This is a genomic window from Alloalcanivorax profundimaris (genome assembly GCF_015265435.1).
GTDB lineage: Bacteria > Pseudomonadota > Gammaproteobacteria > Pseudomonadales > Alcanivoracaceae > Alloalcanivorax > Alloalcanivorax profundimaris.
Genome location: NZ_JABJWH010000010.1, coordinates 56,369 through 279,788 on the forward strand (window position 1 = coordinate 56,369; position 223,420 = coordinate 279,788).

211 protein-coding genes and 5 tRNA genes (2 of these 216 cut by a window edge) are annotated in these 223,420 nt (G+C 67.5%); 83 read left to right on the forward strand and 133 right to left on the reverse strand.

Going from position 1 to position 223,420, the window contains the following annotated elements; translation table 11 throughout:
- A protein-coding gene (locus HMJ39_RS06480; protein WP_161385134.1) for a glycerol-3-phosphate dehydrogenase/oxidase crosses the window boundary here: on the reverse strand, window positions 1-398 show its 5' end (the start). Its footprint begins 1,120 nt before the window's first position; 398 of the gene's 1,518 nt are visible here — the first part of the coding sequence; its start codon is at window positions 396-398; the stop codon falls past the left edge of the window.
- Between the two features lie 4 nt (window positions 399-402).
- A complete protein-coding gene (locus HMJ39_RS06485) occupies window positions 403-1,998 on the reverse strand; it encodes an FAD-binding oxidoreductase (protein WP_161385133.1) in 1,596 nt (531 codons plus the stop codon).
- A gap of 250 nt (window positions 1,999-2,248) precedes the next feature.
- On the opposite strand from HMJ39_RS06485, the gene HMJ39_RS06490 reads away from it, so the two are divergent.
- Window positions 2,249-2,914 carry an OmpA family protein gene (locus HMJ39_RS06490; RefSeq protein WP_161385132.1) on the forward strand — a complete coding sequence of 222 codons (666 nt, stop codon included), beginning with the start codon at window positions 2,249-2,251 and terminating at the stop codon, window positions 2,912-2,914.
- Window positions 2,915-2,957: 43 nt separating this feature from the next.
- Here the strand turns inward: HMJ39_RS06490 and HMJ39_RS06495 are convergent, their stop codons facing one another.
- From HMJ39_RS06495 to HMJ39_RS06505, 3 genes are all read right to left on the reverse strand, one after another.
- Window positions 2,958-4,190, reverse strand: a complete 1,233-nt coding sequence (locus HMJ39_RS06495) for an MFS transporter (RefSeq protein WP_323370855.1) — start codon at window positions 4,188-4,190, stop codon at window positions 2,958-2,960.
- Between the two features lie 74 nt (window positions 4,191-4,264).
- Window positions 4,265-4,717, reverse strand: a complete 453-nt coding sequence (locus HMJ39_RS06500) for a PaaI family thioesterase (protein ID WP_161385130.1) — start codon at window positions 4,715-4,717, stop codon at window positions 4,265-4,267.
- On the reverse strand, window positions 4,717-5,187 hold the full coding sequence (locus HMJ39_RS06505) for a PaaI family thioesterase (RefSeq protein WP_256245616.1): 471 nt from the start codon (window positions 5,185-5,187) through the stop codon (window positions 4,717-4,719). Before HMJ39_RS06505 ends, HMJ39_RS06500 begins: the two co-directional genes overlap by 1 nt.
- Before the next feature lie 77 nt (window positions 5,188-5,264).
- On the opposite strand from HMJ39_RS06505, the gene HMJ39_RS06510 reads away from it, so the two are divergent.
- Window positions 5,265-6,389: an alpha/beta fold hydrolase gene (locus HMJ39_RS06510; protein WP_161385129.1), complete on the forward strand. Its 1,125-nt coding sequence runs from the start codon at window positions 5,265-5,267 to the stop codon at window positions 6,387-6,389.
- Here the strand turns inward: HMJ39_RS06510 and HMJ39_RS06515 are convergent, their stop codons facing one another.
- Window positions 6,390-7,088 carry a hypothetical protein gene (locus HMJ39_RS06515; protein ID WP_194296691.1) on the reverse strand — a complete coding sequence of 233 codons (699 nt, stop codon included), beginning with the start codon at window positions 7,086-7,088 and terminating at the stop codon, window positions 6,390-6,392.
- Window positions 7,089-7,184: 96 nt separating this feature from the next.
- Window positions 7,185-7,970 (reverse strand): ParA family protein, encoded by a 786-nt coding sequence (locus HMJ39_RS06520; protein ID WP_194296692.1) that lies wholly within the window; start codon window positions 7,968-7,970, stop codon window positions 7,185-7,187.
- A gap of 312 nt (window positions 7,971-8,282) precedes the next feature.
- On the opposite strand from HMJ39_RS06520, the gene HMJ39_RS06525 reads away from it, so the two are divergent.
- Window positions 8,283-9,629, forward strand: a complete 1,347-nt coding sequence (locus tag HMJ39_RS06525) for a cytochrome P450 (RefSeq protein ID WP_194296693.1) — start codon at window positions 8,283-8,285, stop codon at window positions 9,627-9,629.
- A gap of 9 nt (window positions 9,630-9,638) precedes the next feature.
- On the opposite strand, the gene gorA is transcribed toward HMJ39_RS06525, so the two are convergent.
- Window positions 9,639-11,006: a glutathione-disulfide reductase gene (gene gorA / locus HMJ39_RS06530; RefSeq protein WP_194296694.1), complete on the reverse strand. Its 1,368-nt coding sequence runs from the start codon at window positions 11,004-11,006 to the stop codon at window positions 9,639-9,641.
- A 41-nt stretch (window positions 11,007-11,047) separates the two neighbouring features.
- Window positions 11,048-12,613, reverse strand: coding sequence for an FMN-binding glutamate synthase family protein (locus tag HMJ39_RS06535; RefSeq protein ID WP_194296695.1), 1,566 nt, complete (start codon window positions 12,611-12,613; stop codon window positions 11,048-11,050).
- A 195-nt stretch (window positions 12,614-12,808) separates the two neighbouring features.
- On the opposite strand from HMJ39_RS06535, the gene HMJ39_RS06540 reads away from it, so the two are divergent.
- Window positions 12,809-13,438 (forward strand): transglycosylase SLT domain-containing protein, encoded by a 630-nt coding sequence (locus tag HMJ39_RS06540; protein WP_194296696.1) that lies wholly within the window; start codon window positions 12,809-12,811, stop codon window positions 13,436-13,438.
- Window positions 13,439-13,446: 8 nt separating this feature from the next.
- Here HMJ39_RS06540 and HMJ39_RS06545 read toward each other — a convergent pair whose 3' ends face one another.
- Window positions 13,447-13,764, reverse strand: a complete 318-nt coding sequence (locus HMJ39_RS06545) for a Rieske (2Fe-2S) protein (RefSeq protein WP_161385122.1) — start codon at window positions 13,762-13,764, stop codon at window positions 13,447-13,449.
- Window positions 13,765-13,866: 102 nt separating this feature from the next.
- Window positions 13,867-16,239, reverse strand: coding sequence for a phosphoenolpyruvate synthase (gene ppsA, locus HMJ39_RS06550; protein WP_161385121.1), 2,373 nt, complete (start codon window positions 16,237-16,239; stop codon window positions 13,867-13,869).
- A 208-nt stretch (window positions 16,240-16,447) separates the two neighbouring features.
- Here ppsA and ppsR point away from each other — a divergent pair, with 208 nt between their 5' ends.
- Complete coding sequence (gene ppsR / locus HMJ39_RS06555; RefSeq protein ID WP_161385120.1) at window positions 16,448-17,266, forward strand: posphoenolpyruvate synthetase regulatory kinase/phosphorylase PpsR; 819 nt, start codon at window positions 16,448-16,450, stop codon at window positions 17,264-17,266.
- 7 nt (window positions 17,267-17,273) lie between these two features.
- Here the strand turns inward: ppsR and prpD are convergent, their stop codons facing one another.
- The 6 genes from prpD to HMJ39_RS06585 all read right to left on the reverse strand — a co-directional run bounded on the left by prpD (window position 17,274) and on the right by HMJ39_RS06585 (window position 25,372).
- The gene (gene prpD / locus HMJ39_RS06560; protein ID WP_161385119.1) at window positions 17,274-18,758 is read right to left on the reverse strand and encodes a 2-methylcitrate dehydratase; all 1,485 of its coding nucleotides are present in this window, start codon (window positions 18,756-18,758) and stop codon (window positions 17,274-17,276) included.
- Window positions 18,759-18,856: 98 nt separating this feature from the next.
- Window positions 18,857-20,038 carry a 2-methylaconitate cis-trans isomerase PrpF gene (gene prpF / locus HMJ39_RS06565; RefSeq protein ID WP_161385118.1) on the reverse strand — a complete coding sequence of 394 codons (1,182 nt, stop codon included), beginning with the start codon at window positions 20,036-20,038 and terminating at the stop codon, window positions 18,857-18,859.
- Window positions 20,039-20,052: 14 nt separating this feature from the next.
- Window positions 20,053-22,647 carry a Fe/S-dependent 2-methylisocitrate dehydratase AcnD gene (acnD, locus tag HMJ39_RS06570; protein ID WP_161385117.1) on the reverse strand — a complete coding sequence of 865 codons (2,595 nt, stop codon included), beginning with the start codon at window positions 22,645-22,647 and terminating at the stop codon, window positions 20,053-20,055.
- A 1-nt stretch (window position 22,648) separates the two neighbouring features.
- The gene (gene prpC / locus HMJ39_RS06575; protein WP_194296697.1) at window positions 22,649-23,776 is read right to left on the reverse strand and encodes a bifunctional 2-methylcitrate synthase/citrate synthase; all 1,128 of its coding nucleotides are present in this window, start codon (window positions 23,774-23,776) and stop codon (window positions 22,649-22,651) included.
- Between the two features lie 28 nt (window positions 23,777-23,804).
- Complete coding sequence (gene prpB / locus HMJ39_RS06580) at window positions 23,805-24,698, reverse strand: methylisocitrate lyase (RefSeq protein WP_194296698.1); 894 nt, start codon at window positions 24,696-24,698, stop codon at window positions 23,805-23,807.
- Window positions 24,695-25,372 (reverse strand): GntR family transcriptional regulator, encoded by a 678-nt coding sequence (locus HMJ39_RS06585; protein WP_161385114.1) that lies wholly within the window; start codon window positions 25,370-25,372, stop codon window positions 24,695-24,697. The genes prpB and HMJ39_RS06585 overlap by 4 nt, the downstream gene beginning before the upstream one ends.
- Window positions 25,373-25,538: 166 nt before the next feature.
- Here HMJ39_RS06585 and HMJ39_RS06590 point away from each other — a divergent pair, with 166 nt between their 5' ends.
- On the forward strand, window positions 25,539-26,684 hold the full coding sequence (locus HMJ39_RS06590) for an anthranilate synthase component I family protein (protein WP_194296699.1): 1,146 nt from the start codon (window positions 25,539-25,541) through the stop codon (window positions 26,682-26,684).
- 64 nt (window positions 26,685-26,748) lie between these two features.
- Here the strand turns inward: HMJ39_RS06590 and thrH are convergent, their stop codons facing one another.
- The 3 genes from thrH to HMJ39_RS06605 all read right to left on the reverse strand — a co-directional run bounded on the left by thrH (window position 26,749) and on the right by HMJ39_RS06605 (window position 29,462).
- A complete protein-coding gene (gene thrH, locus HMJ39_RS06595; protein ID WP_194296700.1) occupies window positions 26,749-27,372 on the reverse strand; it encodes a bifunctional phosphoserine phosphatase/homoserine phosphotransferase ThrH in 624 nt (207 codons plus the stop codon).
- A 107-nt stretch (window positions 27,373-27,479) separates the two neighbouring features.
- Window positions 27,480-28,454, reverse strand: coding sequence for an HTH-type transcriptional regulator CysB (gene cysB, locus HMJ39_RS06600; RefSeq protein ID WP_194296701.1), 975 nt, complete (start codon window positions 28,452-28,454; stop codon window positions 27,480-27,482).
- 102 nt (window positions 28,455-28,556) lie between these two features.
- Window positions 28,557-29,462 carry a 5'-nucleotidase gene (locus HMJ39_RS06605; RefSeq protein WP_161385110.1) on the reverse strand — a complete coding sequence of 302 codons (906 nt, stop codon included), beginning with the start codon at window positions 29,460-29,462 and terminating at the stop codon, window positions 28,557-28,559.
- Window positions 29,463-29,678: 216 nt separating this feature from the next.
- Here HMJ39_RS06605 and HMJ39_RS06610 point away from each other — a divergent pair, with 216 nt between their 5' ends.
- Complete coding sequence (locus HMJ39_RS06610) at window positions 29,679-30,350, forward strand: hypothetical protein (protein ID WP_161385109.1); 672 nt, start codon at window positions 29,679-29,681, stop codon at window positions 30,348-30,350.
- 56 nt (window positions 30,351-30,406) lie between these two features.
- Here HMJ39_RS06610 and HMJ39_RS06615 read toward each other — a convergent pair whose 3' ends face one another.
- Complete coding sequence (locus HMJ39_RS06615; RefSeq protein ID WP_161385108.1) at window positions 30,407-31,075, reverse strand: hypothetical protein; 669 nt, start codon at window positions 31,073-31,075, stop codon at window positions 30,407-30,409.
- A 129-nt stretch (window positions 31,076-31,204) separates the two neighbouring features.
- Window positions 31,205-31,666, reverse strand: a complete 462-nt coding sequence (locus HMJ39_RS06620; protein WP_228462195.1) for a DUF2489 domain-containing protein — start codon at window positions 31,664-31,666, stop codon at window positions 31,205-31,207.
- Window positions 31,667-31,791: 125 nt separating this feature from the next.
- Here HMJ39_RS06620 and HMJ39_RS06625 point away from each other — a divergent pair, with 125 nt between their 5' ends.
- The 5 genes from HMJ39_RS06625 to mtnC are packed head-to-tail and all read left to right on the forward strand — an operon-like array spanning window position 31,792 to window position 35,174.
- Window positions 31,792-32,241 carry a PGPGW domain-containing protein gene (locus HMJ39_RS06625; protein ID WP_161385107.1) on the forward strand — a complete coding sequence of 150 codons (450 nt, stop codon included), beginning with the start codon at window positions 31,792-31,794 and terminating at the stop codon, window positions 32,239-32,241.
- Window positions 32,242-33,279, forward strand: a complete 1,038-nt coding sequence (gene mtnA, locus HMJ39_RS06630; RefSeq protein WP_194296702.1) for an S-methyl-5-thioribose-1-phosphate isomerase — start codon at window positions 32,242-32,244, stop codon at window positions 33,277-33,279.
- Window positions 33,276-33,905, forward strand: a complete 630-nt coding sequence (locus HMJ39_RS06635; protein ID WP_194296703.1) for a methylthioribulose 1-phosphate dehydratase — start codon at window positions 33,276-33,278, stop codon at window positions 33,903-33,905. The genes mtnA and HMJ39_RS06635 overlap by 4 nt, the downstream gene beginning before the upstream one ends.
- Before the next feature lie 29 nt (window positions 33,906-33,934).
- A complete protein-coding gene (locus tag HMJ39_RS06640; protein WP_194296704.1) occupies window positions 33,935-34,480 on the forward strand; it encodes a 1,2-dihydroxy-3-keto-5-methylthiopentene dioxygenase in 546 nt (181 codons plus the stop codon).
- 7 nt (window positions 34,481-34,487) lie between these two features.
- Entirely contained in the window at window positions 34,488-35,174 is a 687-nt protein-coding gene (mtnC, locus tag HMJ39_RS06645) for an acireductone synthase (RefSeq protein ID WP_194296705.1), read from the forward strand.
- Between the two features lie 7 nt (window positions 35,175-35,181).
- Here the strand turns inward: mtnC and HMJ39_RS06650 are convergent, their stop codons facing one another.
- Window positions 35,182-36,294 carry a methyltransferase gene (locus HMJ39_RS06650; RefSeq protein WP_194296706.1) on the reverse strand — a complete coding sequence of 371 codons (1,113 nt, stop codon included), beginning with the start codon at window positions 36,292-36,294 and terminating at the stop codon, window positions 35,182-35,184.
- Window positions 36,295-36,433: 139 nt separating this feature from the next.
- Between HMJ39_RS06650 and HMJ39_RS06655 the strand changes: the two genes are divergently transcribed.
- Window positions 36,434-36,510: transfer RNA gene (locus HMJ39_RS06655), tRNA-Pro, on the forward strand.
- Window positions 36,511-36,790: 280 nt separating this feature from the next.
- Here the strand turns inward: HMJ39_RS06655 and HMJ39_RS06660 are convergent.
- The gene (locus HMJ39_RS06660) at window positions 36,791-37,570 is read right to left on the reverse strand and encodes a DUF481 domain-containing protein (protein ID WP_194296707.1); all 780 of its coding nucleotides are present in this window, start codon (window positions 37,568-37,570) and stop codon (window positions 36,791-36,793) included.
- Window positions 37,571-37,776: 206 nt separating this feature from the next.
- Between HMJ39_RS06660 and metH the strand changes: the two genes are divergently transcribed.
- Window positions 37,777-41,478 carry a methionine synthase gene (gene metH, locus HMJ39_RS06665; protein ID WP_194296708.1) on the forward strand — a complete coding sequence of 1,234 codons (3,702 nt, stop codon included), beginning with the start codon at window positions 37,777-37,779 and terminating at the stop codon, window positions 41,476-41,478.
- Between the two features lie 167 nt (window positions 41,479-41,645).
- On the opposite strand, the gene HMJ39_RS06670 is transcribed toward metH, so the two are convergent.
- The 22 genes from HMJ39_RS06670 to uvrY form a co-directional block, all read right to left on the reverse strand.
- Window positions 41,646-43,640: a PEP-utilizing enzyme gene (locus HMJ39_RS06670; protein ID WP_194296709.1), complete on the reverse strand. Its 1,995-nt coding sequence runs from the start codon at window positions 43,638-43,640 to the stop codon at window positions 41,646-41,648.
- Between the two features lie 30 nt (window positions 43,641-43,670).
- On the reverse strand, window positions 43,671-44,390 hold the full coding sequence (locus tag HMJ39_RS06675) for a lipoprotein intramolecular transacylase Lit (RefSeq protein WP_194296710.1): 720 nt from the start codon (window positions 44,388-44,390) through the stop codon (window positions 43,671-43,673).
- Window positions 44,391-44,915, reverse strand: a complete 525-nt coding sequence (gene gspM, locus HMJ39_RS06680) for a type II secretion system protein GspM (RefSeq protein WP_161385097.1) — start codon at window positions 44,913-44,915, stop codon at window positions 44,391-44,393.
- A complete protein-coding gene (gspL, locus tag HMJ39_RS06685; RefSeq protein ID WP_194296711.1) occupies window positions 44,912-46,075 on the reverse strand; it encodes a type II secretion system protein GspL in 1,164 nt (387 codons plus the stop codon). The genes gspM and gspL overlap by 4 nt, the downstream gene beginning before the upstream one ends.
- Window positions 46,076-46,087: 12 nt before the next feature.
- The gene (gspK, locus tag HMJ39_RS06690; protein ID WP_267130486.1) at window positions 46,088-47,140 is read right to left on the reverse strand and encodes a type II secretion system minor pseudopilin GspK; all 1,053 of its coding nucleotides are present in this window, start codon (window positions 47,138-47,140) and stop codon (window positions 46,088-46,090) included.
- A 29-nt stretch (window positions 47,141-47,169) separates the two neighbouring features.
- On the reverse strand, window positions 47,170-47,808 hold the full coding sequence (gspJ, locus tag HMJ39_RS06695; RefSeq protein ID WP_228462196.1) for a type II secretion system minor pseudopilin GspJ: 639 nt from the start codon (window positions 47,806-47,808) through the stop codon (window positions 47,170-47,172).
- Entirely contained in the window at window positions 47,805-48,275 is a 471-nt protein-coding gene (gspI, locus tag HMJ39_RS06700; RefSeq protein WP_194296713.1) for a type II secretion system minor pseudopilin GspI, read from the reverse strand. The genes gspJ and gspI overlap by 4 nt, the downstream gene beginning before the upstream one ends.
- On the reverse strand, window positions 48,272-49,024 hold the full coding sequence (locus HMJ39_RS06705; protein ID WP_194296714.1) for a prepilin-type N-terminal cleavage/methylation domain-containing protein: 753 nt from the start codon (window positions 49,022-49,024) through the stop codon (window positions 48,272-48,274). Before HMJ39_RS06705 ends, gspI begins: the two co-directional genes overlap by 4 nt.
- An 8-nt stretch (window positions 49,025-49,032) precedes the next feature.
- Window positions 49,033-49,464, reverse strand: a complete 432-nt coding sequence (gene gspG / locus HMJ39_RS06710; RefSeq protein ID WP_161385092.1) for a type II secretion system major pseudopilin GspG — start codon at window positions 49,462-49,464, stop codon at window positions 49,033-49,035.
- A 62-nt stretch (window positions 49,465-49,526) separates the two neighbouring features.
- Window positions 49,527-50,750 (reverse strand): type II secretion system inner membrane protein GspF, encoded by a 1,224-nt coding sequence (gene gspF / locus HMJ39_RS06715; protein WP_161385091.1) that lies wholly within the window; start codon window positions 50,748-50,750, stop codon window positions 49,527-49,529.
- A complete protein-coding gene (gene gspE / locus HMJ39_RS06720) occupies window positions 50,750-52,261 on the reverse strand; it encodes a type II secretion system ATPase GspE (RefSeq protein ID WP_161385090.1) in 1,512 nt (503 codons plus the stop codon). The genes gspF and gspE overlap by 1 nt, the downstream gene beginning before the upstream one ends.
- A gap of 5 nt (window positions 52,262-52,266) precedes the next feature.
- A complete protein-coding gene (locus HMJ39_RS06725; RefSeq protein WP_161385165.1) occupies window positions 52,267-53,400 on the reverse strand; it encodes a response regulator in 1,134 nt (377 codons plus the stop codon).
- Window positions 53,369-53,977, reverse strand: a complete 609-nt coding sequence (locus HMJ39_RS06730; RefSeq protein ID WP_228462197.1) for a chemotaxis protein CheB — start codon at window positions 53,975-53,977, stop codon at window positions 53,369-53,371. The genes HMJ39_RS06725 and HMJ39_RS06730 overlap by 32 nt, the downstream gene beginning before the upstream one ends.
- 28 nt (window positions 53,978-54,005) lie before the next feature.
- A complete protein-coding gene (locus tag HMJ39_RS06735; protein WP_161386178.1) occupies window positions 54,006-54,476 on the reverse strand; it encodes a response regulator in 471 nt (156 codons plus the stop codon).
- 14 nt (window positions 54,477-54,490) lie between these two features.
- The gene (locus tag HMJ39_RS06740; protein WP_161386177.1) at window positions 54,491-55,354 is read right to left on the reverse strand and encodes a CheR family methyltransferase; all 864 of its coding nucleotides are present in this window, start codon (window positions 55,352-55,354) and stop codon (window positions 54,491-54,493) included.
- A 14-nt stretch (window positions 55,355-55,368) separates the two neighbouring features.
- The gene (locus HMJ39_RS06745; RefSeq protein ID WP_194296716.1) at window positions 55,369-59,040 is read right to left on the reverse strand and encodes a response regulator; all 3,672 of its coding nucleotides are present in this window, start codon (window positions 59,038-59,040) and stop codon (window positions 55,369-55,371) included.
- 241 nt (window positions 59,041-59,281) lie between these two features.
- Window positions 59,282-59,368: transfer RNA gene (locus HMJ39_RS06750), tRNA-Leu, on the reverse strand.
- Window positions 59,369-59,414: 46 nt separating this feature from the next.
- A tRNA-Cys gene (locus HMJ39_RS06755) sits at window positions 59,415-59,488 on the reverse strand.
- Window positions 59,489-59,539: 51 nt separating this feature from the next.
- Window positions 59,540-59,615: transfer RNA gene (locus HMJ39_RS06760), tRNA-Gly, on the reverse strand.
- Between the two features lie 126 nt (window positions 59,616-59,741).
- Window positions 59,742-60,347, reverse strand: a complete 606-nt coding sequence (gene pgsA, locus HMJ39_RS06765) for a CDP-diacylglycerol--glycerol-3-phosphate 3-phosphatidyltransferase (RefSeq protein WP_161386175.1) — start codon at window positions 60,345-60,347, stop codon at window positions 59,742-59,744.
- 82 nt (window positions 60,348-60,429) lie between these two features.
- On the reverse strand, window positions 60,430-62,253 hold the full coding sequence (gene uvrC / locus HMJ39_RS06770; protein WP_161386174.1) for an excinuclease ABC subunit UvrC: 1,824 nt from the start codon (window positions 62,251-62,253) through the stop codon (window positions 60,430-60,432).
- A 78-nt stretch (window positions 62,254-62,331) separates the two neighbouring features.
- Complete coding sequence (gene uvrY / locus HMJ39_RS06775; protein WP_161386173.1) at window positions 62,332-62,985, reverse strand: UvrY/SirA/GacA family response regulator transcription factor; 654 nt, start codon at window positions 62,983-62,985, stop codon at window positions 62,332-62,334.
- A 475-nt stretch (window positions 62,986-63,460) separates the two neighbouring features.
- Between uvrY and HMJ39_RS06780 the strand changes: the two genes are divergently transcribed.
- Genes HMJ39_RS06780 through HMJ39_RS06790 form a run of 3 tightly spaced genes read left to right on the forward strand, consistent with a single transcriptional unit; the run spans window position 63,461 to window position 66,425 of the window.
- Window positions 63,461-65,140 carry a carbon starvation CstA family protein gene (locus tag HMJ39_RS06780; RefSeq protein WP_194296717.1) on the forward strand — a complete coding sequence of 560 codons (1,680 nt, stop codon included), beginning with the start codon at window positions 63,461-63,463 and terminating at the stop codon, window positions 65,138-65,140.
- A complete protein-coding gene (locus HMJ39_RS06785; RefSeq protein ID WP_194296718.1) occupies window positions 65,137-65,421 on the forward strand; it encodes a cory-CC-star protein in 285 nt (94 codons plus the stop codon). Before HMJ39_RS06780 ends, HMJ39_RS06785 begins: the two co-directional genes overlap by 4 nt.
- Window positions 65,421-66,425, forward strand: coding sequence for an ArsA family ATPase (locus tag HMJ39_RS06790; RefSeq protein ID WP_194296719.1), 1,005 nt, complete (start codon window positions 65,421-65,423; stop codon window positions 66,423-66,425). Before HMJ39_RS06785 ends, HMJ39_RS06790 begins: the two co-directional genes overlap by 1 nt.
- 83 nt (window positions 66,426-66,508) lie before the next feature.
- On the opposite strand, the gene HMJ39_RS06795 is transcribed toward HMJ39_RS06790, so the two are convergent.
- The 3 genes from HMJ39_RS06795 to HMJ39_RS06805 all read right to left on the reverse strand — a co-directional run bounded on the left by HMJ39_RS06795 (window position 66,509) and on the right by HMJ39_RS06805 (window position 68,538).
- Complete coding sequence (locus HMJ39_RS06795) at window positions 66,509-67,540, reverse strand: M29 family metallopeptidase (RefSeq protein ID WP_194296720.1); 1,032 nt, start codon at window positions 67,538-67,540, stop codon at window positions 66,509-66,511.
- A 152-nt stretch (window positions 67,541-67,692) separates the two neighbouring features.
- Complete coding sequence (locus tag HMJ39_RS06800) at window positions 67,693-68,391, reverse strand: TetR/AcrR family transcriptional regulator (RefSeq protein WP_161386169.1); 699 nt, start codon at window positions 68,389-68,391, stop codon at window positions 67,693-67,695.
- A 57-nt stretch (window positions 68,392-68,448) separates the two neighbouring features.
- Window positions 68,449-68,538 (reverse strand) — tRNA-Ser (locus HMJ39_RS06805).
- Between the two features lie 150 nt (window positions 68,539-68,688).
- Here HMJ39_RS06805 and HMJ39_RS06810 point away from each other — a divergent pair.
- Genes HMJ39_RS06810 through HMJ39_RS06830 form a run of 5 tightly spaced genes read left to right on the forward strand, consistent with a single transcriptional unit; the run spans window position 68,689 to window position 71,293 of the window.
- Window positions 68,689-69,375 carry a Bax inhibitor-1/YccA family protein gene (locus HMJ39_RS06810; RefSeq protein WP_228462198.1) on the forward strand — a complete coding sequence of 229 codons (687 nt, stop codon included), beginning with the start codon at window positions 68,689-68,691 and terminating at the stop codon, window positions 69,373-69,375.
- On the forward strand, window positions 69,368-69,724 hold the full coding sequence (locus HMJ39_RS06815) for a DsrE/DsrF/TusD sulfur relay family protein (protein ID WP_194296721.1): 357 nt from the start codon (window positions 69,368-69,370) through the stop codon (window positions 69,722-69,724). The genes HMJ39_RS06810 and HMJ39_RS06815 overlap by 8 nt, the downstream gene beginning before the upstream one ends.
- The gene (locus HMJ39_RS06820; RefSeq protein WP_194296722.1) at window positions 69,717-70,034 is read left to right on the forward strand and encodes a hypothetical protein; all 318 of its coding nucleotides are present in this window, start codon (window positions 69,717-69,719) and stop codon (window positions 70,032-70,034) included. The genes HMJ39_RS06815 and HMJ39_RS06820 overlap by 8 nt, the downstream gene beginning before the upstream one ends.
- 10 nt (window positions 70,035-70,044) lie before the next feature.
- Window positions 70,045-70,302, forward strand: coding sequence for a hypothetical protein (locus HMJ39_RS06825; RefSeq protein WP_194296723.1), 258 nt, complete (start codon window positions 70,045-70,047; stop codon window positions 70,300-70,302).
- Between the two features lie 4 nt (window positions 70,303-70,306).
- Window positions 70,307-71,293 (forward strand): glycosyl transferase family protein, encoded by a 987-nt coding sequence (locus HMJ39_RS06830; protein ID WP_194296724.1) that lies wholly within the window; start codon window positions 70,307-70,309, stop codon window positions 71,291-71,293.
- 43 nt (window positions 71,294-71,336) lie between these two features.
- Here the strand turns inward: HMJ39_RS06830 and cysG are convergent, their stop codons facing one another.
- From cysG to HMJ39_RS06855, 5 genes are all read right to left on the reverse strand, one after another.
- Window positions 71,337-72,722 carry a siroheme synthase CysG gene (gene cysG / locus HMJ39_RS06835; RefSeq protein WP_161385749.1) on the reverse strand — a complete coding sequence of 462 codons (1,386 nt, stop codon included), beginning with the start codon at window positions 72,720-72,722 and terminating at the stop codon, window positions 71,337-71,339.
- Window positions 72,723-72,762: 40 nt separating this feature from the next.
- A complete protein-coding gene (serS, locus tag HMJ39_RS06840) occupies window positions 72,763-74,055 on the reverse strand; it encodes a serine--tRNA ligase (protein ID WP_194296725.1) in 1,293 nt (430 codons plus the stop codon).
- 200 nt (window positions 74,056-74,255) lie between these two features.
- On the reverse strand, window positions 74,256-75,587 hold the full coding sequence (locus tag HMJ39_RS06845) for a replication-associated recombination protein A (protein ID WP_194296726.1): 1,332 nt from the start codon (window positions 75,585-75,587) through the stop codon (window positions 74,256-74,258).
- Window positions 75,584-76,195, reverse strand: a complete 612-nt coding sequence (lolA, locus tag HMJ39_RS06850) for an outer membrane lipoprotein chaperone LolA (protein WP_194296727.1) — start codon at window positions 76,193-76,195, stop codon at window positions 75,584-75,586. The genes HMJ39_RS06845 and lolA overlap by 4 nt, the downstream gene beginning before the upstream one ends.
- A 29-nt stretch (window positions 76,196-76,224) precedes the next feature.
- On the reverse strand, window positions 76,225-78,549 hold the full coding sequence (locus HMJ39_RS06855; protein WP_323370858.1) for a DNA translocase FtsK: 2,325 nt from the start codon (window positions 78,547-78,549) through the stop codon (window positions 76,225-76,227).
- Window positions 78,550-78,789: 240 nt separating this feature from the next.
- Between HMJ39_RS06855 and trxB the strand changes: the two genes are divergently transcribed.
- Window positions 78,790-79,737, forward strand: coding sequence for a thioredoxin-disulfide reductase (gene trxB / locus HMJ39_RS06860; RefSeq protein WP_161385753.1), 948 nt, complete (start codon window positions 78,790-78,792; stop codon window positions 79,735-79,737).
- Window positions 79,734-80,480 (forward strand): leucyl/phenylalanyl-tRNA--protein transferase, encoded by a 747-nt coding sequence (gene aat, locus HMJ39_RS06865; RefSeq protein WP_194296728.1) that lies wholly within the window; start codon window positions 79,734-79,736, stop codon window positions 80,478-80,480. Before trxB ends, aat begins: the two co-directional genes overlap by 4 nt.
- Here aat and HMJ39_RS06870 read toward each other — a convergent pair.
- The gene (locus HMJ39_RS06870; RefSeq protein ID WP_194296729.1) at window positions 80,438-82,414 is read right to left on the reverse strand and encodes an acetoacetate--CoA ligase; all 1,977 of its coding nucleotides are present in this window, start codon (window positions 82,412-82,414) and stop codon (window positions 80,438-80,440) included. The genes aat and HMJ39_RS06870 overlap by 43 nt on opposite strands.
- A 153-nt stretch (window positions 82,415-82,567) precedes the next feature.
- On the opposite strand from HMJ39_RS06870, the gene HMJ39_RS06875 reads away from it, so the two are divergent.
- Window positions 82,568-83,302 carry an arginyltransferase gene (locus HMJ39_RS06875; RefSeq protein ID WP_194296730.1) on the forward strand — a complete coding sequence of 245 codons (735 nt, stop codon included), beginning with the start codon at window positions 82,568-82,570 and terminating at the stop codon, window positions 83,300-83,302.
- Between the two features lie 75 nt (window positions 83,303-83,377).
- Window positions 83,378-83,596, forward strand: a complete 219-nt coding sequence (gene infA / locus HMJ39_RS06880; RefSeq protein ID WP_014994331.1) for a translation initiation factor IF-1 — start codon at window positions 83,378-83,380, stop codon at window positions 83,594-83,596.
- A gap of 142 nt (window positions 83,597-83,738) precedes the next feature.
- On the opposite strand, the gene clpA is transcribed toward infA, so the two are convergent.
- Both clpA and clpS read right to left on the reverse strand, forming a co-directional pair.
- A complete protein-coding gene (gene clpA, locus HMJ39_RS06885) occupies window positions 83,739-86,003 on the reverse strand; it encodes an ATP-dependent Clp protease ATP-binding subunit ClpA (RefSeq protein WP_194296731.1) in 2,265 nt (754 codons plus the stop codon).
- Window positions 86,004-86,045: 42 nt separating this feature from the next.
- Entirely contained in the window at window positions 86,046-86,420 is a 375-nt protein-coding gene (gene clpS / locus HMJ39_RS06890; protein ID WP_194296840.1) for an ATP-dependent Clp protease adapter ClpS, read from the reverse strand.
- Window positions 86,421-86,648: 228 nt separating this feature from the next.
- Between clpS and HMJ39_RS06895 the strand changes: the two genes are divergently transcribed.
- Window positions 86,649-86,939 (forward strand): cold shock domain-containing protein, encoded by a 291-nt coding sequence (locus tag HMJ39_RS06895; protein WP_161385758.1) that lies wholly within the window; start codon window positions 86,649-86,651, stop codon window positions 86,937-86,939.
- Window positions 86,940-86,960: 21 nt separating this feature from the next.
- On the opposite strand, the gene icd is transcribed toward HMJ39_RS06895, so the two are convergent.
- On the reverse strand, window positions 86,961-88,223 hold the full coding sequence (gene icd / locus HMJ39_RS06900; RefSeq protein ID WP_161385759.1) for an NADP-dependent isocitrate dehydrogenase: 1,263 nt from the start codon (window positions 88,221-88,223) through the stop codon (window positions 86,961-86,963).
- Window positions 88,224-88,333: 110 nt separating this feature from the next.
- Between icd and HMJ39_RS06905 the strand changes: the two genes are divergently transcribed.
- Window positions 88,334-88,957, forward strand: coding sequence for a pseudouridine synthase (locus HMJ39_RS06905; RefSeq protein WP_194296732.1), 624 nt, complete (start codon window positions 88,334-88,336; stop codon window positions 88,955-88,957).
- Here the strand turns inward: HMJ39_RS06905 and HMJ39_RS06910 are convergent.
- The 3 genes from HMJ39_RS06910 to moaC are packed head-to-tail and all read right to left on the reverse strand — an operon-like array spanning window position 88,863 to window position 90,050.
- On the reverse strand, window positions 88,863-89,348 hold the full coding sequence (locus HMJ39_RS06910) for a molybdenum cofactor biosynthesis protein MoaE (RefSeq protein ID WP_194296733.1): 486 nt from the start codon (window positions 89,346-89,348) through the stop codon (window positions 88,863-88,865). The two genes, HMJ39_RS06905 and HMJ39_RS06910, sit on opposite strands and share 95 nt — an antisense overlap.
- A 1-nt stretch (window position 89,349) precedes the next feature.
- Complete coding sequence (moaD, locus tag HMJ39_RS06915) at window positions 89,350-89,616, reverse strand: molybdopterin converting factor subunit 1 (protein ID WP_194296734.1); 267 nt, start codon at window positions 89,614-89,616, stop codon at window positions 89,350-89,352.
- The gene (gene moaC, locus HMJ39_RS06920) at window positions 89,613-90,050 is read right to left on the reverse strand and encodes a cyclic pyranopterin monophosphate synthase MoaC (protein ID WP_238930049.1); all 438 of its coding nucleotides are present in this window, start codon (window positions 90,048-90,050) and stop codon (window positions 89,613-89,615) included. Before moaC ends, moaD begins: the two co-directional genes overlap by 4 nt.
- A gap of 162 nt (window positions 90,051-90,212) precedes the next feature.
- Between moaC and HMJ39_RS06925 the strand changes: the two genes are divergently transcribed.
- From HMJ39_RS06925 to HMJ39_RS06965, 9 genes are all read left to right on the forward strand, one after another.
- Window positions 90,213-90,680 (forward strand): NUDIX hydrolase, encoded by a 468-nt coding sequence (locus HMJ39_RS06925; protein WP_194296841.1) that lies wholly within the window; start codon window positions 90,213-90,215, stop codon window positions 90,678-90,680.
- A gap of 19 nt (window positions 90,681-90,699) precedes the next feature.
- Window positions 90,700-91,803: a tRNA 2-thiouridine(34) synthase MnmA gene (gene mnmA, locus HMJ39_RS06930; protein ID WP_194296735.1), complete on the forward strand. Its 1,104-nt coding sequence runs from the start codon at window positions 90,700-90,702 to the stop codon at window positions 91,801-91,803.
- The gene (hflD, locus tag HMJ39_RS06935) at window positions 91,800-92,426 is read left to right on the forward strand and encodes a high frequency lysogenization protein HflD (protein ID WP_194296736.1); all 627 of its coding nucleotides are present in this window, start codon (window positions 91,800-91,802) and stop codon (window positions 92,424-92,426) included. The genes mnmA and hflD overlap by 4 nt, the downstream gene beginning before the upstream one ends.
- 104 nt (window positions 92,427-92,530) lie before the next feature.
- The gene (purB, locus tag HMJ39_RS06940) at window positions 92,531-93,901 is read left to right on the forward strand and encodes an adenylosuccinate lyase (protein WP_194296737.1); all 1,371 of its coding nucleotides are present in this window, start codon (window positions 92,531-92,533) and stop codon (window positions 93,899-93,901) included.
- Window positions 93,902-93,938: 37 nt separating this feature from the next.
- Window positions 93,939-95,072, forward strand: a complete 1,134-nt coding sequence (locus HMJ39_RS06945; RefSeq protein ID WP_194296738.1) for a cupin domain-containing protein — start codon at window positions 93,939-93,941, stop codon at window positions 95,070-95,072.
- Between the two features lie 10 nt (window positions 95,073-95,082).
- On the forward strand, window positions 95,083-95,508 hold the full coding sequence (locus tag HMJ39_RS06950) for a GNAT family N-acetyltransferase (protein ID WP_161385769.1): 426 nt from the start codon (window positions 95,083-95,085) through the stop codon (window positions 95,506-95,508).
- Window positions 95,508-96,005, forward strand: a complete 498-nt coding sequence (locus HMJ39_RS06955; protein ID WP_194296739.1) for a DUF7931 domain-containing protein — start codon at window positions 95,508-95,510, stop codon at window positions 96,003-96,005. The genes HMJ39_RS06950 and HMJ39_RS06955 overlap by 1 nt, the downstream gene beginning before the upstream one ends.
- Before the next feature lie 67 nt (window positions 96,006-96,072).
- Complete coding sequence (locus HMJ39_RS06960; protein WP_161385771.1) at window positions 96,073-97,434, forward strand: TrpB-like pyridoxal phosphate-dependent enzyme; 1,362 nt, start codon at window positions 96,073-96,075, stop codon at window positions 97,432-97,434.
- Between the two features lie 20 nt (window positions 97,435-97,454).
- Window positions 97,455-97,619 (forward strand): hypothetical protein, encoded by a 165-nt coding sequence (locus tag HMJ39_RS06965; RefSeq protein WP_161385772.1) that lies wholly within the window; start codon window positions 97,455-97,457, stop codon window positions 97,617-97,619.
- Here HMJ39_RS06965 and trmB read toward each other — a convergent pair.
- Entirely contained in the window at window positions 97,613-98,278 is a 666-nt protein-coding gene (gene trmB, locus HMJ39_RS06970; protein WP_194296740.1) for a tRNA (guanine(46)-N(7))-methyltransferase TrmB, read from the reverse strand. The two genes, HMJ39_RS06965 and trmB, sit on opposite strands and share 7 nt — an antisense overlap.
- A gap of 124 nt (window positions 98,279-98,402) precedes the next feature.
- Here trmB and HMJ39_RS06975 point away from each other — a divergent pair, with 124 nt between their 5' ends.
- The 13 genes from HMJ39_RS06975 to HMJ39_RS07035 all read left to right on the forward strand — a co-directional run bounded on the left by HMJ39_RS06975 (window position 98,403) and on the right by HMJ39_RS07035 (window position 112,141).
- On the forward strand, window positions 98,403-100,505 hold the full coding sequence (locus HMJ39_RS06975) for a hypothetical protein (protein WP_194296741.1): 2,103 nt from the start codon (window positions 98,403-98,405) through the stop codon (window positions 100,503-100,505).
- Window positions 100,502-102,193: a toxin-antitoxin system YwqK family antitoxin gene (locus HMJ39_RS06980; protein WP_194296742.1), complete on the forward strand. Its 1,692-nt coding sequence runs from the start codon at window positions 100,502-100,504 to the stop codon at window positions 102,191-102,193. Before HMJ39_RS06975 ends, HMJ39_RS06980 begins: the two co-directional genes overlap by 4 nt.
- A 137-nt stretch (window positions 102,194-102,330) precedes the next feature.
- Complete coding sequence (locus tag HMJ39_RS06985) at window positions 102,331-103,038, forward strand: hypothetical protein (protein ID WP_194296743.1); 708 nt, start codon at window positions 102,331-102,333, stop codon at window positions 103,036-103,038.
- A 251-nt stretch (window positions 103,039-103,289) separates the two neighbouring features.
- Window positions 103,290-104,450, forward strand: coding sequence for an ABC transporter substrate-binding protein (locus HMJ39_RS06990; protein ID WP_194296744.1), 1,161 nt, complete (start codon window positions 103,290-103,292; stop codon window positions 104,448-104,450).
- 3 nt (window positions 104,451-104,453) lie between these two features.
- On the forward strand, window positions 104,454-105,326 hold the full coding sequence (locus HMJ39_RS06995; RefSeq protein WP_194296745.1) for a branched-chain amino acid ABC transporter permease: 873 nt from the start codon (window positions 104,454-104,456) through the stop codon (window positions 105,324-105,326).
- A 2-nt stretch (window positions 105,327-105,328) separates the two neighbouring features.
- Complete coding sequence (locus tag HMJ39_RS07000; protein ID WP_194296746.1) at window positions 105,329-106,315, forward strand: branched-chain amino acid ABC transporter permease; 987 nt, start codon at window positions 105,329-105,331, stop codon at window positions 106,313-106,315.
- A complete protein-coding gene (locus HMJ39_RS07005; RefSeq protein WP_161385780.1) occupies window positions 106,312-107,097 on the forward strand; it encodes an ABC transporter ATP-binding protein in 786 nt (261 codons plus the stop codon). The genes HMJ39_RS07000 and HMJ39_RS07005 overlap by 4 nt, the downstream gene beginning before the upstream one ends.
- Window positions 107,094-107,825: an ABC transporter ATP-binding protein gene (locus HMJ39_RS07010; protein ID WP_194296747.1), complete on the forward strand. Its 732-nt coding sequence runs from the start codon at window positions 107,094-107,096 to the stop codon at window positions 107,823-107,825. The genes HMJ39_RS07005 and HMJ39_RS07010 overlap by 4 nt, the downstream gene beginning before the upstream one ends.
- 69 nt (window positions 107,826-107,894) lie before the next feature.
- On the forward strand, window positions 107,895-109,124 hold the full coding sequence (locus HMJ39_RS07015) for an FAD-dependent monooxygenase (protein ID WP_161385782.1): 1,230 nt from the start codon (window positions 107,895-107,897) through the stop codon (window positions 109,122-109,124).
- 18 nt (window positions 109,125-109,142) lie between these two features.
- A complete protein-coding gene (locus HMJ39_RS07020; protein WP_161385783.1) occupies window positions 109,143-109,895 on the forward strand; it encodes a maleate cis-trans isomerase family protein in 753 nt (250 codons plus the stop codon).
- Window positions 109,896-109,906: 11 nt separating this feature from the next.
- Window positions 109,907-110,713 carry an alpha/beta fold hydrolase gene (locus tag HMJ39_RS07025; protein ID WP_194296748.1) on the forward strand — a complete coding sequence of 269 codons (807 nt, stop codon included), beginning with the start codon at window positions 109,907-109,909 and terminating at the stop codon, window positions 110,711-110,713.
- Between the two features lie 9 nt (window positions 110,714-110,722).
- The gene (locus HMJ39_RS07030; protein ID WP_194296749.1) at window positions 110,723-111,343 is read left to right on the forward strand and encodes an isochorismatase family protein; all 621 of its coding nucleotides are present in this window, start codon (window positions 110,723-110,725) and stop codon (window positions 111,341-111,343) included.
- Window positions 111,344-111,427: 84 nt separating this feature from the next.
- A complete protein-coding gene (locus tag HMJ39_RS07035) occupies window positions 111,428-112,141 on the forward strand; it encodes a TetR/AcrR family transcriptional regulator (protein WP_194296750.1) in 714 nt (237 codons plus the stop codon).
- Window positions 112,142-112,212: 71 nt separating this feature from the next.
- Here the strand turns inward: HMJ39_RS07035 and HMJ39_RS07040 are convergent, their stop codons facing one another.
- The 4 genes from HMJ39_RS07040 to HMJ39_RS07055 all read right to left on the reverse strand — a co-directional run bounded on the left by HMJ39_RS07040 (window position 112,213) and on the right by HMJ39_RS07055 (window position 116,531).
- Window positions 112,213-112,452 carry a DUF2789 domain-containing protein gene (locus tag HMJ39_RS07040; protein WP_194296751.1) on the reverse strand — a complete coding sequence of 80 codons (240 nt, stop codon included), beginning with the start codon at window positions 112,450-112,452 and terminating at the stop codon, window positions 112,213-112,215.
- 125 nt (window positions 112,453-112,577) lie between these two features.
- Window positions 112,578-114,737 (reverse strand): malate synthase G, encoded by a 2,160-nt coding sequence (locus tag HMJ39_RS07045; RefSeq protein ID WP_194296752.1) that lies wholly within the window; start codon window positions 114,735-114,737, stop codon window positions 112,578-112,580.
- Window positions 114,738-114,873: 136 nt separating this feature from the next.
- Window positions 114,874-115,731, reverse strand: coding sequence for a tRNA 2-thiocytidine(32) synthetase TtcA (ttcA, locus tag HMJ39_RS07050; RefSeq protein WP_161385789.1), 858 nt, complete (start codon window positions 115,729-115,731; stop codon window positions 114,874-114,876).
- Entirely contained in the window at window positions 115,731-116,531 is an 801-nt protein-coding gene (locus tag HMJ39_RS07055) for an SDR family oxidoreductase (RefSeq protein ID WP_161385790.1), read from the reverse strand. The genes ttcA and HMJ39_RS07055 overlap by 1 nt, the downstream gene beginning before the upstream one ends.
- A 145-nt stretch (window positions 116,532-116,676) precedes the next feature.
- Here HMJ39_RS07055 and HMJ39_RS07060 point away from each other — a divergent pair, with 145 nt between their 5' ends.
- Window positions 116,677-117,213 carry a YecA/YgfB family protein gene (locus HMJ39_RS07060; RefSeq protein ID WP_161385791.1) on the forward strand — a complete coding sequence of 179 codons (537 nt, stop codon included), beginning with the start codon at window positions 116,677-116,679 and terminating at the stop codon, window positions 117,211-117,213.
- A 110-nt stretch (window positions 117,214-117,323) separates the two neighbouring features.
- Here HMJ39_RS07060 and HMJ39_RS07065 read toward each other — a convergent pair whose 3' ends face one another.
- The 9 genes from HMJ39_RS07065 to HMJ39_RS07105 all read right to left on the reverse strand — a co-directional run bounded on the left by HMJ39_RS07065 (window position 117,324) and on the right by HMJ39_RS07105 (window position 125,720).
- Window positions 117,324-117,911, reverse strand: a complete 588-nt coding sequence (locus HMJ39_RS07065) for a hypothetical protein (RefSeq protein ID WP_161385792.1) — start codon at window positions 117,909-117,911, stop codon at window positions 117,324-117,326.
- A gap of 11 nt (window positions 117,912-117,922) precedes the next feature.
- Window positions 117,923-119,491 carry a GMC oxidoreductase gene (locus tag HMJ39_RS07070; RefSeq protein WP_161385793.1) on the reverse strand — a complete coding sequence of 523 codons (1,569 nt, stop codon included), beginning with the start codon at window positions 119,489-119,491 and terminating at the stop codon, window positions 117,923-117,925.
- A gap of 92 nt (window positions 119,492-119,583) precedes the next feature.
- The gene (locus tag HMJ39_RS07075; RefSeq protein ID WP_161385794.1) at window positions 119,584-120,321 is read right to left on the reverse strand and encodes an MHYT domain-containing protein; all 738 of its coding nucleotides are present in this window, start codon (window positions 120,319-120,321) and stop codon (window positions 119,584-119,586) included.
- A gap of 97 nt (window positions 120,322-120,418) precedes the next feature.
- Window positions 120,419-121,465 carry a molybdenum ABC transporter ATP-binding protein gene (modC, locus tag HMJ39_RS07080; RefSeq protein WP_161385795.1) on the reverse strand — a complete coding sequence of 349 codons (1,047 nt, stop codon included), beginning with the start codon at window positions 121,463-121,465 and terminating at the stop codon, window positions 120,419-120,421.
- Window positions 121,462-122,142, reverse strand: coding sequence for a molybdate ABC transporter permease subunit (gene modB / locus HMJ39_RS07085; protein WP_194296753.1), 681 nt, complete (start codon window positions 122,140-122,142; stop codon window positions 121,462-121,464). The genes modC and modB overlap by 4 nt, the downstream gene beginning before the upstream one ends.
- Complete coding sequence (modA, locus tag HMJ39_RS07090) at window positions 122,139-122,861, reverse strand: molybdate ABC transporter substrate-binding protein (protein WP_194296754.1); 723 nt, start codon at window positions 122,859-122,861, stop codon at window positions 122,139-122,141. Before modA ends, modB begins: the two co-directional genes overlap by 4 nt.
- 3 nt (window positions 122,862-122,864) lie before the next feature.
- On the reverse strand, window positions 122,865-123,806 hold the full coding sequence (gene trhO, locus HMJ39_RS07095) for an oxygen-dependent tRNA uridine(34) hydroxylase TrhO (RefSeq protein WP_194296755.1): 942 nt from the start codon (window positions 123,804-123,806) through the stop codon (window positions 122,865-122,867).
- A complete protein-coding gene (locus HMJ39_RS07100; protein WP_194296756.1) occupies window positions 123,803-124,135 on the reverse strand; it encodes a BolA family protein in 333 nt (110 codons plus the stop codon). The genes trhO and HMJ39_RS07100 overlap by 4 nt, the downstream gene beginning before the upstream one ends.
- 46 nt (window positions 124,136-124,181) lie before the next feature.
- Window positions 124,182-125,720, reverse strand: coding sequence for a carboxylesterase/lipase family protein (locus tag HMJ39_RS07105; protein WP_194296757.1), 1,539 nt, complete (start codon window positions 125,718-125,720; stop codon window positions 124,182-124,184).
- A gap of 128 nt (window positions 125,721-125,848) precedes the next feature.
- On the opposite strand from HMJ39_RS07105, the gene HMJ39_RS07110 reads away from it, so the two are divergent.
- Window positions 125,849-126,169, forward strand: a complete 321-nt coding sequence (locus HMJ39_RS07110) for a poly(hydroxyalkanoate) granule-associated protein (protein ID WP_194296758.1) — start codon at window positions 125,849-125,851, stop codon at window positions 126,167-126,169.
- 125 nt (window positions 126,170-126,294) lie between these two features.
- Entirely contained in the window at window positions 126,295-127,332 is a 1,038-nt protein-coding gene (locus HMJ39_RS07115) for an AraC family transcriptional regulator (RefSeq protein ID WP_194296759.1), read from the forward strand.
- Here the strand turns inward: HMJ39_RS07115 and HMJ39_RS07120 are convergent.
- Window positions 127,292-128,404, reverse strand: a complete 1,113-nt coding sequence (locus HMJ39_RS07120; RefSeq protein WP_161385802.1) for a geranylgeranyl reductase family protein — start codon at window positions 128,402-128,404, stop codon at window positions 127,292-127,294. The genes HMJ39_RS07115 and HMJ39_RS07120 overlap by 41 nt on opposite strands.
- Before the next feature lie 191 nt (window positions 128,405-128,595).
- Between HMJ39_RS07120 and HMJ39_RS07125 the strand changes: the two genes are divergently transcribed.
- Complete coding sequence (locus HMJ39_RS07125) at window positions 128,596-129,576, forward strand: malate dehydrogenase (protein ID WP_161385803.1); 981 nt, start codon at window positions 128,596-128,598, stop codon at window positions 129,574-129,576.
- A gap of 146 nt (window positions 129,577-129,722) precedes the next feature.
- Here the strand turns inward: HMJ39_RS07125 and HMJ39_RS07130 are convergent, their stop codons facing one another.
- From HMJ39_RS07130 to HMJ39_RS07165, 8 genes are all read right to left on the reverse strand, one after another.
- The gene (locus tag HMJ39_RS07130; protein WP_194296760.1) at window positions 129,723-130,289 is read right to left on the reverse strand and encodes a DUF805 domain-containing protein; all 567 of its coding nucleotides are present in this window, start codon (window positions 130,287-130,289) and stop codon (window positions 129,723-129,725) included.
- 40 nt (window positions 130,290-130,329) lie between these two features.
- A complete protein-coding gene (locus tag HMJ39_RS07135) occupies window positions 130,330-130,707 on the reverse strand; it encodes a CBS domain-containing protein (protein ID WP_256244978.1) in 378 nt (125 codons plus the stop codon).
- A 68-nt stretch (window positions 130,708-130,775) separates the two neighbouring features.
- Complete coding sequence (gene mdoH / locus HMJ39_RS07140; RefSeq protein ID WP_194296762.1) at window positions 130,776-132,866, reverse strand: glucans biosynthesis glucosyltransferase MdoH; 2,091 nt, start codon at window positions 132,864-132,866, stop codon at window positions 130,776-130,778.
- Window positions 132,867-132,874: 8 nt separating this feature from the next.
- Window positions 132,875-133,129: a hypothetical protein gene (locus tag HMJ39_RS07145; protein ID WP_161386164.1), complete on the reverse strand. Its 255-nt coding sequence runs from the start codon at window positions 133,127-133,129 to the stop codon at window positions 132,875-132,877.
- Entirely contained in the window at window positions 133,129-134,670 is a 1,542-nt protein-coding gene (locus HMJ39_RS07150) for a glucan biosynthesis protein G (protein ID WP_194296763.1), read from the reverse strand. Before HMJ39_RS07150 ends, HMJ39_RS07145 begins: the two co-directional genes overlap by 1 nt.
- A 196-nt stretch (window positions 134,671-134,866) precedes the next feature.
- Window positions 134,867-135,349 carry a ribonuclease E activity regulator RraA gene (gene rraA, locus HMJ39_RS07155; protein ID WP_194296764.1) on the reverse strand — a complete coding sequence of 161 codons (483 nt, stop codon included), beginning with the start codon at window positions 135,347-135,349 and terminating at the stop codon, window positions 134,867-134,869.
- Window positions 135,350-135,392: 43 nt separating this feature from the next.
- Window positions 135,393-136,088, reverse strand: coding sequence for an NAD(P)H-binding protein (locus HMJ39_RS07160; protein WP_161386161.1), 696 nt, complete (start codon window positions 136,086-136,088; stop codon window positions 135,393-135,395).
- Between the two features lie 15 nt (window positions 136,089-136,103).
- Window positions 136,104-138,254 (reverse strand): response regulator, encoded by a 2,151-nt coding sequence (locus HMJ39_RS07165; protein ID WP_161386168.1) that lies wholly within the window; start codon window positions 138,252-138,254, stop codon window positions 136,104-136,106.
- Between the two features lie 321 nt (window positions 138,255-138,575).
- Here HMJ39_RS07165 and HMJ39_RS07170 point away from each other — a divergent pair, with 321 nt between their 5' ends.
- The 7 genes from HMJ39_RS07170 to HMJ39_RS07200 all read left to right on the forward strand — a co-directional run bounded on the left by HMJ39_RS07170 (window position 138,576) and on the right by HMJ39_RS07200 (window position 148,127).
- Window positions 138,576-138,971, forward strand: a complete 396-nt coding sequence (locus tag HMJ39_RS07170) for a MerR family transcriptional regulator (protein ID WP_194296765.1) — start codon at window positions 138,576-138,578, stop codon at window positions 138,969-138,971.
- The gene (locus HMJ39_RS07175; RefSeq protein WP_194296766.1) at window positions 138,964-140,127 is read left to right on the forward strand and encodes an isovaleryl-CoA dehydrogenase; all 1,164 of its coding nucleotides are present in this window, start codon (window positions 138,964-138,966) and stop codon (window positions 140,125-140,127) included. The genes HMJ39_RS07170 and HMJ39_RS07175 overlap by 8 nt, the downstream gene beginning before the upstream one ends.
- Window positions 140,128-140,332: 205 nt before the next feature.
- A complete protein-coding gene (locus tag HMJ39_RS07180) occupies window positions 140,333-141,943 on the forward strand; it encodes a carboxyl transferase domain-containing protein (RefSeq protein WP_194296767.1) in 1,611 nt (536 codons plus the stop codon).
- Window positions 141,944-141,965: 22 nt separating this feature from the next.
- Window positions 141,966-142,745, forward strand: a complete 780-nt coding sequence (locus HMJ39_RS07185) for an enoyl-CoA hydratase-related protein (RefSeq protein ID WP_194296768.1) — start codon at window positions 141,966-141,968, stop codon at window positions 142,743-142,745.
- Window positions 142,746-142,773: 28 nt separating this feature from the next.
- A complete protein-coding gene (locus HMJ39_RS07190) occupies window positions 142,774-144,726 on the forward strand; it encodes an acetyl/propionyl/methylcrotonyl-CoA carboxylase subunit alpha (protein WP_194296769.1) in 1,953 nt (650 codons plus the stop codon).
- Window positions 144,723-146,675 (forward strand): acetoacetate--CoA ligase, encoded by a 1,953-nt coding sequence (locus tag HMJ39_RS07195; RefSeq protein WP_194296770.1) that lies wholly within the window; start codon window positions 144,723-144,725, stop codon window positions 146,673-146,675. Before HMJ39_RS07190 ends, HMJ39_RS07195 begins: the two co-directional genes overlap by 4 nt.
- Window positions 146,676-146,864: 189 nt before the next feature.
- Complete coding sequence (locus tag HMJ39_RS07200; protein WP_194296771.1) at window positions 146,865-148,127, forward strand: hypothetical protein; 1,263 nt, start codon at window positions 146,865-146,867, stop codon at window positions 148,125-148,127.
- Here the strand turns inward: HMJ39_RS07200 and HMJ39_RS07205 are convergent.
- Window positions 148,124-148,624, reverse strand: a complete 501-nt coding sequence (locus HMJ39_RS07205; RefSeq protein WP_161385341.1) for a MarR family winged helix-turn-helix transcriptional regulator — start codon at window positions 148,622-148,624, stop codon at window positions 148,124-148,126. The genes HMJ39_RS07200 and HMJ39_RS07205 overlap by 4 nt on opposite strands.
- A gap of 220 nt (window positions 148,625-148,844) precedes the next feature.
- Here HMJ39_RS07205 and HMJ39_RS07210 point away from each other — a divergent pair, with 220 nt between their 5' ends.
- The 6 genes from HMJ39_RS07210 to HMJ39_RS07235 are packed head-to-tail and all read left to right on the forward strand — an operon-like array spanning window position 148,845 to window position 153,686.
- Window positions 148,845-149,993, forward strand: coding sequence for an amine dehydrogenase large subunit (locus HMJ39_RS07210; protein ID WP_194296772.1), 1,149 nt, complete (start codon window positions 148,845-148,847; stop codon window positions 149,991-149,993).
- Between the two features lie 12 nt (window positions 149,994-150,005).
- Window positions 150,006-150,545, forward strand: a complete 540-nt coding sequence (locus tag HMJ39_RS07215; RefSeq protein ID WP_161385343.1) for a MauE/DoxX family redox-associated membrane protein — start codon at window positions 150,006-150,008, stop codon at window positions 150,543-150,545.
- Window positions 150,546-150,569: 24 nt separating this feature from the next.
- Window positions 150,570-151,205: a methylamine dehydrogenase accessory protein MauD gene (gene mauD / locus HMJ39_RS07220; protein WP_161385344.1), complete on the forward strand. Its 636-nt coding sequence runs from the start codon at window positions 150,570-150,572 to the stop codon at window positions 151,203-151,205.
- Between the two features lie 3 nt (window positions 151,206-151,208).
- Window positions 151,209-151,736: a methylamine dehydrogenase light chain gene (locus HMJ39_RS07225; protein WP_161385345.1), complete on the forward strand. Its 528-nt coding sequence runs from the start codon at window positions 151,209-151,211 to the stop codon at window positions 151,734-151,736.
- Between the two features lie 5 nt (window positions 151,737-151,741).
- On the forward strand, window positions 151,742-152,302 hold the full coding sequence (locus HMJ39_RS07230) for a cytochrome C (protein ID WP_194296773.1): 561 nt from the start codon (window positions 151,742-151,744) through the stop codon (window positions 152,300-152,302).
- 55 nt (window positions 152,303-152,357) lie between these two features.
- A complete protein-coding gene (locus tag HMJ39_RS07235; protein ID WP_202553094.1) occupies window positions 152,358-153,686 on the forward strand; it encodes an alginate export family protein in 1,329 nt (442 codons plus the stop codon).
- A gap of 59 nt (window positions 153,687-153,745) precedes the next feature.
- Here HMJ39_RS07235 and HMJ39_RS07240 read toward each other — a convergent pair whose 3' ends face one another.
- The 3 genes from HMJ39_RS07240 to HMJ39_RS07250 are packed head-to-tail and all read right to left on the reverse strand — an operon-like array spanning window position 153,746 to window position 156,625.
- Entirely contained in the window at window positions 153,746-154,738 is a 993-nt protein-coding gene (locus tag HMJ39_RS07240) for a lysylphosphatidylglycerol synthase transmembrane domain-containing protein (protein ID WP_194296774.1), read from the reverse strand.
- Window positions 154,735-155,511 (reverse strand): DUF2334 domain-containing protein, encoded by a 777-nt coding sequence (locus HMJ39_RS07245; RefSeq protein ID WP_194296775.1) that lies wholly within the window; start codon window positions 155,509-155,511, stop codon window positions 154,735-154,737. The genes HMJ39_RS07240 and HMJ39_RS07245 overlap by 4 nt, the downstream gene beginning before the upstream one ends.
- The gene (locus tag HMJ39_RS07250; RefSeq protein ID WP_161385349.1) at window positions 155,495-156,625 is read right to left on the reverse strand and encodes a glycosyltransferase family 4 protein; all 1,131 of its coding nucleotides are present in this window, start codon (window positions 156,623-156,625) and stop codon (window positions 155,495-155,497) included. The genes HMJ39_RS07245 and HMJ39_RS07250 overlap by 17 nt, the downstream gene beginning before the upstream one ends.
- A 179-nt stretch (window positions 156,626-156,804) precedes the next feature.
- On the opposite strand from HMJ39_RS07250, the gene HMJ39_RS07255 reads away from it, so the two are divergent.
- A complete protein-coding gene (locus HMJ39_RS07255) occupies window positions 156,805-157,728 on the forward strand; it encodes a DnaJ C-terminal domain-containing protein (RefSeq protein ID WP_161385350.1) in 924 nt (307 codons plus the stop codon).
- Window positions 157,725-158,015: a chaperone modulator CbpM gene (locus HMJ39_RS07260; RefSeq protein ID WP_260549329.1), complete on the forward strand. Its 291-nt coding sequence runs from the start codon at window positions 157,725-157,727 to the stop codon at window positions 158,013-158,015. Before HMJ39_RS07255 ends, HMJ39_RS07260 begins: the two co-directional genes overlap by 4 nt.
- Here HMJ39_RS07260 and HMJ39_RS07265 read toward each other — a convergent pair.
- Window positions 158,012-158,767 (reverse strand): M90 family metallopeptidase, encoded by a 756-nt coding sequence (locus tag HMJ39_RS07265; protein ID WP_194296776.1) that lies wholly within the window; start codon window positions 158,765-158,767, stop codon window positions 158,012-158,014. The two genes, HMJ39_RS07260 and HMJ39_RS07265, sit on opposite strands and share 4 nt — an antisense overlap.
- A gap of 120 nt (window positions 158,768-158,887) precedes the next feature.
- The gene (locus tag HMJ39_RS07270) at window positions 158,888-160,060 is read right to left on the reverse strand and encodes a type III PLP-dependent enzyme (protein WP_194296777.1); all 1,173 of its coding nucleotides are present in this window, start codon (window positions 160,058-160,060) and stop codon (window positions 158,888-158,890) included.
- Window positions 160,061-160,228: 168 nt separating this feature from the next.
- Between HMJ39_RS07270 and HMJ39_RS07275 the strand changes: the two genes are divergently transcribed.
- Window positions 160,229-160,690: a CopD family protein gene (locus tag HMJ39_RS07275; RefSeq protein WP_228462200.1), complete on the forward strand. Its 462-nt coding sequence runs from the start codon at window positions 160,229-160,231 to the stop codon at window positions 160,688-160,690.
- An 83-nt stretch (window positions 160,691-160,773) separates the two neighbouring features.
- Window positions 160,774-161,376 (forward strand): DUF805 domain-containing protein, encoded by a 603-nt coding sequence (locus tag HMJ39_RS07280; protein WP_194296778.1) that lies wholly within the window; start codon window positions 160,774-160,776, stop codon window positions 161,374-161,376.
- A gap of 39 nt (window positions 161,377-161,415) precedes the next feature.
- On the opposite strand, the gene HMJ39_RS07285 is transcribed toward HMJ39_RS07280, so the two are convergent.
- Window positions 161,416-161,679 (reverse strand): acyl-CoA-binding protein, encoded by a 264-nt coding sequence (locus HMJ39_RS07285; RefSeq protein WP_161385353.1) that lies wholly within the window; start codon window positions 161,677-161,679, stop codon window positions 161,416-161,418.
- A 176-nt stretch (window positions 161,680-161,855) separates the two neighbouring features.
- Here HMJ39_RS07285 and HMJ39_RS07290 point away from each other — a divergent pair, with 176 nt between their 5' ends.
- Entirely contained in the window at window positions 161,856-163,085 is a 1,230-nt protein-coding gene (locus HMJ39_RS07290; protein WP_161385354.1) for a GAF domain-containing protein, read from the forward strand.
- Between the two features lie 7 nt (window positions 163,086-163,092).
- On the opposite strand, the gene HMJ39_RS07295 is transcribed toward HMJ39_RS07290, so the two are convergent.
- The 25 genes from HMJ39_RS07295 to leuC form a co-directional block, all read right to left on the reverse strand.
- Window positions 163,093-163,737 (reverse strand): 1-acyl-sn-glycerol-3-phosphate acyltransferase, encoded by a 645-nt coding sequence (locus tag HMJ39_RS07295; RefSeq protein WP_194296779.1) that lies wholly within the window; start codon window positions 163,735-163,737, stop codon window positions 163,093-163,095.
- A 1-nt stretch (window position 163,738) separates the two neighbouring features.
- Complete coding sequence (locus HMJ39_RS07300) at window positions 163,739-164,536, reverse strand: thioesterase family protein (protein WP_194296780.1); 798 nt, start codon at window positions 164,534-164,536, stop codon at window positions 163,739-163,741.
- 88 nt (window positions 164,537-164,624) lie between these two features.
- On the reverse strand, window positions 164,625-167,063 hold the full coding sequence (hrpB, locus tag HMJ39_RS07305) for an ATP-dependent helicase HrpB (protein ID WP_194296781.1): 2,439 nt from the start codon (window positions 167,061-167,063) through the stop codon (window positions 164,625-164,627).
- Between the two features lie 72 nt (window positions 167,064-167,135).
- Complete coding sequence (locus HMJ39_RS07310; RefSeq protein WP_228462201.1) at window positions 167,136-169,265, reverse strand: putative bifunctional diguanylate cyclase/phosphodiesterase; 2,130 nt, start codon at window positions 169,263-169,265, stop codon at window positions 167,136-167,138.
- Window positions 169,266-169,506: 241 nt separating this feature from the next.
- Window positions 169,507-170,283, reverse strand: coding sequence for a TenA family transcriptional regulator (locus HMJ39_RS07315; RefSeq protein WP_194296783.1), 777 nt, complete (start codon window positions 170,281-170,283; stop codon window positions 169,507-169,509).
- Between the two features lie 91 nt (window positions 170,284-170,374).
- A complete protein-coding gene (locus HMJ39_RS07320; protein ID WP_194296784.1) occupies window positions 170,375-172,396 on the reverse strand; it encodes a transglutaminase family protein in 2,022 nt (673 codons plus the stop codon).
- Window positions 172,396-173,340 carry a DUF58 domain-containing protein gene (locus HMJ39_RS07325; protein ID WP_194296785.1) on the reverse strand — a complete coding sequence of 315 codons (945 nt, stop codon included), beginning with the start codon at window positions 173,338-173,340 and terminating at the stop codon, window positions 172,396-172,398. Before HMJ39_RS07325 ends, HMJ39_RS07320 begins: the two co-directional genes overlap by 1 nt.
- A 30-nt stretch (window positions 173,341-173,370) precedes the next feature.
- Complete coding sequence (locus tag HMJ39_RS07330; RefSeq protein WP_161385374.1) at window positions 173,371-174,282, reverse strand: AAA family ATPase; 912 nt, start codon at window positions 174,280-174,282, stop codon at window positions 173,371-173,373.
- A gap of 146 nt (window positions 174,283-174,428) precedes the next feature.
- Window positions 174,429-175,640: an O-succinylhomoserine sulfhydrylase gene (locus HMJ39_RS07335; RefSeq protein ID WP_194296786.1), complete on the reverse strand. Its 1,212-nt coding sequence runs from the start codon at window positions 175,638-175,640 to the stop codon at window positions 174,429-174,431.
- 11 nt (window positions 175,641-175,651) lie between these two features.
- Window positions 175,652-177,181 (reverse strand): amidophosphoribosyltransferase, encoded by a 1,530-nt coding sequence (gene purF / locus HMJ39_RS07340; protein ID WP_194296787.1) that lies wholly within the window; start codon window positions 177,179-177,181, stop codon window positions 175,652-175,654.
- A gap of 15 nt (window positions 177,182-177,196) precedes the next feature.
- Complete coding sequence (locus tag HMJ39_RS07345) at window positions 177,197-177,691, reverse strand: CvpA family protein (protein WP_161385377.1); 495 nt, start codon at window positions 177,689-177,691, stop codon at window positions 177,197-177,199.
- Window positions 177,692-177,779: 88 nt separating this feature from the next.
- Complete coding sequence (locus HMJ39_RS07350; RefSeq protein WP_194296788.1) at window positions 177,780-178,415, reverse strand: SPOR domain-containing protein; 636 nt, start codon at window positions 178,413-178,415, stop codon at window positions 177,780-177,782.
- Window positions 178,416-179,651 carry a bifunctional folylpolyglutamate synthase/dihydrofolate synthase gene (locus HMJ39_RS07355; RefSeq protein ID WP_194296789.1) on the reverse strand — a complete coding sequence of 412 codons (1,236 nt, stop codon included), beginning with the start codon at window positions 179,649-179,651 and terminating at the stop codon, window positions 178,416-178,418.
- Complete coding sequence (accD, locus tag HMJ39_RS07360) at window positions 179,648-180,529, reverse strand: acetyl-CoA carboxylase, carboxyltransferase subunit beta (protein ID WP_161385379.1); 882 nt, start codon at window positions 180,527-180,529, stop codon at window positions 179,648-179,650. Before accD ends, HMJ39_RS07355 begins: the two co-directional genes overlap by 4 nt.
- A 22-nt stretch (window positions 180,530-180,551) precedes the next feature.
- Window positions 180,552-181,358 (reverse strand): tryptophan synthase subunit alpha, encoded by an 807-nt coding sequence (gene trpA, locus HMJ39_RS07365; protein ID WP_161385380.1) that lies wholly within the window; start codon window positions 181,356-181,358, stop codon window positions 180,552-180,554.
- A 21-nt stretch (window positions 181,359-181,379) separates the two neighbouring features.
- Window positions 181,380-182,591: a tryptophan synthase subunit beta gene (trpB, locus tag HMJ39_RS07370; RefSeq protein ID WP_194296790.1), complete on the reverse strand. Its 1,212-nt coding sequence runs from the start codon at window positions 182,589-182,591 to the stop codon at window positions 181,380-181,382.
- A 3-nt stretch (window positions 182,592-182,594) separates the two neighbouring features.
- Window positions 182,595-183,269, reverse strand: a complete 675-nt coding sequence (locus tag HMJ39_RS07375; protein WP_194296791.1) for a phosphoribosylanthranilate isomerase — start codon at window positions 183,267-183,269, stop codon at window positions 182,595-182,597.
- Window positions 183,270-183,306: 37 nt separating this feature from the next.
- Window positions 183,307-184,116, reverse strand: a complete 810-nt coding sequence (gene truA, locus HMJ39_RS07380; protein ID WP_161385383.1) for a tRNA pseudouridine(38-40) synthase TruA — start codon at window positions 184,114-184,116, stop codon at window positions 183,307-183,309.
- Between the two features lie 79 nt (window positions 184,117-184,195).
- Window positions 184,196-187,252, reverse strand: coding sequence for a FimV/HubP family polar landmark protein (locus HMJ39_RS07385; protein WP_456061961.1), 3,057 nt, complete (start codon window positions 187,250-187,252; stop codon window positions 184,196-184,198).
- Window positions 187,253-187,409: 157 nt separating this feature from the next.
- Entirely contained in the window at window positions 187,410-188,426 is a 1,017-nt protein-coding gene (locus HMJ39_RS07390; protein WP_194296793.1) for an aspartate-semialdehyde dehydrogenase, read from the reverse strand.
- Window positions 188,426-189,538: an aspartate-semialdehyde dehydrogenase gene (gene asd / locus HMJ39_RS07395; protein ID WP_194296794.1), complete on the reverse strand. Its 1,113-nt coding sequence runs from the start codon at window positions 189,536-189,538 to the stop codon at window positions 188,426-188,428. The genes HMJ39_RS07390 and asd overlap by 1 nt, the downstream gene beginning before the upstream one ends.
- Window positions 189,539-189,610: 72 nt before the next feature.
- Entirely contained in the window at window positions 189,611-190,687 is a 1,077-nt protein-coding gene (leuB, locus tag HMJ39_RS07400) for a 3-isopropylmalate dehydrogenase (protein WP_194296795.1), read from the reverse strand.
- 31 nt (window positions 190,688-190,718) lie between these two features.
- Complete coding sequence (locus HMJ39_RS07405) at window positions 190,719-191,147, reverse strand: hypothetical protein (protein WP_194296796.1); 429 nt, start codon at window positions 191,145-191,147, stop codon at window positions 190,719-190,721.
- A 15-nt stretch (window positions 191,148-191,162) separates the two neighbouring features.
- Entirely contained in the window at window positions 191,163-191,816 is a 654-nt protein-coding gene (gene leuD, locus HMJ39_RS07410) for a 3-isopropylmalate dehydratase small subunit (RefSeq protein ID WP_194296797.1), read from the reverse strand.
- A 12-nt stretch (window positions 191,817-191,828) separates the two neighbouring features.
- Window positions 191,829-193,244 (reverse strand): 3-isopropylmalate dehydratase large subunit, encoded by a 1,416-nt coding sequence (gene leuC, locus HMJ39_RS07415; protein ID WP_194296798.1) that lies wholly within the window; start codon window positions 193,242-193,244, stop codon window positions 191,829-191,831.
- 138 nt (window positions 193,245-193,382) lie between these two features.
- Between leuC and HMJ39_RS07420 the strand changes: the two genes are divergently transcribed.
- Together HMJ39_RS07420 and HMJ39_RS07425 are read left to right on the forward strand one after the other, a co-directional pair.
- Window positions 193,383-194,267 carry a LysR family transcriptional regulator gene (locus HMJ39_RS07420; RefSeq protein WP_161385391.1) on the forward strand — a complete coding sequence of 295 codons (885 nt, stop codon included), beginning with the start codon at window positions 193,383-193,385 and terminating at the stop codon, window positions 194,265-194,267.
- A gap of 122 nt (window positions 194,268-194,389) precedes the next feature.
- A complete protein-coding gene (locus HMJ39_RS07425) occupies window positions 194,390-195,685 on the forward strand; it encodes an ATP-binding cassette domain-containing protein (RefSeq protein ID WP_194296799.1) in 1,296 nt (431 codons plus the stop codon).
- A 134-nt stretch (window positions 195,686-195,819) separates the two neighbouring features.
- Here the strand turns inward: HMJ39_RS07425 and HMJ39_RS07430 are convergent, their stop codons facing one another.
- From HMJ39_RS07430 to prmB, 3 genes are read right to left on the reverse strand one after another with little or no spacing between them, the layout of a single operon-like run.
- A complete protein-coding gene (locus tag HMJ39_RS07430) occupies window positions 195,820-196,959 on the reverse strand; it encodes an MFS transporter (protein WP_194296800.1) in 1,140 nt (379 codons plus the stop codon).
- A gap of 9 nt (window positions 196,960-196,968) precedes the next feature.
- Window positions 196,969-198,066 carry a chorismate synthase gene (gene aroC, locus HMJ39_RS07435; protein ID WP_194296801.1) on the reverse strand — a complete coding sequence of 366 codons (1,098 nt, stop codon included), beginning with the start codon at window positions 198,064-198,066 and terminating at the stop codon, window positions 196,969-196,971.
- Between the two features lie 21 nt (window positions 198,067-198,087).
- A complete protein-coding gene (prmB, locus tag HMJ39_RS07440; protein ID WP_161385395.1) occupies window positions 198,088-199,014 on the reverse strand; it encodes a 50S ribosomal protein L3 N(5)-glutamine methyltransferase in 927 nt (308 codons plus the stop codon).
- A gap of 142 nt (window positions 199,015-199,156) precedes the next feature.
- On the opposite strand from prmB, the gene HMJ39_RS07445 reads away from it, so the two are divergent.
- The 5 genes from HMJ39_RS07445 (at window position 199,157) to HMJ39_RS07465 (ending at window position 203,903) form a co-directional block, all read left to right on the forward strand.
- Window positions 199,157-199,657, forward strand: a complete 501-nt coding sequence (locus tag HMJ39_RS07445) for an EVE domain-containing protein (RefSeq protein WP_194296802.1) — start codon at window positions 199,157-199,159, stop codon at window positions 199,655-199,657.
- A gap of 163 nt (window positions 199,658-199,820) precedes the next feature.
- Window positions 199,821-201,119 carry an ammonium transporter gene (locus HMJ39_RS07450; protein ID WP_194296803.1) on the forward strand — a complete coding sequence of 433 codons (1,299 nt, stop codon included), beginning with the start codon at window positions 199,821-199,823 and terminating at the stop codon, window positions 201,117-201,119.
- Window positions 201,116-201,733, forward strand: a complete 618-nt coding sequence (locus HMJ39_RS07455; protein WP_194296804.1) for a hypothetical protein — start codon at window positions 201,116-201,118, stop codon at window positions 201,731-201,733. Before HMJ39_RS07450 ends, HMJ39_RS07455 begins: the two co-directional genes overlap by 4 nt.
- A gap of 73 nt (window positions 201,734-201,806) precedes the next feature.
- On the forward strand, window positions 201,807-203,096 hold the full coding sequence (locus HMJ39_RS07460; RefSeq protein ID WP_194296805.1) for a dicarboxylate/amino acid:cation symporter: 1,290 nt from the start codon (window positions 201,807-201,809) through the stop codon (window positions 203,094-203,096).
- Complete coding sequence (locus tag HMJ39_RS07465; protein ID WP_161385400.1) at window positions 203,097-203,903, forward strand: SDR family NAD(P)-dependent oxidoreductase; 807 nt, start codon at window positions 203,097-203,099, stop codon at window positions 203,901-203,903.
- Here the strand turns inward: HMJ39_RS07465 and HMJ39_RS07470 are convergent.
- A complete protein-coding gene (locus HMJ39_RS07470) occupies window positions 203,900-204,409 on the reverse strand; it encodes a DUF2505 domain-containing protein (RefSeq protein WP_194296806.1) in 510 nt (169 codons plus the stop codon). The genes HMJ39_RS07465 and HMJ39_RS07470 overlap by 4 nt on opposite strands.
- A gap of 149 nt (window positions 204,410-204,558) precedes the next feature.
- Between HMJ39_RS07470 and HMJ39_RS07475 the strand changes: the two genes are divergently transcribed.
- The gene (locus HMJ39_RS07475; RefSeq protein ID WP_194296807.1) at window positions 204,559-205,743 is read left to right on the forward strand and encodes a saccharopine dehydrogenase family protein; all 1,185 of its coding nucleotides are present in this window, start codon (window positions 204,559-204,561) and stop codon (window positions 205,741-205,743) included.
- 1 nt (window position 205,744) lies between these two features.
- Here HMJ39_RS07475 and HMJ39_RS07480 read toward each other — a convergent pair whose 3' ends face one another.
- The 3 genes from HMJ39_RS07480 to HMJ39_RS07490 form a co-directional block, all read right to left on the reverse strand.
- Window positions 205,745-206,206: a MaoC family dehydratase gene (locus tag HMJ39_RS07480; RefSeq protein WP_161385403.1), complete on the reverse strand. Its 462-nt coding sequence runs from the start codon at window positions 206,204-206,206 to the stop codon at window positions 205,745-205,747.
- 116 nt (window positions 206,207-206,322) lie between these two features.
- Complete coding sequence (locus tag HMJ39_RS07485) at window positions 206,323-207,174, reverse strand: alpha/beta fold hydrolase (RefSeq protein WP_194296808.1); 852 nt, start codon at window positions 207,172-207,174, stop codon at window positions 206,323-206,325.
- Window positions 207,167-208,003 carry an alpha/beta fold hydrolase gene (locus HMJ39_RS07490; RefSeq protein ID WP_194296809.1) on the reverse strand — a complete coding sequence of 279 codons (837 nt, stop codon included), beginning with the start codon at window positions 208,001-208,003 and terminating at the stop codon, window positions 207,167-207,169. Before HMJ39_RS07490 ends, HMJ39_RS07485 begins: the two co-directional genes overlap by 8 nt.
- A gap of 145 nt (window positions 208,004-208,148) precedes the next feature.
- On the opposite strand from HMJ39_RS07490, the gene xthA reads away from it, so the two are divergent.
- Both xthA and HMJ39_RS07500 read left to right on the forward strand, forming a co-directional pair.
- Window positions 208,149-208,973 carry an exodeoxyribonuclease III gene (xthA, locus tag HMJ39_RS07495; RefSeq protein WP_194296810.1) on the forward strand — a complete coding sequence of 275 codons (825 nt, stop codon included), beginning with the start codon at window positions 208,149-208,151 and terminating at the stop codon, window positions 208,971-208,973.
- Complete coding sequence (locus HMJ39_RS07500; RefSeq protein ID WP_194296811.1) at window positions 208,970-209,980, forward strand: ion transporter; 1,011 nt, start codon at window positions 208,970-208,972, stop codon at window positions 209,978-209,980. Before xthA ends, HMJ39_RS07500 begins: the two co-directional genes overlap by 4 nt.
- A gap of 6 nt (window positions 209,981-209,986) precedes the next feature.
- Here the strand turns inward: HMJ39_RS07500 and sixA are convergent, their stop codons facing one another.
- From sixA to HMJ39_RS07525, 5 genes are all read right to left on the reverse strand, one after another.
- The gene (gene sixA / locus HMJ39_RS07505) at window positions 209,987-210,448 is read right to left on the reverse strand and encodes a phosphohistidine phosphatase SixA (RefSeq protein WP_194296812.1); all 462 of its coding nucleotides are present in this window, start codon (window positions 210,446-210,448) and stop codon (window positions 209,987-209,989) included.
- Window positions 210,445-211,476, reverse strand: a complete 1,032-nt coding sequence (locus HMJ39_RS07510; RefSeq protein WP_161385409.1) for an NAD(P)H-dependent glycerol-3-phosphate dehydrogenase — start codon at window positions 211,474-211,476, stop codon at window positions 210,445-210,447. The genes sixA and HMJ39_RS07510 overlap by 4 nt, the downstream gene beginning before the upstream one ends.
- A 121-nt stretch (window positions 211,477-211,597) precedes the next feature.
- Complete coding sequence (htpG, locus tag HMJ39_RS07515; protein WP_194296813.1) at window positions 211,598-213,481, reverse strand: molecular chaperone HtpG; 1,884 nt, start codon at window positions 213,479-213,481, stop codon at window positions 211,598-211,600.
- A gap of 94 nt (window positions 213,482-213,575) precedes the next feature.
- The gene (locus HMJ39_RS07520) at window positions 213,576-214,475 is read right to left on the reverse strand and encodes a TIGR01777 family oxidoreductase (RefSeq protein ID WP_161385411.1); all 900 of its coding nucleotides are present in this window, start codon (window positions 214,473-214,475) and stop codon (window positions 213,576-213,578) included.
- Complete coding sequence (locus HMJ39_RS07525; protein WP_194296814.1) at window positions 214,472-216,022, reverse strand: hypothetical protein; 1,551 nt, start codon at window positions 216,020-216,022, stop codon at window positions 214,472-214,474. The genes HMJ39_RS07520 and HMJ39_RS07525 overlap by 4 nt, the downstream gene beginning before the upstream one ends.
- 407 nt (window positions 216,023-216,429) lie before the next feature.
- Here HMJ39_RS07525 and HMJ39_RS07530 point away from each other — a divergent pair, with 407 nt between their 5' ends.
- A complete protein-coding gene (locus tag HMJ39_RS07530; RefSeq protein ID WP_228462202.1) occupies window positions 216,430-216,618 on the forward strand; it encodes a PA3496 family putative envelope integrity protein in 189 nt (62 codons plus the stop codon).
- Between the two features lie 102 nt (window positions 216,619-216,720).
- Here the strand turns inward: HMJ39_RS07530 and sucD are convergent, their stop codons facing one another.
- The 5 genes from sucD to HMJ39_RS07555 form a co-directional block, all read right to left on the reverse strand.
- Window positions 216,721-217,596: a succinate--CoA ligase subunit alpha gene (sucD, locus tag HMJ39_RS07535; RefSeq protein WP_161386152.1), complete on the reverse strand. Its 876-nt coding sequence runs from the start codon at window positions 217,594-217,596 to the stop codon at window positions 216,721-216,723.
- Window positions 217,593-218,762 (reverse strand): ADP-forming succinate--CoA ligase subunit beta, encoded by a 1,170-nt coding sequence (gene sucC / locus HMJ39_RS07540; protein WP_194296815.1) that lies wholly within the window; start codon window positions 218,760-218,762, stop codon window positions 217,593-217,595. Before sucC ends, sucD begins: the two co-directional genes overlap by 4 nt.
- Before the next feature lie 100 nt (window positions 218,763-218,862).
- Complete coding sequence (gene lpdA / locus HMJ39_RS07545; protein ID WP_194296816.1) at window positions 218,863-220,302, reverse strand: dihydrolipoyl dehydrogenase; 1,440 nt, start codon at window positions 220,300-220,302, stop codon at window positions 218,863-218,865.
- Between the two features lie 15 nt (window positions 220,303-220,317).
- Window positions 220,318-221,589 (reverse strand): 2-oxoglutarate dehydrogenase complex dihydrolipoyllysine-residue succinyltransferase, encoded by a 1,272-nt coding sequence (gene odhB / locus HMJ39_RS07550; protein ID WP_194296817.1) that lies wholly within the window; start codon window positions 221,587-221,589, stop codon window positions 220,318-220,320.
- A 35-nt stretch (window positions 221,590-221,624) separates the two neighbouring features.
- A protein-coding gene (locus HMJ39_RS07555) for a 2-oxoglutarate dehydrogenase E1 component (RefSeq protein WP_194296818.1) crosses the window boundary here: on the reverse strand, window positions 221,625-223,420 show its 3' portion. The gene runs 1,039 nt beyond the window's last position; the window shows 1,796 of its 2,835 coding nt (coding positions 1,040-2,835); the start codon falls outside the window, past its right edge; it ends in the stop codon at window positions 221,625-221,627.

Consider the following 223,420-nt stretch of genomic DNA (forward strand, 5'->3'; position numbering starts at 1 on the left):
AGAAAGCGGTGGTCGCGGATGCCGGCCAGGAAGTCATACAGGGACAGCACCGCGGTCATCGGCCAGCGGCCCGGGAAGCGGCCCTTGCGCAGCGGAAACAGATAGGTGGCGCGCTCCACCAGGCCGGGCAGATCGCGCAGCAAGCGCTCCCGCTCGCGCAGCGCGTCCCGGGTCAGGCGCACGTCGCCCTGGGCGATGTAACGCAGGCCGCCGTGCACCATCTTCGAGGAGCGGCTGGACGTGCCCCAGGCGAAATCACGCTGCTCCAGCAGCAGCGCCTTGCGGCCCTGGCGGGCGGCCTCCAGCAGCACGCCGGCGCCGGTGATGCCGCCGCCGACCACGATCAGATCCCACTGTTGTCCGGCCAGGTCGGCCAGGCTCGGGCGCGATGCCAGCATGTTGTCAGTCCTCCAGGAGGCAGCCCGGATTGAGCCGCCCTTGCGGGTCGAAATGGGTGACCAGGTCGCGCAGGGCCACCAGGCCCCGCTCGCCCTTCTCGTGCACCAGCCAGGGCGCGTGGTCGCGGCCCACGCCGTGCTGGTGACTGATGGTACCGCCGTTGGCCACGATGGCGTCGCTGGCGGCCCGTTTCATCGCCCACCACCGTTGCCGGGTGCCTTCGTAATCCGAGGAGCAGCGGAACACATAGGTGGTGTAGATACTGGAACCCTGCGCATACAAATGCGACAGGTGCGTGAAAACATGGGCGGTTTCGCCGTCGCCGGCGTGGTCGCGGATGGCCTGCTCGATGGCGGCCACCGTTTGCGGTACCCGTCCCCAGTCCACGCAGGTCTCCAGGGTATCCACGGCGTAGCCCCGTTCCCAGAGCCCGTGGCGCAGATAGGGGGAGCGAAAGCGCGCCTCCTCCCATTTACGGCCCAGGGCCCGCCCGGTGGTGACACCGCCGGCGGCGCGGATCGCCCGGCGCGCCTCGCCCAGGGCATGCCGGCAATGAGCCTTGTCGCCGGTGATGCCGAAGGTGAGCATGCATTTGCGCCCCCGGGGCTGGCCGCGCAGGGCCAGGTAGCGCTCCAGGGCCGCCACCAGGCGCTCGTGGCCGGCCAGGGTGAGCTGGGTGCGGGTTTCCTCGGCGTTGGACACGCGCACCATGGACAGCGGCACCCGCGCCTGTACCAGGCGGCGAGCCAGCAGCACGGCGCTGTCCCAGTCCGGCAGGAAGGCGACGTGGAACTGCTCCTCCTCCGGCAGCGGGCTGACCCGTACCTTCACCTCGGTGATCACCCCCAGGCGCCCTTCCGAGCCCATCACCATCTCGCGCAGATCGGGGCCGGCGGAGGACGCCGGAATGGTGGGCAACGTCAGGGTGCCGGTGGGGGTTTCCACCCGGCCGCCGGCGAACAGTTGCTCGATGCGCCCGTAACGCAGGGACTGCTGGCCGCTGGAGCGGCTCGCCACCCAGCCGCCCAGGGTGGACAACTCCCAGGACTGCGGATAGTGCCCCAGCCGGTAGCCCCGCTCGGCGAGCTGGCGCTCCACCGACGGGCCCGGGGTGCCGGCGCCGAAGGTGGCCACCTGGCTGGCCTGGTCCAGGTCGGTGAGCCGGTCCAGCCGCGCCAGGCTGAGGGTGAGCACCGGCCGGTCGCCGGCGCGGGGATTGATGTGCCCGGCCACCGAGGTGCCGCCCCCGTAGGGGATCAGCAGCACGTCCTGGTCGCGGCACCAGTCCAGCAGTTCGCGGACCTGCTCGCCGCTTTCCGGGAAGGCGACGCCGTCCGGAAACACGCCGAAGTCCCCGGAACGCATCGCCAGCCAGTCCGCCAGGCTCTGGCCCCGGGCATGGCGCACGCGGGTCTCGGGGGCCGTGTCCACCAGCGGGTGGTGCGCCAGCCGGCTGGCCGGCACCGACGCCAGCACCTGGTCCAGGTCCGCGTCGGCGAGGCGCTGGCCGGCGCCCAACCGGGCTTCCAGAAAGGCCGCCCCGGCCGGTTTCAAGGGATAGTCGTTGGCGCTGTCGCCCCAGCCGTTCCAGCGTCGCATGCGTTGGGTTCTCCTGCGGTGGCCGCGATAAAACCCCGATGATAGTGCCGGGGCCCCGGCCTTTCACTGGCCCTGGCGGACAAAAATGGACTTTTAAGGACAAGCCGGCCCGTTCCCCGCCCCGTAGGCGCGGCGCCGGTCTCATTCCCGGGCTACGCGACTTTACCGATTTTTACCGGCTGGCTATGGTTTCGCCTCCCCGGTGGGCTAAGGTGAAGCCACCGGAAAACAAAGGATTTAAGGAGCGACAATGAAACGTCTTGCCGGAAGCCTCATGCTGGCGGGGGCCGTGACCCTGGCCGGTTGCAGCACGATCAATCCGTACACGGGTGAGAAACAGACTTCCAAGGCCACCTCCGGCGCCGCCATCGGCGCGGTGAGCGGCGCCCTGCTGGGCATCGCCACCTCCGACAACGCCAAAGAGCGTAAGGAACGGGCGCTGGCCGGGGCCGGCATCGGCGCCATCGCCGGCGGCGGCGTGGGCTACTACATGGACACCCAGGAAGCGAAGCTGCGTCAGAAGCTGGAAGGCACCGGTGTGTCCGTGACCCGCCAGGGTGACCGCATCATCCTCAATATGCCGGGCAACGTGACCTTCGCCACCGACAGCACCAATGTGCAGAGCAACTTCCGGCCGGTGCTGGATTCCGTCTCCGAGGTGCTCAAGGAGTACAAATCCACCATGATCCAGGTGGCCGGCCACACCGACAGCACCGGTGGCGAGCGCTACAACATGCTCCTGTCCCAGCAACGCGCCCAGGCGGTGGCCCAGGTTCTGCAGGGCTACGGCGTGCAGGCCGTGCGCATCGACACCGTGGGCTTCGGTGAAACCCAGCCGGTGGCCGATAACGGCACCGCCAGCGGTCGCCAGCAGAACCGCCGCGTGGAACTGACCCTGATCCCCTACGAGAAGTAAGCAACGTTCGGAGCCGCCCCGCCCGGGGCGGCTTCAGTGCCTTTCAGCCCCCTTCCACTTCCTGTTTCTTGGCGCGCAGCCGCCAGACCAGAACCCCCAGCGGCACCATCAGCGCCACCACCAGCATGTACGGAAAGCGGTGATCCACCGAGTAGAGCCCGGTGCCCACCAGCGGCCCGAGCACGAAGCCCAGGGACGGACAGGCGCTGGCCAGCCCCGCCACCCTGCCCTGCTCCTCGCTGGACACGCGCAGACTGGCAAGCGCCATGATCGCCGGCATGCCGAAGCCGATCCCCAGCCCCACCAGCATCACCGCCGCGGTCATCCCGACCCGGTTGTCGAACCCCCACAACAGGCCGGCGCCCACGCCGATGGCGGGCACCGCCACCGCCAGCAGGACCAGCGCCGGGGCGCGCAGCCACTGCACCACCAATAGCTGACCGAGCAGGGAGGTCACCGCCGCCGCCATCATGGTGGTGCCCAGGGCGCCGGCGGCCTCCGCCGGGCTCATGTTCAGAGCGTCCTGGAACAGAAAGCCCAGGGTCTGCTGGATCAGCGCCAGGCACATGAACAGCACCACGCCGGTCACCAGCAGGTCCCGGAAGCGGCGGTCGCCGTAGGCGCGCAGGCCGGTGGCCAGCACCGCGCGCACGCGCTGGTCGGCGGGCTGGCCCCGGTACGGCGAGGGCGGCAGGAAAAACATCACCGCCAGGGCCATCAGCCCCACCAGCGCCCCCACCAGATACAGCGGCAGCACCAGGGACACCGCGGCCAGCATGCCACCCACGCCGGGGCCCAGCACGGTGCCCAGATTGTTGGCGGCGCCAATGCGGGCCATGCCCCGGGTACGGGCCTCCGGGGTGGTGATGTCGGCGGTGTAGGCCGCCGCCGAGGGCGGCGTGGCGGCCATGATCAGCGCCTGGGCCATGCGCGCCACCACCAGCAGGGTGAGCAGCGCGCTGCCGGCCAGCAAGCCGGTGAGGCCGAGGTGGAAGATCACGCCGAAGATCAGCGTGCCCACGGCGTAGCCGCTCAGGCCGATGATCAGCACCGGGCGGCGCCCACGCAGTTCGCTCAGATAGCCCCAGATCGGGCTGGCCAGGGCGAACGCCAGGGACGAGCAGCTGATGATCAGGCCCACCTGGATTTCCGCCAGGCCGGCGGCGCGGCCCAGGGAGGGCAGCAGAATAAACACCAGGGTCTGGCCGAGGGCGGTGACGCCCACCGCGCCCAGCAGCAGGGCCTGGGTGAGCGTGGGGGTCAACGGGCGCGGCACGGCGGTCTCCTGAGGGGCCTTCCCGGCCCTGAAATCAATGACTTAATGATTAAAGTTAAACTGCTTTCCCGAACTCAGTTGTTCTCTTCGGAGAGCAGAAAGTGGGCCCGCGCGATGGTGATCGGCTCTTCCCGGCGCTTCTGCCAGGCGCTGATGTGCACATTGGCGATGCGCCGGCCCAGCCGGGTGATGCGGCATTCCGCGTAGGTGTCCCGGAACAGGCCGGCGCGCAGGTAGTCGATGGTGAAATCGATGGTCTTGGGCACCTTGGGCTCGCCCATCTCCAGCAGGATGAAGATGATCGCCGCCTGCTCCATGAAGCCGGCCACGGCGCCGCCATGCAGAGCGGGCAGCGTGGGGTTGCCGATGTTCTCCGGGTTCTTGGGCAGGATGAAGGTGAGTTCCTCCCCCTGGACCCGCAGTTCGATGCCCAGGAAGCGGGCGTAGGGCACCCGGTCGACGAGATCCTGGTAATCCGCCTGGCCCTGGCGGCAGGCTTCGATCAGCGCTTTGAGACTCTCCGTCATCAGGACACCACCCGGCCGTTCTTGTCGATTTTCATGCGCGTATAGGTGGCCAGCCCGGTGGCCACCGGTTCGCCGTCCTCCTTGCCCTCCTCCCAGGTGGTCAGCCGCACGAAGGTGACGTGGTCGGTGAGCCGGTAGCAGGAAGCGTGGCAGACCACCGCCTTGCCCGGGGTGGGCGCGTGCAGGTGATCGACGCGGAAGTCGATGGTCGGCGTGATCTCGAAGTTGGGGTACAGGCGGCAGCTGTTGGCCATGCCGCCGGCCTGATCCATCATCGCGAAGATGGCGCCGCCGTGCAGCACCCCGGTGTCCGGGTTACCGACCAGGTCCTCGCGCCAGGGCAAACGCACGCGCACGCCCTCTTCCTCGGCGCTGAGCACCTCCATGCCCAGGTTGCGCGAATGCTTCACCGTTTCCAGGGAACGGTTGCACACGTCCATTCGGGTGTAGGGAATCTTGGAATCCGTCACGGCGGCCAATGCTCGGTTACTGCGGGCCCGGCAAGATTACCCCCTCGTTTCCACAGGTTCAATTGGCGAGAGGTTGCATGGCGCCACGCCCTTCCCTGAAACACTCCGCCCGCGCGCTCCGCCACGCCGTCGAGCGGCGCCGGCATCCGCGGCGGTTCATCCAGACCGACAAGACCCCCTGGGAGGAGATCCATCGCGACGGCATCATGGCCGTGCGTCACTACAGCCTGCCGCCCATGGCCGCCATCACCGTGGGCGAGGAAACCGTGCCGGTGCGCCGCGACAAACACCGGCTGCCGCTGATCCTGGTGCCGGCGCTGGGCATTCATTGCTGGACCTTCGACCTGATGCCCAACCGCTCCATGGTCCGCTACCTGATGGCGCGCGGCCACGACGTCTACCTGATCGACTGGGGCCAGCCGTCCCAGGCGGACCGGGAGCTGGGCCTGGACACCTACGTGAACCGCTGGCTGCCCGAGGCGGTGGCGGCGGTGCTCGCCGACAGTGGCGCCGAGCGGGTCAACCTGCTCGGCTACTGCATGGGCGGCCTGCTCAACCTGCTCTATCTGGGCGGCCACCCGGACGCCCCGGTGAACAGCCTGGCGACCATCGCCAGCCCGGTGAACTTTCACAAGAGCGGGCCGTTCGGCAAGGTGTTCAGCCTGGCGGCGATCCCCGCCATGCAGATCCACGACTGGTTCCAGTTCCGCCTGGAGCCCCTGGACAGCAAGCTGTTCCACATTCCCGCCAACCTGCTCTCCTGGGGCTTCAAGCTTACCAATCCGCCGGGGCTGGTGCAGTCCTACATGGATCTGGTGCGCAACATTGGCGACCGCGACTACGTCACCGAATACATGACCATGGGCCAGTGGTTCAACGACATGGTGGACTATCCGGGCGCCGTGGTGCGCGAGGTGATCGAGAAGATGATCCTGGCCAACAGCCTGGCCAGTGGCCGGCTCACCATCGGCGAGCGGCGCGTGGACTTCGGCCGCGTCACCCAGGATCTGCTCGCTTTCGGCGGTGCCAGCGACCGCATCGTCAGCGTGCGCGCCGCCAAGGAGGTGCTCAAGGTGGTGGGCAGCCGGGACAAACGTTTCGAGGTGGCCCCCGGCGGCCATGCCGGGGTGTTCGCCGGCGGCAAGGCGCCGGCGCACTGCTGGCGGGTGATCGCCGACTGGCTGGCGGACCGGGCGGACTGATCAGTCCGCCGGCGCCATCGCCTGGTCCAGGTTCTCGGTCATGCGGCCGGTGTAGCGGTACACCAGGAAGGGCACCGCGTCGTTGCCGAACTTGGTCAGGGAGCCACGCACGAATTCCCACTTCAAGCGGGACTGCTCCAGGGCTTCCTTGAGCGGGCCGTGGTCGCCGTGGGCGGCTTGAGCCCGTTTCAGCCGCTGCCCGAATTCGCCCAGCTCGGCACGGAAGGCGTCCTGATCGGCGTCCCCGCCGCCGACGATGGCGGTGTAGGTGGCGGTGAGCCGCTGCAGGCCGGTGATCAGCCGCTGAACATCGTCGTAGTCGCCGCTCTCGCCGCCCTCGAACGTTTCGATGCGCTCGGACACCGCCGCCGGTACCCGGTCGAAGCGGGCCGGGTCGCCCTCGCCAGCGGCATCCAGCTCTTGCCAACGGGCCTGGAGATCGGCCACCAGGGCCTGCTCTTGCTCGGATTCGGCGTTGCCCGCCAGGGTTTCCAGGCCGGCGGCCGCCGCCGACGCGGTTTCGTCCAGGGAGGCGCCGTAGCGCTGATCGCCGTCCATCAGATCGATCATGTGGTGGTCGGCGCTGATCCGCCACAGCTGGCGTTCGAAGGTTTCGAGCTGGGCGCGCGCCAGTGCCGCCTGGCCCAGGGCCGGCAGCAGCAGGATGGCGAGCAGGGCTCCCCGCAGCAGGGTGCGCATAGAATCTCCTAACCGCTAGTGGTCATGGTCCGCCGGCGGCGGACGAGCCCGCGCAAGATAGTACAACGCAACCGCATTTACCAATTCAACGGGCGGTCAGTGCCCGGTGGTCAGTTCCTGGTAGAGGGCCTCGTATTCCTCGGTGAGCTTGTGGCGGGGGTTCCAGTTCACCAGCGGCGTCGCCCGCTCGTGGGATTCGCGCATGGCGACACTGGCGGACAGGCGGCTGGCCAGCATCGGCAGCCCCTCCTCCTCCAGGGACGCCACCAGCTCCTGGGGCAGCCGGGCGCGGGGCTGGAACTGGTTGACCACGATGCCTTCCAGGGTCAGGTCCTCGTTGTGGTCCTCGCGCACCTCCTGGATGTTTTCCAGCAGGGTGTAGAGCGCCTTGCGGGAAAAGGCGTCGCAGTCGAAGGGAATCAGCACCCGCTCGGCGGCGATCAACGCCGACAGGGTGTAGAAGTTGAACGCCGGCGGGGTGTCCACGTAGATGTCGTCGAACTCCCGGGCCAGGCTCTTGAGCAGGCCGCGCAGCTTGTAGATCTTGTGCTTGGATTCCAGCAGGTGCTCGATCTCGCCCAACTCGCCGTCGGAGGGCAGCACGTGCAGGTTCTGGAAGCGGGTGGCGTGCACATAGTCCCGGGGCGCCTTTTCCTTGAGCTTGAACGACAGGGTCTGGCCGAAGAAGGTGCCGATGTTGGGAGTGGGGCCGCTTTCGTGCTGGTAGGCGGCCATGCCGAGCAGGTACTGGCTGGCGTTGCACTGCGGGTCCAGATCCACCACCAGGGTCTTGCGCCCCCGGGCCGCGCCGATCGCCGCCAGGTTCACGGTGATGCTGGATTTGCCCACGCCGCCTTTCTGATTGAACACCACTCTGCGCATCTCTACTCCTCCGCGCGCCGTCGTCGAAAACCGTTGGCCAGATCATACACACCGGCCCCCGGCGCTCCCAGGCCCGCGCGCCGCCGCTCGCCGTCCCGTGGATAGTCCACAGAAACTGTGGATAACACCGTGAACAACCGGTTGAAGAGCGGCGGCGGCGCCATGATCACGGCGCGCGGCACGGATTGATCGTTCCGTGGCCAGGGGCCGGGTAAATGCGCGGCGGAAAGTCATCTACCCCCTCTTGCCGGCCGGCGTGCTACCGGTTCAGTATCCGATAAACACCATGTTTACCGCCTTAAGGAGAAGCCCATGTCCGCCACGCCTCTTGCCCAGGTGCCCGACGGCAGCGCGCTGAAACCGATTCCGGGTGACCGCGGCTGGCCGCTGATCGGCAACACCCTGAGCAGCATGCGCGATCCCATCGGCATGCTGCGCCACCGCTACGACACCTACGGGCCGGTGTCCTGGACCTCCCTGTTCGGGCTGCGCATGGTTCAACTGCTGGGGCCGGACGCCAACCAGTTCGTGCTGCTCAACCGGGACAGCCTGTTTTCCAATCACGGCGGTTGGGATTTCTTCATCGGCCCGTTCTTCCATCGCGGCATCATGCTGCTGGATTTCGAGGAGCACCGCTGGCACCGACGCATCATGCAGCAGGCGTTCACCCGGCCGGCCCTGGAGGGCTACCTGGCGCGCATGAGTCCGCGCATCGGCGAGGGCCTGGCGCGCTGGCCGGACGGTCCCATCCAGGTGCTGCCCCGTCTCAAGCAGCTGACCCTGGATCTGGCCACCGACGTGTTCATGGGCAGCGAACTGGGGCCCCGGGCACAACGCATCAACCGCGCCTTCGTGGACACGGTGCGCGCCGGCACCGCCCTGCTCCGCTTCCCGGTGCCGGGGCTGCGCTGGTCCCGGGGCCTCAAGGGCCGGCGGGTGCTGGAAGAGCTGTTCCGCGAGGAGATCCCGGCCAAGCGGGCCCGCCAGGACAACGACCTGTTCAGCGCCCTGTGCCACGCCACCACCGAGGACGGCGAGCGCTTCTCCGACGACGACGTGGTCAACCACATGATCTTCCTGATGATGGCCGCCCACGACACCACCACCATCACGCTCACCAACCTGTTTTATCAGTTGGCGCGGAACCCGGACTGGCAGGAACGGCTGCGCGCGGAAAGCCGGGCACTGGGCAAGGACGGGCTGGACTACGGCGACCTGGAGGCGCTGCCGGGCATTTCCCTGGCCATGAAGGAGGCCCTGCGCCTGTGCGCGCCGGTGCCGTCGCTGCCCCGTCGCACGATGCGCGACGCGGAGTACCAGGGCTATTACATTCCCGAGGGCACCTTCATCACGGTGGCGCCCTACTTCACCCATTACATGGAGGAGTACTGGCCGGACCCGGAGCGTTTCGATCCGGAGCGTTTCGCGGAGGACCGCCGCGAGGACAAGGTGCATCCCTACGCCTGGGTGCCGTTCGGCGGCGGCGCGCACAAGTGCATCGGGCTGCATTTCGCGGAGATGCAGGTCAAGGCGATTCTGCACCGGGTGCTGTTGCGCTGGCGCTGGTCGGTGCCCGCCGGCTACGAAATGCCGGTGGACACCACCAGTTTGCCGGTGCCCAAGGACGGGCTGCCGGTGACCCTGGAGCGCTCACTGTAGGAACCGCCATCAAAGAGTGACGGTTTCGCCCTGCCGCAGGGTCACGAACTCCTCCGCCGAGGTGGGATGGATGCCGATGGTGCGGTCGAAATCCGCCTTGGTGGCGCCCATGCGGATCGCCACCGCGAACCCCTGGGTGATCTCGGCGGCTTCTTCGCCGGCCATGTGCAGCCCCACCACCCGGTCGCTGGCGTCGTCCACGATCAGCTTGATCAGGGTTTTCTCCTGAATGTCTCCCAGGGTGTAGCGCATCGGGCGGAAGCTACCCCGGTACACGCGCACGGTGCCGAACCGCTCCAGGGCTTCTTCCTCGGTGAAGCCCACGGTGCCGATGTTGGGGTGGCAGAACACCGCCGTGGGCACGTCCCGGTAATCCAGCGGCCCCTGGGGTTTGTCCTCGGCGAACCAATGGGCGGCCAGCCAGGTGCCCTCGGCCAGGGCCACCGGGGTGAGCTGCAGCCGGTCGATCACGTCGCCCAGGGCGTAGACGCCGTCCAGGGACGTCTGCAGCCCCTCGTCCACGCGCACCGCGCCGTTGTCGGCGATGTCCAGCTCCACGCCCTCGGCGAGCAGATCGTCCAGGCGCGGCACCCGGCCGGTGGCGTAGAACACCTGGTCGACCACCAGCTCGCCGCCGTCGACCAGGTGCAGGGCCTGGCGGCCATCCCGTTCCTCGATGGCCGCCACGTCGGTGTTGAAGTGCAGCTTCACGCCGTTGGCGCCCATCCGCTCGGCGACGAAGGTGCGCACGTCGTGGTCGAAACCACGCAGGAACAACTCCCGGCGGTACAGCTGGTGCACGGTGACGCCCAGTCCGTTGAGGATGGAGGCGAACTCACTGGCGATGTAGCCGCCGCCCACCACCGCCACGGTGTCCGGCAAACGCTCCAGATAGAACAGGTCATCGGAGATGCGCACCCGGTCGTTGCCGGGGAAGTCCGGCACGAAGGGCTTGCCGCCGGTGGCGATGAGGATGCGTTCCGCGTTGAGCTGGATGTCGCCGTCCACGCTCACCCGGCCGGCGCCCTCGATGCGGCCGTGGCCCTCGAAGACGGTGACGCCGGCGTTGTCCAGCAGGCGCCGGTAGATGCCGTTGAGGCGTTCGATTTCCCGGGTCTTGTTGTCGCGCAGGGTGGCCCAGTCGAAGGACCAGCCGTCCACGGTATAGCCATAGTCGGCGGCGAGGCGGAATTCATCCGGGAAACCGGCGCCGTAGGCGAACAGTTTCTTGGGCACGCAGCCCACGTTCACGCAGGTGCCACCAAAAAAGCGTTCCTCGATGATCGCCACCCGGGCGCCGTGGCCGGCGGCCATGCGGGCGGCGCGCACGCCCCCGGAACCGGCGCCGATCACCACCAGGTCGAAGTCGTTAGCCAACGGTCTCTCCTCGTTGTTGGTCGTTGAAGTCATTCACGGGCTCAGGCGCCCACCCGGAAACGGGCGAAGGGCGCGTGCAGGCTGGGCCGCCCCTGGCGCAGATACACGCCCGCCTCGATGGGCGGCCACAATTCCTCCAGCGGCATGGAATCGCCATTGGCGTTGACCATGCGCGCATGGTGGCGGCGCAGCTGACGCGGCTCGCCGACCCCGCAGGCGTGGGCGATGGTTTCCACTTCCTTGACCAGGTTGGCGTGGAAGTGCGCCACCCGCCGGCCCTTTTCGGCGGGCACCAGACCGCGCTGCAGGCGCGGGTTGTGGGTGGTGACCCCGGTGGGGCAGGTATTGCGGTTGCACTGCATGGCCTGAATGCAGCCCAGGGCGAACATATAGCCCCGGGCGGAGACGCAGAAATCCGCGCCGATGGCGATGGCCCAGGCCACCATGGTGGGATTGATCAGCTTCCCCGAGGCGATCACGCGGATGCGCTCGCGCAGGCCGAAGCCGTCGCGCAGGTCCACCACCAGGGGCAGCGACTCGGCCAGGTTGAGGCCCACGTCGTCCATCAACGACATGGGGGCGGCGCCGGTGCCGCCCTCGCCGCTGTCCACGGTGATGAAATCCGGCGCGCTTTCCAGGCCGCGCTGGTGGATTTCCATGAACAGATCCTCCAGCCACTGCCAGGAACCGATCACGGTCTTGATGCCCACCGGCTTGCCGGTGACCTCGCGCACCCGCTGGATCATGTCGAGCAGGTCGCCGGCGCCTCGAATGCCGGGCTGGCCGTTCGGGCTCACCGAGGCCTCGCCCACCGGAATGCCACGAATGCGGGCGATGTCCGGGGTCACCTTATTGGCGGGCAGGATGCCGCCCTTGCCGGGTTTGGCGCCCTGGCTGAGCTTGATCTCGAACATCTTCACTTCCGGATGGGCGGCCACCTCCTCCAGCTTGGCGTCGCTGAGGTTGCCCTCGGCGTCGCGCACGCCGTAGTAAGCGGTGCCGATCTGGAATACCAGGTCGCAGTGGCCTTCCAGGTGCATCTCGGTAAGGCCGCCCTCGCCGGTGTTCATCCAGCACCCGGCGTAGCCGGCGCCCCGGGACAACGCCCGCACCGCCGGCTTGGACAGCGCCCCGAAGCTCATCCCGGAAACATTGTGGAAGCTGCGCGCCACATAGGGCTGGCGGGCGTGGGGGCCGATCATCAGCGGCAGGGTCTCGGCGGCGTCCTTCTCCAGGGTCGGGTACGGGGTGTTGAGAAAGATCACCCGGCCCGGCGCGTTCTGCTTGGTGGTGCCGAACGCCACCGTGTTGCTGAGGTCCTTGGCGGCCCGGTACACCCAGCTGCGCTGGGCGCGGTTGAATGGCAGCTCCTCGCGGTCCATGGCGAAGAAATACTGGCGGAAGAACTCGCCGATGTGCTCGAAGAAGTAGCGGAAACGGCCGATCAACGGGTAGTTGCGGCGAATCGCGTGGGCTTTCTGCAGGTAGCGGTCCTGGACCCACAGCACGGCCGCGGCCACCGACAGCACGAACAGTATCAGTAACAAACCCAGAGCCAGCCAGGTGGTGAGCACATCGACCCAGGTGTGCAACCGATCCGACAGCATAGTTCCTCCTCCATCAGCGTCCGGGCATGCTACCACGATCATCGCCCGGCGACGGCAGCGTCGAGTGAACGGCGGGCGCCCGCTCCGCCAAAAAGATGAGAACCGGTCCCGGGCTTCCCTACGACGAAGCTAGTACCCGGGCTAGGACTGTGGTATCAAGGACCCTCGGAATCGGGATCCGGACTGGACAACAACATGAAGATCACGGGGGTGATCGGCGCGGGGCTGACCCTGGCGCTGATTCTGGGCGCGCCCACGGCGGCCGCCGACAACATCTACAAATACCGGGGGACGAACGGGGAAATCCTGTTCACCGACCAGCCGCAGGAAAAGGTGGGCGGCGGCTACACCCTGCTGTCCGTGCGCAAGGGCTGGAGCTACCAGCCCCGGGCCCTCACCGACTACCAGCGCAACCGCTATGACACCCTGATCCAATCCGCCGCCGGCAGCTTCGAGGTGGAACCGGCCCTGGTCAAGGCGGTGATCCACGCCGAATCCCTGTTCGACCGCTACGCCGTTTCCCGGGTCGGCGCCCAGGGGCTGATGCAGCTGATGCCGCGCACCGCCGACTATCTGGAAGTGGCCAATCCCTTCGACGCCGCCGACAACATTCGCGGCGGCACCCGCTTCATCGCCTATCTGCAGAACAAGTTCGACACCCTCGACCAGGTGCTCGCCGCCTACAACGCCGGCGAAGGCAACGTGCGCCGCTACGGCGGCATTCCGCCGTTCGCGGAAACCCGGGCCTATGTGCGAAAGGTCAAGGAGCTGCGGCTGCGCTATCAGCTCGAGATGGCCGACACCGAGACCGTGGCCAGCCGCTGAACCCGCCTTCAGTGGCCCCCGGCCGGGTCCAGGTTGACCCCCAGCCAGGGGCCGTCGAATTCCAGCATGTACCGTTTCAGGCAGTAGTCCGGCTGGGCCCGGCAGCGCCCGCTGTGCAGGGAAAATTCCAGGCCGTGTCCCGGACAGCGCAGCACACCATCGCGCAGGCTGGCCCGTTCCAGGGGAAAGTCGCCGTGGGGGCAGCGCCGCTGCACCAGCCAGGTCTCCCCGCTTTCATGCAACAGCAACAACTCGTGGCGGCCAATGCGCACCGGCAGGCGCAGGCCGTCGTGCAGGTCCAGGGTGCGGATCAAACGGTGGAACATGGCGGCTTCGAAATGGCGGCGATCCCCCGACCATAGCCGCAATAACGCCCACAAAAAAGCCCGGCGGTGCCGGGCTTCTTCGCGGGTCGGTCGGGACGCCGGTCAGTGGCCGTGTTTCTCGGCCAGGTAGAACCAGGTGTCGAGTACCGAATCCGGGTTCAGGGACACCGAGGAGATGCCCTGCTCCATCAGCCACTTGGCCAGATCCGGATGGTCGGACGGGCCCTGGCCGCAGATGCCGATGTACTTGCCCTGGGCGTTGCAGGCGTCGATGGCCATCTTCAGCAGCGCCTTCACCGCCGGGTCCCGCTCGTCGAACAGGTGGCTGATGATGCCGGAGTCCCGGTCCAGGCCCAGGGTCAGCTGGGTCAGGTCGTTGGAACCGATGGAGAAGCCGTCGAAGAACTTCAGGAACTCGTCGGCGATCAGCGCGTTGGTGGGCAGCTCGCACATCATGATCACGCGCAGGCCGTTCTCGCCCCGCTTCAGGCCGTTCTTGGCCAGCAGATCAATCACCTGCTCCGCTTCGCCCGGCGTGCGCACGAACGGCACCATGATTTCCACGTTGGTGAAGCCCATTTCGTCGCGCACCTTCTTCAGGGCGCGGCATTCGAGCTCGAAACAATCGCGGAAATTCTCGCTGATGTAGCGGCTGGCGCCCCGGAAACCCAGCATCGGGTTTTCTTCGTGAGGCTCGTACAGGCTGCCGCCGATCAGGTTGGCGTACTCGTTGGACTTGAAGTCGGACAGGCGCACGATGGCCTTTTCCGGGTGGAAGGCGGCGGCCAGGGTGGAAATCCCCTCGACCAGCTTCTCCACGTAGAAGTCCACCGGATCGTCGTAGCCGGCGATGCGCTTGTCGGCGGCCTGCTTGACGTCCTTGGGCAGGCCGTCGTAGTTGAGCAGCGCCTTGGGGTGCACGCCGATCATGCGGTTGATGATGAATTCCAGGCGCGCCAGGCCCACGCCCTGGTTGGGCAGGGTGGCGAAATCGAAGGCGCGGTCCGGGTTGCCCACGTTCATCATGATCTTGAACGGCAGCTTGGGCATGGATTCGATGGAGTTGCGCTGAACGTCGAACTCCAGGCGGCCCTCGTAGATGTTGCCGGTGTCGCCCTCGGCGCAGGACACGGTCACTTCCTGACCGTCCTTAAGCTGCTCGGTGGCGTCGCCGCAGCCAACGATGGCCGGCACGCCCAGCTCACGGGCGATGATCGCCGCGTGGCAGGTACGCCCGCCCCGGTTGGTGACGATGGCGGAGGCGCGCTTCATCACCGGTTCCCAGTCCGGGTCGGTCATGTCGGTGACCAGCACGTCGCCGGCCTGCACGCGGTCCATTTCCTTGATGCTGGAGACCACGCGGACCGGACCGGCGCCGATGCGCTGGCCGATGGCACGGCCTTCCACCAGCACCTTGCCGGTCTGCTTGAGCAGGTAGCGCTCCATCACCGAGGCGTCGGAACGGCTCTTCACCGTCTCCGGGCGCGCTTGCACGATGAACAGCTTGTTGGTGTCGCCGTCCAGGGCCCATTCGATGTCCATGGGCATGCCGTAGTGCTTCTCGATCTCGATGGCCTGGCGGGACAGGCTTTCCACCTGTTCATCGCTGAGGCAGAAGCGCAGCCGGTCGGCCTGGGCCACGTCCACGGTCTGCACCGACTTGCCGGCGCTGGCCTCGCTGCCGTACACCATCTTCTGAAGCTTGCTGCCCAGGTTGCGGCGCAGGATGGACGGCTTCTTGTTGAGCAGGGTTTTCTTGTGAACGTAGAACTCGTCCGGGTTCACGGCGCCCTGCACCACCATTTCGCCGAGGCCGTAGGACGCGGTGATGAACACCACGTCGCGGAAGCCGGACTCGGTGTCCAGGGTGAACATCACGCCGGCGGCGCCGGTCTCGGAACGCACCATCTGCTGCACGCCGGCGGACAGGGCCACCAGCTTGTGATCAAAGCCCTGGTGCACCCGGTAGCTGATGGCGCGGTCGTTGAACAGGGAGGCGAACACCTCCTTCACCGCCACCATCACATGGTCAAGGCCACGGATATTGAGGAAGGTTTCCTGCTGGCCGGCGAAGGACGCATCGGGCAGGTCCTCGGCGGTGGCGGAGGAACGCACCGCCACCGGGAACTCGGCGTCGTCGCCGCCCATCTTCTCGTACGCGTCCCGGATCGCGGCTTCCAGCCCGGGCTGGAAGGGGGCGTCCACCACCCACTTGCGAATCTTTTCACCGGTTTCCGCCAGGGCCACCACGTCATCCACGTCCAGCGCGCCGAGGGCGTCGTTGATCTTGGTGGTCAGATCATTGTGTTCCAGGAAATCGCGAAACGCTTCCGCGGTGGTGGCAAAACCGCCCGGGACGGACACGCCGGCCGCCGCCAGGTTGCTGATCATCTCGCCAAGGGAGGCGTTTTTGCCGCCGACGCGCTCCACGTCGTCCTTGCCCAGATCCTGAAACCAGACTACGTATTCCGCCAAGGTCGTCTCCTTAAGTGTTGCTGGCCGAGGAACCCGGGACCGGTGTGGTACACCGTGTTTCGGCGGTTCCCGGCTTTACCGGAATGAATCGAGGCGCCATTCTACCCAAAACCACGGCGCTTTGCCCGCCCGTATTGGCGAAACTGTTACGACTTTTGTGGAAGCCCCGCGCGACCCCGCGCGAGCTGTTACCGGGAGCTCCAAGTTCATGAAAAGAACGGCTTTTTTTATTTCCGACGGCACCGGCATTACCGCCGAAACCCTGGGTCACACCCTGCTCAGCCAGTTCGGTAGCATAGATTTTAACCAGGTCACCATTCCCTATGTGCAGTCCGACGAGCTCGCCCGGGAGGCGGTCAACCGCATCGACCGGGCCGCCAGCGAGGACGGCGCCACCCCGGTGGTGTTCTCCACCCTGGTCAACGACACCCACCGCCAGATCCTGCACACCTGCAAGGGCCGGGTGCTGGATCTGTTCACCGCCTACCAGAAACCCCTGGAGGAGGAACTGGGCGTGCCGGCCAACCACAAGGTGGGCCAGAGCCACGCCATCCGCGACCAGCAGGCCTACCGCATCCGCATCAACGCGGTGCATTTCGCGCTGGACAATGACGACGGCGCGCGCACCCGCCACTACGATCAGGCGGACCTGATTCTGGTGGGCGTGTCGCGCTCCGGCAAGACGCCCACCTGCTTGTATCTGGCGTTGCAGTTCGGCCTGTTCACCGCCAACTACCCGCTCACCGAGGACGACTTCGACGACCTGCGCCTGCCCGACGCCCTGGCCCCGCACCGCCACAAGCTGTTCGGGCTGACCATCAACGCCGACCGGCTCAGCGCCATCCGCAGCGAACGCAAGGCCGGCAGCCGCTACGCGTCGCCGCGCCAGTGCGATATGGAAGTGCGCGCCCTGCAGGCGCTGTACAACAAGTTCAACATTCCCCACCTGGACGCCACCGAGCTGTCCATCGAGGAAATCAGCACCCGCATCCTGGCCATGACCGGCCTGCAGCGGCGCCTCCAGTAGGAGCGGCTCAGATCACGAAGCGGTCCATGAACTCGTTGACCGGCATGGCGTTGAGCCGGTCGGGGTTCCGGCACAGTTCCATGATGTCCGCCACCCGGCCGGCCGGGAAGCGGGTCGCCAGATTGCGGCGGAACTTGTCCTCCAGCACCGGGATGCCCTCCTCCCGGCGGCGGCGGTGGCCGATGGGGTATTCCACCGCCACCTGCTCGGTGCTGGAGCCGTCCTTGAAGAACACCTGCACCGCGTTGGCGATGGAGCGCTTCTCCGGATCGTAGTAGTCCTTCGAGTAACCCGGGTCCTCGACGATCTCCATCTTGTCGCGCAGTTCATCGATGATCGGATGGGCCTCGTGGAAGGCGTCCTCGTAGTGGTCCGCGTTGAGCTCGCCCAGGATCAGCGGCACCGCGGTCATGTATTGCAGGCAATGGTCCCGGTCCGCCGGATTCGCCAGCGGGCCGCGCTTGGAAATGATGCGGATCGCCGAGTCGTGGGTGGTGATGACGATGCGGTCGATCTCGTCGAGACGGTCCTTGACCTTCGGATGCAGGGTGACCGCCGCCTCGCAGGCGGTCTGGCTGTGGAATTCCGCCGGGAAGCTCAGCTTGAAGAGAATGTTCTCCATCACATAGGAACCGTATTCGCGCTGGAACTTGAAGCGCCGGTCCTGCTCCGGTTTGAGCTTCTGGTCCTTGTTGGTCTTGCTGAACAGCACGTCGTAGAAGCCCCATTGAGGCGCGCTCAGGGCACCGGGGATGCCCATCTCGCCGCGCAGGGCAATGTCCGCCAGGCGCACCGCCCGGCTGGTGGCGTCGCCGGCGGCCCAGGATTTGCGCGAGCCGGCGTTGGGCGCGTGCCGGTAGGTGCGCAGGGACTGGCCGTCCACCCAGGCGTGGGACACGGCGGACAGAAGCTGCTCGCGGTCAGCGCCCATCATGCGCGCCACCACCGCCGTGGAAGCCACCTTGACCAGCACCACGTGATCCAGGCCGACCCGGTTGAAGGAATTCTCCAGGGCCAGCACGCCCTGGATCTCATGGGCCATGATCATCGCTTCCAGCACCGTCTTCATGGTCAGCGGCGCCTTGCCCCGGGACAGATTCTTTTGCGACAGGTGATCGGCCACCGCCAGGATGCCGCCGAGATTGTCGGAGGGATGCCCCCACTCCGCCGCCAGCCAGGTGTCGTTGTAGTCCAGCCAGCGCACGATGCAGCCGATGTCCCAGGCCGCCTTCACCGGGTCGAGCCGGTGCGGCGTGCCGGGCACCCGGGCGCCATGGGGTACCACGGTGCCTTCCACCAGCGGCCCCAGGTGCTTGGCGCATTCCGGGAAGCGCAACGCCAGCAGGCCGCAGCCCAGGGTGTCCATCAGGCACAGGCGGGCGGTGTCCCAGGCCTCCTTCGACTGGATGTCGTAGCCGAGCACATAGTCGACGATGGCCTGGATTTCCGGGTCGTAGTCGGGGCGCAGATTCTGATCCACGTTGCCGGTCATGGTGCCTCCTTGTCATGTGTTCGGTTGGCGGAGCTATCGCGACTGAAGTCGCTCCTACAGTCCACGTAGGAGCGACTTCAGTCGCGATCCGGCGGCGCTTACGAAAGCACGTCGCCGGGAACGCGCACCCAGCCTTCCATGAGCACCCGGGCACTGCGGCTCATGGTGGCCTTGGTGACTTGCCAGCGGTCGCCCTCCCGGCGTGCCTCGCCACCCACCTTGAGCGTACCGGAGGGATGCCCGAAACGCACCGAGTCGCGCTCGCCGCCGCCGGCGGCCAGGTTCACCAGGGTGCCCGGGATGGCGGCGGCGGTGCCGATGGCCACCGCCGCGGTGCCCATCATGGCGTGATGCAGCTTGCCCATGGAGAGCGCCCGCACCAGCAGGTCGATGTCGCCGGCGGCCACGGTCTTGCCGCTGGACGCCAGGTATTCCCGGGGCGGCGCCACGAAGGCCACCTTCGGCGTGTGCTGGCGCTGCTCGGCCTCCTCCAGGGACTGGATCAGCCCCATGCGCAGGGCGCCGTGGGCGCGAATCGTCTCGAAGCGGGCCAGGGCCCGGGCATCCTCGTTGATGTCGCCCTGCAGCTCGGTACCGGTGTAACCGATGTCCTCGGCGTTGACGAATACCGTGGGAATGCCGGCGTTGATCATGGTCGCCTTCAAGGTACCGATACCGGGCACCTCCAGGTCGTCCACCGGGTTGCCGGTGGGAAACAAAGCGCCCTCCCCGTCCGCCGGGTCGAGGAACTCGATTTTCACCTCGGCGGCGGGAAAGGTGACCCCGTCCAGCTCGAAGTCACCGGTTTCCTGCACCTCGCCGTCGGTGATCGGGATGCGGGCGATGATGGTCTTCTCGATATTGGCCTGCCAGATGCGGATCTCCGCCTCGCCGTTGGCCGGCACCCGGGCCGGGTCCACCAGGCCATTACTGATGGCGAAAGCGCCCACGGCGGCGGTGAGGTTGCCGCAATTGCCGCTCCAGTCGATGAACGGCTTGTCGATGGACACCTGGCCGAACAGATAATCCACGTCGTGGTCGGGGCTGTCGCTGCGCGACAGGATCACCGTCTTGCTGGTGCTGGAGGTGGCGCCGCCCATGCCGTCGGTGTGCTTGCCGTAGGGATCCGGACTGCCGATCACGCGCAGCAACAGGGCGTCCCGGGCCGGGCCCGGCACCCGGGCGGCTTCCGGCAGATCATCGAGCCGGAAGAAAACGCCCTTGCTGGTGCCGCCGCGCATGTAGGTGGCGGGAATTTTGATCTGTGGTGCGTTACTCATGGTTGTGACTCCATTCACGCCGCGCTATCGGCAATGAACTCCTTGGCGAATTTCTGCAGGATGCCGCCGGCGGAGTACACCGAGACTTCCTCGGCGGTGTCCAGACGGCAGATCACCGGCACTTCCTCGCTGTCGCCGTTGGCGCGGTGGATCACCAGGGTGAGCTCGGCCCGAGGCGCCGGCGTGCCCTTGACGTCGAAGGTCTCGGTGCCGTCGATGTTCAGGGTCTTGCGGGTGGTGCCCTCCTGGAACTGCAGTGGCATCACGCCCATGCCGATCAGGTTGGTGCGGTGGATGCGCTCGAAGCCTTCGGCGACGATCGCTTCCACCCCGGCCAGCGCCACGCCCTTGGCGGCCCAGTCCCGGGAGGAACCCTGGCCGTAGTCGGCGCCGGCGATGATGATCAGCGGCTGCTTGCGTTCCATGTAGGTTTCGATGGCTTCCCACATGCGGGTGGGCTTGCCTTCCGGTTCCACCCGGGCGTAGGAGCCCTGCTTCACCTCGCCGTTCTCGTCACGCACCATTTCGTTGAGCAGCTTGGGGTTGGCGAAGGTGGCGCGCTGGGCGGTCAGGTGGTCGCCCCGGTGGGTGGCGTAGGAGTTGAAGTCCTCCTCCGGCAGGCCCATTTTCGCCAGGTATTCGCCGGCGGCGCTGTCCGGCAGGATGGCGTTGGACGGTGACAGGTGGTCGGTGGTGATGTTGTCACCGAGCACCGCCAGCGGCCGCATGCCCTTGAGGCCACGCTCGCCGGCCATGGTGCCTTCCCAGTACGGCGGACGGCGAATATAGGTGCTCATCGGCCGCCAGTCGTACAGCGGGCTGGCCGCCCGGGCACCGTCGCCCTTCTTCTCGAACATGGGAATGTAGGTGGCGCGGAACTGCTCGGGTTTCACGCTGGCCTTGACGATGGCGTCGATCTCGCCGTCCTCGGGCCAGATGTCCTTGAGCATGATCGGGTTGCCGTCGGCGTCATGGCCCAGGGCATCCTTCTCGATGTCGAAGCGGATGGTGCCGGCGATGGCGTAGGCCACCACCAGCGGCGGCGAGGCCAGGAACGCCTGCTTGGCGTAGGGGTGGATGCGGCCGTCGAAGTTGCGGTTGCCGGACAGCACGGCGGTGGCGTACAGATCCCGGTCCACCACTTCCTGCTGGATTTTCGGGTCCAGGGCGCCGCTCATGCCGTTGCAGGTGGTGCAGGCGAAGGCGACCACGTCGAAGCCCAGGCTCTGCAGCTCCGGCAGCAGGTTGGCCTCCTCCAGGTACATTTTCACCGTCTTGGAGCCCGGCGCCAGGGAGGACTTCACCCAGGGTTTGCGCACCAGCCCCAGTTTGTTGGCGTTCCGCGCGATCAGGCCGGCGGCGATCATGTTGCGCGGATTACTGGTGTTGGTGCAGGAGGTGATGGCGGCGATGATCACCGCGCCGTCGGGCATTTCGCCTTCCTTTTCCTGCCACTCACCGGCCACGCCACGGGACGCCAGCTCCGAGGTGGGCAGGCGCGCGTGCGGGTTGGACGGCCCGGCCAGGGTGCGCTCCACCTTGGACATGTCGAAGCGCAGCACCCGCTCGTACTCCGCGTTCTTCAGGGAATCGGCCCAGAAGCCGGCTTCCTTGGCGTAGGTTTCGGTGAGCTTCACCTGGTCGTCGTCGCGGCCGGTGAGCTTGAGGTAATCGAGGGTCTGGCCGTCGATGTAGAACATGGCCGCGGTGGCGCCGTATTCCGGGGTCATGTTGGAAATGGTGGCGCGGTCGCCCACGGTCAGGGAGTCGGCGCCCTCGCCGAAGAATTCCAGGTAGGCGCCCACCACCCGTTCCTTGCGCAGGAATTCGGTGAGCGACAGCACCAGGTCGGTGCCGGTGATGCCCGGCTTGAGCTTGCCGGTGAGTTCCACGCCGACGATGTCCGGCAGGCGCATCATGGACGGATTGCCCAGCATCACGTTCTCGGCTTCCAGGCCGCCCACGCCCACGGAGATCACGCCCAGGGCGTCCACCATGGGGGTGTGGCTGTCGGTGCCGACGCAGGTATCCGGAAACGCCACGCCCTCGCGCACCTGAACCACCGGCGACATCTTCTCCAGGTTGATCTGGTGCATGATGCCGTTGCCCGGGGGAATCACGTCCACGTTATCGAAGGCGGTCTTGGTCCAGTTGATGAAGTGGAAGCGGTCCTCGTTGCGGCGCTCTTCCACCGCCCGGTTCTTCTCGAAGGCGTCCTTCTCGAAGCCCGGGTGTTCCACCGCCAGGGAGTGGTCCACGATCAGCTGGGTGGGCACCACCGGGTTGACCTTGGCCGGGTCGCCGCCTTTCTCGGCGATGGCGTCGCGCAGGCCGGCCAGATCCACCAGGGCGGTCTGGCCGAGAATGTCGTGGCACACCACCCGCGCCGGGTACCAGGGGAAATCCAGATCGCGCTTGCGCTCGATCAGTTGCTTGAGCGAGTCGGTGAGCGCCGCCGGCTCGCAACGGCGCACCAGTTGCTCGGCCAGCACCCGGGAGGTGTACGGCAGCTTGTCGTAGGCGCCGGGCTGGATCGCGTCCACCGCGGCGCGGGTGTCGAAATAATCCAGCTCGGTGCCGGGAAGGCGTTTGCGGTATTCGGTGTTCATCTCAACCCCGCTCGGCGATCGGCGTCACCGGACGCAGCTCCGGGCCGGTGTATTCGGCGCTCGGGCGGATGATGCGGTTGTCGGCGCGCTGCTCGAACACATGGGCGGCCCAACCGGTCAGCCGGCTCATCACGAAGATCGGCGTGAACAGCTTGGTGGGGATGCCCATGAAGTGGTACGCGGAGGCGTGGAAGAAGTCCGCGTTGCAGAACAGCTTCTTCTCGCGCCACATTACTTCCTCGCAGCGCACGGAAATGTTGTAGAGGTTCTCGCCATTGACGTCGCGGGACAGTTTCTCCGACCAGTGCTTGATGATCGCGTTGCGCGGATCGGACTCCCGGTAAATGGCGTGGCCGAACCCCATGATCTTTTCCTTGCGCTCCAGCATGCCCAGCATGCCCTTCTCGGCGTCCTCGGGATCCTGGAAGTTCTCGATCATTTCCATGGCCGCCTCGTTGGCGCCGCCGTGCAGCGGACCACGCAGGGAACCGATGGCGCCGGTGATGCAGCTGTGGATGTCGCTCAGCGTGGAGGCGCACACCCGGGCGGTGAAGGTGGAGGCGTTGAACTCGTGCTCCGCGTACAGGATCAGGGAGACGTGCATCACCGCTTCGTGCAGATCGTTGGGCTTCTCGCCGCGCAGCAGATGCAGGAAATGGGCGCCGATGGAATCGTCGTCGGTTTCGGTTTCCACGCGCACGCCGTCATGGCTGTAGCGGTACCAGTAGCAGATGATGCTCGGGAACGCCGCCAGCATGCGGTCGGTGGCGTCCTGCTGCTGGTCGAAGCTGGTCTCGGTTTCCAGATTGCCGAGCACGGAGCAGCCGGTGCGCATCACGTCCATGGGATGGGCGTCCTTGGGAATCCGCTCCAGCACCTCCTTGAGCGCCTGGGGCAGACCGCGCAGACCCTTGAGCTTCTTCTTGTAGGCGTCCAGTTCCGCCTGGGTGGGCAGCGCGCCTTTCAGAATCAGGTGGGCGACCTCCTCGAACTGGCAGTTCTCCGCCAGGTCCTTGACGTCGTAGCCACGGTAAGTAAGGCCGGAGCCACTTTTGCCCACGGTGGAAAGGGCCGTTTTGCCGGCGACCTGGCCACGCAGGCCGGCGCCGTTGGGTTGCTTCTCTGCCATCGTCATCGTCCTCGTATTGACGGGTCGGTTATTCTCCGCGCTGCTTGGCGAAGAGCTCGTCGAGTTTTTGTTCGTAGTCGTGGTAACCCAGGAAGTCGTACAGTTCCATGCGGGTCTGCATGGTGTCGACCACGTTTTTCTGGGTCCCTTCCTCGCGAATGGCCTGGTACACGCGCAGCGCCGCCTGGTTCATGGCGCGGAACGCCGACAGCGGGTACAGGATCATGCCGGCGCCGGCGTCGCGCAGTTCCTCGCGTGTGAACAGCGGCGTGGCGCCGAATTCGGTGATGTTGGCCAGCAGCGGCGTGTCACCCAGCCCCTCGGAGAACGCCTTGTAGTCCTCCAGGGTGTGCACCGCCTCGGCGAAGATGCCGTCGGCGCCGGCTTCCACGCAGGCACGGGCCCGTTCCACGGCGGGCTCCAGGCCCTCCTTCTGGAACGCGTCGGTGCGCGCGATGATGAAGAAGTCATCGTCGGTGCGAGCGTCGGCGGCGGCCTTGATGCGGTCCACCATTTCCTGCTGGGAGACGATTTCCTTGTTGGGGCGGTGGCCGCAACGCTTCTGCGCCACCTGGTCCTCCAGGTGCACGGCGCCGGCGCCGGCGCGGATCATTTCCTTGATGGTGCGGCCGATGTTGAAGGCGCCGCCCCAGCCGGTGTCGATGTCCACCAGCAACGGCACTTCGGACGCGGCGCTGATGCGGCGCACGTCCTCGAGCACGTCGTTCATGGTGGTCATGCCCAGGTCCGGCAGACCGTAGGAGGCGTTGGCGACGCCACCGCCGGACAGGTAAATGGCGCGGTAACCCACCTGCTCCGCCATGATCGCGGTGTAGGCGTTGATGGTGCCCATGATCTGAAGCGGCTGTTCTTCCGCCAGGGCTTGCCGGAAACGGGCGCCGGCGCTGCTGGGACGGCTCATTGGGGACTCCTTTGGGCTTGCTGTTCGATGTTTTCCCGTGCCCGGCTAATATGCCGGCGCATCAGGAGTTCGGCCATCTCCGCGTCCCGGGACTCGATGGCCTCGATGATGCGGCGGTGTTCGTGCAGGGCTTTCTGCGGCCGGTTGGCGGTGGTGCTGAACTGGTAGCGGTACATGCGCACCAGGTGATACAGCTCGCCGATCAACATGCGGATCAGCGTCCGGTTGTGACTGCCCTGGATGATGCGGTAGTGGAAATCGAGGTCGCCCTCGCGCTGGAAGTAGGCGGTATCCTCGCGGATATCCTGCTGTTGCTCGTGCTGCGCCAGCACCTGGTGCAGGCCGGCCACTTCCTGATCGGTCATGCGTTCGGCGGCGAGCCGCGCCGCCTGCCCTTCCAGGGCCTCGCGCACATAGTAGATCTCGATCAGGTCCTCGAAGCTCAGCGACGCCACCCGGGTGCCCACGTGCACCTCGCGTTCCAGCAGCTTGCGCGACTCCAGCCGGCGGATCGCCTCGCGCAGCGGGCCGCGGCTGACGCCGTAACGGCCGGCGAGCTCGGTTTCGCTGACCTTGCTGCCGGGCGGGATCTCGCCGCGCACGATATCATCCTGCAGCCGGGTGAAGACCCGGTCCGCCAGGGTGCGGGTGCTGCCTTCGGCGAGCTGGTTCATGGATGGGCGACTCCGCTGATTGTCGACAATGGGTCGATTTCGCCGGCACTTTACTCTCCGGGGCCGGCCCTTTCAATGGTTATTGTCGACAATTGGTCCCCCTCGCCGCGCTTTGCCCCGGCCCCGGGCCGCCGCTACACTAGCGTCCCTCGCCGCCGGAACCACCATGATCGACCTTATCAACACTTCGCCTCGTCCCACTTCGCGCTCCGATACGCCTCATATCGTGCTGGCCGGAGATGACGGCCCGGTGTCCCTGGGCGACCCGGCGTGGACGCTGCGCGCGCGGGGCGCGGACGCCCTGCGCATCCTGCCCGACCGCGTGCAGGAAGCCCTGGCCGGGGACTGCGTGTTCGCCTGCGGTCTGATCCCCTACGACGCCGGCCTGTCCCTGCACGGCATCCCCGGCGTCGATGGCGAAGCCGTGGTGCATCTTTTCCGCGAACCACCCCGGCCCTACCGGCCGGCCAGCGACCGCCACTTTGAACTGACCGGCCCGTTCCAGGCGGAACAAACCCCGGCGTTTTACCGGCGGGCACTGGCACGGATTCTCGACTACCTGGCCGCCGGCGATGTCTATCAGGTGAACTACGCTCAGCGTTTCCAGGCCCGCTGGGCCGGCGACGTCCTGGCCGGCTTCGACCGCCTGCTGGCCGCCCACCCGGCGCCCCACGCCGGTTTTTTCCGCAATGGCGACGAGGCGATCTTCGGCGTCTCCCCGGAGCGCTTCCTGAGCATCGACAACGGCGTGGTACGCACCGAGCCCATCAAGGGCTCCCGGCCCCGGGGCGCGAATGAGGAAGAGGATAAAGCCCTGGGCGAGGCGCTGCGCCGCCACCCCAAGGACCGGGCGGAAAATCTGATGATCGTGGACCTGCTGCGCAACGACCTGGGCGAATTCTGCCAGGCCGGCTCGATCCGCGTGGACCCGCTGTTCGAGCTGCGCCGCTTCAGCAACGTCCAGCACCTGGTGTCCACCATTACCGGCACCCTGCTCCCCGGCGGCGCGCCCCTGGCCGCCCTGCTCAGCGCCTTCCCCGGCGGCAGCATCACCGGCGCCCCCAAGAAACGGGCCATGGAAATCATCCAGGAACTGGAGCCGGCACCCCGGGGCGCCTACTGCGGCAGCCTGTTCTGGCAGGACCAGCAAGGCCGCTTCGACAGCAACATCCTGATCCGCACCCTGCAGACCGACGGCGACCGTCTGTACTGCCACGGCGGCGGCGGCATCGTTTACGACTCCGACCCGGACGAAGAATACGAGGAAAGCTGGTTCAAGGTGAGGAAACTTATGGAATCAATTAACAGTTAATAGTGAACAGTTAACAGCGCGCGGGCAGAGCCGGTTTTCGCTGTTAACTGTTAACTGTTCACTGTTAATTGGTGGTCGGAATATCCCGCTCGCTCGCCTTGATGATCTCCTTCTTGAGATCGTCGTAGCTGTGCACCGCCGGGAATTGGGGGAATTCCGCGATCACGTTGTCGGGAGCGTGGAACAGGATGCCCTGCTCCGCTTCGCTGAGCATGGTGGTGTCGTTGTAGGAGTCACCGGCGGCGATGATGCGGTAGTTGAGGCTGTGCAGCGCCTTCACCGAGGCCCGTTTGGGGTCCTTCTGACGCAGGATGTAGTCGGTGATGCGGCCGTTGTCGTCCACGGCCAGCTTGTGGCACAGCAGGGTCGGCGAGCCGAGCTTGCGCATCAGCGGGCGGGCGAACTCGTAGAAGGTGTCGGAGAGGATGATCAACTGGAAGTGCTCGCGGGCCCATTCCACGAATTCCACGGCGCCGTCCAGCGGGTCCAGGGTGTCGATCACTTTCTGGATGTCCGGCAGGCCATAGCCGTGCTGGTCGAGGATGCCGAGCCGCATTTTCATCAGCTCGTCGTAGTCCGGGATATCCCGGGTGGTGGCGCGCAGTTCGTCGATGCCGGTGCGTTCGGCGAAGTTGATCCAGATTTCCGGAATCAGCACCCCTTCCAGGTCCAGACAAAGCAATTCCACGGTGATCCCCTTAATCGGTAAGTGCTCGGTAAAAGGCGCGCACAATGTAGCGGCGCCCCGGCGGCTTTGCAACGCCGCCCGCGCGGCGCGCCCGGGGCCCGGCGGCGTCAGCGCGAGGGCAGCTCCAGGTCGGCGAACAGCGCCTCCCGTTCCTCCCGGGTGGCGGCCGCCACGGCGGCGTCCACTCGCTCACGGGTGAGGTGCGGCGCGAACTGCTGCAGGAATTCGTACATGAAGCCGCGCAGGAAGGTGCCCTTGCGGAAGCCGATGCGGGTGGTGCTGGGCTCGAACAGATGGCCGGCATCCAGGTTCACCAGGCCCTTGTCCTGAACCGGGTCCACCGCCATGTGGGCGACGATGCCCACGCCCATGCCCAGGCGCACGTAGGTCTTGATCACGTCGGCGTCGGCGGCGGTGAACACCACCCGGGGCTCCAGGCCCAATCGGGCGAAGGCGTCGTCGAGCTTGCTGCGGCCGGTGAAGCCGAACACATAGGTGACCAGCGGATACTCCGCCAGGGCTTCCAGGGTGAGCGGCTTGACCTTGGTGAGCGGGTGCCCTTCCGGCACCACCACGGTACGGTTCCAGCGGTAGCAGGGCATCATGATCAGATCGGTGAAATGCTCCAGGGCCTCGGTGGCGATGGCGAAATCGACGCTGCCGTTGGCGGCCATCTCGGCGATCTGCATGGGGGTGCCCTGGTTCATGTGCAGCGACACATCGGGGAATCGCTTGGTGAACTGCTGGATCACCGGCGGCAGCGCATAGCGGGCCTGGGTGTGGGTGGTGGCGATGCTCAGGTCGCCCTTGGTCTCGTCGCGGAATTCCTGGGCCACCCGCTTGATCGCCTCGGTCTGCTGGAGGATCTCGCCGGCGATGCGCAGGATCGATTCCCCGGCCGGGGTGATGTGGGTGAGATGCTTGCCGCTGCGCGCGAACACCTCCACGCCGAGCTCATCCTCGAGCATGCGGATCTGCTTGCTGATGCCGGGCTGAGAGGTGTAGAGAGCCTGGGCGGTGGCGGACACATTGAGATCGTGGCGGGCCACTTCCCATATGTAGCGGAGTTGCTGCAGCTTCATTCCACGCTCCTCGACCGCCTTCGATACCGCAAGTCAGTTATAAAAATACGGAAAATTATGCGTTCCAAGCATAGTAGCCCGTGAAGACGCTGGCAACGGGGGCTAGGAGCGGGGGTTGGAGATGCCGTGGGGCACATGGCCGGCGGCCACGTGCTCACGGGCGGATTCGCAGTGGCCCTGCTGGTCGTCGAAGAACACGTCGGCGCCGAACGCCTTGAGGAAGGGCCCCTTGGGCAGCCCGCCCAGGAACAGGCTTTCGTCCAGGCGGATGCCCCATTCCCGCAGGGTGCGCACCACCCGCTCGTGGGCCGGCGCCGAGCGGGCGGTGACCAGGGCGGTGCGGATCGGGCAGCGGTCGGCGGGAAATTCCCGCTGAATCTGATGCAGCGCTTCCAGGAACGCCTTGAAGGGGCCGTCGCTGAGCGGTTGCCGGGCGGCCTGCTTCTCGCTTTCGGTGAAGGCTTCCAGGCCGGCGCTCTGGAACACCTGCTCGGATTCGTCGGAGAACAGCACCGCGTCACCGTCGAAGGCGATGCGCAGCACCTCGTCCTTGGGATCCAGGGTGGCCCCGGACAAAATGGTGGCGGCGGCGTAGCCGGCGTCGAGCACCTGGCGCACGTCCCTCGGGTCCGTGGACAGGAACAGATGGGCGCCGAACGCGGACACGTAGCGGTGCGGACTCTGGCCGCCGGCGAAGGCGGCCCGGGTGATCGGCAGCCGGTAGTGCTCGATGGAATTGAACACGCGCAGACCGGTGTCGGAGCTGTTGCGCGACAGCAGAATCACTTCCACCCGGCCGCGCCCCTCCTCCATCTCATTGATGGCCAGCAGCTTCTTGACCAGCGGAAAGGCATCGCCGGGGCGCAGGATGTCGTCCTCGTGGGAAACCTGATAATCCTGGAACGCATCCAGACCCTGGTTCTCGAACACCTGATGGCTGTCGCTCAGGTCGAACAGGGCCCGGGAGCTGATCGCCACCACCAATTTGCCATCGAAAGAAACCGGCATAACGCTTCCGTTGTTGATTCAGGCGCACAGTATCGCCGCTCACCGGCGCGGCGACAACGGCCGCGGCGGTTACACGAATTCATCATAAAGCCCGCGTTTCCGGGCGCTGGGGCTGTTGTCCAGCCGAATAATGTGACATACAGTTTCAAGCGGATCGGTAATCAGGCCCTCAGCGATCCGCCCACCGCCAACCGAACAGGGGAAAGGGAGTCATCCATGGCCGCGAACAAGGTAAAGACCCGGCTCGACGATCTGCAAAGCCAGATTCGTAAACTCGCCGAGCGCTTCGACAAGGAAAGGGAAAAACAGATCGCCCAGTTGGAAAGCCAACTGGACAAGGCCCGCCAGCGTGTCAGCGATGAAATGAATCGCCGCCGCGAACGGCTCAACCGCCTCGAGAAGCTGCAGGCCGACTACCGGGATAAAGCCTCCTCCACGGTTCAGCGCCAGGTGGACCGCGCCCGCAAGGCGGTGGATGACGCGCGCCAGCGCGTGGATGATTCCCAAGCCCGCAAACGCATTCTGGAAACCGAGGTGCGCGTTCTCAAGGCCACCGCCAAGCAGGCAAGCGGCCTGGCCAAGGTGATCAGCCAGTACGAAAAGGATCTGGAGAAGCGTGCCCGGGACATCGAGAAACGGGTAACGCCCAAGAAAGCCGCCAAGAAGGCCGCCACCAAGAGCCCCGCCAAGAAAAGCGCCGCGAAGAAGAAAGCCACCACCAGGAAAGCGGCGGTGAAGAAGAGCGCGGCGAAGAAAACCACCGCCAAGAAAACCGCCAGCAAGAAGGCCGCCACGCGCAAGAAAGCCCCGGCCAAGAAGGCGGCCGCACCACAGCCCGCCCCCACCGGCGCTGGCACGCCGTCCGGCGACGGCTCCGCCTCCAGCTGACCGGGTCGGCCGGGTCGCCACGCGACCCGGTCCGCCTCACCCCGCCGAAGCCCGGTTCAGGGCGCCAGCAGCAAGGATTCGAAATACGCCACCACCGGCTTGCGGTGGGCCCGGTCCATGGCCGGAATGCCCTTCTCCACCGAGGAGGCGGACGCCTTCTTGATGGTGGTGCGCGCGCCGGACACCAGGCCCCGGTTAATGCGGCCCAGTTCCAGATTGCCCACGGTCTTGTCCAGATAGTTCTCGATGGCGCCGGCGCTGATGCCGTCCATCACTTCCACCAGATGCTTCATCTCGCCCTGGCCGTCGGCGAACTCCTGGAACACCAGGCTGGCCCGTTCCGCCAGGGACGGTGTCAGCGGGTAGCCGATGTACACCTGGCCGTCCTTCTCCAGGCGCAGCGCCGCGAAATGCTCCGCCAGGGCGCGCTGTTCCTCCACGCTGGCCTTGCGCATCAAGCGGCCGGCCAGGCCGTGGGCGGCCTTGTTGATGACCTTCATGGCGCCCAGGATCACGTTCACCGCCGTGCCCTTGGCGTTGACCGCGTCGATGGGGCCGGTGAAATAGGTGTGCAGCACCTCGTCCAGGAAGGGATCCATGATCGCTTCCAGTTTGGCCACGTGATCGCGGTCCGGTTCACCGCGCGCGGATTCGATGAAGGTGTCGATGCGGTCGCGCAATTGCTCGGAGGCCGGGAAGGCCACGTAAAGAGTGGAATCGCTCATAACGCTGGATTGGACTCACTGCGAAAGGAGGCGGGATGATACTTCAACGTCTCAATGCCCTCGCCGCTCTCGCGACCAGGGGGCGCGTCTGTAGAGTCATTGGTGCGGCATCACGGCCGGATCGCGGCTTCAGCCGCGATCGGGGGAAAACCGCGCCTGCCATTGATTGATCACGTCCTGCAATCGCCGGGTGGCGGCCAACACCGCCTCGTTCTGTTCGTCTTCCAGGCGCAACCGGTCCAGGTCCTGGCGATTGCGCTCGCGGGCACTGAGCTGGCGGCGGGTTTCGCCCCGGTCGAAACCGCCCACGTCCTCGGCGAGCCGGTGAATGGCGGCCACGTCCACCTTCGGCTGCACGTCCTGGGGCAGGCAGTCCAACAACACGCTCATGCGGATGGTGGCCTCACTGCTGTCCACCTGCCCCTGCAGCAATGCCCGGGACAGCACATCCAGGCTGGCCACCACTTCGCGGTGGCGCGCCGCCTGGCGCCGGCGTTCCTGGCGGCGCGCCATCCAGCGCCAGATCAGACCGCCCAGGGCGGCGCCGATGGCCAGACCGGCCAGGGCGGCGAGAATCAGTTTCCAGATCATCGGCAAACGGCTCCGTGATGCTCGACTTAAGGGCGCCGGGGCGATTGAATTGCCCCGGCGGTGCCGCCATTGTACGTCACGGAACGTCCGCAACCCATCAAGCGGCCGGAGCATGGAGACGCCTTTTGCAATTCAACCTGCCCGCCTGGCTGGAGCCCCTGGTCCGGCACCTGGAACCCTGGCTGCCGGCGCTCACCGCCATCGGCGTGGTGATGGCCCTGGCCTCGGCGCTGGCCATCCCCTGGCTGGTGGTGCGCATGCCCGTGGATTACTTCAACACCCCGTCCCGGCCGCTGCATTACCGGGGCCCGCTGGCCTGGCTGATGTGGTTGCTGCGCAACGCCTTCGCCCTGGTGCTGCTGGCGGCCGGCATCCTTATGCTGGTGCTGCCCGGCCAGGGCATCCTGACCATCCTGATCGCCCTCATGGTCAGCACCTTCCCGGGGAAATACCGCCTGGAACGCGCTATTATGCGCCGCCCCGGGGTACTGCGCTCCACCAACTGGATCCGTCGCCGTTACGGCCGGCCGCCACTCAACCGGCCGCGCCCGGACAGCGACGGCGAGAGGACCTGAATGCCCATTGAAAGCCCGGCCATTCACTGGCTCGACGATCATCTGCTGCTGCTCGATCAACGCCGCCTGCCCGCGGCCACCGAGTGGCTGGACGTGCGCGACGCCGCCGGCGCCGCCGAGGCGATCCGCCGGATGGCGGTGCGCGGCGCCCCGGCCATCGGCATCACCGCCGCCTACGGGCTGGCCCTGGAAGCCCTGCGCCTGGGCCCCCGCGCCCACGCCGCCGGCCTGGAGCCGGCCCTGGCCGCCCTCGCCGCCAGCCGGCCCACGGCGGTGAACCTGTTCTGGGCCCTGGACCGCCTGCGCGAGCGCTTCGAGGGCGAGCCCGGCGCGGCCCTGGCCCGCCGGCTGGTCCGCGAGGCGGAGCGCATTCATCAGGAAGACCAGGCCGCCAACCAGCGGCTCGGGGAGCTGGGCGCCGCCCTGCTGCCGAGCAACGCCACCCTTTATACCCACTGCAATACCGGCGCCCTGGCCACCGGCGGCCACGGCACCGCGCTCGGCATCGTGCGTTCCGCCTGGCGCAGCGGCCACCTGGCCGGCGTCTACGCCGGCGAAACCCGTCCCTGGCTGCAGGGCGCCCGGCTCACCGCCTGGGAACTGATGCAGGAGAACATCCCCGTGACCCTGGTGGCGGACAGCGCCGCCGGGCTGCTCATGGCCCAGGGCCGCATCGACGCGGTGGTGGTGGGCGCCGACCGCATCGCCGCCAACGGCGACACCGCCAACAAGATCGGCACCTACAACCTGGCGGTGCTGGCCCGCCACCATGATATTCCCTTTATCGTGGCGGCCCCGGACTCCACCCTGGACCCGGCCATGGCCGACGGCGGCGGCATCGTCATCGAGGAGCGCGACGGCGACGAAGTGCGACGTGTCGGCGACACGCCGCTGGCCCCGGAAGGCTGCCCGGTCTACAACCCGGCCTTCGACGTCACCCCGGCGGCGCTCATCAGCGCCATCGTCACCGAGAGCGGCGTGATCGAATCGCCCTCCCCGGCCGCCCTCGCCGACCATTTCGCGCGGAGCCCGTCATGACCGAACGCCCTTACTCCACCAGCGCCTACCGGGAAGCGGCCCGGACCCTGGCGGCCACCGGCCGGCGTCTTTACCAGCACGGCTGGTCGCCGGCCACCAGCAGCAACTATTCCCAGCGTCTGAACGCCGGCCACGCGGCGATCACCCGCTCCGGCCGCGACAAGGGCCTGCTGCAGGAAACCGACATCATGGTGGTGGACCTGGACGGCCGCCCGGTGGGCGACGGCAAACCGTCCGCGGAGACCCTGCTGCACACCGGCCTGTACCGCCGCGACCCGGCCATCGGCGCGGTGCTGCACACCCACAGCCACGCCGCCACGGTGCTGACCATGCACTGGCCCGCCGACCACGTGACCCTGGAAGGCTATGAGCTGCTCAAGGCGCTGGACGGTATCGACACCCACGAAAGCCGGCTTACCATTCCGGTGTTCGACAACAGCCAGGACATCGCCGCCCTGGCGGCGGACGTGGATCGGCAACTGGACGCGGGACGCATCACCCACGCCTACTTGATCCGTGGCCACGGCCTCTATACCTGGGCGGCGGACATGCCCGCCTGTTACCGGCAGCTGGAAGCCCTGGAAACCCTGCTGGCGGTGGAACTGGACCGCCGCCGGCTGGGCTGACCCGGGCCGCGACCTGAACGAGGACCGTTATGAGCAACCTGAAAATCTACCGCGAAGGGCATCCGGAAAGCCCGGAGAAGATCGTCAACGACAAGCTCGCCATGGCCGATGAGCTGAACCGCGTGGGCGTGCGCTACGAACAATGGGAGGCCAGCGCCCGGCTCAGCGAACAGCCGGAACAGGACGAGGTGATCGCCGCCTACCGCGACGACATCGAGCGCCTCAAGCGCGAGGAAGGCTACCAGACCGTGGACGTGGTCAGCATGACCCCGGACCACCCGCAAAAAGAGGCGGCACGCGGCAAGTTCCTGGACGAGCACCGCCACGGCGAGGACGAGGTGCGTTTCTTCGTGGAAGGCCAGGGACTGTTCACCCTGCACATCGGCGAGCGCGTCTACGAGGTTCTGTGCACCAAGGGCGACCTGATCTCGGTGCCCGCCAACACCCCGCACTGGTTCGACATGGGCCCCAACCCGCGTTTCACCGCCATCCGGCTGTTCAACAACCCGGAGGGCTGGGTGGCCAACTTCACCGGCGACGACATCGCCCTGCGCTTCAACCGCCTGGACAACTGAGACGACCATGACCATCGAGGCGATTCTCACCGACATCGAAGGGACCGTGGGCAGCATCCGCTTCGTCAAGGAAGTGCTGTTCCCCTACGCGGACCAGCAAATGGAAACGTTCCTGACGCGACATTGGAACGACCCGGCGGTGGCCTCGGCGGTGGCCGATGCCGCCGGCGACAGCGGTGAAATCCTGGACGATCCGGCGAGCGCGGCGGCCCTGCTGCGCCGCTGGATCGCCGAGGATCGCAAGGCCACGCCGCTGAAAACCCTGCAGGGGCTGATCTGGCGGGCCGGTTATGAAAACGGCGACTACCGTGCCCACGTCTATCCGGACGCGGTGGAGGGGCTGCGCCGCTGGCACCGCGACGGCCTGGCCCTGTACGTTTATTCCTCCGGCTCGATCGCCGCCCAGAAGCTGTTCTTCGGCCATTCCGAGGCCGGCGATCTGACGCCGCTGTTCAATGGCTACTTCGACACCACCAGCGGCGGCAAGAAGGAGGCGGACAGCTACCGCGCCATCCAGGCGGAGATTGGCGTGGCGCCGCAAGCGATCCTGTTTCTCTCCGACGTGGAGGCGGAACTGGACGCCGCCCGCGCCGCCGGCCTCCACACCGTTCTGCTGGACCGCGACGACGCCATCGCGGACAGCGATCATCGCCGGGTCACCACCTTCGACGACATCGCGCCGGGCGCCCTCTAAGCCCGGCTCAGTCGTTCACGCAGCGGTAAATCACGAACTTGTCGTTGGCCGCCAGGCGCTCCGCCTGGCCGAACAGCTTGGCCAGCGGCCGCCGGTACGGCAGATGGCCGTTGGCCACCACCCGCAGCTCACCGCCGGGGGCCAGGTGCCGCCGGGCGTGGCGGAACAGGGTGCGGGCGACGCCGTCGTCCACCGCGTGGCCCCGGTGAAACGGCGGGTTCAGCAGGATTACATCGAAGCGCCGCTCCAGCCCGTCCAGGCCGTGGCCGAGATGGAATTCATGCCGGTGCGAGGGGCCGAACAGCGCGGCGGCGTTGGCGCGGGCACTCTCCACCGCCAGCCAGGACACGTCGCAGAAGGTCACCCGGACCTGGGGATTGTCCGCCGCCAGACTCAGCCCCAACACGCCATTGCCGCAGCCCAGGTCCGCCGCCTCACCGGTCACGTCACGGGGAAGATGGTCGAGCAGGAAACGGGCGCCGATGTCCAGATGCCGGCGGCCGAAGACACCGGCCCCGGCGCTCAGTGTCCAGCCCCGGCGCGGCACCTCCACCTGGCCGGGCGCCGGTACCGGCTCGATCACCCGGCCCGGCGCCCGGGCCCGGAACACCCGCGCTTTCTTCCAGCCATGGCCGGCCTGGCCGTTGCCAAGGTAGCGCTCCATCAAGGGCACCAGTTGCGCGGGCAGATGCTTATCCATGCCGGCCAGCAGAATCGGCGTGTTGGCGGGTACCGTTTCCGCCAGCCAGGCCAGTTGCGCTTCAAGCAGGGACAACGACTTGGGCAGGCGCATCAGCACCTGGTCCGGCGGCGACGGCGGCGTGGCGCGCGGCCACAGCCAGGCGGCCGGGTCCAGGGGACGGTGGTTGTCCTCGCCGTTGGCGAGGGCGGCGCGGCGCGCCACCCAGTCGTCACCGGCGCTCCAGGCCGGGCCCCGGGCCGCCGCGCTCAACCAGAGCGCGCCGCACTGATCGTTGATCACCAGGGTCGCCGGGCCGGTGCCCTCCTCTTCCAGAAGACGGACCAGATAATGGTCGGCGCCGTCGAACGCTTGCAGGGTTTCGCCGCGCCGGCGCGGCCAGCGCCGCAACACAAGCTCACCAAAGCGGGTTTCTGGCATCGGGGGCTCCCGGGTCGGATTGAAGGGCCGGCATTGTGCCCGCCGCCGGGTCCCTTGGCCAGAATATCGTCAACCGAACCACGGACCGGTTTAAAACGGTGGCATTCTGAAATTTCGCTGCTAGAATACGCCGCACATTCGGAGTATAGCTCAGCCTGGTAGAGCACTACGTTCGGGACGTAGGGGTCGCAGGTTCGAATCCTGCTACTCCGACCAAATAAAAAAGCCGGCCTTCGCGAGAAGGCCGGCTTTTTTTTGGTTCATCGCGCTTTGGCGGGAAGTCTCGCTCCAGCCGGGGCGCGACTCAGGGCGCGACGCCCTTCCGGGAACGCCGCAAGTACGTCCCTGTAGGCTCCCTTTCGAACGTCCTGTTCTCAAGGGTCCCGGAAGGGCGTCGCGCCCTGAGCCGCTGAGCAGTGAGCCTCGGCGTCACGGTTCCATCCAACCGCGGATGGAGCGGTAGGAGCGGCTTTAGCCGCGAAAAGACTCCGCCTGCTTAGAAGGTGTAAACCACGGAGGCGGTGGTTTCCTGGTCGGTCTTGTGGGTGCCCGCCGGCACCTCGGAGTCCCGGGTCACCAGGTGGGTAAGCCGCAGCGCGAAATGGTCGTTGATGCGCGAGGTCAGCGACGTCTCGGAGCGCAGGGTGGTGTTGTCGTCGGACACCTCGGTGCTGAGATCCTGGCGGAACGAGGAGGTGTCGGTGATCTTCCATTTGTAGCTGCCGGCGAAGCGGCCGATCAGGCTCTCTTCCTTGTCGTCGCAGCTGGTGTAGGAATCCTCCGGCTCCAGGCACTCCACGCGGTAACCGGGACCGGCTTCCAGGTCCAGGGTGTGGGCCGGCGTTTCGATGAATCGGCGACCGATACCGAACGCGTAGCTGGCCTGGTACTGGTACCCGGAGAAGTTGTCCTTGTCGTAGGTGATGACGTTGAACAGGTAGTTGTTCTCGGGGAGCTTGCGGTCCAGCTTGTAGGAAGCGTAGTAGCGCTCGGCGGTGCGTTCCTGCTCGCCGTCGTCGTCCTCGCCCACCGTATTGACGCTCTCCGCCTTGGCGGTGTGGCGCCAGTCCTGTCCGTCGTAGGCGGCGTTGGCCTTGCCGACCACGGATTCGGTATCACTGTTGCCGCTTTTCAGCAGATAGGACGCTTCCACCTCGATGTCCCAGGCCCGTTCCTGCGCGGTTTCCTGATCGGTGCCGTCGTCCGCCTCCTGGGCGTGCGAGATCACGGGCAATACCGCCATGCCGCAGGCCAGGGCCAGCCATTGTTTTCGCATTACTCCTCCAATGTTCAGTACCCGAAAAGCCTCTCAGGGTGAGGGTCAGGGGGCCAATTATGCGTAAAGGGGGCCATTGCCTGTACCCTGGAACCGCTTTTTTACATTTTCTCCACAATCGGCGCGCGCCGGGGGCCGTGGCGCTTTGGGGAACGCGGCCCCGTGCGAGTATACTGCGCGCCTTAGCGAGTTTTCAGGAGTGCTCAATGACCGCCCACCGCCGCGAACAGCTCAATGCCCTGCTCCGCGATCGTATTCTGATCCTGGATGGTGGCATGGGGACCATGATCCAGCGCCTCAAGTTGAGCGAGGAGGAATACCGCGGCAGCCAGTACGCCGACTGGCATTGCGATCTCAAAGGCAACAATGACCTGCTCAGCGTCACCCAGCCGGAAAAGATCGAGCAGTTGCACCTTGACTACCTGAACGCCGGCGCCGACATCATCGAGACCAATTCCTTCAACAGTACCTCCATCGCCATGGCGGACTACGACATGCAGGAATTGGTCCGCGACATCAACCTGGCCGCCGCCCGGGTGGCGCGCCGCGCCGCCGACGCCGTGGCCACCGCCGAGCGGCCGCGCTTCGTGGCCGGGGTGCTGGGCCCCACCAACCGCACCGCGAGCATCAGCCCGGATGTGAACGACCCCGGCTTCCGGGCGGTGAACTTCGATCAGCTGGTGGCCGCCTATCGGGAAGCCACCGATGCCCTGGTACAGGGCGGCGTGGACCTGATCCTGATCGAAACCATCTTCGACACGCTCAATGCCAAGGCGGCGGTGTTCGCCGTGGACCAGTACTGCTACGAGCAGGGCATCGACCTGCCAGTGATGATCTCCGGCACCATCACCGACGCCTCCGGCCGCACCCTCACCGGGCAGACCACGGAGGCGTTCTACAACTCGCTGCGCCACGCCCGGCCGCTGTCCATCGGCCTGAACTGCGCCCTCGGCCCCACCGAGCTGCGCGCCTACGTGGAAGAGCTGTCGCGCATCAGCGAGTACCCGGTGTCCGCCCACCCCAACGCCGGCCTGCCCAACGAGATGGGCGAGTACGACCTGGACGCGGTCACCATGGCCCGGGAAATCGGTGCCTGGGCCGGGAAAGGCTTTCTCAACATCATCGGCGGCTGCTGCGGCACCACCCCGGAGCACATCGCCGCCATCGCCGAGGCGGTGCGCGACGCGGCACCCCGGAAACTGCCGGAGATTCCGGTGGAGTGCCGGCTGTCCGGCCTGGAACCGTGCAACATCGCCCCGGACTCCCTGTTCGTGAACGTCGGTGAGCGCACCAACGTGACCGGCTCCAAGCGCTTCCTGCGGCTGATCAAGGACGAGGACTACGACACCGCCCTGGACGTGGCCCGTGACCAGGTGGAGAACGGTGCGCAGATCATCGACATCAACATGGACGAGGGCATGCTGGAGTCCAAGGACTGCATGGTGCGGTTCCTGAACCTGGTGGCCGCGGAGCCGGAGATCTCCAAGGTGCCGATCATGATCGACTCCTCCAAGTGGGAGGTCATGGAGGCGGGGCTCAAGTGCATCCAGGGCAAGGGCGTGGTGAACTCCATTTCCCTGAAGGAAGGCGAGGAATCCTTCCTGCACCAGGCGCGGCTGATTCGCCGCTACGGCGCCGCCGCCGTGGTCATGGCGTTCGACGAGAACGGCCAGGCGGAGAGCCGCGACGAGAAGGTGCGCATCTGCGGCCGCGCCTACAAGCTGCTCACCGAGGAAGTGGGCTTCCCGCCGGAAGACATTATTTTCGACCCCAACATCTTCGCCATCGCCACCGGCATCGAGGAGCACAACAACTACGCGGTGGACTTCATCGAGGCGGTGGCGGAGATCAAGCGCACCCTGCCCCATGCGCTCATTTCCGGCGGCGTTTCCAACGTGAGTTTCTCGTTCCGGGGCAACAACCCGGTGCGCGAGGCGATCCACGCGGTGTTCCTGTACCACGCCATCAAGGCGGGCATGGACATGGGCATCGTCAATCCCGGCCAGCTGGCGATCTACGAGGACATTCCCGAGGAGCTGCGCGACGCGGTGGAGGACGTGGTCCTCAACCGCCGCGAGGACGGCACCGAGCGCCTCCTGGACCTGGCCGAGAAGTACAAGGGTTCCGGCGACAAGGAAACCAAGAAGGCGGACCAGGAATGGCGTTCCTGGCCGGTGGAGAAGCGTCTCGAGCACGCCCTGGTCAAGGGCGTGGCCGACTACGTGGAGGAAGACACCGAACTGGCCCGCCAGAACGCGGAGCGCCCCCTGCACGTGATCGAGGGGCCGCTGATGGACGGCATGAACGTGGTCGGCGATCTGTTCGGCGCCGGCAAGATGTTCCTGCCCCAGGTGGTGAAATCCGCCCGGGTGATGAAGAAAGCCGTGGCCTATCTGCTTCCTTACATGGAAAAGGAACGGGAAGAGATGGGCACCCAGGACGAGTCCAATGGCCGGGTGCTGATGGCCACGGTGAAGGGCGACGTCCACGACATCGGCAAGAACATCGTCGGCGTGGTGCTGCAGTGCAACGGCTACGAGGTCATCGATCTGGGCGTGATGGTGCCCTGCGAGAAAATCCTGGAGACCGCCCGCGAGGAAAAGGTGGACGTGATCGGCCTGTCCGGCCTGATCACCCCGTCCCTGGACGAGATGGTGCACGTGGCCGCGGAGATGGAACGCCTGGGCATGGAACAGCCGCTGCTGATCGGCGGCGCCACCACCAGCCGCATCCACACGGCGGTGAAGATCGATCCGGAATACCACAACCCGGTGGTGCACGTGGCGGACGCCTCCCGGGCGGTGGGCGTGGTGTCGCGCCTGCTCTCGGAAACCCAGCACGACGACTACGTGGCCGAGGTGAAGGACACCTACGAAACCCTGCGCGAGCGGCGCAAGCAGCAGCAGGTGGACCGCTCCCTGGTGCCGATCGCCGATGCCCGCGCCAACCGCTTCCAGCCGGACTGGAGCGACTACACGCCACCGGAGCCCAGGGTGAAGGGCCTCAAGGTGTTCGACGACTACCCGCTGGACGAGCTGGTGGAACGCATCGACTGGACGCCCTTCTTCCGCTCCTGGGAGCTGGCCGGCAAGTTCCCGCGCATCCTCGACGACGAGGTGGTGGGCGAGGAAGCCACCAAGCTCTACAAGGACGCCCGCGCCATGCTCGACCGCATCGTCGCCGAGAAATGGCTCACCGCCCGTGGCGTGATCGGCTTCTGGCCGGCGCGCTCGGACATGGACGACATCGAGCTGTTGCGCGAGCCCGGCGACGCGGAACCCTTCATGACCCTGCACCATTTACGCCAGCAGCTGGATCGCAAGAAGAACGACAAGCCCAACTACGCGCTCAGCGACTTCATCGCCCCCAAGGACAGCGGCAAGCAGGACTGGCTGGGCGGCTTCGCGGTCACCGCCGGCATCGGCATCGACGAGCATGTGAAGCGCTTCGAGGATGATCACGACGATTACAGCTCGATCATGATCAAGGCGCTGGCCGACCGCCTGGCGGAAGCCTTCGCCGAACGCATGCACGAGCGGGTGCGCAAGGAGTTCTGGGGCTACGACGCCGACGAAACGCTCAGCAACCAGGAGATCATCTCCGAGAAATACCGGGGCATCCGCCCGGCGCCGGGCTACCCGGCCTGTCCGGACCACACCGAGAAGGCACTGCTCTGGGAGCTGCTGGAGCCGGAAAAAAACGCCGGCATGACGCTCACCGAGTCCTACGCCATGTTCCCGGCGGCGGCGGTGTCCGGCTGGTACTTCGCCCACCCGGAAGCGCGCTACTTCGGCACCGGCAAACTGGCTCGCGACCAGATGGACGATTACGCCGCCCGCAAGGGCATGGAGCGCAAGGACATCGAGCGGATGGTGCCGCACTTGCTGGGTTACATAGAGGACAGCTAGAGGACAGTTAACAGTTAATAATTAACAGTTAAGAGTTAACAGTTCGCGGGTGGGGCCGCGGACTGATTCCTGGGCCGTGCCCGCGCTTTGGGATGAGGGGAGGTTGTTGGCGTTAAAACAGCGCGGGCACGGCCTTTCCGTTCACTCGGCGCCACCCGCGCCGCTGTTCACTGTTCACTATTCACTGTTAACTCGCCCAAGTCGCCATCGACTTGGGCGCCCTGCCCGTCCACCACGCTGTGCATGATGTCGCTGACGCCCCAGACGGCCGGAATCGCGCAGGCGCGGGCCAGGCCGGCGGCGGCGTTGAGCGGGTCGCGGCCGGCGATCACCAGCGCGCCGGCCTGGGCCAGCCAGGGCACCCAGCTCGGATCCACCTGATCCACCACCACGATGTCACCGGGCTGCAAGCGGTTCAGGGCCCAGGCGCTGCACAGCCGGCGCAAAGGTCCCGTCACCCGGCCGGGCACCAGGCCGGTGCCGCGCAGCACCGGGCTGGGCCGGCCACCGCCGCCGAAGCCGAACCCGATGCGGTCCATCTTCCAGTCCGGCGCGCCGGCGTGGGCGTCCTCCAGGTAGCGCACCTTGCGCTGGCCGAGCACCTCGCCGGCGGCGGAGCCGGGAATCCGGCGCTCCACCCACAGCTCCCAGAGTTCATCGAAGTACAGAAAGAACACATCGTCCCGGTGCGCGAGCAGCTTCTCCTGCACCAGCACCGCCGCCAGTTGCAGCAACAGCGCGCGCAAGCGGGCGCCGAGCAGGAAACGCAGGTCCCTGGCGTGGCGCCACTGGGCCAGCAGCGGCGCCACGGCCTCCGGCGGGGCCTCCCCGGCGGCCGCATCCAGGGACCGCCGCGCGGCGCGCAGGCTGCTCCTTTGCGCCGGTTTCTCGCACAGCGGGGCGTGCACCGGATCGGCGCCGGGGCGCAGGTCGCTGGCGTCGATGATCGTTTCGTCACCGGCCAGCACCGCTTCCAGCACCGCCTTTTCCCGGTCGCCCAGTAGCCAGGCCAGCGGCACCGGCCCGCCCTGACGGGCCAGGCCGTCGGGCACCGTGAGATAGGACAAGGCGCCGTCCTGCCGGGCCAGCCGTTCGCCCAGGCGATCCAGGCCCATGAGGGCGCGCCAGGCCCGTTCGCGATCCAGGGCCGGCGGCCGCCAGCGGCGCAGGCGCCGCTCGATGCGCGCCAGTTCCCAGCCGGTTCGCGCACGGCTCAGCGCCCCCGGCGGCGGCGCCGGGGCCTCGCCCTCGCCCACCGTTTCCAGGGGCTGCCAGGCCGGCGGCACCTTGTCCGCCACGCCGGGGTGCCGATCCTGCAGGCGGCGGAAGAATTCGCTGTTGGTGTAGAGGTGGCTCTGCTGGCGCCGGTAGGGTTCCACCCGGGCCAGATCCGCCCAGCCCCGGCGCGCCGCCAGCGGCGCCCAGAATTCGGTTTTCAGCCAGCGTCCGGCCAGGGTGTACCACAGCGGGGTAAGCGCCTGATTGAACAACGCCGGGGCGGCGCGTCGGGTCCAGACCTCCTTGGGCACCGGCAGGGAGCCCACCGGCAGGGTCTGCAGCAACCACAGGGTGTCGCCGTCAAAGATCCATTCGCCGGCCTGGGGCCGCTCGAAGCGGCGCCGCAGCTGCTCCGCCAGGGCCAGCAGACGCGGCGCGCCGACCAGATCGTCGAGGGCGGCGTCGCTGTCGCTGCGATAGACCAGATGCCCGTGGTCGTCGAAGATCAGACGCTGGCGCCGGTCGTCGCCGTCGGTGACCCCCTCCACCACCATATGGGAAAGGTCCTGACGCAGTGGATGGCGAGTGAACAGCACGCCGGCGGCGCACTGACGCGGCAACGCCTGCACCACCACCTGCCGGGGCGGGTCGGCGCGACGGAACAGCGACGACAGCGCCGCCGCCAGGGCCTCGTCGGAATCCAGATTGACCAGGCTTTCCCGCTGCGAGCCCTCGTTCATGGCCCCCTGGTGCAGCACCCAGTAGCGTTGTCCGTTGAACATGCGCGGCAAGCCGCGCAGCTCACGTACCAGCGCCGCCGTGTCCAGGGCCAGCACCGCCTCGCGGCTGATGCGCCAGCTCGGCGGCACCGGCAGCCCGGATGCCGCCCAGCGTTGTACGTTCTCGCTCCCCCGCTCGTCGGCGGCCAGTACTTCAATGCTCATGCCGTTGGACAGTTCTTTGGATATGAATGGTTATCGGCGCGCGCGCCGGACCAGCGCCAGACCGCCCCGATAAAGCAGCGGCGTGAGCACCAGCGTCCCCCCCACCAGAACCACGGCGATACCGCCGAACAGCACCGGTGCCTTCATCAGCGTGCTCATCAGCGAGTCCTGCCAATAAAAGAACCATTCGTGCTCGGCGGGAAACAACCAGATATGAAAGCGGTAAAACACCGCCGTGGGCCCGGCAACGACCAGCCAACCTACCATAGCCAGCAACGGCGTCACAGCGACCAGCGCCCGGGCTCGCCAACCGGGCGGCGGCCGCGCCGCCCTGGCCCAGGCCAGGGGCAGCCACAGCACAGCCGCCACCAGCAGCGCCCAGCGGCCAAGGTCGATCAGATGGGCCACGTCCCGGAGGTGCAGCACCTCGGCATGGCGCAGCAGCGGAATGTCATGTCCCTGGCGATCCCGGTAGGACAACGCCGCCAGGCCCCGGCCGCCATCGTGCACGGCGACGCGGATATCGTGGAACAGGGCCTGGTGTTCGGCGGCGTCCAGATACTGGAAATCGCGCCGGTGATAGCGGTTCAGCGGGGCGTATTCGTCGATATGGGGGCCGATGTCCAGGGCGTCGTACCAGAACGGGTAGCCGTAATCCGCCCGCGCATAGAGGCCCCAGGTGATCCCCAGGGCCAACGCCACGGTGGTCAGGCCGTAGGCGAACCAGGCCGCCAGGGACAGGGCCTTCATTCAGCGTGTCAGGGTGGCCCGCAGGGAGGCGGTGCCGGGCTTGTCGCCGGCGCTCATCTCCATGGTGGCCAGGGTCAGGCCCTTCTGTTCCAAGGACTGCAGCCACATCAGCATGGGGCTGGCGGGCTGGTTCTCCAGTTGCACGCGCACGGATTCATTGCCGTTGGGGGTAAAGCCGCGCAGGGTGAGGCCGTAGGACTGGGCCGAGCGGCTGATGTTGCTGACCCAGTTGCTGCCCAGTTGCTCGCCACCGCCGGAGCGATTGCCCCGGGCGGCGCGCACCGCGTCGGCGTTGCTTTCGATCCAGGCCAGGGTCTGCTGGTTGGCGATGTAGCGCTGGCGGGCGGATTCCCGCGCCTCCCAGCTGGGCTGCCAGATCAGCCAGTAGACCACGGCCACCGCCAACAGGGCGGCGAGCAGTTGCAGGATGCGCTGCTCGCGGGTTTCCCGGTCCTGGTACCAGGCCACCGCCGGGGCCAGTTTCTTGTCCAGTTCATCGCGCAGCTGTCGTACTTTCTGGTTCATCCGGCCTGCTCCACCTTGACCCGCGCGGTGACGCCGCTGGCGCCGTTACGGTAGTTGGCGATGGTGGCCTGGACGCCCTTCTCGCGAAGCGCGGTCTGCAATTTCTCCACCTGGTTGTATTCCTTGGCGCCCAGATCCAGCAGCAGGCTGCCGTCGCGCTGGTCGAACTGGATGCGCTTGGGCTCCACCTCGCTGGCGCCCAGGGTGGACGCCACCGCCGGCAGCACCGCGAACAGCGTGCCGCCACCGCCCTCGCCGCCACTGCCCAGCCGCGCCAGGCGCGCCTCGAACTGGCGGCGCAGGCCGGAGGTGGCGCGGTCGCCGGGGAACAGGGACTGGTACAGCTCGGCGGCGTCGGCGAAGGCCTGGTCGGCGGCCTGCTGGTAGCGCCATTGCTGGGCCCAGACCGCCGCCAGGGCGATCAGGAACACCGCCGCCGCCAGCCCGGCCACCGGTTTCCACGGCGCCCAGGGGGACGGCCCGCTGCGCTGGCTCTGGCGCGCCGCGTAGGGGCCCTGCAGCACCTCCACGCCACGGTCGGCGGCGAGGCCGGCGCGCAGCCGGTCGCACAGAGTCAGGTCGTCCTCCAGCCGGGTGAAGGGCCGCTCCTCGTCGTGGTGCAGGGCGATCAGCGCCTCACGCTGGTCGGCGTCGGCCACCAGCGCCTGGTCGCGCTCCAGGATCAGGCTGCCCCAGTGGTCCACGGTGATCAGCACCGGGGTCTCCGGGGCCAGCAGGTCGGCGTCCACCCGCAGCCGGGCGGCGCGCACGCCGGCCTCGCGGCAGGCGGCCAGCAACGCTTCCAGGGCCTCCCGGTTGATCACCGCCACCGGGTAACGGCCGTGCTCCGCCTTGCCGGTGGCGAACCACAGGGCCTCCGGCGGCTCCAGCAGCTGCTCCTCGAGCAGATACGGCAACACCCGCTGAAGGTGGCGGGCCTGCTTGCGGCTCAGGGTCACCCCGGTGAGCAACGCCTCGGCGCTGGTCAGCACCAGGTCCACGGCGGCGCCGGCCCGTTCGTTGAGGGCCTGGGCCAGGGTCAGGCGCTCCGGCGTCTCGCCGGCGCCCGCCTGGTACAGCACCGTCGCCTCCTCGAGGCCGGCATCCCGGTACCGGCTGAATGCCCCCGGGGCCAGATAGATCAAAGCTGATTCGGCCAAAATTCCCGTCCTTTACGTCCCTGGAATACTGTCTATCACATTGTTGTTGTCATCGCCCGCATTGTAGAAGGGATTGCAGGCCGGTTCGAGCGGCGCCAGCAGCGGCTTGACCTGGCGGCTGTACACCCGGGTGCCGTCGGCGCCGCCGGCGGCGGCCCGCCGCACGCGGCTGACCAGACGGCTCAGATCACCGTTCACTTCCACGTCCACCATGATCTGGAAATACTCGCTGGCCACCCCGAGACGCTCGCTGAGCGCCTGGCGCTGTTCTTCCTCCAGACTGGCGAAGGGTTCCTCCTGCATCAAGGTGCCCACGTCGGCGATGGGCTCCTCCTGGCGCAGCCGCACCACCGCCTCGGCGGCTTCGCCGCCGGCGTAGGGGCCGAGCACCGCATCCAGTACCGGCTGGGGCGCGGTGTTCAGGTTCAGGGTGATGTCGGTGGGCAACGCCGTGAACAGCCCCCACATGGCCGGGTCGGGAAACAGGTCGGCGACCTGGAAATCGCGCAGCGCGCGCAGCTCGCTTTCGTGGGCCACCGGCATGTTGGGAGTACGGCGCAGCCGGTACTCCGCGTCCTCGGCGCCTTCCACGGCATCGACGATGTTGTTGCTGTCGATCCAGTCCGCCATCTGGTTGGCCAGCAGGCTGGCCTTGGCCGAATCCGGCAGGGTCTGCTCCAGCAGCCGCTGGAGCATGTCCCGGGCCTGGTCGTCGCGCTGGAAACCGGTGCCCTGGGCCTCCACCAGCCAGTTCAGGTTGAAGCGGCCCTGCAGGTCCTGAACGCTGGCGCTGAGGATGGCGTCCTCGTAGGGCGTGGGGGTCAGCTCCACCGCCCATTGCTCCTCCACGCAGTCGTCCACCTGCTGGTTTTCCTGGCGGTCGCCCTCCAGGTCGTCGTTAAGGCCCTGCACCGCCACCACCTCGGCGGCCATGGCGTACTGATAGCGCTTGTCCCACTGAAGCAGGTTCTCGGTGCGGGTGCGGAAGCGGTCCTGGCGGAACATCACCTCGGTGGTGATGGCCGCCAGGATGGCGAACAGCATCAGCACGATGATCAGGGCCATGCCCCGCTGCCGGGCCCGGCTCGCTCCCTTCAAGCCGCCCATGGGTTCACCACCGTGCGGAAGAAGCGGTGCAGCCGCTCGCCGCTTTCCAGTTCGATTTCCACCTCCACGCTCTTGGGCAAACGCTGCTGCCACACCGGCGTGTTCATCAGCGCCGGCTCCGGCCAGAATTCCAGCCAGCCCCATTCGCCGTTCTGGGTGCGGTCGAGGTAGCGCACCTTGAAGCGCTCCACGTCCTTGAGCAGCACGTCCTCCTGGTATTCGGTGGCCACGTTGGTGTCCAGCACCGGCCAGTAGCGGCGGTACAGCGTGTGCCCCTCCAGGGCGTACACCACCCGCTGCATCTCGCTGCGGCGGCGCAAATGGAAGGGGTTGGACCAGCCCAGGCGGGTGAACTCCACGTAATCGTCCCGGCCGAAGATGGCCGGCTGGGGGTCGCCATAGGGGTCACGCACCGGCCGCGCGATCAGTTGCTCGAAGTCCAGGGTCAGGTAGGTCACCGCACGCTGGGCGTTTTCCAGCTCGGTGGCGCCCTCACTGAGCATGTCCCGGTTGGCCAGCGCCCGGTTGAGGAATTCCACCGCCAGGACGTACATCATCGCGAAGATGGCGATGGTGACCAGCACCTCGAGCAGGGTGAAGCCCCGCGCCCGTCGCCGCATCATCATCCCCCCGTCAGATCCTGGCTGCCGCCGCCGTCGGCGCCGCCGCCACCGCCGGGTTGCTGGAACTGGTTATTGTCGTCGGCGGGCCTGCCGATCAGGCTGGCCAGGGTGTACATGGGATCCCGTTCCTGGTCGTCGATGATCTCGCCCACCTCGATGTCCACTCGGCGGGTATCCGGGTAGGGACCGGCGCTCACGGTACTGCGCACCCACCATTCCCGGTCGCCCCGGGTCACGGTGGTGTCATTGGTGCCGGTTTCCGGCCATTGCTGGTACACCTGCATCTCCACCAGCTTGTCGGCGGCCACCATGTAGGCCCGGCGGGTGTCGTCGATGCTGCGGTAGGCCACCGCGCTGGCGCCCAGAGTCTGGCTGAGGGTGACCATGGCCAGGGCCAGGATGGCCACGGCCAGCACCACCTCCACCAGGGTGAAGCCGCCCTGGCGCCGGCGTCCCGCGAACCGGGTCATCGGTCGTCTCCCAGAAAGTCGTCGTCGATCAGTTGATCGTCGTCGTCGGGCTTGTCGTCCGGGGCGGTGAGCGCCTCTTCCGCTTCCTCGTTGTCCGGATCGCGCACCTTGCCCAGGGCGCTGAGCCGGCGGCGGGTTTCCAGGTCGATGTCGTCGCTGGAACGCAGGGTGAAGGTGATCGGAGTGGTCTCGCCGCTGGGGAAGAAGAACACCTGGGGCAGGATCTCGTCCTGCTCGTCGTCGTCCTCCCCGGCGCGTTCCTCGGCGCGGGCGCGCTCCTCGTCGAGCAGACCGCCCTGCCCCTGTTCCTCGCCGCCGCCGAACGGGTTGTCGGACACCAGGCGTTCGGCTACCTGGTCCAGGCCCATGCGTTCTTCCTCGTCACTGGGCAGATCATCCAGCTGCCAGGTGAGTTCCAGACCGGCGGGCAGGCGGCGCGCCTGCAGCCCATTGCCCTGGGCGGACACGAACTGGCGCTCGCCCACGTCGTAGACCAGCGGCGTCCAGCCCCGCTCGGTGAGGCGCAGGGCCATCAACCTGCCACCGAACAGGCTCTGCTCGTTGAGCAGGGTCAGGGTGTCGGACAGCTTGGCCACCTCGCCATCCAGCTGGCGCTCGTCGTCCATCCACACCGGGACCACCAGCACCGCCAGGGAGAGCATGGCGATCAGGCCGACCACCACCAGGATTTCCAGCAGGGTGAAGCCCCCTTGCCGGAGGCCCCCCGGGACGCCGCGCCGTACCCCCATGACCGGGATCAGCCGTCGCTGTCGCGCCAGCTGATGTCGGCGTCGGTGCCGTCACCGCCCTCGGCGCCGTCCGCGCCCAGGGAATACAGGTCGAAGGGGCCGTCCACGCCGGGGCTGATGTAGACGTAGTCATTGCCCCAGGGGTCCTCCGGCAGGCTCGGCAGGTAGCCGCCTTCCGGCCATTTCTTGGCGGACGCCTGGCGCTCCACCAGGGCGTTGAGACCCTCCTCGGTGCTCGGGTAGGTACCGTTGTTGAACTTGTACATGTCGAGCTGCTGCACGATGCGCGACATGTTGGTCTTGGCGATGTCGACCTTGGCCTGTTCCCCTTGGCCGATCACGTTGGGCACGATCATGGCCGCCAGCAGGCCGATGATGGCCACCACCACCATGATTTCCAGCAGGGTGAAACCGCCCTGCGCGCGTTGCATCGTTTTCATGAGTCACCTTTTGGTATTGTCTGGAATTACATCCCTGTCGGGTGGGCCCGCGCGGGCCCGACCTACCCCGCCATGAAATTGTTCATCTGCATGATGGGCAGCATCACCGCCAGCACGATCAGAATCACGAACCCGGCCATGACCAGCAACATCAGGGGCCCCAACAGTCCCACCATGGTTTGGACCGTGCTGGTCAGTTCCCGTTCCTGATAGTCCGCCGCGCGGGTGAGCATGTTGTCCAGCTCGCCGCTGGCCTCGCCGCTGGCGATCATCTGCACCAGCATGGGCGGGAAGTAGCCGCTTTGCTCCAGGGCCCGGCTCAGGCTGCCGCCCTCGCGCACCCGGGCGGCGGCGGTGACCACCGCTTCGCGGATCGCCAGGTTGCCGACCACCTGGGCGGCGATGAACAGGGCGTCCACCAGGGGCACGCCGGAACGGCCCAGAATGCCCAGGGTACTGGCCAGGCGGGCGCTGTCCGAGGCGCGCATCATGGTGCCGATCAGCGGCAGGCCGGCCAGGCGGCGGTGCACGCGCATGCGGAACGCCGGTTCGCGCATGGCCCGGGAGAAGGCGATGGCGCCACCGATCACCACCAGGGCCAGCAACCAGCCCCAGGCGCGCACGAAATCGCTGAGCGCGATCACCGCCACGGTGATGAACGGCAGGGCCTGATCCCGGTTGGCGAACACCGCCACCATCTTGGGCACCACGAAGGCCATCAGGAAGCCGATCACCAGGGCCGAGAATATCATGATGAAGGCGGGGTAAATCATCGCCTGGCTCACCGAGCGGCCGGTGTCGTCCCGGGTTTCCAGGTAGTCGGCGAGCTGCTCGAGCACCTGCTCCAGGTGGCCGCTCTGCTCCCCGGCGGCCACGGTGGCGCGGTACATTTCCGGGAAGGCGCGCGGGTACTCGGCCAGGGCGTGGGCCAGGCTGTAGCCCTCCAGGACCTTGCCGCGCACCGCCAGGATGATCTTTTCCACCCGCACCTGGCCGGCCTGCTTGGCCACCGCCGAGAGCGCCTGCTCCACCGGCAGGCCGGATTTCAGCAGGGTCGCCAGCTGGCGGGTGATCAGGGCCTGCTCGCCGCCCTTGAGCTTGCCGGTGGCGGACAGGCGCGCGGACAGCCCGCCGCCGGCCTGGCGGTCCTTGGCCTCGGACACTTCCAGCGGCACCCAGCCCTTGTCGCGCAGCTGCTGGCGGATCTGCCGGGCGCTGTCCGCTTCCAGGGTGCCGCGCTTGACCTTGCCCCGGTGATCCAGGGAGCGATATTCGAACGCGGGCATCAGTCTTCCTTCGTGACGCGCAGCACTTCTTCGATGCTGGTGTCGCCGGCCAGCACCTTGCGCCAGCCGTCCTCGCGGATGCTCGGCGTCAGGGTGCGGGCGTGCCGGGTAAGCCGCAGTTCGCCGGCGCGTTCATGGATCAGCTCGCGCATGGCGTCGTCGATCACCACCAGCTCATAGATGCCGGTCCGGCCCCGGTAGCCCTGATGATTGCAGTGTTCGCAGCCGGTGGGATGGTAGAGGGTAGCCTCCTGGTCCGGCGCCAGGCCAAGCATGCGGCGCTCGCTGTCGCTGGGCTGGTAGGGCTGCTTGCAGTCGTCGCAGAGCACCCGCACCAGGCGCTGGGCCAGGGCCCCGAGCAGGGAGCTGGACAGCAGGAACGGCTCGATGCCCATGTCCTGGAGCCGGGTCACGGCGCCCACGGCGGTGTTGGTGTGCAGGGTGGACAGCACCAGGTGACCGGTGAGCGACGCCTGCACGGCGATCTCGGCGGTTTCCAGGTCGCGGATCTCGCCCACCATCACCACGTCCGGGTCCTGGCGCAGGATCGCCCGCAGGCCACGGGCGAAGGTCATGTCCACCTTGGTGTTGACCTGGGTCTGGCCGATGCCCTCGAGCTGGTATTCGATCGGGTCCTCGACGGTGAGGATGTTGCGCGAGGCGTCGTTCAGTTCGGTGAGCGAGGCGTACAGGGTGGTGGTTTTACCGGACCCGGTGGGGCCGGTGACCAGAATGATGCCATGGGGCTTGTGGATCAGCTCGCGCATGTGCGCGTCGCACACCTCGCCCATGCCCAGGTGCGCCACCTGCAGGCGCCCGGCCTGCTTGTCGAGCAGACGCAGCACCACCCGCTCGCCGTTGCTGGACGGCATGGTGGACACCCGCACGTCCACGTCCCGGCCGCCCAGGCGCAGGGAGATGCGGCCGTCCTGGGGAATCCGTTTCTCGGCGATGTCGAGGCGCGCCATTACCTTGATGCGCGACACCAGCAGCGGCGCCAGCTCCCGCTTCGGGGTGAGCACCTCGCGCAGCACGCCGTCCACGCGCATGCGCACCACCAGGCGTTTCTCGAAGGTCTCGATGTGGATATCGGAGGCGTTCTCGCGGATCGCCTCCTGGAACAGGGCGTTAATGAGCCGGATGATGGGCGCGTCGTCTTCCTGCTCCAGCAGGTCGGAGGTCTCCGGCAGGGAATCCGCCAGACTCGCCAGATCCAGCCCTTCCAGGTTGTCGGCGGCTTCGGCGGCGGCGCCGCGCTGCTGCTCGTAGGTCAGCGCCATGGCGGAGCTGAAGGCGCCCTCGTCCAGCTTGACGATGGGCGGCAGCCCGCCCAGCCAGCGCTGCACCTCGGCCAGCGCCTGCAGCGACACGTCCTGGCGGCAGCACAGTTCCCGGCGGCCGTCCTTTTCCCGCAACAACACCCCGAAACGGCGCGCGAAACCGTAGGGCAGCAACTGGGGCCCGCCGGCGTCTTCCATGTCCTCGGATTGCTCGACCACTGCTTCGCTCATAACCCTCAATACCTTTCCATCAGGATTTCAACGATCTCGCCGTTACCGTCGGAGAGATCCAGGAACTGGAAGCCGGCGTGGTATTCGCCCGGTTCGTCCAGCGCCTCGCTCCACACCACCCTGGCGTTGAAGCTCATTGTATTCATTCCGCCGATCTGGTCGGGCAGCACCATGCCCAGCTCAAGATGCTCGCCGGGGGCCATGTCCCGGCGCAGCAGCAGCTTGAAGCCGCCGGCGCTGAGATTGATCAGCCTGCCCACATTACCACCGGTGCCGCGATCGAACACCACCAGTTCATGGAACATCCGCTTGCGCGGCCAGCGGCGCCGTTCCCGGCGCTCGCCGTCACCGCCCTCCTCGTCCCGGCGGCGCAGCATGAACACCACGCCGGTGAAGACGCCGCCCTCGCGGACCACCGGGTTGGCGTGGACGCGTAACGCTAACGGCTCTTCATGACCGTATGGATACAGGTCCAGATCGTCCTCCCAGTGGTGGCCCTCGGCGCACGGCGCCAGCACCGGACAGTCCCGCCAGTCCGGGGCCTCGCCATCGGCGCCGCCGAACAGCAGCGCGGTCACCGGCCGGTTGAGCAACGCCTCCCGGTCCACGTTGAGCAGCGCCGCCGCGGATTCGTTGCAGAAGCTCACCCGCCCCTCGGCGTCCGCGCCCACCACCGCCTCGCCGAGCGCGTGCAGCAGGCGCTCGTTCTCGTCCTTGAGCCGCTTCATCTGCACCACGGCCTGCTGGAGCTTCCGACGTTGCCGGTCCAGTTCCAGGAATACATTGACCTTGGCGTCAAGGATCTGTTCATCCACGGGCTTGAACAGATAATCCACCGCCCCGGTCTCGTAGCCCTTGAAGACGTATCTCTGCTCCTTGGAGATGGCGGTGACGAAGATGATCGGGATGTGGCGGGTCTTGCGGTTGCGGCGCATCAGCTGCGCCACCTCGAAGCCGTCCATTTCCGGCATCTGAACGTCGAGCAACACCAGGGCGAAATCGTGCTTCAGGGCGAGCGCCAGGGCCTCGTTGCCGGACTGGGCCATGACCAGATTGCGGCCCTCCCCCTCCAGCAGCGCCTCCATGGCGACCAGGTTCTCCCGGTGATCATCGACGACCAGGATGTTCTGTTTTTTCATTGCGCGACCCAACCAAGCTTTCCGCGAGATACGGCCCGATGCGCTCCAGGTCCAGGATGGTTTCCACCGCCCCCTTGGCGATGGCCGCCTCCGGCATGGCCGGGGCTTCGCTGCTCTGCGGCGACTGGGCCAGGGTCGGTCCGCCGCGACGGCGGATGTAGTCCAGACCCTCGGAGCCGTCTTCGTTGGCGCCGGTGAGGATCACGCCCAGAACCTGCCTGCCGTAGACATGCCCCGCCGAGAAGAACAGTTCATCAATGGACGGCCGGGAAAAATGCACGGGCCGATAAATGGTCAACGCGATGGTGTGGTCCGCGTCGACCAGCATGTGATACCCCGGTGGCGCCACATAGACGTGCCCCGGACGTATCCTTTCCTTATCTTCCGGCGCCACCACGGGCAGCCGGGTATATTTCTGCAGCAGCCAGGCCAGGCGGTTGTCGGAGCTGGCGTTCTGGTGCTGGACCAACATGATGGCCGCGGGAAAGCGCTCCGGCAAGCTGGAAAGAATGCTCGAATAGGCATTCAGTCCTCCCCAGGACGCTCCCATGACCACCGCTTGGATCGCTTCCCTCATGGCTCGGCGCCGCGCCGGCGGCGCGGACCTACTGGTCGCCGCCGCGGTTACGTTTCTCCGCCTCGTAGGCGGCCCGGTGCGCCTGGGCCTCCTTGAGCTTGGCCTGCAGCTCGCGGCGCTGGTGGTCCAGTTGCAGGAAGAAGTTCACCTTGCTTTTCAGGATCAGCGGATCCAGCGGCTTGAACAGGTAATCCACGGCGCCGGCCTGGTAGCCCCGGAACACGTATTTCTTTTCCTTGCTGATGGCGGTGACGAAGATGATCGGGATGGTCTGGGTATCCTTGCGCTGGCGCATCAACTCCGCCACTTCGAAGCCGTCCATGCCGGGCATCTGCACATCCAGCAGGACCAGGGAGATGTCTTCCTTGAGCAGAATGCGCAACGCCTCCTGGCCGGACTCGGCTTTCAGCAGGGTGCGCCCTTCCTCTTCCAGAATGGCTTCCAGGGAGACCAGGTTGGCGGGTTGGTCGTCGACCAACAGCAGTTTCTGCTCGATCATGCGTTTTCTCGAATTCAGGCGTTATGACGCGGTTGTCGCTTGCGGAAAATCCGCATCGGTTTGTTGACCACCTCGAAGGCGTCCTCGTCGCCGCTGAACCGCAGGCTCTCCTTGGTGCCGAGACACAGGTAGCCGCCCAGATCCAGGCTGTCGTCGAACAGCCGGAACACCCGTTGTTGCAGGGAGCGGTCGAAATAAATCAGAACGTTGCGGCAGAGTATCACATGCATTTCGCCGAACACCTGATCGGTGGCCAGGTCGTGGTCGGCGAACACGATATTGCGTTTCAGGCGCTGCTCCATGATCACGCTGTCATAGCGGGCGGTGGCGTAATCGCTGAGCGAATGGCGCCCGCCCGCGCGCCGGTAGTTGTCGGCGTACTGCTTGAAGGCGTGGATCGGGTAGATGCCCTTCTTGGCCGCCGCCAGCACGTTCTTGTCGATGTCGGTGGCGTACAGCATGGCGCGCTCGTAGAGACCTTCCTCCTCGAGCAGGATGGCCATGGAATAGATTTCCTCGCCGGTGGCGCAACCGGCGTGCCAGATCTTGATGAACGGAAAGGTCTTGAGCACCGGCACCACTTCCTCGCGGAACGCCCGGTAGAACTCCGGGTCCCGGTACATCTCGGTGACATTGACGGTGAGGTCGTTGAGCAGGGTGACGAAGAACTGGCGGTCGCGCAGCACCCGGTCGGTCATCTGCAGCACCGTGGAAAAGCCGGACATGGTGAGCCGGTGCATGATGCGCCGGCGCATGGAGGCCTGGCTGTAGGAGCGGAAATCGTAGCCGTACAGCTGGTAGATGGCCTCCAGCAGCAGGCGGATCTCGATGTCCTCCAGGTGCACCTGGTCGTCGCTGATGGCCTGTTCCGTTTCCACGGGCGGCTCTCCGTTCATTTATGCAGCCACACCCGCATCAGCGAGGTGAGCTTGCTCATGTCGATGGGTTTGGAGCAGTAGTCGTTGGCGCCGGCGTCCAGGCACTTGGCGCGGTCGTCCTTCATCGCCTTGGCGGTGAGCGCCAGGATCGGCAGCGTGGTGAAGCGTGGTTGCTGGCGAATCCGCCCCATGGCCTCGTAACCGTCCATCTCCGGCATCATGATGTCCATCAGCACGATGTCGAAACCCGGATCCCGTTCCAGGGCCTCCAGCGCCTCGCGACCGTTGTTGGCGAGGCTGATGTCGAAGCCCAGCTCCTCCAGCTGGGCGGACAGCGCGTAGATGTTGCGCATGTCATCGTCCACCAGCAGCAGGCGCTTGCCCTCGAAGATGTCGTCACGGTGCTCGATCATCTCCGGGTTGCCGCGCCGGTGCGAGGGCAAGGTGGATTCCAGCCAGTGCAGGAACAGGGACGCCTCGTTGAGCAGCCGCTCGTGGGAGCGCTCGGTCTTGAGAATGATGCGGTCGGCGTACTTGCGCAGCCGCGCTTCCTCTTCCCGGGTCAGGTCCTTGCCGGTGTAGATCACCACCGGCACCGCCTCGTACTGGTCGTTGGCGTGCAGTTTCTCGAGCAACTCGAAGCCGCTCATGTCCGGCAGCGTGAGATCGAGAATCATGCAGTCGTAGACGGTGTCGCCGAGGGCCGCCAGGGCATCGGCGCCGCTGGTCACCGCGGTGATCTGCACGCCCTTCTGATCGAACAGCTCGCGGATGCTCTCGTGCTGGATTTCACTGTCCTCCACCACCAGCAGGCGCCGCACATTGGTCTCGATGGCGGTTTCGATCTTGGCGAAGGCGCTGAGGATCTGCTCCTGATTCACCGGCTTGGTGAGAAAATCGATGGCGCCCAGTTCCAGCGCCTTCTTGCGCTCGTCCTTGCCGGACAGGAAATGCACCGGGATGTCCTGGGTACGCGGGTCGGCCTTGAGCTTTTCCATCACTTCCCAGCCGTCGATACCGGGCAGGCCGATGTCGAGGATGATGGCGCTGGGCCGGTAGCGGCGGGCGTACTCCACGCCGCTCTCGCCGTCGGTGCAGATGTGGCTTTCCAGGCCGTAATCCGCGGCCAGATCGACCAGCACATTGGCGAATTCCTTGTCGTCCTCCACCACCAGCACGGTCTTCTCGCGCACCACGTAGTCCTCGTCCGGCTCGGCCAACGGCAGGTTCGGCGCGGTGTGGGCCTCGGCGTTGGCGCCCACGTCCATGTCCTCGTCCAGGCGCGGCTCGCTCTCCGCCGCGCCGGCCTCCGCCTCGCCTTCCGGCAGGTAGAGCATGAAGGTGGCGCCGGTGCCCGGGCCGTCACTGTGCAGGCTGATCTCGCCGCCCAGCAGCCGCGCCAGCTCCCGGGAAATGGTCAGGCCCAGGCCGGTGCCGCCGTACTTGCGGCTGGTGGTGCCATCGGCCTGCTGGAAGGCCTCGAAAATGAGTTTTTGCTTGTCCTCGGGAATGCCCACGCCGGTGTCGGTGACCGCGAATTTCAGGGTGCGGGCGCGGTCCAGGCGGCCGGGCACCCGCTCCTCCGGGCCGGGACGGTGGATTCCCAGGGTCACGGAGCCGTCCTCGGTGAACTTGAGGGCGTTGGAGAGCAGGTTCTTGATGATCTGTTCCAGACGCTGGCGGTCGGTGTAGAAATGCTCCGGCAGGCCCTCGCCCAGGTCGATTAGGAACTCCACGCCGCGGTTCTCGGCGATGTGGGTGAAATGCCGGCGGAAATGGTCGCCCAGCTCGCGGGGGGCGATGGGGTCCACCATCACGTCCATCTTGCCCTCCTCGATCTTGGAGATATCGAGGATGTCGTTGATCAGCGACAGCAGATCGGAGCCGGCGGAATGGATCACCTGGGCGTGCTCCACCTGCTTCTCGTCCAGGTTGCCCTTCTTGTTCTGGCCCAGGGCGTTGGACAGGATCAGGATGGAATTGAGCGGCGTGCGCAGCTCGTGGGACATGGTGGACAGGAACTCGGACTTGTACTTGGAGGACAGTTCCAGCTCCTTGAGCTTGTCCTCCAGTTCCTGGTGCAGCAGCTCCAGTTCCTTGTTCTTGTCGGCCATTTCCGACTTCTGCTCGCCGAGCAGCTTGGCCTGGGCTTCCAGCTCCTCGTTGGTGACCCGCAGTTCCTCCTGCTGGGCCTGCAAGGATTCCTCGGAGGCGCGCAGGGCCTGGGTCTGGGATTCCAGCTCCTCGTTGATCGCCTTGAGCTCTTCCTGCTGCTGCTGCAGCCGGGACTCCGAGGCGGACAGCTCCATGGCCTGCTCTTCCAGGTCCTGGTTGACCCGCGCCATCTCCTCCTTCTGCTGCTCCAGGGCACTCGCCTGCTCCTGGGTGCGCGCCAGCATGGCGGCCAGGCGCAGGCGACTCTGGGCGCTGTGCAGCGCCACCGCGATCACCGCCGCGCCCTGCTCCAGGAACTGCAGCTCCGCGTCGCTGAGCGGCTGGAACGAGCCGATCTCCAGCACGCCCTTGAGCTCATCCTCGTGGATCACCGGCAGCACCACCACGTTGCGCGGCACCGCCTTGCCGGTGCCGGAACCCACCACCATGTAATCCTCCGGCACCTCTTCCAGGACGATGCTCTTCTTCTCCAGGGCGCACTGCCCCACCAGGGACTCCCCCAGAGCGAACTCGTTGGCCAGTTGCTTGCGGCGCTGCATGGCGTAGGCGCTGCTCAGGCGCAGGGTGCCGGCCTCCTGGTCGAAGGCGTAGAAAGCGCCCACCTGGGCCTCCAGGGTGGGCACCAGATAACCGAGCAGGTTGCGGCCCAGCTGCTCCAGGGTCATCTCCCCGCGCAGCAGGGCGTTGAGCTCCGCCAGTTGATTCTTGATGCGTTCCTGGCGGCGGTCCGCCTCGGTGCGCGTTTTCAGGGAATCGCGCATCTTGCGGATGGCGCGGATCAGGTGGCCGGTCTCGTCACGGCTGTCACTGCCGATCTCGGTGTCCCAGTTGCCGTCGGCGATGCTGTCCGCGGCGCTCACCGCGTCCTCCAGGGGGCGCGTGATGGCGCGGGTGACGCGCAGCGCGATCAATCCGAGCAGCGTGAAGGCCACGCTGCCCAGGGCCAGGCCGATCAGCTGGGTGCTTTTGTTGTCCTCGCGGCTGGCGTTCAGGGTTTCCCGGAATTTCTGGTAGCGCTCCTGCTCGAATTCCCCGTGGGCTTCTTCGTAGGCGTCTTCCAGACGCCGCATCTCGTTGAATTCCTCGTAGCTGTTGATCATCGACATGGGGTCGTCGATGAGCGCTTGGGCGACGCCGTTGGCGGTGTTGATGTAGCGGATGAAAGCGGCGCGCAGATCGTCCACCGACTCGCCCAGCTTGGGGTCCAGCCGCTCGATGTCGCCGAGCCGCTCCAGGAACACGTCGGAACGCTCCCGGGCCTCGTCCAGCAGGCTCGGATCCACCCGGGTCACGGCGTCGTTGTAGGCGCCGCTGATCGCCAGAAACTCCACGTTGTTGGCGTTGACCAGCTCCAGCACCGGGAAATCGTGGTTCTCCACCTGCTGCAGGTGGTGGATGTTGGTTTCCGCGATGTAATAGCTGTAGAGGAAATAGGCGAGGAAAAGGAAGACCCCCAATGCCGCCACGGACAGGATTTTCAGCCGCACGGACAGATTGTTCAGCCAGCTCATCGATGTGTCCCCATGATCGCGCCCCCAGGCGCTCTTATTATCGTTCCGGCCCTCCGGGATCGGATTAAAGTATCAGAAGGTCCCGGTGGGGCAAAGACGGCAGCGGCCGGTACCGCGCACGCAACGCTCGGATTATAAAGGGGAAACACCGACCTGGAAGGCGGTCACGCCAAGACTGTGAAGCCGGTCACTGCGAATTCCTTCGCATTGGACGGACCATCTCGGAGAAAATACTGGAAGGTGGTGCGGGTAGCCGGACTCGAACCGGCATGGCCATACGGCCGAGAGATTTTAAGTCTCTTGTGTCTACCAGTTTCACCATACCCGCCTGATCGGAGAGATTACGTGCGTAACGCGGTGGGGTGAAGCGGAAATGGAGGCGCGGGTCGGAATCGAACCGGCGTATACGGAGTTGCAGTCCGCTGCATAACCACTCTGCCACCGCGCCGTGAACCTGGGAATAAAAAACCCCGGCGTGTGAACCGAGGTTCTGATAATTTGGAGCGGGAAACGAGATTCGAACTCGCGACCCCAACCTTGGCAAGGTTGTGCTCTACCAACTGAGCTATTCCCGCTTTTTTCTTCATCGTGGGCATCGCCCCGATGCGAAGCCGCATTCTACCGGAGCGGCCCCCTCTGTCAAGACTGTTTTTTCTGTCCTTTCAACATCTTGGCCAAACTTTGCGCAGTCCGGGCGAGGCTCAGTCGCCCTTGCTGGCGGCCAGGAACTGGGGCGCGGCGGCGCGCAGATAGCGCATCATGGACCAGAGCGTGAGCACCATGGCCAGGTAGAGCGCGGCGTAGCCGATCCACAGGCCCGGGGTCATGAGAATGTCGCCGTCGGCGGCGTGCTCCGGCTTGAGCGCCAGCAGCACCGTGATCGAGCCCATCTGCGCCACGGTCTTCACCTTGCCCACGGAACTCACCGCCACCCGGGCGCGCTGGCCGAGCTCCGCCATCCATTCGCGCAGGGCGGAGACGGTGATTTCCCGGCACACGATCACCATGGCCGGCACCGACAGCCAGATGGTGGCGTGCACCTGCACCAGCACCACCAGGGCCACCGCCACGATCAGCTTGTCCGCCACCGGATCGAGGAAAGCGCCGAACGGGCTGGTCTGGCCGAGCTTACGGGCCAGGTAGCCGTCCAGCCAGTCGGTGAGGCCGGCGGCCAGGAACAGCCCGGCGGCCAGCATGTCGCTCCAGCCGAAGGGCAGGTAAAACACCGCCACCAGCACCGGGATCGCCGCCACACGGATCAGGGTGAGAATATTGGGCAGGTTAAGAATGGGCGCGTGCTTGGACATGAATACCGTCTTTGCCGTCGGCGAAAAAGGAAAGTATATCGGAAAGCGGCGCGGCTCTCATTCAAGGACGCCTTTCGGAACGCTACTCATGAAACCAGTTGTACAGGGTTTCCGCGGTTTGCGCATTGATACCCTCCACCCGGGCCAGTTCCTCCCTTGAGGCGTTGCGCAACTGTTTGAGCCCGCCGAAGTGGTTGAGCAGTGCCTTGCGCCGCTTGGGCCCCACCCCGGGGATGTCCTCCAGGCCGGAGCGGCGCGCCTTGCCGCGCCGGGCGCGGTGGCCGGTAATGGCGAAACGGTGCGCCTCGTCGCGGACCTGCTGCAGCAGATGCAGGGCGGCGCTGGCGCCACCGGGCACCAGCTCGCGGCCGTCCGGCAGATACAGAACCTCCAGGCCCGGGCGGCGGCTGGGCCCCTTGCCGATGCCCATGACCAGCACCCGGTTGTCCAGCTGCAGGGACTGGATCACCTGGAAGCAGCGCTGCATCTGACCCTTGCCGCCGTCGATCAGCAGCAGGTCCGGCAGCTTGCCCTCTTCCTTCACCACCCGCTGGTAGCGGCGGCGCACCGCTTCTTCCAGGGCCTCGTAGTCGTCGCCGCCGTGTTCCGGGTTGACGTTGAAGCGCCGGTAGTCCCCCTTGCGGGCGCCCTGCTGATCGAACACCACGCAGGACGCCACCGCCCGCTCGCCCCGGGTGTGGCTGATGTCGAAGCATTCGATGCGGCGGATGGAGGCGTCCGCTTCCAGCAGGGTTTCCAGGGCGTGGAAGCGCTCTTCCAGGTGTTCCCGGGCGGCCAGGTCACCGACCAGGGACTGCTCGGCGTTGGTGCGCGCCATGTTCAGCCAGGCCTGGCGTTGGCCGCGCACCCGGTGGGCCAGGCGGATGCGCCGGCCGAGCCGGGTTTCCAGGGCTTCCTGCAGGGCGTCCTGGCCGGGCAGCGCCTCCGGCAGCACCACCTCGTGGGGGATCGACTGATCGTCCCGTTCGCCCAGGTAGTACTGGGCCAGGAACGCTTCCAGGATCTCGGTCAGGTCCTCCTCGCCCCGGGTGTCCGGGCGGAAGCTGCGGTGGCCGAGCACCCTGCCCTGGCGCACCATCAGCACCTCCACCACCGCCAGGCCGTGGCGCGCCGCCACCGCCACCGCGTCCACGTTGCCGCCCCGGTCGGTCTCCACGTTCTGCTTTTGCTGCACGGACTGGATGGCGGCGAGCTGGTCGCGCAGTTCGGCGGCGCGCTCGAAATCCAGGTCGGCGGCGGCCTGCTCCATCTCGGCGGTGAGCTGGTCGGTGACCGCCCGGCTGCGCCCGGAGAGGAAGTCCATGGCCATGCGCACCTGTTCGGCGTAGGCCTCCCGGCTCACGTAATCCACGCAGGGCGCGGTGCAGCGGCGGATCTGGTACTGCAGGCAGGGGCGCGCCCGGTTGCGAAAGAAGCTGTCCCGGCAGTTGCGCACCCGGAACACCTTCTCCACCAGCGCCAGGGTGTCACGCACGCTGCCGGCGCTGGGATAGGGACCGAAGTAGCGGCTGCCGGGCCGGCGCTTGCCACGGTGAAAGGTAATGCGCGGGTAGGCGTCCGAGGTGGTGATCTTGATGTAGGGGTAGGATTTATCGTCGCGCAGCAGAATGTTGTAGGGCGGCCGCAGCTCCTTGATCAGCGACTGCTCCAGCAGCAGCGCCTCCGCCTCGCTGCCGGTGACCGTGGTTTCCACCCCGGCGATGCGCGACACCAGGGCGCGGGTCTTGGCGCCCACCAGGTTCTTTTGGAAGTAGCTGCCCAGGCGGGCGCGCAGATCGCGGGCCTTGCCCACGTACAGCACCTCGCCGCCGGCGCCCATCATGCGGTACACGCCCGGCTTGCGGGCGCAATGGGCCAGAAACTGCTTGGCGTCGAACTCGGGCAAGGACGGCTCCGTCGCGGGTGGGAATGCGGGTATCGCATGATGGCGCCGCGCCGGGAACTGTCAAGGGGTTGCCCGGTGTCAGGCCGGATTGAGCTCGTTGGCGTCCACCATGCCGTGGCGCACCGCCACCAGGGCCATTTCCACGTCGCTGCTGATGCCCAACTTGTCGAAAATGCGGTAACGGTAGGTGTTGACGGTCTTCGGCGACAGGCACAGCTGATCGGCCACGTCCTGCACCTTATGACAGTTCACGATCAGCATCATGATCTGCAGCTCGCGCTCGGAGAGCATGTCCAGGGGCGCGTGGTGGGTGGGCACGTAGGGCCGCAGCGCCATGGTCTGGGCGATTTCCGGACTGATGTAGCGTTGCCCGGCGTTGACCACCTTGATGGCGCGCAGCATCTCCTCCAGGTCGGCGCCCTTGCTCATGTAACCGGCGGCGCCGGCCTGCATCAGCCGGGACGGGAACGGCTCGTCCTCGCACACGGTCACCGCGATCACGCGCAGGGCGTCGTCCTGGCGCAGCATGCGGCGGGTGGCCTCGAGCCCGCCGATACCGGGCATCTTGATGTCCATGAGCACCACGTCCGGGCTCAGTTCCCGGGCCAGGCGCACGGCCTCCTCGCCGGAATCGGCCTGCCCCACCACCCGAATCCCTTCCTGGTCGTCGAGCATGCGGGCGATCCCCGTTCTCACCAGGTCGTGGTCGTCGACCACCAATACCTTGATCATTGTTTTACTCCCCCACTTGGCGTCCCTGACAGTGGCTGTCCATAACGTTCCAAGACTAGCGCGGCGGCGCTCTTATGCCTAGGCCCCCGGCCGAGCCTCGACCTTGGTCGTATTGACGGGCCCCATGCGGGCGATTCGATTGACGCTCCCCGGCGCCGGGGCCATCCTAGGGCCTGTTCACACTACTTGCATTACGTCTGCTGGATGCCATTTTGACCTCCAACTAGGCGGAGGGAGCGCCGTTTGGTTATTCCAAATAAGCGACCGACAACGACGCTGGGGGCCAAAATGGCTCCAGCCCTTCGGGTTGCGGCTAAAAATCCACCACTCCGCGTTGCTCGTCGTTCATTTGGAGCCACCAAACCTCTCTCCTCGCGCCTTGATTGGTGGATTTTTAGCCGCAACAGGCGTGATGCAAGTAGTGTGATCAGGCCCTAGCGCCCAGAGTGGCCGAACCCATTAAAAGGACAAACCGATGAGCGCAATCCTGCTTCTGGTTCTCGGCCTGGGCGGCATGGCCGCGGGCTATTTCTTCTATTCCCGTTTCATCGCCGCCAAGGTCTACAAACTCGACCCGGATTTCCGCACGCCGGCCCACGAATTCGAGGACGGCGTGGACTTCGTGCCCACCAACCGTTTCGTGCTCTGGGGCCACCATTTCACCTCCGTGGCCGGCGCCGCGCCCATCGTGGGCCCGGCCATCGCCGTGATCTGGGGCTGGCTGCCGGCGTTTCTGTGGGTGGTGCTGGGCACCATCTTCTTCGCCGGCGTGCACGACGCCGGCGCCATCTGGGCCAGCGTGCGCAACCGGGCCAAATCGGTGGGCTCACTCACCGGCGAGGTGGTCGGCGGCCGCGCCCGCAGCGTTTTCATGATCGTCATCTTCCTGGTGCTGCTGATGGTCAACGCGGTCTTCGGCGTGGTGATCGCCAAGCTGCTGATCAACAACCCCGGCGCCGTGGTGCCGGTGTGGGGCGCCATCGCCGTGGCCCTGGTGATCGGCCAGCTGATCCGCCGCCGCGTCATCGGCCTGGGCATGGTGTCGGTACTTGGCGTGGCCTGCCTCTACGGGCTGATTTTCCTCGGGCCCCAGGTGCCGGTGGCGCTGCCGGATACCGTGGGCGGTCTGTCCGCCAACGCGATCTGGATCCTGATTCTGTTCGGCTACGCGGCGATCGCCTCCCTGCTGCCGGTGTGGATGCTGCTGCAGCCCCGTGACTACATCAACGGCCTGCAACTGTTCGTTGGCCTGATCCTGCTGTACGCGGCGGTGCTGATCGGCAATCCCACCGTGGTGGCGCCGATGATCAACTTCGGCGCGCCGGCGGGCACGCCGTCCATGATTCCGCTGCTGTTCGTGACCATCGCCTGCGGCGCCATTTCCGGCTTCCACGGCCTGGTGGCCTCCGGCACCACCTCCAAGCAGCTCAACAAGGAAACCGATGCCCGCTTCGTGGGCTACTTCGGCGCCGTGGGCGAAGGCGCCCTGGCGCTGGCCGCGATCATCGCCGCCACCGCCGGCTTCGCTTCCCTGGCGGACTGGCAGGCGGTCTACTCCGCGTTCGGCCAGGGCAGCCTGACCGCCTTCGTGGATGGCGGCGCCGCCATCCTTAGCGGCGGCACCGGCCTGGACGCCGAGGTGGCCGCCACCCTGCTCACGGTAATGGCCGCCCTGTTCGCCGGCACCACCATGGACACCGGCCTGCGCCTGCAGCGCTACATCTTCCAGGAGTGGGGCGAGATCTATAACCAGGCGTGGATGCGCAAGCCGTTCCCCGCCACCCTGCTGGCGGTGATCAGCTGCCTGGTGCTGGCGTTCGGCGCCGGCGGCGCGGACGGCTCCGGCGGTCTGCTGATCTGGCCGCTGTTCGGCACCACCAACCAGCTGCTGGCCGGCCTCACCCTGCTGGTGGTCACGGTCATGCTGGTGCGGCGCGGCCGCCCCACCTTCTATACGCTGGTGCCCCTGGTGTTCCTGCTGCTGATGACCCTGGCGGCGCTGCTGATCCAGCTCAAGGGCTTCTACACCGAGCAGAACTGGTTCCTGCTGGGCCTGGATCTGGTGGTGCTGGTGGCGGCGATCCTGGTCACCCTGGAATGCGCCGCGGCCCTGCGCCGCCACAAACGGCTGCACGAGGAGGAGGCGCGCTCTTGAAGGGGGCGCGCATCCTGGGCCGGCTGAAACGCTGGTACCGGCACGCCAGCCACCTGGGGGCGGAGTACTACAACGCCCCCTACCGGGCCGCCATCGCCCGCGCCCAACGCGACGAGGAAGACCTGTTCATGCTGCTGGTGTTCGCCGAGACCCTGGGCATTCCCAACCCGGCGGGCTGGTACACCCTGGAGCTGCAGCCGCTGCTGCTGGACCGCTTCCACGACTGGCACCGGCGCATGGGCCTGCCCCACTCGCCCCTGGACCAGTTCCGCTGCTGCTGATGAGCGCCCTGGATACAACCACCCTGCTCGACCAGCGCCGGCTGCTCATGGTTGGCGGCAAGGGCGGCGTCGGCAAGACCACCACGGCCGCCGCCCTGGCCCTGGCCGCCGCCGAACGGGGCCGGCGCGTGCTGCTGGTTTCCACCGACCCGGCCCACAGCCTCTCGGACGCCTTCGACCGGGAGATCGGCGACCGGGAAACCGCCCTGGCGCCCAACCTGTTCGGCCTGGAGATCGACCCGGACCACGAGGTGGACGCTCACCTGGACACGGTGCGCGCCCGCATGGCCCGCTTCGCGGCCCCGGATCAGCGCCCGGAGCTGGAACGCCAGCTGCGCCTCAGCCGGCAATCCCCCGGTGCCCAGGAAGCGGCCCTGCTGGAACGGATCACCACCCTGATGGACCAGGACGACCGCTACGACCTGATGGTGTTCGACACCGCCCCCACCGGCCACACCCTGCGGCTGCTCAGCCTGCCCGAGGTGATGGCCGCCTGGACCGAGGGCCTGTTGCGCCAGAACCGGCGCAGCGAGGAGCTGGGCAAGGTGCTCAGCCACCTCACCCCGGGCCGCGACGTGGACAGCCTCACCGACGAACCGGAACAGCGCGAACTGGCCGACCTGGACGATCGCGCCCGCGGCCTGGCGGCGCCTCTGCTGGAACGCCAGCGACGCTTCCACCGCGCCCGGCGCCGCCTCCAGGACGCCACCCACAGCGCCTTCCTGTTCGTGCTCACCCCGGAGAAGCTGCCGATCCTGGAAACCGAACGGGCGGTGGCCAGCCTGGCGGACGCCGGCATCCCGGTGGCCGGCGCCATCGTCAACCGGGTGCTGCCCGACGAGGCGGAAGGCGCCTTCTTCCGCGCCCGCCGGGAACGGGAGCAACGCCACCTGGCGGACATCGAGACCCGTCTCGGCGCCCTGCCCCGCCATCATCTGCCCCTGCTCGCCGACGACATCCAGGGCCTCGCCGCCCTGGAGGCCTTCGCCGCGCGCCTGCTCTAGGGCCTGTTAACACTACTTGCAGCGCCCATAAAAAAACGGCCCCCGAGGAGGCCGTTGAAGAAAAGCGTCGGCGGAAAACGCGCTTATTTGCGATCCATCTGGATTTCCTTGACCACGATGTCGCCGTCGATGACCACCGGCTCGTCGTCCAGGAACAGGGAGCAGTCGCGCATCGGGATGTCCAGATGGCAGGCGGTGTCGTTGCTGCCACCGAGCTCGTTGTTGGGGCCGGTGGAGAACATCACGTTGCCGTAGAAGCTGCGCGGCTCCATGCCCATGCCGCCGGGGAATTCGCCCGGGGTCATGCGGTGCCATTTGGCGTCCGGGTTCATGCCCCAGCCCACGTGGCTCATGCCCTTGCCGCGCTCGTCGTTGAAGCTGTCCATGTAGGACTTCACCAGGTCGGCGTCGAGACCGCCGCGGATGTCGGTGATCCAGCCTTTTTCGATGGTGTAGGTGATCGGGTCGCGCACGTACATGTTCTGCGGCAGCAGCACGTCGCCAGGCGCCACCACGATCTGGCCGTCGACGCCGTCGTCGTCACCGCCGGTGAACACGAAGCCGGACGGCCAGTGGTCCCAGCGGCCGGGCTCGTCGGTGCAGGCGTATTCCATCACCGTGGGGTAGGTATTGAGCTTATAGGTGACATCGGTGCCGTGGGGCGAGGTGATGCGCATCACCTTGGCCTTGGCGAGCAGCTCGCCGGCGATTTCCACCTTCTCGCGCAGTTCCTTGGTGGGCAGCATGCGCGCCAGCAGCTCCGGCGGTTCCACGGCGGTGAGCACGCGGGTGCCGGCGGCCTGGATCGCCATTTGCTCCGGCGAGAACAGCAGGAACACGCAGTCGATCAGCATGTCCGCTTCCTTGAGCGCTTCCACCGCCTCGGGCAGCGCCGCCAGGCCGGTCTGGCCCACGTTCCAGCCGCCCATGGGGGACGGTGCCGGCAGGCGCATGTGGTACATGCGCGCGCCCAGTTTCTGGCCGGCGGCCATGAAGGCGTCGGCGTAATCAAGGCGCTCGTTGCCCTGGGTGAGGACGACCAGTTTTTCGCCCTCGTGCACACCGGACATCTTGAGCTGGTGCAAACAGATTTCGGTAAAGCTGATGGCATCCATGATTTCTCTCCCGCGTTCGTCGCATTGGGTAGGCGTGACCGTTGAGTCCGAGCATAAATTATAATTCTGTATAATTACAAGCCCGGCACTCCGCCACCCTCGGCGCCGCTCCCACGGGGTATCGAGAGGCGGGGATACCGGGCGCGACGGGGTTATTCCAGGGGGGCGGTGAGCCCGGAGGTGAGAAAGAGCACCAGCTGGCGGAGCATTTCGTCGCGGCCGGGTTCGCCGATCTGGCCGTCGGTGAGGTCGTTGAGGCGCCCCAGGTCATTGAGCATGAACAGATAGGTGCCCACCAGGAACGCCATGCGCACGCTGATGACCTGCCGGGGAATGCCGGGCAGCGCCTCGCACAGAGCCTGGATGTAGCGGCGCAGGGAGTCGTCGTACACCTCCCGGCGCAGACGCAGAGCGTACTCCGCCGGTTCCGCGTGCAGGCGTGCCTGCAGGCGCACGAAGGCGGCGCCGCCGGGGCCGCTGTATTTCATGTCCCACTGGGGCTTGAGGTAGGCGTGGATCAGTTGCGGCACGGTGGGACGGCCATCGTCGGCCAGCAAGGCGTCGAGCAATTCGTGGCGGGCGCGGGAGATCACCCCGCCGTGGCGCCGGTACACCGCGTCGAACAGCTCATCCTTGGTGCCGAAGTAATAGCGGATCATGTTCTGGTTCACGTCCGCCGCCCGGGCGATATCGCGCACCTTGGTGCCGGCGAACCCGTGCTCGGCGAAGGTCAGCTCCGCCTGGTCCAGGATCACCTCGCGTACCGCCTGATCGTCCTTGGGCCGCCCGGGCCCGCGCCGCTTGCGGGTCACGCCGGCCTTGTCACCTTCGCCTTTTGTACCTTCCGCCATCTCGTCGCTGTCCTCCGACGCAAACAAAAAAGGCGCCGCGAGGGCGCCTTTTCGATGTGGCGGAGAGGGTGGGATTCGAACCCACGGAGGACGCGAATCCTCGGCGGTTTTCAAGACCGCTGCATTCAACCACTCTGCCACCTCTCCGATCGGCGCCAATCATACCTGAGACGTTTCGACAGTCAACGCCCGCACGTCAAGAAACCTGTCCTAACTGCGTGATTCAACGGGAAAATCTTGATTTTGGCGCGGGCGTCCCTATTATCCGGGGGAGACCCTTAAGCAATGAGTCCGATTATGAGCAATCACCCGAATCCCTACGCTTCACCGGCCCGCGCCGGAGGCACTCAGGTTACCGGCGAGCGCGCCGCCCAGGTGTTGAAGAACACCTACATGCTGCTCGGTCTGTCCCTGATCGCCGCCACCGGCGCGGCCATGTTCGCCATGTCCGCGGGGATCGGTTACATCAACCCGTTCGTGACCATCGGCGTCTACTTCGTGCTGCTGATCGCCACCAACATGCTGCGCAACAGCGGCTGGGGCATTCTCGCCGTATTCGGTCTGACCAGTTGGCTGGGCTTCACCACCGGGCCGCTGATCAACATGTACGCGCAGATCAATGGCGGCATGGAGATCGTATCCCTGGCCCTGGGCGGCACCGCCACCATCTTCGTGGTCATGTCCGCCATCGCCCTGGTGACCCGCAAGGATTTCAGCTTCCTCACCAATTTCCTGATGGTGGGTCTGATCGTGGCGTTCCTGGCCGGTCTGGCGGCGGTGTTCTTCAACATCCCGGCGCTGTCCCTGGCCGTGTCCGCCGCCTTCGTGCTGCTGTCGTCCCTGCTGATCCTGTGGCAGACCAGCGCCATCGTGCACGGCGGCGAAACCAACTACATCATGGCCACGGTCACCCTGTTCGTGTCCATCTACAACCTCTTCCTGTCCCTGCTGAACATTCTTACCGCGCTCAGCGGGAATGACTGAGTTCAGCCTTCTGGTGACCGCCGGGCCCCTCGGGCCCGGCGCCTTCTCCGCCCTGCGCACCGCCCGCGCGATCCAGGCTTCCTCCCACTCCCTGTACCGTTTGTTCTTCTACGGCGACGGCGTGCTGCTGGCCAACCGCTTTTTGCATGACGCGGGCAGCGCCGGCGAGGCCGCCCGTGCCTGGCAGGACTGGGTGGCCGCCGAACGGCCGCCGGCCACGGTGTGCGTGGGCGCCGCCCAGAAGCGCGGCCTGATCAGCGACAACCTGGCCGACGGCTTCGCGCTAGCGGGCCTGGGCGACTGGGTGGACGCCCTGGGCCAGGGCGAACGGGTGGTGCATTTTGGCTGATTCCGTTCTCTACATCGTGCACGGCGCCGCCGGCCGGAACGGCCGCTGGCGGGAGGCCGTGGAGATGGCGCTCACCGGCGCCGCCTTCGCCGTGCCCACCCAGGTGTGGCTGGGGCCGGAGGCGGTGGCGGCCCTGGCCCGCCGGCACGACGGTGGCGCCCTGCTGGACGAGCTGACCGGTTTCGGGGTCGGCTGCGTGGCGGACCGGGCGCACCGGCCGGCGGGTGCGCCGGCGGCCATCCAGTGGCTGGACGACGACGCCCTGAACGCCCTGCGCGAGCAAAGCGCGCAGATCATCGTGCTTTCCTGACGGAGCCGTCATGCTGCATCTGATCGCCTTCGAGGATTCCGATTCCCCCCTGGCCCGCCAGTGCCTGGCGCTGTACCGCGACGGCGATGTCTGTGTGTTCGCCGACGGCGGCGCCCTGGTGGCGGCGGACTTCCCGTTGCGCGGCCCGGGCTATCTGCTCGAGGGCGGCGCGCCGGCGGCGCGGCCCGCCGCGCTGGAGACCATCGATCATGCCCGGTTCGTGGACCTGATGGCGGAACACGGACCGGTGACGAGCTGGTACCCTTGAGACCATGACCGAACATTCCTTCGCTCCCTTCGTACGCACCCTGGGCCGGGGCAAACGGGCCCGCCGCTCCCTGACCCGCGAGGAGGCCGCCGAGGCCATGGGCATGATCCTGCGCGGCGAGGCCAGCCCGGCGCAGACCGGCGCCTTCCTGATGCTGTTGCGCGTCAAGGAGGAAACCCCGGAAGAGCTGGCCGGTTTTCTGGACGCCTGCCGCCCGCTGTGCGCCGAGCATCTGGCGGAACTGCCGGCGGTGGACGTGGACTGGCCCAGCTACGCGGGCAAGAAGAAACACCACCCCTGGTATCTGGCGGCGGCCCGGCTGCTGGCCGGCCACGGGCTGCGCATCCTGATGCACGGCGGGCCCGCCCATACGCCCCAGCGGCGCTACAGCGACGACATGCTGGCGGAACTGGGCGTCGCCCTGCCCGGCTCCGTGAACGAGGCCGGTGACCAGCTCCGCGACGACGGCTTCACCTTCCTGGATCTGAAACACTTCTGCGCGCCCCTGGGGCCGCTGCTGATGATGCGTTTCGAACTGGGCCTGCGCTCGCCGATCAATACCCTGGCGCGCAGCCTGAATCCGGCGGGGGCGCCGCTCAGTATGCAGAGCGTGTTCCACCCGGCCTATCTGCGGCTGCATCTGGGCGCGTCGCAATTGTGCGGCGACCGGGATCTGCTGCTGTTCAAGGGCGAGGGTGGCGAACCGGAGATCCGCCCGGACGCCCGCACCGCCCTCACCGGCCTGCGCCATGGCGAGCCCGCCGAGGCGGTGCTGGACGCCGCGCTGCCCCGCCAGGCGCCCCCCGGGGAGGTGTCCCCGGCGCACGTGCGCGCGGTCTGGCGGGGCGAAGCCGGGGACGAGTACGGCGTAGCGGCGATTCGTGGCACCGTGGCCACGGTGCTGTGGGGGCTTGAGAAGGTGGAGACGCTGGAGCAGGGGCTGAAGGCCGCCGAGGCCCTCTGGGAAGCCCGCGACCGCCAGGCGCTCTAAAACGCCCGGGTTTGCCGTAGGAGCGGCCGGGCGGCGTTCGGTTTTAGTGGAACCAGCGATAGCGCGGATGCAGGCTCACCACGCTGCCCACGATGATCAGGGTCGGGGCGTGGATTTCACGGCCTTCGATGGTATCCGGCAGATCCGCCAGGGTACCGGTGATCACCGCCTGCAGATCCGTGGTGCCCCGGGACACCAGCGCGATGGGCGTGGCCGGGTCACGGCCATGTTCGATCAGCCGCGCGCAGATCTGCCGCAGGCCCACCAGCCCCATGTAGAACACCAGAGTCTCGCTGGGGGCCATGAGCCCGGCCCAGTCCAGGTCCACGCTGCCGTCCTTGCGGTGGCCGGTGACGAACCGCACCGACTGGGCGTGGTCGCGGTGGGTCAGCGGGATGCCGGCGTAGGCGGCGCAGCCGCTGGCGGCGGTAATGCCGGGCACCACCTGGAAGTCGATGCCGGCGGCCACCACCTTTTCCAGCTCCTCGCCGCCGCGCCCGAAGATAAAGGGATCACCGCCCTTCAAACGGCACACCTTTTTCCCCTGGCGGGCATAGTGCACCAGCAGGTCGTTGATGTTGTCCTGGGGCAGCGTGTGCCGGTCCCGGGCCTTGCCCACATAGACCTTCTCGGCGTCGGCCCGGGCCAGGGCCACCACCTCCGGCGCCACCAGCCGGTCGTAGAGCACCACGTCCGCCTTGTTGAGCAGGTGCAGGGCGCGGAAGGTCAGCAGGTCCGGGTCGCCGGGGCCGGCGCCCACCAGATAGACCTCACCGGCAGCGTCCTCGGGACCTGCGGCGGCCTGATCGATGGCCTGGCGCAGGCCCGCCTCGGCCTCGGATTCGTGGCCGGACAGCACCCGCTCTTCCAGGGGGCCGTTCAATTGCGCCTCCCAGAACGCCTCCCGGTCCCGCCGCGCCGGCAACCGTTGCGCCAGCGGCGCGCGGAAACGGCCCAGAAGCCGTGCCAGGCGCCCCCAGCGGGCCGGCAGCCAGGCTTCCAGGCGGGCACGCAGGCGCCGCACCAGCACCGGTGACACGCCGGAGGAACTGATCGCCACGAACAGCGGGTCGCGGTCGATCAGAGCCGGGAACACGAAGCTGCTCAGGTCCGGGCGGTCCACCACGTTCACCGGCAGGCCGCGCTGGTCGGCGAGCCGTGCCAGGGCTTCGTTGGCGGCGCCGTCGTCGGTGGCGGCCACCGCCAGACGCACGCCGTCCAGGTCGGCGGCTTCCACCGGTCGCGCCCGGCACTCACCGCCGCCCTGCTCCACCAGGGTGCGCAAATCCTCGCGCCAGCCCGGTGCCACCAGGCGCACCCGCGCACCGGCACGGTGCAGAAGGCGCGCCTTGCGCAGGGCGCTGTCGCCGCCGCCGGCCACCAGCACGGTGGCGCCGACCAGCTTCAGCCCCAGGGGCAGAAAGTCCATGGCTGTTCTCCCTTCGCTCGCCGGCGCGGCGACGCCCTGCTCAAGCCAGGCGTTCCAGGCCGCGCATGTAGGGCCGCAGCGCCTCGGGCACGGTCACCGAACCGTCCTCGTTCTGGTAGTTCTCCAGGATCGCCACCAGGGCGCGTCCCACGGCCAGGCCGGACCCATTCAAGGTGTGTACCAGTTCCGGCTTGCCGGTGTCCGGGTTGCGCCAGCGCGCCTGCATGCGCCGCGCCTGATAGTCGCGGAAGTTGGAGCAGGAGGAAATTTCCCGGTAGCGTTCCTGGCTCGGCAGCCACACCTCGATGTCGTAGGTCTTGGCGGCGGAGAAGCCCAGATCACCGCCGCACAGGGTCACCACCCGGTACGGCAGGTCCAGTTTCTGGAGGATCGCCTCGGCGTGGCCGGTGAGCGCCTCCAGGGTGGCCTCGGACTCCTCCGGGCGCACCAGCTGCACCAGCTCCACCTTCTCGAACTGGTGCTGGCGGATCATGCCGCGGGTGTCCTTGCCGTGGCTGCCGGCTTCGGAACGGAAGCACGGCGTGTGGCAGGTGTAGCGACGCGGCAGGCTGTCCGCCTCGAGGATTTCCTCGGCGGCCAGGTTGGTGACCGGCACCTCGGCGGTGGGAATCAGATAGAGCTCCCGGTCGCCCTGCATCTTGAACAGGTCTTCCTCGAACTTGGGCAGCTGGCCGGTGCCGCGCAGCGCCTCCGGCCCCACCAGATACGGTACGTAGACTTCCTGATAGCCGTGCTCGCCGGTGTGGGTGTCGAGCATGAAGTCGATCAGGCCCCGGTGCAGGCGTGCCAGCTGGCCGGTCATCACCGCGAAGCGGGCGCCGGAGAGCTTGCTGGCGCGCTCGAAATCCAGGGCGCCGGCGGCCAGGTGCTCGCCCACGTCCACGTGGTCCTTGGGTTCGAAGTCAAAAGCGCGCGGGGTGCCCCAGCGGCGCACCTCCACGTTGTCGTCCTCGTCGTTGCCGGCGGGCACTTCCGCCACCGGCGCGTTGGGCACGCCCATCAGGAAGTCGCGGATCTCCTCCTGGATCGCCTTGGCGCGCTCCACCTCACCATCCAGCTGGTCGTCGATCTCCTTGAGGGTCTCCGCCACCTTGGCCTTGGCCGCTTCCACGTCCATGCCGGATTTGATCAGCTCGCCGACCTCCTTGGAGGCCTTCTTGCGCTGGGCCTGCAGGTCCTGGGAGCGCACGTCGGCGTCCTTGCGCCGGGCGTCGAGCGCGCGGAACGCTTCCAGGTCCAGTTCATAGCCTCGCTTCTTGAGCGCCTCGGCGATGGCTTCGCCGTCCTGGCGCAGCGCGCGGATATCAAGCATGTTCGGGTCCCCTCGGGAAACAGTCGGTGATTCGTCGGTCGGGCGTCTGGGCGCCGGGGTGCAAAGCTTAGCAAAAAGCGGGGCGGCAAGCTGCACGCTGAAAGCCCGGATCGCGGCTAAAGCCGCTCCTACCGGGAACGCAATGCCGTAGGAGCGGCTTCAGCCGCGATAGGGAGGTTGGCACCGCCGCGCGGCGAAGCTCAGTCGTCGTAGCGGTGCCAGTCGGCGGCGTCGTTTTGCTGGCGCAGGCGGCGCAGCTTTTCGCCGATGCGGATTTCCAGCCCCCGGTCGACCGGTTCGTAGAGCCGGGTATCGCGCAAATCCACGGGGAAATAGTTCTCGCCGGCCACGAACGCCTCCGGGAAATCGTGGGCGTAGTGGTATTCCGCGCCGTAGCCCTCCGCCTTCATCAGCTTGGTGGGGGCGTTGCGCAGGTGCAGCGGCACTTCGTTGCTGGGGTTGCGGGCGACCAGATCCCGGGCCCGGTTGTAGGCGTTGTAAACCGCGTTGCTCTTGGCGGCCACCGCCAGGTAGGCGATCGCCTGGGCCACCGCCAGTTCCCCTTCCGGGCTGCCCAGGCGCTCCTGGACGTCCCAGGCGTTCAGACACAGGGTGAGCGCCCGGGGGTCGGCGTTGCCGATGTCCTCGCTGGCCATGCGCACCACCCGGCGGGCGATATAGAGCGGGTCGCAACCGCCGTCCAGCATGCGCGCGAACCAGTACAGAGCGGCGTCCGGGTCGGAGCCGCGCACCGATTTGTGCAGGGCGCTGATCTGGTCGTAGAAAACGTCGCCACCCTTGTCGAAGCGGCGCACCGCGTCGCGCAGCACCTCTTCCATCAGCGGCCGGTCGATGACGGCGGCGTCGCCGCTGCCCTCGGCCAGGTCCACGGCGATTTCCAGCATGTTGAGCAGCCGTCGGGCGTCGCCGTCGGCGTAGCCGAGCAGCAGGTCCCGGGCGTCGTCGGCCAGCTCGATGCCGGCCAGTTCCGGTTCGCCCAGGGCCCGTTCCAGCAGGCCTTCCAGATCCTCCCGTTCCAGGGAGCGCAGGCGGTAGACCCGGGCCCGGGACAGCAGGGCGTTGTTCAGCTCGAAGGACGGGTTCTCGGTGGTAGCGCCGATGAAGATCACCGTGCCCTCTTCCACATGGGGCAGGAAGGCGTCCTGCTGGGCCTTGTTGAAGCGGTGCACCTCGTCCACGAACAGCACCGTGCGCCGGCCCTGGCCCAGGCGCGCCTTGGCCTGATCGACGGCGGCGCGGATGTCCTTCACCCCGGACAGCACCGCCGACAGGGTGATGAACTCGGCGTCCACCACCCGGGCGAGAATCAGCGCCAGGGTGGTCTTGCCGGTGCCCGGCGGCCCCCACAGGATCATGGAATGCAGCTGGCCGCGCTCGGCGGCCTGGCGCAGCGGCTTGCCCGGCCCCACCAGATGGCGCTGGCCGACGTAGTCGTCCAGGGTGGCCGGCCGCAGCCGGGCGGCCAGGGGCTGGGCGTCGCCGCGGTGTTGTTGCTCGAACAGATCGCTCATTGTTGCCGGATGACGTCGGTTCCTTCCGGCGGCTCGAATTGGAAGCGCTCCGGGGACGGCTCGCTGTTCAGGGTCAGGTCGCGGAAGTCGATCAGGGTTTTCTGGCCCAGGGCGTCCTCCAGGCGCATGGCGCGCGGGGTGTCGCCCTCGAAGGTCACGTCCAGGGTGTCGAACAGCGGGTCGCCGGCCTTGGGTTCCAGCCGGTAGGTGACGCGGTCGCCCTGGCGGTCCTGCTCGCTGACGCGGAACGCCCGGGTCACCGCGGAGGGATCGCCACCGAACAGCAGCGCCGGGGTTTCCCCCAGGTCATCGCTGAGCGGGCGCACCACCACCTGCTCCAGGTCCTGGTCGTAGACCCAGACGGTTTTGCCGTCGGACACCGCCAGCTGCTCGTAGGGCCGCTCGGTGTGCCAGTAGAAGCGGTTGCCGCGCGCCACTTCCAGGGTGCCGGCGCTGTCCCGGGCGCGTTCGCCGCCCTCGCCGATCACGGTCTGCTGGAAGCGGCCGGACAGGCTGCGCAGCTGGTCGAGCTTGGCCACCAGGTCCTCCGCCGGGCCGGCCAGGGCCAGGGTCGGCAGCATCAGGGCAATGATCCAGAAAAATCGCATACGGAGAAAAGTCCTTGTCGGGGGCGGCGTCAGGAAGGCGGTGGCGCCAGCACTTCGCGCTGACCGTTGTGCCCGGCCTCGGACACCACGCCGGCCATTTCCATGGCCTCCACCAGGCGCGCCGCCCGGTTGTAACCGATCTTGAGTTTGCGTTGCACCGACGAAATCGAGGCGCGCCGGGACTCGGTGACGTAGGCCACCGCCTCGTCGTAGAGCGGGTCGTCCTCCTCGCCGCCCCCGCCTTCCGGGCTTTCCATCCCCGGCAGGGGCGCGTTCAGGTCGCCGCCGCCTTCCAGGATTTCCTCCAGATAGTCCGGCTCGCCGCGTTTGCGCCAGTCGTCGCAGACACGGTGCACTTCCTCATCTGAGACAAAGGCGCCGTGCACCCGTTCCGGCATGCTGGTGCCGGCGGGCAAATAAAGCATGTCGCCGTGGCCGAGCAGCTGCTCCGCGCCACCCTGGTCGAGCACCGTGCGCGAGTCGATCTTGGAGGACACCTGGAAGCCGATCCGCGACGGCACGTTGGCCTTGATCAGGCCGGTGATCACGTCCACCGACGGGCGCTGGGTGGCGAGAATCAGGTGGATGCCGGCGGCCCGCGCCTTCTGGGCGATGCGCGCGATCAGCTCTTCCACCTTCTTGCCGACGATCATCATCATGTCGGCGAATTCGTCGATGACGATGACGATGTAGGGCAGCTTCTGGGCCAGCGGCGCCTCCTCGTCCAGGTTCATCGGGTCGTCCGGCTTCCAGAGCGGGTCCTTGAGGGGTTCGCCCTTTTTCTCCGCGTCGCCGACCTTGCGGTTGTAGCCGGCGATGTTGCGCACGCCCATGGCCGCCATCAGCTTGTAGCGGCGCTCCATCTCGCCGACGCCCCAGCGCAGCGCGCTGGCCGCTTCCTTCATGTCCGTGACCACCGGCGTGAGCAGGTGCGGGATGCCGTCGTAGACCGCCAGTTCCAGCATCTTGGGGTCGATCAGGATCATCCGCACTTCTTCCGGATTGGCCTTGAACATGAGCGACAGCAGCATGGCGTTCAGGCCCACGGACTTACCGGAGCCGGTGGTGCCCGCCACCAGCAGGTGCGGCATCTTGCCCAGGTCGGCCATCACCGGGTTACCGGAAATGTCCTTGCCCAGGGCCAGGGTCAGCGGCGAGGCGGCGTCGTCGAACATCCGCGAGCCCACCACCTCGGTAAGGCGGATCATCTCGCGCTGTTCGTTGGGAATTTCGATGCCCACGGTGGTCTTGCCGGGGATCACCTCCACCACCCGCACGCTGATCACCGCCAGGGAGCGGGCCAGGTCCTTGGCCAAGTTGGAAATCTTGGACACCTTGATGCCCGGCGCCGGCTGGATCTCGAACCGGGTGATCACCGGGCCGGGCTGCACCGCCACCACCTCGGCGTCGATGTTGAAATCCTTGAGCTTGATCTCCAGCAGCCGGGACATGGCGTCCAGGGCTTCCTCGGAGTAGCCGCCCTTGCCCTCGTCCACGGCGTCGAGCAGGGACAGCGGCGGCAGATCGCCGGTGACCTGGGCGGTGAACAGGGTCTGCTGCTTCTCTTTCTGCACCCGTTCGCTTTTCTCCACCGGCTTGGCGGGCTGGGCGATCTTGGGCGGGGTGCGGCTTTCCTGCTTCTTCTTCGCCTCGGTGACCACCTTGGCGCGCTTCTGGCGCGCTTCCCGGGCGGCCTGCTGTTCGGCGCGCTTCTCCCGGCGCGCCTCGAACCAGGCCGGCACCTTCTGCCCCACGGCCAGCACCGCCGCGCCCAGCCGCTCCGCCAGGGCGATCCAGGACAGGTCGGTGAACACGGTGACGCCGATCAGGAACAGGGCCACCATCACCAGGGTGCCGCCCAGGGCATTGAAGGCGTCCAGGGCGGCGCCGCCCACCACATGGCCGAGAATGCCGCCGGCGTCCTCCGGCAGCGAGAAGCCGCCGCCGGCGAAGTGCATGTAGGCCAGCGCCGTGCCGCTCATTATGGTCAGCACGAAGCCCACCAGCCGCAGGCTGAACAAAGGCCAGTTACCGGCCAGGCCGGCGTGGCGTTCACGCAGCACCTTGAACGCCCAGAACGCCACCAGCACCGGGAACACATAGGCCATGAAGCCGAACAAACTCAGCAGCAAATCGGCGCAGAAGGCACCGGCCCGGCCGCCGGCGTTGTTCACCTCTCCCGGCTGGGCCACGAAGGAATAGCCCGGGTCGCCGCTGTCATAAGTGACCAGCGCCAACAACAGGTACAGGGACAGGGCGATCAGCGCGATCACCATGCCTTCCACCAGACCTTTCTTGAGATGGCGGGAGAACCCGGAAGGGTTGCCGCCGGTTGCTGCCTTTGCCTTGGACACCGCAGGCCTCTGGGGTTGAGGAGCCGCCGAACCGCCCCTCGGGGGCCGGGCTCCTTGAATCTAACGACTTGAAAACCTTGGGATTGTAGTCAATCCGGGGGCCGCCAGCCAGCGCCCCGTGCCGGGGCGGCCCGTCGCTGGCGCCGACTATCGCGGCCATAGAGTGTACGCCCTTCACGGGCCCGGGGTTTTGTTGTAGTTTGCATTCGCCCTGAAACCCCCTTTTTGGTGGAGGAACCAATGAGCGACGCGCAACACCATCGACTGATCATCCTGGGTTCCGGCCCCGCCGGTTACACCGCGGCGGTGTACGCGGCCCGCGCCAACCTGAAACCGGTGGTGATCACCGGCATCGAGCCCGGCGGCCAGCTCACCACCACCACCGAAGTGGACAACTGGCCCGGCGACGTGGAAGGCCTGCAGGGTCCGGATTTGATGGTGCGGATGCAACAGCACGCCGAGCGTTTCGAGACCGAGATCCTGTTCGACCACATCAACGAGGTGAGCCTGGACCAGCGGCCCTTCGTGCTCAAGGGCGACAACGGCACCTACACCTGCGACGCGCTGATCATCGCCACCGGCGCCTCCGCCATGTACCTGGGCCTGGAATCCGAGCAGGCGTTCATGGGCAAGGGCGTGTCCGCCTGCGCCACCTGCGACGGCTTCTTCTACCGAGGCCAGAAGGTGGCGGTGATCGGCGGCGGCAACACCGCCGTGGAAGAGGCGCTGTACCTGTCCAACATCGCCGAGGAAGTGATCCTGGTGCATCGTCGCGACAAGCTGCGCGCCGAGAAAATCCTGCAGGACAAGCTGCTCGCCAAGGACAACATCAAGGTGCTGTGGGACCACACCCTGGATGAAGTACTGGGCGACGATTCCGGCGTCACCGGCATGCGCGTGAAATCCACCGGGGACGGCGCCACCCAGGACGTGGAGCTGCAGGGCGTGTTCATCGCCATCGGCCACAAGCCCAACACCGGCATTTTCGAAGGTCAGCTGGCCATGAACAACGGCTACATCAAGATCAACAGCGGCCTGGACGGCAATGCCACCGCCACCAGCGTGGAAGGCGTGTTCGCCGCCGGCGACGTGGCCGACCACGTCTACCGACAGGCGGTGACCTCCGCCGGCGCCGGCTGCATGGCGGCCCTGGACGCCGAGAAGTACCTGGAGAGCCTGGAGGAGTGATTCCCTGGCTGCCGGCGGGAAGCGACTTCCCGCCGCCGGAACACGCCCTGGACGACCCCAACGGTCTGCTCGCCGCCGGCAATAATCTGACGCCGGACACCCTGGTGCGGGCCTACCGGCTGGGTGTGTTCCCCTGGTACGACGCCAGCCAACCGATTCTCTGGTGGTCCCCCAATCCCCGGTGCGTGTTCCGCCCCGGGGATTTTCACATCAGCCGCCGGCTGGGCCGCCACCTGCGCGGCGCCGACCTCAGCTTCCATGGCGACCGGGATTTCGCCGGCGTGCTCGACCAGTGCGCCGCGCCCCGGGACGAGGACGGCGGCACCTGGATCACCGCGGAAATGCGCGCCGCCTATTTGCGCCTGCACGGCCTGGGCTACGCCCACTGCCTCACCGTGGACCAGGACGGCGCCCTGGCCGGCGGCATCTACGGCGTGCAGTTGGGCGGCGTGTTCTTCGGCGAATCCATGTTCTCCACCCGCACCGACGGCTCCAAGAGCGTACTCGCCATGCTCTGGGCGCTGGCGCCGCGCCTGGGCATCCAGTTGCTGGACGCCCAGGTGGAGAGCCCGCATCTGATGCGGCTGGGGGCTTATTTGATGCCGAGGGCGGACTTTCAGCGCGAGCTGGACCGGTTGATTACCGAGACCGCGCCCCGGCCCTGGCCGAAGGGCCCGTTCCGCTGGCGCGATCACCCCGGTCAACGCCCGGCGGTGCCCCGCCGCTCCGCGAACTCGCTGTAGAAGGCGATGCTGTCCGGATTGGCCATGGCGTCCGGGTTGGCCACCTGCTCGATGGCCTGCCCCAACAGCAGCTTCTTGATCGGCAGCTCCATCTTCTTGCCGGTGAGCGTGCGCGGCACGTCCGGCGCGGCGATGATCTCGTTGGGCACGTGGCGGGCGGACAGATGATCGCGGATCGCCGCCTTGATGCGCCCGGCCAGATCCTCGTTCAGGGCCACGCCTTCGCGCAGCACCACGAACAGCGGCATGTAGGACTCCCGGCCCAGGTACTCCAGATCCACCACCAGGCTGTCCAGCACTTCCGGGATTTCCTCCACCACCCGGTAGATCTCGCCGGTGCCCATGCGGATGCCGTGGCGATTGATGGTGGTGTCGGAGCGGCCGTAGATGATCGCCCCGCCCCGGGGCGTGATGCGGATCCAGTCGCCATGGCGCCAGACCCCGGGGAAGACATCGAAATAGCTGTCCCGGTAACGCTCGCCGTCCTCGTCGTTCCAGAAATACAGCGGCATGGACGGCATCGGCTTGGTGACCACCAGTTCCCCTACTTCGTCGTCGAGCAACTCGCCGTGGTCGCCCATGGCGTACACCGCCGTGCCCAGGTAGCGGCACTGCATCTCGCCGGGGTAGACCGGCAGCGTCGGGCAGGCGCCCACGTAGGCGCTGGCCACGTCGGTGCCGCCGCTGATGGCGGCCACCATGACATCGTCGAACTGGTCCATGAGCCAGCGGTAGCCCTCCTCCGGCAACGGTGAACCGGTGGACCCGATGGAGCGAATGCGGCCGGTGTCGACCCAATCGCCGGGGCGGATGTCCGCCTTCTTGCAGTTGAGGAAATAGGCGGCGCCGGCGCCGAAGAAAGTCATCTCCGTCTCCTCGGCGAAGCGCCACAGGGTGCCCAGGTCCGGGTAGCCCGGGTTGCCGTCGTACAGGCAGATGGTGGCGCCGGTGAGCAGGCCGGACATCTGCGCGTTCCACATGATCCAGCCGGTGGTGGTGAACCACATGTAACGGTCCTTGGGACCCAGATCCAGCTGCAGGGCGTGATCCTGCAGTCCTTCCAGCAGCGCGCCGCCGTGGCCATGGACAATGGGTTTGGGCATGCCGGTGGTGCCGGAGGAATAAACCACCCAGAGCGGGTGATCGAAGGGCACCTGCTCGAAGCGCATGGGCGCCGGCTCGCGGACCAGATCGTCCCAGTGCCGGGCACCGGGCAGCCTGGCGTCGGAATTCAGGTACGGCAGCATCACCACCTGCTCGAGAGTGGGCAACTGATCGCGCAGCCCTTCCACCACCGACAGCCGGTCGAAATCCTTGCCGCCGTAGCGGTAGCCGTCCACGGCGATCATGACCTTGGGGTCGATCTGGCGGAAGCGGTCCAGCACGCTGCGCGTGCCCATATCCGGCGAACAGCTGGACCAGATCGCGCCCAGGCTGCTCACCGCGAAGAACGCTACCATGGTTTCCGGCAGGTTGGGCAAATAGGCCACCACCCGGTCGCCGGGGCCCACGCCCAGCTCACGCAGGCTGTGCGCCAGGGCGGCGATCCGCTCGCGCAGCTCGCCCCAGGTCAGGGTCTGGAGGCCACGCAGTTCAGAGCGCGACAGAACCGCCGGCCGCTCCGGTTCATGCTCATGGTGACGGAACACCTGCTCGGCCAGATTCAGGCGGGCGCCTTCGAACCATTTGGCGCCGGGCATGTGGTGGCCATCCAGCACCCGCTCATAGGGGGCGGAATGGCGGATGTCGAAGTACTGCCAGAGCGACTCGTAGAACTCTTCAAGATGCTCCACGGACCAGGCCCAAAGGCTCTGGTAGTCGTCGAAGGCGAGGCCTTTCTCGGCGTTCAGCCAGTGTTGGTAGTGGGTGATGCGGGCGTCGGCGACGCGCGACGGGTCCGGCCGCCACAGCGGCGCGGGGCTGGTGTTTGTCATTCTTGCTCTCCCGGTGCCGGGCGGCGGCCGCCAAGGGGGCGGCCGATCCGTATCCGGCGTTGTCGTTGTTTTTACGCCGGCAACACTATAACCGTGGCAAGGAAGGCAAGTCACCGGGGTTCCCGTGCCCCCTGTATCGGCTACACTTGAGCCATGAGCGATCTGTCCGAACTCCGCTTCTTCCGCACCCCGGCGCACCCCTGCAGTTATCTGGAGGAGCGCCAGGCAGCGACCCTGTTCGTCGATCCGCAAACGCGGCTCGACGCGGGGCTGTATAGCGAGCTGTCCCGGCTCGGCTTCCGGCGCAGCGGCGACTACCTGTACCGCCCGCACTGCGACGGCTGCCGGGCCTGCGTGCCGGCCCGGGTGCGAGTAGCGGACTTCCAGCCCCGGCGGCGGCACAAGCGGCTGCGGCGGCGCAACGCCGACCTCACCGTGAGCGAGGAGCCGGCCCGCTACACCCGCGAGGTGTACCGTCTCTATGCCCGCTACATCGACCAGCGCCACGGCGACGGCGACATGTTTCCACCCTCCGAGGAGCAGTTCACCAGCTTCCTGACCTGTGACTGGGCGGATACCCGCTTCTATTGTTTCCGCGACCCGGAGCACCGTCTGGTGGCGGTGGCGGTCACCGACCTGCTCGACGACGGCCTGTCGGCGGTCTATACCTTCTTCGATCCGGATCAGCCGGACCGGGGCCTCGGCGTCAACGCCCTGCTCTGGCAGATCCAGGCCGCCCACCGGCTGGGTATGCCCTATCTCTATCTCGGCTATTGGATTCGCCAATGCCAGAAAATGAGCTACAAAAGCCAGTACCGGCCTTTGGAGCTCCTGGACGGCGGCGAATGGCGGGAACTGCCTGAACCCGGCAGCGAAAACGGCCGATAAGCCTTTGCAGCGTGGCCCGGTTTGCGGCACAATTGCGCTCCCTCTGAAGCCGACACACATCAGGACAGTCACTGAATGGCGAAAGAAGAGCAGATTGAGCTGGAAGGGGTCGTGCTTGAAACCCTTCCCAATACCATGTTCCGCGTGAAGCTGGACAATGGTCATGTGATTACCGCCCACATCTCCGGCAAGATGCGCAAGTTCTACATCCGCATCCTCACCGGCGACCGCGTGAAAGTGGAAATGTCGCCCTACGATCTGAGCAAGGGCCGCATCACCTTCCGCATGAAATAACCTTCCCGCCCGCGCGGCGCGAAGCGTTCCTCCGAACCCGGCCCCGCCGGGTTTTTTGGTTTGTGCCCGGCCGATGATCAGCCAAGAAAAAGCCCGGCACGATGGCCGGGCTTGGTAAGGGGTTCGGTGGAAGCCGCCCGCATCAGCAGGTGGCTTCCTCCTCGGAGGCGTCCACGGTGAGCACCAGGCCGTCGTCGCCGACGCCGATGTGCACCTGGCCGCCCTTGCCGGCCAGTTCGCCGAACAGCAGTTTTTCCGCCAGCGGCTTCTTGATCTGCTCCTGGATCAGACGGGCCATGGGGCGGGCGCCCATGTCCTTGTCGTAACCCTTCTCGGCCAGCCAGCGGCGCGCCTGGTCATCCACGTCCAGCACCACCGCCTTCTCGTCGAGCTGGGCTTGCAGTTCCACCAGGAACTTGTCCACCACGCCCAGGATCACGTCCGTGGTCAGCGGGTTGAACTGGATGATGCCGTCCAGACGGTTGCGGAACTCCGGCGTGAACATCTTCTTGAGCATTTCCATGCCGTCCGAGGACTGGTCCTGGTCGGTGAAGCCGATGGTGCGCTTGTTGAGCACCTCGGCGCCGGCGTTGGTGGTCATGATCACGATCACGTTGCGGAAATCCGCCTTGCGGCCGTTGTTGTCGGTGAGCGAGGCGTTGTCCATCACCTGCAGGAGGATATTGAACACCTCCGGGTGCGCCTTCTCGATCTCGTCGAGCAGCAGCACGCAGTGCGGCGTCTTGGTGATCGCCTCGGTGAGCAGACCGCCCTGGTCGTAACCGACGTAGCCCGGGGGCGCGCCGATCAGACGGCTGACGGTGTGGCGCTCCATGTACTCGGACATGTCGAAACGCACCAGCTCCACGCCCAGGGCACGGGCCAGCTGCCGGCTCACCTCGGTTTTGCCCACCCCGGTGGGGCCGGCGAACATGAAGGAACCGATCGGCTTGTTGTCCGCCTTGAGACCGGCGCGGGACAGCTTGATCGCCGCGGAGATGGTCTCGATGGCGTCTTCCTGGCCGAACACCGTCATCTTCAGGTCGCGCTCCAGGTTCTGCAGCACTTCCTTGTCGGACGAGGACACTTGCTTGGGCGGAATGCGCGCGATCTTGGCGACGATGGCTTCCACGTCGTCCTGATCGATGGTGGCCTTGCGCTCGCTCTCCGGCCGCAGCCGCTGCCAGGCGCCCACCTCGTCGATCACGTCGATGGCCTTGTCCGGCAGGAAGCGGTCATTGATGTAACGGGCGCTCAGCTCCGCCGCCGTTTTCAGGGCCGCGTCCGTGTAGCTCACGTTGTGGTGCTTCTCGAAACGGCTCTTGAGCCCTTTGAGAATGCCCACGGTGTCTTCCACGGTGGGCTCCACCACGTCGATCTTCTGGAAGCGGCGGGACAGCGCCCGGTCCTTCTCGAAGATGGTGCGGTACTCGGTGAAGGTGGTGGAGCCCATGCACTTGAGCTCCCCGGAGGCGAGCAACGGCTTGAGCAGGTTGGAGGCGTCCATGACGCCGCCGGACGCCGCCCCGGCACCGATGATGGTGTGGATCTCGTCGATGAAGAGGATGGCGTTGTCCTGCTTGCGCAGCTCGGCGAGCAGGTTCTTGAGCCGCTTCTCGAAATCACCGCGGTACTTGGTGCCGGCCAGCAGAGCGCCCAGGTCCAGGGAATAGACCACGGCGTCGAGCAGCGGCTCGGGGACCTTCTCTTCCACGATCATGCGCGCCAGCCCCTCGGCGATGGCGGTCTTGCCGACGCCGGGCTCGCCCACCAGCAGTGGGTTGTTCTTGCGCCGGCGGCACAGAATCTGGGCCGCCCGTTCGATTTCGAAGGCGCGCCCCACCAGCGGATCGATGCGGTCCGCCCGGGCCAGCTCGTTGAGATTGCTGGCGTAGCTTTCCAGGGCGCTGGCCGGCCCACCCTCGGCGGTGCCCTCGGCGTCCTCGCGCTGTTCCGCGGCCGGGTCGCCGTCATCCACCTGGGAGATGCCGTGGGCGATGAAGTTGACCACGTCCAGACGGTGTACGTCCTGGCTGTTGAGCAGGTACACGGCCTGACTTTCCTGCTCGTTGAAGATCGCCACCAGCACGTTGGCGCCGGTGACTTCCTTGTTGCCGGACGACTGCACGCTGAACACCGCCCGCTGCAGCACGCGCTGGAAGCCCAGCGTGGGCTGGGTGTCGCGGTCGCCGTCGTCGGGCAGTAACGGGGTGGAATCGTCGATGAACTGAGTCAGGGCCTCGCGCAGCTCTTCCAGATCGGCGCCGCAAGCGCGCAGGACTTCCACCGCCGCTTCGTTGTCGAGCAGCGCCAGCAGCAGATGTTCCACGGTCATGAATTCATGCCGGTGGCTGCGGGCGTGGTGGAAAGCCTCGTTGAGAGTCAGTTCCAGTTCTTTGCTGAGCATAGGCTACCTCACTGCTTGAAGCCCGCTCCGTCGCCGGAGTCGTCAGGCCCGTTCGACCTGACACATCAGCGGATGCTGATGTTCGCGGGCGTAGTCGACCACTTGCGCGGCCTTGGTCTCGGCGATGTCCTGGGGGTAGACCCCGCACACCGCCTTGCCTCTCGTGTGCACCGTCAGCATCACCTGGGTGGCCTGCTCCCGGTCCATGCGAAAGAAGGTTTCCAGCACCTCGACGACGAAATCCATGGGCGTGTAGTCGTCATTCAACATCATCACCTTGTACATGGGCGGACGCTTTAGTCGAGGCTTGGCCTCCTCAACGGCGGCATCGTCCTGACGATCGGGGGTTTGCGGAGGCTCCGGGCCGAGCCTCGGCGCCCTCGACACCGCGGTGGGGACGTCGTTCGCCGCGTCCATGCTTCGAGATGTGGATTCGTGCTGCCTGTTCATAACCTTCTCTAACGGTTGTATACCCGCTGGCGTCAGCAGGCAATCAACAAATGAGGGGTATCACGGTGTTTTTCAATCCCGGCGGTGGAGGGGTTGACACCCCGACGACCATAGGGAACAGTTGTTCAAAAACCAACCTATTATAACTGAGCCGGGGGTGGTTGTGGCCCACAGCCAGCGGCCAGAGGGAGCACCATGGCAACGGGAACGGTTAAGTGGTTCAACAACGCCAAGGGATACGGCTTCGTGCGTCCCGATGAAGGCGGTGATGACCTTTTCGTGCACTACTCCTATATACAGGAGGAAGGATACAAGACCCTGTACGCCGGACAAAGCGTGGAATACGAACTGCGCGAGGCCTCCAAGGGCTATCACGCGGTGAACCTGAAACCGGGGGAAGTCAAGAAGGGGGAAGCCCCCTCTTCCCGCCGGCCGGGCAAGGCACGGCGGCGGGATCGGGAAAGCAACGCCGTCTCCCCGGAGTGAGGAGGCCGGCGTGACGGGCGATTACTCGCCCATGTGCTCGATCACGGCGTCGCCGAACTGAGAGCACTTGAGCAGCGTGGCGTCGGGCATCAGGCGCTCGAAGTCGTAGGTCACGGTCTTCGCGGCGATGGCGCCTTCCACGCCCTTGATGACCAGATCGGCGGCGTCTTCCCAGCCCATGTGGCGCAGCATCATTTCCGCGGACAGAATCAGCGAACCCGGGTTCACCTTGTCCTGGCCGGCGTACTTCGGCGCGGTGCCGTGGGTGGCCTCGAACAGGGCCACGGAACCACCGATGTTGGCGCCCGGCGCGATGCCGATGCCGCCCACTTCCGCCGCCAGGGCGTCGGAAATGTAGTCACCGTTCAGGTTCAGGGTGGCGATCACGCTGTAGTCGGCGGGACGCATCAGGATCTGCTGCAGGAAGGCGTCGGCGATCACGTCCTTGATGACGATTTCCTTGCCGGTGCGAGGATTGGTCATCACATGCCAGGGCCCGCCGTCCAGGGGCTTGGCGCCGTAACGTTCGACCGCCAGCTCGTAACCCCAGTTCTTGAACGACCCCTCGGTGAACTTCATGATGTTGCCTTTGTGCACCAGGGTGACGGAATCCTTGTCGTTGTCGATGGCGTACTGGATCGCCTTGCGCACCAGGCGCTGGGTGCCTTCGCGGGAAACCGGCTTGATGCCGATGCCGCAGCCCTCGGGGAAACGGATCTGGGTAACGCCCATTTCCTCACGCAGGAATTTGATCAGCTTGGTGGCTTCCGGGCTGTCGGCGGCCCATTCGATGCCCGCGTAGATGTCCTCGGAGTTCTCCCGGAAGATCACCATGTCGGTGAGTTCGGGGTGCCGTACCGGGCTGGGCACGCCCTCGAACCAGCGTACCGGGCGCATGCAGGTGTACAGGTCGAGTTCCTGGCGCAGCGCCACGTTCAGGGACCGGATGCCGCCACTCACGGGAGTGGTCAGCGGGCCCTTGATGCCCACGGTGAATTCCCGCAGCGCTTCCAGGGTTTCTTCCGGCATCCAGGTGTCCGGGCCGTAGACCTTGGTGGCCTTTTCGCCGGCGAACACTTCCATCCAGGTAATGCCACGTTTCGCCCCGTAGGATTTTTCCACGGCGGCGTTCACTACTTTGATCATCACCGGCGAGATATCGACGCCGATGCCGTCCCCTTCGATATATGGAATGATCGGATGGTTGGGGACATTCAGGGATAGGTCCGCATTAACGGTGATTTTGTCACCGTCCGCCGGAACCGTGATCTTTTGGTATCCCATCTACACTACTCCCTCTGAGAAAAACCGTAGGATTCGGTTGCGGGGCGAGAGTATAGCACCCAGGTGCTACTCTTGCTTGGCTTCCAGCCCGCCGCAGCGAGATTTCGTCCATGGCAAGACTGATTTTGTTTAACAAACCCTTTCAGGTGCTCTCGCAGTTCAGCGACGACCAGGGCCGGCGCACCCTGAAGGACTACATCCCGGTGCCGGATGTCTACCCCGCCGGGCGCCTGGACTGGGACTCCGAGGGTCTGCTGCTGCTCACCGATGACGGCGCCCTGCAGGCGCGCATCGCCAGCCCCCGCTTTCATCTGCCCAAGACCTATCTGGCCCAGGTGGAAGGCGCCCCCGGCGAGGCGGAGCTGGAGCGGCTGCGGCGCGGCATCACGCTCAAGGACGGGCCCTGCCGGCCGGCGCCGTCCCGGGCCGTCGACGCGCCCGCGCTGTGGCCCCGGGACCCGCCGGTGCGCACGCGGCTCACGGTACCGGACCGCTGGCTGGAAATCACCCTGGACGAAGGTCGCAACCGCCAGGTGCGGCGCATGACCGCGGCCATCGGCCACCCTACCCTGCGGCTGGTGCGCTGGCGCATCGGCGACTGGAGTCTGGACGGGCTGGCGCCCGGGGAATGGCGGGAACTTACCGTGCACGCTCCGAAGGCCCGCCCATCCAGCGGGCGGCGGCCTCGGCGTCGCGCTGGCGGGCCTCGACCCAATGCCAGCCGTCGTCGCTGAGCTCCTTCTTCCACAGCGGCACCTGGCTCTTGAGGATATCCATCAGGAAGGCGCAGGCCTCGAAGGCGGCGTGGCGGTGACCGGCCCACACCACCACCCGCACGATCTCCTCGCCGATCCGGATCTCGCCGACCCGATGAATTATTTCGATGGCATTCAAAGGCCAGCGCTCTCGGGCGTGCCCGGCGATCTTCTCCAGGGCGTTCTCGGTCATGCCCGGGTAATGCTCCAGAAACAGGGCCTGGACCCGGCCGGATTCGTCACGCACCCGGCCGGAGAAGCGCACCTCGGCGCCGCTGCGGCCGTCGCGGCCTTCCCCGGAGGACCGGTCCTCCAGGGGCTCGGCGGTGATCGCCACCTCGATGGTGGCCGGGGCCTTGGTGGTGGTCATCTCAGCCTCCGGTCACCGGCGGGAACAGCGCCACGGTGTCGCCGGCGGCCACGGCGCTGTCCGGCGTGGCCAGTTCCTCGTTAATCGCCACCATGCGGCGCGGCGTGGCCTCGAAGGCGGCGGCCACCGCCGGGTAGCCGGCGGCCAGCCAGTCGCACAGCGCCGCCACCGTGCCCACCTCCGCCGGCGGGCTCACGCGCAGCATTTCCTCGCCGACCCGCTCGCGCAGGGCGGCGAAGAACCGCACCTCGATGACCGCGTCGCTCATGGGGCCTCCCGGCGGAATTCGCCGCTGCGGCCACCGGTTTTCTCCACCAGGTGGATGTGTTCGATCTCCATGGCCCGATCCACCGCCTTGCACATGTCGTAAACGGTGAGCGCCGCCACCGAGGCGGCGGTGAGCGCTTCCATTTCCACGCCGGTGCGGCCCTTGAGCTTGCAGCGGGCGTCCACCCGCAGGGCGTCGTCGCCGTCCGGCTCCAGTTGCACCTCCACGCCGCTGAGCATCAGCGGGTGGCACAGCGGGATCAGGTCCCAGGTTTTTTTCGCCGCCTGGATGCCGGCCAGGCGCGCCACCGCCAACACGTCGCCCTTGGGGTGTTCCTGGTCCAGGATCATGGCCAGGGTGCGCGGCGCCATGCGCACGCGGGCCCGGGCGTGGGCGGTGCGGGCGGTGGTGTCCTTGTCGGTGACGTCGACCATGCGGGCGCGGCCCTGGTCGTCCAGATGGCTAAAGGAATCATTCACGGTCTTGCTTTCTCCCGGAGGCGGCTCCATACAACGTCCGGGCGGCTGTCACGGCGGCCTCCGGTGCGCTACCATCTGCGCCCGCTGACCGATCACGACGCCCGGCTGGAGCCTTCGATGAACAGCTTCGAACCGCACATTACTGTGGCCACCATCGTGGAACAAGAGGGCCGCCTCCTGTTCGTGCGCGAAATGCAGGCCGGCGAGGCGGTGCTCAACCAGCCCGCCGGGCACGCCGAGTTCGGCGAGGACCTGATGCAGGCGGCCTACCGGGAAACCCTGGAGGAAACCGCCTGGCGGGTGGAGATCACCGACCTGCTGGGATGGTATATTTTCCAGCCCCGGCCCGGCGCCGGCGTCTATTACCGTACCTGCTTCGTGGCCCGGGCTCTGGGTCATGACCCGCACCAGAAGCTGGACACCGGCATTCTCGAGGCGCTGTGGCTGACGCCGGAGGAACTCCAGGCGCGCCGCAACGAGCACCGCGGACCACTGGTGGAACGCTGCGTGGCGGATTACCTGAGCGGCCGCCGGCTGCCCCTGGACGCCATCTACCAACACCCCTGGCCGCTGCAGCGCGGCTGATCGAACGGCGAAACGAACCATGTCCGATTCCCCAGACCGCCAAGCCCCCCGCGTGATCGTCGGCATGTCCGGCGGCGTGGATTCCTCGGTGGCCGCCGCCCGCCTGCTGGACGCCGGCTACCGGGTGGAGGGCCTGTTCATGAAGAACTGGAACGAGGACGACGGCACCGAGTACTGCACCGCCCGGGACGACCTGCTGGACGCCATGCAGGTGGCCGGGGTGCTGGGCATCGAGCTGCACACCGCCAATTTCGCCGGCGAGTACTGGGACCGGGTGTTCGAGCATTTCCTGGCCGAATACCGGGCCGGGCGCACGCCCAACCCGGACATCCTGTGCAACAAGGAAATCAAGTTCGCCGCCTTCCTGGACCACGCCCTGACCCTGGGCGCGGATTACATCGCCACCGGCCACTATGCGCGGGTGGAACACGATGGCGAACGCGGCCGCCTGCTGCGCGCCGTGGACCTGAACAAGGACCAGACCTACTTCCTGCACGCCGTGGGCGGCGACAAGTTCGCCCGTACCCTGTTTCCCCTGGGCGACCTGGAGAAGCCCGAGGTACGGCGGCTGGCCGCCGAACGGGGTTTCGACAACCATAAGAAGAAGGACTCCACCGGCATCTGCTTCATCGGCGAGCGCCGCTTCAAGGACTTCCTGGAAACCTACCTGCCCGCCCAGCCGGGCGTCATCGAGGACGACCACGGCCACGTCATCGGCGGTCACGACGGCCTTATGTACTACACCCTGGGGCAGCGCCAGGGCCTGGGCATCGGCGGCCGCGCCGACGCCGGCGACGCTCCCTGGTACGTGGCCGGCAAGGACCTGGACCGCAATGTGCTGATCGCCGTCCAGGGCCAGGACCATCCGTTGCTGTTCAGCAATGAACTGACCAGCGCCGCGGTGGACTGGATCGCCGGCGCGCCGCCGGCCCTGCCCGCCCGGCTCACCGCCAAGACCCGTTACCGCCAGCCGGACCAGGACTGCCGGGTGGAGGACGCCGGCGACGGCCGCGTGCGGGTGGTGTTCGACCAGCCACAACGGGCCGTCACCCCGGGTCAGTCGGTGGTGTTCTATGACGGCGACACCTGCCTGGGCGGCGCCGTGATCGAGGAGACCCGATGAATCACGAACAGCAGCAACTGCTGGCCCTGGCGGCGGTGTTCGAGGCCGCCGTGCAGGCCGACCGCATCGCCACCGGCGCCGACCTGGACCCGGGCGCCATGGAGGCCCTGTTCGGCGGCGTGATGACCATGGACGCCGACGAGGCCACCACCATCTACCCCCAAGCGGAGCGCTTCCAGGACGGGTTTCGTCTGCTGCGCCAGAGCCTGGGCCGGCAACAACCCCGGGAAGCGGCGCGGCCGCTCAGCTACGCCCTGGCGTTGCTGCACCTGGCCGCCAAGCTGCGCAAGAACAGCGACGTGATCAGCATCCTGCGCCACCGGCTGATCGCCCTGGAAGGCCAGCGCGAGCATTTCGACGGGCTCACCAGCCCCACCTTCTGCCATCGCCTGGCGGGCATCTACCTGGATACCCTGGGCACCTTCCGGTTCCGCATCCGGGTCCAGGGCGACCCGGCCAAGCTCCAGGACGAGGATAACGCGGCACGCATCCGTGCCCTGTTTCTGGCCGGCGTGCGCGCCGCCTTCCTGTGGCACGCCCACGGCGGCCGGCGCTGGCGGCTTCTGTTTCAGCGCAAGCAACAACTGGAAGCCCTAAATAACCTTAAAAACAACGACTTATAAACAAAAGCTCATACGAATTATAGATTTCGGCGGCGGCGCGCGATTCGCGGTTATTTGCGGTATGATTGCGCCCGCCAACGGTTTCCCATTTCAGGAGTCACCCCATGTCCAGCCTTAACCCCCTCACCGCCATTTCCCCGGTGGACGGTCGCTACGCCGGCAAGTGCGAGCCCCTGCGCGCCATCACCAGCGAATACGGCCTGATCCGCTACCGGGTCCACGTGGAAGTGAGCTGGCTGGAACAACTGGCCCACGAGAAGGCGATCCCGGAAGTGCCGCTGATGAGCGGCAAGGCCGCCTGGCACCTGCGCGGCGTGACCCGGGACTTCGAGGAGAAGGACGCCGAGCGCATCAAGGAGATCGAGCGCACCACCAACCACGACGTCAAAGCCGTGGAGTACTTCATCAAGGAGCGCATGGCCGAGCACGAGGAACTCGACAAAATGACCGAGTTCGTCCACTTCGCCTGCACCAGCGAGGACATCAACAACCTGTCCTACGCGATGATGCTGCGCGAGGCCCGTGACGCCCTGCTGCCCAAGCTCGACCAGATCATCCGCAGCCTGCGCCAGCTGGCCCATGGCCTGGCGGACGTGCCGATGCTGTCGCGCACCCACGGCCAGTCCGCCTCCCCCACCACCGTGGGCAAGGAGATGGCCAACGTGGTGGGACGCCTCAAGCGCCAGCGCGACCAGTTCGTGGCGGTGCAGATCCTGGGCAAGATCAACGGCGCGGTGGGCAACTACAACGCCCACTACGCGGCCTACCCGGACGTGGACTGGCCGGCCTTCGCGCGCCGCTTCGTGGAAAGCCTGGGGCTCGCCTTCAACCCGTTCACCACCCAGATCGAGCCCCACGACTGGATCGCCGAGTACTTCCACGCCCTGATGCGCTTCAACACCATCCTGCTGGACTTCGACCGGGATCTGTGGGGCTACATTTCCCTGGGCTACTTCAAGCAGCGCGCCGTGGAAGGCGAAGTGGGCTCCTCCACCATGCCGCACAAGGTCAACCCGATCGACTTCGAGAACTCCGAGGGCAACCTGGGCATCGCCAACGCGGTCATGGACCACCTGGCCGGCAAGCTGCCGATCTCCCGCTGGCAGCGTGACCTCACCGACTCCACGGTGCTGCGCAACGTGGGCGTGGGTCTGGCCCACAGCCTGATCGCCTACGAAGCCTCCCTGAAGGGCATTGGCAAGCTGGAGGTCAACCCGGAACGCCTCGACGACGACCTGGACCACGCCTGGGAAGTGCTCGCCGAGCCGATCCAGACGGTGATGCGCCGCTATGGCATCGAGAAGCCCTACGAGAAACTCAAGGAGCTGACCCGGGGCAAGGCCATCACCCAGGAGGCCCTGGCTGACTTCATTGACGGCCTGGCCATTCCCGAGGACGCCAAGGAGCGTCTCAAGGCGCTCACCCCGGGCGGCTACACCGGCAACGCCGGCCGCCAGGCCCGCGACGTCCAGTAACACCGCCGCCGGCGCCCGGCGCCGGCCCGGAGCTTTCATGACCGTGGATGCCGTTCCGCCGCGTTTCACGCTGCCCCTCGCGCCCGGGGATTTCCTGGCGCGCCACTGGCAGCGGGCGCCCCTGTTCATGCCCGGCGCCGCCGTCGGGCTCGATCACCCGGACCCGGACACCCTGGCCGGCCTGGCCCTGGAGCCGGAGGTGGAGTCGCGTCTGATCGAGGGCGCCGGCGACGGCCCCTGGTCCCTGGAGCAGGGGCCGTTCGAGGAACAGCGCTTCGGCGCCCTGGGCCCGCGGGACTGGACCCTGCTGGTGCAGTCCGTGGATCACTACCTCACCGAGGTGTCCCTGCTGCTGGACGATTTCCGCTTCCTGCCCGGCTGGCGCCTCGAGGACATCATGATCAGCTACGCCGCCGAGGGCGGCAGCGTCGGCCCCCACTTCGATCAGTACGACGTCTTCCTGATCCAGGCCAGCGGCCGGCGCCACTGGCAGTTGGGCCCGCTCTGCGACGACGACACCCGCCTGCGCGGCGACGTGCCCCTGAAGATGCTCGCCCACATGCCGGTGGAGAGCGAATACACCGCCGGCCCCGGCGACGTGCTCTACCTGCCGCCGGGCATGGCCCACCACGGCGTCGCCCTGGACAGCGACTGCGTGACCTGGTCGGTGGGCTTCCGGGCCCCGGACTACCGCGATCTGCTGGCGGAAGTGGTGGCCGAAACCCTGGCCGAGACCCCCACCCGCCTGTACGCCGATCCCGGCCGCGCCCCGGTCGCCGACCCGGGCCGGCTCGACGCCGGTGAACGGGACGCCATGCTGGACGCGGCCCTGGCGCTGTTCGACCGGGACGCCGGACGCCGTGCCTTGGCCCGCTGGCTGAGCACGCCCCGGCAAACGGGACTTGATTTTCTGATCGACCCGGCGCACATTCGCGCCGCCGATCCCGATGCCGCCCTGGTCCGCCATGGCGGCGTGCGCCTGCTGGTGGTGGACGACACCGCCTGGCTGAACGGCGAGGCCTGGCCGCTGCGCGGCAGCCAGGCCGCCCTGGCCGGGCTGCTCGCCCGCCAGCGGCGCTATACGAACGACGAGCTGGCCGCGGTGCTCGACACCGACAGCCGGCCCCTGCTGGATCACTGGATAGACCAGGGCTACTTTGCCGAGCTTTAACGAGAACGCCATGGCCTTTAGCATCATCGAGACGACCTGGGACGAACACCGCGACGAGCTGAGCGCGCTGCGCGAGCGCATCTTCATCGGCGAACAGGGCGTCCCCGAGGAACTGGAATGGGACGGCGCCGACCACGCCGCCCGGCACTTCCTGGCCCTGGACGACGCGGGCCAGCCCATCGGTTGCCTCCGTCTTCTGGGCAGCGGCCAGATCAGCCGCCTGTGCGTGCTGGAAACCCACCGCAACAGCGGCATCGGCCGCGCCCTGCTGGTGGCCGCCGAGGAAGCGGCCCGCGCCGCCGACATGGGCGAGATTTTCCTGTACGCCCAGACCCACGCCACCAGCTTCTATGAAACCGCCGGCTTCAGCGTGTCCGGCGGCATCTTCATGGACGCGCACATCCCCCACCGGCAGATGTTCAAGCTGCTCGACTGATGCGCCTGCGGCTCGGCGAGGACGACACTCTCCACCATCCGGATCCGACCCGGGCGGCGGAGGCCCTGGCCGCCCTGATCCGCGCCTGCCGGCGGCGCCTGTGGCTGCGGGTGCCGGCCCTGGACGCGCTCACCGCCGATCCGGCGGTCCTCGACGCCCTCAAGGCCCTGGCCCTGTCCTCGCCCCAGGCCGACCTGCGCGTGCTGTTCGACGACGTGGACCAGGCGGTCAAACACGGCCATGGCCTGGTGCATCTGGCCCGCCGCCTGCCCTCCCGCCTGCATGTGCGCCAGACCCAGCCCGACGACGCCGATCCGGCGCTGTGCTTCGCCGTGGCCGAGCGCACCGGCCTGTTCGAGGCGGCTGGCTGGCCGCGCCTGGAACGCCTGGACCTGTGCGCCCATGCCCTGCCCCGGGCTCCACGCCGCGCGGAACACTTCGGCCGTGTCTGGGAGCGCGCGCGAAGCAATCCGGAGTTGCGCGAATTGCGCCTGTGACCTTATCCGGCGCGGCAAAAAGCGGCATCATAAGAGCCGCACAATAACGACGAATCAAGAGAGAACCATGGCCGAGAGCACCAAATACCTGCTGTCCGAAGAGCGCATGCCGCGCGACTGGTACAACATCATGGCGGACTTTCCGACGCCCATGGCGCCGGTGCTGCACCCCGCCACCCACCAGCCGGTGGCGCCCGGCGACCTGGCGCCGCTGTTCCCGGACACCCTGATCGCCCAGGAGATGACCACCGAGCGCCACGTGGAAATTCCCACGCCGGTGCGCGACATCTACCGCCTGTGGCGGCCCAGCCCGCTGATCCGCGCGCGCCGTCTGGAAAAGGCCCTGGACACCCCCGCCAGGATTTACTTCAAGTACGAAGGGGTGAGCCCGGCCGGCTCCCACAAGCCCAACACCGCCGTGGCCCAGGCGTTCTACAACGCCGAGGCCGGCATCAAGCGGCTCACCACCGAGACCGGCGCCGGCCAGTGGGGCTCGTCGCTGGCCTTCGCCGGCAGCCTGTTCGATCTGCAGGTGAAGGTGTTCCAGGTCAAGGTGTCGTTCCAGCAGAAACCCTACCGCCAGGCGCTGATGCGCACCTATGGCGCCGAATGCGTGGCCTCGCCATCCGACCTTACCGAATCCGGCCGCGCGATCCTGGCGGAGAATCCGGATCATCCGGGCAGCCTGGGCATCGCCATCAGCGAGGCGGTGGAACTGGCCGCCCAGGACGAGGGCACCAAGTACGCCCTGGGCTCGGTGCTCAACCACGTGATGCTGCACCAGAGCGTGATCGGCCTGGAGGCCATGGAACAGTTCGAAATGGCCGGCGACGATCCGGACATCATCATCGGCTGCACCGGCGGCGGCTCCAACTTCGCCGGCATCGCCTTCCCGTTCCTGGGCGCGCAACTGCGCGGCGGACGCCGGCGCCGCATCATCGCCGTGGAACCGGCGGCCTGCCCCACCCTCACCCAGGGCCGCTTCGCCTATGATTTCGGCGACACCGCCCACCTGACACCGCTCACCAAGATGCACACCCTGGGCTCCAGCTTCACGCCGCCGGGCTTCCACGCCGGCGGGCTGCGCTATCATGGCATGGGCTCCCAGGTGTCCCACGCCCTGGAGCTGGGGCTGATCGAGGCGCGCGCCTACCAGCAGCTGGGCTGCTTCGAGGCGGCGGTGGAGTTCGCCCGCCACGAGGGCATCGTGCCGGCGCCGGAGTGCACCCACGCGGTCAAGGGCGCCATGGACGAAGCCCTGCGCTGCAAGGCGGAAGGCAAGGCGGAGACCATCCTGTTCAACCTTTCCGGTCACGGCCACTTCGACATGCAGGCCTACATCGACTACTTCGACGGCAAGCTGGAGGACGGTGACTACGACGCCGCCGGCGCCGAAGCGGCGCTGTCGCGCCTGCCACAACTGGGCTGATTCACATCAAGGGGGAAAATATGGCGTTCTTCGACGGTCTGATCGCACTCATCGTGCTCGGTCTGGTGCTCATGGGGATCGGTTTCGGTGCCCGCCAGTCCGCCTGGGGGCTGACCCTGCTGGCCCTGGGCACGATCTGCATGCTCGCCACCATTGGCTACAAGGTCTACATGACCGTTCAGTGATCCAGCGCGGCCACCAGCTCCCAGAGCCGGTGGCCGCTGTCACGGTACTTTTCCTCGAAATCAGTGATCGCCTCATCCTCCACGGTGAGCGGCGACAGGCTCGCCGCGCGCCCCGCCAGCTCCAGCGCCCCGGCCATTTCCCGGGCATAGAGTTCCCAGTTGGTGCGCAGCACCAGCTCGCCGCCCAGCCCCAGCAAATGGGGAAACACCGGATGCCCGTGCCAGCGCCGTTTCAGATGAGCGCTTTTCGGCCAGGGGTTCGGGTACAGCAGGTAATGCCGCCAGGGGCGCCAGCCGGCGGCCTCCGCCAGGCGCCAGAAACCGGCGCAGTCGGTGCGCAGCAACAGCAGATTCCCGATCGGCTCGAAGCGCCGCGCCGCCCGTTCCAGCCGGTGGGCGGACTGATCCAGCCCCAGCACCCGGGCGTGCGGATAACGGCGCGCCAGCCACACCGAGGAACGCCCGGTGCCGCAGCCGGAATCCAGAATCAACGGGCCGGACGAGCCGGCGAGCCAGTGCTCGGCGCGGGCGAACGCGTCACGGTCGTAGTCGGCCAGGGGCGCGCGCCAGGCGTGGCCGAGATGGCGGCGCACGGTGTCCGCCAGGGCCGGGTGCGGCGCGTCCTGGTTGCTGGTGACGGCCCGGCTGTTAGCGAACATGGGAATCCTCGAAGGTACGAATCACGGACGTTTTTGCAGTGGTTTTTCACAATTTTGGTTGCGCGGTTCCCGGCCAGCGCCGCCTTTCGCTACACTCCGGCGCGTTACGGGAGGGTTTGTCATTATGCGTTTTTTCCTGCCTTTTTTCTGCCTTTTCCTGCTCAGCGCCTGCCAGAGCGGTGACATCGACAAAGACGATTACGAAGACGACTTTCTGCTCGTCGCCCACCAGAACATGAAGTCCCCGGGCAGCGACTACGGTCGCGACGTGAACCTGCAGGCGATCGTGCGCAACCGGGTCGCCGACGACGCCGGTAGCGGCCTGTGGCTGCGCACCACCCTGCCCTGGCTGCGCATTGACGGTGGGCAGCTGGATACCCGCGACCTGTCACGCCTGGGCGATCGCGCGGAGCCGTTCCGCCGATTCCAGGAGAGCGGCACCCTGAGCCGCGTGAAGGACGGCCGCGTGACCGAAACCCGCCTGGCCGACCCGGACCTGCAGCAACAACTGGAGGAACGTTTCGGCGACAGGGTCCAGCAACTGCTGGACCAGTCCACCGCCACCGCCGTGCCACTGCCGGACGACCCTCAACCCGGCGACACCTGGCAGGCCAGCGCGTCCCTCTGGGGCCTGCCGGAAATCGAGGCCGACTACCGCGTCCTGGCGCGGGACGGCGAGCGGGTTCTGATCGACATGACCCTCAACGGCGAACGGGTGGAAGGCCGGGCGCGCATGATCGCCCGCTGGCCCAGCGGCATGCCCGAGGCATTGCGTCTGCACAGCGACATGTACATGGCCGACCAGGACGTGCTCGTCGAGCAGCGTTTGCAGCTGATCAGCCAGCGCCATTACCCCTATCCGGTGCGGGACTGGGACGTGGACCCGATGCGCCTGGAGATGCAGGCCGACTACCAGGCCCGGCAATTCCGCGAGTTCCCCTTGCTCGACCCGGAGGACACCAAGCCGCTGCGCGACCGCGCCGGCATGGACGCGCTGCTCGACAGCCTGGAGGACAGCTTCCTTTACCGGATCGAGGAGAACCGGGTCATGACCCGGGGGGACTGGGGCCTGGCCATGCCGCTGCAGCAGCAGGCGGAATTGCACTTCACCGGCTTCCAGGGCGCCGCTCCGGACGGGCTGGTACTGAACCGCCTGGCGGAAAGCGATGGTTTCTTCCGGCTGGCGGACCCGGGGCCGGCGGACATGGAGCTGGGGCGGGACCTGCTGATCGCCACCGCGCCGCAAGCCTTTCAGCCCGGCGAGCCGGTGACCCTTACCGCCGAGGCGCGGGTCTGGACACCCGGCGAGCCGTTTACCCTGAACAAAGGCGACCCGGCTCCCGACGGCCTGGCGGTACTGGACTGGCAGGCCCGGCGTCTGGATCTGCGCCTGGAGGACGGCCAACCAATACGCGCCGTTCCCCTGGACGCCGACGGCCGGCCCTTGCCGATGAACACCGCCATACGACCGATCAAGCAGGCCGACCAGAGCCCGGCCACCTTCATTGAGCGCCTGTCCCTGAAACCGGCCCCGCTGCGCCTCAGCCTGCGCGCCGATGGCGACATCGCGGCGCTGCGCCTTACCCCACTGGAGCCGGACAACCGGCCCCTGACCCTGACGGTGCGCCCGCAACCCGAGGACGGCGATTTGCATCCACCCGGCGCCCGGCACCAACTGCCGGGCCTGCAAAAAGCCCCCGATGACACCGCCAAACTGCTGGACAACATCGAACCGCAGGGGCTCGAACGCAACCGATTGCGGGTCACCGCCCCGGCCGGTTTCCGCCTGTGCGGCGTGGTGCCCACCGGCAAGGCGGACTACCACGGTACCCCGCTGCATTTCACCTGGACCGCCCGGGGCCTGGATCAGGAGAACGCCCGGCCCGGCTTCGAGCTGCGCACCGAGGACAACCAGATCCGCTATTTCTACGGCCGGCGAGTGACGTTCGAAGCGCGCTGTCCGTCCCGCGTGGAGACCGTGATCCTGACCCGCGAGGAGCCCGGTTGCGCCCGGTTCGACGGCGACAACGGCGTGGCCCTGGGCGAGGACTGCGACGCCGCCCACTACGAGGCCCTGGACGATACCGGCCTGGCCCTGCGTGAGCTGGGCGAGGACGACAACGGCGTGCTCCGCTTCTGGGGCCCGGTGAAGTCCGTCCGCCTGCTGCGCGCCCATGGCGAACGGAGCCGAACCCTCGAGGCCACCCTGCCGGAGCTGCCGCAATGAGTGTTTTTCAATGGACCCGCAACCTGACCCTGATGCTCGGCGCCGTGCTGCTGGCCCAGGCCGCCCAGGCCGAACGCCTCTACTTCACCGATTATGGCTATCCGGCCAAGACCGAGCAGGCCCGGTTTTTCTATGTGGACACGTCCCTGCCGGAGAATCCGGACGGCCCCGGCTACCTCTACAAGGCCTATTACCAAAGCAACGACGCGCTCTATGCCGAAGGCGCCCGCGCCGGCACCGACAAGGACGCCGACTGGTACGGCGACTGGCGCTATCTCTACCCGGACGGCACGTTGAAGGAAAAGGGACACAGCGACGAACAGGGCCGCCTCGACGGCGAGATCATCTCCTACCACGAGAACGGCCAGGTGGATAAGCTTCGCCGCTACCGTCACGGCAAGCCCCACGGCGTGGAAAAGCACTACGACGAGGACGGCAATCTGCTGGCCAGGACGCCCTACAAGGACGGCGCCGTCACCGGTATGCGGGTGGCCTACTACTCCAAGGTCAACGGCCAGGGAGGCGGCAAGGACGGCGGCCAGATCCATGAGGAAAGGCGCTACAAGGGCGGCCGCTACGACTTCCTCTTCAACCGCTATGACCGCGACGGCAACCCGCTCGCCCACGAGGCCTATGTCGCCCCCGGAATCCTGATGGGCTGGCACAAGAACAGTGATGGCGTCTACCTGAGCCGCGAAGCCACCTACCAGCGCGATGCGCAGGGACGGTTCCACAACGAGGCGCCGGTATGGCTACGCCTCAAGGCCGAGCATAACCCGGACGGCACGCCCCGGTTCATATACCTGCGCTACCCGCAAAAAGACAGCGTGTGGAAAATCGGCTTGGTCAACGACCGGGTGGTGAAGCTGCAACACCTGGTCGGCGGGATCGCCCAGGGCAAGGCCATCATCGGCCAGTACAGCGGCGCCCGCGAGGAAGGCCGCATGAAGGATGGCCGGCGCACCGGTGAATGGCGCGAGTACGACGATGACGGCACCCTGATCGCGGTGAAACGGTTCCAGAACGGCCAGCGCCAGGGCGAAAGCCGGAAGCGCGGCGGCCCGGAGCACCAGCTCTGGACCTACCATGACTATCAACAGGGCAAGAAGGACGGCCCCTGGCGCACCGAAAACGCCGACGGCGAAGTGCTGGAATCCGGCCGTTACCGGAACGACAGGCCGGTGGGCGACTGGCGCACCCTGGACACCAACGGCAACATTGAGCAAGCGCATTATGTAAACGGCAAGCTGCACGGCGACTGGACCCGCGCCACCCCGGACGGCACCCTGCTGGACCAGCGCCACTACCGCAACGGCAAGGCGGTCGGCGACTGGGAGAGCCATGACGAGGACGGCAACCTGGTGTTCCGGGCCCACTTCGTGAATGGCGAAAAAGAAGGCGAGGCCTTCAAGGTATTGTATGAAGGACGTCAAAGGCACGCCCATTTCAAGGCCGGCAAGCGCGACGGTGAATACCTGGAAACCAGCCCCGAAGGTTACCCCCGACTGGTGGGCCAGTACCGCGACGACAAACGCCAGGGGCGTTTCATCGAATACGATGAGGAAGGCCGGGTGGAACGCATCACCCCGTACCGGGATGGCGTGGAGAACGGCGAAGGCTGGATCAGCGACCGCGACGGCAAGATGATACCGGCGCGCTGGCGCGACGGCGACCGCCTCGAGCCCTGACCTGGTCGGCCCAGGGCCGGTCAATGCACCCCGGCACCGTTGTCGCTATGATGCGAATTCGACCTTTTCCTGGGACCATCGCCATGCGCATGCCAAGTCGACGTCGATGCACGCCCGGCCATAGAACGCTGGCTCTGTTGCTGCTACTGATCGCCGCGCCGCTGCTGGCCCGGGCCGACGCCCTGTCGATCCACGTGATCCAGCGCGCCGACGCCCAGGCCCTGGTACCGGTGATCCGCCCGCTGCTCCCCGAAGGCGGCTACGTGAACGCCTACCAGGGCAAGCTCGTGATCCGCACCACCAGTGCCAATTTCGACCAAGTGCTGGCCGCCCTGGGCGACATGCCGGAGGTGCCGCGCACGGTGTCCGTGCATCTGCGCCGCCGCGCCGACGGCGGACGCAGCGGCGGCGGCGTCAGCATAGACCGTAACGGCGTGCGCGCCGGCGCCGGCTCGATCCAGCACCAACGCCAGGACGATTACCGCATCGACACCCTGGCCGGCCACGCCGCCGGCATCAGCCAGGGCACCCTGGTGGCCCTCACCGGCACCCAGTACCCGGCCCTGATGACCTTGAAACAGGGCATCCGGATCACCCCGGTGATGACCGGCGACGGCCGCGTGCGGCTGACCGTGGCGCAACGCTTCGACGAACCCGCCGGCGACGGCGTGGCCCGCACCCAGGGCGCCGACACCACCCTGGTGGTGACCCCGGGCCAGTGGCGCTCCCTGGGCGCCATCACCGTCAGCGAACGCACCGGCGCCCGCGGCCTGAGCGGCGGCGCCACCCACAGCGAACGGCTGGATCTGCCCCTGGAAGTAAAGGTGGAGATCGGCGGCCGCTGAACCGGATCGCGGGACGGCGCCCGCCGCCCCGCCCTGCCCCACGGGGGCGCATTCATACTTCGTTACGCACCGGAATCGGGCATTTCCGCCCCGCCGGAGGCCCGTCATGCCCCCTTTTCCGGGGCTTCCGGCCGTCCCGCCATGTGGCCCGCTTATTGCTATTCCTGTTGCCGTGCTTGTAAATTTACTAATCGATTAATTAATATGTCGATTAGTCGCACTAACAACAAGGCTCAACAGGAGAAACCGCGATGCGAAAACTGATTCTGGCTCCAATAATTGCGACCGCGCTGATGGGCGCCACCCAGGCCCAGGCGCAAGACACCCTAAAGATCGGTCTGATCCAGCCCCTCACCGGTTCGGTGGCCTACAACGGCACCGCCGACGCCAACGGCGCCCGGCTCGCCGTCAAGGAGCGCAACGCCAACGGCGGCGTGCTCGGCAAGCAGGTGGAGCTGATCATCGAGGACGGCCAGTGCAGCCCCGCCAACTCGGTGAACGCCGCCGAGAAGCTGATCCAGCGCGACCGGGTGGCCTCCCTGGTCGGCGCCTTCTGCAGCTCCGCCACCTCGGCGGTGATGCCGGTGGCGCGCAAATACAAGGTGCCGTTCCTGAGCGGCGTGTCCTCCGAGGCCAGCCTCACCGAAAAGGGCAACCCCTACTTCTTCCGCTCCGCGGAAACCGACGCCCTGCTCGGCCAGGCGTTCTCGAAACTGCTGGCGGACAATCTGGACCTCAAGAAAGTGGCCTACATCGGCGTCAACGACGACTGGGGCCGAGGCAGCGTCAAGGCGTTTGAGTCGGAGCTGTCCGCCCACGGCGTGGACACCGCCATGGTGGAATACTTCAACCACGGCGCCACCGATTTCTACACCCTGCTCACCAAGCTGCGCAGCTCCGGCGCCGACGGCGTGTTCGTGGCCGCCGAAACCCAGGACGGTTCCACCCTGGTCAAGCAGATCAAGCAGTTCGGCATCGACATGGACGTGTTCGGCGTCGGTTCCTGGGCCACCAGTGACTTCATCAACATCACCGGCGAGGCCGCCGAAGGCATCTATGCGGCGGTGCCCTACGTGGCCAACCAGGACGGCGAGCGCAACAAGAAGTTCGTGAAGGACTACGCCACCGCCTACGACCACGCCCCGGGCAAGTACGCCGCCGCCGGCTACAACTCCCTGAACATCATGATGGACGCCATCGAGCGCGCCGGCGCCACCGACGCGGACGCCATTCTCGGCGGCCTCAAGGCCACCGACTATCAGGCACCCAACGGCCGCTACCGCTTCACCAGCAAGGGCCAGGGCTACGGCTTCAATCTGGTTCTGGTGCAGATCCACGACGGCGACATCGACGTGGTCGCCACCACCCGCATCGACAACCCGGAAGCGGACAAGAACAACGACGGGCAATAAACCATGGATATGCTTTTCCAATTCATCGCCAACGGTCTGGTGTCGGGGTCGTTCTACGCGCTCTCGGCCCTGGGCCTGACGCTGATCTTCGGCCTGATGCGGGTGGTCAACTTCGCCCACGGCGAGCTCTACATGCTCGGCGGGGTGATGGGCTGGCTGACCACCACGGTGCTGGGCCTGAACTTCTTCGCCGGGCTGGCGCTCACCATCCTGGTGATGGGCGCCTTCGGCTGGCTCGCCGACCGCTTCCTGATCGAGCGGGTCCGCGACCAGGGCGAGGAGCCCAGCATTCTGCTCACCATCGGGCTGTCGATCTTTCTCACCAACACCGCCCTGCTGCTGGTGGGCACGGCGCCGCTCAACGTGGAAGGCCCGCTGCCCAACAAGCCGGTGTTCCTTGGGCCGGTGGTGCTCACCGAGCTGCGGCTGTTCGCCGTGGCCGCCTGCGCGGCGCTGATCCTGGCCGCCCATCTGGTGATCCGCTACACCCGCCTGGGGCGCGCCATGCGCGCCACCTTCCAGGACGCCATGGCGGCGCGCCTGGCGGGCATCAACACCGCCCGGGTGTACGCCAGCACCTTCGCCCTGGGCACCATCCTGGCGGCCTCCGCCGGCATGTTGCTGGGCTCGATCTATTCCACCCATGTGAGCGCCGGCGGGCTGGTCAGCCTGAAGGCCTTCGTGGTGGTGATCCTGGGCGGCATGGGCAGTTTCGCCGGGGCCATCGTCGGCGGTCTGATCCTGGGCGTGGCCGAAGCCCTGTGGGGCGGCTACATCTCCACCGGCACGGTGGACATCATCGGCTTCCTGATCGTGATCCTGACTCTGATCTTCAAACCCTATGGTCTGTTTTCGACCCAGGTGGAGAGGGCCTGAGCATGAAAATCGAACGCAATACCCTGCTGGTGCTGGGGCTGGTGGCCCTGGTGTTTCCGCTGCTGGTGGGCAACCAGTATCTGCTGCACATCGGCGTCATGGTGCTGCTCTACGCGATACTCGCCACCAGCCTCAACCTGATCGTCGGCTACGTTGGCGAGTTCTCCCTGGGCCACACCGCCTTTCTGGGGCTGGGCGCCTACACCGCCGCCCTGCTCTCCCTGCGGCTGGGCTGGCCGGTGTGGGCCACCGTTCCGGTGGCCGGCGTGGTGTCGGCGATCTTCGGGGCCGCCATCGGCGCCATCACCCTGCGGCTGCGCGGCCCCTACTTCGTGATCATCACCCTGGCCTTCGCCGAGGTGCTGCGACTGATCGCCAACAACTGGGTGGACTTCACCAACGGCCCCATGGGGTTGTCCGGCGTGGCCCAGCCGGCGCTGCTGGCGGACGCCTCGCCGCTGATGGCCAAGCGGTTCTACTTCTACCTGGCCCTGGCGCTCACCGCCGTGGCCCTGTACATGGCCTACCGCTTCGTCTATTCCAACAACGGCCGCGCTGCGGTGACCGTGCGCGAGAACCGCTTCGTGGCGCAGTCGGTGGGCATCCGCCCGTTCGTCTACGCCATGCGCGCCTTCGTGCTGGGGGCTTTCCTGGCCGGCCTGGCGGGCGGCTTCTACGCCCACTACATCACCTTCGTGGGCGCCAATGTGTTCGGCTTCGCCTTCATGATCAGCATGATCATCATGGTGTTGATCGGCGGCAAGGGCACCCTGATCGGCCCCCTGTTGGGTGCCCTGCTGGTGACCCTGCTCACCGAGTACCTGCGTGAGCTGCAGGAGCTGCGCCTGTCCCTGTTCGGGCTGATCGTCATGGCGGTGGTGCTGTTCCTGCCCAACGGTCTGATGGGCTTCCTCAACCATCGACGCGAACCCGGTGAGCGCGACGGCGCCGACCGCACCGCGCCCGGCACCCAGGGAGGCACGGCATGAACACGACGACGCAAACGCCGCTGCTGTCCGTGGCCGGCCTGAGCAAGACCTTCGGCGGCATCAAGGCGGTGCAGGACATCGACTTCCAGGTGAACCGGGGCGAGGTGTTCGGTCTGATCGGCCCGAACGGCGCCGGCAAGACCACCTGCTTCAACCTGATCACCGGTTTCTACACGCCCACCACCGGCAAGGTGGCGTTCCAGGGCCAGGACATCACCGGCCAGAGCCCGTACCGGATCGCCCGCCAGGGCCTGGTGCGCAGCTTCCAGAAAACCAATGTGCTCAAGCCCCTGACGGTGTTCGAGAACGTGCTCGCCGGGCATTACCTGAGCGCCAAGCAAAGCCTGCTGGGCACCCTGTTTCCCACCGCGCCGGTGCGCAAGGCGGAACGGGAAGCCCGCGACAGCGCGGCGCGCATTGTCGAGGTGCTGGATCTGGGCGGGCGCCTGGATACGCCGGCCTACCGGTTGTCCTGCGGCGAGCTGCGCTTGCTGGAGGTGGCCGTGGCCCTGGCCGCCAAGCCCACGCTGCTGATGCTCGACGAGCCGGCCGCCGGGCTGAACAGCCAGGAAGCCATGCGCTTCGGTGGCATTCTCAAGGATCTGCGCCGCGAACAGGTGCCGTCCATCGTCATCGTCGAGCACAACATGAGCCTGGTCATGGACGTCAGCGACCGGGTCATGGTGATGGATTTCGGCCGCAAGCTGGCCGAGGGTGCCCCCGCCGAGGTCAAGAACGATCCGCGGGTGGTGGAAGCCTATCTGGGGAGGGCACGAGCATGACCGAGACGCCCATCAACAAGACCCTGCTGCGGGTCCGCGACCTGCACGTGGCCTACGGCAAGATCGCCGCCCTGCACGGCGTCGACCTGGACGTGGCCGAGGGCGAAACCGTGGCCCTGATCGGCGCCAACGGCGCCGGCAAGAGCACCATCCTGCGGGCCATCTCCGGCCTGCTGAAACCGAGCCGGGGCGGCATTCACTGGGACGGCCGCGAGATCGCCGGACTGCCGGCGGAGAAAGTGGTGGCCGGCGGCATCGCCCATTGTCCGGAGGAACGGCACGTGTGGCCGGCCATGACGGTGCGGGAGAACCTTATGCTGGGTGCCTTCCTGACCAGCTCCAAGCACCGGGTGGAGGAGCGCGTGGGCATGGCCTTTCACCGTTTCCCGCGTCTGCGCGAGCGCTACAAGCAGATGGCGGGCACCCTCAGCGGCGGCGAGCAACAAATGCTGGCCATCGCCCGGGCGCTGATGTCGGAGCCGCGTCTGCTGCTGCTCGACGAACCCAGCCTGGGTCTGTCGCCGAAGATGGCCGACGAAGTGTTCGACGTGGTGCGCGAAATCAACGGCCACGGCGTCACCGTGCTGGTGGTGGAGCAGAACGTGCACAACGCCCTGGCGGTGGCGTCCCGGGCCTATGTGGTGGAGACAGGCGCGATCAGCACCGAGGCGGACAGCGCCACCCTGCTCGAGGACCCGGAGGTTCTGAACGCCTATCTGGGTGCCTGAGCGGTGCCCGTCGGGCGGCGCGGTCCGCCCTATAAATTAATTAATCGAATAGTTAACAAGGAGTATTCCATGTCTGATCAACTTCGTGTCGGCATCATCGGCGGCGGCATCGGCGGTGTCGCCCTGGCCCGCGCCCTGGCCCGTCGCGGCATCGATTGCCACCTGTTCGAGCAGGCCCCGGCCTTCGGCGAGGTGGGCGCCGGCGTGCAGATGACCCCCAACGCGGTGAAAGTGCTCAAGGCGCTGGGCCTGGGCGCGGAACTGGCGCGCATCGGCTTCCTGCCGGAAGCCATGGTGGGGCTCAACTGGGAAACCGCCGACGAGCTGTTCCGCACCCCGCTCAAGGTGGCCTGTCCGGTGAACTTCGGCGCCGAGTACTACCATGTGCACCGCGCCGACCTGCACGGCATCCTGGCCAAGGACCTGCCCGCCGACCGCATTACCTTCAACGCCCGCTGCACCGGCGTGGAGGAACAGGAGGACGGCGTGCTGGCCCGTTTCGACGACGGCAGCCAGTTCAAGGCCGACCTGATCGTCGGCGCCGACGGCATCCACTCGCCGGTGCGCGCCTCCCTGTGGGGCCAGGACGAGCCGCAATTCACCGGTCATATGTGCTGGCGCGCCCTGGTGCCGGTGGACCAGCATCCGCTGCCCTTCGTGGGCCCCAACGCGGCGTTCTGGATGGGCCCCAAGGCCCACGTGGTGACCTACTACGTGAAAGGCGGCAAGGCGGTGAACATCGTCGCCGTCACCGAAACCGCCGACTGGGTGGAGGAATCCTGGACCGAACCGAGCAGCACCGAGGAACTGCTGGCCGCCTACGAAGGGTGGCACGAGAACCTGATCCGGCTGTTCAAGATGACCGACCCGACGCAGACCTTCAAATGGGGCCTGTTCGACCACGACCCCATGGCGCACTGGTCCACGGATCGCGCCACCCTGCTCGGCGACGCCGCCCACCCGATGCTGCCGTTCCTGTCCCAGGGCGCGGCCATGGCCATCGAGGACGCCTACGTGCTGGCCGAGGCCCTGGTGCACTTCCAGGGCAACCTGCCCGCCGCGCTCCAGGCCTACGAGAACGAGCGTCGGCCGCGCACCTCCGAGGTGCAGCTCCAGGCCCGCGAACGCGGCCGCAGCTACCATCTGTCCACCCCGGAAGAACTGCGCCGGCGGGATCAGGCCATGCGCGAAGCGCAGAAGAAGGACCCCAACGCGGTGGGCATCCGCGCCGAGTGGATCTACCAGTACGACGCCACCACCTGCGCGGACCGTTTCGACACCGCCGACGCCACCGCCTGAACCGGGAGGAACGACGCTATGCAAACGCCCTATCGCATCGGCCAGATCGTGCCCAGCTCCAACACCACCATGGAGACCGAGATCCCGGCCATGCTCACCGCCCGTCAACTGATCCGGCCGGAGCGCTTCACCTTCCATTCCAGCCGCATGCGCATGAAAACGGTGAAGAAGGAGGAACTGGCCGCCATGGACGCCGAGTCCGACCGCTGCGCCCTGGAACTCAGCGACGCCAGCGTGGACGTGCTCGGCTACGCCTGCCTGGTGGCGATCATGTCCATGGGCCGCGGCTACCACCGCGAATCCCAGCAGCGCCTGTCCCGGGTGACCCGGGACAACGGCGCGCCGGCGCCGGTGATCACCAGCGCCGGCGCCCTGGTGGACGGCCTCAAGGTGCTCGGCGCGAAGAAAGTCGCCCTGGTGGCGCCCTACATGAAGCCGCTCACCGAACTGGTGGTGGATTATATCGAGCACGAAGGCATCCAGGTGAGCACCTGGCGGGCCCTGGAAATCCCCGACAATCTGGAAGTGGCGCGGCACCGTCCGGACAACCTGCCCGGCATCGTCGGCGAGCTGGACACCGACGACGTGGATGCCATCGTGCTGTCCGCCTGCGTGCAGATGCCGTCCCTGTCGGTGGTGTCCCGGGTCGAGGCGCAGACCGGCAAGCCGGTGATCACCGCCGCCATCGCCACCACCTACGCCCTGTTGAACGCCCTGGACCTGGAGCCGGTGGTGCCCGGCGCCGGCGCCCTGCTGTCCGGGGCCTACTGAAGGAGAACGCCATGAGTCATTACCAATACGGCGCCCAGGTGCACGCCAACGGCATCCGTCAGCACTATTTGCGCTACGGCGGCCACGGGCCGGCGCTGGTGATCGTGCCCGGCATCACCAGCCCGGCGGTCACCTGGGGCTTCGTGGCGGAGCGCTTCGGCGCCCGCTTCGATACCTATGTGCAGGACGTGCGCGGCCGGGGCCTGAGCCAGGCCGGCGACGACCTGGACTACGGCCTGGACGCCCAGGCGGACGACGTGGCGGCGCTGATCCGCGCCCTCGGTCTGGACGACGTCACCGTGCTCGGGCACTCCATGGGCGGGCGCATCGCCATCCGCATGGCGCGACGCCACCCGGACCTGCCGCTGGCCCGGCTGATCCTGGCGGACCCGCCGGTGTCCGGCCCGGGCCGGCGCCCCTACCCGGCCAACCTGCCCTGGTACGTGGACTCGATCCGCGCCGCCGTGCACGGCATGGACGCCGACGCCATGCGCGAGTTCTGCCCCACCTGGACCGAGCAGCAACTGCGCCTGCGCGCCCAGTGGCTGCACACCTGCGACGAGCGGGCGGTGGTGCAAAGCTTCGAGGACTTCCAGCGCGACGACATTCACCAGGACCTGCCCCGGGTCACGGTGCCTACCCTGCTGATGGGCGCCGGCCGGGGCGACGTGGTCACCGACGCGGACGCCGACGAGGTGCTGTCGCTTCTGCCCGACGCCCGTTTCACCCGGGTGGAGAACGCCGGCCATATGCTGCCCTGGGACGACGAGGAAGGCTTTTACCGCGCCTGCGGTGACTTCCTCGGTTGCCCGATCTAGGAGACCGCCATGCCTTCCGATCAGGATGTCTATCAACGCCAGGGCTTCGGCGCCGCCCTGGGCCTGCGTGGCCAGCCGGCGCTGCTGATCGTCGATTTCGTCAACGGCTTCGCCGATGCGGACCGCTTCGGGGGTGGCAACATCCCCGAGGCGATCGCCGCCACCGTGCCGGTGCTGGAGGCGGCCCGGGAGCGCGGCTGGCCGGTGGCGCACACGCGCATCGTGTTCGCCGACGACGACGCCGACGCCAATGTCTTCACCCTCAAGGTGCCCGGCCTGCTGGGGCTCAAGGAAACCGATCCGGCCAGCGCCATCGTGCCGGCGCTGGCCCCGGCGGGCGGTGAGCTGGTGGTGCGCAAGACGGTGCCCTCGGCGTTCTTCGGCACCGGCCTGGCCGCCTGGCTCACCGGCCACGGCGTCGGCAGCCTGCTGGTGGCCGGCTGCACCACCAGCGGCTGCGTGCGCGCCAGCGTGGTGGACGCCATGAGCCACGGTTTCCGGCCCCTGGTGCTGGAGGATTGCGTCGGCGACCGGGCCCTCGGGCCCCACGACGCCAACCTCTTCGACATGGCCCAGAAAAACGCCGACGTGCTGCCCTGGGCTACCCTGCGCGAGCGGCTCGACGACTGAGTTTTACCGCTCCACGCGGCGCCGCTAGAATACGCGGCGTCGCTTTATTTATTCACTTCATTAATTTCGGCGGTCCGAGCAGCCATGCCCAGTTCCAAAGTCCAGGGTCGACGCGGTGTCGCGCCCAAGAAAAACGCCAAGCCGGCGACCCGTAACAAACCCGGGCGCCCAGGCGGCTCCAACGGCCAGGTCCGCGACCGGATCCTGGACGCCTCCGAGCTGCTGTTCGCGGAACGGGGCTACGCCGGCACCACCCTGCGCGAGGTGGCCGACGCCGCCGAGGTCACCCAGGCGCTGATCAACTATTACTTCGGGTCCAAGTACGGCCTGTTCCAGGAGGTCTTCCTGCGCCGGGGTAAACGGATTTCCGATCAGCGACTGGAGCGGCTCCACGAGCTGGAAAGCGAGGACGGCCTGAACGTCACCGACATCGTGCGCGCCTTCCTGATTCCCACCCTAGAATTGCGCGGCAGCGTCGCCGGACGCGCCTTCATCCGCCTGCAGGCGCGGCTGCACACGGAACCGCCGGAAATTTCCTACGAACTGCGTAACGAGGCCTACAACCAGTCCACCCAGGCGTTCGTGGAGGCGTTCCGCAAGGCGCTGCCCTCGCTCAGCGAGCGCGACGCCTACTGGCGGGTGACACTGATGATCGGCGCCTACATGTACGCGTTCTCGGACACCCACCGGCTGGAGCAGCTGGCGCCCGGGGTGTGCCACCCGGAGGATTCCGAGGAAGTGCTGCGGCAGATGACCGCGTTCGTCACCGCCGGCATGGAGGCCGACCCGGCGGGCTGAGCGGGCGGATCGCGGCTGAAGCCGCTCCTACAGCGGGCCGGACACGGCCAAGGGAGCGGCTTCAGCCGTGATCAGCCGTCCTCTTCGTGCAGGGATTCGTTCAGTTGATCGACCACCAGCGCCCATTCCGCGTCGCTGTTGAGCAGCTCGCGCAGCAACTGGCGCTGGGCGTCGTTCCAGAACGGCGCGTCGACGATGTTCACTTCCGCCGGCAGAAAATGCTCGGCGATGAAGCGCTCGATGCCTTCCGGGCTGGCGTCCAGACCCAGTTGCAGGAACAGGTTGGTCATCCGCGCGTGTACCGTATCCATCGTCATCCTCCAATTTATTGAATAGGGATAATATCCCAAATCCCCGCGCCACCGTCATCGCGCCAGGGCACAAAAAAGCCCGGCGCGAGGCCGGGCTTTTCAGGGGTCGAGGGAAAGCCGAGGAATCAGGCTTCGCCCTTGAGCTCCAGGCGGCGGCGGTGCAGAACCGGCTCGGTGTAGCCGCTGGGTTGCTCGCAGCCCTTGAACACCAGGTCGCAGGACGCCTGGAAGGCCTTGCCGTCGAAGCCCGGCGCCATGTTGGTGTAGGTGGGATCACCGGCGTTCTGCCCGTCCACCACCTCGGCCATGCGCTTCATGGCTTCCATCACCTGCTCTTCGCTGACGATGCCGTGGTGCAGCCAGTTGGCGATGTGCTGGCTGGAGATCCGGCAGGTGGCGCGGTCTTCCATCAGGCCCACGTTGTTGATGTCGGGCACCTTGGAACAGCCCACGCCCTGGTCCACCCAGCGCACCACGTAGCCGAGGATGCCCTGGGCGTTGTTGTCCAGCTCCTGCTGGATTTCGTCGGCGCTCAGCTCACGGTCGAGCAGCGGGATGGTGAGGATGTCGTCCAGGGAGGCGCGCTCGCGGCCGGCCAGCTCATCCTGCACTTGCGCCACGTCCACCTCATGGTAGTGGATGGCGTGCAGGGTGGCCGCGGTGGGCGACGGGACCCAGGCGCAGTTGGCGCCGGCTTTCGGGTGGGCCGCCTTGGTGGCCATCATCTCCGCCATCTCGTCCGGTTTCGGGAACATGCCCTTGCCGATCTGGGCCACGCCCTTGAGGCCGCATTCCAGACCGATGTCCACGTTCCAGGCCTCGTAGGCGTTGATCCACGGCAGGCCTTTCATGTCGCCCTTGCGAGCCATGGGGCCGGCTTCCATGGAGGTGTGGATCTCGTCGCCGGTGCGGTCCAGGAAGCCGGTGTTGATGAAGATCACCCGGTCCTTGGCGGCGCGGATGCACTCCTTCAGGTTCACCGTGGTGCGGCGCTCCTCGTCCATGATGCCGATCTTCAGGGTATTGCGCTCCAGCCCCAGGGCGTCTTCCACCCGGGCGAATAGATCCACGGCGAAGGCCACTTCCTCGGGGCCGTGCATCTTCGGCTTGACGATGTACACCGAGCCGGTGCGGCTGTTGCGCGCGCCGTCGGTTTTCTTCAGGTCGTGCATGGCGCCGAGCACGGTGAACATGGCGTCCATGATGCCTTCCGGAATCTCCTCGCCTTTATGGAGGATCGCCGGGTTGGTCATCAGGTGGCCCACGTTGCGCACCAGCATCAGGGAACGGCCGGGCAGCACCAGGGTGCCGCCGTCGAGGGCGGTGTATTCCCGGTCCGGGTTCAGGGCGCGGGTCATGGTACGGCCGCCCTTGTCGAAGGATTCCTTCAGGTCGCCCTTCATCAGGCCCAGCCAGTTGCGGTACACCTCGACCTTCTCTTCCGCGTCCACCGCGGCCACCGAATCCTCGCAATCCTGGATGGTGGTGACGGCGGATTCCAGCAGCACGTCCTTGACGTGGGCCGGGTCCTCGGCGCCGATCGGATGCTGATCGTCCACCTGGATTTCCGCGTGCAGGTTGTTGTGCTTGAGCAGCACGCCGTCCGGCTTGGCGGCGTCGCCCCGGTAACCGCGCAGCTGGCTCTCGTCCTTCAGGCCGGACTCACCGTCCTCCAGGCGCACCACCAGTTTGCCGTCGCGGATCGCGTAGCCGGTGCTGTCCTTGTGGGAGCCGCTGGCCAGCGGGAAATAGGTGTCGAGGAAATCCCGGGCGTAGGCGATGACCTTGGCGCCACGCTTGGGATTGTAGGCGCCACCTTTTTCGGCGCCGCCCTCGTCGGAAATCATGTCGGTGCCGTACAGCGCATCGTAGAGGCTGCCCCAGCGGGCGTTGGCGGCGTTCAGGGCGAAGCGGGCGTTGCGCACCGGCACCACCAGCTGCGGGCCGGCGATGTGGGCGAATTCCTCGTCCACGTTCTTGGTGCTTACCTTGAAGTCATCGCCTTCGGGGAGCAGGTAGTCCAGCTCCTGCAGAAACGCTTTGTATTCCGCCGGATCGATCTTCCGACCCTTGCGCTCCAGGTGCCAGGCATCGATTTTCTTCTGGATGTCCTCGCGCTTGGCGAGCAGCGCCTTGTTGCGCGGCGCCAGATCGTCGAGGATCTTTTCCAGCTCGGCCCAGACGTGCTCCGGATCCACGCCGGTGCCCGGGGCGATTTCGTTGGCCACCAGATCATGGAGTTCTTTGGCGACGTCCAGGCCGCCTTTTTGGATGCGATCGGTCATGTGCTCCTACCTTTCAGGTCGAGAGTCGATACGAGGCCAGGGCAACGCGTGCTGGCCGGAAAGCGGCGGCATTTTACCGGAAAGCGCGCCGTGAATCATGCCATCGACGGCGCCGGGCGTGACGGCCCGGTCACCGTCAGCCGAACAGGTTGACCACGTCCAGCTTGTGGGCGGCGGCGCCGCCGCGTTGCTGGCCGTCCTCCAGGTGTTCGAAATCGAACAGCCTGGTGTCCGCCAGTTGCGAGGGCGCCACGTTCTGGATCGCCGAGAAGATGCTCTCCACCCGGCCGGGGTGCTGCTTGTCCCATTGGTTGAGCATCGCCTTGACGGCCTGGCGCTGCAGATTCTCCTGGGAGCCGCACAGGTTGCAGGGGATGATCGGGAATTGCTTGAAATCCGAGAACTCGATGATGTCCTTCTCGCGGCAGTAGGCCAGCGGACGAATCACGATGTTCTTGTTGTCGTCGCTGCGCAGCTTGGGCGGCATGGCCTTCATCTTGCCGCCGAAGAACATGTTCAGGAACAGGGTCTCGACGATGTCGTCGCGGTGATGGCCCAGGGCGATCTTGTTGGCGCCGATTTCCTCGGCGAAGCCGTACAGACTGCCCCGGCGCAACCGCGAGCACAGGCCGCAGGTGGTTTTGCCCTCGGGCACCTTCTCCTTGACGATGGAATAGGTGTCCTTTTCCAGAATGTGGTAGGCCACCCCTTCCCGGTCCAGGTAGTCGGGCAACACATGCTCCGGGAAGCCGGGCTGTTTCTGGTCCAGGTTCACCGCCACCAGCTCGAAGCGCACCGGCGCGGAATGCTGAAGATTGCGCAGAATCTCCAGCATGGTGTAGGAATCCTTGCCACCGGACAGGCAGACCATGACCTTGTCGCCTTCCTCGATCATGTTGAAGTCGGCGATGGCGCGCCCGGTTTCACGCCGCAGCTTCTTCTGCAGCTTGTTCAGGCGGGTGCGTTGCTTGGCGTCCAGGGTGTCGGCGATCATCAGGTTACCTTGATCTTGCGGATGACGCGACGGTACAGCGGCGGCGCCCAGCGTTTCAAATAGACGCCCGCCCCCTCGCGGCCGGCGATGATAACCTGATCGCGGCCGCGCTGCACGGCCTCCACCAGCCGCCGGGCGCACAGCGCCGGGTCCATGCCGTTGGCCTGGGCGTCGTCCAGGGTGCCCTGCTCGCGGCCATCGCCCACCAGGGCGTTGTAGGACAGGCGCGTGCGGATGAAGCCGGGCAGCACCAGGGTGACGCGCACGCCGTTGTCGTACTCCTCGGCGCGCAACGCCTCGAAGAAACCGTGCAGAGCATGCTTGCTGGCGCTGTAAGCGGAGCGCTTGGGGGTGGGGATCTCGCCCACCAGGGAGGTGACCACCACGAAGTGGCCGCCGCCCTGGCGCAGAAAGGCGGGCAACACCGCCTTGGTGAGCGCCACGGTGCCGAAGTAGTTCACCTCCATCAGACGCCGGTCCACCTCCAGGCTGGTGTCCCGGGCCAGGGCCCGCTGCGAGATGCCACCGTTGTGCACCACCTGGTCGATGCGGCCGAAATGCGCCAGCACCTTCTCGGTGGCCGGCGCCATGGCGGTCTCGTCGGCCAGGTCGAGCGGCACCACCAGGTGCTCATCGGCGTTCACCAGCCCGGCGCGCACCCGCTCCAGCTCCGCCTCGCGGCGGGCGGACAGCACCAGCCGGGCGCCGTAGCGGGCGTACTCCGCCGCCACCGCCTCGCCGATGCCCGAGGACGCCCCGGTGATCCAGACCACCTGATCCGCTAACGACGATGAGGGCATGACCGCTTCTCCTTCTGATTCCGGGTTGCAGTCAATGATGCTAGGCGTTGCCGGCGGGAAATGCGATAGCCCCGGCGACGGCTGGGCGCCGCCGGGGCGAACGGGTATCCTGGCGGCCTCAGACACCGGCAACCACGAAGGCCCCATGACCGCCATCACCAATCCCAGCCTCAAGGACACCGTGACCCGCTTTTTCGCCGAGCAGGGCGAAGAAGCCCCCTCCTGGGTGGAAACCCATGGCCTGCTGTGCGGCTTCGCCGTGGGCCCCTACGACGGCCCGGCGGACTTCGGCTCGGCGCTGGAAATGACGCTGCCGGAGCCGGTCACCGCCGCCCTGGAGGAACTGCGTGGCCGCCTGCTCACCGACACCCTGGCCGGCGAGCGGGTCACCCTGCCCTGCCTGCTCGACCCCTACAAGGAGGACGACGGCAACGACCTGGCCTCCTGGTGCGCCGGCTTCCTCAGCGCCGTGTTCGAGCACGAGGAACGCTGGTTCGGCGACGACGATGATGAGGAAACCATGGCCAACTGGCTGCTGCCGATGATGCTGATCTCCGGCCTGGACGAGGACCCGGAACTGGACGCCATCTGGGAAGACGGCCAGCTGGTGCGCCAGATGGCCACCGGAATTCCCGACGTCCTGGAGGAGATCCTGCTGCACTTTCAGGGCCCGGAAGGCTGAGCCGAGAGCCGGCGCTTAACGCGCCGGATCGCGACTAAAGTCGCTCCTACGGCGGGAAAGAAAGCGGTAGGAGCGGCTTTAGTCGCGATCACCCCGATCCCACCCACCGACTAGTCGTCGCTTAGGGAAAGGTGGCTGATGTCCGGCGCGACCGGCGGCTCGTCGCGCTTGAGGGTCTCCAGGTCGGCACCGGGTTCGGCCATGGACAAATGGCTCACATCCGGCGCCGGAGCCGGTTCCGGCCGGCCGCCGGGATCCAGATCGGTGCCCACCGGCGCCACCTTGAAAGCACCGGTGAAACCGGCGCCGCCGGTGCGGATGGTGCCCACGGTTTCCAGATCCGCGCCGTCCTGGCCGGCGCTGCCCACGGGGGACGGCTCGACGTTCGAGCCGCCGCCCGCCGGGGCCCGCGCCTCGAACGTGGCGGGCCGCGCCGCCGGTTCCGGGGCCGCCGCCGGCGGGTTCACCGGCTTCAGTTCACAGTGGGCGCCGGCCTGGCGCAGCGCCACCTGGAATTTGCGGGCGGTGGCCTCGTCCGCGTCCTTCTTCACCACCCGGGGACCACCGCCCAGCAGTTGCCGGGCCTTGGCCTCGGGCATCTTGAAAAGCCGCGCCAGGTTGGCGGTCACCCGCTCGGGGTCGGCGCCGCCCAGAAGATCGCCGGTCAGCACCACCTGGAATCGATTGTCGTCACTCATGATGTCAGCCTCTATACCCAGTGCGCGGCGGCGTGCTCCGCCAGGGCGGCGATGGTGCGCGACGGGTTGAGCCCCAGGGCGCGCGGTACCATGGCGCCGTCCACCACGTACAATCCGGGATAGTTGAACACTTCTCCGGCGTGGTTCACCACGCCCTGTTTCACGGTATCGGCCATGTTGCAGCCGCCCAGGGGATGCGGTGTGACCAGATTCTTGAACCAGCGCCAGGTGGCCGGCGTCATGGCGGCGCCACCGGTGGCCTCGGTGAGCTTGAGGTGGCGGTCCGCCAGGCCCTGCACCGCCTTCTCGGCGCGCCGGTAGTCCCAGTCCAGGCGCAGCCGGTCCTTCTTCCAGGGCGCGTACCAGCGCCGTCCCAGGCGGAACCGCCCGCCCGGATCGTCGATCGCCTGGCCGAACCACAGCATCATGTTGGCGAACGGGTCGCTGTCGCGGCCGTACTCCAACAGCGCGGCGCCCAGGCGGGTGCGCGCCAGGCGCGGATGGCGGCCGGCGTGCTCCAGCCAGTTACCGAGCAGGTCGGGAATGCCGCCGTCCTCCACGAAGTAGCGGGCGCCCCGGTCGCTGCCGTCCAGGTAATCGATGGCGGAGGTGATGGTGGGCCCGCGGGTGGGCCGGATCTCCCGGTCGTCGTAGAACGCCGGGGTCATGAAATCGCCGTTGCTGGTCCAGCCCTGGCCCAGGGCCCGGCTCAGCCGGGGCAGGGTTTTGTACTGGTCGCGGCAGCGCAGCAGCAGCTCGGTGGAGCCGACGCTGCCGGCGGCGACCACCACCCGGCGCGCCTGGATGCGGCGCCAGGCGCGGGCGTCCAGGTCGCGCACGCCGACCTCGTACTCACCGCCGTCCAGCGGCCGAATCCAGCGTACCTGGTGCAGGGCACGGATCTCGGCGCCCTGCTCCTCGGCCCGGGCCAGGTAATTGAGATCCAGGGTGTTCTTGGCCTGCACCGGGCAACCCAGATCGCAGTTGCCGCAATGCACGCAGGTGCCCTGGCGCTGGCCCTGGTCGTTGGTCCAGGCCTTGCTCCGGTGATAACCGTGGGCGTCGTCCAGGCCGGCGTGCCAGTCCGGGTCGAAGGTGATCGCCTGGGGCACCACCCGGAAGCGGTGGCCCTGGCCGAGCCGGTCGGCGGATTCGTGCATCAGGCGGGTGCGTGGCGTCCACTGCCGGTCCGGCAGGGTCTGGACGTTGAGCATGCGGCCCACGGTGCGGAAGTGGTCGCGCAGCGTGGTCGGCTCGATGGCCTCCGGCCAGCCCCGCTCGAAGACATGGGCGGGCGGCTCGATGCTGACGTTGGCGTAGATCAGCGAGCCGCCGCCGACGCCGGCGCCCAGGGCCACGCTCATGTCGCCGAAATAGCGGAAATCCAGCCAGCCGTTCTGTTTTTCCGGCTCGTCCTCGTCCCAGAACCAGTGGTCCTGGCTGACGCTGGGATAATCCTCCGGCAGCCAGCGCCGGCCCCGCTCCAGCACCAGCACCCGCTCGCCCCGTTCCGCCAGACGGCAGGCCATCACGGCGCCGCCGAAGCCGCTGCCGATGATCAGCGTGTTCACCCTTTCCATGGTGTTCTCCCCCAAAGAGCGGTGCCCCCGCCCTGTTATTCTCGCGCGTGCCGGGCACGCGGTTCCGAGCCTACCAGATTTCCAACCGGCGGCTACAGACTGGCCGCCTGGCGGCGCAGGAAGCGCACGTGGCTGACCATCAGCGTGGCGCTGAGCAGGAAGGCGGTGACCAGGAAGGTGGTGACGCCGAGCCGGTCGCCGCCGAGAGTGCCCAGGGATCCGGCGGCGGGCACGGTCCCCCGGGGCGTGTAGCCGGCCGCCGCCATGCCGGTGTAGTGCATGCCGCACACCGCCACCCCCATGATCACCGCGGCCCCCACCATGCGCCAGCCGCCGCGCAGGGTGAACGCCGTCCACAGCGCCGCCATCGAGGCGACCACGGCGATGACCACGGAGGCGGCCACCAGCCAGGGATCGTAGTGGATGGTCGCCGGCATCAGCATGGCGGCCATGCCGGTGTAGTGCATGCCGGCCACGCCCAGGCCCATGAACAGGCCCGCCGGCACCACCCGGCGTTGCCGGAACTCGCCCAGGCCGGCCCAGGCCAGACCCAGGGCGCAGGCGGCCACGGCGATCAAGGCGGAAAGCAGGGTCAGGCCGATGTCGTAGGCCACCGGCACGGGTATCCGGCAGGCCAGCATGGCGATGAAGTGCATCGCCCAGATGCCGCCGCCGCCCATGGCCAGGGCCGAGGCCAGCACCGCCGCCAGGCGACGCCCGGGGCCCCGCGCCAGCGGGATATCGATGGCCAGCTGCAGCGCGGTGACCGCGCCCAGCACCGATACGCCGTAGGACAGCGCCACCAGCACCCAGTCGTATTCGCCTTGCATCCTTCCTTCCCCTTGGTCCCGTTCCTGGGCGTTAACATGTGCCAGGAGGCGGCAAGGATTGCAACCGACTTGTGCGGGGATCGGCGGGCAGCGCCTGCTAGACCAGGGCGGCGGCCTTGATCTGGGCGTGGAGCGCCAGGCCCGGACGCAGCCCCAGACGGTCCCGGGACAGGGTGGAGACCCGCGCCAGCAGCCACTGGTCGGCGCAGCGCAGGCGCACCAGGCACTGGCCGTGGCCCAGGTCACGCAGGGCGTCCACGGTGGCGGGCAGGATATTGAGAACACTGGAATCCCGCACCGGGCTGAGCGCCAGGCTCACGTCCCGGGCCGCCACCTTGAGGCGCGGCGTGTCGCCCCGGGGACCGGCGGCGGGCAGGCGCAGCACGGCGTCGCCCAGGGTCAGCTCGAGCAGATGGTGGCGCTCGTCGTAGCCCCGGTGGCGGGTACGCAACACCACCGCCGCCTGGCCGCCGGCGGCCAGGGGCCCGTGCAGGCCGGCCAGGCACTCCGCCAGGGGGCCCTGCTCGCGCAGGCCGCCCCGGTCCAGCCACCACAGGTGGTCGCCCAAGGTCATCACTTCGTCGAGCTGGTGGGTCACGTAGAGCACCGGCAGACGTTCACCGACCCGGGCGATCACCGCCATCAACGCCTGGCGGCGCTCCGCGTCCAGGGCGGACAGGGGCTCGTCCAGCATCAGCAGGTCCGGTTCGGTGAGCAGGGCCCGAGCCAGAGCCACGCGCTGGGCCTCGCCGCCGGACAGGCCGGCCACGCCGCGCTCCATCAGCGGCTGCAGCTCGGTCAGCGCCACCACTTCCCGCCAGCGGCCGTCGGTGGCGCCGGAGCGGCGCGCCGCGAAGCGCAGGTTGCCGGCCACGTCCAGGTGCGGGAACAGGGTCGGCCGTTGCAGCATCAGGCCCACCGGGCGGCGGTGGGCGGGAAGAGCCTGGTGCTCGTCCTGCCACACCCGATCATCGAAGCGGATCAGGCCCCGGCACGGCTGCAGGCCGGCGATCGCCTTGAGCAGGCTGCTCTTGCCGGCCCCGGAGACGCCAAACAGGATGGTCACGCCGCGCTCCGGCAGCGCGCCGTTGACGCTGAGCCGGAAATCGCCCCGCTCCAGGGCCAGATCCACCTGCAGACTCATGGCAGCGCCCCCGGGCGCCGCTGCCAGCGGAACAGGCCCCACAGCATCGCCACCGAAAGCACCACCAGCACCAGGGCCAGATGATGGGCCCGGGCGTAGTCCCCCACTTCCACATGCTCGTAGAGCGCCACGGACGCCACCCGGGTCTCGCCGGCCAGACTCCCGCCGATCATCAGCACCACGCCGAATTCCCCCAGGGTGTGGGCGAAACCGAGCACCGCCGCCGACAGATAACCGGGCCGGGCCAGGGGCATCACCACATTGCGGAACCGGTCCCAGGGCGGCGCGCCCAGGGTGGCGGCCATGTCCAGGGTGTCCCGGTCGATGGCGGCGAAGGCGTTCTTGAGCGGTTGCAGCACGAACGGCAGGGAATAGATCACCGACCCGATCACCAGGCCGGTGAAGGTGAACGCCAGGCTATGGCCACCCCACAGGCGGGCCAGCAGACCGCCCGGCCCGTCCGGGCCGAGCCACAGAAGCAGGTAGAAGCCCAGCACCGTGGGCGGCAGCACCAGCGGCAACGCCAGTACCGATTCCAGCAGGGCCTGGCCGGGGCGCCGGCGGCGCGCCAGCCACCAGGCCAGGGGCGTGCAGATCACCAGCAACAGACCGGTGCTGATCAGCGCCAGGCGGACGCTGACCCACAGCGCCTGCCAGTCCGCCGGGGAGACGTTCAACGGGGCGCCAGCCCGTAACCGGCCTGCTCGATGCGTTCACCGGCGGCCTCCGTGGCGAGAAAATCGTAGAAGGCGCGGGCCGCCGGGCGCTCTACCAGCAGCAGGCTTTGCTGCTCGATGGCCGGGTACAGGGCCGGATCCGGGAGCCACAGGCTGCCGCCGGCGCCCCGTACCTGGCTGAAGGCCACGAAGCCGGCCTGGGCGGCGCCGCTGCTGGCGTAGTGCCAGGCCTGGCCCACGTTCTCGCCCTGCACGATGTTCACCGAGTCCGGCAGGCCCAGATGGTCGATCACCGCCTGGCCGGCGGCGCCATAGGGCGCCAGCCTCGGGTTGGCCAGGGCCAGCGGGCTGATGTCGCCGCTTTTCAGCAGCGCCGGGCCCAGATCCAGGCCGTCCTGCTTGCTCCACAGGGCCAGCCGGCCCATGGCGTAGATACGCCGTGAGCCGTCCACGCCCAGGCCTTCCTGGTCCAGTTCCTCGGGGCGGCGGGCGTCGGCGGCCAGGAAGATGTCGAAGGGCGCGCCACGGCGAATCTGCGCCGCCAGCTTGCCGGTGGAGGCCACCGTGGTCTCGATGTCCGCGTCCGGATGATCACGCTGGTACAGCGCCACCAGGGTTTCCAGGGGCTTGGCGAAATTAGCGGCCACCGCCACGCGCACCGGATCGGCGGCGGCGCTCAGGGACAACAACAGGCCGATCACGGCCACAAGGATGCGCATCAATCAGGACTCCTCGGAGGGCTCGCGGGGATCGTGGCCAAGGTGCGGCTCGCCGCGCCGCCGGGCCAGCTCGATCTGCTTCTGGCGTTCGGCGAAGCGCGCTTTCTGCTCCGCCGTGGATTCGTGGTAGCAGTGCGGGCAGGACACCCCCTGCTGGAATTGCGGCGACGCCTTGTCGGCCTCGGAAATCGGCCGCCGGCAGGCGTGGCACTGGTCGTAACCGCCCGGCTCCAGATCGTGGTTCACGGTGACGCGTTCATCGAACACGAAACACTCGCCGCGCCACAGGGAGCGGTCCTCGGGCATGGTTTCCAGGTACTTCAGGATGCCGCCCTTGAGGTGGTAGACCTCCTCGAAACCCTGCTCCTTCAGGTAGGCGGTGGATTTCTCGCAACGGATGCCGCCGGTGCAGAACATGGCCACCCGTTTGTGGCGGGCCGGGTCCAGGTTGTCGCGCACGTAATCGGGGAAATCCCGGAACGCCTTGGTATTGGGGTTCACCGCCCCCTGGAAGGTGCCCACCTCGTACTCATAATCGTTGCGGGTATCGATCACCAGGGTTTCCGGGTCGGCGATCACCCGGTTCCATTCCTCCGCTTCCAGGTAGGTGCCCCGGCTGCGGTTGGGGTCCAGGTCCTCCACGCCCATGGTGACGATTTCCTTCTTGAGCTTGACCTTGGTGCGCAGGAAGGGGTGCTGGTCGGTGAAGGATTCCTTGTATTCCAGCTCTTCCAGGCGCGGGTCGGCGCGCAGCCAGTCGAGCACCGCGTCGATGTCGGCGCGGCGCCCGGAGACGGTGCCGTTGATGCCCTCCCGGGCAAGCAGCAGCGTGCCCTTCACGTCGCGCTCCAGCATCAGCGCCAGCAGCGGCTCGCGCAGCGACTGAAAATCCTCCAGCCGGGTGAAGCGGTAGAGCGCCGCCACCACGATGTCGCCGGCGCTCATCGGCGGAACTCCGGATCATGCTTGCTGCCGCCCCGGCAGTCCGGCGAATCCGCCACGTCACCGCCCTGGGCGCGCCATTCCTCCGGCGTGAACAGGTGCAACGCCAGGGCGTGCACCGGGCCGTTCAGTTCCTCGCCGAGCACGCCGTACACCGCCTGATGGCGACGCACCGGCATCTGCCCCTGAAAGCTTTCGGAGACCACCACCAGCTTGAAGTGGGTTTCCGAATCCGGCGGCACATTGTGCTTGTGACTCTCGTTCTCGATCCGTAAATGATCGACGGGCAAGGCGTCACGCACCTTGCGTTCAATGGCCTGGGCCACGGTCATGGGAGGGCTCCTGATTAGCGAGGGCTATATTCTACGCTTTATAACGCTAGTTTGCAGTCCCCGGGCTCGGACGCGGGATGATGTCCGCCCACAGGGCTTCATCGTCGGCCTGGAACAGCGCCGCCGTGGCGTCGCCGGGGCCGTACTGGACCACCCGGCGGCCTTCGCCCCAGGCTGGCCCGGAGGGCGCCTCGCCCCGGGCGAAGGCGCCCCAGTCATCGCGCACCCGCTCGGACAGCGCCCGGGCCTGGTCGGTGCCGCCGGTGAAGAACTGGCCGGGCACGGTGTCGGTGACGCCGAACACGAACGGCACGTCGACCACGTGGCAGGCGCCCATGGGCACGCCGAACTGCTGGCTGGGCCAGGTGAACTGGTAGCCGTAGGTGTCGGGCCGGTGGGCGGCCTGGGCATCCAGCAGACGCAGGGTGGGGATACGGAACAGCCGGTCGGTCTCCATGGCGGAGAACCAGTCCATGTTGCTGCGCGCCGGGTCCGGGGTGACGGTGCGCCGGTAATGGGCCAGCACCCGCTCGCCATTACCCGGCAGGGCGCGCTCGAAGCGACGCAGGATCTCCTCGTCGTCATAGCCGCGCAGCTCCTCCACGGTGGGAAAGCCGGCCAGCGGCCCGGCGTACTGGAAGAAGTGGTATTCGTCCCGGCACACGCCGGCCATCAGGGCGATGTCGGCGGCCTCGCCGTCGGCGATGGCGTCCACCGGCAGGCGCGGCAGCAGGTCGCCGTCCACCATGGGCATGAAATTCATGGCGAACTGGGGCGTGGTATCGCGCTGGCCGCGCCGGACCAGGGTGCGCAGGGCCTGATTCTGGGCCTTGATCCAGGCCTTGGCGTCGGCGTCGCGCAGCTTATCGGCGGCGCCGCCGTCACCGGGCAGCGCCTCCAGGAAGGCGCGGGTCACCTTGGCCACTTCCTGCGGATCAAGGGCGAAATCGGCGGCGCCGGATTGCACGATGGCGGCCTGGAACAAAGGCCGCGCCCGGGGCGTGGCCATCAGGGTGGCGACGCTGAAGCCGCCGGCGGATTCACCGAAGATGGTCACCCGGTCCGAACGGCCACCGAAGGCTTCGATATGGCGGTTGACCCATTCCAGGGCCGCCACCTGATCGCGCAGGCCCAGGTTGGTGTCCGCGTCCAGCTCCGGCGCCACCGCGCTGAAATCCGCGAACCCGTGGGCGCCCAGGCGGTAAGCCGCGTTCACCACGATCACCTTCTGGCTGGCCGCCAGGGCGGCGCCGTTATACAGGATCTGGGACGCGGAGCCGGCCACGTAGCCGCCGCCGTGGTACCAGAGCATCACCGGGAAGGGCCCCTCCCCTTCCGGCACCCAGATGTTCAGGTAGAGGCAGTCCTCGCCGGAGTCCTCCACCCCCATCATCGGATTGCGCACCTGCAGAGACGGCAGCGGGTACCGGTCGGCGCGCGTCACCGCCTTGCTGTCCGGCAACGGCCGGGGCGCCTTGAAACGGTCCTCGCCCAAGGGCGGCCGCGCGAACGGCACGCCCCGGAATTCCTGAACGCCGTCGCCGGCCACTGCGTCATAGGTGCCCTGGGGCAATACCACTTGCATGATGCGCTTTCTCCCTGGTCCCGGCGGCCCGGGACAGCTTGTTTAATTGTTGGACAATATCCCGTGATCGACGCGGCGCCCTGGTTACCATTTGCTCACTTACACCATTGGAAAAGGAGGCCCACTCCATGACTGACACCACGTCCACCAACGACACGGTCACCGAGCTCAACGCCACGGCGGACAAGCTTACCAAAGCCGCGCGCGGCGCGTTCACCCGAATCTCCGAAACCGGCCGCGACTGGTTCCAGGAACTGGTGAAAACCGGCGAGGCCCTGCGCGATCGCAACGCCAAGAAAAGCGGCGGCGCGAAGAGCCAGGACGACTGGCGGGCACGTCTGGCACACGGTCTGGGCCTGCCCACCCGGGAAGAAATGGAAAGCCTGGACAAGAAGCTCAACCGCATCAGCCGCAAGGTCAACAAACTGGCCCGCGAACAGAAGGCCTGATCCAGCGGTCCGTGAACCGGCCGGGCCAGGAGCGGCCCGGTCGGTGGTTTTCGTCATTGACTTGCCCCACCCCCCTGACGTTTCCTGATGCTTCGCTTCGCCGACATCGATAACAAGAAACGCCTATGTCCAACGTCGCCTCCGCCCGCTTCGGCTCCCTCACCGTGGCTTCGTTCTGGATCGAGTATCTGCTCGACGCCGCCCTGCACGCTGGCGTCGATCTCAGCGAGGCGCTGATCCGCCTGGGCGTCACCGAGGAAGACCTGGAATCCCCCGCCGCCCGCATTCCCCTGAGCGTGGAAAACCGGCTGCTGGAACACGCCGTCGCGCGCAGCGGCGACCCCATGTTCGGGCTGCACATGGGCGAAGGCATCCGCCCGCGCTTCATGGGCGAGCTGGGCTACGCCAGCATGTCCAGCGCCACCCTGCGCGACGCCATCGAACTGATGATTCCCTTTACCCGGGTCACCTCGGAATTCGCCGAACTGCGCTTCGAATGGCGCGGCCGGGACCTGTGGCTGATCTGGGAGACCCCCTTCGAGGACCTGCCCACCTGCCCGCACCGGGTGGATGCCTTCTTCACCGGCGCGGTGGTGTTCGGGCGCTGGATCCTGGGTGCCGAGCGCGATCCCCTGGCCCTGCATCTGCGCCACGGGGCGCCGGCGGACGACGGCGAATACCGCCGCGTGTTCCGCTGCCCGGTGCACTTCCGGCAGCCGGTGAACGCCCTGGTGCTGGACGAGGCGGTGCTCGACCTGCCTCTGCGCGACGCCGACCCGGAGGTGCACCGGCTGGCCCGCTCCCGGGTGCAGCGCGCCGTGACCCGCCACCGGGCCCGGGACAACCTGCTCGAACAGGTGCGCCTGGAAATCCAGCGCCGGCTGGTGGACGGGGTGCCGCAACTGGAGCCCATCGCCGACCGGCTGGGCGTGAAACCCTGGACCCTGCGCCGGCGGCTGCGCGCCGAGCACACCGATTTTTCCACCTTGCTGGAAGACGAGCGGCGCCGCCTGGCCTGCGACTGGCTGCTGCACAGCGATCGCTCGGTGAATCAGATCGCCCTGGACCTGGGCTATTCGGAACAAAGCGCCTTCAACCGCGCCTTCAAGCGCTGGTTCGGCGTTACGCCCCTGGGCTACCGAGAAGGTGACGGCGCCCCTTGAGGCTGCGCCAGGCGCGCTTGGTGCCGCCCAGGGTCAGGCCCTCGGCGTACCCGGCCAGCAGGGTCGGCGCCAGCCAGCGGCTCAGGGCGGCGTAGCCCAGGGCCGGCACGCCGTAGAAGATGCGCGTGATGCGTTCCACCTGGCGCAGTTCCTCGCCCCAGTCCGCCAATAGCAGCGGATAATCCCGCGGGCGGCCGGCCAGCAGCGCCCCGGCGGCCAGCTGGCCGCTGACCAGGGCGCCGTAGATGCCCTCCCCCAGCAACGGCTCGGTGCTGCCGGCGGCGTCGCCAACGAACAGCACCCGCCCGCAGCGCGGCGGGCGCCGCGCCAGCCAGGTGCCAAGGGGATAGCCACCCACCTCTTCCAAGGCGTCGCTGCCCAGGGTCCGGCGGGCGTAATCCGCCAGGTGCTCGCGGGCCAGCCGTGCCCGATCCCGGCGCCACACGTACAAGCCCACGTTGATGTGATCGCCCTTGGGAAACAGCCAGCCGTAGCCGCCGGGCACCTCCTGGAAGTCCAGGGTCATGGGGGGATAACGCCGGGCCCGCTCCCGGGGCAGATGCCCCTCCAGAGCCATGGCCGGCGCCGCCGGGGGCTGCCCCTGCAAGGCGCGCCGCACCGGACTGTGGGCGCCGTCCGCGGCGATCAGCCAGGTGGCGCGCAGCGTCTCGCCCTCGGCGCTGATCAGGGTCACGCCCTGGTGGTCCTGGCGCACCGCGCGCACCCCGGCGGTGACATGCCACCCGGCGCCCCGCGCCCGCGCCTGCTCCCGGCACAGGGCGTCCAGCTCGCGCCGGTGGGTCATCACGCAGAACGGCGCCGCCGCGCCCGCCGTCACCGGCGGTTCGCCGGAGCGGCTCATGGCCACCCGGTCCACCCGCTCGCGGATCACCGCGTCCAGCGGGAAGCGATAGCGCCGCAACGCCTTAATGGTAAGGCCGCCGGCGCAGGGCTTGGGCCGCTCCGGACCGCCGTGCAACAGCAGCACCCGGGCGCCGCCGGCGGCCAGATCCCAGGCCGCCGCGCAGCCCGCCTGGCCGGCCCCCGCCACGATCACATCCCAGTTTGGCACCGTCCCCTCCTTTGGTCTGACCCACCGTCCGCCAACGATCCGTGCGCTCGCCGGGCGGCTACTCTATAATGCGCCGCGTCCAGGGAACCTGGGAATGACTCCCCGGCGGTCGGCGGCCGCCACGGCGCCACCGCCGGGGAGTGATTCAGAGGCTCCTCAGCTTCTCCCGACGACTCCAAGGAGATTTTTTCATGAAAGCACCTGTACGCGTTGCTGTCACCGGCGCCGCTGGTCAAATCAGCTACTCCCTGCTGTTCCGGATCGCCTCCGGCGACATGCTCGGCAAGGACCAGCCGGTCATCCTGCAGCTGCTCGAAATCACCCCCGCCCTGGAAGCGCTGAAAGGCGTCGCCATGGAACTGGAAGACTGCGCCTTCCCGCTGGTTGCCGGCATCGTGCAGACCGACGACGCCAAGGTGGCCTTCAAGGACGCCGATTACGCCCTGCTCGTCGGCGCCCGTCCGCGCGGCCCGGGCATGGAGCGCAAGGACCTTCTGGAAGCCAACGCGGCGATCTTCTCCGCCCAGGGCCAGGCCATCAACGAAACCGCCAGCCGCGACATCAAGGTGCTGGTGGTGGGCAACCCGGCCAACACCAACGCCCTGATCGCCCAGCGCAACGCGCCGGACATCGATCCGCGCCAGTTCACCGCCATGACCCGCCTGGACCACAACCGCGCCATGGCGCAGCTGGGCGAAAAGCTGGGCAAGACCGTCAACGACATCAAGAAGATGACCATCTGGGGCAACCACTCCTCCACCCAGTACCCGGATCTGCACCACTGCGAAGTGGACGGCAAGAACGCCGCCGAGCAGGTCGATCAGCAGTGGTACGCGGACGAGTACATCCCCACCGTGCAGCAGCGCGGCGCGGCCATCATCAAGGCCCGCGGTGCGTCCTCCGCCGCCTCCGCGGCGAACGCCGCCATCGACCACATGCGCTCCTGGGCGCTGGGCACCGATGAAGGCGACTGGGTGTCCATGGGCATCTACAGCGACGGTTCCTACGGCATTCAGGAAGGCCTAATCTACTCCTTCCCGTGCGTGTGCAAGAACGGCGACTGGGAAATCGTTCAGGGCCTGGAAGTGAACGACTTCTCCCGCGAGCGCATGACCGCCACCGAGACCGAGCTGGCCGAGGAACGGGACGCGGTGAAACACCTGCTGCCCTGACCTTGCCCGCCGTCTCCTGGCGGCGATCGGCGCAAAAAAAGGCTCCCCGAGGGGAGCCTTTTTGATTCATCGCGGCTGAAGCCGCTCCTACCGCGAACGGTACGCGGTAGGAGCGGCTTCAGCCGCGATCACCGGCCGGGTAATGCTCAGTAGCCGTCCATCTGGTACATGCCCGGGCTGTTCATGCCCTGGCTCATGGAGCCGACCATGGCGCCCATGCCCACGAAGCCACCGACGAACAGCAGCAGAAGAACCACCAGGGCGACGATCACGCCGTTGCCGTTAGGCGCCGGTTTCGGGCCGTACTTGTTGGCCACCTTTGAGCCGGGCACGAACAGCAGCATGATGGCGATCACGAAGTTGGCGATGGGCACGAACATGAGCAGGATCATCCAGCCGCTCATGTTCAGGTCATTAAGCCTGCGAATGCCGTAGATAATGCTCATCACCGTGGTGAAAATGCCCACCGGCGCCATCACCAGCAACATCATGGCAATGAACAGCCCGCCCGGGCCGCTGCCCGGCGAGGCGCTGCCGAACCCCACCGCCATCACCAGCCCCATGGCGAAGTAGGTGATCATGGTGAGCGCCATCACGTAAACGAAATAGCGCGCCCGGCCAAGCCGGCCGGAGGTCTGGAACAACTTGGGTTGGTAGGTTTCCTCGGAGCCAGCCCCCAGGCTGGCCTCCGGTGCTTGGTAAGGTTGATTCATCGGGTTGATCCCCTGTTGGTCATTGAACATCGTGCCTGCGTCATGGCGACGTCGCCCTCGCCGGCGTCACCTGGCGCAGCACATCCCCGCGGCTTAGCAGTCCCACCAGCCGCGGCCCCTGGACCACCGGCAGGGTTCGCCGGTGGTAACGCAAGAACAGTTCCGCCGCTTCCTGCACGGTGGCCGCCACCGGCACGCCATGCACTTCGCGACTCATATAATCCCCCACCCGGCCGCTGCCGGTACCGTGGTAATCCGCGTCCAGCGCCGCCTTGAGCGCGTCCGCTTCGGAGAACATGCCGATCAACGCGCCACCGTCATCCACCACCGGCGCGCCGGAAAGGTTGCGCGCCAGCAAGGCCCGGGCGGCATCGCTCACCGTCGAGGAAGGAGAAAGCGTGAAGGGATCCGGTTTCATGCAATCCCTGACCGGATTGGCTCTCAGCATGGCTTCGTCCCTTGAAGCGTCATCGAAGGGACAGAAGCCTACCCATAATCCCGGCTTTTCACCACCCCGACCCGCTCGCCCCAATAGCTGTCACGGGGCGCGGTCCAGGCCGCCCGGTGCAAACGGCCGAGAGCGTCCGCGTCCCTGGCCAGGGCATTCAACTGGCGCCGGTTAAGGCCCTCCGGGCCGTCGCTCATGCAACGTTGAAGCCATTGCTCATGGGCCTCCCGGTCCACCGGCCGGCGGCGCCGGGCCAGGGCCCGGTGCACCCGGTTGAGCCGGGGGTCCAGCACCGCCGCCTCGAAGGCCGTGAGCCGCGCCGCGTTGAGCGGCCGGGGCGCGGCGATGGCATCCACCTGGGGCGAGAGCCTTTGCTCCTCCGGCGTCAGCAACAACCGCCGCCGACGCAGGCCCTCGCCAATGGCCACCCGACTGAGCAGCACCGAGGTGGGCGCCGCCAGAATCAGCGGCAGCGCCACCGGCAGCGACCAGAAAAAGAACATCGGATCCAGCCACAGCGCCAGACCCGACCAGGCGATGGCCAGCAAGGTGCCCGGCGCCTGGCTCATGAATGCCTGACGCCAGCCGGTTTCGTCGGTGCGGTTCTGGCCGCCCCAGTGCAGACGCACGTTGAACAGTGCCTCCAGCACGTAGCGGCTGTGAGTGAGCATGCGGATCGGCGCCAGCAACATGGACACCAGCAGCTCCAGGCATACCGACAGGAACAGCCGCCCGGCGCCACCATGCTGGCGGCGGCGGCCGGTAAGCAGCACATCCAGCACCGCCAGGAACTTGGGCACGAACAGCAGGAACAGGGTGCTCAGCACCAACCCCACGGCCCAGTGCGGATGCCACTCCGGCCACACCGGGAACATGCTGGTACGTTGCTCGGGAAAATAATCGATGGGCCACAACGTCAGCCGCGTCGCCTCGATGCTGGTCAGAATCAGGAAGGCCAGCCAGATCGGCGACGACAGGTAGGACAGGATGCCGTTGAGAAACGCCATGCGGTGGGCGAAGCGCAGCTTGGGGGCGAAGAAGAACAGCCAGGCGTGCTGCAGGTTGCCCTTGGCCCAGCGCCGGTCCCGGGTCAATTCGTCCACCAGGGTGGGCGGCGATTCCTCGTAGCTTTCGTCCAGCTCCGGCTCCATCCACACCTCGTAGCCGGCGCGCCCCATGTAGGCGGCCTCGACGAAATCGTGGCTCATGATCGGCCCCTTGAACAGGCCGAACCCGGCCAGCCGGCGCAGCCCGCAATGGCGCATGAACAGGTCGGTGCGAATAATGGCGTTGTGGCCCCAGTAGGCCGCCTCGCCGAGCTGGATGCCGGCCAGGCCGGCGGTGAACAGCGGCCCGTACACCCGGTTGGCGAACTGCTGGAAGCGGGCGAAGGCGGAATGAGCGTTGATCAGCGACGGGCTGGTTTGCAGGATCCCCACCCGGGGGGCCAGTTCCATGTGCCGCACCATCCGCGTGAGGGTGTTGCCGCCCATGACGCTGTCCGCGTCGAGCACCACCATGTAGGCGTAGTCCCGCCCCCAGCGGCGCAGAAAATCCGCCACGTTGCCGCTTTTGAAGTTCAGGTTCACCGGCCGGTGGCGGTAGAACAACCGACCGTGCAGATCCTGCTCGTCGCACAGCCGGTACCAGGCGCTGCGCTCGGCGAGCCACTGCTCGGCATCGCGGCTGTCGGAAAGAATGTAGAAATCGAAGTGGTCCAGCTCGCCGGTGGCGCGCAGATCCTCGATGGTGGCGCGCAGCCCGGCCAGGGTGCGATCCACCGGTTCGTTGTAGACCGGCATCACCACGGCGGTGCGCGCCAACGGCGTGGCCGCCAGGGTGGCGGCATCGTAATGGCGCACCAGGGAATACGGATCACCGCCCCGGCGGCGCAACCAGAAGCCCAGCACGGCGGTCCAGAAACCCACCGAGATCCAGGCGAACAGCACCGCGAACAGGAACAGAATGCCCTTCTCCAGCAGGTTGCCGCCGTGGTACGGCAGCACCGATTGCATGCCGTAGAGGCCACCCAGGGTCTGGACCAGCACCAGCAGAATCAACAACCCTCGGCGGGTCGCCGCCACGGCTTTCCAGCGTGGTACGGTGGGCGCGTCGGCGGGGTCGGTCATGGCCAGGCTCATCGCCCCACGCCGTAACCGATGGCGCCGCGATGGACCGGCGGCGCGCCCATCGGTTCCAGCGGCTCGGGCACCGGGAAACGCTCCGGCAGCGCCGTCATCACCCGCTCGACCAGGCCGTCCTCACCCTGCTCCAGCATTTCATCCACCAGCCGCAGAGCGCGCCGGGTCAGTGCCGGGTCGGCATCCAGGCCGGCCAGGCGCAGGTAGGCCAGCGCCCGGCCCAGGGCATCCTCGACCAGATTGTCGCTCATCAGGATTCCCCTCCCAGGATGTCGTTGTTGGCGGGGATCTCGTAGGACCAGGTTTCACTCACCGCCTGGTCGCCGTTCTTGAGGAAGGCGCGCAGGGACAGCGGCCGCTCCGGCGCCGGCTTGGCCAGAATCGAGATCCGCCAGCGGTTCACCGGCGACAGGTACTCCACGAAATGCTCGATCACCTCGCCGTTGCCCTCGGCGGTCACCGAACTGGTCACCGGCGCGTCGCCGGGCAGTTCCTGGAGCGGGCCGCCGGCGAAATCCACCACCACCCGGTAGGCACCTTCCACGTTGCCGCCGCCGGCCCGATTGCCGTCGCCGACGAAGGTCTTCACGGCGGCGGCCCGGTCGCTGCCGCTGGTCGCCGGCCCGCCGAACTTGAGACGGTAATCGTAGGCCAGGGCCTGGCCCTGGCGCGCCGGCTCCGAGGGCGTCCAGAACGCCACCACGTTGTCGTTGTTCTCGTTGTTCGACGGCAGTTGCACCAAGGACACCCGGCCCTTGCCCCACTCGCCCTTAGGCGCCACCCAGGCGCTCGGACGCTGGTGGTAGTGGGCGGCGAAATCCTGGAAGTCGTCGAAGCGGGTCTGGCGCTGCATCAGCCCGAAGCCGGCGATCTGTCCGGCGCTGAAGTAATCGATCTTCAGGTTCTTGGGGTTGAGCAACGGCCGCCACAGCCATTCGCCACTGGCGGCGTCGTGGGTGAGCAGGCCGTCGGAGTCGTGTACCCGGGGGCGCCACTCGCCCACCGGGCGGGCGGTGTTGCCGCCGTAGAAGAACATGGAAGTCAGCGGCGCGATGCCCAGCTTCTCGATGTCGTTGCGGATAAACAGCCGGGATTTCACGTCCATCACCGCCGCGTCGCCGACGCGCACGTCGAACTGATAGGCGCCGGTGAGGCTGCGGCCGTCCAGCAAGGCGTAAATGGTCATGGTTTCCGCCTTGGCGGTGGGCCGCACCAGCCAGAACTCGGTGAACGACGGGAACTGCTCCCCGGACGGCAGGCCGGTGTCCACGGCGATGCCCCGGGCGGACAGACCGAAATGGTTGTCCGGCCCGATGGCGCGGAAATAACTGGCGCCGGCGAACACCAGAAACGGATCGCGGCTTTTTTCGCCGTGCAGCGGATAGGTGAGCTTGAAACCGGCGTAGCCCAGATCGGCGGGCACCCGGCGCGCCAGCTCCTCGCTGGTGTAGTTGAAATCGGTTTTATCGTAGGGCACGTCGTGGACGCCCTCCGCGTCCACCTGGTGCAGCTTCACCGCGTGCTTGAAGTAGAGCCCCGGCGACACCAGCCGCACCTGGAAGCGCGAGCCGCTCTCGTGCCAAAGGGTGCGTTCCGGCTTGAAGCGGATGCCCTGGTATTGCTCGTGGTTGAGTTCCTGCAGGAAGGGCGGGATCGGCGCCGGCGCCTGGTAGGCCTCGCCGGCCCGCTCCTTGGCCCGGTCGATGACGTCCTGAAAACCGAACCCCTGGGCCGCCAGCGGCCAGCAGACCAACGCCAGAATCAGCGCCGGCCAGCAACGAAAACGCTCCATGTACTACCACCCCTTGAGCAGAGCAACGCAAAATCGGCGCGCCACCGCGGCGCCACCGTGCAAGGATGTTCCGTTACATCCTATACGGTGGACAACCGACTGGCTCTCGTCAGCACCGGGTGAACTATAAATTTTCGCAAAACGTGGGCGGGAAACCGCCCGCCGGAGGGGCCGGCGGGCCTTACTCGGGAGGGCGTTACAGAAGGGCTTTCGGGGCCACGATGACGCCGTTGTTGTCGGCGTAGACGTACTCGCCCGGGCGGAAGGTGACACCGCCGAAGGTGATGTCGATATTGAGCTGGCCTTCGTCGCGGCGCACGGATTTGACCGGCACGCAGCCCAGCGTCATGACGCCGATATCGAGTTTGGCCAGTTCGTCCACGTCCCGGCAGGCGCCATGGATGATCACCCCTTCCCAGCCGTTGTTGACCGCGTTCTCGGCGATCATGTCGCCGATCAGGGCGTTGCGCAGGCTGCCGCCGCCGTCCACCACCAGCACCTTGCCCTTGCCGTCGGTGCCGAGGTGTTCCTTGACCCGGGAATTGTCCTCGAAGCATTTCACGGTGACGATCTCGCCACCGAAGGCACTCCGGCCGCCGTAGCCGAACCAGTTCAGGCCGGTGACCACGGATACGATATCGGCATTGTCGTCGCACAGATCACAGGTGACGAAACTCATTGTCTCTCCATTGTTTCCATTGTCCGGGGTGAACTCCCCGCGCTCAGGACGCCGAGCGCAGGCATTTGTCGCGGAACTTGCCGGCGTAGACGATGAAATCCCGGAACCGTACCCGGTAGGTGCCGGTGTCCGGGCCCATCAACGCCATGCCGATCAGTGCCTCGGCGACCCGCTCGCCGCTTACCGGCAACCAGTGGGCGTCGGTCCAGCGGGTGATCGGGTCGATGATCTTGGAAAAGCGGATGCCGAACGCCTCCACCGGGCGCGGCGTTTCCCGCTCGCCGAGCAGCAGGGACGGCTGGAACAGAGCCAGCAGCGGCAGCTTGAGGTCCTTGAGCTCGCGCTCCAGCTGTCCCTTGGTGCGTGCGTAGAAGAACGGCGAATGGGCGTTGGCGTTGACCGCCGACACCAGCAGGAAACGCTGCACGCCGGCGTCCCGGGCCAGCCGGCCCACGGTGATCACCAGATCCAGGTCCACGCGCCGGAAGGCGTCCTTGGAACCGGCTTGCTTGAGCGTGGTGCCGATGGCGCAGAACACGTCGTCCACGGCGAAGAAGTCCGCCTGCGTCTCGATGTCCGCCGGGTCGATGACCCTTTCCACCAGCTTGGGGTGCTCCACCCCGGTGGCGCGCCGGGTGAGAACCCGGATCTCGTCGTACTCGTCGCATTCCAGCAGCAGTCGCAGGCAGTGTCCGCCCACCAATCCAGTGGCGCCCAGCAGCAAGGCCCGTCGGCTCATGGCGTCATCCTCTTGTTATTCGCTGTCCTGTTCCCCTCCGGCGTCGTCCTCGTCCTTCGAAAGCCAACGCCGCAGAACGGTTTCCAGTTCTTGAAGATGCACGGGTTTGGCGAGAAAGTCATCCATGCCGGCGGCCAGGCAACGCGCCTGCACCCCTTCGGCGGTGTTGGCGGTGATCGCGATCACCGGCGTGCGCGCGCGTTCCTCGGCCTGCTCGCGCTCACGCAGCACCCGGGTGGCGTCGAAACCGTCCAGGTCCGGCATCATGCAGTCCATCAGGATCAGGTCGAAGGTTTCCTGCTCCAGCAGCGCCAGGGCGGTTTCCGCGTTGTTCACCGTTTTCACCTGGTAGCCGAGCTTGCCGAGCATGCCCCGGGTAACCAGCTGGTTGACCTCGTTGTCCTCCACCAGCAGCAGCCGGAACAGCTTGCGGCGCTGACGCTCCTCCGGGGTTTCCGTGGGCAGATCCTGCACCGGCGCCTGGCGGCGAATGCCGAGCACCCGGCCCAGGGCGATGCGCAGGCCGGAGCGATGCACCGGCCGCACCAGGGTGACCAGGCCGTGCTTGTCCACCAGCCGCTGCACGGTGGGCTGGCCGCGCTCCTCGATGGTGCACATCAGCATCAGCTTCACCGGCCGCAGGCTGGGGTCCTCCAGCACGTTGCGGCACAGGTTCAGGGCCAGCTCGCGGCGGTCGTGGGTGTCCACCAGCAGCAGATCGAACTCCGCCTGCTCGCGGTGGCCGGCGCGCAGCGCCTGCAGGGCGTGGTCGTAATCCCGGGCGCCCTGGCATTGGCTGCCCAGGGCCTCGAACTCCTCCTGAAGCGCGGCCAGGGAACCGCTGCCGGCGCCCACCACCAGGCCCTGCACCTGGCCCATGGCGGCGGACAATTTGGTGGATTCGCTCATGTCCGACTGCATGCCCAGACGCACCGTGAACCAGAAGGTGGAGCCCTCCGCCTCCACGCTCTCGGCGCCGATGTGGCCGCCCATGGCCTCGATCAGGCCCTTGCAGACCAGCAGCCCGAAACCGGCGTGGCGCACCGCGAAGGCGTCCTGGGCTCCGTCCAGGAACTGGTCCTCGAACAGATGCTTGAGGGTTTCCGCGTCCATGCCGGCGCCCTGATCACTGACCCGCACCCGCAGCACGCCGTCGTTCTCGCCCTCGGCGGTGAAATCCACGTCCACGCGAATCTCGCCCCGCTCGCTGAACTTCACCGCGTTGCTGAGCAGATTGGTGAGCACCTGCATGAGACGGTCGCGGTCGCCGCGCACCCGCTTGGGCAGCATGCGGTCCACCACCGCCGACAATTCCAGGCCCTTGCTCTGGGCCATGGGGCCAAACGCCTCCAGGATCTGCTCCAGGGCCACGCGCAGGTCGAAATAATCCGGGCTCAGGGTGATGCGGCCGGTGAGAATGCGGGAATAGTCGAGCACGTCGTCGATCAGGGTGATCATCAGCTTGCCGCTCTGCCCCGCCACCTGCAGGTATTCCTGCTGCTCGTCGTCCAGGCGGGTGTCCTCCAGCAGCGACATCATGCCCATCACCGAATTCATCGGCGTGCGCAACTCATGGGCCAGCCGGTACACTAGGCTGAGCTGGATATCGGTGCTCGCCGGCAACTCCCGGCGCCGCTCCACGCTGCCGCGCCGCTCCCGGGTGACGGCGTGCCAGAACAGCTCGTACTGGCCGCGATACAGTCGGAACAGGTAGAAGGTGTAGGCCGCCACCAGCATCGCCAGCAGCCACTCACGCAGGCCGCCGCCCAGCACCAGGGCGGCGATCACCGGCAGGAACATGAGCACGATGTAGACCTGCCGCACCCGCAGCCCGGCCATCCAGGAACTGCCCAGGGCCGTGGTCACGCCCACGTTGTAGAGAATCACCACGAAGAAGTTGAAACCGGTGCCCACCCGCCACACCAGCCAGGCGGGCAGCAGGCCCCATACCAGGGCATGCAGAATCAGGCCGAGCGCGAACAGCCGCCGCCAGCGCGCCGGCCCGGCGCCGTACAGGGCGTCGAAGCGCGCCACCAGCCACAGGCGGAAGGCGGTCACCACCACCACCGCGCCACCGGCGATCAGCGCCTCCAGCTGGAACGCCTCGTAGACCCGGCCCCAGGCGATCACCAGCGCATAAACCACAAGGGCCGCCAACACCCCCATCAGGGAATTCTTGGCGGCCCCGAAATCCACTCTTTTGAGGACCTTGCGATCTTTTCTGTAAATCACCGTCCCACACCCTCGGAACCAGCGGGCGCTAAAGGTAACACCCCCCAACCGCCCAGGCTACCGTATCGCGCCGGCGACCGAGCCGGACCGACCGCCGTGCCAACCCCAATCGCGGCCAAAGCCGCTCCTACCGCTCCATCCCCTCAAGGGGAAGGTTACCTTCCGAGCAGGCAAGGGCGGGTGCCTTCTGGAGAACCATACTTTCTGGAAAAGCATGCTTTACGTTAACGTAAACTTCCCCTAGTCTCCGACCCCATGGATACTCAAAAAACCTACACCATCGGCGAACTGGCCCGTGACTTCGACGTCACCACGCGCACCATCCGTTTCTACGAGGATCAGGGCCTGCTGAGCCCCCGGCGGCGCGGCCAGACCCGCATCTATTCACCGGCGGACCGCACCACCCTGAAACTGATCCTGCGCGGCAAGCGGCTGGGCTTTTCCCTGGCGGAATCCCGGGAGCTGATCTTCATGTACCGCCCGGCCCGCGACAATCGCGAGCAGCTCGAAGCCCTGATCGGCAAGATCACGGAGAAACGCGCCCAGCTCGAACAACAACTCACCGACATCCGGATCCTGCAAGGGGAACTGGACGACGCCGAGGCCCGTGCCCGGCAAGCAATGGAGAACCTGGAGAACGACCATGTTTAACGGCGGCCTGGACTTTCAACTGGACGACACCCTGGAGGCCCTGCGCGACAGCGCCCGCGCCTTCGCCCGCAACGAGATCGCACCGCTCGCCGAGCAGGTGGACCGCGACAACCAGTTTCCCAATCAGCTGTGGAAAAAGCTCGGCGATCTGGGCGTGCTCGGCATCACCGTGGGCGAGGAATACGGCGGCGCCGGCCTGGGCTACCTGGCCCACACCCTGGTGATGGAGGAAATTTCCCGGGCCTCCGCCTCCGTGGGGCTGTCCTACGGCGCTCACTCGAATCTCTGCGTGAACCAGATCTGGCTCAACGGCAACGACGACCAGCGCGCCCGCTACCTGCCCAAGCTGGTCAGCGGCGAGCACATCGGCGCTCTCGCCATGAGCGAACCCGGCGCCGGCTCCGATGTCGTGAGCATGCGCCTGCGCGCCGACAAGAAAGGCGACCGCTACGTGCTCAACGGCAACAAGATGTGGATCACCAACGGCCCGGACGCCAACACCTACGTGATCTACGCCAAGACCGACGCGGACGCCGGCCCGCGCGGCATCACCGCCTTCCTGGTGGAGCGCGACTTCCCCGGCTTCTCCCAGGCCCAGAAGCTGGACAAGCTGGGCATGCGCGGCTCCAACACCTGCGAGCTGGTGTTCGAGGACTGCGAGGTGCCGGAAGAGAACGTGCTGGGCCGGGTCGGCGAAGGCGTCAAGGTGCTGATGAGCGGCCTGGACTACGAGCGCACCGTCCTGTCCGGCGGCTGCACCGGCATCATGCAGGCCTGTCTGGACGTGGTGCTGCCCTACGTGCACGAGCGCAAGCAGTTCGGCAAGGCGATCGGCGAATTCCAGCTGATGCAGGGCAAAATCGCCGACATGTACGTGACCCTCAACGCCAGCCGCGGCTACCTCTACCAGGTGGCACGCAACTGCGACGCCGGCCGCACCACCCGCATGGACGCCGCCGGCGCCATCCTCTACTGCGCCGAGAACGCCACCCAGATGGCCTTGGAAGCAATCCAGTGCCTGGGCGGCAACGGCTACATCAATGAGTACCCCACCGGCCGCCTGCTGCGCGACGCCAAGCTCTATGAAATCGGCGCCGGGACCAGCGAGATCCGCCGTATGTTGATCGGCCGCGAGTTGTTCAACGAGACCGCCTGAAAACCATCGCGACTGAAGCGGAATGCCGCCCAGTCGCTCCTACAGGACCCGCCGTAGGAGCGGCTTCAGCCGCGAACCAATCGACCACGCCGTAGGAGCGACTGGGCGGCATTCCGCTTCAGTCGCGAACCGATCGACCATGCCGTAGGAGCGACTGGGCGGCATTCCGCTTCAGTCGCGATTTAGCCGCGAAGAGACCGCCCAAATGCCAAAAATCATCAGCCAACTCAACAAGAGCGCGCCGGAGTACGGCGAATACCGGGACCACAACCTGGCGCTGCGCGAGGAACTCCGGGAAAAACTGGACCGGGTCGCCGCCGGCGGCGGCGAGGCCGCGGAAAAACGCCTGCGCGAGCGCGGCAAGCTGCCGGTGCGCGAACGCATTCAGCACCTGCTGGACCCGGGCTCGCCGTTCCTGGAACTGTCGGCGCTGGCCGCCGACGGCGTCTACCCGGGCGAGGACGTGCCCGCCGCCGGCTGCGTGGGCGGCATCGGCCGGGTGGCCGGCGTGGAGTGCATGATCGTCGCCAACGACCCCACCGTGAAAGGCGGCAGCTACTACCCGCTCACCGTGAAAAAACACCTGCGCTGCCAGGCGGTGGCCGCGGAAAACAATCTGCCCTGCCTCTATCTGGTGGATTCCGGCGGCGCCAACCTGCCCCGCCAGGACGAGGTGTTCCCGGACCGGGAGCACTTCGGCCGCATCTTCTTCAACATGGCGAACATGTCGGCCCGGGGCATCCCGCAGATCAGCGTGGTACTCGGCTCCTGCACCGCCGGCGGCGCCTACGTACCGGCCATGGCCGACGAGGTGATCATGGTGCGCGAGCACTCCACCGTGTTCCTGGCCGGCCCGCCCCTGGTGAAAGCCGCCACCGGCGAGGAAGTCACCGCCGAGGAACTGGGCGGCGCCGCCCTGCACGGCGAACAGTCCGGGGTGGCCGATCATCTGGCCGACGACGAGCCCCACGCCCTGGATCTCGCCCGGCGCTGCATCGACCGGCTCAACTGGCGCAAACCGGAGCAGCTGGACGTGCGCCCGGCTCGCCCGCCAGCCTATGACGGCGACGAGCTGTACGGCCTGATTCCGCCCACCACCCGCTCGCCGATGCCGGCCCGGGAGCTGATCGCGCGCATCGTCGATGACTCCGACCTGGACGAATTCAAAACCAACTACGGCACCACCCTGGTCACCGGCTTCGCCCGCATCCACGGTTTTCCGGTGGGCATTCTCGCCAACGACGGCGTGCTCTATTCCGAGTCGTCATTGAAAGGCGCCCACTTCGTGGAGCTGTGCAATCAGCGCGGCATCCCGCTGCTGTTCCTGCAGAACATCACCGGTTTCATGGTGGGCAAGAAGTACGAGGCGGAAGGCATCGCCAAACACGGCGCCAAACTGGTCAACGCGGTGGCCTGCGCCCGGGTGCCCAAGTTCACGGTGATCACCGGCGGCAGCTTTGGCGCCGGCAACTACGGCATGTGCGGGCGCGCCTACGACCCGCGTTTCCTGTTCATGTGGCCGAACGCGCGCATCTCGGTGATGGGCGGCGAGCAGGCCGCCAGCGTGCTCACCCAGGTGAAGGCCGCCGCCCTGAAAAAGAAAGGCGAGCACTGGGACGAGGGCGAGGCGCGTCGCTTCCAGGCTGACATGACCGAGCAGTACGAAACCATGGCCCGGCCCTGGTACGCCAGCGCCCGGCTGTGGGACGACGGCGTCATCGATCCGGCGGATACCCGCGACGTGCTCGGCCTGGCGATTTCCGCCAGCCTCAATGCCCCCATCGAGGAAACCCGCTACGGCATTTTCCGCATGTAACGGCCCGGCCAAGGAGCCAACCATGAGCATAACAACCACCAACCAGGGCCCGGTGACCCGCATCACCCTGAACAATCCGGACAAGCGCAACGCCTTCGACAACACCATCATCGAAGCACTGATCGACGCCTTCGAGCAGGCCGGCGCCGACGCCGACACCCGGGTGATCGTGCTGGACGCCGCCGGCAAGCATTTCTCCGCCGGCGCCGACCTCAACTGGATGCGCGCCATGGGCGAGCTCGACGCGGACCAGAACCGCGCCGACGCGCGCCGCCTGGCGGCGCTGATGAGCACCATCGACGGCGCCGCCAAGCCGGTCATCGCCCGGGTCCAGGGGGCCGCGTTCGGTGGCGCCCTGGGCCTGATCTGCGCCGCCGACATCGCGCTGGCCGCGGACGACGCCCGCTTCTGCCTCAGCGAGGTGAAGCTGGGCATCCTGCCGGCGGTGATCGCCCCCTATGTGGTGCGCGCCATGGGCGCCCGTCAGGCGCGCCGCTACTTCATGACCGCCGAGGTGATCGACGCGCCCCGCGCCGGGCAACTGGGGCTGGTCCATGAAGTGGTGCCCGCCGTGGACCTGGACACCACCGTGGAGCGGCTGGTCGCGGCCCTGCTGGCCGGCGCCCCCGGTGCCCAGCGCCGTGCCCGGGAACTGGTGCACCGCGCCGACGACAGCGCCGTGGAGCAGGCCGTGGTGGACTACACCGCCGACCTGATCGCCGAGCTGCGCACCGGCGCCGAGGGTCAGGAGGGCCTGAGCGCCTTCCTGGAAAAACGACCGGCGGCCTGGCGCCACGAATAAGCCAACGCCCACACCGAAAGGAACAACAATGGCCCGCATCGACACCCTGCTGATCGCCAACCGGGGCGAAATCGCCCGGCGTATCATCCGCACCGGCCGTGAGCTCGGCCTCACCACCGTGGCGGTGTATTCGGACATCGACGCCGACGCCCCCCACGTCCGCGAAGCGGACCGCGCCGTGCGCCTGGGCCCGGCCAGCGCCCGGGACAGCTACCTGAACATCGAAGCGGTGCTGGCCGCCGCCCGGGACAGCGGCGCCGACGCCATCCACCCGGGCTACGGCTTCCTGTCGGAGAACGCCGGCTTCGCCGAGGCCTGCGCCGAGGCGGGCCTGATCTTCGTCGGCCCGTCCCCGGACTCGATTCGCCTGATGGGCGATAAGGCCGCCGCCCGCCAGCGCATGGCGGAAAACGGCGTGCCGGTGCTGCCCGGTTTCGACCAGGAAGGCGCCGACGACGCCACCCTGGTGGCCGAGGCGGACCGGGTCGGCTTCCCGCTGCTGATCAAGGCGGTGGCCGGCGGCGGCGGCAAGGGCATGCGCGCGGTGCAAGGCCCCGGGGATTTCCAGGAGGCCCTGGCCGCCGCCCGCCGGGAGGCCCGCAATGCGTTCAGCGACGACCGGGTGCTGCTGGAACGCTATCTGCCCACCGCCCGCCACGTGGAGGTGCAGGTGTTCGCCGACGCGCACGGCAACGCCGTGCATCTGTTCGAGCGGGATTGCTCGGTGCAGCGCCGCCACCAGAAGATCATCGAGGAAGCGCCGGCGCCGGGCCTCACGGAACAGCAACGCCAGGATCTGGGCCAGGCCGCCGTGCGCGCCGCCCGCGCCATCGATTACCGGGGCGCCGGCACCGTGGAGTTCCTGTTTTCGCCGGAGGGTGAATTTTTCTTCATGGAGATGAACACCCGCCTGCAGGTGGAGCATCCGGTCACCGAACTGATCACCGGCGAGGACCTGGTGGCCTGGCAGCTGACGGTGGCGGAGGGCCGCGCGCTGCCCAAGGCCCAGGAAGCCCTGCGCCTGAACGGGGCCGCCATGGAGGTGCGCCTCTATGCGGAGAACCCCTACCAGCAGTTCCTGCCCTCCTCCGGGCGCATCGACCAGCTGCGCTGGCCGGACGGCGCGCGCGTGGACGCCGGCGTGGAGGAAGGCGATATTGTTTCTGATTATTACGACCCGATGATCGCCAAGCTGATCACCCACGGCGACGACCGGGACCAGGCCCGCCGCCGTCTGGCCCGGGCTCTCGACCACCTGGCGCTTACCGGGGTGCATCACAACGCCGCCTTCCTGCGCCGGGTCCTGCTGGACGATGCGTTCGCCGCCGGCGACCTGGACACCCGCCTGCTGGAGCACCGCCCGCACCTGCTGGAACCCGCTGGCGCCGATCCCGCCGCCCTGGCGGTGGCCGCCGCCGCCCTGGTGGCCGGGCACGCCGAAGCCGGCGGCGATCCCTGGCGGGGCCTGCCCGCCTGGCGTCCGCTCGGCCGCCGGCGTACCCTGGTGCCGCTGCGCGTGGACGAACACGACTTCACCGTGGTCCTCGATAACGAACAGGCGACCGTATCCGATCGGCGCGCGCCCTACCGACTGCGCCGGCACGGCGACCTGTTCGAACTGGACTGGGGTGAAGACGGGCTTTCCGGCCAGGCCCTCTTTTTTGATTTTGATGGTCGGCGCCTGACGTTGTTCGTCCACGGACAGGACTATCGCATCGAAACGCATCCGGCTCGGGAGAGCGAGCACGCCGGCGGCGCGGACGATTTCCGCGCGCCCATGAGCGGCACCATCGTGGCCTGCCATGCGGCGCCGGATACGCCCGTGGCCGCCGGCGATGCCGTGATTACACTGGAAGCCATGAAAATGGAACACACCCTGCGCGCCAGTGCCCCCGGCACCGTGCGGGCCTTCCTCGTGCAAGCCGGAGACAGCGTTTCTGAAGGCACCTTGTTGGTGGACTTTGAAACGGAGGAAGAATGACAACAGCCACATCCCCGCTTTGGCGGCCCGATTCCCAGCGCCTGGAACACAGCCAGCTCACCGCGTTCCGCCACCGGGCGGAAGCCCTGGCCGGCGCTGAACTGGGCGATTACCGGGCCCTGCACCGGTGGTCCGTGAGCGAGCCGGAAAGCTTCTGGAACCTGGTCTGGGATTTCTGTGAGCTGCAAGGGCACAAGGGCGAACGGGTCCTGGAACCGAGCCCCGTATTCCGTCACAACCGCTGGTTCCCGGATGCCCGGCTGAACATGGCGGAAAACCTGCTGGCGCGCCGCGACACCCACCCGGCGCTGATCAGCGTGGACGAAGCCGGCCGCCGCGACGAGATCAACTACAATGATCTGCGCGTGGCCGCCGGCCAGGTGGCCGCCCAGCTGCTCGCCGCCGGCGTGGAACCCGGCGACCGGGTGGCCGGCTTCATGCCCAACCGCATCGAAACCGTGATCGCCGCCCTGGGCTGCGCCTGGATCGGCGCCATCTGGTCGTCCTGCTCGCCGGACTTCGGCGTCCAGGGCGTGCTCGACCGTTTCGGCCAGATCGAGCCCAAGGTGCTGTTCGCCTGTGACGGCTATCAGTACAACGGCAAATGGATCGAGCTGGACGAGCGCATCCAGGATCTGCACGACAAACTGCGGCCCGAGTTGCTGGTGGCGATCCCCGGTCGCGGCGACACCACCCGGGTGCGTCAGGCGCTCAACTGGGGCGACTGGCTGGCCGCCGCCGAGCCGCCGCCGCCGTTCGCCGAGCTGCCTTTCAACCATCCGCTCTACATTCTCTATTCCTCCGGCACCACCGGCGCGCCCAAGTGCATCGTGCACGGCACCGGCGGCGCCCTGATCCAGCACGCCAAGGAGCACCGCCTGCACGGCGACCTGGGCGCCGACGACGTGCTGTTCTACTTCACCACCTGCGGCTGGATGATGTGGAACTGGCTGGTGAGCGGGCTGCAGACCGGCGCCACCCTGGTGCTCTATGACGGCAACCCGGCCTACCCGGACGCGTCCCGCCTGTTCGACCTGATCGACGCGGAGAAGATCACCCACTTCGGCACCAGCGCCAAGTTCGTGCAGGCGGTGGAGAAAGCCGGCCTGGTGCCCAAGGACAGCCACGACCTGTCCACCCTGCGCACCCTGATGTCCACCGGCTCGCCGCTGCTCCACGAAAGCTACGACTTCCTCTACCAGCAGGTGAAACCGGACCTACTGGTGAGCTCCATCTCCGGCGGCACCGACATCCTCTCCTGCTTCGCCCTGGGCAGCCCGGTGGTGCCGGTTTACCGGGGCGAGCTGCAATGCCTGGGCCTGGGGCTGGACGTGGCGGTGTTCAACGACGACGGTGACGCGGTGGTCGGCGAGAAAGGCGAACTGGTATGCCGGGCGCCCTTCCCCGCCTGCCCGGTGGCGTTCTGGAACGACCCGGATGAACAGCGTTTCCACGATGCCTACTTCGACACCTTCGAGAACATCTGGGCCCACGGCGACTACGCCGAGATCGTCGCCCACGAAGGCCACGACGGGCTGATCATCCACGGCCGGTCCGACGCCGTGCTCAACCCCGGTGGCGTGCGCATCGGCACCGCCGAGATCTACCGTCAGGTGGAAACCCTGGAGGAAATCCGCGAAGCCATCGTCATCGGCCAGCAGTTCCAGGGCGACGTGCGGGTGGTGCTGTTCGTGGTGCCCGCCGAGGGCGTTGAGCTCAGCGACGAGCTGCAGAAAAAAATCCGGACCACCATCCGCGCCGGCGCCAGCCCCCGCCACGTGCCGGCGGTGATTCTCACGGTGCCGGAGATTCCGCGCACGGTGAGCGGCAAGATCGTGGAGCTGGCGGTGCGCGACGTGGTGCATGGTCGGGAGGTGCGCAACCGCAACGCCCTGGCCAACCCGGATGCCCTGCAACACTTCGCCGACCGCCCGGAACTGGCGGACTGACGTTGAGCTCGACCCCGGCTAAAGCCGCTCCTACGGGGACATTTTTCGCCGTAGGAGCGGCTTTAGCCGCGATTACCACCCCATGACCCGAACGCCCGCCCAACGGGGCCGGGCGGCCTCGACTTCCCGGCGCCTCACGCCGAGCCTGATCAGTGATTAATCAATCCGTCGAGTCAGGCAAGGAGGCCCATGCTAACTCGCGTACGTTCCCGACATCTGATCGCCGCCGCGCTGGCGCTGCTGCTGGTGCCGGCCGCCGGCGGCGCCCGGGTGGTGGCACTGGAAGGCGGCGCCCTGGAGGGCCTGGCCGGCCGCGAGCGGGCGGCGGTGGACGTGGCCGTGTACCGTGACGGCACCTTCCAGGCCGTGCCCCATCAGTGGCTGGCCTGGAGCAACGGCCAGGCTCCCTACTTCGAGCGGGACCCGGATAGCGAGCGGGACTCGCCGGTGACGCGCATCGCCGCCGCCGACCGTCTGCTGGTGGATGTGCCGGAAGACGGCGGCGATTCACCCTCCGACGAACCACCGGGCCTGCTCGGCACCCTGATCGTCGGCGACGGCGACGACGCGCGCACCCTTTACCTGCTGGCACGGCCGGCCTCTCCCCATCCGGCGCCGAAACGCTTGCGCCAGGACCCACTGCGCCTGCGCACCGATGACTTCGAACTGCGCTTCCGCGACGACAACCTGTTTCAATGGGGCGACTTCTTCCATAACGGTTACACCGACGCCGACGGCACGCCCCGCAATCTGCTGGACAGCCTCAAGCTGCGGCTGAGCGCCGGTGTGTTCAGCGCCGGCGCCCGGCTCACCCTGACCAACGAAAACCTGGACCCGGAGATCCGCCAGGTGATCGACGGCCCCCTGGCGACGCTGGTGTACGCCCGCACCCGGGTGCGGGTGGCCGGCCTGCCGGTGCTCAAGGTGCACAATTTCCTGGTGATCCGGGACCGGGGCGTGGCGGTGCATGCCCGTTTCCGGCTGCCCGGTTTCGCCGCCGCCGTGCTGCGTGAACCCGGCGCCCGGGTCACCGTGGACGGCCACGACCTCACCGGAGCGCGGCTGCGCACCAGCTGGACCGGGGCACGGCAAGCGCGGGTGGATGGCCGCCTGGACGCCGATGAGCGAGCCATGGTGGATAGCCCGGTGCCCACCCGCAATTGGCTATGGTTCGACACCGGCAAGGGATTCGCCATGCTGGCGCGGCTGAATTTCGCCGCCGGCTTCGGCACCGGGGCACGCTTTCTCTACCAGGACGACCCGACCCTGGACGACGGGCCGGAACGCTTCCCGGGCCAGATGCCCAACGTGGGCTTCGCCCTGGACCGCATCCCCTTCGGCGAATCCTTCTATTTCATGGCGGAGCTGGATTTTTCCGAGGGCGGCCCCGGGGCCCTGGCCGAGGCCCGCCGGGCGCGGCCGGCGGTGCGCTGGCGACCGGCAACGGATTAATCCTTGCCGCTTTCCGCCGCCACCAGGTGGTCGAGGCGTTCCTCCAGCTTGTTCAACGCCGCCAACAGAGCCTCGTGCTCTCCTTCCGACAGGGTCGCCGCCAGCTCCGCCTCCCAACGCCGGGTGGCGGGAATCAACTCGGCGAGCAGCGCGCGGGCATCGTCGGTAAGCCGCAGCCACTGCTGGCGCTGATCCTCCGTGGATGGTTGCCGGTGGATCAGGTTCCGGCTTTCCAGGGCGCGCACCGAGCGCGACACCCGTACCTTGTCCATCTGCGTCAGTCCGGTGAGCTGCTTGGCGGTGAGCACCGGCCGCTCGTTGAGCCACACCAGAATGCGCCACTCGGGGATGGAAATACCGAACCGCCGGCGGTAGATCACCGCCAGGGCCTGGCTGATCCGCCCACCCAGGTTGTTGAGCCGATACGGCAGAAAGCGGGTCAGGTCCAGTTCCGTGCTCGGGCTGGAAGCGTCCGGGTTCCGGTCTGTGCGGGACATCGAGTGTGTTTCTCCTGGCTGCCGGGCGCGGCGGCGCCCGGCCCCTAGTGTAACGAGGGAGCCGGGGCCATGGCACGTTTCTGGCATTTCCGTGGCCGGCGGCACGGTGGGCCGGCACCGGGTTGGCAAGAATTAACAAACCTCTGGCACGCAACAGCATGCGCGGCCGCCGGTACTGGCACACACTCGATGAATAACCACACCTACAAGCGGAGCAGCTATGCGACTACCAAGACCCCTGTGCAAGGGCCTGCTGTTGGCCGCGGCCTGCGTGGCCGCCGCCGGCACCCAGGCGCAATTGCCGGTGGAGAAGCTGGGCCAGAACACCACCCTGCCCTTCCCGCCGGACCCGCACCGCAGCTACATCGTCGACTTCGAGTTCAACAACATGGTCGCCACCCGGGTGGTGGTGGTCGATCCGGACCAGCGCAAGGTTCTGGGCATGCTCAGTACCGGCGGCGCGGCGCCGGCGGTGTTGTCCCACGACCAGAAGACGGTGTACACGGCGGACATCTTCTTCGAGCGTTACGTGCGCGGTAAACGCACCGACGTGATCACCGCCTGGGACACCTCGTCCCTGTCGCCACGCTGGGAGGTGGAAATCCCCAGCAAACGGGCCTCCACCCTCACCGAGCGCTACGGGCTGAGCACCAGCGCCGACGACCGCTTCGTATATATCTACAACTTCACCCCTTCCACCTCGATCACCGTGGTGGACAGCAAAAAGCAGGAGGTGGTCAACGAACTGGCGATCCCCGGCTGCATCCTCAACTACCCGGCCGGCGAGCGCCGCTTCGCCTCCCTGTGCGGCGACGGCAAGCTGCAGGTGATCACCCTGGACGACAACGGCCAGGAGGTGAACCGCACCGCCACCCGCTTCTTCGACCCGGACGAGGAAAAGCTGATCGAACGGGCGGTGGGCAACGGCGACACCTATTACTTCGTGACCACCGAGGGCCATGTACGGGGCGTCGATCTGTCAGGCAAGAAACCCAAGGTACTGCCGGACTGGTGGCTGACCACCAAGCAGGAACGCCAGGAAGGCTGGGCCCCGGGCGGCTGGCAGCTGATGGCGGTGGCGCCGGAACTGAACCGGCTCTACGTGCTGATGCACCCGGACCACGCACCGCACAAATGGGAAGATCCGAGCCAGACCATCTGGGTCTATGACCTCAAGACCCGCAAGAAGGTGGACACCATGGAAACGCCCAGCCTGGTGTGGAGCCTGAACGCCACCTCCGACGACAAGCCCCTGCTGCTGGGCACCAACATCGAAGGCGGCCTGGACATCTTCGACCTCACCAAGGGTGAGTACGTGGACACCATGGACGGCGTCAGCAAGACCCCGACCCTGGTCATCAACCATTAACCAGGAGGGCCCATGACCATGGATCCCATTCTCACCGCCACCGGCGCCGTCTCCCTGGCGGTGATCCTGGCCAGCGCCGCCAGCCACAAGGTGCGCGCGCCGGCCTGGTTCCGCCGCCAGGTGGCCGACTACCGGCTGCTGCCGGAGGCCCTGCACGGGCCGGCGGCGCGCGCCCTGCCGCTGCTCGAGGGCGCCCTGGCCCTGGCGCTGCTGTGGCCGGCCACTCGGGGCGCGGCGGCCCTGGCGGCGCTGGCCCTGGTGGGTCTGTACGCCGCCGCCATCGGCATCAACCTGGCGCGCGGACGCCACGACCTGGATTGCGGCTGCGCCGGCCCCGGCGCGCCCCAGCCGCTGCACCCCCGGCTGCTCTCGCGCAACCTGCTGCTCGCCGGCCTGGCGCTGCTCGCCGCCGCCCCCGCCGCGCCCCGCGCGCTGGGCGTGTTCGACGGCTTCGTGGTGCTGGCCGCCACGGCGGTGACCGTTTTGCTGTACGCGGCGATCGAGGTGTGGCTGGCCAACCAGCCGCGTCTGCTCGGTCTGTCCGGACGATGAACAAACAGAAATAAGGTGACTTCCATGCAAGCCTTGATCGTTTCCAATGTACTTCTCTGGTGCCTGCTGGTGGCCATGGCCCTGGTAGTGGTCGGTCTGATTCGCCAGATCGGCGTGCTGCACGCGCGCATCGCCCCGGCCGGCGCCCTGATGGTGGACAAGGGGGTGGCGGTGAATCAGCCGGCGCCGAAACTGACCGCCGAGGACCGCCTGGGCCGCCCGGTGAACGTGGGCTACCCCGGCGAACGGGCGCAGATGCTGTTCTTCCTGTCGCCCACCTGCCCGATCTGTAAATCCCTGCTGCCGGCGGTGCGCGCCATCGACCGTTCCCGGGACGACCTGGAGGTGGTCTACGTGAGCGACGGAGACATGGCCGAGCAGGAAAAAATCATCGCCGAGTTCAAGCTCGACCGCTCCCGCTACGTGGTGGACCCGGAAGTGGGCATGACCTACCAGATCGGCAAGCTGCCCTACGCGGTGCTGATCGACGCCGAGGGCACCCTCAAGGCCAAGGGGCTGGTGAACTCCCGCGAACACCTGGACAGCCTGTTCGAGACCGAACTGCTGGGCGCCGCCACTCTGCAGGACTACCTGCGCGGCCAGAGCCCACGAATTCACCATCCCGGTGACGACCTGCCCACCGAAAAAGGGAGCGCCTGAACCATGAAATTCCTCGACCGTTTCTTCGAGCGTTCCACCCGGCACGTGGCCAGCACCACCTCACGGCGGCGCTTCCTGGGCCGGCTCGGCTCCTTCCTGGTGGCCGGCGCCGCCATGCCGGTGCTGCTGCCGGTGGACCGCACCGCCAAGGCGCTGGCGGCGGAATCCCCCCAGGCCGGCGACCCGGGCGACCCCACCAGTTGCGACTACTGGCGCTACTGTTCCGTCGACGGCTTCCTGTGCAGTTGCTGTGGTGGCACCGTGAACAGTTGCCCGCCGGGCACCCAGGGCTCCGAAGTGACCTGGGTGGGCACCTGCCGCAACCCGGCGGACGGCATCGACTACATCATTTCCTACAACGACTGCTGCGGTAAGCACAGCTGCGCCCAGTGCGCCTGTACCCGCAACGACAGCGAGGAGCCGATGTACCGGCCGTTCAACAACAACGACATCAACTGGTGCCTGGGCGCCGACGCCAACGTCTACAACTGCACCGTGGCGGTGATCCGCGGCGTGGCCAAGGCCGGTTGAGGCGTATGCGACGCGGCCTGCTGCTCACCGTCCTGCTGGCGGCCTCGGTGACCAGCCCGGGCGCCCACGCCCGGGCCATGCCGGACCCCTCGCAGACACCGGCGCCGGGCAACGAGGTGCCGCAGATTCCCCTGTCCCGGGCCGGCTACAGCCCGGCGGTGAATTACCAGCTGCAATGCGCCGGCTGTCATCTGCCCCAGGGCCAGGGCGCGCCGCGCAATGACGTGCCACGTATGACCGGCTTCGTCGGCAACTTCCTGCGCGTGGAGGACGGCCGCGAATTCCTGGTGCGCGTGCCCGGCGTGGCCCAGTCCGCCCTGGACGACGGCCAGCTCGCCGAACTGCTGAACTGGATTCTGGCACGCGACGGCATGGCCGGCGCCAGCACGCCGGAGGACGCCGCGCCCTACACCCCCGCCGAGGTGGAACGGATCCGCGCCACCCGGCTGAGCAACCTGCCGGACACCCGTGCCCGGTTGATCCAGAGCATGCGCGACCGGGGCATCGCCATCGACGACGGCATGCCCCACGACGACAACCACAACGACAACGGAGACAGCCGATGAGCTGATCCCGCGCCCGTGCCACCGGCGCGGGCTTCACCCGAATGGAGACACGACCATGATCACCGCTTATCCAAAAGCCGTGAAACGGACCCTGCTTGCCTGTTCACTGACCGCGCTGGGGGTCCAGGCCCAGGCCCTGGAGCTGGTGGCCAACGACACCACCAAACTGGATCTCACCGTGGAAGGCGTGGCCGGCACCTTCCACAGCGAGGAAAACTACGCCACCGCCGGCAGCAAAAGCGAGGGCTCCTCCAGCTGGCAGGAAGGCTATCTGAAATACGGCTTCGCCCTGGAGCAGGAACTGGGCGCGGGCCGCCTGTTCGGTGCCCTCAACGCCCTCAGCGGCGGCACCTGGGGCGACGGCGACGCCGCCGGCTTCAGTAACGGCGACGAACGGGAAACCGACGTGGAGGACGCCTATCTGGGCTGGCGCTCCGGGGATCTGTTCCCGGCCCTGGGCGAGGACGGCGTGGCCGTTTCCGCCGGGCGCCAGGCCATCACCCTGGGCGACGGCTTCCTGATCGCCGGTGACGCGCTCAACTTCGGCGAGGGCATCGCCGGCGGCCTGCTGGACCGGGGCGGCGCCTACTACCTGGCCGCCCGCCAGGCCTTCGACAAGACCGCCGTGCTCAGCCTGGGCGGCGACAGCGGCTGGCGCGGCGACGCCATGTGGATCGAGTCGGACAATCCGGCCCAGGTGGAAGCGTCCATGAAGGTGGGCAACCTGGAGCACGTCGGCGAGAACGGCACCCTGGGCCTCAGCTACATCAAGGTGGACGACGTGGAGGAGGACCTGGCGTTCCTGTATCCGCAACGGGACGGCCAGGAAACCTGGAGTCTGCGCTACCAGGGCAGCGCCGGCGTGGAGAACCTGTTCCTGTCCGGGGAATACGCCTGGCAGGACCAGGATCAGGGCGACGAGGACGCCTGGTACGTGGAAGCCGGCTGGACCTTCGCCGACGCTCCCTGGCAGCCCAGCGTGAACTACCGCTACAGCCGCTTCTCCGAGGGCTTCGACCCGATGTTCTACGGCAACGGCCGCACCCTGGGCACCTGGTTCCAGGGCGAGGTGGCGGCCAACTACGCGGGGCCGTTCAACACCAACGCCAAGGTCCATAACGTGGCGGTGCACGCCGCGCCCCGGGAGAACCTGGCGGTGGGCCTGCTGGCCTACGACTTCACCACCCTGGACAAGGGCGCCGGCGGCAACCTGGATGCCCGCGAGTTCGACCTGTTCCTGGAATGGGGCGTGACGCCGAACCTGGCGATCATTCCGCTGGTGGGGCTGTACCAGCCGGATGCCTCCGCCGCCGAGGGCGGCACCCAGCTCGGCAACGACGACGGCAACCTCTACACCCAGCTGATTCTGGCCTTTGGTTTCTGATTTAACGCTCGACGCACCTTGCAGCGTGTATGCCTCCCCGGCCCCGGCCGGGGATTTTTTTATCCGCCGTTCATCAGCGGGCGGGCTTCCTTGAAGCCCAGGAACAGCATCACCAGGCCTCCGGCGATCAGATACCAGTAGAAGGTCACGAAGCGCCAGATCACGATCACCGTGGCGGCGGTAACCGTGCCCAGCCAGGGATTAAGCAGCGCCGCGCCGGCCACCTCGGCGCCCCCGGCGCCGCCGGGCAGCAGGGTCAGGTGACCCGCGCCCATGGCCACCATCTGCACGAAGAAGCCGTAGGTCCAGTCCAGTTGCTCGCCCAGCGCCCACACCGCCAGATAGATCACCGAATAGCGCAGCAGCCAGTGCAGCAGACACAGCGCGAACATCAGCAGCAGACGGCGGCGCGGCACCGCCAGGGTTTCCTCCAGGCCACGGCGAAAGCGCAGTACCGCCCGCGCCATGCGATACCGGCGTCGCCGGCGCAGGCCCAGCCAGGCGAGCAGATCCCCGGAGGCGATCAGTACCCGGCGCTGATGGCGGGCCAGCAGGGCCACCAGCACCAGGCCGCCCACCAGCAGGCCCAGGGGCACCGCCAGCTGCCACCAGCCGCCCCAATCCAGGTAGCGGGCCAGCCCGTACAACGCCACGGTGGGCAACAAGGTGGCGAACACCAGCATATCGGTGAGCTGGTCCACCGCCAGCACCGCCGTGGCCCGGGCCGGCGCCACGCCGTGCCGGGACAACAGGGCCGCCAGGGTAAAGGGGGCGCCGCTGCCCCCGGGGGTGGCGTTGAGGCTGAACTCGGTGACCATCACCGTGGCCAGGGCGGAACCGTGGCCCATGCCCGGGGCGCGGCCGTTGAGCATCAGGCGCAGGCGCCAGGCGTTCAGGTTCCAGCACAGGCCGATCAGCGCCAGCATTCCCAGTAGCCAGGACAGCGGCAGCCGCGCCAGTTCATGGAAGGCCGCCGGGCCGCCCATCACCAGGGGCGCCACGGCGCCCACGGTCAGCGCCGCCAGCAACAGCCAGCGCCAGTGACGTCTCATCGCGCCGCCCCGGCCTGTTCCAGCAACCAGCGGCGTTTGGTCACGCAGCGGCGCTCACCGCGCAGTTGGCGCACCGTGTCCAGCCAGAAGCGACGGCTGTCCTCGTGACGCAGGTCCACCGGATGCAGTGCCAGGCGGATCACCGGCGCCCGCTGGTAGCGCCACAGACGGAGTTGATTAAGGGCCTTGAACAGCCGGCGGCGCCAGGGGGAGCGGGACGACATCACCACCGTGGGCAACGGCAGGCGGCGCTCGTCGGGCAGCCGGTACAGGGCGGTGGCGTCGGTGCGGTAGGCGAAGCCGGCCTCGCGGATGGCGCGCCGCCCGGCCTCGTTGGTGACCCAGCCCGGCGGCACGAAACCGTCCGCCCGCCAGCCCTGGCCGTAGAACAGGGACAGGCCGTCGCGGATGCGCCGCGCCGCCTCGCCGCCGCTGAGCGCCGAGAACTCGCCTTCGTGGGTCAGTACCCGGCGCCGCAGCAGCGCGCCGGGCCCGCGCGGCGGCGGCCCATCGTCCTCGTGGTAGAAGCCGTGCAGCACCAGCTCATCGCCGGCGCGCTGGCGCTCGCGCAGGTCCTGGCAGAATCCGGGATGGCGCTCGGCCATGTCCCGGTGGTGAAAGTCCGGCACCGCCAGCAGCGTGCAATCCAGCCGGCCGCCCTCCTCCGGGCGCTCCAGTTCGGCCAGGAAGGCCCGGTACAACGGCCAGCTGTGTGGCGCCACGTCGTGCAGCGACAGGAAAAAAGCGGGACCGAGATCAGGGATGGGATTCATGGGTCGGTGCCATTACCGGTTGCTCGTGTTCACCCAGCACCCGACGATAGTGGCCGAGCAGATTGTCGACCACCGCGTCCCAACTGTGCCGGGCCTCCACATGGGCCCGGGCGGCCCGGCCCAGGGCCGCCGGATCGTCGTTCTCGAACAGGTCGCGGATCGCCTCGGCGAAGGCGCCACCGTCGTTGGGCGCCGCGTGCCGCCCGCAGTGTTCCGGCACCACCTCCGGCAAGGCGCCGGCGTCGGCGCAGACCACCGGCAGGCCACAGGCCATGCCTTCCAGGGCCACCAGGCCGAAGGTCTCCTGGTCGCCGGCGTGCACCAGCGCATCCGCCGCCGCCATCCAGCCCGCCACTTCCGGCGCCGGGCAGAATTCGTGGATCACCGACACATTGGCCGGCGCGTCCGGCTGCAGGCCGGTGCCGATCAGCAGCAGATGGTAGTCCGGCAGCCGGCGCATGGCGTCCAGCAGGACCGGAATGTTTTTTTCCTGGGTGCCGCGGCCGGCGAACACCAGCAGCGGCCGGTCGTCCTCAAGGCCCAGCCGGCGGCGCGCATCCGGCTTGGCGCGCCCGGGCTGGAAGGCCTCCAGATCCACGCCCAGGGGCTGCACGCGCACGTCGTCCACGCCGCACTCGCCGAGCCGGCGGGCCATCAGCCGGCTGGGGCTGAGCACCAGGTCGAACCCCTGGTACAGACGGCGGATATAGGCGCGGCTGCCAGCGTCCAGCCAGGCACCCACCCGGTGGTGCACCAGCGACAACAGGTCCGAGTGATAGAAACCCACCGCCGGCACGTCGAGCATGCGCGCGGCGCGCTGCGCCGCCCAGGCCGGCGTGTAGGGGTCGCCGGCCTCGATCAGATCCGGCTGCAGGCCGGCCATGACGTTGGCCCACAACCCCAGGCGCAGGGGAAACCGGTAACCGGGGGCCAGCGGCAACGGCATCGCCGGCAGTTCGATGAAGTCCTCGTTGAATGCCACCCCGGCGCCGGGCATCACCACCCTGTGGCCCATGTCGCCGCGTCTCAACAGCGCCTGGCGCTTGGCGTCCACGTAGGTGCGCACGCCACCGCTCGCCTGGGTGTAAAACAAGGTGGTATCGAGAATCTTCAAGCCGCTCTCCTTTTCCCTGGTCAACTTGCTGATTTTCGTCAAAAAACAGTGAACGTGACTAACATAGCATCGGCTTGGAAAAAGCGGTCCCGGGCGCCGGTAAAGGCTTGTAAAAGCCCGCCGTGCCGCCATAAAAAGGACATTCAGAACGAACGCTCCCAAAGGAGTTCGCGGCGATCATGGAGTTCAAGGACTACTACGAGATTCTCGGCGTCCAGCCGGACGCCGATGACAAGGCGATCAAGGGCGCCTACCGGAAGCTGGCGCGCAAATACCACCCGGACGTGAGCAGCGACGAGGACGCGGAAGACAAATTCAAGGCCGTGTCCGAGGCCTATCACGTGCTCAAGGACCCGGAAAAACGCGCCGAGTACGACCAGCTGCGCCGCTATCGGCAAAGCGGCGGCGGCCAGGCCGGGCCACGGGACTGGCAAGGGTTCCGGCAAGAGGGGTTCGGGCAAGGCGGTGGCGGCGGCGAGGCGCATTTCGACGACGCCGGCGCGTTCTCCGATTTCTTCGAATCGATCTTCGGCGGCGGCGGCGGTTTCGGCCACCGCGCCGGCCCCCGGGCGGGCCGCGATCTGGAGGTGGAGATGCCGCTGTTCCTGGAGGACACGGTGGCGGACACCCGCAAACAGATCCGCGTCGGCGAGCGCACCCTCAATGTCACCGTGCCCGCCGGCACCGGCGACAACGAGCGCATCCGCCTCAAGGGCCAGGGTGCCCCCGGCGCCGATGGCGGCCCCGCCGGCGATCTCTATCTGCGCGTGCGGCTGGTGCCCCACCCCCTGTTCGACGTGGAGGGCCACGACCTGATCGTCACCGTGCCGGTGGCGCCCTGGGAAGCGGTGCTCGGCGCCAAGGTGTCGGTGCCCACCCTTACCGGGCGCATCAGCCTGACGGTACCGGCGGACAGCCAGAACGGCCGGCGCTTGCGCATCAAGGGCAAGGGCCTGACCGGCAAGCGCCACACCGGCGACCTGTACGCGGTGCTCAAGGTGGTGATGCCGGAACACCAGGATGAACGGAGCCGCGACCTGTGGCGGCAACTGGCCGACCAGGCGGACTTCGATCCCCGGGCGGACTGGGAGAAACGAGCATGAGCCGACTGACCCTCACCGAACTGTCCCGGCGCGTGGCCCTGCCGGTGGCCACCGTCACCGAGATCGTGGAGCTGGGCATCATCGAGCCGGACAGCCACGACCCCCACTGGCTGTTCGACGAAACCGTCACCGTGATCGTGACCCGGGCGGCGCGCCTGCACCGGGACCTGGCCATGGACTGGAGCGGCGTCGCCCTGGCCCTGGAGCTGAGCGAGGAAAACCGCCGCCTGCGCCGGGAGAACGCCGCCCTGCGCCGGCGCCTGGAACGGTTCCTGGATCCCCGCTAGCCGGCGGGACGCTGGCGGTAGAACAGCGCCAGCTGTTCGTAGAGGTCCGGCAGCACCCGGCGCAGATGCCCCGGCGACTCGAAGAAGCTCTCCGAGGCCACGGCGAAGAACTCCGCCGGGTCCTCCAGGGCGTAGGGGTCGAGAAACGGCTCGCCGGCCTGCTCGGCGCGCTCCAGAGCCTGCCAGGCGTGGGTGAACACCTGGTGCCAGCGGTCGCCGTCCATGCCCGGATGCAGGGGCGGCGCGCCGTTGGCGCCCTCGGCGAGCATGTCGAGCTTGTGGGCCAGCTCGTGGATCACCACGTTGTAGCCCTCCTCGGCGCTGGCGGCGCGGATATCCCCCCAGGACAGAATCACCGGGCCCTGTAGCCAGGCCTCCCCGGCCAGCACCCGGCCCTCCTCGTGGACCACGCCGAATTCGTCCATCTCCCCTTCCGGGGTGACGAAGGTGTCCTCGTAGACGATCACGGTGTACCAGCCGTCGTACCAGTCCAGCCCCAGCTCCAGCACCGGCACCACCGCCATGGTGGCGATCAGCAGGCTCATGCCGTCGTCCAGCTGGAACCCACCGCCGCTGGCCAGTTCCTTACGCACCAGAAAACGCAGCGCCATGTCGAACAAGCGGTCGCGCTGCGCGCCTTCATAGCGAGTGGCCACCGGCCAGCGGGCCACCGCTTCCTCCCATTGGTCCCGATCCACCGGCAAACGGGCCAGCTTACGGTCCTCGAACCATCTCCGGGCCTGCTTCAGCATGCCTTTCCCCATATGCACAACCATGAAAAAGCGGCTAAAGCTTGCCGCTTTTGCTGGCCGCGCGTAAAGCGCTTTAAGCCATGGTGTCCTGGCATACGGTGCCGACAGCGTGAAGAACGGCTACACAAAGTAGCTCTTCAGCGGCGGGAAGCCGTTGAATTCCACGGCGCTGTAGCTGATGGTGTAGGCCCCGGTGGAGAACCAGTACAGGCGGTCGCCGATGGCCAGGTTCAGCGGCAGGCCGTACTTGTAGTTCTCGTACATGATGTCGGCGCTGTCGCAGGTGGGGCCGGCGATCACCACCTCTTCCATTTCCCCTTTCTTCTCCGTGTAGATCGGGTACTTGATGGCCTCGTCCAGGGTTTCGATGAGGCCGGAGAACTTGCCCACGTCGGTGAACACCCAGCGCTGCAGGGCGGTGCGTGACTTGCGTGAAATCAGCACCACCTCGCTGACCAGCACGCCGGCGTTGGCGATCAGCGAGCGGCCCGGCTCCAGGATGATCTCCGGCAGCTCGTCGCCGAAGTCTTCCTTGAGGAAACGGATGATCTCGGAGGCGTAGGTCTCCAGGTCATTGGTCTTGGCGATGTAGTTGGCCGGGAAGCCGCCGCCCAGATTGATCATTTTCAGCTCGATGCCCACTTCCTCGCGCAGGCGCTCGAACATGATCTTGACCTTGCCGATGGCCGCGTCCCAGGCGCCGATGTCCCGTTGCTGCGATCCCACATGGAAGGACACGCCGTAGGGCTCCAGGCCCAGGTCCCGGGCCAGGATCACCAGGTCCAGGGCCATGTCGGTCTGGCAGCCGAACTTGCGCGACAGGGGCCAGTCGGCGGTGTGGGTGCCTTCGGTGAGAATGCGCACGTACACCCGGGAACCCGGCGCCGCCTTGGCGATGTTGCGCAGGTCCGCCTCCGAGTCGGTGGCGAACAGGCGCACGCCCCGCTCGTAGAAAGCGCGAATGTCGCGGGCCTTCTTGATGGTGTTGCCGAAGATGCACCGCTCCGCGGCCACGCCCAGGCCCATGACCTTGTCCAGCTCATGGATGGAGGCGATGTCGAAGTTGGCGCCCCGGTCGCGCAGCAGCGTGATCAGTTCCGGGGCCGGATTGGCCTTCACGGCGTAGTGGATGCGGGCGAACGGGAACTGCCCCACCAACTGGTCGTAATGGCGCCCGACGGTGTCCGTATCGATCACCACGAAGGGCGTTTCCTTGGTGTCCGCCAGGTCCTTGATGCGGCGGAACACCGCCGGTTCGTAAAAGTCCTCGACGCGAATGGCCTCGGTGGTCATGGGGGCGTTTTTTCCTCTTGTTCAGGATGACCCGGCCCGGCAGGGGCACGATCCCGTTACGACGGCAACGGGCGCCAAAGGTAGCAAGGTCCGACCCCCTTGGGGAGATACTTCAAGGGCTTTTTTTTATAGACTGGCCGCCCCTGATTCCCGACCCTGGAGATTGTCATGGCCATGGCCCTTCCCCTCGCCCTTCATCTGCTCGCCGCCGTGATCTGGGTGGGCGGCATGTTCTACGCCTACATGGCGATGCGCCCGGCGGTGGGCGCGGTGATCGACCCGGCCTGGCGGCCGCGTCTGTGGGCGGAAACCCTGGGCCGTTTCTTCGTCTGGGTGTGGGCGGCGGTGGCACTGCTGCTGGCCACCGGCTTCGGCATGATCTTCGGCGTCTACGGTGGCATGGCCAAGGTGGGCTGGCACATCCACGCCATGCTCGGGCTGGGCATCGTGATGATGCTGATCTTCGCCCATGTGCATTTCGCGCCCTTCCGGCGCCTGAAGCAGGCGGTGGCCGCCAACGACACCGCCGAGGGCGCCCGCCGGGTGGGCCAGATCCGTCAGCTGGTGGGGCTCAACCTGATACTGGGCCTGATCGTGGTGGTGATCGGCTCCGCCGGCCGCTACTTATAAGGACCCCTTCATGGTGGGCGCGCCGGCGGCCGGCTATGATGCCCGCTTTGCTTGAAACCCATCCATGAACCGGGGGAACCACGATGAACCAACCCTATACGCCGCCGGAAGGCGAAGCCGGCGCGCCGGCGGACCGTACCTACGCGCCGCGTTTTTTCGCCCTCCAGGGCCGCCTCGGCCGGTTGCGCTATTTCGTTTACGGCGGCGTGGTAATGGTGACGCTGTACGCCGTGCTGACCGCCGTCGGTGTGGTGGTGTCCATCTCCTTGGCGGAATCGGCGGCCAATGCGGTGCTGATGCCCCTGGTCCTGCTGATGCTGCTGGCCTGCGTGGTGACCGGCCTGATCTTCGGCAAGCGCCGCCTCAATGACCTGGACTTCTCGGGCTGGTGGATTCTGTTGGCATTGCTGCCACTGGTGAACCTGGTGATGGCCGTTATCCTGCTGTTCGTGCCGGGCAGCAAAGGGGAAAACCGGTTCGGTCCGAGGCCCGCCGCCAACGGCGCCGGCCTGGTGATCGGCGCGTTCACCATGATCCTGCTGGTGCTGGCCTGGGTGGGGCTGCTGCTCGCCGTGGCGCTGCCGGCCTATCAGGACTATGCGGAGCGCGCCCGCGCCCAACAGTTCGAGTTGCAGCGCCAGCAGCAGGAATTGCTGGAAGAGCAATACCGGTTGTATTCGGAATAAGCGGCCGCGCGCCCCGCCGCCGGGGCGCGCCGCCCTTGTTTACTTGTGGCTCTTGAGCAGGGCCTCGACCTTGTCGATGTACTTTTGCATGGCGTCGTCGGCGCTCATGCCCTTGAGCTTGGCCCAGGCGTCGTACTTGGCGCGGCCGACCATGTCCAGCATGCCCGGGCGCTTGCCGCTGACGTCGCCCTGGCTGCCCTGCTTGTAGTGGGCGTACAGGAACAGAAGGTCGTCATTGCCGGGTTTCTTGTTGAGGGTCTGAACGTCCTTCTGGGCCTGTTCAAAACGCGCTGTATCCGCCATTATTCTCACCTGTTCGTTGGCTACCGATTTTTCCTTAGGGTCGTCACCGGTGGGGGCCGGCCGACCGGACCAGTCTACTGCCAACGAACACCCTGACGTAAAGCAATAACGCGAAACGCTTCGCGCCACCGGGCCAATGCCGGGCGCGAAGACACACAAAAAAGGGGGTTCCGCCGATGTCCGGTTCCACGTCCAATGGTTCCACGTCCAAGCCCACCGTGGACGCGCGCCAGGAGCGCGATCTGAAGCGCGCGCTCGCCACCCTGTGGGTCCGTTTTCCCGGTTCCCTGGAAGACGCCTACATCGTTCACGCCCTGCGCCGCGCCCGCAAACTGATTGGCCGTTCCCTGTACGTACTGATCGTGCTGTTCCTGGCGGTGACCCTGCCGGTGCTGGTGTTCGTGGACGACAGCTACCTGGCCAGCTGGCGGCTGTACGGGTTCTGGCCCATCGCCGGGGCCCTGGCGCTGCTATTCCTGGCAGTGAAGGTGGACGCGCTGAACCGCTTCATGAGCACCCTGATCGGCATGGCGCTGATGATCTCCCTGGCCGGCACCCTGCTCGGCGCGATCAAGCTGGCCGGCACCTTTCTCGGCCAGGTGGCGGCCTTCGAGACCGTCTACGTGCTGATCATCGGCTTCTCGATCCTGCGGCTGCCGCCCACCCGCACCCTGTTCTGGTGCCTGGGCTCGCTGGTGCTGGCGCTAACCCTGGCACTGGTGCTGGGCTGGTCCGTGGACCCGGCGGCGCTGCTGCTGTTCTACGGCTTTCCCCTGGTGGTGTGCGCGCTCAACGGCTACATGCTCGACGCCAGCGCCCGCCACAGCTACGCCAACACCCTGCTGCTCAACCGGGAGTCCGACCGCCTGCGGCAATGGCGCGACAACGCCGACCGGGAAGCGCGCCGCCAGGCACTGCTCAACGACTTCATGGCGCACATCGCCGGCAACCCCAGGGTGGCGGTGCTGCTGGACCAGGCCCTGGCGTTCATGATCGAGCATGGCCCGGCCATGGCCGGGGCCGCCTACCGGGTGGACGACGACGGCCTGCACCGGGAAGCCGCCCGGGGCCTCAACGCCGAAGCCCGCCGGGAAGGCCGGGTGGAACGGGACGGCCTGCTGGCCGGGGCCCTGGACGCGGAAGGCGCGGTCACCGTGTGCCACGACGTGCCGGCGGGCTACCTGGACCTGGAAACCGGCCAGAGCGTGATCCGCCCGGGCCATTTGCTGTTCCTCACCATCCGCCAGGGCGACGAGGCCCTGGGCGTGCTGGAGCTGGCGTCCCTGGAGCCCTTCGACCAGGACGCCCGCACCCTGCTAGAGGCCCTGGCGGCGCCGCTGGCCTACGCGCTGGTGGCGGCCATGGGCCGCGAGGACTACATCCGCCGCCACCGCCAGGCGGGCTGAACGGCGCTCAGCGGCGCCGGCGCAGGGGCGCGGACAGGCGCTCCGGGTGGCGCGGCGTGACGTCGTCCAGGCGCGCGTAGATGGCTTCCAGGTCCACGGCCGGGTCCCCCACCGGCCACAGGGTGTCCAGCACTCGCGCCTCGCGGCGCCGGTAACAGAACGTCACCACGATGATCGGCAGCCCGAGCTCCACGGCGATACGGTGAAAGCCGGTCTTCCATTCCCCGGCGCCCTCCCGGGTGCCCTCCGGGGTGATCCCCAGCCAGAACGGATCGCCGGCGGCCAGCAGCCGCTTGGTTTCCGCCACCACGCCGCCGGGCCGGCGCCGGTCCACCGGGATGCCGCCGGCGGCGCGCAACAAGGCGCCGGCCGGCCCGCGGAACAGGCTTTGCTTGGCCATGAAGCGGATGTCCAGGCGCAGGCCCAGGATCGCGCTGATGCCCACCAGACCGTCGTAGTTGGAGGTGTGCGGAGCGGCGATCATCACCGCCCGGGGCACGTCCGGCAGGCGCCCCACCACCCGCCAGCCGATGGCGCGCAGCAGCCAACGGCCCAGCCAGGCCACCGGGCGAGCGCCGCGACGCGGTACCCGGGGGCCGATGTCCGCCGGCGTCAGCGGCGGCAGGTCCGATGGATGCCCGCTGCCGGCCATGTCAGGCGAACACCACCACCGCCTGGCGGCTGAACGCCACCGGGCGGCCGGCGCCGTCCCAGATCCGCGAGCGGGTATGGCCGTAGCCGTCGGCGAAGGCGTCGGTGACCACGTCGTACTGCCAGTCGCGGGTAGGCGGCAGGGTCGCCGGGTCGACCAGGAAATCCATGGTCCAGGTCAGCGAGCTCATGGGCGCCGGTTTGTCGAGCATGGTGATCACCGCCGCCGGCCAGGTGTCCACCAGGCAGGCCAGGCTGGCCGCGTCCTGGGGCTCGCCGCCTTCCTTGAAACGCATGTAGCCCTCGAAATCGGGGCGCGGCGAACCGGTGTAGGGCAGATTGTCACCGGCGTAAAGCAGATCGAAGTAGCGCAGGAAATCCGGCGTCACGCCTTCGATGAAGGGCATCGGCGTGCAGTCTTCCGGTGCCTTGATGACCGGCGCCTCGGCGCCGGGCACCGCCAGCGAGGACGGCCGTGGCCGGCCCAGGCTGCCCAGCATGGTCGCCACCACGGCGCCGTCCTGGCGGGCGGTGACCTGAACCTGGGTCACCGACTTGCCGGCGCGCAGGGTCTCGGCGCTCAAGGCCAGCGGCCCCGGCGCCATGGGCGCCACGAAGGACAGGGAAAAACTGCGCAGGGGCGCCACGTCGTCGCCCTGCTCCGCTTTCAGGTGGGCGTCCATATGGGCGATCAGGATAGCGCCCACGATGCCGCCGAAGGTGGCCCGGCCCTGCCCCCAGCCTTCGGGGACGGTCATGGTGGGGCCAGCGGCGGCCTCCACAATGGAACTGTATTTCATAAATCGCTCCCAACAAAGCGGCCATTGATAGCAGAGCCACCCCGGCTTGGAAAGAGGACTTGTGTAAGAGCGTCAGCCGCGCTCCCGGTCAGCGATCCCCCAGCGCCCGCTTGGTCTTGGCGGTGGCTTGCGCGGTGGTCGGATCCTCCGGCCAGGGATGTTTCGGGTAGCGCCCGCGCAGGTCCTTGCGCACCGCCGGGTAGCCCTCCCGCCAGAAGCGCGCCAGGTCGCCGGTGATCGCCGCCGGGCGCCCGGCCGGGGTGAGCAGCTCGGCGGTCAGCGCCAGGCGTCCGTCGGCCAGGGCCGGCAGCCGCTCCATGCCGAAACACTCCTGCAGCTTCACCGCCAGGCGAGGGCCGCCCTCGGCCCGGTAATTGATGGTCACCGCCCGGCCGGACGCCACCGGGCAACGGGGTGGCAGGGCGCGATCCAGTTCACCGGCCTGGCCGGGGGCCAGCAGCAAGGTCAGAGCCTCCACCAGGGGCACCCGCTCCAGGTCGCGCAGGGTGCGCCGGCCGGCCAGGAACGGCAGCAGCCAGTCCTCCAGCCGCGCCAGCAGGCCGTCGTCGTCCATGGCCGGCCATTCGGACGGTGCCAGTTGGTGCATCCAGGCCACCCGGGCGCGCCATTGCACGGCGCCGTCGTCCCAGGGCAGCAAGGTCAGGCCACGGCCCCGCACCGCGTCCAGCAGGCCCCGTTCCAGCAGCGCCGGCGGAGGGTTCTCCAAGGGGCGGCGCTCCAGCACGATGGCGCCCACGGCGCGCACCCGCTCCGCCACCACCCGGTTGCGGTCCGGGTCCCAGTGCACGCGCTCTTCCTCGACGCCGCGCTCGGCCAGCACCGCCGCCACCGCCTCCGCCCCCAGGGGCCAGGCCAGACGGACCCGGGCATCCTGGGCACGGCCGTCGGTGTCCAGCACCAGCAGCCAGTCGCGATCGGCGAAGGGGCCGTCGCCGTCGATGCGTGCGCCGCTGCCGTCGGCAAGCAGATAACGGTGGGGATCATCGTCACGGGCCCGAGCCAGGCGCTCTGGAAACGCCGCCGCCAGCAGGGTGTCCAGGGGCGCCGCTTCGTCCCGGTCGCGACGCTCGCCGGCCAGACGCCGCAGCTCCCGGGCCAGGCCCGGCCAGTCGCCGGGGCGCCGCAGAAAGCGGGCAAGACGCCGGGACAAGTCCGGTTCCCGGTCCAGCCCTGGCGCCCGCTCGTTGAGCAGCAGCGCCAGGGCGGCGGCGGATCGCGGCCGGCCCCGGTCGCGGCCAAGCACCACCAGGGCGGCGAGATCCGGCGGTAAAGGCAGGCTGTTCAGGCGGCGTCCCAGGTCGGTGAGCCCGCCGTCGCCGTCCAGGGCGCCGGCGCCGCGCAGGCGCGCCCGGGCCGCTTGCCAGGGCCCCGTTGGCGGCGGATCCAGCCAGAACAGCCCGGCCGGGTCCCGGCAACCCCAGCGGGCCAGATCCAGCACCAGGCCGTCCAGGGCGGTCTGGCGGATTTCCGGTTCGATGTGGCGGGCCAGCACCTCTTCCCGGGCCCACAGGCGCACACAGCGGCCCGGCCCCAGGCGCCCGGCCCGGCCGGCGCGCTGGTCCGCGTTGGCCTGGCTGATGCGCCGCGTCACCAGGCGGGTACGGTGGCGGCGCGGGTCGTATTCCGGGCGCCGTTCCAGGCCACTGTCCACCACCGTGGTGACCCCGCCGATGGTAACGCTGGTCTCCGCCACGTTGGTGGCCAGCACCACCCGGGGGGCGCCGTCGCCGGCGTCCAGCACCGCCGCCTGGGCATCGCCGTCCAGGCGGCCGTGCAATACCGACACCGGCGGGCCGCCGGCCAGCCGTTCGCGCACCCGTTCGATCTCGCGCACGCCGGGCAGGAACACCAGGGTGGTGCCCTCCCCGGCCAAGGCCGCCACCTGGCGGGCGCAGTGGTCCAGGGGATCGCCGTCCCGGGGCGGCGGCGCGTGGTCGACGGTGACCGGGAACACCCGGCCCTCGCTGCGCACCACCGGCAACCCCAGGCCCTCCGCCAGGGGCCCCACCGCCAGGGTGGCGGACATCACCAGCAGGCGCAGGTCCTCGCGCAGGGCGCCGCGCACTTCCTGGACCAGGGCCAGGCCCAGGTCCGCCTGCAGGGAACGTTCGTGGAATTCGTCGAACAGCACCGCCGCGTAGCCATCCAGGGACGGATCGTCCAGCAGCAGTCGGGTGAGCACGCCCTCGGTGACCACCTCCACCCGGGTCGTCGCACCAATGCGGGAATCCAGGCGGGTGCGGTAGCCCACGGTGGCGCCCACCGGCTCGCCGAGCTGGCGCGCCATGAAGGTGGCCACCGCCCGGGCCGCCACCCGGCGCGGCTCCAATACCAGAATCCGGCCGTCACCGCGCCAGGGCGCGGCCAGCAGGGCCAGCGGTACCCGGGTGGACTTGCCGGCCCCTGGCGGGGCTTCCAGCACCGCCCCGCCCTGCTCCGCCAGGCAGCGCAGCAGGTCCGGCAGTACCGCCTCCACGGGCAGGGAGGCGGGGTTGGTGTTCGACATCGCGCGGCGCCCTCCGCCATGAAAACCGGCATGGTAGCGGAAAAGCGCGCGGGATTGGGGGGGATCAGGCCATCAGAGCGCGGCGAACTCCGCTTCCGGCACCGGCCGGCTGAACCAGTAGCCCTGGCCTTCGCGACAGCCCAGCCGCAGCAGCATTTCCATCTGGGCTTGCTCCTCGATGCCCTCGGCGATCACCTCCAGGCCCAGGTTCTGGCCCAGAACGATGATGGAATTGATGATCGCCAGGTCATCCGGACTGGTGCCCAGATTGGCGACGAACTGACGGTCGATCTTGAGCCGGGTCAGCGGGTATTTCTTCAGCAGGCTCAGGGAGGCATAGCCGGTGCCGTAGTCATCGAAGGCGATGCCCACCCCGTGATCACGGAGCCGTTGCAGGCGGGCGAGAATATCCGCGCTGCTCTCGAGGATGGTGGTCTCGGTGATTTCCAGTTCCAGGGCGCGGGGCGGCAGACCGTAGCGCTTCAGCAGGGCCTCCACCTTGTCCGCGAGGGCCGGATCATGGAGCTGGCAGGGAAACAGGTTCACGCCCACCCGGAAAGGCGTCTGCCCGGCCCCTTGCGCCGCCGCGAAGGCGCAGCTGGCTTCCAGGATCCAGTCGCCGACATGCAGCGCCTGATCACTGACCTCAAGGACCTCGATGAATTCGCCCGGCGCCACCAGGCCGCGCTGCGGATGCCGCCAGCGCAGCAACGCCTCGGCGCCCACCACCTTGCCGCTCTCCAGATCGTTCTGGGGCTGGAAGTGCAGTTCGAAATCACGCTGCTGGAAGGCCTGGCGCAGATCCTGCTCCAGACGGTGCTTTCTGTGCGCCCGCTCGCCAAGTGCCTCGGTGAAGGTCACGCTTTGATTGGGCCCCAGGCATTTTGCCTCTTGCAGCGCCAGCAAGGCGCGTTTGAGCAAGTCGGAGCTGTCCAGACCGCCAAGGGTATCCACCGCCGCCGAGGCAATGCCCAGACAGGCGGAGATACGGCACTCGAAACCATGAATCCGATATGGCCGCGCCATTTCACCAACGATGGCATCGCTGAGCGCTTTCACGGTTTGCGGGTCTTCTTCACCGGACAACAGCACGCCATACTCATCCCCCGCCAGCCGCGCCACCATGGCCTGCTCCGGCGCCAGGGCGGACACCCTCCGCGCCGCCTCGCGCAGCACCTCATCGCCGATCGCCATGCCCAGGGAAGAGTTAACCGATTTGAAGTTGTCGAGCCCGACCTTGAGCACCGTCAGGCCCCGCCCCCGATCCAGATAGCCCTGGGCGATTTCGAGGAAGCGCGCACGGTTGGGCAAACCGGTGAGACGGTCACTGTCGCGCAAATAGCGCACGCGATTCTGCAAATCCTGACGGTGGGACACGTCCCGGATCACGAAACCCCGCTGGTATTGGTCGTCCTCGACCCAGATCGCGGAGGACACCTCCACCGGCAGATGGCTGCCATCATCGCGGAGAAGGAAGCTGCGCTCATTCTCCACCGGGCGGCGCTCAAAACCCCGAACACCGGCCTCGAACAACAGATGCTGGAACTGGGCACCGATCAGATCACCCAGCTTTCGGCCCCTGGCCTTGTTGCCATGAATCCCGGTGAGCTGTTCCGCGCCCTTGTTCCAGAAGGTGACTTCGTCGTATTGGTTACTGCAGATGATGGCGTCCGGAATCGAGGAAGCCAGCTTCAGGGCGGCGCGCCGCACCATCAAAAGGCGGCGGCGGTTGAGATGGTCCATGACCATCTCGGCCAGGTCCTGAAGAACCTTTTCCTGGCTCTCGGCCAACGGCGCCCGCGGCACATAATCCACCAGGCTGACGGCACCGATGCATTGTCCGTCCCGGGTGCGGATCGGCGCGCCGGCGTAGAAGCGGATGCCCGGCGCGCCTTCCACCAGCGGATGGTCCCGATACGCCGGGTCGGCCGTTGTATCGGGAATCACCAGCACCTTGTTACGCTCGACGGTATAGGTGCAAAAGGAGACTTCACGGGAGGCCTCACAGGCGTCGAAACCGGTGCGCGCCTTGAAGTAATGGGATTCCCGGCCCATGAAGCCGATCAAGGCGGTGGGCACGGAGAACAACTCCGCCATCAACTGGACGATGCGATCGAATTCCCTTTCCGGAGGTGTTCCGAAGACCTGATAATCAGCGAGCGCGGCCAAGCGCGGAGCGTCATGAATCGAATGGACCGTCATCTTCCTGTTTCCCGACCAAGGTCGCCGATCATCGGCGAATGCCCGTCAGAAGAGGCCTTCGCCTCCCTTTCGGCGGAAAATAGCGTCGATTTTTTTCGGCGTCCAGCAATTTTATTGCCGTATTCACTAAAATCGTTCAAGGAAATATTAAGGGATCAAAATAAAATCCCGTTTATTTAATGAGAATCAAAAAGATTAACAAGCCGGCAATGAAAAAAATTACCCTTGCACGGCGGAATTATTATTCCGCGTCGGACAACGCCGGCAACGCCACGCCGGATCGCTCACTGGCCCGCCAATAGCAATCGTCCAGTGCCATTACATAGTACTCCAGGCCGCGTCGGGCGGCGGTGAAGGCGCGCTGGCGGGCGGGCTCGTCCACCGCCAGCCTTTTGATCAGTTCCATGGCTTCGTGGGGGTGGGCATCGTCATAGCTGGCGTGGGCGCGCAGCCAGGCCATGGTGTGGCGGTTGATTTCGGCGCGGCCCTGCTCGGCGTAGTACTTGACCCCGGCCACCACGCGCTGGCTCCATTCGCCGGTGGCCCATTCGATGGCCAGGTTGGTGGCGGCGATGCTCTCTTCCAGGGTGCCCTGGTGGCCGGTGGTCCACAGGAACTGGTTGACCGCGTCCATGGCCGGCGGCGGCGTGGTGGTTTCCAGGCGCTCCAGACTCAGCCCGAACCCGGCGGCCCAGTCCTGATACCAATAGGCGTGGCGCTGCTCGATCTTGATGTTGCCGATCAGCCAGTTCTTGGTTTCCTCATGCCCGGGCCGCACGCCGGGCCGGGTCTTGGCCAGGGCCAGCCCCATGTACTTGGGGAAGTTCTCCACCAGCGGGTAGAAATGCAGCAGCGCGTCCTGGAAGCGGGCCAGCGACAGGGTGCCGGCGCCCATTTCCTCGAACAGTGGATGCGACACCACCTGGTCCTTGTACGGCACCAGGGCGTCCCAGAAACGCCGCGCCCAGGGGGCGTGCTCGGTGAGTGACAGGGCTTCCTTGTAGCGTGCGACTCCCATGGCGGTGCCTCCGTTGTGCGGATGTCCTTTTTGGGCGCTACCCCGCCGGTTCATGCTAGCGGCGCGGCCGACGCTCCGCCAGGGGTCGACGTCAGGCCTTCAAACCGGCCATCAGGGCCCGGCGGCGGCGGCGCAGCTGGCGCAGTTCGCCGGCCGGCGGATCGCCGTCCCGGCGATAGGCCAGGTACTCGAAGTAACGCCGCCAGTGGCCGGCGCGGCCGGCGGCGCCGGGCCAGCGGCGGGCGGCGGCGGCCTCCAGGGCGGCGGCGGAGTGGCAGTCCGCCACGTTCAGCCCGCGCCGCGCCAGCCCCCGGCGCAGACGCGCGAATTCCCGCTCCAGGGGCCGCGCCGGGGCGTCCCGGCGGCGCGCCAGCACCAGCACCGCGAGCACGGCGGTGACCAGCAGCACGGCGCCGAGCAGGGCCAGCGCCACCCGGGTGGGCGTGAAGGCCCCCAGCAGCCGCTCGATCAGGGCGCGCTGGTCCTCCTGGCGGTAGCCGAGCACCCATTTCTGCCAGTTGAAGTCCACGTAATCCATCCATTGCTGGACGCGGAACAGCACCGGCAGCCGGCCCAGGGCGCCGGCCACGGCGTCGCCGCCGGCGTCGGCGCGCCCCTCCACCAGGCCGCGCAGGCCCAGCTCGATGCGCTCCGGGGCCACCGCGCCGGTGGGATCCACCCGCACCCAGCGCCCGTTCAGCCACACTTCGGTCCAGGCGTGGGCATCGTACTGGCGGATCTGCAGATAATCGCCGTTGGGCTCGCCGCCCTGATAGCCGGCCACCACCCGGGCGGGAATGCCGGCGGCGCGCATCAGGAAGGTGAAGCTGGAGGCGTAGTGCTCGCAGAAGCCGCGCCGGGTGTTGAACAGGAAGCCGTCCACGGTGTCGCCGCTGAGCCGGGGAGGTTCCAGGGTGTAATGGAATGGCTGCTCGCGGAAGTAGCGCAGCGCCGCCTGGACCAGTTCGCGGTCGTCGCGGTAGCGCTGGCGCCAGGACGCCGCCAGGTCCCGGGCACGCCGGTTGCCGGTGTCGGGCAGGTCCAGCATCAGACGCCGTTCCGGCCCGTTCAGGTCGAGCCCCTCGGCGGCGGCGGGCACGCTGCGCACCTGGTAGCCGTAGCTGCCCGACACCGGGTTGTCCGCCACCAGGCGCAGATCCCGGGCCAGGCCCTGGCCATCCAGGTCGGTGAACGGCACCGCCAGGGCGTACAGCCAGCGCTGCTGGCTGGGCTCCATGATCACCCGGTATTCCCAGGCCGGCCCCCGGTCGGCGGCGCGCAGGCCCCGGTACCAGGGCGGCGCCGGGCCACGCCCGTCGTAGAAGGTGTCCGCGTCGCTCCAGCCCGGCGGGCGCGCCTGGCGCCAGGTCGTGCCGTCGAAATAGGCGTAGGTGAGCCCCCGCCAGTAGCGCTGGTCCGGCGGCGGCGGCGTGCCCTGGAACTGCACCCGGAACGCCAGCTCGCTGGATTCGGTGAGGCGGCTCACCTGCCCCGGCGACATGCTGTCGCTCATGCCGGTGCGCGCCTGGCCGCTGTCCAGCTGCATGTTCCACAGCGGCGCCACCCGGGGGACCAGCACGAACAGCACCACCGCCAGGGGCAGCGCCTGCAGCAGCATCGCCGAAGCCACCGTCAGATGCTGGCGCCGGCGGGCGTGGGTGTCGCTGTAGTTGATCCCCGCCAGGCTGGCGGTGAGCAGGGTCAGGCAGCCCACCACGTAGAGCGCCGCCAGGGGGCCCCGGTGGAACAGCAGAATGGTGGCGCACACGAAGTAGCCCAGCACGATCAGTACATAGGCATCGCGTTTGCCGACCAGCTCCAGGTACTTGAGCGCGAACAGGCTGGTGATCAGGGCACTGCCCGCCTCCGGGCCGTGCAGGCGGCCAAAGCTGTAGAAGGTGGCGCCCACGGTGGCCAGTAGCAGCCCCAGGCGCACCAGCCGGCCGGGCTGCGCCAGGCGCTGGCGGTCGAGCAGCGCCCGCCAGCCCAGTACCACCACCAGCAGCACCGCCTGCCACCAGGGGCCGTCGCTGAGCTGCGGCAGGGAGGCGGCGATGATCGCCAGGGTGAGCCACAGGCGGGCGTGGCTGGGCACTTGGTAGATGCGCGCCATCAGCCCCCCTTCCCATGGCGGGCAAGCAGGTCCAGGGCCCGCTGGCGTTGCTCGTCGCCCTGCCCCGGCGGCAGCTCGGCGCCGGGCAAGGCCAGGGCGAAGGGCCGGTTTTCCCGGCTCAGGCGCAGCACCCAGTAGCACAGGATCGACAGGCGCTGTTCCAGGGGCAGTTCGTCGGTGCGGTCATAGCGCAGCCACAGGCGGCCGCTGGCCGGTTCCTCGAACAGTTTGACGTTGAGGCCACGGCCCCGGGCATAGCCCTTCCAGTCCACCTGGGACAGGCTGTCGCCGGGCACGTAGCCGCGCAGGCCTCGGAATTCCTCGCTGCCGCTCTGCCCGGCCCGGGCCACCCGGCGCTCCCGGTCACCGCCTTCGGCGGGGCAGTCGGCGCTTTCCTGGGGACGTGGCCAGGCCAGGCATTCCTGGTCCAGGGCGACCAGGGACCAGGCCCGTAGCAGCCCCAGCGGATAGCGGCTTTCCACCCGCAGCCGGGGCGGCACCACCGGCCCCCGGCGGCGCAGCGGCAGGTTCAGCCACAGGCCGGTTTCCTCGCCGGACTCCACGCTCACCTCCTGGGCGGCCTGGTCCAGCCAGCGCAGCCACAGGGCCCGGTGCGGGCGCCGGCGGGCGATCAGCACCACTTCCAGGCTGCCCTGGCCGCCGACGAAGCCGGAGCGGCCGCCGCCGGCGCGCAGCATCAGGCCGGAGAGATTGCGGAAGGTGTGCAGGATGGCCACCACGAACAGGCTCACCATCAGGAAGCACAGGGCCAGGATCAGGTTGTTCTCGTAGTTAACGCCGCCGAAGAACAGCAGCACCGCCACTATCAGATAGAGAACGCCGTAGCCGGTGGGCAGGATGAAAATACGGCGCTGGTCCAGCTGCACCTGGCGGGCGCGGGGAAGACGGCGGTCGAGCCAGCGTTGCCAGGCGTTCTTGACCATGGCGCTCTCCGTCGGGCCGCGGCCGGGGGATCAGCCGCGCACCACGGGCACGGTCTGCAGCAGGGACTGGGTCATGGCGGCCACGCTGCCGCCCTCGCGGGGCTGCAGGCGGTGTTCCGCCACCGAGGGCCATACCGCCTGCACGTCCTCGGGCAGCACATAGTCGCGGTCGTGGATCAGCGCCCAGGCGCGGGCGGCGCGCAGCAGCCCCAGGCCGGCCCGGGGCGAGAGCCCGGCCACCAGGCGGTCGTCGGCGCGGGTGGCTTCCAGCAGGCGCTGCACGTAGTCGAGCAGGTCCCGGGTGGCGCGCACCTTGCCCACGTGGGCGACCAGCTTGACCAGTCCGCTGGGCTCGATCACCGGCTTGAGGCGGCGCACCGCGTCGCGCAGGTCACCGCCGGCGAGCAGCTCCATCTCCACCTCCGGGGCCGGGTAGCCCAGGGAAATGCGCATCAGGAAGCGGTCGAGCTGGGATTCCGGCAGCACGAAGGTGCCGGCCTGGGTCACCGGGTTCTGGGTGGCGACCACGAAGAAGGGTTCCGGCAGCGGCCGGGTAAGGCCATCCAGGGTGACCTGCCGCTCCTCCATGGCTTCCAGCAGGGCGCCCTGGGTCTTGGGGGTGGCGCGGTTGATCTCGTCGGCCAGCAGCAACTGGCTGAACACCGGCCCTTCACGAAGGTTGAACGCGCCGCTGTCCGGGTCGAACACGGACACGCCGAGAATGTCGGCGGGCAGCATGTCGCTGGTGAACTGAACGCGCCGGTAATCGAGCCGGAACACCCGCGCCAGGGCATGGGCCAGGGTGGTCTTGCCCATGCCCGGCAGGTCCTCGATGAGCAGGTGGCCGCCGGCGAGCATGCAGGCCAGGGCCAGTTTCAGTTGTTCCTGCTTCCCCAGTACCACGCGGCCCACCTGGGCCAGCGCCTTGTCCAGTGCCTGCATAAAAACCCCAGAGTTGAAAGTTACAAGTTAAAAGTTGAAACGCGAAGGGCACGTCGTTATCCAGCCGCGCCGTGCCCGCCCCCATACCCATGGGCGAGCAGCGGCCCACCTCCTTTCAACTTGCAACTTGTAACTTTCAACTGATTTCAGAAACCGAGCGCCTTGATCCCCAGCGTCAGGTCCTTTTTGAGATCGTCGATGTCTTCCAAGCCTACCGCGATGCGGATCAGGTTGTCCGTGATCCCGGCGCGTTCTTTTTCTTCCGGGTTAACGCGGCCGTGGGTGGTGGAGCCGGGATGGGTAATGGTGGACTTCACGTCGCCCAGGTTGGCGGTGATGGACAGCAGCTCGGTGCCGTCGATGAAGCGCCAGGCCGCCTGGCGGTCGGCGTTGCCATCACTGTCCGCCACCTCGATGGCGAGCACCGCGCCGAAACCGCTCTGCTGGCGGGAGGCCAGGGCGTGTTGCGGATGGCTTTCCAGGCCGGCGTAGTACACCCGGGCGATGCCCGGCTGCCGTTCCAGCCAGCGCGCCAGCTCCAGGGTATTGGCGGAGTGCGCCTTCATGCGCAGGCCCAGGGTCTCCAGGCCCTTGAGGAACACCCAGGCGTTGAACGGGCTCATGCTGGGGCCGGCGGAACGCACGAAACCATGCACTTCCTTGACCAGCTCCGCCGGGCCCACCACGGCGCCGCCGATGCAGCGGCCCTGCCCGTCCAGGTACTTGGTGGCGCTGTGAATCACCAGGTCGGCGCCCAGGGCGATGGGTTTCTGCAGCGCCGGGGTGCAAAAGCAGTTGTCGACGATCAGCAGCGCGCCGTTGTCGTGGGCCAGCCTGGCCAAGGCCTCGATGTCGCCCACCTCGGACAGCGGGTTGGACGGCGTCTCCAGGAACAGCACCCGGGTTTCCGGGCGGATCGCCGCCTTCCATTGCGCCAGGTCGTCCAGGTCCACCAGGGTGGTATCGACACCGAACTTCTTCAGGTAACGGTCGTAGATCACGTTGGTGGTGCCGAACACGCTGCGCGAGCTGACGATATGGTCCCCCGGCGCCAGCAGCGCGAAGAAGGTACTGCTGATGGCGGCCATGCCGGAGGCCAGGGCCTGGCACTGTTCACCGCCCTCCATGGCCGCCAGACGTTCCTCGAAGGCGCGCACGGTGGGGTTGGTGAAGCGCGAATAGACGTTGCCCGGCTCCTCGCCGGCGAAGCGCGCGGCGGCCTGGGCGGCGCTGTCGTAGACGAAGCTGGAGGTGAGGAAGATCGGATCCGAGTGCGACATCTCGTCGGTGCGCAGCTGCGCCCACCGAATGGCCAGGGTGTCGGTGTTGTAGTCGCTCGGATCCGGTCTGTCGCTCATCGTCGTCTCGTTCAATTCGAGTTGTGGAGGTCGATCACTTCGTTGTCGGCCAGGGCGCGGCTCTTTTCCTTGTTTTTCTTGGCGTCGTCACTGCGCCGGGCTTCCAGGTCGTCCAGGTAGTGCTGATCGATGTTACCGGCCAGGTATTCGCCGTTAAACACCGAGCAATCGAATTGGCTGATGCCGGGATTGCCTTCCTGGCAGGCGCTGACCAGATCCTCCAGGTCCTGGTAGATCAGGTTGTCGGCGCCGATCAGCTCGCACACTTCCTGGTCGCTGCGACCGTGGGCGATCAGTTCCCGGGCGGCGGGCATGTCGATGCCGTACACGTTGGGGAACTTCACCGCCGGCGCCGCCGAGGCGAAGTACACCTTGCGCGCGCCCGCTTCCCGGGCCATCTGAATGATTTCGTGGCAGGTGGTGCCGCGCACGATGGAGTCGTCCACCAACAGCACGTTCTTGCCGGAGAATTCCAGCTCAATGGCGTTGAGCTTCTGGCGCACGGATTTCCGCCGTTGCTGCTGGCCGGGCATGATGAAGGTGCGGCCGATGTAGCGGTTCTTGATGAAGCCTTCCCGGTATTTCAGGTTGAGGCGGTTGGCCATCTGCAGCGCCGAGGTGCGGCTGGTGTCGGGAATCGGGATCACCACGTCGATGTCGTGGTCGGCCCATTCCCGCTCGATCTTCTCCGCCAGCTTCTCGCCCATGCGCAGGCGCGCCTTGTAGACGGAGATGTCGTCGATGATGGAATCCGGCCGCGCCAGATAGACCTGCTCGAAGATGCAGGGGTTGAGTTGCGGCTGGTCGTAGCAGTGGCGGGTATGCACCTCGCCGTCGGCGGTGATGTAGATCGCCTCGCCGGGGGCCAGATCGCGCTCCAGGTGGAAGCCCAGGGAGGACAGCGCCACGGACTCGGAGGCCACCATGTATTCCGGGCCGTGCTCGGTGTCCTTCTTGCCGAAGCACACCGGGCGGATGCCACGCGGGTCGCGGAACGCCAGGATGCCGTAGCCGGTGATCATGGCGACCACGGCGTAGGCACCCTCGGCGCGGCGGTGCACCGCCGCCACGGCATCGAAGATGTCGTCCGGTTCCGGGCGCAGCTTGCCCTTGCCTCGCTCATGGAGTTCATGGGCGAACACATTGAGCAGCACCTCGGAGTCCGAGGTGGTGTTGATGTGGCGCAGGTCGGAGCGGTAGAGGTGCTCGGCCAGGGCCTCGGAGTTGGTCAGGTTGCCGTTGTGCGCCAGCGTGATGCCGTAGGGCGAGTTGACGTAGAACGGCTGCGCCTCCGCGGAGCTGGAGCTGCCGGCGGTGGGGTAACGCACATGGCCGATGCCCATGTTGCCCACCAGCCGGCGCATGTGGCGGTTGCGGAACACGTCCCGCACCATGCCGTTGTCCTTGCGCAGGAACAGCCGGTCCCCGTCGCAGGTGACGATGCCGGCGGCGTCCTGTCCCCGGTGCTGCAGAACCGTCAAGGCGTCGTAGATCGCCTGGTTCACGTAGGAGTGGCCGACAATGCCAACAATCCCGCACATTTGCGTATCCTCTAGCTAGCTTCCGCTGACGTTCATGAGATAAGCGATCAGATCCCCGGCGACGCGCCGCGTCCAGTCCTCCAGCATGGCGAAATGCGGGACCAGCATGGACTGCCGCCACCAGGTATCCTGGGCGAAGAGATGGTGGCCCAGGGCCACCAGCACCACCACGACCAGGGCGCCGCGCAGGGCGCCGAATACCATGCCCAACAAACGATCCGTGCCGCTGAGGCCGGTCACCCGGATCAGCTCGCCGAGCAGATGATTGATCAGCGCGCCGACGATCAGGGTGACGGCGAACAGGCCGCCGAACGCCACCGCCAGTCGCACGCTGGGTGTTTCGATGGAATCGGCCAGGAGCACCGTCAAGGCCGGGCTGAACAGGCGTGCCACGATGAAGGCGGCGACCCAGGTCAGCAGGGAAAACGCTTCACGCGTAAAACCGCGTCGCACGCTGATCAGTGCCGATACGGCGATGATGAACAGAATGATGCCGTCTGCCAGATTCATGAACACGCGCGTGGTTGGAACAGGCGGCAAAGTCTACCAGAGCGACCCTTGCCGGCACAGGGCTTTATCGCCTTGGCAAGGCGCTGATTCAAGGCACGAAGGCACGCACCAGGCCGTCCAGGGCGAAGCCCTTGTCGTCGGCCAGCCGCTGGCGCAGGGCCTCGGCGTCGCCACGCTTGATCTCCGGCCCCACGAACACCCGCTCCCAATGGTTGCCGTCCTGGCTCACGGTGCGGTGGTAGGCGTTGTAGCCGGCGTCGCGCAGACGGGTGACCAGGGCCTCGGCGTTGGCGGCGTCGCTGAAACTGGCCACCTGCACGGTGAAGCCCGGGCGGGGCGCGTCCTGATCGCCCTTCTCCGCCGCCGGCTCGTCGGCCGGCGCGGGAGCGGGCTCCGGCTCGGCGGCGGGCTCGGGGTCCGGCCGGGGCTCGCGGCTTGGCGTCTCGCCGGTGTCCGGGGTGGCCGGGGCGTCGTCCAGGGCCCGTTCACCGGCCTCTGCCACGGCCCGCTGTTCGTCGCTGATCTGCTCGTCGGTGGCCGCCTGCTCCCGTTCGCCGATCACCGGCGCCACCTCCGGCTCGTCCATCGCCGGCGGTTCCGGGATCGACATGTCCAGGGCCACGCGCACCTGCTCCGGGCTGCGCAACACCAGCGGCGCCACGATGGCGGCCAGCAGCAGCAACAGCAGCAGACCGATCAGGCGTTGGCGGGTTCGTTGTTGCACCTAGTCATCCTCGTCCATGGCGTTGAGCGCTTCGGCGACGGTGTAGAAGGATCCCACGATCAACACCTGGTCGCCAGCCCCGCAGTCCGCCACCGCCTGTTCCAGGGCCGCCGCGACGCTGTCGAACACGCGCCAGGGAGCGCCGTCCGGCAGAGCCGCGGCGAGGCGCGCCGGCTCCGCCGCCCGGGGCAGGTCCGGGCGCGCCAGGTACCAGTCGGCGGGCCGCTCGGCGAGCAGCCCCAGGGCCGCTTCCACCGGCTTGTCCGCCATCATGCCGATGACCACGCGGCGGCGGCCGGCGCACGGCGGCAGCCGCTCGCGCAGCCGGGTCAGTGCTTCCAGGTTGTGGCCCACGTCGAGCACGCACTGGGCGCCGCGCCAGCGGCGCACCTGACAGCGCCCCACCAGGCCGGTGTCGGCGACCCGGTGCGGCAGGTCCGGCGACGGCGGCAGGCCGGCAGCGGCCAGCGCCTGGCAGGCGGTGGCCAGGTTGTCCGAGCCCAGCCGCGCCGGCAGCGGCAAGGGGTAGCGGCGCAGGCGCTCGCCGACACGGATCGCCAGGTGAGCGTCGTCGACCCGGTATTCGCGGCCGGCGCGCAGCGGCAACGCGCCCAGGCGCGCCAGTTCCTGGTCCAGGTTGGCGGGGGCATCCCGTTCGCCGTACACCAGGGGGCGGCCGGCGCGGCCGATGCCGAGCTTCTCCACCGCCACCTTTTCGCGGGTGTCGCCCAGCCACTCCACGTGGTCCAGCCCCACGGAGGTGACCACCGCCACGTCCGCGTCGATCAGATTGACCGCGTCGAGCCGGCCGCCCAGCCCCACTTCCAGCACCGCCAGATCGGCGCCGCTGTCGCGGAACAGCCACAGACCGGCCAGGGTGGTGAATTCGAAATAGGTCAGCGGCGTGTCGCCCCGGGCGGCGTCCACCGCCTCGAAGGCGGCGCACAGATCCTGGTCGGAGGCCGGGCCGTCGGGCAGCACGATGCGTTCGTTGAAACGTTGCAGATGGGGCGAGGTGTAGACGCAGCAGCCCTGGCCGGCGGCGCCGGCCAGGGCCTGGATCAGGGCCACCACCGAGCCCTTGCCGTTGGTGCCGGCCACGGTGATCACCGGCATTGGCAGCCGGTCCACGCCGAGGGCCGCGGCCACGCCGCGCAGCCGCTCCAGCCCCAGCTCCATGTCGCTGGGGTGGAGGCGCTCGATGCGGGCGAGCCAGGCGTCCAGATTGGGGATCATGCGTCGGCGGTATCGGCCAGCGGGGCCCCGGTGAGGTTGGCGAGCAGCCGGTGCAGGGTGCCGCGCAGGTGCTGGCGCTCGACGATCATGTCGATGGCACCGTGCTCGAGCAGGAATTCACTGCGCTGAAAGCCTTCCGGCAGCTTCTGGCGCACGGTCTGCTCGATCACCCGGGGGCCGGCGAAACCGATCAGGGCGTTGGGCTCGGCCACGTTGATGTCGCCGAGCATGGCCAGGGAGGCGGACACGCCACCGTAGACCGGATCGGTGAGCACGGAGATGAACGGCAGGCCGGCCTCGCGCAGGCGCTCCAGGGCGGCGGAGGTCTTGGCCATCTGCATCAGGGAGAACAGCGCTTCCTGCATGCGCGCCCCGCCACTGGCGGCGAAGCACACCAGGGGCAGGCGCTGCTCCAGGCAGACGTCCACGGCGCGCACGAAACGTTCGCCCACCACCGAGCCCATGGAACCGCCCATGAAACGGAACTCGAAGGCCACCGCCACCAACGGCATGCCATGCAGCCTGCCCTTCATGGCCACCAGGGCGTCTTTTTCCTGGGTGTCCTTCTGGGCGGCGGCGAGGCGGTCCTTGTATTTCTTGGAGTCCTTGAACTTGAGGCGGTCCACCGGTGCCAGGTCAGTGCCGATCTCGCTGGTCTGCCCTTCGTCCAGGAACAGGCGCAGGCGCTTACGCGCGCCCACGCGCAGGTGGTGCCCGCATTTCGGGCACACGTCCTGATTGCGTTCCAATTCCGGCCGGTACAAGGCGCTGTCGCAGCGCGGGCACTTTCGCCACAGCCCCTCGGGCACGTTGCTGCGTCGGTTCTCCTGGGAGCGGCGCACCGTGGGGAGAATCTTTTCCAGCCAGTTATTGCTCATCGTCCGGGCCTTCCTCGAATACTCAGGGCTTGTCCATGGCGGCGCGCATGCCGGCGAGAATCTCCGACACGGCGGCGGTCATGGCCATGGGATCGTCGGCGTGTTCGGCGACCTGATTGACCAGGGCGCTGCCCACCACCACGCCATCGGCCACGCGGCTCACCGCCCGCGCCGATTGCGCGTCCTTGATACCAAAGCCCACCCCGATGGGCAATTGAGCAAGTTTGCGAATTGTTTCAACCCGCGCCGCCACCTCGTCCACGTTCAGGGAAGCGGAGCCGGTAACGCCCTTCAGCGACACATAGTAGAGGTAACCGCTGGCGGCCTCGGCGATGCGGCCGATGCGGGTGTCGGTGGTGGTGGGCGCCACCAGGAAAATCAGATCCACACCGCGCTCCTTGAACAGCGGCGCGATCTCGTCGCATTCCTCCGGCGGCAGGTCCACCAGCAGTACGCCGTCCACGCCCACTTCGGCGCAGGTTTCCGCGAAGCGCTCGTAGCCCATGCACTCCACCGGGTTAAGGTAGCCCATCAGCACCACCGGGGTGGTGTCGTCGCCGCGCCGGAACTCGCGCACCATGGCGAGCACGTCGGGCAGGCCGGTGCCGGCGGCCAGGGCCCGCTCGCAGGCTTTCTGGATCACCGGGCCGTCGGCCATGGGGTCGGAGAACGGCACGCCCAGCTCAATCACGTCGGCGCCCGCCTCCACCATCGAGCGCATCAGCGGCACGGTGATTTCCAGCGCCGGGTCGCCGGCGGTGATGAACGGGATCAGGGCCTTGCGCTGCTGCTCCTTGAGGCGCGCGAAGGTGGTTTCAATACGGCTCATGTTGCGTGTTCTCCCCAATCCTCAGAAGTGAATGCCGTCGATCTCGGCCACGGTCAGGATGTCCTTGTCGCCCCGGCCGGACAGGTTGATGACGATGTCCTGGTCCTTATCCATGGTGGGCGCCAGCTTGCGGGCGTAGGCCAGCGCATGGGCGGACTCCAGGGCCGGCATGATGCCCTCCACCCGGGTCAGCTCACGGAAGGCGGCCAGCGCCTCGGTGTCGTCGGCGGCCACGTAGTTGACCCGGCCGATGTCCTTCAACCAGGCGTGTTCCGGGCCCACCCCGGGGTAATCCAGACCGGCGGACACCGAATGGGTTTCGATAATCTGGCCGTTGTCGTCTTCCATCAGGTAGGTGCGGTTGCCGTGCAGCACGCCGGGCCGGCCGGCGGACAGCGGCGCCGCGTGGCGGCCGGTCTCGACACCGTCACCGGCGGCTTCCACGCCGTACATGGCGACGCCGTCGTCGTCCAGGAACGGATGGAACAGGCCGATGGCGTTGGACCCCCCGCCCACGCAGGCGACCAGGGCGTCGGGCAGCTTGCCGGCCTGGGCCAGGCTTTGCTCGCGGGCCTCGCGGCCGATCACCGACTGGAAGTCACGCACCAGCATCGGGTACGGATGCGGGCCGGCCACGGTGCCGATGATGTAGAAGGTGTCGTCCACGTTGGTGACCCAGTCACGCATGGCCTCGTTCATGGCGTCCTTGAGGGTGCGCGAGCCGGAGGTCACCGGGATTACGTCGGCGCCCAGCAGCTTCATGCGGTAGACGTTGAGCTTCTGGCGGCGGATGTCCTCCTCGCCCATGAACACATGGCACTCCAGGCCCAGACGCGCCGCCACCGTGGCCGAGGCCACGCCGTGCTGGCCGGCGCCGGTTTCCGCGATCACCCGCTTCTTGCCCATGTGCTTGGCGAGCAGCGCCTGGCCGATGGTGTTGTTCACCTTGTGGGCGCCGGTGTGGTTGAGGTCCTCGCGCTTGAGCCAGATGCGGGCGCCGCCCAGTTGCCCGGTCCATCGTTCGGCCAGATACAGCGGCGAGGGACGGCCCACGTAGTGCGCCAGGTCGCGATCGAAATCGGCCTGGAATTCGGGGTCGTCCTTGAGCCGGCGATACATGGTCTCCAGCTCGTCGAGGGCGGCCATCAGGGTCTCGGAGACGAAGCGTCCGCCGAACCGTCCGAAATGGCCCCGCTGATCGGGGAAAGCCTTGTAGTCAGGACGTTGAGTCACCTGTTACTCCTTCGTCATGGAACTGGGTTCGTCGTGGAACCGGGCGGCGCGGATGAAGGCGGTCACCGCGCCGGGATCCTTGATGCCACCGAGGCGGCGGCCGTCGTCGCCCCGGCACTCCACCCCGCCGCTCACGTCCACGGCCCAGGGCCGGGTGGCGCGCACGGCGGCGGCCACGTTGTCCGGGTCCAGGCCGCCGGCGAGAATCACCGGCAGGGCCAGCTCGCCGGGGAGCCGCGACCAGTCGAAGCGCTCGCCGGTGCCGCCGGGAACGCCGGGGACATAGCTGTCCACCAGCAGGCCCCGGGCGCCGGCGGCGGCGTAGCGCTCCGCCTCGGCGGCCGGGTCGGCGCCGTCGCGCATGCGCAGCGCCTTGATCCAGGGCCGCCGGAAGGCGGCGCCGTAGGCCGGGGATTCATCACCGTGGAACTGCAGCAGATCCAGCGGCACGTCGTCGAGCACCGCGGCCACGGCGTCCGGCGCCGCGTCCACGAACAGCCCCACAGTGGTCACCAGGGGCGGCAGAGCGGCAACGATGCCGGCGGCTTGCCGGGGCGTCACGTAACGGGGGCTGGCCGGGTGGAACACCAGGCCAATGGCGTCGGCCCCGGCGCGGGCGGCGTGCAGGCCGTCCTCGGCGCGGGTGATGCCACAGATTTTAACCCGGGGTGCGTTCATGCGAAATCCATCATAGCAGACCGAGGCGAGCACGGCGTCAATTATGGCCGCCGTCCAGGTCCGCGAGCCACAGCGGGCCACGCGGATGGTCGGGCAGCGGGAAGGCCTCCGGGTAACCGATTTCCACCAGGTAGAGGCCGTAGGGCGGCGCCGTGACGCCCCCCTGGGTGCGGTCGCGGGCTTCCAGCACCTGGCGGGCCCAGTCCGGGTCGCGGTGGCCGGCGCCAATGCTCATCAGCACGCCGGCCATGTTGCGCACCATGTGCATCAAAAAGGCGTTGGCTTCCACCTCCAGCACGATCAGCGGCCCGCGACGGTGAATCTGGAACCGGGTCAGGGTTTTCACCGGCGACTTCGCCTGGCAATGCACGCTGCGGTAGGAGGTGAAATCGTGGGTGCCGACCAGATGCTGGCTGGCCCGGGCCATGGCGTCCACGTCCAGGGGGCGGTGGTTCCAGGTCACCTGGCGACGGAACAGGGCCGGTGGCCGGGGGTGATTGTAGATCACGTAGCGATAGCAGCGCCGGTGGGCGCTGAAGCGGGCGTGGAAATCGTCGTCCACCGGCACCGCCCAGCGGATGGCCACGTCGTCGGGGATGAAGCGGTTGCCGCCCATCACCCAGGCCTTCATGTCCCGGTCCGCGTCGGAATCGAAATGACACACCTGACCGGTGGCGTGCACGCCGGCGTCGGTGCGCCCGGCGCAGATCAGGGTCACCGGATGGTCGGCCACCCGGGACAGGCCCTTCTCCACCTCTTCCTGAACGGTGCGCACGCCGGGCTGCTGGGTCTGCCAGCCATGAAAGGCGCTGCCGTCGTATTCCACCGCCAGGGCGATTCGCGTCATCTTCGGTCCGCCAAGCCAATAAAAAGGGGGCGATACCTTAAGGCATCGCCCCCGCTTGCACCAGTGGGTCCGGCGAGGATCAGCCCACCCGGGCGAGCAGCTCCTTGGCCTCGCCCTGCTGTTCCTCACTGCCTTCGGAGAGCACCTCGTTGAGGATGTCCCGGGCGCCTTCCGCGTCACCCATGTCGATGTAGGCGCGGGCCAGATCCAGCTTGGTGGCGTTCTCGTCGGTTTCGCCCAGGAAGTCGAAGTCGTCGTCGTCACCGAGCATGTCGTCCCCGCTGTCCAGGTCCGCCGGCGCGGCCGCCACCGTGGTGTCGGGCTCGGCGGGTTGGTCACCGGACGGCGTCGGGGCCGGCTCGTCGGCGGCCGCGTGGTCGGCGTCGTCACCGGTGTCCACGTCGGCGGCGGCCAGGGCGTCGTCGTCCTCCAGTTCCAGATCCAGATCGTCCAGGCCATCGTCGGCGGCCAGCGGCGCTTCCGGCTCGGCGGCGGCCTCGGTGCCGGCGGCGACCCGGTCTTCCGGGGCATCGTCGTCACTGAGGTCGAGGTCGTCCAGGGACAGATCCAGATCGTCCACGTCGGCGCGGGGCTCTTCCGGGCTGTCGCCGGCCACGCGGGTGTCGCCCGCCGGGCTTTCGTCCAGCTCCACGTCCAGGTCGTCCAGTTCCAGGTCGCCGAAGTCGGCGCTGGCGGTGTCGCTTTCCCGGGCGCGCTCGTCGGCGTCGTCCAGGGCGGCCAGTTCATCCTCGGTGAAGGTGGTATCGCCGCCGGCGTCCTCGTCGTCCAGCGTGAACTCGAAGGCGCCGTCATCCTCCTCGGCGGCGGTTCCGGCGTCCGGCTCGTCCAGCACCAGATCATCCAGCTCCAGGGTCTGGTCATCATCACCGCTGGCGGGCTCGGCGTCCTGGTCGTCGTCCAGTTTGAAATCGAAGTCGTCCAGCTCCAGGCCGCCCTCGTCCCGGTCCATGTTTGAGGACGAGGACGCCAGGGTGTACTCGCCTTCGTCGTAACCCTCGGTGGCGTCACCGTCGGAAAGGTCCGAGGCCAGATCCAGCTCCAGGTCGTCCAGGGACAGTTCCTCTTCCTCCTGGGGGCCGTCTTCCTCGGGATCGTCGGCGATGGCCGCGTATTCCCCGGCGTCACCGGGCTCGCCGCCGAGCCGCTTGATGGCGGCGTCCACGGCGACGCTGGTGCCGGCGAACATGGCCGCCTGCTGATGGAAACCGTTGTCGTCGTTCATTTCCCGCAGCAGTTCCAGCAGGCGGATCTTCAGATCGCCCCGTTCCGGCGCCTGATTGATCTCGTTGCGCAGATAATCCACCGCCTGGGGGTACTGACCGTAGGCCACGTAGACGTCGGCGCGCTCCATGGGGTCCATGTGCTCGTCGTCCAGATCCTCCTGGGGAACCGCCTGGGCGTCCGCCGGGCGCTGCTCGTCGTCCTCGGCGCTCATCACCGGGGCGGCGTCGAAGCCGCCGTCGTCATCGTCGAAGCCGGAGTGATCGTCACCGTCTCCGCCGCCGCCCTGCCGGCGACGCACCGCCAGCAGAATGAGCAGCAACAGCACCGCCAGGGCGGCGCCGATGTAGAGCAGATTGTCCATGATCAGACCGACGATACCCCCGCCGTTGTCGTTGCTGGCGAGGGTGGCCGGGGTCGGCTTGGGCGGCGGATTCACCGCCTTGGTATCCGGTGGCGGACCGCGGTCGCTGTCCGCCTGGCCGCCGGCGGACTCGGTGCCGTCACCGGCGGCCAGATCGCCGCCGCCGTTATTGTCCTCCGGCGCCGCGCCGTCGGCAGGCTCGCCGCCGCCGGCGGTCTCACCATCCGGCCCGGTGGCGCCGTCGCCGATGCCGCCGTCCGGCTCCACCGGCATGGGGGTGGCCGGTTCTTCCAGCAATTGCTGGTCCACCTCGGCGCCCTGCTCTTCGCTGAGCCGGCGCAGTTCTTCCTGGAGCGCGGCGATCTTCTCGTTGCGCAGCTCCAGCAGCCGCTGGCTGGTTTCCACCTGGCCGTCCAGGTCGCCGATGCGGCTGCGCAGTTCGTCGTTCTCCCGTTGCAGGCGGTCCAGATTCTCGTCGCGGATCGCCAGCTCATTCTGCAGCGCGGCGGTGTTGGCGCCGCCGCCGTCGCCGCCGGTGCCGTCGCCGTCACGCACGCCCTCGGTGCTGTCCGGCGTGACCAGGGTGACGCGGCCGTCGCCGTCATCGCCGGCGCCGTCGCGGTCCGCGCGCTGGCGACCGGTGGCGTCCACCGGCGCCCGGGACGGAGCGCTGCCACGCTGATCGCGCAGGCGCTGCCATTCACGGTTTTGCGCCGCCACCCGGGACAGCGCCTCGCGGCTGGACAGGTCGCGCACCTGGCTTTCCGTGGGCAGCCGCAGCACGGCGCCCTCGCGCACCAGGTTCACGTTGTTATTGATGAAGGCGTCCGGGTTGCGCTCCTGGATCGCCAGCATCATCTGCTGCACGGACACGCCGGCGTTGGGCCGGGTGCGCTCGGCGATGCGCCACATGGTGTCGGAGGCACCCACCCGGTAGGTCTCCGTGCCGGTGTCGCGGGACGCGGTGTCCGTGGCGGACGGCTCGGCGGCGGGCTGTTCGGCGGCGGACGGCGCGGGCCGGGACGGCGCCGGTTCCGGGCGCGCCGGACGGGTCGGTCGCGGCTCCGGACGGGCCGCCGGGCGCGGCGGCGCCTCGCTGCGCGCCGGCGTCACGGCGCGGTCGGAATCGGCGTAGCTGGGCGGATCGAGCAGCACGGTGTATTCGCGCATCAGCCGGCCGGTGGGCCAGAGGAATTCCACCAGAAAGTCCAGGTAGGGTTCCCGGACCGGTTGCTCGGAGGTGATATGCAGTTGACCGGTGCCGCCGGAGGGGTCCAGCGTCACTTCGAAATTCAGGCTGTTGAGGAAGTAGGCGCGTTCCACGCCGGCGGCGTCGAACTGCTCCTGGGACCCCAGCTCCACCAGAATTTGCTCCCGGGACAGATCCCCCAGATCCTGGAGCTCCACGGTCATGTCGAGCGGCTCGTTCAGATAGGAGTTCAACTCATACTCCCCTACCCCCAGTGCAGCCGCCAGCCCGGGCGACATGGCCGCCAGGGCGATAAAGCCTATGCCAAGTTTTCGGAGCATTGATCGAACCCTTTACTTATTATCCCGTCCCCGCTCGTGCAGGTCGCAGAAATTATCGCGACGCCGTTCCCGATTGCCCATAACGGCAAGGTGGGATTGTGCAGTAAATTACGGATGACACCTAGAAACTGCGTCACATATTCCCGCTAAGTATTCATCACAGATAGTCTTTTAGCAACGTCTCCACCAGCAGGACCGCATTGTAGGCGGCGCCGGTCTTGATGTTGTCGGCCACGGTCCAGAAGCTGAGCGCGCCCTGGCCGTCGATATCCTCGCGAACCCGGGCCAGCCGCACGCCCAGATCGCCACGGATCTGGGTCACCGGGGAGGCGCTGTCCGCCTCGCCGCCCTCGTCCATCTGCAGGCCCGGCGCCCGCTCCCAGCAGGCCTCCGCCTGGGCCAGCGCCAGCGGCAGGGTACCCTGCACCACCACGGTCTGGGCGATGCCGTGGAACACCGGCACCTGCACGCAGCTCACGTCCACCGCCAGTTGCGGCTGGGCCAGCACCCGACGGGTCTCCAGCATCAGCTTGAGCTCCTCGCTGGTGTAGCCGTTGTCCTGGGGGCTGCCGGCCACCGGCAGCAGGTTGAAGGCGTGCTGCGGCTCACCGCCCTCCTCCGCGTCCAGGCCATTGAGCAGCCTGGCGCTTTGCCGGGCGAGCCGCTCCACCCCGTTGCGGCCGGCGGCGGAGGCGCCCTGCAGCTGGGTCACGGAAACCCGCGTCAGATCGCCCAGCTCCAGCAGCGGCTTGAGGGCCAGCAATAGTTGCACGGTGGCCGCGTCCGGCGCCGCCACGATATTACGCTCCCGGGCGGCGCCGAGCTGCTCCTCATTGACCCCGGCGGCCACCAGGGGCACGTCCGGCTCGTAACGGAACGCCGGCGACAAATCCAGAACCAGGGCACCGGCGTCCGCGGCCCGGGGCGCCAGTTCCTGGGACACGCGCGCGCCGGCGGCGAACACCGCCAGCTGCACGCGGGAGAAATCGAAATCCTCGGCCTTGCCCACCTTCAGGCCGCGCTTGCCCACCTGAAGTGTCTTGCCGAGGCTGTTGTCGGAGGCCAGAACGAACAACTCGCCGACCGGAAGATTCCGGTCAGCGAGCAGTTCGAGAAAGGCCTCGCCCACCAGGCCGGTGGCACCCACCACGGCCAGATCGACGGTGCTTGTCATCAGTGCTCCATAAGAATGCGCAGCATGCGGCGCAGCGGTTCGGCGGCGCCCCACAGCAGCTGATCGCCGACGGTGAAGGCGTTCAGGAATTCACCGCCCATGTTGAGCTTGCGCAGCCGGCCCACGGGCACGCCCAGGGTACCGGTAACGGCGGTGGGCGTCAGGTCGCGCAGGGTGGCTTCCTTCTCGTTCGGTACCACCTTGACCCAGTCGTTGGCCTGGCCGACCAGGTCATCGACCTCGTCCAGGGGCACGTCCTTGGTCAGCTTCACGGTCAGCGCCTGGGCGTGGCAGCGCATGGCGCCGATGCGCACGCAGGTGCCGTCCAGGGGAATCGGCTGGTCGCCGCGACCGAGGATTTTGTTGGTTTCCGCCTGGGCTTTCCACTCTTCCTTGCTCTGGCCGTTTTCCATTTCCTTGTCGATCCAGGGCAGCAGGGAGCCGGCCAGCGGGAAACCGAAGTGTTCATGGGGCAGCTTGTCGTCGCGCATGGTGGCCGCCACCTGGCGGTCGATGTCGAGAATGGCGCTGGACGGGTTGGCCAGCTGCTCGGAAACGTCGCCGTGGATGGCGCCCATCTGCGCGATCAGCTCGCGCATGTTCTGGGCACCGGCGCCGGAGGCCGCCTGGTAGGTCTGGGCGCTGGCCCACTCCACCAGGCCGGCGTTGAACAGACCGCCGAGGGCCATCAGCATCAGGCTCACGGTGCAGTTGCCGCCCACGTAATCCTTGACGCCCTTGTCCAGGGCTTGGTCGATGACGCCCCGGTTGACCGGGTCCAGCACGATCACGCTGTTGTCCGCCATGCGCAGGGCGGAGGCGGCGTCGATCCAGTAGCCGTCCCAGCCGGCTTCGCGCAGCTTGGGGTACACCTCGTTGGTGTAGTCGCCACCCTGACAGGTGACGATCACGTCCAGCCGCTTGAGTTCATCGATGCTCTTGGCGTCGCCGAGCACCGGAATGTCCTTGCCCACGTCCGGGCCTTGCTGGCCCACCTGGGAGGTGGAGAAAAATACCGGCTCGATGTCCTTGAAGTCGTTCTCCGCGCGCATGCGGTCCATGAGCACGGAGCCCACCATGCCACGCCAACCTACAAAACCGACTTTCTTCATTGAGTCTGTTCTCCCGAAGAGCGTGCCGCCCTTCTCTATCTTCTATGGATGAACGGGGTGGCGACCCGGCGGTCAGCCGTTGGCCAAGGCCTCGGCGACGGCGGCGCCCATTTCCCCGGTGCTCACCTTGCGGGTGCCCTCGGTGTGAATATCCGCGGTTCGCAGTCCCTGATCCAGCACCTTTTCCACCGCCGCCTCGATGGCGTCGGCCACATCGCCGCGCTGAAGGCTGTAGCGCATCAGCATGGCCAGCGACATGATCGTCGCCAGCGGGTTGGCGAGGCCCTGCCCGGCGATGTCCGGCGCCGAGCCGTGGCAGGGTTCGTACAGGCCCTTGCGGTTTTCGTCCAGGGACGCGGAGGGCAGCATGCCGATGGAGCCGGTGAGCATGGCGGCTTCATCGGAAAGGATGTCACCGAACAGGTTGCCGGTCACGATGACATCGAAATTCTTGGGCGCGCGCACCAGCTGCATGGCGGCGTTGTCCACGTACATGTGCGACAGCTCGATCTCCGGGTAGGCCTTGGCCTCCTCGGTGACCACTTCCTTCCACAGCTCGGTGACTTCCAGCACATTGGCCTTGTCCACGGAGCACACGCGCTTGCCGCGCTGCATGGCCAGGTCGAAGGCGACCCGGGCGATGCGCTTCATTTCCGATTCGGAATACACATAGGTGTTGAAGCCCACCCGCTCGCCGTTCTCTTCCTTGATGCCGCGCGGCTGGCCGAAGTAAATGCCGCCGGTGAGCTCGCGCACGATCAGGATGTCGAGCCCGGACACCACTTCCGGCTTGAGGCTGGAGGCGCCGGCCAGTTGCGGGAACAGAATGGCCGGGCGCAGGTTGGCGAACAGGCCGAGCGACGAACGCAGTCGCAGCAGGCCGCGCTCCGGTCGCTTGTCGCGCTCCAGGGTGTCCCACTTGGGCCCGCCGATGCTGCCGAACAGGATGGCGTCGGCGGCGCGCGCTTTCTCCAGGGTACCCTCGGGCAGCGGATCGCCCTCGGCGTCGCAGGCGGCCCCGCCCACCAGACCGTGGTCCAGCTCGATGTCCAGACCGAAGCGGGCCTGGGCGGCGTCCAGCACGCGCAGGGCTTCGTCCACGATTTCCGGGCCAATCCCGTCGCCGGGCAATACCAGAATACGGCTCATCCAAATTCCTTAAACTATTGATTCACCCTGCTCAGAACAGGGCCTCGTCATAAACATTGACCACACCACTGCCCGCCGGCACCAGTACTGCGCCGTAGGGCTTGTCGCCCTCGCCTTCGCCGACCCAGATCAGGTAGTCAGCGCCGGCTTGGAAGTCATGGCTCAGAGTGCCGAAGCGCAAAGTGCCCTGGTGGTCGGCGAAAAATGCCACGTTGTGCTCGCCGGGCTCCAGAAGCACTCTTTGCTCGCCGCCGTTTTCCGCCAGGCGTTTGCCGTCCACCTTGAAGATCGCCACGGTGCTTTCGCCAGCGCCGCGCTCCCCATTGCTGCCCAACATGGTCTCTATGCTCAGCCGCGCCTTGGGAGCACCGTCGCCGGGCGGATCGTACAAGGTGGCGCCGGTACACCCGGTGACCACCAATGCCAGGGCCAGCAGCAGGCCAGCGCTACGAACTCTCATTGCTGCCTCTGTACTCTATTGCTGTTGCGGCTCCTGAAAAACCCAGGGCTCGGCGGCCTGGCGGCGACTTTCGTAGGCACGGATGGCGTCCGCCTGCTGCAGGGACAGACCGATCTCGTCGAGACCATTGAGCAGGCAGTGCTTGCGGAAGCCGTCGATGTCGAACGGCAGCGCCTCGCCGTCCGGGGTCAGCACCTGCTGATTTTCCAGATCGACGGTAAGCCGGAAGTCGTCGCTGGCCGCCTCGGCCTTGAAAAGGTTCTCAACGGTAGCGTCCGGCAACACGATCGGCAACAGGCCGTTCTTGAAGCAGTTGTTGTAGAAAATGTCGGCGTAGCTGGGCGCGATGATCGCCTTGAAGCCGAAATCCATGAGCGCCCAGGGGGCATGCTCGCGGCTCGAACCACAGCCGAAGTTGCGGCGGGTGATGAGCACGCTGGCACCCTGATATTGGGGCTTGTTGAGCACGAAGTCCGGGTTTTTCGGACGCGCGTCGTTGTCCTGGCCCGGGTAGCCCTCGTCCAGGTAGCGCCACTCGTCGAACAGGTTGGGGCCAAAGCCGGTGCGCTTGATGGACTTCAGGAACTGCTTGGGAATGATCTGATCGGTGTCCACGTTGGCGCGGTCCAGCGGCGCCACCAGGCCGGTATGTTTAACGAATTTTTCCATGACCACCGCTCCTTAGGCGTCCAAATCACGAATGTCGACGAAGTGGCCGGCCACCGCGGCGGCGGCGGCCATGGCCGGGCTAACCAGATGGGTACGGCCGCCGTTACCCTGGCGCCCCTCGAAGTTACGGTTGGAGGTGGACGCGCAGTGCTCGCCGGGCTGCAACCGGTCCGGGTTCATCGCCAGGCACATGGAACAGCCGGGTTGGCGCCATTCGAAACCGGCCTCCAGGAAGATCTTGTCCAGCCCTTCCCGTTCGGCTTGCTGTTTGACCACCCCGGAGCCGGGCACCACCAGCACCTGCTTCACCGAGTCCGCTTTCTTGCGGCCCTTGACCACCTCGGCGGCGGCGCGCAGGTCCTCGATGCGAGAGTTGGTGCAGGAACCGATGAACACCCGGTCCACGCGAATGTCGCTGACCTTGATGCCCGGCTCCAGGCCCATGTATTCATAGGCGCGCTGCATGCCGGAACGCTTCACTTCGTCCTGCTCGGCGTCGGGATCCGGCAACAGCGCGTCCACCGCCACCACCATCTCCGGGCTGGTGCCCCAGGACACCTGCGGCCGGATGTCGGCGGCGTCGATCTTCACTTCAGTGTCGAATACCGCGTCGTCGTCGGACACCAGGGTGCGCCAGTAGGCTTCCGCCTTGTCCCAGTCCGCGCCCTTGGGCGCCGCCGGACGACCGCGCACGTACTCGATGGTGGTGTCGTCCACCGCCACCATGCCGGCGCGGGCACCGGCCTCGATGGACATATTGCAGACCGTCATGCGGCCTTCCAGACTCAGTGAGCGGATCGCGCTGCCGGCGAACTCGATGGCATGGCCGGTGCCGCCGGCGGTGCCGATCACGCCGATGATGTGCAGCACCACGTCCTTGGCGGTGACGCCGGGGCCCAGGTCGCCGTCCACCTGCACGCGCATGTTCTTCATCTTGCTGGCCACCAGGGTCTGGGTGGCCAGCACATGCTCCACTTCACTGGTGCCGATGCCGTGGGCAAGACAGGCCAGCGCGCCGTTGGTGGAGGTGTGGGAATCGCCGCACACCACCGTCATGCCCGGCAGTACCGCGCCCTGCTCCGGCGCCATCACGTGCACGATGCCCTGGCGCACGTCGCCAATGCCGTACTCGGTGATGCCGAACTCGCGGGTATTGTCCTGCAGGGTGGTGACCTGAATGCGCGAGGTCTCGTCCTCGATGTCGGCGGCGCTGTCGAACGGCGTGGTCGGCACGTTGTGGTCGATGGTGGCCACCGAGGCGCCGGCGCGCCACGGCTGCCGGCCAGCCAGACGCAGGCCCTCGAACGCCTGCGGCGAGGTCACCTCGTGGATGATCTGCCGGTCGATGTAAATCAACGCCGAGCCGTCCTCGCGTTCGGCGACCAGGTGGGCGTCCCACAATTTGTCGTAAAGCGTTTTGCCAGCCATAGGTCCTCGTCCTGGTCCTGGTTCAAAAAGGGGAATCTTCAGGGTAGACACACCATACGCAGGGGCATTCGATAATTCCAATTCATATTTTTTATGTTTAGGATTCCAGATGGTTATCCATAAGCGACCGGGAATTCCATGGACACCCACTCCCTCACCGTCTTCATGGCGGTGGCCGACACCGGCTCCTTCTCCGCCGCCGCGGAACGGCTGTTCCTGACCCAGCCGGCGGTGAGCAAACGCATCGCCCAGCTCGAACAACAGCTCGGCACCCGGCTGTTCGACCGGGTCGGCCGGCGCATCCGCCTCACCGAAGCCGGCGAGGCCCTGCGGCCCCGCGCCCGCCGCGTGCTGCTGGATCTGGAGGACATGAGCCGGGCGATCAGCGACCTCACCGGCGGCGTCACCGGTACCCTGCGCATCGGCACCAGCCACCACATCGGCCTGCACCGGCTGCCGCCGGTGCTGCGGCGGTTTTCCCGCGCTTATCCGGACGTGAAGCTGGATATCCACTTCATCGATTCCGAGGAAGCCTGGGAAGCGGTGCGCCACGGCGACCTGGAGCTGGGCGTGGTGACCCTGCCGCCGCAACCGGACGGCCGCCTGCACACCCAGGTGGTGTGGAACGACCCGCTGGTGTTCATGGCGGCGCCGGAGCACCCCCTGGCCCGGCTCGACCGGGTGCCCCTGGACACGCTCACCGGCTACAGCGCCATCCTCCCTTCCCCGGTGACCTTTACCCGCCGCATCGTGGAGAGCCTGTTCCTGGAACGCCGTCTGGAACTGGACATCTCCATGTCCACCAACTACCTGGAGACCATCCATATGATGGTGTCCATCGGCCTGGGCTGGAGCGTGCTGCCGGAAACCATGCTCGACGACACCGTGGTGCGCCTGAACGTATCGGACTCGCTGCCGGTGCGCCGGCTGGGCGTGGTCTCCCACCCGGGCCGCACCCGCTCCAACGCGGCGCGGGCCTTCATGGCCACCCTGGAGGAAAGCGCGGCGAACGCGTTACAATAGTCGTCCGCTTATCCGCTTCGAGGTGTTCGTCCAATGCGCCATTGATGCCGCCGTCTCCCCGACGGCCAGTCTCCACCGGCCCCCATACGCAGGGGGAGAACCTGGCATCCCTGGACATCCGCATGACGAATCCGACTATCACGCTGCACGACGTGTCCTTCGTGCTCCCGGACGGCCGCCCGCTGTTCGCCGATCTGAATGAAACCCTGGACGCCACCCGTACCGGCCTGGTGGGCCGCAACGGCGTGGGCAAGTCCGTGCTGGCGCGCATCCTGGCCGGGCTGCAGCCCCCCACCACCGGCCACTGCGCGCGATCCGGCCCGGTGCACTACCTGGCCCAGCGGGTGACGCCGCCGCCGGGCAGCACCGTGGCCGACCTGGCGGGCGTGGCGGAAAGCCTGGCCGCCCTGGCCCGCATCGAAGCCGGCGGCGCCGCCGGCGCCGACTTCGAACGGGTGGGCGATCGCTGGGACCTGCGCGAACGGTTGCAAGCCGCCCTGCGGCGAGCGGGCCTGCCTTGGCTGGACCCGGCCACCCCAGCGGCCCGGCTCAGCGGCGGCCAGGCCATGCGCGTGGCCCTGGCCGGCGCCCTGCTCAGCGAGGCGGACTTTCTGATCCTGGACGAGCCCAGCAACCACCTGGACCGGCCCGGCCGCCTCGCCCTGATTGATCAGCTACGCGCCTGGCCCCGGGGCCTGCTGGTGATCAGCCATGACCGCCGCCTGCTCGGCGACATGGAACGGATTCTGGAGCTCTCGCCCCAGGGCCTGCGCCGTTACGGTGGCGACTACCGGTTCTACGCCGAGCGCAAAGCCGAGGAGCACGCCCAGGCCGAGCAGACCCTGGCCCGCCGCAAGCACGAGCGGCGCCGGGAAGAAGCCGCTCTGCGCCAGCAACAGGAACGCCAGCAACGGCGCCGGGCGCGCGGCGACCGCCACGGCAAACAGGCAAACCAGGCCCGCGTGCTGCTGGACGGCCAGAAGGAACGCAGCGAACACAGCACCGGCAAGCTGCGCCGCCAACACGCCGCCACCCGGGAACGGCTGCGCGCCGCCAATCGCGGCGCCGCGGACAGCGACCTGCGCATGCGTCTCGCCCAGCTGGGGCTCGACGCCGACACCATCGCCGCGCCCCGCGCCGCGCTCAGCGGCGGCGAGCGCCTCAAGGCGGCGCTCGCCTGTGTGCTCTACGCCGACCCGCCGCCGCGCCTGTTGCTGCTGGACGAACCCGGTAACCACCTGGATCTGCCCTCGCTGAATGCCCTGGAAACCCTGCTGCGCGCTTACCGGGGCGCCCTGGTGGTGGTGTCCCACGACGACGCCTTCCTGGCGCGCCTCGGCCTCACCGAAGAGCTGACCGCCACGGACGAGGGCTGGGCACTGACGCCGTGGCACCCCGTGGAGCGGGACCGGTCTTGACCGGGCCCGCGTTCATCACGCTTTGCGGGAAACCTACGTTGCCCGGGTATTCGTGGTAGGAGCGGCTTTAGCCGCGATCTTCGACGCCTTTTATCGCGGCTAAAGCCGCTCCTACCGGTGGCGCCGAGGGCGGCTCATCGCCCTTCGGCGGCCACCGGCAGGCGGCTGATCAGGGCGGCGGCGGCCAGGGTGAGCACGCCGGCGATCAGGAAGCAGTACACGCCCAGATGGGGCCAGGCCAGACCGCTGAGGCCGGAGCCCAGGCCCCAGCCGGCGCCGTAGCCGAGGCTGGAGTACAGCGCCTGGCCCTGGCCGGCGAAGGCGCGGCCGGAGGCCCGCTGTACCCAGGCGATGCCGCCGGCGTGGAAGCTGGCGTAACTGGCGGAGTGCAGCAGCTGGGCGGCGCCCAGCCAGGGCAGGCTGTCGCCGCACAGGGCCACCACCAGCCAGCGCACGGTGGCCAGCAGCAGGCAGGTGAGCAGAATGCGGTTGAGGGCGAAGCGGGTCATCAGGCGGTGCATGACCAGGAAGGCCACCACCTCGGAGACCACCGCCACCGCCCAGAGCGTGCCCACGGTGAGCTTGCGGAAGCCCATGTCTTCCAGGTGGATGCTGTAGAAGGTGTAGTACGGGCCGTGGGAGGCCTGCATCAGGAAGGCCACCAGCATGAAGATCTGGATGTCGCGGCGTTTAAGCAGCTTGATCAGACCGCCGTCGGCGTTGCGCCGCGCCTCGCCTTTCTCCGCCGGCAGCGCCAGGGTGGCCAGCCACAGCAGCCAGAGCAGCGCCGACATCACCCAGGGCAGCAGGGTCATGGGCAGATGGTCCAGGGCCGCGCCCACCAGGAACACGCAGGTGATGAAGCCCAGCGAGCCCCACACCCGCACCTGGCTGTAGCGGTGGGCCTGGTCGCCCAGGGTGTGCAGGGTGACCACCTCGAACTGGGCCAGCACCGCGTTCCAGAAGAAGCTGAACACCGCCAGCAGGATCGCCATGGACCAGATCTGGTCGGCCCAGAACACCGGCAGGAAGGCCAGCGCCGCCGCCAGGTTGCCGAGCCGGATAATGCGCAGGCGCGCGCCGCTGCGGTCGGCGAGCCAGCCCCACAGGTTGGGGGCCGCCACCTTGGTCAGGTGGGGCACCGCCATCAGCAGGCCGATGGTGGTGGCGGAGAAGCCCAGGTCCTTGAGGTACAGCGACCAGTAGGGCACCAGGGTGCCCAACAGGCCGAAGTACAGGAAATAAAAGGCGGAAAGGCGCCAGTAATACGGCATGCCGATCCCTCAGGCCTGGCCGGGGATCGGCGCCAGCGGCGGCGTCACGTCTCCATTCTGCGCGCGGTGACGCAGGTAGTGGTCCATCAGCACCAGGGCCAGCATGGCCTCGGCGATGGGAGTGGCGCGCACGCCCACGCAGGGGTCGTGGCGGCCCTTGGTGACCACCTCGGTGGGTTCGCCGTCCAGGGTGATGGAACGGCCCGGGATGGTGATGCTGGAGGTGGGCTTGAGCGCCAGACTGGCGCGGATCACCTGGCCGGAGCTGATGCCGCCGAGCACGCCGCCGGCGTGGTTGCTGACGAACCCCCCTGGGGTGATTTCATCGCGGTGCTGTTCGCCGCGCTGGTTGACCACCTCGAAGCCGTCGCCGATTTCCACGCCCTTGACCGCGTTGATCGACATCAGCGCCTTGGCCAGGTCCGCGTCCAGGCGGTCGAACACCGGCTCGCCCCAGCCCGGCGGCACGTTGTCCGCGTACACGCTGACCCGGGCACCGATGGAGGAGCCGTCCTTGCGCAGGTCGTTGATCAATTGTTCCAGGGCCGGGATCTTGTCCACGTCCGGGAAGAAGAAAGGGTTGGTGTTGACCGCGTCCCAGTCGAATTTCTCGGCGCGGATCGGGCCGATCTGCTCCACCCCGCCGTACAGCCGCACGCCCAGCCGCTCGCTCAGGAACTTGCGGGCGATGGCGCCGGCGGCCACGCGCATGGCGGTTTCCCGGGCCGAGGAGCGGCCGCCGCCCCGGTAGTCGCGGAAGCCGTATTTCTGGGTATAGGTGTAGTCCGCGTGGCCGGGGCGGAAGGTGGTGGCGATGTTGCCGTAGTCCTTGGACTTTTGATCGGTGTTCTCGATCAGCAGGCCGATGGACGTGCCGGTGGTCCTGCCCTCGAAGACGCCGGACAGGATGCGCACCTGGTCCGGTTCCTTGCGCTGGGTGGTGTAACGGCTGGTGCCGGGCTTGCGGCGATCCAGCTCCCGCTGCAGATCCGCCTCGCTGAGCGTCAGCCCCGGCGGGCAGCCTTCCACGATGGCGCCCAGGGCGGCGCCATGGCTTTCACCGAAGGTGGTGACGCGGAAGCGTTCACCAAAACTGTTGCCGGCCATATTCTTCCTCTTTAGGGCCACTCAGCCCGTGAAATGATCTCGGTAGTCTATCAACTGGCGGCGCTCCAGCATGAATACGCCCTGCCCGCCGCGCTCGAATTCGAACCACAGGAACGGCACCTCCGGCCAGGTCTCCACCACGTGGCGGTCGCTGTTGCCCACCTCGACGATCAGCACGCCGTCCTCGGTGAGCCGGTCGGCTGCGCCGGTCAGCAGCCGGCGGGTGAAGTCCAGACCGTCGGCGCCGGAGGCCAGGGCCAGTTCCGGCTCGTGGCGGTATTCCCTGGGCATCGCCGCCAGATCCTCGGCATCCACATAGGGCGGATTGGAGATGATCAGGTCGTAGCGCTCCGACAGGCCGTCCAGGCCGTCCGCCTGGATCGCCCGCACCCGGCCGGTCAGGCCGTGGGCCTCGATATTGGCGCGGCACACCGCCAGGGCGTCCTCGGACAGGTCGCTGGCGTCCACGGCGGCGTGCTCCAGGGCGTGGGCGCAGGCAATGGCGATGCAGCCGCTGCCGGTGCACAGATCCAGCACCCGCCCGACCCGGTCCGGGTCCAGCCAGGGCTGGAAACGGGCCTCGATCAGTTCCGCCAGGGGGGAGCGGGGAATCAGCACCCGCTCGTCGACCTGGAACGGCAGGCCGCAGAACCAGGCCTCGCCGGTGAGGTACGGGGTCGGCACCCGCTCGTTGACGCGCCGCTTCATCAGGCCCACGAAGGCCTCGATTTCATCGGGCAGCAGGCGCGCATCAAGCAGGCGCGGATCGGTGTCCGCCGGCAGCGCCAGCACGTGCAGCAGCAGCGCCAGGCATTCGTCGCCGTGGTCGTCGGTGCCGTGGCCCAGGAACACGCCGGCCCGGCGCAGGGCGGATTCGCCCCAGCGCAGGCAATCGCGGGGGGTTTGCAGGGTGGCCTGGGCCTGTTGCTGTTCGCGGGGTTCGATCACGGCTACGCCTCCGAATGGGCGCGCAATCGTAGCATAATTTCGCCCCTCGACCCCCAGGGCGGGACCCGGGCCGGCGATTAATTAAATAACAATGACTTTATTGCCATACGTGTTACATTGCCGAACCAATTGGAGAAACGCTATGCGCACCTGGTTATTCAAGACCGAGCCCAAGGACTTCAGCCTGCAGGATCTGCGGGCCGCGCCGGACCAGGCCACCGGCTGGGACGGGGTCCGGAACTACCAGGCGCGCAACCGCCTGCGCGACGAAATCCAGGACGGCGACCGGGTGCTGATCTACCACTCCCGGGGCAAGAACCCGTCCATCGTCGGCGAGGCACGGGTTACCTCCGCGCCCTACCCGGACCCGACCCAGTTCAACCCGGACCATTCCGGCTACGATCCGCGCAGCAGCGAGGACATGCCGCGCTGGTATCAGGTGGACGTGCGCTACGTGACCACCTACAAAACGCCGCTGCCGCTGTCGGAAATGCGCCAGCGCGCGGAATTCGCCGACCTGGAACTGGTGATCCGCCCGCGCCTGTCGATCCAGTCCATCACCGACCGCCAGTATCAGCAGATCCTGGCCCTGTGCGAGCCGGAACTGTCGGTGGTCGGCGCCTGCTCCCCGGCCCAGTCCTGAGCCCTGCCCCGTCCTGAAGCATGAACGCCGCCGCCCGCCGGCGGCGCCCCATCTTCGCGCAGTCCGGCGCGCCGCGCCCGGCGCCAGCCGGCCCGAACCGGCCTTGCACGCCTTGGCATAGCCGTTGCAGCGCTCCCTTCGACAATACGATCGAGGGGGTCTCATGGAACGACGCGCCATCTTCTTCGCCCTTCTGCTTGTGCCCGTGCCCGGGCTGGCCGACACCCTGGAATATTCCGGCGCCGACGTGGTCTGGGTGGCCATCGCCGCGGCGCTGGTGTTTCTCATGCAGGCCGGCTTCGCCTTGCTGGAAAGCGGCCTGAGCCGGGCCAAGAACGCCATCAACGTGGTCATGAAGAACTACATGGACCTGTGCGTGGGCACCCTGGCGTTCTGGGCCCTGGGCTTTGGCCTGATGTTCGGCGCCAATCCCAGCGGCTGGGTGGGCCAGACCCTGTTCGCGCCCAGCCAGGGCGACAGCGACCTGTGGACCTTGCTGCTGTTCCAGCTGATGTTCGCCGCCACCGCCGCCACCATCGCCTCCGGGGCCATGGCCGAGCGCACCCGCTACCTGGGCTATCTGGCCGGCGCGGTGGCGATCACCGGCGTGATCTACCCATTGTTCGGCAACTGGGCCTGGAACGGCGATGGCTGGCTGGCGCGGCTGGGGTTCGTGGACTTCGCCGGCTCCACCGTGGTTCACAGCGTGGGCGGCTGGTGCGCCCTGGCCGGGATTCTGGTGGTGGGGCCCCGCCTGGGGCGTTTCGACAACCAGGGCGCGCCCCGGGAGATTCGCGGCCACAACCTGTCCTTCGTGGCCCTGGGCGGCTTTTTGCTGTGGTTCGGCTGGTTCGGCTTCAATGGCGGCTCCACGGTGGGCGCCAGCGTGGACATCGCCCTAATCAATTTGAATACGCAATTGGCCGCCGCCGCCGGTGCCCTCGGGGCCACCCTCTACCGGCTGATCACCCGGCGGCCGGTGCTGCTCACGGAAACCGTCAACGGCAGCCTGGCGGGGCTGGTGGGCATCACCGCCGGCTGCGCCACCATGGTGCCCGGCTTCGCCGTGCTCACCGGCCTGATCGCCGGGCTGACGGTGGGCCCGGGCAGCCGCCTGCTGCTGTCCCTGAAGCTGGACGACGTGGTCTCGGCGGTGCCGGTGCACGCCTTCGCCGGCGCCTGGGGCACCCTGGCGGCGGGCCTGTTCTACACCGGCGACCTGTTCGACCCGCAGCGCATCACCGTGCAGTTGCTGGGCATCGTGGTGGCCTTCGCCTGGGCGTTCTTCGCGGCGCTGATCCTGTACATGGTGGTCTCGCTCACCGCCGGCCTGCGGGCGCCGCCCCTGCATGAGCAGCGCGGTCTGGACGTCAGTGAGCACGCCGAGCTGGGCTATCCGGAATTCGCCCAGCCGCACCTCTACGACGCGGAGGTGGCCGACGGCCTGGAGACCCGGCCATGAGCCCGGGGGAACGCCGCCGCCGGGCCCTGGCCACGGGCCTGGCGCCCTACCTGGACGCGGACGCGGTGGCCGAGGCGGTGGCGCTGTGGCAGCGCGACTACGCGGACCGCCCGCGCTTCTCGCTGCAGGGCTATGTGAGCGAGCTGTGCAAGCGCTTCGACCTGGCCGGCCGGCGCCATGATCTGCACCTGAATCTGGTGCAGGCCATGTCGCTGCCGGACCGGCGCCTGGCCGCCGACCCGCTGGCGCGGCCGGACCGCCCGGACGCCGCCGGGCATCCGTGCACGGCGGCCTTCCAGGCGCTGATGCTGGCGCTCTGGGAGGCGCTGAACGAGGCCGAGGCCGCCCAGCTGCGGCTCGATCAGCTCACCGATTTGCGCAGCGCCGGTCTCGACGACCCGCGCCGCCAGGCGATGGAATACTGGTTCAACCATTCCCGCGCCGACCTGGCGCCCCAGGAGCGCGCCACCCTCGCGGCGCTGCTCAACCGAAGCTACGTGCTGCTGTGCGAGCGCTTCGGGCCGGTGCGCGCGGACCGCCTGCTCAAGGCCGCCGCCGACCAGGTCCGCCGCCAGCGGCCGGAACTGGCCGGCGCCCTGGGGGCGTTGCTCTAGGGCCGGCCGGGTTGCCAAGGGTTCCACCGGGTCATTAAGCTTGCCGGTTCCTACCGGCACGAAGGGCCGCTGAATGAAACTACATCACCAGATTTTTCTGGCCATGGTGCTGGGCGGTCTGGCCGGCGCGGCCACCTCCGAGAGCACCCGGCTGCTGGGGCTGCCGCTCCTGCCCGCCTACGACCTGATCGGCGAGCTGTTCATCAATGCGCTGAAGATGGTGGTGGTGCCGCTGATCACCACCGCCATCATCAGCGGCATGATCAACGTGGGCGAGGACGACAACCTGGGCCGCCTGGGGGCCAAGACGGTGGTGTTCTACCTGGCCACCAGCCTGATCGCCATTCTGGTGGGTCTGGTGGTGGTCAACCTGATCGTGCCCGGGGTCATCGACGGCGAGCCCGCCAAGGACCTGCTCGGCCTGGCCAAGGAAACCGACCAGGCGCTGCAAAGCATCGAAGGCCGTGGCGCCGCGGACTTCACCGAGATCCTGCGCCAGTTGCTGCCGCCGAACCTGTTCCAGGCCGCCGCCGAGACCCAGATGCTGGGCCTGATCGTGTTTTCCCTGTTCTTCGGCTACTTCCTGCGCACCCTGCGCGGCGCCCCTGGCGAGCATCTGCGCCAGACCGTGGAAGGCATCTACCAGGTGGTGCTGCGCATCACCATGGTGATCATCCGCTTCGCGCCGCTGGGCGTGTTCGGCCTGATCGCCGCCACCGTCACCCGCACCGGCCTGGACGCGGTGGAACCGTTGGCGCTGTTCTTCATCACCGTGCTGCTGGCCCTGGCCCTGCACATGTTCGTGGTGATGCCGCTGCTGATCCGTTTTCTGGCCAAACGCTCGCCCTGGCGCCACCTGCAGTCGATGACCCCAGCCCTGCTCACCGCTTTTTCCTCGGCCAGCTCCGCCGCCACCCTGCCGCTGAGCATGGAGTGCGTGGAGAAGCGCTCCGGCGTCTCCAACCGTACCGCCAGCTTCGTGCTACCCCTGGGCGCCACCGTCAACATGGACGGCACCGCCCTCTATGAGTGCGTGGCGGCGATCTTCATCGCCCAGGCCTACGGCCTGGATCTGAGCCTCACCACCCAGTTCGTGATCGTGCTCACCGCCCTGCTCACCTCCATCGGCGTGGCCAGCATCCCCGCCGCCAGCCTGGTGGCGATCACCGTGATCCTGGGCGTGATCGGCCTGCCGGCGGAGGCCATCGGCCTGATCCTGGTCACCGACCGCCTGCTGGACATGTGCCGCACCGCGGTGAACGTCTGGGGCGACAGCGTCGGCGCGGTGCTGCTGGCGCGCAGCGAGGGCGAGGAAGACGTGCTGCGCCGGCCCATGCGCGAGCTCGACGCGGACCCGCTCTGAATGAAAGGCAAACCCGTGATGCTGATCACCGGCGCCGCCCATGGCCTGGGCCGGGCCCTGGCCGGCCTGGCCGTGGCCGAGCACCGGGTGGCCCTGCTCGACCGGGAGGAAGCCGCCGGCCAGGCCCTGGCGGACGAGCTGCGCCAGGCCGGCGGCGAGGTGCTGTTCGTGGCCGCGGACGTGAGCCGCGAGCGGGATCTGCGCCAGGCGGTGGAACGGGTGCAGCGGCGCTGGGAGCGCCTGGACGTGGTGATCAATAACGCCGGCCTGGCCACCGCCGGCCCGTTCGAGAGCCTGGACGAGGCCGGCTGGGAGCAGCTCTGGCGGGTCAACGTCATGGGCGCGGTACACGGCTGCCAGGCCGCCCTCACCCTGATGAAGCGCCAGGGCCACGGCCACCTGGTCAACGTGGCGGCCCTGGCGGGCGTCACGGCGCCGCCGGGCATGGCCGGCTACGTGGCCTGCAACGCCGCCGTGATCCGCCTCAGCGAGGCGCTGGCGGCGGAACTGGCGCCGCTGAACATCCAGGTCTCGGTGGTGTGCCCGGATCTGTTCCCCAGTGAACTGGGCCGGCGCATGCCGGCCACCGACGCCCTTAGCCGGGCACGGCTGCAGCGCGCCCTGGAACGGGCGCCGGAATCCGCCGAGGCGGTGGCGGAGCGGATTCTCGCCGCCCTGCCCAAGCGACCGCTGCACATCTTTCCGCAGCCGGAGGCGAAGCGGGCCTGGCGGCGCAAGCGCTGGCGCCCGGAGTGGTTCGTGAAAAAGATGATGGAGCAAGCCCGGCGGCTGCGCCGTCATTCCTAACCGGCGTCGTGGTGCTCCTTGATATAGCGGATGGTGTGCCGGTAATCCCCTTCCAGGGCCTGCTCGAAGCGTTCCGCGATCAGACTCTCCAGCTTGCGCCCGACCAGGGGCACCGAGGATTTCACCGCCACCCGGGTGGTCTGCACGGCGTCGTCGCCGTCCTGGCGCAGGGTCATGGTGCCGCCCACCTTCACCGGCACATGGCCGAGCACGAAGCGGTAATCCGCCTGATAACCGCCGCTGGCCGGATGCCAGCGGAACTCGGTGGTCAGCTCCGCCTCCTCGGGCAGGAACTTGCGGGCGACGCCGGGCACCTTGTCCAGGCGGATGGCGATCGGCTGGGCGATACGGATCAGGAAGCCGTCCCCCTGGGGTTCGAAAGCCTCGAACCGGTAATCCTCCACCCGGCCCCAGGCATAGCGCTGTTCAAAAAACGCCTTGCTGGTGAGGATGGCGTACAGCTCTTCCACGTTCACCGGATAGCGGCGTTCGACTTTCTCTTCCATATTCTCTCCCGAATGCACGACCTGGGCGGTACGGTCATGGGCCGGCCCAGGCCGGCAACGCTACACTGACGCCCGTACCACTGTCACTTTCCATCAATGCCACGTCCGTGTCCGTCACGACACCGTCCGTCACAACACAAGGAGGCCCCATGCCCACGTCTCGTCCCTACGCGCTGGTCCTGTTCGGCGCCACCGGCTTCACCGGCGGACTCACCGCCCGCTACCTGTCCCGCCATTTGCCGGCGGGCACGCCCTGGGCCCTGGCCGGCCGCGACCGCGCCAAGCTGGAGCGGGTGGCCGCCGGGCTGGACGGCGACGCCGACGCGCCGGCATTGCTGCAGGCGGACAGCGGCGATCCGCTGAGCCTGGCGGAACTGGCCGCGCAAACCCGCGCCGTGGCCACCACGGTGGGGCCCTATGTGCGCTACGGCGAACCTCTGGTGCGCGCCTGCGTGGAGCACGGCACCCATTACTGCGATCTTACCGGCGAGCCGGAATTCGTGAACACCCTGATCCCGCGCTATCACGAGGCGGCGCAAAAAGCCGGCTGCGCCATCGTCAACTGCTGCGGTTTCGATTCCATTCCCTACGACGCCGGCACCCTGTTCACCATCCGCGAGCTGGAAAAAGCCCACGGCGGCCGGCTCAACGCCCCGGTAACCGTGGAAGGCGCGGTGTCGTTCTCCGGTTCCTTTTCCGGCGGCACCTGGCAATCCGCCCTGGAGGCCTTCGCCCGGCCCCGCGCCAACCGGGACCGGCTGCGCGACGCCCAGAGCCGGCTGCAACGCTGGTACCCGCGCCCGGTGGGCGCGCTGCCGATGCGGCCGCGCAAGGACGATGAACTGGGTGGCTGGCTGGCGCCCATGCCCACCATCGACCCTTTGATGGTAATGCGCTCGGCGCGGGCCATCGAGGACTATGGTCCGTCGTTCCGTTACGGCCACTATCTGGTCACCTCCAGCCTGCCGAAGCTGGTGGGCGGCGCCGCCGGCGTGGGCGGGTTGGTGTTGGCCGCGCAGCTCGGCCCGGTGCGCCGGCGGCTGCTCAAGAGCCGCCCTTCCGGCGCCGGCCCGGACCAGGCCACCCGGGCGCGCTCCTGGTTCCAGGTGCGCCTGCGCGGGCGCTGCGGGGACACCGAGGTGCGCTGCCGGGTGGCCGGCGGCGACCCGGGCTACGACGAAACCGCCAAGATGCTCTCGGAGACGCTCATGGGGCTGGGGCTGGATACCACGCCGCCGGATCACACCGGCGTGGTGACGCCGGTGATGGCCCTGGGCGACCGGCTGGTGGCGCGGCTCCAGGCCGCCGGCATGACCTTCGAGCGGGAAGCCTGACTCAGACGAAATACAGCAGCAGCCACTCGGCCACCAGGGCGGGCTTGTCCTCGCCCTCGATGTCCACGGTGAACTCGAACTTGAGCAGCCATTGGCCGGGTTTCTTCTCGGTGGCCTCCAGCAGGCTGGCGCGGGCGCGGATGCGCTTATCCACCTTCACGGGGGCCATGAAGCGCAGCTTGTCGAAGCCGTAGTTCATGCCCATCTTCATGCCCCGGGGCATGAGGAAATCCGCCATGCTGGTCTGCAGATAGGGCAGCAACGCCAGGGTCAGGTAACCGTGGGCGATGGTGGAACCGAACGGCGTCGCCTTGGCGCGTTCCGGGTCCACGTGGATGAACTGGTGGTCCAGGGTGGCGGCGGCAAAATCGTTGATGCGCCCCTGATCGATGGTGAACCACTCCGAGGCGCCCAGTTCCTGGCCCACGTAATCGCCCAGTTGGGCGGCTTCCACCACTTTCATATTGTTCTCTCCTGGCCGGTGGGGATGCGGCCAGGATAGCGCGCGCCGGCGGCGCCACCATGACGGGATGGCTCGCCGGCACGGCGCTTTTGGTCAGGCCCGCCCGGCGGGCCTGCTCAGCGGGACAGGAAGGCGTTGATCTCCGCCGCCACCGGCGCCGGGTCGTCCATGTGCAAATGGTGGCGCCCGGGCAGCCGGCCCACGGTGACGTCCTCCAGCCAGTCGATGCGGTGATCGAAGCGGCCATCGCCACCGAGGCCCTGCTCGCCCATGAGCAGCAGCGTGGGCGCCACGATGGCGCGCACGAAGCCCTCCACCTGCTCCTCGGTGAGACGCAGCGAGGAGGTCAACCGCAGGCGCGCGTCGGTGCGCCAGGTCCAGCCGTCCGCCACCCGTTCCAGGCCACGCTCGCAGAGCAGCCGGGCGGACGCTTCCTCGAGCCCGCCCAGGGCCGGCAGCCGCGCCGCCACCGCCTGTTCCGGATCGTCGTACACCGGCTTGCGTTTGTCGCCCAGGGTGAGCATCTGGTCGATGGCCTTGCGCAGGGTCTGCGGGGCGTCCTTGCCGGCGGTGGCCGGCGGCCCCAGGCCCTCGATCAGCACCAGCCGCTCGACCCGCTCCGGAAAGGTACCGGCGAACAGGCAGGCGACCCCGGCGCCCATGGAGTGCCCGATCAGGATGAAGCGGTCCCAGCCCAGTTCATTGGCCACCGCCAGCACGTCGCGCACATGGTCCACGTAATGGGTGGCCTGGTTCGGCGGGCGATGATCGGAATGGCCGTGGCCGGCGAAATCCAGGGCCACCAGGGGGCGCCCCAGATATTCCGCCAGGGGTTGGAAGGACGCGGCGTTGTCGAGCCAGCCGTGCAGGGCCAGCACCGGCAGGGCCTCGCCGTCACCGTCCCATTGCAGCCCGGCCAGGGTCTGGCCGAAGGCGCTGAAGCGTCGTTCGCGGGGTGTTTCAGTCATGGCCGCCCTCCCGGTGATCGGCGCCGAGCAGATCGTCGAGGATGCCCTGGACCAGCTCGGCGGTGGCCTCGGGGCGCTCCAGCGGGTACATGTGGCTGCCCGGCGCGAACAGCCGCTTCATGCGATGGCGGCGGGCATGGCGGGCGCCGCCCTTGTGAAACAGCTGCGGGGATTTCTCCCCGGTGACCAGGGCGCCGGGCACCTTCAGCCGAGGCAGGGAGGTGACGCCGGTGGGCGTCTCGCGGAACACCGCCACTTCCACCTCCGGGCGGAAGCGCAGCCGCCAGCCGTCGCCGTGGCGCTCCAGGCCGTGTTCCAGGTAATGCTGGAGCGAGCGCGGGTCGAACGCCTTGAACAGGCCTCGGGAATTGAAGTAGCTCTCCACGTCGTCCCAGCTGGCCCAGTAGTCCAGGCGCCCCTTGCTCTTTTTCGCCGGCGAGAAGCGGTCGCCCAGGCCGGTGGCCTTGGCGAGCCGGTAAACCAGGCCCTGGGGGCCGTTGGCCACCGGCGGATCGAGCATCACCAGGGCCCGGAACCAGTCCGGGTGACGATGCGCCACCCAGAACATCAGTACCGAGCCCATGGAGTGACCCAGCCCGATGATCGGCTTGGGCAGCGGTTCCAGAAACGCCTCCAGCTCCAGACTCAGGCTTTCCCAGTTGGCGTCCACCGGGTAGCGCGGATCCTGGCCCAGGCATTCCACCACGCGCACGTCATAGTGCTCGCGCAGCGGATCCAGGAAGGTGTCGTAACTGTGGCCGGGGATGCCGTTGGCATGGGCGAAGGCCAGCACCGGCTTGGCGCCGGCCCGCGGGGCCGCGTCGTTCATTGCCTCTCTCCTCGAAACCGGGCGGCGCGAAACGGCGGCGCCGCCACGAAAATGCCGATCATACCTTCCCCGTCGGTCAAACTCATTTACCGATTCGTTCGGCGGCCGGCGCGGTGGTGTACAATGCGCCGCAAACGGAGGTGATATGACGCTGATTTCATTCAACATCAATGGCATTCGCGCCCGTCTCCATCAATTGGAGACACTGCTCGACAAGTACCGCCCCACCCTGGTGGGCCTGCAGGAAACCAAGGTCCAGGACAGCGAGTTCCCGGAACAGGCGGTGCGCGACATGGGGTACCACCCCTACTATTTCGGCCAGAAAGGCCATTACGGCGTCGCCCTGCTCACCCGCGAGCCGCTGGAGGCGGTGCGCTACGGCTTTCCCGGTGACGACGAGGACGCCCAGCGGCGCATGATCATCGGCCGCCTCAAGGACGCCGGCGGCGCGCCGCTGACGGTGCTCAACGGCTACTTTCCCCAGGGCGAGAACCGCGAGCATCCGGTCAAGTTCCCGGCCAAGCGCAAGTTCTACGAGGACCTGCAGCGTTACCTGGAAACCGAACACGACCCGGCCCAGCAGCTGGCCATCATGGGGGACTTCAACATTTCCTCCACGGACCGGGACATCGGCATCGGCGAGCAAAACCGCAAACGCTGGCTGCGCGAAGGCAAGACCAGCTTCCTGCCCGAGGAACGGGACTGGTGGCAACGGCTGGTGGACTGGGGGCTGGTGGACACCTTCCGGCACCGCCACCCGGACACCGACGACGTGTTCTCCTGGTTCGACTATCGCTCCCGGGGGTTCGAGCGGGACCCGCGCCGCGGCCTGCGCATCGACACGGTGCTGGCCACGCCGCCGCTGCTGGAACGGCTCACCGACACCGGCGTGGATTACGACATCCGCGCCATGGAAAAACCCTCGGACCACTGTCCGGTCTGGAGCCGCTTCGATAACCTGCCCTCATGAGTGTTCATTTCCACCTGAAGAAACTGCGCCCGGGGCTCGACACCCTGGGCTTTCTGATCGACGTCCTGATGATCCTGCTGGTGGTCGTCAACCTGTCGTTGATTCTGTTCGACTGGGTCTATCGGGTGGAAACGGTGCAGGAACTGCTGCGCGCCTGGGTGCCGGGGTTCTTCACCTTCTACAAGGAGCAGGTGCACGCCCATTTCTTCGAGATCGACCTGGCGTTCGTCACCGTCTACCTCACCGAGTTCGTGATCCGCTGGGCGGTGGCCATCGCCCGGGGCACCTATCACCGCTGGTTCTTCTACCCGTTCGTGCACTGGTACGACCTGCTTGGCTGCATTCCGGTGGGCAGCTTCCGCTGGCTGCGGATCCTGCGGGTGGTGAGCCTGATGTTCCGGCTGCAGAAGATGGGCGTGGTGGACTTCCGCGACACCTACATCGGCCGCTCGGTGATCAAGTACTACCGGATCCTGGTGGAGGAAGTGTCCGACCGGGTGGTGATCAACGTGCTGGAGGGGGCGCAGCGGGAAATCCGCACCGGCGGCCCGATGATGCACCGCATCGAGCGCGACGTGCTGGCCCCGCGCCGCGAGCAGCTGGTGGATTACCTGGCCGGCCGCATCGCCGACGCCACCCGGCGCAGCCATGACCAGTACCGCGACCGGCTCTCCGAGTACCTGGTCTACCTCACCGACGAGGCCGTGCACCGCACCGCCGCCGGCCGCCGCCTGGCGGCGATTCCGGTGGCCGGGCCACGCGCCATCGACCTGCTCGGCGACACCGTGCGCGACGGCGGCTCCGCCCTGGTGGACCAACTGGTGGAGGACGTCAGTTCACCGGCCAACCGGCCGCGCCTGGACGCCCTGATCGACGATTTGCTGAGCGCCTCCCACGGCGGCACCGAGCAACTCAACGAGATGGTCAAACAGACGCTGCTGGAAATCCTCGACCACGTGAAGGCCCAGGTGGCGGTGCAGCACTGGAAGGAAGAAGAACCGGAGTAACCCGCCTCAGCCGGGGGCCCGCATCCACAGCAGCCGGGCGCCGCCGGGGGCCGCCACTTCCACGTCCAGGGCGGCCACGCTGCCCACCCGGAACGCCGGCCTCGCGGTGGGATCGCCGATCCAGGCGGCGGTGAGCAACGACACCAGCGGCATGTGGCTCACCAGCACCGTATTGTCCTGCTCCGGCTGACGGATCAGCCATTCCAGGAAGTGCTGGGGGTGCGCCTCCGGCACCAGGTAACCGCAGGCTTCCTGGTCCATGCCGCCGAACGCCCGGGCGATGCACAGGGCGGTCTGCTGGGCGCGCCGGTAAGGGCTGGCGATCAGCCGCTCCATGCGAACCCCTTCCTCACGCAGATCCTGCCACAGCGACATCACTTCCAGGCGGCCGCGCTCGGTGAGCGGGCGTTCCGCGTCGGTGGGGGCCTGGGCCACGGCTTCGCCGTGGCGGCACAGATAGACTCTCAAGCGGTGCCTCCGTGAAAGCTGAATTCCACGTCGTGCTTGTGTTCGCCGCTCATCAGCCGGGCGATCATGGTGTCCAGCGGCTTGTCCTGGTAAATGATCTCGTAAAGCGCGGTGGCCAGCGGCATATAGACGTTGAGCTGCTCGGCCCGGGTGGCCACCAGGCGAATGGTGTTGAGGCCCTCGGCGGTCTGACCCAGCTCTTCCAGGGCCTGGTCCAGATCGCGGCCGCTGCCCAGGGCGTGGCCCATGCGGTAGTTGCGCGACAGTGACGAGGAGCAGGTGGCGATCAGATCGCCGACCCCGGACAGCCCCAGGAAGGTGAGCGGGTTGGCGCCCAGCTCCACGGCGAAGCGGCTCATTTCCGCCAGGGCCCGGGTGAGCATGAAGCTGCGGCTGTTCTCGCCGATGCCGATGGCGGCGGCCATGCCGGACGCCACCGCGTAGATGTTCTTGAGGGCGCCGCCCAGTTCCACGCCGTAGATATCCGGGTTGTCGTAGACCCGGAAGTACTCACAGCTCAGCGCCTTCTGCACGGTCTGGCAGAGCGCCTGGTCGGGGCTGGCGATGACGGTGCCGGTGAATTTGCGCTCGACGATCTCGCGGGCCAGGTTGGGGCCGCTGAGCACGCCGATGCGGGTGTGGTCCCACTCACGCTTGAGCAGCTGGCTCATGAGCAGGAAGCCGTCCTCGTGGATGCCCTTGGTGCAACTCACCACCAGGGTGCCCTCCGCCACCTTGGGCCGGGCCTGGCGCAGCACCTCCACGAAGGCACTGGACGGCACCGCCACGAACACCAGATCCGCGTCTTCCAGTACCTCGTCCAGGCTTTCCGTGGCGTGGACGCCCTCGGGCAGGGACTGGCCGGGCAGGTAGCGGGGGTTCTCGCGGTCCTCGTTGATGGCGGCGGCGGTTTCCGGGTCACGCACCCAGAGCCGGGTGCGGTGGCCGTTCTCGGCCAGGATACTGGCCATGGCGGTGCCGAAACTGCCGCCGCCGAGGATCGCGGCGGTGTGTTTGTGCTGCTCCATGGGCGGGTCCCCCTGGGCGCCGCGCCGCCGGGATGGCGGACGCGGCGCGTGGAAAATTTCCGGCATCATAGGACCTGGCGGCGCAAAATGCGATGGCCGCGCCGGAGCGCGGCCGGCGCGCTCAGGTCCGTTCGGCGTGCTCCTGGAGCAGGCGGTTGAGGCGGCGGGCGGTGGCCGCCGGGTCCTTGGGCAGCTGGCCCTCGGCGAGCAGCGCCTGGTCGAGCAGGGATTCCGCCATTTCCGCGAAGTCCTGGTCGTCCTGGATGCCTTGCAGACGCTCCAGCAGCGGATGGGACAGGTTCACTTCCAGGGCCGGCTTGCTTTCCGGTACCGGCTGTCCGGCGGCCTCCAGCATCATGCGCATCTGCGGGCCCAGCTCGTCCTCGCCCAGCACCAGGCAAGCCGGCGATTCCACCAGCCGGCCGGTGGGCCGCACCTCGGCCACCCGCTCGCCCAGGGTCTCGGTGAGCCGGCCGATCAGCGGGTTGTCCTGCTGCTCCGCCTTGTCCGCTTCCTCGCGGTCGTCCATGTCCAGCTGACCCCGGGCGGCGTTGACCAGTTTCTTGCCCTGGTACTCCTCCAGGTAGTTGACCATCCACTCGTCCACCCGGCCGGTGAGCAGCAACACCTCGATGCCCTTCTTGCGGAACACTTCCAGATGCGGGCTGTGGCGGGCGGCCTCCAGATTGTCGGCGAGCAGATAGTAGATCTTGTCCTGGCCTTCCCCGGCCCGCTCCAGGTACTGGTCCAGGGACACGGCGCCGGGGGCGGCGTTTTCGGTGGAGGGGAAGCGCAGCAGCGCGGCGATCGCCTCGCGGTTGTCCGGGTCCTCGCCGATGCCTTCCTTGAGCACCTCGCCGAACTGGCTCCAGAAGGTGGCGTACTTGTCGTCGTCGTTGCCCAGTTTCTTGAGCATCTGCAGCACCCGCTTGGTGAGCGCGGCGCGGATCTTGCGCACCGGGCCGTAGTCCTGCAGCAATTCGCGGCTCACGTTGAGCGGCAGGTTGGGGGCGTCGATCACGCCCTTGATGAAGCGCAGGTACAGGGGCAGGAACTGCTCCGCCTCGTCCATGATGAACACCCGCTGCACATAGAGCTTCAGGCCCCGGTTGGCTTCCCGGTGGTAAAGATCGAACGGCGCCCGGGCCGGCACGTACAGCAGGCTGGTGTATTCCAGGTTGCCTTCCACCTGGTTGTGGCTCCAGGTCAGGGCATCCTGGAAATCATGGCTCAGGTGGCGGTAGAAATTCTGGTATTCCTCGTCGCTGATGTCCTGGCGGGAGCGCTGCCACAGGGCGGTGGCGGAGTTCAGGGTTTCCCAATCGGTCTCCTTGTCCTGGTCCTCGCCGTCCGCGCCTTCGGCGCTCTTGGCCATGCGGATCGGGAACGCCACGTGGTCGGAGTACTGGCGCACCACGGCGCGCACCTTGTGCTCGTCGGCGAACTCCTTGGCGTCGTCGCGCAGGTGCAGCACCACGGCGGTGCCGCGCTGTTCGCGCTCCACGGTTTCCACGGTGAATTCACCCTTGCCGTCGCTTTCCCAGTGCACGCCCTGGTCGGCGGCTTCGCCGGCCCGGCGGCTGAACACCTCGACCCGGTCGGCGACGATGAAGGCGGAATAGAAGCCGACCCCGAACTGACCGATCAGCTGGGCATCCTTCTGGCGGTCGCCGGTGAGGCTGGCAAGGAATTTCTCGGTGCCGGAGCGGGCGATGGTGCCCAGGTTCTCCACCACTTCCTCGCGGTTCATGCCGATGCCGTTGTCGGCGATGGTCAGGGTACCGGCGTCCGGGTCCACGGACAGGCGGATCCAGGGCTCGCCCTCCCCTTCCATCAGGCTATCGTCGTCCAGGGCCTGGAAACGCAGCTTGTCGCAGGCGTCGGAGGCGTTGGAAATCAGCTCGCGCAGAAAGATTTCCCGGTTGCTGTAGAGGGAATGCACCATCAGGTGCAGCAGGCGGGATACCTCCGCCTGAAAACCACGGGTTTCGCGGTCGTGACTCATGGTTGTTGTCTCCAGCGGAATTCATGGTTCGGCCGGTGGCAAAGATAGGCCCGCGCGCGCCGATTTCAAGAGGCGCGGGCGCGGTGACCGGCATTCAGCCGGCCAGGTCGGCGAGCGCGTCCTCCAGGCGGGGAAAGCGGAACACGAACCCCTGGTCCTCCAGCCGGCGGGGATAGACCCGCTGGCCGCCCAACAGCATGTCCGACAGCTCGCCGAGCATCAGCTTGAGCAGCGGCGCCGGGGCCACCCAGGGGGCGGGCCGGTGGGCGGCCGCCGCCAGGGCGCGGTGGAAACCGCGCTGGGTCACCGGGTTCGGCGCGGTGGCGTTGAACACGCCGTCCACCCCCGGCGTCTCCAGGGCCCGCTCCAGGATGGTGACCATGTCCTCGATGTGAATCCAGCTCAGCCACTGGCTGCCCTTGCCCAGGCGCGCGCCCAGGCCCAACCGGTACACCGGCCACAGCTTGGCGAGCATGCCGCCGTCGCGGCCCAGCACGATGCCGGTGCGAATCACGCACAGGCGCATGCCCAGGGACAGGGCGTCCCGGGCCCGTTGTTCCCAGGCGTCGCACAGACGGTAACCGAAGTCCTTGCGGCGCGCCGAGCTGTGTTCAGTGAGTTCGGCGTCGCCGGCGTCGCCGTAGAAACCCACCGCCGAACCGCTGACCAGCACCTCCGGGGTGCGCCGCAGGCGCCGGGCCAGCGCGATCACCGCCGCCGTGGTCTCCACCCGGGACGCCAGCAGGCGATCCTTGCGCGGCGCCGTCCAGCGGCCGCTGAACAGATTCTCACCGGCCAGATTGACGATGCCGTCCAGCGCCTCGTCATCGTCGATCTCGTCCAGGGACGCCACCACCCGGGTGTCCGCCGGCAGCAACGGCCGGGCCTTCGCCGGCCGCCGGCTGAGCACGATCAGCCGGTGCCCGCCGGCCGCCAGCCGGGCGCACAGGGCGCGGCCGATGAAGCCGCTGCCGCCGGTGATCAGTACGTTCATTCAACCTCCTTGATCGAATCGATCTCGGTGATCTGGAAGAAGTATTCCATACTCCCGCTGCCCATGGGCACCGCCAGGGTGACACGCCGGTCGTCGGCGGCGCGCAGCAACCCCGTGTGGCGGTCGCCGTTGGCCAGGGTGACGGTAACCCGGCGCCCCACCAGCCCGGCGTGGTCGCCGGCCGGCACCGGGGTCGCGGGTGCCGCCGGCGCCGGCGCCGGCGTCTCGGCGGGCGCCGCCGTGCCCTCCCCGGCCCGGGGCCAGGACAGGCGCGTGCCGTCCGCCAGGCGCACCGCGCGCAAGCGCGGCTCGCGCAGGGTGATTTCCGCCTCCCCGGCGCCCAGGGTCAGGCGCAGCCAGAGGCGATCGTCGGCGACCCGGGACAGCAGGCCCCGGGTGCGCTCGCCGTCCTCGGCGATCACCGTAACACTCTGCCCGGCGTACCCGGCCAGGGCCGTGAAGGCAGGGAGGCGCCGCTCCGGGTCCGCCGGCGCGGCGTCTCCGCCACCCCCGGAGGGCGCCGGAGCCGCCCGCTCGCCGCCCTGGTCGAGCACCCGGGACTCCATGGAGCCCGGCACCACCGCCCAGCCCACGGCGCTCTCCTCCAGGGCCATGCGGCGCCGCTCCACGGTGCCGTCGCCGAGCTCCACGCGGGCCTGCACCCGGCCTTCGCCGTCCGCCCGGCGCAGGTTCACGTTCTCCACCTGGATGCGCGCCACGGCGCCGTCCGGGTACTGGGTGAGAAGCTGTTGGCGCGCCACGTAGGCCAGGGTATCCGGGTGATCGAAGGTCAGATCCACCTTGCCGTTGCGGTAACGCAGGTGATCGGCGTGGGCGGTGAAGTCGCCCACCAGGTAGCTGCTGTCGGCGTCCGGCAGCACCAGCTGGATGGCGCCACTGAAGCGGCCCTCGCCGAGCGGCGCCAGGGCCAGCTCCAGGCGGTAACCGTCGTGAAAGATGCGGGTTTCCGGGTAGCTGCGGCCATCCGGGGTCCAGGAAAGGTGCACCGGCGGGCCGTCGCTCTCCAGCGGATCGATCAGCAGGGTGCGGCGCTCCTCGATGTCGTCCGCCTCCCAGCCCAGCAGCACGCTCACCGACAGATCCGGCAGGAAGCCCTCCCCTTGCTGAACACTGAGCACGCCGTTGATCAGGGTGACCCGGGGCCCGTCCAGGCCCTGGCCATGCAGCCGCCCGGACAGCGGCTGGCCGTCGCCCTGCACCATCAGCAGAGCGGCTTCCGGCGAGCGCACGAAAGCGCTGGCGGTGGCATCCTTGGCGCCGTGCAGCACCTGGCCCGGGCTGGCCGGCGCCAGCACTTGATGCTGCACGTAGAACAGCCCCAGGCCGCTGACCAGGCACACCACCCCCAGCACCCGCAGCAATGCCAGCGCCCCGTAGGCGTCCCAGTGCTCCTGCACCTGGCGCCAGCCCGCCAGTGGCATCATGAACAGCAACGCGCTGTGGCCACGGAACGCGGCCTGCCTGACCAGCCCCACCGTGGCCATGATCAGCACGCTGACCCCGGCCACCACAAGCCATTCCGCCATTGGTTATTCGTCTCCCCTAAGCGCGGCGCCCGGCCGCGCCGCCATCAAGCCCTCAGCTTACAAAGCGGGCCCGGTGCAATCCACCGTTTGGCGGGCGCGGCGGGCGCCGGCTGGCCGGGCTATGACGGTCGTCACACCGCGGGCGCCGGCGGCGCCGCCAGGCCGTGACCGGAAGCGCTTTTCCGGTCATCGGATTTCATCAAAAAAGTCTTGTCTGGACGAAAAGCAGACGTTATATAGGCGCTGAGGTGATCAGGAAAACGACCGGCGACGAAGGCACTCAGCACCGCGCCGTCCGGTTCGGCTCCTTGGCACCCGGTTGTTTAAGGCCGTTCCCCCATTTCCTGAAGGAGGCGACCATGAGTAACCGACGCGCTGAGACTGACTATGAGTCGGATGAACTACTGATGAATGATGACTACGAAGTGGATGAAGAACTGGAAGAGGACGTCCAGGAGGAAAAGGCGACCCGCGCTCGCGGTTTCAATATGGACATGCGCCACCGCATCGAGGATCGCTTGGAGGAGCGTCGTCTCAAGCGCGAGCTGAACGACTACGAATTCTTCGAACTGGAGGACGACGACGTCCTTCATTGATCAAGAGTATGGAAGGGATTCCCGGATTGGCGTTCGCGGCTTCGGCCGCGAACAAAAAAGCCCGCCGTTTGGCGGGCTTTTTCATGGCGAAAAAGGTCCGGCTTACCAACCGGTTGCCTTCTTCACGCCCTCGCCGATTTCGGCGGGGTTGCGGACGGTGACCACACCGGCCGCTTCCAGGGCGGCGAACTTCTCGTCCGCGGTGCCCTTGCCACCGGCGATGATCGCGCCGGCGTGGCCCATGCGTTTGCCCGGAGGCGCGGTGACACCGGCGATGTAGCTGACCACCGGCTTGGTCACGTGCTCCTTGATGTAGGCAGCCGCTTCGTCCTCGGCGGTACCGCCGATTTCACCGACCATCACGATCGCCTCGGTCTGCGGATCGTTCTGGAACATTTCCAGGGCGTCGATGAAGGTGGTGCCCGGAATCGGGTCGCCGCCGATGCCGATGCAGGTGGACTGACCGTAACCCAGCTTGGTGGTCTGGTTGACCGCCTCGTAGGTCAGGGTCCCGGAACGGGACACGATGCCCACCTTGCCCGGCTTGTGAATGTGACCGGGCATGATGCCGATCTTGCATTCACCGGGGGTGATCACGCCCGGGCAGTTCGGGCCGATCAGGCGTACATTGCCCTTGCGGGTGATGTATTCCTTCACGTACAGCATATCCAGGGCGGGGATGCCCTCGGTGATGCAGACGATCAGCTCGATGCCCGCGTCCGCGGCTTCCACGATGGAGTCCTTGCAGAAGGCCGCCGGCACGTAGATCACGGAGGCGGTGGCGCCGGTCTGCTTGACCGCTTCCGCCACGGTGTTGAACACCGGCAGGCCCAGGTGGGTCTGGCCACCCTTGCCCGGGGTCACGCCGCCGACCATCTGGGTGCCGTATTCAATCGCCTGCTCGGAGTGGAAGGTGCCCTGACTGCCGGTGAAGCCCTGGCAGATCACCTTGGTGTTCTTGTCGATCAATACGCTCATTTGGCACCTCCCGCGGCTTTCACCACCTGCTCGGCGGCGTCGTCAAAACTTTCTGCGGCGATGATGTTCATGCCGCTGTCGGCCAGCTTCTGGGCGCCCAGCTCGGCGTTGTTGCCTTCCAGACGCACCACCACCGGAACCTCGACGCCCACTTCTTCCACGGCGCCGATGATGCCTTCGGCGATCAGGTCACAGCGCACGATGCCGCCGAAGATGTTCACCAGCACGGCCTTGACCTGGTCGTCGGAGAGGATGATCTTGAACGCTTCGGTGACGCGTTCCTTGGTGGCGCCGCCGCCCACGTCCAGGAAGTTGGCGGGCGCGCCGCCCTTCAGCTTCACCAGGTCCATGGTGCCCATGGCCAGGCCGGCCCCGTTCACCATGCAGCCGATGTTGCCTTCCAGGGCCACGTAGTTGAGGTCCCATTCGGCGGCGCGACGCTCGCGCTCGTCTTCCTGGGAAGGATCTTCCAGCGCCTTGATGTCGGCGTGGCGGAACAGCGCGCTGCCGTCCACGTTGATCTTGGCGTCCAGGCAGTGCAGATCGCCCTCTTCGGTGATCACCAGCGGGTTCACCTCGATGAGCGCCAGATCCTTGTCCTCGAACAGCTTGGCCAGGCCCACGAAGATTTTCGCGAACTGGTTGATCTGCTTGCCTTCCAGGCCCAGCTGGAACGCCAGCTCACGGCCCTGGTAAGGCAGCGCGCCGACCAGCGGATCGACGATCGCCTTGAGAATCTTTTCCGGGGTTTCCTCGGCCACTTTCTCGATTTCCACGCCGCCTTCGGTGGACGCCATGAAAACCACCCGGCGGGTGGTGCGGTCGAGCACCGCGCTCAGGTACAACTCCTGGGCGATGTCGGTGCAGGTTTCCACCAGGATCTTGGAAACCGGCTGGCCGTGCTCGTCGGTCTGGAAGGTCACCAGACGCTGGCCCAGCCATTTTTCGGCGAACTCGGACGCTTCCTCGGCGGAATTGACCAGTTTCACGCCGCCGGCCTTACCGCGGCCGCCCGCGTGAACCTGGGCTTTGACGACCCATTTGTCGCCACCGATTTCCTTCACCTTGGCGGCCACCTCTTCGGGGCTGTCGCAGGCGAATCCCTTGGAAACCGGCAGACCGTAATCAGCAAACAGCTGTTTAGACTGATACTCGTGGAGATTCATGCCTTAACTTCCATCAAAATGTCTGTGGATAGCGCTCCCGGCGCAGAGTCGGGGCCGCTGCGGGCCCCGCTCGGCGTGGGGCCCGTTTCTCGCGCGGGCCCTACTTCTTGCGGCGGCGTTGCGCCACGTGAATGGCTTTGTAGTCCGTGGCCAGAGCGGCTTCATGGACGGTCTCGGACAGGCTCGGATGGCCGAATACCATCAGCTGCAGGTCCTCGATGCTGGCGCCGAATTCCATGGCCACGACCCCTTGCTGAATCAGCTCGGAGGCCTGCGGGCCCAGTACGTGCATCCCCAGCACGCGATCGGTCTTTTCGTCCACCACGAACTTCACCAGGCCACCGGGCTCGCCGGCGGCCAGGGCGCGGCCATTGGCGGCGAAGGGAACGGCACCCGTTTTGTACGGTTCGCCGGAGTCCTTCACCTCTTCCTCGGTTTTGCCCACCCAGGCCACTTCCGGGTGGGTGTAAATCACGCTGGGCACGGCGTCGTAATTCACCTGGGTATGCTCCCCGGCGATCACCTCCGCCACCATCACGCCCTCTTCGATGGCCTTGTGGGCCAGGGCGGGACCGCGCACCAGATCACCAATGGCGTAAACGCCGGGCACATCGGTGCGGCACTGGTTGTCCACGTAAATGAAATTACGTTCGTCCAGGGTGACGCCGGCGTCCTGGCTGAGCAGGCCCTCGGTGTAGGGACGGCGTCCCACCGCGACGATCAAACGATCGAAGGTTTCCTCGTGCTCTCCGTCTTTATCTGTATAGGTGACGCGCACGGAGTTCTTGTTTTTCTTGGTGCCGGTGACTCGGGCACCCAACTGGATGTCGAGCCCCTGCTTGGTAAACAGTTTGGAGGCTTCCTTGGCGATCTGCTGATCCACCGCCGGCAGGAAGATGTCCACCGCTTCCAGCACGGTGACCTGGCTGCCCAGGCGCGACCACACGCTGCCCAGCTCCAGGCCGATGATGCCGGCGCCGATCACGCCCAGTTTCTTGGGCACGGAATCGAATTCCAGGGCGCCGGTGGAATCGACGATGATCTTCTGGTCCACCTCGGCGGGGGGGATCTCCACCGGCACGGAGCCGGCGGCCAGGATCACATTGTCCGCTTCCAGGGTCTGCTCATCGCCCTCGTGGGGCGTGAACACCACCTGTTTGTTGGCCTTGAGCTGGCCGGTGCCCTGCAGCCAGGTCACCTTGTTGGCCTTGAACAGGGAAGCCACGCCGCCGGTGAGCTGCTGGACCACTTTGTCCTTGCGCTCGTGCATGGTCTTCAGATCCAGGCTCAGCTTGCCCACGCCGATGCCGTGGTCGGCGAAGCTCTCTTCGGCCTCATGGTACTTCCAGGAGGAATCCAGCAGCGCCTTGGAGGGAATGCAGCCCACGTTCAGGCAGGTGCCGCCCAGGGCCGGCTGGTCCTGCTTGTTGATGCGCTTCTCGATGCAGGCGGTGTTGTAACCCAACTGCGCGGCGCGGATGGCGGCCACGTAGCCGCCCGGTCCACCGCCGATGACGATGACGTCGTATTTGTCAGCCATAACCAATCCTTTCGATCAAATGTCCAGCAGCAGCCGGGCCGGATCCTCGATGAAGTTCTTCACGGTGACCAGGAACTGCACCGCTTGCTTGCCGTCGATGAGGCGGTGGTCGTAGGACAGCGCCAGGTACATCATCGGCAGAATCTCCACCTTGCCGTCCACGGCCATGGGCCGTTCCTGGATCTTGTGCATGCCCAGGATGGCGGTCTGCGGCGGGTTGAGGATCGGCATCGACATCAGGGAGCCGAACACGCCGCCGTTGGAGATGGTGAAGGTGCCGCCGGTCATCTCATCGATGGACAGCTTGCCCTTCTGTGCTTTCTGACCGTAGTCGATGATCTGCGATTCCACTTCCGCCAGACCCTTCTGGTCGGCGTCGCGAATCACCGGCACCACCAGGCCGCGCTCGGTGGAGACCGCCACGCCGATGTCGTAGTAACCGTGGTAGACCACGTCGTCACCGTCGATGGAGGCGTTCACTTCCGGGAAACGCTTGAGCGCTTCCACGCAGGCGCGGCTGAAGAAACCCATGAAGCCCAGACGCACGCCGTGGGCCTTCTCGAAGGCGTCCTTGTAGTTCTTGCGCATCTCCATGATCGGCTTCATGTTGACCTCGTTGAAGGTGGTCAACATGGCCGCGTTCTGCTGCGCGGACACCAGCCGTTCGGCGATGCGCTTGCGCAGGCGGGTCATGGGCACGCGGCGTTCCTCGCGCTCGCCGGGCTCCGCCTCGGGGATCGGCGCCGCTTTCGATTCGGCGGACGAGGAGGCCGGCTTCTCCTGGCGGTTGGCCAGGGCCTTCTCCACGTCTTCCTTGGTGATGCGGCCGTCGCGACCGGTGCCTTTCACGTCGCCGGCGGACAGGCCGTGCTCGCTCATCATCTTGCGCGCGGCGGGGCCCGCCTGGGCGTCGTCGTCACCGCCCTTGTCCTCGGCCTGGGGGGCGCTCTCGGCGGCGGCTTCCTGCTTGCCGTCGTCCTTGCCGGCCTTCTCCTCGGCCTTGTCGTCGCCCTTGCTTTCTTCCTGTTTGGCGCCACCGCCGGAGCCGCTGCCGGCTTCCAGGGAGCCCAGGACTTCCTGGCTCTCAACGGTCTCGCCTTCGTCCTTGAGGATCTTGCCCACCACGCCATCGCTGGGGGCCACTACCTCGAGCACCACCTTGTCGGTTTCGATGTCCACCAGCAGTTCGTCACGTTTGACCGCCTCGCCTTCTTTCTTGTGCCAGGTGGCCACGGTGCCGTCCGCCACGGATTCCGGAAACTGTGGGGCCTTGATATCTGTCGCCATGCTGATTCCTTAAACCCTTTTCGGTTCGCTTTCGCTCATTTGATCTGGAATGCGTCTTCCACCAGACGCTGCTGCTGTTCCACGTGCAGGGACATGGAGCCCGCCGCCGGCGCGGCCGCCATTTCGCGGCCCGCGTAATGCACGGTCGTCTTGCCCACCGCCTTCGCCACGCGCAGGAAATGGTGCTGAGTGCTGAACCAGGCGCCCTGGTTCATGGGCTCTTCCTGACACCACACCAGCGTCTCCAGGTTCGGGTAGCGCTCCAGGATCTCGGTGAGACGTTTTTCCGGGAACGGATAGAGCTGTTCGATGCGCACGATGGCGGTATCGTTCAGATCGTCGCTTTCCCGTTTTTCCAGCAGGTCGTAGTAGACCTTGCCGGAGCACATCACCACCCGCTTGACGCCCTTGGCGTCCAGGTCGGCGTGCTCGCCGATCACGGTCTGGAAGCGGCCCTCCGCCAGGTCCTCCAGGGAGGAAGTGGCGCGTTTGTGGCGCAGCAGGCTCTTGGGCGTCATCACCACCAGCGGCTTGCGCAGCGGGCGCACCGCCTGGCGGCGCAGCAGATGGAAAATCTGCGCCGGCGTGGTGGGCACGCAGACCTGCATGTTGTGCTCGGCGCACATCTGCAGGAAGCGCTCCAGACGCGCGGAGGAATGCTCCGGGCCCTGCCCTTCGTAGCCGTGGGGCAGCAGCAGGCCGAGGCCGCAGAGACGGCCCCACTTGGCCTCGCCGGAGGAGATGAACTGGTCGATCACCACCTGGGCGCCGTTGGCGAAGTCACCGAACTGGGCTTCCCAGAGAATCAGCGCCTTGGGCGTGGTGGTGGCGTAGCCGTACTCGAAGCCCAGCACCGCTTCCTCGGAGAGCAGCGAGTCGTAGATGTCGTAGCGCGGCTGCCCCTCGTAGAGGTGTTGCAGCGGGACATAGTGTTCGCCGTTCTTCTGGTTGTGCAGGACCGCGTGGCGGTGGGAGAAGGTGCCACGGCCGGAGTCCTGGCCGGTAAGGCGCACCATCACGCCCTGGTCGACCAGAGTGGCGTAGGCCAGGGTCTCGCCGTAGCCCCAGTTGATGGGCATGGCGCCGGCGGTCATCTTGCGCCGGTCTTCCAGGATCTTCTTCACCTGGCGCTGCACCACCAGCCCCTCGGGCACGGTCTCCAGCCGGTTGGCCAGATCCTGCAGCTTGCTGAGCGGGTAGCCGGTGTCCCAGTCATCCTCCACGTCGTGGCCGATGTAGGGGGACCAGTCCACGAACAGCGCCTTGTTGGGCTCGCGCACCAGGGACTTGACCACGTGGTTGCCCTCGTCCAGGGCATCCCGGTAGTCGTCCACCATCTTCTGGGCGTCCTGCTCGGACAACACCTGTTCGTTGATCAGACGCTCCGCGTACAGGCTGCGGCTGGACGGGTGCGACTTGATCTTCTTGTACATCAGCGGCTGGGTGGAGGACGGTTCGTCGGCCTCGTTGTGCCCGGCGCGGCGGTAGCAGATCAGGTCGATGACCACGTCCTTCTTGAACTGCATCCGGTAGTCCACCGCCAGCTGGGTGACGAAGTAGACCGCTTCCGGATCGTCCGCGTTGACGTGGAAGATCGGCGCCTGGACCATTTTCGCCACGTCGGTGCAATACTCGGTGGAGCGCGCGTCGTCGCGGCGGCTGGTGGTGAAGCCCACCTGGTTGTTGACGATCACATGCAGGGTGCCGCCGGTGTGGTAGCCCCGGGTCTGGGACATCTGGAAGGTTTCCATCACCACGCCCTGGCCGGCGAAGGCGGCGTCACCGTGAATCAGGATCGGCACCACCTGGTCGCCGCCGCTGTCGTCACGGC

Bases quoted from the DNA above. Each gene is read 5' to 3' on its own strand.
- HMJ39_RS06485 (WP_161385133.1), bottom strand. From the start codon at position 1,998: ATGCGACGCTGGAACGGCTGGGGCGACAGCGCCAACGACTATCCCTTG.
- HMJ39_RS06490 (WP_161385132.1), top strand. From the start codon at position 2,249: ATGAAACGTCTTGCCGGAAGCCTCATGCTGGCGGGGGCCGTGACCCTG.
- HMJ39_RS06500 (WP_161385130.1), bottom strand. From the start codon at position 4,717: ATGACGGAGAGTCTCAAAGCGCTGATCGAAGCCTGCCGCCAGGGCCAG.
- HMJ39_RS06510 (WP_161385129.1), top strand. From the start codon at position 5,265: ATGGCGCCACGCCCTTCCCTGAAACACTCCGCCCGCGCGCTCCGCCAC.
- HMJ39_RS06515 (WP_194296691.1), bottom strand. From the start codon at position 7,088: ATGCGCACCCTGCTGCGGGGAGCCCTGCTCGCCATCCTGCTGCTGCCG.
- HMJ39_RS06520 (WP_194296692.1), bottom strand. From the start codon at position 7,970: ATGCGCAGAGTGGTGTTCAATCAGAAAGGCGGCGTGGGCAAATCCAGC.
- HMJ39_RS06525 (WP_194296693.1), top strand. From the start codon at position 8,283: ATGTCCGCCACGCCTCTTGCCCAGGTGCCCGACGGCAGCGCGCTGAAA.
- HMJ39_RS06535 (WP_194296695.1), bottom strand. From the start codon at position 12,613: ATGCTGTCGGATCGGTTGCACACCTGGGTCGATGTGCTCACCACCTGG.
- HMJ39_RS06540 (WP_194296696.1), top strand. From the start codon at position 12,809: ATGAAGATCACGGGGGTGATCGGCGCGGGGCTGACCCTGGCGCTGATT.
- HMJ39_RS06545 (WP_161385122.1), bottom strand. From the start codon at position 13,764: ATGTTCCACCGTTTGATCCGCACCCTGGACCTGCACGACGGCCTGCGC.
- ppsR (WP_161385120.1), top strand. From the start codon at position 16,448: ATGAAAAGAACGGCTTTTTTTATTTCCGACGGCACCGGCATTACCGCC.
- prpD (WP_161385119.1), bottom strand. From the start codon at position 18,758: ATGACCGGCAACGTGGATCAGAATCTGCGCCCCGACTACGACCCGGAA.
- prpF (WP_161385118.1), bottom strand. From the start codon at position 20,038: ATGAGTAACGCACCACAGATCAAAATTCCCGCCACCTACATGCGCGGC.
- acnD (WP_161385117.1), bottom strand. From the start codon at position 22,647: ATGAACACCGAATACCGCAAACGCCTTCCCGGCACCGAGCTGGATTAT.
- prpC (WP_194296697.1), bottom strand. From the start codon at position 23,776: ATGGCAGAGAAGCAACCCAACGGCGCCGGCCTGCGTGGCCAGGTCGCC.
- prpB (WP_194296698.1), bottom strand. From the start codon at position 24,698: ATGAGCCGTCCCAGCAGCGCCGGCGCCCGTTTCCGGCAAGCCCTGGCG.
- HMJ39_RS06585 (WP_161385114.1), bottom strand. From the start codon at position 25,372: ATGAACCAGCTCGCCGAAGGCAGCACCCGCACCCTGGCGGACCGGGTC.
- HMJ39_RS06590 (WP_194296699.1), top strand. From the start codon at position 25,539: ATGATCGACCTTATCAACACTTCGCCTCGTCCCACTTCGCGCTCCGAT.
- cysB (WP_194296701.1), bottom strand. From the start codon at position 28,454: ATGAAGCTGCAGCAACTCCGCTACATATGGGAAGTGGCCCGCCACGAT.
- HMJ39_RS06605 (WP_161385110.1), bottom strand. From the start codon at position 29,462: ATGCCGGTTTCTTTCGATGGCAAATTGGTGGTGGCGATCAGCTCCCGG.
- HMJ39_RS06610 (WP_161385109.1), top strand. From the start codon at position 29,679: ATGGCCGCGAACAAGGTAAAGACCCGGCTCGACGATCTGCAAAGCCAG.
- HMJ39_RS06615 (WP_161385108.1), bottom strand. From the start codon at position 31,075: ATGAGCGATTCCACTCTTTACGTGGCCTTCCCGGCCTCCGAGCAATTG.
- HMJ39_RS06620 (WP_228462195.1), bottom strand. From the start codon at position 31,666: ATGATCTGGAAACTGATTCTCGCCGCCCTGGCCGGTCTGGCCATCGGC.
- mtnA (WP_194296702.1), top strand. From the start codon at position 32,242: ATGCCCATTGAAAGCCCGGCCATTCACTGGCTCGACGATCATCTGCTG.
- HMJ39_RS06635 (WP_194296703.1), top strand. From the start codon at position 33,276: ATGACCGAACGCCCTTACTCCACCAGCGCCTACCGGGAAGCGGCCCGG.
- HMJ39_RS06640 (WP_194296704.1), top strand. From the start codon at position 33,935: ATGAGCAACCTGAAAATCTACCGCGAAGGGCATCCGGAAAGCCCGGAG.
- mtnC (WP_194296705.1), top strand. From the start codon at position 34,488: ATGACCATCGAGGCGATTCTCACCGACATCGAAGGGACCGTGGGCAGC.
- HMJ39_RS06650 (WP_194296706.1), bottom strand. From the start codon at position 36,294: ATGCCAGAAACCCGCTTTGGTGAGCTTGTGTTGCGGCGCTGGCCGCGC.
- HMJ39_RS06660 (WP_194296707.1), bottom strand. From the start codon at position 37,570: ATGCGAAAACAATGGCTGGCCCTGGCCTGCGGCATGGCGGTATTGCCC.
- metH (WP_194296708.1), top strand. From the start codon at position 37,777: ATGACCGCCCACCGCCGCGAACAGCTCAATGCCCTGCTCCGCGATCGT.
- HMJ39_RS06670 (WP_194296709.1), bottom strand. From the start codon at position 43,640: ATGAGCATTGAAGTACTGGCCGCCGACGAGCGGGGGAGCGAGAACGTA.
- HMJ39_RS06675 (WP_194296710.1), bottom strand. From the start codon at position 44,390: ATGAAGGCCCTGTCCCTGGCGGCCTGGTTCGCCTACGGCCTGACCACC.
- gspM (WP_161385097.1), bottom strand. From the start codon at position 44,915: ATGAACCAGAAAGTACGACAGCTGCGCGATGAACTGGACAAGAAACTG.
- gspK (WP_267130486.1), bottom strand. From the start codon at position 47,140: ATGGCCCTGATCATCGTGCTGATGCTGTTCGCCATCCTGGCGGCCATC.
- gspJ (WP_228462196.1), bottom strand. From the start codon at position 47,808: ATGATGATGCGGCGACGGGCGCGGGGCTTCACCCTGCTCGAGGTGCTG.
- gspI (WP_194296713.1), bottom strand. From the start codon at position 48,275: ATGACCCGGTTCGCGGGACGCCGGCGCCAGGGCGGCTTCACCCTGGTG.
- HMJ39_RS06705 (WP_194296714.1), bottom strand. From the start codon at position 49,024: ATGGGGGTACGGCGCGGCGTCCCGGGGGGCCTCCGGCAAGGGGGCTTC.
- gspG (WP_161385092.1), bottom strand. From the start codon at position 49,464: ATGAAAACGATGCAACGCGCGCAGGGCGGTTTCACCCTGCTGGAAATC.
- gspF (WP_161385091.1), bottom strand. From the start codon at position 50,750: ATGCCCGCGTTCGAATATCGCTCCCTGGATCACCGGGGCAAGGTCAAG.
- gspE (WP_161385090.1), bottom strand. From the start codon at position 52,261: ATGAGCGAAGCAGTGGTCGAGCAATCCGAGGACATGGAAGACGCCGGC.
- HMJ39_RS06725 (WP_161385165.1), bottom strand. From the start codon at position 53,400: ATGAAAAAACAGAACATCCTGGTCGTCGATGATCACCGGGAGAACCTG.
- HMJ39_RS06730 (WP_228462197.1), bottom strand. From the start codon at position 53,977: ATGAGGGAAGCGATCCAAGCGGTGGTCATGGGAGCGTCCTGGGGAGGA.
- HMJ39_RS06735 (WP_161386178.1), bottom strand. From the start codon at position 54,476: ATGATCGAGCAGAAACTGCTGTTGGTCGACGACCAACCCGCCAACCTG.
- HMJ39_RS06745 (WP_194296716.1), bottom strand. From the start codon at position 59,040: ATGAGCTGGCTGAACAATCTGTCCGTGCGGCTGAAAATCCTGTCCGTG.
- pgsA (WP_161386175.1), bottom strand. From the start codon at position 60,347: ATGTCCAAGCACGCGCCCATTCTTAACCTGCCCAATATTCTCACCCTG.
- uvrY (WP_161386173.1), bottom strand. From the start codon at position 62,985: ATGATCAAGGTATTGGTGGTCGACGACCACGACCTGGTGAGAACGGGG.
- HMJ39_RS06780 (WP_194296717.1), top strand. From the start codon at position 63,461: ATGAGCGCAATCCTGCTTCTGGTTCTCGGCCTGGGCGGCATGGCCGCG.
- HMJ39_RS06790 (WP_194296719.1), top strand. From the start codon at position 65,421: ATGAGCGCCCTGGATACAACCACCCTGCTCGACCAGCGCCGGCTGCTC.
- HMJ39_RS06795 (WP_194296720.1), bottom strand. From the start codon at position 67,540: ATGGATGCCATCAGCTTTACCGAAATCTGTTTGCACCAGCTCAAGATG.
- HMJ39_RS06800 (WP_161386169.1), bottom strand. From the start codon at position 68,391: ATGGCGGAAGGTACAAAAGGCGAAGGTGACAAGGCCGGCGTGACCCGC.
- HMJ39_RS06810 (WP_228462198.1), top strand. From the start codon at position 68,689: ATGAGCAATCACCCGAATCCCTACGCTTCACCGGCCCGCGCCGGAGGC.
- HMJ39_RS06815 (WP_194296721.1), top strand. From the start codon at position 69,368: ATGACTGAGTTCAGCCTTCTGGTGACCGCCGGGCCCCTCGGGCCCGGC.
- HMJ39_RS06825 (WP_194296723.1), top strand. From the start codon at position 70,045: ATGCTGCATCTGATCGCCTTCGAGGATTCCGATTCCCCCCTGGCCCGC.
- HMJ39_RS06830 (WP_194296724.1), top strand. From the start codon at position 70,307: ATGACCGAACATTCCTTCGCTCCCTTCGTACGCACCCTGGGCCGGGGC.
- cysG (WP_161385749.1), bottom strand. From the start codon at position 72,722: ATGGACTTTCTGCCCCTGGGGCTGAAGCTGGTCGGCGCCACCGTGCTG.
- serS (WP_194296725.1), bottom strand. From the start codon at position 74,055: ATGCTTGATATCCGCGCGCTGCGCCAGGACGGCGAAGCCATCGCCGAG.
- HMJ39_RS06845 (WP_194296726.1), bottom strand. From the start codon at position 75,587: ATGAGCGATCTGTTCGAGCAACAACACCGCGGCGACGCCCAGCCCCTG.
- lolA (WP_194296727.1), bottom strand. From the start codon at position 76,195: ATGCGATTTTTCTGGATCATTGCCCTGATGCTGCCGACCCTGGCCCTG.
- trxB (WP_161385753.1), top strand. From the start codon at position 78,790: ATGAGCGACGCGCAACACCATCGACTGATCATCCTGGGTTCCGGCCCC.
- HMJ39_RS06870 (WP_194296729.1), bottom strand. From the start codon at position 82,414: ATGACAAACACCAGCCCCGCGCCGCTGTGGCGGCCGGACCCGTCGCGC.
- HMJ39_RS06875 (WP_194296730.1), top strand. From the start codon at position 82,568: ATGAGCGATCTGTCCGAACTCCGCTTCTTCCGCACCCCGGCGCACCCC.
- infA (WP_014994331.1), top strand. From the start codon at position 83,378: ATGGCGAAAGAAGAGCAGATTGAGCTGGAAGGGGTCGTGCTTGAAACC.
- clpA (WP_194296731.1), bottom strand. From the start codon at position 86,003: ATGCTCAGCAAAGAACTGGAACTGACTCTCAACGAGGCTTTCCACCAC.
- clpS (WP_194296840.1), bottom strand. From the start codon at position 86,420: ATGGACGCGGCGAACGACGTCCCCACCGCGGTGTCGAGGGCGCCGAGG.
- HMJ39_RS06895 (WP_161385758.1), top strand. From the start codon at position 86,649: ATGGCAACGGGAACGGTTAAGTGGTTCAACAACGCCAAGGGATACGGC.
- icd (WP_161385759.1), bottom strand. From the start codon at position 88,223: ATGGGATACCAAAAGATCACGGTTCCGGCGGACGGTGACAAAATCACC.
- HMJ39_RS06905 (WP_194296732.1), top strand. From the start codon at position 88,334: ATGGCAAGACTGATTTTGTTTAACAAACCCTTTCAGGTGCTCTCGCAG.
- HMJ39_RS06910 (WP_194296733.1), bottom strand. From the start codon at position 89,348: ATGACCACCACCAAGGCCCCGGCCACCATCGAGGTGGCGATCACCGCC.
- moaD (WP_194296734.1), bottom strand. From the start codon at position 89,616: ATGAGCGACGCGGTCATCGAGGTGCGGTTCTTCGCCGCCCTGCGCGAG.
- moaC (WP_238930049.1), bottom strand. From the start codon at position 90,050: ATGGTCGACGTCACCGACAAGGACACCACCGCCCGCACCGCCCACGCC.
- HMJ39_RS06925 (WP_194296841.1), top strand. From the start codon at position 90,213: ATGAACAGCTTCGAACCGCACATTACTGTGGCCACCATCGTGGAACAA.
- mnmA (WP_194296735.1), top strand. From the start codon at position 90,700: ATGTCCGATTCCCCAGACCGCCAAGCCCCCCGCGTGATCGTCGGCATG.
- hflD (WP_194296736.1), top strand. From the start codon at position 91,800: ATGAATCACGAACAGCAGCAACTGCTGGCCCTGGCGGCGGTGTTCGAG.
- purB (WP_194296737.1), top strand. From the start codon at position 92,531: ATGTCCAGCCTTAACCCCCTCACCGCCATTTCCCCGGTGGACGGTCGC.
- HMJ39_RS06945 (WP_194296738.1), top strand. From the start codon at position 93,939: ATGACCGTGGATGCCGTTCCGCCGCGTTTCACGCTGCCCCTCGCGCCC.
- HMJ39_RS06950 (WP_161385769.1), top strand. From the start codon at position 95,083: ATGGCCTTTAGCATCATCGAGACGACCTGGGACGAACACCGCGACGAG.
- HMJ39_RS06955 (WP_194296739.1), top strand. From the start codon at position 95,508: ATGCGCCTGCGGCTCGGCGAGGACGACACTCTCCACCATCCGGATCCG.
- HMJ39_RS06960 (WP_161385771.1), top strand. From the start codon at position 96,073: ATGGCCGAGAGCACCAAATACCTGCTGTCCGAAGAGCGCATGCCGCGC.
- HMJ39_RS06965 (WP_161385772.1), top strand. From the start codon at position 97,455: ATGGCGTTCTTCGACGGTCTGATCGCACTCATCGTGCTCGGTCTGGTG.
- trmB (WP_194296740.1), bottom strand. From the start codon at position 98,278: ATGTTCGCTAACAGCCGGGCCGTCACCAGCAACCAGGACGCGCCGCAC.
- HMJ39_RS06975 (WP_194296741.1), top strand. From the start codon at position 98,403: ATGCGTTTTTTCCTGCCTTTTTTCTGCCTTTTCCTGCTCAGCGCCTGC.
- HMJ39_RS06980 (WP_194296742.1), top strand. From the start codon at position 100,502: ATGAGTGTTTTTCAATGGACCCGCAACCTGACCCTGATGCTCGGCGCC.
- HMJ39_RS06990 (WP_194296744.1), top strand. From the start codon at position 103,290: ATGCGAAAACTGATTCTGGCTCCAATAATTGCGACCGCGCTGATGGGC.
- HMJ39_RS06995 (WP_194296745.1), top strand. From the start codon at position 104,454: ATGGATATGCTTTTCCAATTCATCGCCAACGGTCTGGTGTCGGGGTCG.
- HMJ39_RS07000 (WP_194296746.1), top strand. From the start codon at position 105,329: ATGAAAATCGAACGCAATACCCTGCTGGTGCTGGGGCTGGTGGCCCTG.
- HMJ39_RS07005 (WP_161385780.1), top strand. From the start codon at position 106,312: ATGAACACGACGACGCAAACGCCGCTGCTGTCCGTGGCCGGCCTGAGC.
- HMJ39_RS07010 (WP_194296747.1), top strand. From the start codon at position 107,094: ATGACCGAGACGCCCATCAACAAGACCCTGCTGCGGGTCCGCGACCTG.
- HMJ39_RS07015 (WP_161385782.1), top strand. From the start codon at position 107,895: ATGTCTGATCAACTTCGTGTCGGCATCATCGGCGGCGGCATCGGCGGT.
- HMJ39_RS07020 (WP_161385783.1), top strand. From the start codon at position 109,143: ATGCAAACGCCCTATCGCATCGGCCAGATCGTGCCCAGCTCCAACACC.
- HMJ39_RS07025 (WP_194296748.1), top strand. From the start codon at position 109,907: ATGAGTCATTACCAATACGGCGCCCAGGTGCACGCCAACGGCATCCGT.
- HMJ39_RS07030 (WP_194296749.1), top strand. From the start codon at position 110,723: ATGCCTTCCGATCAGGATGTCTATCAACGCCAGGGCTTCGGCGCCGCC.
- HMJ39_RS07035 (WP_194296750.1), top strand. From the start codon at position 111,428: ATGCCCAGTTCCAAAGTCCAGGGTCGACGCGGTGTCGCGCCCAAGAAA.
- HMJ39_RS07040 (WP_194296751.1), bottom strand. From the start codon at position 112,452: ATGGATACGGTACACGCGCGGATGACCAACCTGTTCCTGCAACTGGGT.
- HMJ39_RS07045 (WP_194296752.1), bottom strand. From the start codon at position 114,737: ATGACCGATCGCATCCAAAAAGGCGGCCTGGACGTCGCCAAAGAACTC.
- ttcA (WP_161385789.1), bottom strand. From the start codon at position 115,731: ATGATCGCCGACACCCTGGACGCCAAGCAACGCACCCGCCTGAACAAG.
- HMJ39_RS07055 (WP_161385790.1), bottom strand. From the start codon at position 116,531: ATGCCCTCATCGTCGTTAGCGGATCAGGTGGTCTGGATCACCGGGGCG.
- HMJ39_RS07060 (WP_161385791.1), top strand. From the start codon at position 116,677: ATGACCGCCATCACCAATCCCAGCCTCAAGGACACCGTGACCCGCTTT.
- HMJ39_RS07065 (WP_161385792.1), bottom strand. From the start codon at position 117,911: ATGAGTGACGACAATCGATTCCAGGTGGTGCTGACCGGCGATCTTCTG.
- HMJ39_RS07070 (WP_161385793.1), bottom strand. From the start codon at position 119,491: ATGGAAAGGGTGAACACGCTGATCATCGGCAGCGGCTTCGGCGGCGCC.
- HMJ39_RS07075 (WP_161385794.1), bottom strand. From the start codon at position 120,321: ATGCAAGGCGAATACGACTGGGTGCTGGTGGCGCTGTCCTACGGCGTA.
- modC (WP_161385795.1), bottom strand. From the start codon at position 121,465: ATGAGTCTGCAGGTGGATCTGGCCCTGGAGCGGGGCGATTTCCGGCTC.
- modA (WP_194296754.1), bottom strand. From the start codon at position 122,861: ATGCGCATCCTTGTGGCCGTGATCGGCCTGTTGTTGTCCCTGAGCGCC.
- trhO (WP_194296755.1), bottom strand. From the start codon at position 123,806: ATGAGCGCCGGCGACATCGTGGTGGCGGCGCTCTACCGCTTCACCCGG.
- HMJ39_RS07100 (WP_194296756.1), bottom strand. From the start codon at position 124,135: ATGACCGTGGCCCAGGCCATTGAACGCAAGGTGCGTGACGCCTTGCCC.
- HMJ39_RS07105 (WP_194296757.1), bottom strand. From the start codon at position 125,720: ATGCAAGTGGTATTGCCCCAGGGCACCTATGACGCAGTGGCCGGCGAC.
- HMJ39_RS07110 (WP_194296758.1), top strand. From the start codon at position 125,849: ATGACTGACACCACGTCCACCAACGACACGGTCACCGAGCTCAACGCC.
- HMJ39_RS07115 (WP_194296759.1), top strand. From the start codon at position 126,295: ATGTCCAACGTCGCCTCCGCCCGCTTCGGCTCCCTCACCGTGGCTTCG.
- HMJ39_RS07125 (WP_161385803.1), top strand. From the start codon at position 128,596: ATGAAAGCACCTGTACGCGTTGCTGTCACCGGCGCCGCTGGTCAAATC.
- HMJ39_RS07130 (WP_194296760.1), bottom strand. From the start codon at position 130,289: ATGAATCAACCTTACCAAGCACCGGAGGCCAGCCTGGGGGCTGGCTCC.
- HMJ39_RS07135 (WP_256244978.1), bottom strand. From the start codon at position 130,707: ATGAAACCGGATCCCTTCACGCTTTCTCCTTCCTCGACGGTGAGCGAT.
- mdoH (WP_194296762.1), bottom strand. From the start codon at position 132,866: ATGACCGACCCCGCCGACGCGCCCACCGTACCACGCTGGAAAGCCGTG.
- HMJ39_RS07145 (WP_161386164.1), bottom strand. From the start codon at position 133,129: ATGAGCGACAATCTGGTCGAGGATGCCCTGGGCCGGGCGCTGGCCTAC.
- HMJ39_RS07150 (WP_194296763.1), bottom strand. From the start codon at position 134,670: ATGGAGCGTTTTCGTTGCTGGCCGGCGCTGATTCTGGCGTTGGTCTGC.
- rraA (WP_194296764.1), bottom strand. From the start codon at position 135,349: ATGAGTTTCGTCACCTGTGATCTGTGCGACGACAATGCCGATATCGTA.
- HMJ39_RS07160 (WP_161386161.1), bottom strand. From the start codon at position 136,088: ATGAGCCGACGGGCCTTGCTGCTGGGCGCCACTGGATTGGTGGGCGGA.
- HMJ39_RS07165 (WP_161386168.1), bottom strand. From the start codon at position 138,254: ATGGGGGTGTTGGCGGCCCTTGTGGTTTATGCGCTGGTGATCGCCTGG.
- HMJ39_RS07170 (WP_194296765.1), top strand. From the start codon at position 138,576: ATGGATACTCAAAAAACCTACACCATCGGCGAACTGGCCCGTGACTTC.
- HMJ39_RS07175 (WP_194296766.1), top strand. From the start codon at position 138,964: ATGTTTAACGGCGGCCTGGACTTTCAACTGGACGACACCCTGGAGGCC.
- HMJ39_RS07180 (WP_194296767.1), top strand. From the start codon at position 140,333: ATGCCAAAAATCATCAGCCAACTCAACAAGAGCGCGCCGGAGTACGGC.
- HMJ39_RS07185 (WP_194296768.1), top strand. From the start codon at position 141,966: ATGAGCATAACAACCACCAACCAGGGCCCGGTGACCCGCATCACCCTG.
- HMJ39_RS07190 (WP_194296769.1), top strand. From the start codon at position 142,774: ATGGCCCGCATCGACACCCTGCTGATCGCCAACCGGGGCGAAATCGCC.
- HMJ39_RS07195 (WP_194296770.1), top strand. From the start codon at position 144,723: ATGACAACAGCCACATCCCCGCTTTGGCGGCCCGATTCCCAGCGCCTG.
- HMJ39_RS07200 (WP_194296771.1), top strand. From the start codon at position 146,865: ATGCTAACTCGCGTACGTTCCCGACATCTGATCGCCGCCGCGCTGGCG.
- HMJ39_RS07205 (WP_161385341.1), bottom strand. From the start codon at position 148,624: ATGTCCCGCACAGACCGGAACCCGGACGCTTCCAGCCCGAGCACGGAA.
- HMJ39_RS07210 (WP_194296772.1), top strand. From the start codon at position 148,845: ATGCGACTACCAAGACCCCTGTGCAAGGGCCTGCTGTTGGCCGCGGCC.
- HMJ39_RS07215 (WP_161385343.1), top strand. From the start codon at position 150,006: ATGACCATGGATCCCATTCTCACCGCCACCGGCGCCGTCTCCCTGGCG.
- mauD (WP_161385344.1), top strand. From the start codon at position 150,570: ATGCAAGCCTTGATCGTTTCCAATGTACTTCTCTGGTGCCTGCTGGTG.
- HMJ39_RS07225 (WP_161385345.1), top strand. From the start codon at position 151,209: ATGAAATTCCTCGACCGTTTCTTCGAGCGTTCCACCCGGCACGTGGCC.
- HMJ39_RS07230 (WP_194296773.1), top strand. From the start codon at position 151,742: ATGCGACGCGGCCTGCTGCTCACCGTCCTGCTGGCGGCCTCGGTGACC.
- HMJ39_RS07235 (WP_202553094.1), top strand. From the start codon at position 152,358: ATGATCACCGCTTATCCAAAAGCCGTGAAACGGACCCTGCTTGCCTGT.
- HMJ39_RS07240 (WP_194296774.1), bottom strand. From the start codon at position 154,738: ATGAGACGTCACTGGCGCTGGCTGTTGCTGGCGGCGCTGACCGTGGGC.
- HMJ39_RS07245 (WP_194296775.1), bottom strand. From the start codon at position 155,511: ATGAATCCCATCCCTGATCTCGGTCCCGCTTTTTTCCTGTCGCTGCAC.
- HMJ39_RS07255 (WP_161385350.1), top strand. From the start codon at position 156,805: ATGGAGTTCAAGGACTACTACGAGATTCTCGGCGTCCAGCCGGACGCC.
- HMJ39_RS07260 (WP_260549329.1), top strand. From the start codon at position 157,725: ATGAGCCGACTGACCCTCACCGAACTGTCCCGGCGCGTGGCCCTGCCG.
- HMJ39_RS07265 (WP_194296776.1), bottom strand. From the start codon at position 158,767: ATGCTGAAGCAGGCCCGGAGATGGTTCGAGGACCGTAAGCTGGCCCGT.
- HMJ39_RS07270 (WP_194296777.1), bottom strand. From the start codon at position 160,060: ATGACCACCGAGGCCATTCGCGTCGAGGACTTTTACGAACCGGCGGTG.
- HMJ39_RS07275 (WP_228462200.1), top strand. From the start codon at position 160,229: ATGGCCATGGCCCTTCCCCTCGCCCTTCATCTGCTCGCCGCCGTGATC.
- HMJ39_RS07280 (WP_194296778.1), top strand. From the start codon at position 160,774: ATGAACCAACCCTATACGCCGCCGGAAGGCGAAGCCGGCGCGCCGGCG.
- HMJ39_RS07285 (WP_161385353.1), bottom strand. From the start codon at position 161,679: ATGGCGGATACAGCGCGTTTTGAACAGGCCCAGAAGGACGTTCAGACC.
- HMJ39_RS07290 (WP_161385354.1), top strand. From the start codon at position 161,856: ATGTCCGGTTCCACGTCCAATGGTTCCACGTCCAAGCCCACCGTGGAC.
- HMJ39_RS07295 (WP_194296779.1), bottom strand. From the start codon at position 163,737: ATGGCCGGCAGCGGGCATCCATCGGACCTGCCGCCGCTGACGCCGGCG.
- HMJ39_RS07300 (WP_194296780.1), bottom strand. From the start codon at position 164,536: ATGAAATACAGTTCCATTGTGGAGGCCGCCGCTGGCCCCACCATGACC.
- hrpB (WP_194296781.1), bottom strand. From the start codon at position 167,063: ATGTCGAACACCAACCCCGCCTCCCTGCCCGTGGAGGCGGTACTGCCG.
- HMJ39_RS07310 (WP_228462201.1), bottom strand. From the start codon at position 169,265: ATGACGGTCCATTCGATTCATGACGCTCCGCGCTTGGCCGCGCTCGCT.
- HMJ39_RS07315 (WP_194296783.1), bottom strand. From the start codon at position 170,283: ATGGGAGTCGCACGCTACAAGGAAGCCCTGTCACTCACCGAGCACGCC.
- HMJ39_RS07320 (WP_194296784.1), bottom strand. From the start codon at position 172,396: ATGGCGCGCATCTACCAAGTGCCCAGCCACGCCCGCCTGTGGCTCACC.
- HMJ39_RS07325 (WP_194296785.1), bottom strand. From the start codon at position 173,340: ATGGTCAAGAACGCCTGGCAACGCTGGCTCGACCGCCGTCTTCCCCGC.
- HMJ39_RS07330 (WP_161385374.1), bottom strand. From the start codon at position 174,282: ATGCAGGCACTGGACAAGGCGCTGGCCCAGGTGGGCCGCGTGGTACTG.
- HMJ39_RS07335 (WP_194296786.1), bottom strand. From the start codon at position 175,640: ATGAGCGACAGACCGGATCCGAGCGACTACAACACCGACACCCTGGCC.
- purF (WP_194296787.1), bottom strand. From the start codon at position 177,181: ATGTGCGGGATTGTTGGCATTGTCGGCCACTCCTACGTGAACCAGGCG.
- HMJ39_RS07345 (WP_161385377.1), bottom strand. From the start codon at position 177,691: ATGAATCTGGCAGACGGCATCATTCTGTTCATCATCGCCGTATCGGCA.
- HMJ39_RS07355 (WP_194296789.1), bottom strand. From the start codon at position 179,651: ATGATCCCCAATCTGGACGCCTGGCTCGCCCGCATCGAGCGCCTCCAC.
- accD (WP_161385379.1), bottom strand. From the start codon at position 180,529: ATGAGCAATAACTGGCTGGAAAAGATTCTCCCCACGGTGCGCCGCTCC.
- trpA (WP_161385380.1), bottom strand. From the start codon at position 181,358: ATGAGCCGTATTGAAACCACCTTCGCGCGCCTCAAGGAGCAGCAGCGC.
- HMJ39_RS07375 (WP_194296791.1), bottom strand. From the start codon at position 183,269: ATGAACGCACCCCGGGTTAAAATCTGTGGCATCACCCGCGCCGAGGAC.
- truA (WP_161385383.1), bottom strand. From the start codon at position 184,116: ATGACGCGAATCGCCCTGGCGGTGGAATACGACGGCAGCGCCTTTCAT.
- HMJ39_RS07385 (WP_456061961.1), bottom strand. From the start codon at position 187,252: ATGCTCCGAAAACTTGGCATAGGCTTTATCGCCCTGGCGGCCATGTCG.
- HMJ39_RS07390 (WP_194296793.1), bottom strand. From the start codon at position 188,426: ATGACAAGCACCGTCGATCTGGCCGTGGTGGGTGCCACCGGCCTGGTG.
- asd (WP_194296794.1), bottom strand. From the start codon at position 189,538: ATGAAGAAAGTCGGTTTTGTAGGTTGGCGTGGCATGGTGGGCTCCGTG.
- leuB (WP_194296795.1), bottom strand. From the start codon at position 190,687: ATGAGCCGTATTCTGGTATTGCCCGGCGACGGGATTGGCCCGGAAATC.
- HMJ39_RS07405 (WP_194296796.1), bottom strand. From the start codon at position 191,147: ATGAGAGTTCGTAGCGCTGGCCTGCTGCTGGCCCTGGCATTGGTGGTC.
- leuD (WP_194296797.1), bottom strand. From the start codon at position 191,816: ATGGAAAAATTCGTTAAACATACCGGCCTGGTGGCGCCGCTGGACCGC.
- leuC (WP_194296798.1), bottom strand. From the start codon at position 193,244: ATGGCTGGCAAAACGCTTTACGACAAATTGTGGGACGCCCACCTGGTC.
- HMJ39_RS07420 (WP_161385391.1), top strand. From the start codon at position 193,383: ATGGACACCCACTCCCTCACCGTCTTCATGGCGGTGGCCGACACCGGC.
- HMJ39_RS07425 (WP_194296799.1), top strand. From the start codon at position 194,390: ATGACGAATCCGACTATCACGCTGCACGACGTGTCCTTCGTGCTCCCG.
- HMJ39_RS07430 (WP_194296800.1), bottom strand. From the start codon at position 196,959: ATGCCGTATTACTGGCGCCTTTCCGCCTTTTATTTCCTGTACTTCGGC.
- aroC (WP_194296801.1), bottom strand. From the start codon at position 198,066: ATGGCCGGCAACAGTTTTGGTGAACGCTTCCGCGTCACCACCTTCGGT.
- HMJ39_RS07445 (WP_194296802.1), top strand. From the start codon at position 199,157: ATGCGCACCTGGTTATTCAAGACCGAGCCCAAGGACTTCAGCCTGCAG.
- HMJ39_RS07450 (WP_194296803.1), top strand. From the start codon at position 199,821: ATGGAACGACGCGCCATCTTCTTCGCCCTTCTGCTTGTGCCCGTGCCC.
- HMJ39_RS07455 (WP_194296804.1), top strand. From the start codon at position 201,116: ATGAGCCCGGGGGAACGCCGCCGCCGGGCCCTGGCCACGGGCCTGGCG.
- HMJ39_RS07460 (WP_194296805.1), top strand. From the start codon at position 201,807: ATGAAACTACATCACCAGATTTTTCTGGCCATGGTGCTGGGCGGTCTG.
- HMJ39_RS07465 (WP_161385400.1), top strand. From the start codon at position 203,097: ATGAAAGGCAAACCCGTGATGCTGATCACCGGCGCCGCCCATGGCCTG.
- HMJ39_RS07470 (WP_194296806.1), bottom strand. From the start codon at position 204,409: ATGGAAGAGAAAGTCGAACGCCGCTATCCGGTGAACGTGGAAGAGCTG.
- HMJ39_RS07475 (WP_194296807.1), top strand. From the start codon at position 204,559: ATGCCCACGTCTCGTCCCTACGCGCTGGTCCTGTTCGGCGCCACCGGC.
- HMJ39_RS07480 (WP_161385403.1), bottom strand. From the start codon at position 206,206: ATGAAAGTGGTGGAAGCCGCCCAACTGGGCGATTACGTGGGCCAGGAA.
- HMJ39_RS07485 (WP_194296808.1), bottom strand. From the start codon at position 207,174: ATGACTGAAACACCCCGCGAACGACGCTTCAGCGCCTTCGGCCAGACC.
- HMJ39_RS07490 (WP_194296809.1), bottom strand. From the start codon at position 208,003: ATGAACGACGCGGCCCCGCGGGCCGGCGCCAAGCCGGTGCTGGCCTTC.
- xthA (WP_194296810.1), top strand. From the start codon at position 208,149: ATGACGCTGATTTCATTCAACATCAATGGCATTCGCGCCCGTCTCCAT.
- HMJ39_RS07500 (WP_194296811.1), top strand. From the start codon at position 208,970: ATGAGTGTTCATTTCCACCTGAAGAAACTGCGCCCGGGGCTCGACACC.
- HMJ39_RS07510 (WP_161385409.1), bottom strand. From the start codon at position 211,476: ATGGAGCAGCACAAACACACCGCCGCGATCCTCGGCGGCGGCAGTTTC.
- htpG (WP_194296813.1), bottom strand. From the start codon at position 213,481: ATGAGTCACGACCGCGAAACCCGTGGTTTTCAGGCGGAGGTATCCCGC.
- HMJ39_RS07520 (WP_161385411.1), bottom strand. From the start codon at position 214,475: ATGAACGTACTGATCACCGGCGGCAGCGGCTTCATCGGCCGCGCCCTG.
- HMJ39_RS07525 (WP_194296814.1), bottom strand. From the start codon at position 216,022: ATGGCGGAATGGCTTGTGGTGGCCGGGGTCAGCGTGCTGATCATGGCC.
- HMJ39_RS07530 (WP_228462202.1), top strand. From the start codon at position 216,430: ATGAATGATGACTACGAAGTGGATGAAGAACTGGAAGAGGACGTCCAG.
- sucD (WP_161386152.1), bottom strand. From the start codon at position 217,596: ATGAGCGTATTGATCGACAAGAACACCAAGGTGATCTGCCAGGGCTTC.
- sucC (WP_194296815.1), bottom strand. From the start codon at position 218,762: ATGAATCTCCACGAGTATCAGTCTAAACAGCTGTTTGCTGATTACGGT.
- lpdA (WP_194296816.1), bottom strand. From the start codon at position 220,302: ATGGCTGACAAATACGACGTCATCGTCATCGGCGGTGGACCGGGCGGC.
- odhB (WP_194296817.1), bottom strand. From the start codon at position 221,589: ATGGCGACAGATATCAAGGCCCCACAGTTTCCGGAATCCGTGGCGGAC.